The organism is Maridesulfovibrio sp., assembly GCF_963676065.1.
Lineage (GTDB): Bacteria > Desulfobacterota > Desulfovibrionia > Desulfovibrionales > Desulfovibrionaceae > Maridesulfovibrio.
The window spans coordinates 3,610,172-3,840,857 of the sequence record NZ_OY780933.1; the positions used below are offsets into that span (position 1 = coordinate 3,610,172).

At 46.8% G+C, this 230,686-nt stretch carries 213 protein-coding genes, 2 tRNA genes, 2 pseudogenes and 2 riboswitches (2 of these 219 cut by a window edge); of the genes and pseudogenes, 106 read left to right on the plus strand and 111 right to left on the minus strand.

Features of this window, described 5'->3' with window-relative positions; translation table 11 throughout:
- Both ACKU35_RS16170 and ACKU35_RS16175 read left to right on the plus strand, forming a co-directional pair.
- On the plus strand, positions 1 to 85 hold the 3' portion of the coding sequence (locus tag ACKU35_RS16170; protein WP_319760817.1) for a hypothetical protein. Its footprint begins 458 nt before the window's first position; the window shows 85 of its 543 coding nt (coding positions 459–543); the start codon falls outside the window, past its left edge; its stop codon occupies positions 83 to 85.
- A 564-nt stretch (positions 86 to 649) separates the two neighbouring features.
- A complete protein-coding gene (locus ACKU35_RS16175) occupies positions 650 to 1,888 on the plus strand; it encodes a methyl-accepting chemotaxis protein (RefSeq protein ID WP_319760819.1) in 1,239 nt (412 codons plus the stop codon).
- 56 nt (positions 1,889 to 1,944) lie between these two features.
- Here the strand turns inward: ACKU35_RS16175 and ACKU35_RS16180 are convergent, their stop codons facing one another.
- From ACKU35_RS16180 to ACKU35_RS16190, 3 genes are all read right to left on the minus strand, one after another.
- Entirely contained in the window at positions 1,945 to 2,172 is a 228-nt protein-coding gene (locus tag ACKU35_RS16180) for a YgdI/YgdR family lipoprotein (protein ID WP_319760820.1), read from the minus strand.
- A gap of 72 nt (positions 2,173 to 2,244) precedes the next feature.
- Complete coding sequence (locus tag ACKU35_RS16185; protein ID WP_319760822.1) at positions 2,245 to 3,894, minus strand: glycosyltransferase; 1,650 nt, start codon at positions 3,892 to 3,894, stop codon at positions 2,245 to 2,247.
- A gap of 10 nt (positions 3,895 to 3,904) precedes the next feature.
- On the minus strand, positions 3,905 to 5,596 hold the full coding sequence (locus ACKU35_RS16190; RefSeq protein WP_319760824.1) for a glycosyltransferase: 1,692 nt from the start codon (positions 5,594 to 5,596) through the stop codon (positions 3,905 to 3,907).
- A 137-nt stretch (positions 5,597 to 5,733) separates the two neighbouring features.
- On the opposite strand from ACKU35_RS16190, the gene ACKU35_RS16195 reads away from it, so the two are divergent.
- The gene (locus tag ACKU35_RS16195) at positions 5,734 to 6,426 is read left to right on the plus strand and encodes a CatA-like O-acetyltransferase (protein WP_319760826.1); all 693 of its coding nucleotides are present in this window, start codon (positions 5,734 to 5,736) and stop codon (positions 6,424 to 6,426) included.
- An 18-nt stretch (positions 6,427 to 6,444) separates the two neighbouring features.
- Here the strand turns inward: ACKU35_RS16195 and ACKU35_RS16200 are convergent, their stop codons facing one another.
- On the minus strand, positions 6,445 to 6,723 hold the full coding sequence (locus ACKU35_RS16200) for a GIY-YIG nuclease family protein (protein WP_319760828.1): 279 nt from the start codon (positions 6,721 to 6,723) through the stop codon (positions 6,445 to 6,447).
- 165 nt (positions 6,724 to 6,888) lie between these two features.
- On the opposite strand from ACKU35_RS16200, the gene ACKU35_RS16205 reads away from it, so the two are divergent.
- From ACKU35_RS16205 to ACKU35_RS16230, 6 genes are all read left to right on the plus strand, one after another.
- Positions 6,889 to 7,626 (plus strand): transporter substrate-binding domain-containing protein, encoded by a 738-nt coding sequence (locus ACKU35_RS16205; protein ID WP_319760831.1) that lies wholly within the window; start codon positions 6,889 to 6,891, stop codon positions 7,624 to 7,626.
- Positions 7,627 to 7,815: 189 nt separating this feature from the next.
- On the plus strand, positions 7,816 to 9,810 hold the full coding sequence (locus ACKU35_RS16210; protein WP_319760833.1) for an ABC-F family ATP-binding cassette domain-containing protein: 1,995 nt from the start codon (positions 7,816 to 7,818) through the stop codon (positions 9,808 to 9,810).
- 74 nt (positions 9,811 to 9,884) lie between these two features.
- Positions 9,885 to 10,301 carry an NUDIX domain-containing protein gene (locus ACKU35_RS16215; protein WP_319760835.1) on the plus strand — a complete coding sequence of 139 codons (417 nt, stop codon included), beginning with the start codon at positions 9,885 to 9,887 and terminating at the stop codon, positions 10,299 to 10,301.
- Positions 10,302 to 10,442: 141 nt separating this feature from the next.
- Positions 10,443 to 11,315 (plus strand): methylenetetrahydrofolate reductase, encoded by an 873-nt coding sequence (locus tag ACKU35_RS16220; protein ID WP_319760837.1) that lies wholly within the window; start codon positions 10,443 to 10,445, stop codon positions 11,313 to 11,315.
- A 97-nt stretch (positions 11,316 to 11,412) separates the two neighbouring features.
- Complete coding sequence (locus ACKU35_RS16225; protein WP_319760839.1) at positions 11,413 to 12,441, plus strand: aspartate-semialdehyde dehydrogenase; 1,029 nt, start codon at positions 11,413 to 11,415, stop codon at positions 12,439 to 12,441.
- Positions 12,442 to 12,648: 207 nt separating this feature from the next.
- On the plus strand, positions 12,649 to 13,599 hold the full coding sequence (locus ACKU35_RS16230; RefSeq protein WP_319760841.1) for an aminotransferase class IV: 951 nt from the start codon (positions 12,649 to 12,651) through the stop codon (positions 13,597 to 13,599).
- Between the two features lie 63 nt (positions 13,600 to 13,662).
- On the opposite strand, the gene cobI is transcribed toward ACKU35_RS16230, so the two are convergent.
- The 7 genes from cobI to trmFO all read right to left on the minus strand — a co-directional run bounded on the left by cobI (position 13,663) and on the right by trmFO (position 21,117).
- A complete protein-coding gene (gene cobI / locus ACKU35_RS16235) occupies positions 13,663 to 14,370 on the minus strand; it encodes a precorrin-2 C(20)-methyltransferase (RefSeq protein ID WP_319760843.1) in 708 nt (235 codons plus the stop codon).
- Complete coding sequence (locus ACKU35_RS16240) at positions 14,371 to 15,297, minus strand: ABC transporter substrate-binding protein (RefSeq protein ID WP_319760846.1); 927 nt, start codon at positions 15,295 to 15,297, stop codon at positions 14,371 to 14,373. It lies immediately after the preceding gene.
- Positions 15,215 to 15,991 carry an ABC transporter ATP-binding protein gene (locus tag ACKU35_RS16245; protein ID WP_319760848.1) on the minus strand — a complete coding sequence of 259 codons (777 nt, stop codon included), beginning with the start codon at positions 15,989 to 15,991 and terminating at the stop codon, positions 15,215 to 15,217. The genes ACKU35_RS16240 and ACKU35_RS16245 overlap by 83 nt, the downstream gene beginning before the upstream one ends.
- Positions 15,988 to 17,043, minus strand: coding sequence for an iron ABC transporter permease (locus tag ACKU35_RS16250; protein ID WP_319760850.1), 1,056 nt, complete (start codon positions 17,041 to 17,043; stop codon positions 15,988 to 15,990). The genes ACKU35_RS16245 and ACKU35_RS16250 overlap by 4 nt, the downstream gene beginning before the upstream one ends.
- 50 nt (positions 17,044 to 17,093) lie before the next feature.
- Positions 17,094 to 17,996: a sirohydrochlorin cobaltochelatase gene (locus tag ACKU35_RS16255; RefSeq protein WP_319760852.1), complete on the minus strand. Its 903-nt coding sequence runs from the start codon at positions 17,994 to 17,996 to the stop codon at positions 17,094 to 17,096.
- A gap of 104 nt (positions 17,997 to 18,100) precedes the next feature.
- Positions 18,101 to 18,304, minus strand: a riboswitch (cobalamin riboswitch).
- 25 nt (positions 18,305 to 18,329) lie between these two features.
- Positions 18,330 to 19,661 carry an MATE family efflux transporter gene (locus tag ACKU35_RS16260; protein WP_319760853.1) on the minus strand — a complete coding sequence of 444 codons (1,332 nt, stop codon included), beginning with the start codon at positions 19,659 to 19,661 and terminating at the stop codon, positions 18,330 to 18,332.
- A 136-nt stretch (positions 19,662 to 19,797) separates the two neighbouring features.
- Entirely contained in the window at positions 19,798 to 21,117 is a 1,320-nt protein-coding gene (trmFO, locus tag ACKU35_RS16265; protein WP_319760854.1) for a methylenetetrahydrofolate--tRNA-(uracil(54)-C(5))-methyltransferase (FADH(2)-oxidizing) TrmFO, read from the minus strand.
- A gap of 99 nt (positions 21,118 to 21,216) precedes the next feature.
- Between trmFO and ACKU35_RS16270 the strand changes: the two genes are divergently transcribed.
- Entirely contained in the window at positions 21,217 to 22,179 is a 963-nt protein-coding gene (locus ACKU35_RS16270) for an ABC transporter ATP-binding protein (RefSeq protein ID WP_319760856.1), read from the plus strand.
- A 15-nt stretch (positions 22,180 to 22,194) separates the two neighbouring features.
- A complete protein-coding gene (locus ACKU35_RS16275) occupies positions 22,195 to 23,151 on the plus strand; it encodes a dipeptide ABC transporter ATP-binding protein (protein WP_319760858.1) in 957 nt (318 codons plus the stop codon).
- Positions 23,152 to 23,161: 10 nt separating this feature from the next.
- Here the strand turns inward: ACKU35_RS16275 and ACKU35_RS16280 are convergent, their stop codons facing one another.
- The 5 genes from ACKU35_RS16280 to ACKU35_RS16300 form a co-directional block, all read right to left on the minus strand.
- Positions 23,162 to 24,370 (minus strand): L-serine ammonia-lyase, encoded by a 1,209-nt coding sequence (locus ACKU35_RS16280; protein ID WP_319760859.1) that lies wholly within the window; start codon positions 24,368 to 24,370, stop codon positions 23,162 to 23,164.
- A gap of 279 nt (positions 24,371 to 24,649) precedes the next feature.
- Positions 24,650 to 25,096, minus strand: a complete 447-nt coding sequence (locus tag ACKU35_RS16285) for an arsenate reductase ArsC (protein WP_319765424.1) — start codon at positions 25,094 to 25,096, stop codon at positions 24,650 to 24,652.
- A 110-nt stretch (positions 25,097 to 25,206) separates the two neighbouring features.
- A complete protein-coding gene (locus ACKU35_RS16290; RefSeq protein WP_319760861.1) occupies positions 25,207 to 26,190 on the minus strand; it encodes an ABC transporter substrate binding protein in 984 nt (327 codons plus the stop codon).
- A 31-nt stretch (positions 26,191 to 26,221) separates the two neighbouring features.
- On the minus strand, positions 26,222 to 26,710 hold the full coding sequence (locus ACKU35_RS16295; protein WP_319760863.1) for a universal stress protein: 489 nt from the start codon (positions 26,708 to 26,710) through the stop codon (positions 26,222 to 26,224).
- A gap of 39 nt (positions 26,711 to 26,749) precedes the next feature.
- Positions 26,750 to 27,715, minus strand: coding sequence for a serine/threonine protein kinase (locus ACKU35_RS16300; RefSeq protein WP_319760865.1), 966 nt, complete (start codon positions 27,713 to 27,715; stop codon positions 26,750 to 26,752).
- A 222-nt stretch (positions 27,716 to 27,937) separates the two neighbouring features.
- Here ACKU35_RS16300 and rsgA point away from each other — a divergent pair, with 222 nt between their 5' ends.
- Positions 27,938 to 28,978 carry a ribosome small subunit-dependent GTPase A gene (rsgA, locus tag ACKU35_RS16305; RefSeq protein WP_319760867.1) on the plus strand — a complete coding sequence of 347 codons (1,041 nt, stop codon included), beginning with the start codon at positions 27,938 to 27,940 and terminating at the stop codon, positions 28,976 to 28,978.
- Positions 28,979 to 29,007: 29 nt separating this feature from the next.
- Here rsgA and ACKU35_RS16310 read toward each other — a convergent pair whose 3' ends face one another.
- Together ACKU35_RS16310 and ACKU35_RS16315 are read right to left on the minus strand one after the other, a co-directional pair.
- Positions 29,008 to 29,910: a TIGR01777 family oxidoreductase gene (locus tag ACKU35_RS16310; protein ID WP_319760869.1), complete on the minus strand. Its 903-nt coding sequence runs from the start codon at positions 29,908 to 29,910 to the stop codon at positions 29,008 to 29,010.
- A 167-nt stretch (positions 29,911 to 30,077) separates the two neighbouring features.
- Positions 30,078 to 30,650, minus strand: a complete 573-nt coding sequence (locus ACKU35_RS16315; RefSeq protein WP_319760870.1) for a TetR/AcrR family transcriptional regulator — start codon at positions 30,648 to 30,650, stop codon at positions 30,078 to 30,080.
- A gap of 824 nt (positions 30,651 to 31,474) precedes the next feature.
- Between ACKU35_RS16315 and ACKU35_RS16320 the strand changes: the two genes are divergently transcribed.
- From ACKU35_RS16320 to ACKU35_RS16355, 8 genes are all read left to right on the plus strand, one after another.
- Positions 31,475 to 31,897 carry a universal stress protein gene (locus tag ACKU35_RS16320; protein ID WP_319760872.1) on the plus strand — a complete coding sequence of 141 codons (423 nt, stop codon included), beginning with the start codon at positions 31,475 to 31,477 and terminating at the stop codon, positions 31,895 to 31,897.
- A 130-nt stretch (positions 31,898 to 32,027) separates the two neighbouring features.
- A complete protein-coding gene (locus tag ACKU35_RS16325) occupies positions 32,028 to 32,945 on the plus strand; it encodes an exopolyphosphatase (RefSeq protein WP_319760874.1) in 918 nt (305 codons plus the stop codon).
- Positions 32,946 to 33,040: 95 nt separating this feature from the next.
- On the plus strand, positions 33,041 to 33,475 hold the full coding sequence (locus ACKU35_RS16330; RefSeq protein WP_319760876.1) for a translesion error-prone DNA polymerase V autoproteolytic subunit: 435 nt from the start codon (positions 33,041 to 33,043) through the stop codon (positions 33,473 to 33,475).
- Positions 33,475 to 34,746, plus strand: coding sequence for a Y-family DNA polymerase (locus tag ACKU35_RS16335; RefSeq protein ID WP_319760878.1), 1,272 nt, complete (start codon positions 33,475 to 33,477; stop codon positions 34,744 to 34,746). Before ACKU35_RS16330 ends, ACKU35_RS16335 begins: the two co-directional genes overlap by 1 nt.
- A gap of 184 nt (positions 34,747 to 34,930) precedes the next feature.
- The gene (locus ACKU35_RS16340) at positions 34,931 to 35,539 is read left to right on the plus strand and encodes a tetratricopeptide repeat protein (RefSeq protein WP_319760880.1); all 609 of its coding nucleotides are present in this window, start codon (positions 34,931 to 34,933) and stop codon (positions 35,537 to 35,539) included.
- Positions 35,540 to 35,934: 395 nt separating this feature from the next.
- Positions 35,935 to 37,353 (plus strand): biotin carboxylase N-terminal domain-containing protein, encoded by a 1,419-nt coding sequence (locus ACKU35_RS16345; protein WP_319760882.1) that lies wholly within the window; start codon positions 35,935 to 35,937, stop codon positions 37,351 to 37,353.
- A 9-nt stretch (positions 37,354 to 37,362) separates the two neighbouring features.
- Complete coding sequence (locus tag ACKU35_RS16350; RefSeq protein ID WP_319760884.1) at positions 37,363 to 39,621, plus strand: carboxyl transferase domain-containing protein; 2,259 nt, start codon at positions 37,363 to 37,365, stop codon at positions 39,619 to 39,621.
- 151 nt (positions 39,622 to 39,772) lie between these two features.
- Positions 39,773 to 40,630: a hypothetical protein gene (locus ACKU35_RS16355; RefSeq protein ID WP_319760886.1), complete on the plus strand. Its 858-nt coding sequence runs from the start codon at positions 39,773 to 39,775 to the stop codon at positions 40,628 to 40,630.
- Between the two features lie 279 nt (positions 40,631 to 40,909).
- On the opposite strand, the gene ACKU35_RS16360 is transcribed toward ACKU35_RS16355, so the two are convergent.
- A complete protein-coding gene (locus tag ACKU35_RS16360) occupies positions 40,910 to 41,317 on the minus strand; it encodes a LysR family transcriptional regulator (protein WP_319760888.1) in 408 nt (135 codons plus the stop codon).
- 288 nt (positions 41,318 to 41,605) lie between these two features.
- Between ACKU35_RS16360 and ACKU35_RS16365 the strand changes: the two genes are divergently transcribed.
- The 5 genes from ACKU35_RS16365 (at position 41,606) to thiL (ending at position 48,529) form a co-directional block, all read left to right on the plus strand.
- Entirely contained in the window at positions 41,606 to 42,997 is a 1,392-nt protein-coding gene (locus ACKU35_RS16365; RefSeq protein ID WP_319760890.1) for an MATE family efflux transporter, read from the plus strand.
- Positions 42,990 to 43,874, plus strand: a complete 885-nt coding sequence (locus tag ACKU35_RS16370; RefSeq protein WP_319760892.1) for a phosphatidylglycerol lysyltransferase domain-containing protein — start codon at positions 42,990 to 42,992, stop codon at positions 43,872 to 43,874. Before ACKU35_RS16365 ends, ACKU35_RS16370 begins: the two co-directional genes overlap by 8 nt.
- Before the next feature lie 174 nt (positions 43,875 to 44,048).
- Positions 44,049 to 45,344: an alkaline phosphatase family protein gene (locus ACKU35_RS16375; protein ID WP_319760895.1), complete on the plus strand. Its 1,296-nt coding sequence runs from the start codon at positions 44,049 to 44,051 to the stop codon at positions 45,342 to 45,344.
- A 56-nt stretch (positions 45,345 to 45,400) separates the two neighbouring features.
- Entirely contained in the window at positions 45,401 to 47,518 is a 2,118-nt protein-coding gene (locus ACKU35_RS16380; RefSeq protein ID WP_319760897.1) for an ATP-dependent helicase, read from the plus strand.
- A gap of 39 nt (positions 47,519 to 47,557) precedes the next feature.
- Positions 47,558 to 48,529: a thiamine-phosphate kinase gene (gene thiL, locus ACKU35_RS16385; RefSeq protein ID WP_319760899.1), complete on the plus strand. Its 972-nt coding sequence runs from the start codon at positions 47,558 to 47,560 to the stop codon at positions 48,527 to 48,529.
- Position 48,530: 1 nt separating this feature from the next.
- On the opposite strand, the gene ACKU35_RS16390 is transcribed toward thiL, so the two are convergent.
- Both ACKU35_RS16390 and thiC read right to left on the minus strand, forming a co-directional pair.
- The gene (locus ACKU35_RS16390) at positions 48,531 to 49,187 is read right to left on the minus strand and encodes a hemolysin III family protein (RefSeq protein ID WP_319760901.1); all 657 of its coding nucleotides are present in this window, start codon (positions 49,185 to 49,187) and stop codon (positions 48,531 to 48,533) included.
- Positions 49,188 to 49,335: 148 nt separating this feature from the next.
- A complete protein-coding gene (thiC, locus tag ACKU35_RS16395) occupies positions 49,336 to 50,601 on the minus strand; it encodes a phosphomethylpyrimidine synthase ThiC (RefSeq protein WP_319760903.1) in 1,266 nt (421 codons plus the stop codon).
- 325 nt (positions 50,602 to 50,926) lie between these two features.
- Here thiC and ACKU35_RS16400 point away from each other — a divergent pair, with 325 nt between their 5' ends.
- A complete protein-coding gene (locus ACKU35_RS16400; RefSeq protein WP_319760905.1) occupies positions 50,927 to 52,633 on the plus strand; it encodes a Na+/H+ antiporter NhaC family protein in 1,707 nt (568 codons plus the stop codon).
- 128 nt (positions 52,634 to 52,761) lie between these two features.
- Here ACKU35_RS16400 and ACKU35_RS16405 read toward each other — a convergent pair whose 3' ends face one another.
- The 6 genes from ACKU35_RS16405 to ACKU35_RS16430 form a co-directional block, all read right to left on the minus strand.
- Entirely contained in the window at positions 52,762 to 53,847 is a 1,086-nt protein-coding gene (locus ACKU35_RS16405; protein WP_319760907.1) for a phosphonoacetaldehyde reductase, read from the minus strand.
- Positions 53,847 to 54,953: a phosphonopyruvate decarboxylase gene (aepY, locus tag ACKU35_RS16410; protein WP_319760909.1), complete on the minus strand. Its 1,107-nt coding sequence runs from the start codon at positions 54,951 to 54,953 to the stop codon at positions 53,847 to 53,849. Before aepY ends, ACKU35_RS16405 begins: the two co-directional genes overlap by 1 nt.
- Complete coding sequence (gene aepX, locus ACKU35_RS16415; RefSeq protein WP_319760910.1) at positions 54,953 to 56,248, minus strand: phosphoenolpyruvate mutase; 1,296 nt, start codon at positions 56,246 to 56,248, stop codon at positions 54,953 to 54,955. The genes aepY and aepX overlap by 1 nt, the downstream gene beginning before the upstream one ends.
- A 113-nt stretch (positions 56,249 to 56,361) precedes the next feature.
- Positions 56,362 to 57,327, minus strand: a complete 966-nt coding sequence (locus tag ACKU35_RS16420; protein WP_319760911.1) for an alcohol dehydrogenase catalytic domain-containing protein — start codon at positions 57,325 to 57,327, stop codon at positions 56,362 to 56,364.
- A 182-nt stretch (positions 57,328 to 57,509) separates the two neighbouring features.
- Positions 57,510 to 58,502, minus strand: coding sequence for a hopanoid-associated sugar epimerase (gene hpnA, locus ACKU35_RS16425; RefSeq protein ID WP_319760912.1), 993 nt, complete (start codon positions 58,500 to 58,502; stop codon positions 57,510 to 57,512).
- 321 nt (positions 58,503 to 58,823) lie between these two features.
- Positions 58,824 to 60,566 (minus strand): carbon starvation protein A, encoded by a 1,743-nt coding sequence (locus tag ACKU35_RS16430; protein ID WP_319760914.1) that lies wholly within the window; start codon positions 60,564 to 60,566, stop codon positions 58,824 to 58,826.
- 616 nt (positions 60,567 to 61,182) lie between these two features.
- Between ACKU35_RS16430 and ACKU35_RS16435 the strand changes: the two genes are divergently transcribed.
- The gene (locus ACKU35_RS16435; protein WP_319760915.1) at positions 61,183 to 62,346 is read left to right on the plus strand and encodes a hypothetical protein; all 1,164 of its coding nucleotides are present in this window, start codon (positions 61,183 to 61,185) and stop codon (positions 62,344 to 62,346) included.
- A 72-nt stretch (positions 62,347 to 62,418) separates the two neighbouring features.
- On the opposite strand, the gene ACKU35_RS16440 is transcribed toward ACKU35_RS16435, so the two are convergent.
- Positions 62,419 to 63,171 (minus strand): N-acyl homoserine lactonase family protein, encoded by a 753-nt coding sequence (locus ACKU35_RS16440; protein ID WP_319760917.1) that lies wholly within the window; start codon positions 63,169 to 63,171, stop codon positions 62,419 to 62,421.
- Positions 63,172 to 63,605: 434 nt separating this feature from the next.
- On the opposite strand from ACKU35_RS16440, the gene ACKU35_RS16445 reads away from it, so the two are divergent.
- The 6 genes from ACKU35_RS16445 (at position 63,606) to ACKU35_RS16470 (ending at position 71,427) form a co-directional block, all read left to right on the plus strand.
- Complete coding sequence (locus tag ACKU35_RS16445) at positions 63,606 to 64,379, plus strand: DUF169 domain-containing protein (RefSeq protein ID WP_319760918.1); 774 nt, start codon at positions 63,606 to 63,608, stop codon at positions 64,377 to 64,379.
- A 165-nt stretch (positions 64,380 to 64,544) separates the two neighbouring features.
- Positions 64,545 to 65,705, plus strand: a complete 1,161-nt coding sequence (locus ACKU35_RS16450) for a sulfite exporter TauE/SafE family protein (RefSeq protein WP_319760920.1) — start codon at positions 64,545 to 64,547, stop codon at positions 65,703 to 65,705.
- A gap of 166 nt (positions 65,706 to 65,871) precedes the next feature.
- Complete coding sequence (locus tag ACKU35_RS16455) at positions 65,872 to 66,498, plus strand: hypothetical protein (RefSeq protein WP_319760921.1); 627 nt, start codon at positions 65,872 to 65,874, stop codon at positions 66,496 to 66,498.
- Between the two features lie 52 nt (positions 66,499 to 66,550).
- Positions 66,551 to 67,507 carry a phosphate/phosphite/phosphonate ABC transporter substrate-binding protein gene (locus ACKU35_RS16460; RefSeq protein WP_319760922.1) on the plus strand — a complete coding sequence of 319 codons (957 nt, stop codon included), beginning with the start codon at positions 66,551 to 66,553 and terminating at the stop codon, positions 67,505 to 67,507.
- Positions 67,504 to 69,435: an ATP-binding protein gene (locus tag ACKU35_RS16465; protein WP_319760923.1), complete on the plus strand. Its 1,932-nt coding sequence runs from the start codon at positions 67,504 to 67,506 to the stop codon at positions 69,433 to 69,435. The genes ACKU35_RS16460 and ACKU35_RS16465 overlap by 4 nt, the downstream gene beginning before the upstream one ends.
- Positions 69,436 to 69,480: 45 nt before the next feature.
- Complete coding sequence (locus tag ACKU35_RS16470) at positions 69,481 to 71,427, plus strand: PEP/pyruvate-binding domain-containing protein (protein WP_319760925.1); 1,947 nt, start codon at positions 69,481 to 69,483, stop codon at positions 71,425 to 71,427.
- 3 nt (positions 71,428 to 71,430) lie between these two features.
- Here ACKU35_RS16470 and ACKU35_RS16475 read toward each other — a convergent pair whose 3' ends face one another.
- The 8 genes from ACKU35_RS16475 to ACKU35_RS16510 form a co-directional block, all read right to left on the minus strand.
- Positions 71,431 to 72,180 (minus strand): tetratricopeptide repeat protein, encoded by a 750-nt coding sequence (locus ACKU35_RS16475; RefSeq protein WP_319760927.1) that lies wholly within the window; start codon positions 72,178 to 72,180, stop codon positions 71,431 to 71,433.
- 16 nt (positions 72,181 to 72,196) lie between these two features.
- On the minus strand, positions 72,197 to 73,813 hold the full coding sequence (locus tag ACKU35_RS16480; RefSeq protein ID WP_319760929.1) for a SpoIID/LytB domain-containing protein: 1,617 nt from the start codon (positions 73,811 to 73,813) through the stop codon (positions 72,197 to 72,199).
- Positions 73,803 to 76,244: a right-handed parallel beta-helix repeat-containing protein gene (locus tag ACKU35_RS16485; protein WP_319760931.1), complete on the minus strand. Its 2,442-nt coding sequence runs from the start codon at positions 76,242 to 76,244 to the stop codon at positions 73,803 to 73,805. The genes ACKU35_RS16480 and ACKU35_RS16485 overlap by 11 nt, the downstream gene beginning before the upstream one ends.
- A 2-nt stretch (positions 76,245 to 76,246) precedes the next feature.
- On the minus strand, positions 76,247 to 78,427 hold the full coding sequence (locus tag ACKU35_RS16490; protein WP_319760933.1) for an AsmA-like C-terminal region-containing protein: 2,181 nt from the start codon (positions 78,425 to 78,427) through the stop codon (positions 76,247 to 76,249).
- 19 nt (positions 78,428 to 78,446) lie between these two features.
- The gene (locus ACKU35_RS16495) at positions 78,447 to 79,424 is read right to left on the minus strand and encodes a hypothetical protein (RefSeq protein WP_319760935.1); all 978 of its coding nucleotides are present in this window, start codon (positions 79,422 to 79,424) and stop codon (positions 78,447 to 78,449) included.
- Positions 79,425 to 79,438: 14 nt separating this feature from the next.
- Entirely contained in the window at positions 79,439 to 80,644 is a 1,206-nt protein-coding gene (locus tag ACKU35_RS16500) for an S-layer homology domain-containing protein (protein WP_319760937.1), read from the minus strand.
- Positions 80,645 to 80,770: 126 nt separating this feature from the next.
- Positions 80,771 to 81,877, minus strand: a complete 1,107-nt coding sequence (locus ACKU35_RS16505; RefSeq protein ID WP_319760939.1) for a hypothetical protein — start codon at positions 81,875 to 81,877, stop codon at positions 80,771 to 80,773.
- 30 nt (positions 81,878 to 81,907) lie between these two features.
- Positions 81,908 to 82,843: a hypothetical protein gene (locus ACKU35_RS16510; RefSeq protein WP_319760941.1), complete on the minus strand. Its 936-nt coding sequence runs from the start codon at positions 82,841 to 82,843 to the stop codon at positions 81,908 to 81,910.
- A 533-nt stretch (positions 82,844 to 83,376) separates the two neighbouring features.
- Between ACKU35_RS16510 and ACKU35_RS16515 the strand changes: the two genes are divergently transcribed.
- Complete coding sequence (locus ACKU35_RS16515; RefSeq protein ID WP_319760943.1) at positions 83,377 to 83,853, plus strand: hypothetical protein; 477 nt, start codon at positions 83,377 to 83,379, stop codon at positions 83,851 to 83,853.
- Between the two features lie 66 nt (positions 83,854 to 83,919).
- Here the strand turns inward: ACKU35_RS16515 and ACKU35_RS16520 are convergent, their stop codons facing one another.
- Both ACKU35_RS16520 and ACKU35_RS16525 read right to left on the minus strand, forming a co-directional pair.
- Positions 83,920 to 84,411 carry a YajQ family cyclic di-GMP-binding protein gene (locus tag ACKU35_RS16520; RefSeq protein WP_319760945.1) on the minus strand — a complete coding sequence of 164 codons (492 nt, stop codon included), beginning with the start codon at positions 84,409 to 84,411 and terminating at the stop codon, positions 83,920 to 83,922.
- A 91-nt stretch (positions 84,412 to 84,502) separates the two neighbouring features.
- Positions 84,503 to 84,832, minus strand: coding sequence for an STAS domain-containing protein (locus ACKU35_RS16525; RefSeq protein WP_319760947.1), 330 nt, complete (start codon positions 84,830 to 84,832; stop codon positions 84,503 to 84,505).
- A gap of 139 nt (positions 84,833 to 84,971) precedes the next feature.
- Between ACKU35_RS16525 and ACKU35_RS16530 the strand changes: the two genes are divergently transcribed.
- Positions 84,972 to 85,268, plus strand: a complete 297-nt coding sequence (locus ACKU35_RS16530; RefSeq protein WP_319760949.1) for a YciI family protein — start codon at positions 84,972 to 84,974, stop codon at positions 85,266 to 85,268.
- Positions 85,269 to 85,332: 64 nt separating this feature from the next.
- Here ACKU35_RS16530 and ACKU35_RS16535 read toward each other — a convergent pair whose 3' ends face one another.
- Positions 85,333 to 86,463, minus strand: a complete 1,131-nt coding sequence (locus ACKU35_RS16535; protein ID WP_319760951.1) for a hypothetical protein — start codon at positions 86,461 to 86,463, stop codon at positions 85,333 to 85,335.
- A 29-nt stretch (positions 86,464 to 86,492) separates the two neighbouring features.
- A complete protein-coding gene (locus ACKU35_RS16540) occupies positions 86,493 to 86,690 on the minus strand; it encodes a hypothetical protein (protein WP_319760953.1) in 198 nt (65 codons plus the stop codon).
- 442 nt (positions 86,691 to 87,132) lie between these two features.
- Between ACKU35_RS16540 and nhaB the strand changes: the two genes are divergently transcribed.
- Positions 87,133 to 88,755 carry a sodium/proton antiporter NhaB gene (nhaB, locus tag ACKU35_RS16545; RefSeq protein ID WP_319760955.1) on the plus strand — a complete coding sequence of 541 codons (1,623 nt, stop codon included), beginning with the start codon at positions 87,133 to 87,135 and terminating at the stop codon, positions 88,753 to 88,755.
- Positions 88,756 to 88,889: 134 nt separating this feature from the next.
- The gene (gene tsaA / locus ACKU35_RS16550; protein ID WP_319760958.1) at positions 88,890 to 89,276 is read left to right on the plus strand and encodes a tRNA (N6-threonylcarbamoyladenosine(37)-N6)-methyltransferase TrmO; all 387 of its coding nucleotides are present in this window, start codon (positions 88,890 to 88,892) and stop codon (positions 89,274 to 89,276) included.
- A 104-nt stretch (positions 89,277 to 89,380) separates the two neighbouring features.
- Here the strand turns inward: tsaA and infA are convergent, their stop codons facing one another.
- The 12 genes from infA to ACKU35_RS16610 all read right to left on the minus strand — a co-directional run bounded on the left by infA (position 89,381) and on the right by ACKU35_RS16610 (position 97,154).
- Complete coding sequence (infA, locus tag ACKU35_RS16555; RefSeq protein ID WP_319760960.1) at positions 89,381 to 89,599, minus strand: translation initiation factor IF-1; 219 nt, start codon at positions 89,597 to 89,599, stop codon at positions 89,381 to 89,383.
- A 183-nt stretch (positions 89,600 to 89,782) separates the two neighbouring features.
- Positions 89,783 to 90,049: an RNA-binding protein gene (locus ACKU35_RS16560; RefSeq protein ID WP_319760962.1), complete on the minus strand. Its 267-nt coding sequence runs from the start codon at positions 90,047 to 90,049 to the stop codon at positions 89,783 to 89,785.
- 279 nt (positions 90,050 to 90,328) lie between these two features.
- Complete coding sequence (gene ilvC, locus ACKU35_RS16565; protein ID WP_319760964.1) at positions 90,329 to 91,318, minus strand: ketol-acid reductoisomerase; 990 nt, start codon at positions 91,316 to 91,318, stop codon at positions 90,329 to 90,331.
- 127 nt (positions 91,319 to 91,445) lie between these two features.
- Positions 91,446 to 91,928 carry an acetolactate synthase small subunit gene (gene ilvN, locus ACKU35_RS16570; RefSeq protein WP_319760966.1) on the minus strand — a complete coding sequence of 161 codons (483 nt, stop codon included), beginning with the start codon at positions 91,926 to 91,928 and terminating at the stop codon, positions 91,446 to 91,448.
- Positions 91,929 to 91,937: 9 nt separating this feature from the next.
- Entirely contained in the window at positions 91,938 to 93,632 is a 1,695-nt protein-coding gene (ilvB, locus tag ACKU35_RS16575; RefSeq protein WP_319760968.1) for a biosynthetic-type acetolactate synthase large subunit, read from the minus strand.
- A 12-nt stretch (positions 93,633 to 93,644) separates the two neighbouring features.
- A complete protein-coding gene (locus tag ACKU35_RS16580) occupies positions 93,645 to 93,863 on the minus strand; it encodes a DUF465 domain-containing protein (RefSeq protein WP_319760970.1) in 219 nt (72 codons plus the stop codon).
- 32 nt (positions 93,864 to 93,895) lie between these two features.
- The gene (locus tag ACKU35_RS16585) at positions 93,896 to 94,216 is read right to left on the minus strand and encodes a DUF167 domain-containing protein (protein ID WP_319760972.1); all 321 of its coding nucleotides are present in this window, start codon (positions 94,214 to 94,216) and stop codon (positions 93,896 to 93,898) included.
- Entirely contained in the window at positions 94,213 to 94,716 is a 504-nt protein-coding gene (locus ACKU35_RS16590; protein WP_319760974.1) for a DivIVA domain-containing protein, read from the minus strand. Before ACKU35_RS16590 ends, ACKU35_RS16585 begins: the two co-directional genes overlap by 4 nt.
- Before the next feature lie 15 nt (positions 94,717 to 94,731).
- On the minus strand, positions 94,732 to 95,022 hold the full coding sequence (locus tag ACKU35_RS16595) for a YggT family protein (RefSeq protein ID WP_319760976.1): 291 nt from the start codon (positions 95,020 to 95,022) through the stop codon (positions 94,732 to 94,734).
- Between the two features lie 202 nt (positions 95,023 to 95,224).
- Complete coding sequence (locus tag ACKU35_RS16600) at positions 95,225 to 95,920, minus strand: HAD family hydrolase (RefSeq protein ID WP_319760978.1); 696 nt, start codon at positions 95,918 to 95,920, stop codon at positions 95,225 to 95,227.
- 14 nt (positions 95,921 to 95,934) lie between these two features.
- Positions 95,935 to 96,732: a hypothetical protein gene (locus ACKU35_RS16605; RefSeq protein ID WP_319760980.1), complete on the minus strand. Its 798-nt coding sequence runs from the start codon at positions 96,730 to 96,732 to the stop codon at positions 95,935 to 95,937.
- Positions 96,733 to 96,794: 62 nt separating this feature from the next.
- On the minus strand, positions 96,795 to 97,154 hold the full coding sequence (locus ACKU35_RS16610) for a hypothetical protein (protein WP_319765426.1): 360 nt from the start codon (positions 97,152 to 97,154) through the stop codon (positions 96,795 to 96,797).
- A gap of 200 nt (positions 97,155 to 97,354) precedes the next feature.
- Between ACKU35_RS16610 and ACKU35_RS16615 the strand changes: the two genes are divergently transcribed.
- Entirely contained in the window at positions 97,355 to 97,537 is a 183-nt protein-coding gene (locus ACKU35_RS16615) for a twin-arginine translocase TatA/TatE family subunit (RefSeq protein WP_319760982.1), read from the plus strand.
- 74 nt (positions 97,538 to 97,611) lie between these two features.
- Here the strand turns inward: ACKU35_RS16615 and ACKU35_RS16620 are convergent, their stop codons facing one another.
- The 7 genes from ACKU35_RS16620 to ACKU35_RS16650 form a co-directional block, all read right to left on the minus strand.
- The gene (locus ACKU35_RS16620; protein ID WP_319760984.1) at positions 97,612 to 98,184 is read right to left on the minus strand and encodes a CDP-alcohol phosphatidyltransferase family protein; all 573 of its coding nucleotides are present in this window, start codon (positions 98,182 to 98,184) and stop codon (positions 97,612 to 97,614) included.
- Positions 98,185 to 98,193: 9 nt separating this feature from the next.
- Positions 98,194 to 99,177 (minus strand): hypothetical protein, encoded by a 984-nt coding sequence (locus ACKU35_RS16625; protein ID WP_319760986.1) that lies wholly within the window; start codon positions 99,175 to 99,177, stop codon positions 98,194 to 98,196.
- Positions 99,170 to 100,219 carry a hypothetical protein gene (locus tag ACKU35_RS16630; protein ID WP_319760988.1) on the minus strand — a complete coding sequence of 350 codons (1,050 nt, stop codon included), beginning with the start codon at positions 100,217 to 100,219 and terminating at the stop codon, positions 99,170 to 99,172. The genes ACKU35_RS16625 and ACKU35_RS16630 overlap by 8 nt, the downstream gene beginning before the upstream one ends.
- Before the next feature lie 140 nt (positions 100,220 to 100,359).
- Positions 100,360 to 101,277, minus strand: coding sequence for a tRNA (adenosine(37)-N6)-dimethylallyltransferase MiaA (gene miaA / locus ACKU35_RS16635; RefSeq protein WP_319760990.1), 918 nt, complete (start codon positions 101,275 to 101,277; stop codon positions 100,360 to 100,362).
- Positions 101,278 to 101,280: 3 nt separating this feature from the next.
- Positions 101,281 to 101,784: a pantetheine-phosphate adenylyltransferase gene (gene coaD / locus ACKU35_RS16640; RefSeq protein ID WP_319760992.1), complete on the minus strand. Its 504-nt coding sequence runs from the start codon at positions 101,782 to 101,784 to the stop codon at positions 101,281 to 101,283.
- Positions 101,772 to 102,332: a 16S rRNA (guanine(966)-N(2))-methyltransferase RsmD gene (rsmD, locus tag ACKU35_RS16645; RefSeq protein ID WP_319760994.1), complete on the minus strand. Its 561-nt coding sequence runs from the start codon at positions 102,330 to 102,332 to the stop codon at positions 101,772 to 101,774. The genes coaD and rsmD overlap by 13 nt, the downstream gene beginning before the upstream one ends.
- Before the next feature lie 3 nt (positions 102,333 to 102,335).
- Positions 102,336 to 103,943, minus strand: coding sequence for an MBL fold metallo-hydrolase (locus ACKU35_RS16650; RefSeq protein ID WP_319760996.1), 1,608 nt, complete (start codon positions 103,941 to 103,943; stop codon positions 102,336 to 102,338).
- 123 nt (positions 103,944 to 104,066) lie between these two features.
- On the opposite strand from ACKU35_RS16650, the gene ACKU35_RS16655 reads away from it, so the two are divergent.
- Positions 104,067 to 104,954: a DMT family transporter gene (locus tag ACKU35_RS16655; RefSeq protein ID WP_319760998.1), complete on the plus strand. Its 888-nt coding sequence runs from the start codon at positions 104,067 to 104,069 to the stop codon at positions 104,952 to 104,954.
- A gap of 702 nt (positions 104,955 to 105,656) precedes the next feature.
- Here the strand turns inward: ACKU35_RS16655 and ACKU35_RS16660 are convergent.
- Positions 105,657 to 105,785, minus strand: a complete 129-nt coding sequence (locus tag ACKU35_RS16660; protein WP_319760999.1) for a hypothetical protein — start codon at positions 105,783 to 105,785, stop codon at positions 105,657 to 105,659.
- Positions 105,786 to 105,884: 99 nt separating this feature from the next.
- Between ACKU35_RS16660 and ACKU35_RS16665 the strand changes: the two genes are divergently transcribed.
- Positions 105,885 to 106,664, plus strand: a complete 780-nt coding sequence (locus ACKU35_RS16665) for a transporter substrate-binding domain-containing protein (RefSeq protein WP_319761001.1) — start codon at positions 105,885 to 105,887, stop codon at positions 106,662 to 106,664.
- A gap of 76 nt (positions 106,665 to 106,740) precedes the next feature.
- Here the strand turns inward: ACKU35_RS16665 and ACKU35_RS16670 are convergent, their stop codons facing one another.
- Both ACKU35_RS16670 and ACKU35_RS16675 read right to left on the minus strand, forming a co-directional pair.
- Positions 106,741 to 107,607, minus strand: coding sequence for a DNA polymerase III subunit delta' (locus ACKU35_RS16670; protein WP_319761003.1), 867 nt, complete (start codon positions 107,605 to 107,607; stop codon positions 106,741 to 106,743).
- 285 nt (positions 107,608 to 107,892) lie between these two features.
- Positions 107,893 to 109,173 (minus strand): adenylosuccinate synthase, encoded by a 1,281-nt coding sequence (locus ACKU35_RS16675; RefSeq protein WP_319761005.1) that lies wholly within the window; start codon positions 109,171 to 109,173, stop codon positions 107,893 to 107,895.
- Between the two features lie 335 nt (positions 109,174 to 109,508).
- Here ACKU35_RS16675 and ACKU35_RS16680 point away from each other — a divergent pair, with 335 nt between their 5' ends.
- Positions 109,509 to 110,885: a transglycosylase SLT domain-containing protein gene (locus tag ACKU35_RS16680; protein ID WP_319765428.1), complete on the plus strand. Its 1,377-nt coding sequence runs from the start codon at positions 109,509 to 109,511 to the stop codon at positions 110,883 to 110,885.
- Here ACKU35_RS16680 and ACKU35_RS16685 read toward each other — a convergent pair.
- Positions 110,826 to 111,194, minus strand: a complete 369-nt coding sequence (locus tag ACKU35_RS16685) for a hypothetical protein (RefSeq protein ID WP_407944189.1) — start codon at positions 111,192 to 111,194, stop codon at positions 110,826 to 110,828. The two genes, ACKU35_RS16680 and ACKU35_RS16685, sit on opposite strands and share 60 nt — an antisense overlap.
- Positions 111,195 to 111,370: 176 nt before the next feature.
- Here ACKU35_RS16685 and ACKU35_RS16690 point away from each other — a divergent pair, with 176 nt between their 5' ends.
- The 3 genes from ACKU35_RS16690 to plsY all read left to right on the plus strand — a co-directional run bounded on the left by ACKU35_RS16690 (position 111,371) and on the right by plsY (position 115,833).
- Positions 111,371 to 112,645, plus strand: coding sequence for an IMP cyclohydrolase (locus tag ACKU35_RS16690; protein WP_319761007.1), 1,275 nt, complete (start codon positions 111,371 to 111,373; stop codon positions 112,643 to 112,645).
- A 333-nt stretch (positions 112,646 to 112,978) separates the two neighbouring features.
- The gene (locus ACKU35_RS16695; protein ID WP_319761009.1) at positions 112,979 to 115,042 is read left to right on the plus strand and encodes a ribonuclease catalytic domain-containing protein; all 2,064 of its coding nucleotides are present in this window, start codon (positions 112,979 to 112,981) and stop codon (positions 115,040 to 115,042) included.
- Positions 115,043 to 115,245: 203 nt separating this feature from the next.
- On the plus strand, positions 115,246 to 115,833 hold the full coding sequence (gene plsY, locus ACKU35_RS16700) for a glycerol-3-phosphate 1-O-acyltransferase PlsY (protein WP_319761011.1): 588 nt from the start codon (positions 115,246 to 115,248) through the stop codon (positions 115,831 to 115,833).
- A 76-nt stretch (positions 115,834 to 115,909) separates the two neighbouring features.
- Here plsY and ACKU35_RS16705 read toward each other — a convergent pair whose 3' ends face one another.
- The gene (locus ACKU35_RS16705) at positions 115,910 to 117,481 is read right to left on the minus strand and encodes a DUF3369 domain-containing protein (RefSeq protein ID WP_319761013.1); all 1,572 of its coding nucleotides are present in this window, start codon (positions 117,479 to 117,481) and stop codon (positions 115,910 to 115,912) included.
- A 19-nt stretch (positions 117,482 to 117,500) separates the two neighbouring features.
- Positions 117,501 to 118,655, minus strand: a complete 1,155-nt coding sequence (locus tag ACKU35_RS16710; protein ID WP_319761015.1) for a hybrid sensor histidine kinase/response regulator — start codon at positions 118,653 to 118,655, stop codon at positions 117,501 to 117,503.
- Positions 118,656 to 118,871: 216 nt separating this feature from the next.
- On the opposite strand from ACKU35_RS16710, the gene ACKU35_RS16715 reads away from it, so the two are divergent.
- Both ACKU35_RS16715 and ACKU35_RS16720 read left to right on the plus strand, forming a co-directional pair.
- Positions 118,872 to 119,108 carry a hypothetical protein gene (locus ACKU35_RS16715; RefSeq protein ID WP_319761017.1) on the plus strand — a complete coding sequence of 79 codons (237 nt, stop codon included), beginning with the start codon at positions 118,872 to 118,874 and terminating at the stop codon, positions 119,106 to 119,108.
- A gap of 32 nt (positions 119,109 to 119,140) precedes the next feature.
- Complete coding sequence (locus ACKU35_RS16720; protein WP_319761019.1) at positions 119,141 to 119,554, plus strand: hypothetical protein; 414 nt, start codon at positions 119,141 to 119,143, stop codon at positions 119,552 to 119,554.
- 61 nt (positions 119,555 to 119,615) lie between these two features.
- On the opposite strand, the gene ACKU35_RS16725 is transcribed toward ACKU35_RS16720, so the two are convergent.
- From ACKU35_RS16725 to bioF, 4 genes are all read right to left on the minus strand, one after another.
- The gene (locus tag ACKU35_RS16725; protein ID WP_319761021.1) at positions 119,616 to 120,296 is read right to left on the minus strand and encodes a CBS and ACT domain-containing protein; all 681 of its coding nucleotides are present in this window, start codon (positions 120,294 to 120,296) and stop codon (positions 119,616 to 119,618) included.
- A 99-nt stretch (positions 120,297 to 120,395) separates the two neighbouring features.
- A complete protein-coding gene (locus ACKU35_RS16730; RefSeq protein ID WP_319761024.1) occupies positions 120,396 to 121,145 on the minus strand; it encodes a methyltransferase domain-containing protein in 750 nt (249 codons plus the stop codon).
- A gap of 7 nt (positions 121,146 to 121,152) precedes the next feature.
- The gene (locus ACKU35_RS16735; protein WP_319761026.1) at positions 121,153 to 121,752 is read right to left on the minus strand and encodes an alpha/beta hydrolase; all 600 of its coding nucleotides are present in this window, start codon (positions 121,750 to 121,752) and stop codon (positions 121,153 to 121,155) included.
- Positions 121,752 to 122,927, minus strand: a complete 1,176-nt coding sequence (gene bioF / locus ACKU35_RS16740; protein ID WP_319761028.1) for an 8-amino-7-oxononanoate synthase — start codon at positions 122,925 to 122,927, stop codon at positions 121,752 to 121,754. The genes ACKU35_RS16735 and bioF overlap by 1 nt, the downstream gene beginning before the upstream one ends.
- Positions 122,928 to 123,122: 195 nt before the next feature.
- Between bioF and ACKU35_RS16745 the strand changes: the two genes are divergently transcribed.
- Positions 123,123 to 124,106, plus strand: a complete 984-nt coding sequence (locus ACKU35_RS16745) for a DUF3089 domain-containing protein (protein WP_319761030.1) — start codon at positions 123,123 to 123,125, stop codon at positions 124,104 to 124,106.
- 56 nt (positions 124,107 to 124,162) lie between these two features.
- On the opposite strand, the gene ACKU35_RS16750 is transcribed toward ACKU35_RS16745, so the two are convergent.
- The 12 genes from ACKU35_RS16750 to ACKU35_RS16805 all read right to left on the minus strand — a co-directional run bounded on the left by ACKU35_RS16750 (position 124,163) and on the right by ACKU35_RS16805 (position 136,991).
- Entirely contained in the window at positions 124,163 to 124,387 is a 225-nt protein-coding gene (locus tag ACKU35_RS16750) for a hypothetical protein (protein WP_319761032.1), read from the minus strand.
- Positions 124,387 to 127,668, minus strand: a complete 3,282-nt coding sequence (locus tag ACKU35_RS16755; RefSeq protein WP_319761034.1) for a LamG-like jellyroll fold domain-containing protein — start codon at positions 127,666 to 127,668, stop codon at positions 124,387 to 124,389. The genes ACKU35_RS16750 and ACKU35_RS16755 overlap by 1 nt, the downstream gene beginning before the upstream one ends.
- A 136-nt stretch (positions 127,669 to 127,804) precedes the next feature.
- On the minus strand, positions 127,805 to 128,455 hold the full coding sequence (locus ACKU35_RS16760) for a hypothetical protein (RefSeq protein ID WP_319761036.1): 651 nt from the start codon (positions 128,453 to 128,455) through the stop codon (positions 127,805 to 127,807).
- 1 nt (position 128,456) lies between these two features.
- A complete protein-coding gene (locus tag ACKU35_RS16765) occupies positions 128,457 to 128,954 on the minus strand; it encodes a hypothetical protein (RefSeq protein WP_319761038.1) in 498 nt (165 codons plus the stop codon).
- Positions 128,951 to 131,047 (minus strand): hypothetical protein, encoded by a 2,097-nt coding sequence (locus ACKU35_RS16770; RefSeq protein ID WP_319761040.1) that lies wholly within the window; start codon positions 131,045 to 131,047, stop codon positions 128,951 to 128,953. The genes ACKU35_RS16765 and ACKU35_RS16770 overlap by 4 nt, the downstream gene beginning before the upstream one ends.
- Positions 131,048 to 131,049: 2 nt before the next feature.
- Positions 131,050 to 131,643 (minus strand): hypothetical protein, encoded by a 594-nt coding sequence (locus ACKU35_RS16775; RefSeq protein WP_319761042.1) that lies wholly within the window; start codon positions 131,641 to 131,643, stop codon positions 131,050 to 131,052.
- Between the two features lie 155 nt (positions 131,644 to 131,798).
- A complete protein-coding gene (locus ACKU35_RS16780; RefSeq protein ID WP_319761043.1) occupies positions 131,799 to 134,069 on the minus strand; it encodes an ABC transporter substrate binding protein in 2,271 nt (756 codons plus the stop codon).
- Between the two features lie 185 nt (positions 134,070 to 134,254).
- Positions 134,255 to 134,437 (minus strand): hypothetical protein, encoded by a 183-nt coding sequence (locus tag ACKU35_RS16785; RefSeq protein WP_319761045.1) that lies wholly within the window; start codon positions 134,435 to 134,437, stop codon positions 134,255 to 134,257.
- A gap of 13 nt (positions 134,438 to 134,450) precedes the next feature.
- Positions 134,451 to 134,843: a Bbp16 family capsid cement protein gene (locus ACKU35_RS16790; RefSeq protein ID WP_319761047.1), complete on the minus strand. Its 393-nt coding sequence runs from the start codon at positions 134,841 to 134,843 to the stop codon at positions 134,451 to 134,453.
- Between the two features lie 44 nt (positions 134,844 to 134,887).
- Entirely contained in the window at positions 134,888 to 135,856 is a 969-nt protein-coding gene (locus ACKU35_RS16795; protein WP_319761048.1) for a major capsid protein, read from the minus strand.
- Between the two features lie 170 nt (positions 135,857 to 136,026).
- Positions 136,027 to 136,659: an endoprotease gene (locus ACKU35_RS16800; protein WP_319761050.1), complete on the minus strand. Its 633-nt coding sequence runs from the start codon at positions 136,657 to 136,659 to the stop codon at positions 136,027 to 136,029.
- Positions 136,656 to 136,991, minus strand: coding sequence for a hypothetical protein (locus ACKU35_RS16805; protein WP_319761052.1), 336 nt, complete (start codon positions 136,989 to 136,991; stop codon positions 136,656 to 136,658). The genes ACKU35_RS16800 and ACKU35_RS16805 overlap by 4 nt, the downstream gene beginning before the upstream one ends.
- Before the next feature lie 294 nt (positions 136,992 to 137,285).
- On the opposite strand from ACKU35_RS16805, the gene ACKU35_RS16810 reads away from it, so the two are divergent.
- Entirely contained in the window at positions 137,286 to 139,694 is a 2,409-nt protein-coding gene (locus ACKU35_RS16810; RefSeq protein ID WP_319761054.1) for an acetate--CoA ligase family protein, read from the plus strand.
- Positions 139,695 to 140,203: 509 nt separating this feature from the next.
- On the opposite strand, the gene ACKU35_RS16815 is transcribed toward ACKU35_RS16810, so the two are convergent.
- Positions 140,204 to 140,419: a hypothetical protein gene (locus tag ACKU35_RS16815; protein WP_319761056.1), complete on the minus strand. Its 216-nt coding sequence runs from the start codon at positions 140,417 to 140,419 to the stop codon at positions 140,204 to 140,206.
- Between the two features lie 335 nt (positions 140,420 to 140,754).
- Between ACKU35_RS16815 and ACKU35_RS16820 the strand changes: the two genes are divergently transcribed.
- A complete protein-coding gene (locus ACKU35_RS16820) occupies positions 140,755 to 142,305 on the plus strand; it encodes an FAD-dependent oxidoreductase (RefSeq protein WP_319761058.1) in 1,551 nt (516 codons plus the stop codon).
- Positions 142,306 to 142,458: 153 nt separating this feature from the next.
- Here the strand turns inward: ACKU35_RS16820 and ACKU35_RS16825 are convergent, their stop codons facing one another.
- From ACKU35_RS16825 to ACKU35_RS16865, 9 genes are all read right to left on the minus strand, one after another.
- Positions 142,459 to 143,304: a D-amino-acid transaminase gene (locus tag ACKU35_RS16825; RefSeq protein WP_319761060.1), complete on the minus strand. Its 846-nt coding sequence runs from the start codon at positions 143,302 to 143,304 to the stop codon at positions 142,459 to 142,461.
- Between the two features lie 34 nt (positions 143,305 to 143,338).
- The gene (dgcA, locus tag ACKU35_RS16830; protein ID WP_319761062.1) at positions 143,339 to 144,307 is read right to left on the minus strand and encodes an N-acetyl-D-Glu racemase DgcA; all 969 of its coding nucleotides are present in this window, start codon (positions 144,305 to 144,307) and stop codon (positions 143,339 to 143,341) included.
- On the minus strand, positions 144,307 to 145,302 hold the full coding sequence (gene dgcN, locus ACKU35_RS16835) for an N-acetyltransferase DgcN (protein WP_319761064.1): 996 nt from the start codon (positions 145,300 to 145,302) through the stop codon (positions 144,307 to 144,309). Before dgcN ends, dgcA begins: the two co-directional genes overlap by 1 nt.
- A 500-nt stretch (positions 145,303 to 145,802) precedes the next feature.
- The gene (ablB, locus tag ACKU35_RS16840) at positions 145,803 to 146,636 is read right to left on the minus strand and encodes a putative beta-lysine N-acetyltransferase (protein ID WP_319761066.1); all 834 of its coding nucleotides are present in this window, start codon (positions 146,634 to 146,636) and stop codon (positions 145,803 to 145,805) included.
- Entirely contained in the window at positions 146,626 to 147,939 is a 1,314-nt protein-coding gene (gene ablA, locus ACKU35_RS16845) for a lysine 2,3-aminomutase (RefSeq protein ID WP_319761068.1), read from the minus strand. Before ablA ends, ablB begins: the two co-directional genes overlap by 11 nt.
- A 14-nt stretch (positions 147,940 to 147,953) precedes the next feature.
- Complete coding sequence (locus ACKU35_RS16850) at positions 147,954 to 148,685, minus strand: amino acid ABC transporter ATP-binding protein (RefSeq protein WP_319761070.1); 732 nt, start codon at positions 148,683 to 148,685, stop codon at positions 147,954 to 147,956.
- A 9-nt stretch (positions 148,686 to 148,694) separates the two neighbouring features.
- Positions 148,695 to 149,351 carry an amino acid ABC transporter permease gene (locus ACKU35_RS16855; protein ID WP_319761072.1) on the minus strand — a complete coding sequence of 219 codons (657 nt, stop codon included), beginning with the start codon at positions 149,349 to 149,351 and terminating at the stop codon, positions 148,695 to 148,697.
- A 51-nt stretch (positions 149,352 to 149,402) separates the two neighbouring features.
- Entirely contained in the window at positions 149,403 to 150,188 is a 786-nt protein-coding gene (locus ACKU35_RS16860; protein ID WP_319761074.1) for an ABC transporter substrate-binding protein, read from the minus strand.
- Between the two features lie 324 nt (positions 150,189 to 150,512).
- Positions 150,513 to 151,730, minus strand: coding sequence for a PAS domain S-box protein (locus tag ACKU35_RS16865; protein ID WP_319761076.1), 1,218 nt, complete (start codon positions 151,728 to 151,730; stop codon positions 150,513 to 150,515).
- Between the two features lie 247 nt (positions 151,731 to 151,977).
- Between ACKU35_RS16865 and ACKU35_RS16870 the strand changes: the two genes are divergently transcribed.
- Positions 151,978 to 152,613, plus strand: a complete 636-nt coding sequence (locus tag ACKU35_RS16870) for a nitroreductase family protein (RefSeq protein ID WP_319761078.1) — start codon at positions 151,978 to 151,980, stop codon at positions 152,611 to 152,613.
- 101 nt (positions 152,614 to 152,714) lie between these two features.
- Here the strand turns inward: ACKU35_RS16870 and ACKU35_RS16875 are convergent, their stop codons facing one another.
- Positions 152,715 to 154,850, minus strand: coding sequence for a mechanosensitive ion channel family protein (locus ACKU35_RS16875; RefSeq protein WP_319761081.1), 2,136 nt, complete (start codon positions 154,848 to 154,850; stop codon positions 152,715 to 152,717).
- A 433-nt stretch (positions 154,851 to 155,283) separates the two neighbouring features.
- Here ACKU35_RS16875 and ACKU35_RS16880 point away from each other — a divergent pair, with 433 nt between their 5' ends.
- The 6 genes from ACKU35_RS16880 (at position 155,284) to ACKU35_RS16905 (ending at position 162,756) form a co-directional block, all read left to right on the plus strand.
- Complete coding sequence (locus ACKU35_RS16880) at positions 155,284 to 158,622, plus strand: ATP-binding protein (RefSeq protein ID WP_319761083.1); 3,339 nt, start codon at positions 155,284 to 155,286, stop codon at positions 158,620 to 158,622.
- 243 nt (positions 158,623 to 158,865) lie between these two features.
- Positions 158,866 to 159,417 (plus strand): sigma-70 family RNA polymerase sigma factor, encoded by a 552-nt coding sequence (locus ACKU35_RS16885; protein WP_319761085.1) that lies wholly within the window; start codon positions 158,866 to 158,868, stop codon positions 159,415 to 159,417.
- Positions 159,407 to 159,973 carry a hypothetical protein gene (locus ACKU35_RS16890; protein ID WP_319761087.1) on the plus strand — a complete coding sequence of 189 codons (567 nt, stop codon included), beginning with the start codon at positions 159,407 to 159,409 and terminating at the stop codon, positions 159,971 to 159,973. The genes ACKU35_RS16885 and ACKU35_RS16890 overlap by 11 nt, the downstream gene beginning before the upstream one ends.
- Positions 159,963 to 160,715: a hypothetical protein gene (locus ACKU35_RS16895; protein ID WP_319761089.1), complete on the plus strand. Its 753-nt coding sequence runs from the start codon at positions 159,963 to 159,965 to the stop codon at positions 160,713 to 160,715. The genes ACKU35_RS16890 and ACKU35_RS16895 overlap by 11 nt, the downstream gene beginning before the upstream one ends.
- Positions 160,716 to 160,792: 77 nt before the next feature.
- Positions 160,793 to 161,752: a tetratricopeptide repeat protein gene (locus ACKU35_RS16900; protein ID WP_319761090.1), complete on the plus strand. Its 960-nt coding sequence runs from the start codon at positions 160,793 to 160,795 to the stop codon at positions 161,750 to 161,752.
- Positions 161,753 to 161,775: 23 nt separating this feature from the next.
- Positions 161,776 to 162,756 (plus strand): hypothetical protein, encoded by a 981-nt coding sequence (locus ACKU35_RS16905; protein ID WP_319761092.1) that lies wholly within the window; start codon positions 161,776 to 161,778, stop codon positions 162,754 to 162,756.
- Positions 162,757 to 163,579: 823 nt separating this feature from the next.
- Here the strand turns inward: ACKU35_RS16905 and ACKU35_RS16910 are convergent.
- Positions 163,580 to 163,653 (minus strand) — tRNA-Leu (locus ACKU35_RS16910).
- A 98-nt stretch (positions 163,654 to 163,751) separates the two neighbouring features.
- On the opposite strand from ACKU35_RS16910, the gene ACKU35_RS16915 reads away from it, so the two are divergent.
- The 9 genes from ACKU35_RS16915 (at position 163,752) to ACKU35_RS16955 (ending at position 175,601) form a co-directional block, all read left to right on the plus strand.
- Complete coding sequence (locus ACKU35_RS16915) at positions 163,752 to 165,011, plus strand: tyrosine-type recombinase/integrase (RefSeq protein ID WP_319761094.1); 1,260 nt, start codon at positions 163,752 to 163,754, stop codon at positions 165,009 to 165,011.
- A 30-nt stretch (positions 165,012 to 165,041) separates the two neighbouring features.
- Entirely contained in the window at positions 165,042 to 165,257 is a 216-nt protein-coding gene (locus ACKU35_RS16920) for a HigA family addiction module antitoxin (protein ID WP_319761096.1), read from the plus strand.
- Between the two features lie 416 nt (positions 165,258 to 165,673).
- A complete protein-coding gene (locus tag ACKU35_RS16925; protein ID WP_319761098.1) occupies positions 165,674 to 166,909 on the plus strand; it encodes a Fic family protein in 1,236 nt (411 codons plus the stop codon).
- A gap of 479 nt (positions 166,910 to 167,388) precedes the next feature.
- Complete coding sequence (locus tag ACKU35_RS16930; protein ID WP_319761099.1) at positions 167,389 to 167,535, plus strand: hypothetical protein; 147 nt, start codon at positions 167,389 to 167,391, stop codon at positions 167,533 to 167,535.
- Between the two features lie 237 nt (positions 167,536 to 167,772).
- Positions 167,773 to 168,141, plus strand: a complete 369-nt coding sequence (locus ACKU35_RS16935; RefSeq protein WP_319761100.1) for a MarR family winged helix-turn-helix transcriptional regulator — start codon at positions 167,773 to 167,775, stop codon at positions 168,139 to 168,141.
- 344 nt (positions 168,142 to 168,485) lie between these two features.
- On the plus strand, positions 168,486 to 169,610 hold the full coding sequence (locus tag ACKU35_RS16940; protein ID WP_319761102.1) for an efflux RND transporter periplasmic adaptor subunit: 1,125 nt from the start codon (positions 168,486 to 168,488) through the stop codon (positions 169,608 to 169,610).
- Complete coding sequence (locus ACKU35_RS16945; protein WP_319761105.1) at positions 169,607 to 172,669, plus strand: efflux RND transporter permease subunit; 3,063 nt, start codon at positions 169,607 to 169,609, stop codon at positions 172,667 to 172,669. The genes ACKU35_RS16940 and ACKU35_RS16945 overlap by 4 nt, the downstream gene beginning before the upstream one ends.
- A gap of 129 nt (positions 172,670 to 172,798) precedes the next feature.
- Complete coding sequence (locus tag ACKU35_RS16950; RefSeq protein WP_319761107.1) at positions 172,799 to 174,139, plus strand: SCP2 sterol-binding domain-containing protein; 1,341 nt, start codon at positions 172,799 to 172,801, stop codon at positions 174,137 to 174,139.
- A gap of 598 nt (positions 174,140 to 174,737) precedes the next feature.
- A complete protein-coding gene (locus tag ACKU35_RS16955; RefSeq protein WP_319761109.1) occupies positions 174,738 to 175,601 on the plus strand; it encodes a TIGR02285 family protein in 864 nt (287 codons plus the stop codon).
- Positions 175,602 to 175,654: 53 nt separating this feature from the next.
- On the opposite strand, the gene ACKU35_RS16960 is transcribed toward ACKU35_RS16955, so the two are convergent.
- The 3 genes and pseudogenes from ACKU35_RS16960 to ACKU35_RS16970 form a co-directional block, all read right to left on the minus strand.
- On the minus strand, positions 175,655 to 176,455 hold the full coding sequence (locus ACKU35_RS16960; protein ID WP_407944190.1) for a substrate-binding periplasmic protein: 801 nt from the start codon (positions 176,453 to 176,455) through the stop codon (positions 175,655 to 175,657).
- Positions 176,456 to 176,558: 103 nt separating this feature from the next.
- Positions 176,559 to 176,846, minus strand: a pseudogene (locus ACKU35_RS16965) (transposase); the annotation flags it as partial.
- A gap of 40 nt (positions 176,847 to 176,886) precedes the next feature.
- Positions 176,887 to 177,291, minus strand: a complete 405-nt coding sequence (locus tag ACKU35_RS16970; RefSeq protein WP_319761113.1) for a hypothetical protein — start codon at positions 177,289 to 177,291, stop codon at positions 176,887 to 176,889.
- Between the two features lie 596 nt (positions 177,292 to 177,887).
- Here ACKU35_RS16970 and ACKU35_RS16975 point away from each other — a divergent pair.
- The 5 genes from ACKU35_RS16975 to ACKU35_RS16995 all read left to right on the plus strand — a co-directional run bounded on the left by ACKU35_RS16975 (position 177,888) and on the right by ACKU35_RS16995 (position 181,579).
- The gene (locus tag ACKU35_RS16975) at positions 177,888 to 178,664 is read left to right on the plus strand and encodes an MBL fold metallo-hydrolase (RefSeq protein ID WP_319761115.1); all 777 of its coding nucleotides are present in this window, start codon (positions 177,888 to 177,890) and stop codon (positions 178,662 to 178,664) included.
- A 57-nt stretch (positions 178,665 to 178,721) separates the two neighbouring features.
- Positions 178,722 to 179,585 carry a DUF5131 family protein gene (locus ACKU35_RS16980; RefSeq protein ID WP_319761116.1) on the plus strand — a complete coding sequence of 288 codons (864 nt, stop codon included), beginning with the start codon at positions 178,722 to 178,724 and terminating at the stop codon, positions 179,583 to 179,585.
- A gap of 121 nt (positions 179,586 to 179,706) precedes the next feature.
- Positions 179,707 to 180,048, plus strand: a complete 342-nt coding sequence (locus ACKU35_RS16985; protein ID WP_319761118.1) for a hypothetical protein — start codon at positions 179,707 to 179,709, stop codon at positions 180,046 to 180,048.
- Between the two features lie 9 nt (positions 180,049 to 180,057).
- Entirely contained in the window at positions 180,058 to 180,612 is a 555-nt protein-coding gene (locus ACKU35_RS16990) for a sigma-70 family RNA polymerase sigma factor (protein WP_319761120.1), read from the plus strand.
- Between the two features lie 16 nt (positions 180,613 to 180,628).
- A complete protein-coding gene (locus ACKU35_RS16995; RefSeq protein WP_319761123.1) occupies positions 180,629 to 181,579 on the plus strand; it encodes a rhodanese-like domain-containing protein in 951 nt (316 codons plus the stop codon).
- 188 nt (positions 181,580 to 181,767) lie between these two features.
- Here the strand turns inward: ACKU35_RS16995 and ACKU35_RS17000 are convergent, their stop codons facing one another.
- Positions 181,768 to 182,628, minus strand: coding sequence for a glycine betaine ABC transporter substrate-binding protein (locus ACKU35_RS17000; protein ID WP_319761125.1), 861 nt, complete (start codon positions 182,626 to 182,628; stop codon positions 181,768 to 181,770).
- Positions 182,629 to 182,821: 193 nt separating this feature from the next.
- Between ACKU35_RS17000 and ACKU35_RS17005 the strand changes: the two genes are divergently transcribed.
- The gene (locus ACKU35_RS17005) at positions 182,822 to 183,688 is read left to right on the plus strand and encodes a LysR substrate-binding domain-containing protein (RefSeq protein WP_319761127.1); all 867 of its coding nucleotides are present in this window, start codon (positions 182,822 to 182,824) and stop codon (positions 183,686 to 183,688) included.
- 57 nt (positions 183,689 to 183,745) lie between these two features.
- On the opposite strand, the gene ACKU35_RS17010 is transcribed toward ACKU35_RS17005, so the two are convergent.
- From ACKU35_RS17010 to ACKU35_RS17020, 3 genes are all read right to left on the minus strand, one after another.
- Positions 183,746 to 184,366: a UbiX family flavin prenyltransferase gene (locus ACKU35_RS17010; protein WP_319761129.1), complete on the minus strand. Its 621-nt coding sequence runs from the start codon at positions 184,364 to 184,366 to the stop codon at positions 183,746 to 183,748.
- A gap of 52 nt (positions 184,367 to 184,418) precedes the next feature.
- On the minus strand, positions 184,419 to 185,234 hold the full coding sequence (locus ACKU35_RS17015; RefSeq protein ID WP_319761131.1) for an IclR family transcriptional regulator: 816 nt from the start codon (positions 185,232 to 185,234) through the stop codon (positions 184,419 to 184,421).
- An 82-nt stretch (positions 185,235 to 185,316) separates the two neighbouring features.
- Entirely contained in the window at positions 185,317 to 186,882 is a 1,566-nt protein-coding gene (locus ACKU35_RS17020; RefSeq protein ID WP_319761133.1) for a BCCT family transporter, read from the minus strand.
- Between the two features lie 490 nt (positions 186,883 to 187,372).
- Here ACKU35_RS17020 and ACKU35_RS17025 point away from each other — a divergent pair, with 490 nt between their 5' ends.
- From ACKU35_RS17025 to ACKU35_RS17105, 17 genes and pseudogenes are all read left to right on the plus strand, one after another.
- On the plus strand, positions 187,373 to 188,443 hold the full coding sequence (locus tag ACKU35_RS17025; protein WP_319761135.1) for a pyruvate ferredoxin oxidoreductase: 1,071 nt from the start codon (positions 187,373 to 187,375) through the stop codon (positions 188,441 to 188,443).
- Positions 188,444 to 188,446: 3 nt separating this feature from the next.
- The gene (locus ACKU35_RS17030) at positions 188,447 to 189,208 is read left to right on the plus strand and encodes a thiamine pyrophosphate-dependent enzyme (RefSeq protein WP_319761137.1); all 762 of its coding nucleotides are present in this window, start codon (positions 188,447 to 188,449) and stop codon (positions 189,206 to 189,208) included.
- Positions 189,198 to 189,737: a 2-oxoacid:acceptor oxidoreductase family protein gene (locus tag ACKU35_RS17035; RefSeq protein WP_319761139.1), complete on the plus strand. Its 540-nt coding sequence runs from the start codon at positions 189,198 to 189,200 to the stop codon at positions 189,735 to 189,737. Before ACKU35_RS17030 ends, ACKU35_RS17035 begins: the two co-directional genes overlap by 11 nt.
- 11 nt (positions 189,738 to 189,748) lie before the next feature.
- Positions 189,749 to 189,961: a 4Fe-4S binding protein gene (locus ACKU35_RS17040; RefSeq protein ID WP_319761141.1), complete on the plus strand. Its 213-nt coding sequence runs from the start codon at positions 189,749 to 189,751 to the stop codon at positions 189,959 to 189,961.
- 56 nt (positions 189,962 to 190,017) lie between these two features.
- Entirely contained in the window at positions 190,018 to 192,165 is a 2,148-nt protein-coding gene (locus ACKU35_RS17045) for an acetate--CoA ligase family protein (RefSeq protein ID WP_319761143.1), read from the plus strand.
- A 36-nt stretch (positions 192,166 to 192,201) separates the two neighbouring features.
- Positions 192,202 to 193,527 carry an FAD-binding oxidoreductase gene (locus tag ACKU35_RS17050; RefSeq protein ID WP_319761145.1) on the plus strand — a complete coding sequence of 442 codons (1,326 nt, stop codon included), beginning with the start codon at positions 192,202 to 192,204 and terminating at the stop codon, positions 193,525 to 193,527.
- Positions 193,528 to 193,628: 101 nt separating this feature from the next.
- A complete protein-coding gene (locus ACKU35_RS17055; protein ID WP_319761147.1) occupies positions 193,629 to 194,006 on the plus strand; it encodes a Rid family detoxifying hydrolase in 378 nt (125 codons plus the stop codon).
- Positions 194,007 to 194,069: 63 nt separating this feature from the next.
- Entirely contained in the window at positions 194,070 to 195,440 is a 1,371-nt protein-coding gene (locus ACKU35_RS17060; RefSeq protein WP_319761149.1) for an MFS transporter, read from the plus strand.
- Between the two features lie 146 nt (positions 195,441 to 195,586).
- Positions 195,587 to 196,486: a DMT family transporter gene (locus ACKU35_RS17065; RefSeq protein WP_319761151.1), complete on the plus strand. Its 900-nt coding sequence runs from the start codon at positions 195,587 to 195,589 to the stop codon at positions 196,484 to 196,486.
- Positions 196,479 to 197,591, plus strand: coding sequence for a lipid-A-disaccharide synthase (gene lpxB, locus ACKU35_RS17070; RefSeq protein WP_319761153.1), 1,113 nt, complete (start codon positions 196,479 to 196,481; stop codon positions 197,589 to 197,591). The genes ACKU35_RS17065 and lpxB overlap by 8 nt, the downstream gene beginning before the upstream one ends.
- 11 nt (positions 197,592 to 197,602) lie before the next feature.
- Positions 197,603 to 198,394: a pyrroline-5-carboxylate reductase gene (gene proC, locus ACKU35_RS17075; protein ID WP_319761155.1), complete on the plus strand. Its 792-nt coding sequence runs from the start codon at positions 197,603 to 197,605 to the stop codon at positions 198,392 to 198,394.
- A 256-nt stretch (positions 198,395 to 198,650) separates the two neighbouring features.
- Positions 198,651 to 199,235, plus strand: coding sequence for a helix-turn-helix domain-containing protein (locus tag ACKU35_RS17080; RefSeq protein ID WP_319761156.1), 585 nt, complete (start codon positions 198,651 to 198,653; stop codon positions 199,233 to 199,235).
- 159 nt (positions 199,236 to 199,394) lie between these two features.
- On the plus strand, positions 199,395 to 200,039 hold the full coding sequence (locus ACKU35_RS17085) for a phosphatidylserine decarboxylase family protein (protein WP_319761158.1): 645 nt from the start codon (positions 199,395 to 199,397) through the stop codon (positions 200,037 to 200,039).
- Between the two features lie 60 nt (positions 200,040 to 200,099).
- On the plus strand, positions 200,100 to 200,576 hold the full coding sequence (locus tag ACKU35_RS17090; protein WP_319761160.1) for an AsnC family transcriptional regulator: 477 nt from the start codon (positions 200,100 to 200,102) through the stop codon (positions 200,574 to 200,576).
- 17 nt (positions 200,577 to 200,593) lie between these two features.
- Positions 200,594 to 200,701, plus strand: coding sequence for an AsnC family protein (locus tag ACKU35_RS17095; protein ID WP_407944210.1), 108 nt, complete (start codon positions 200,594 to 200,596; stop codon positions 200,699 to 200,701).
- Between the two features lie 87 nt (positions 200,702 to 200,788).
- Positions 200,789 to 201,010 (plus strand): Lrp/AsnC ligand binding domain-containing protein, encoded by a 222-nt coding sequence (locus tag ACKU35_RS17100; RefSeq protein WP_407944211.1) that lies wholly within the window; start codon positions 200,789 to 200,791, stop codon positions 201,008 to 201,010.
- 114 nt (positions 201,011 to 201,124) lie between these two features.
- Positions 201,125 to 201,304: pseudogene (locus ACKU35_RS17105) on the plus strand (transposase); the annotation flags it as partial.
- 121 nt (positions 201,305 to 201,425) lie between these two features.
- Here ACKU35_RS17105 and traI read toward each other — a convergent pair.
- The 3 genes from traI to ACKU35_RS17120 form a co-directional block, all read right to left on the minus strand.
- Complete coding sequence (traI, locus tag ACKU35_RS17110) at positions 201,426 to 203,051, minus strand: TraI/MobA(P) family conjugative relaxase (RefSeq protein ID WP_319761162.1); 1,626 nt, start codon at positions 203,049 to 203,051, stop codon at positions 201,426 to 201,428.
- Complete coding sequence (locus ACKU35_RS17115) at positions 203,048 to 203,365, minus strand: plasmid mobilization protein (RefSeq protein WP_319761164.1); 318 nt, start codon at positions 203,363 to 203,365, stop codon at positions 203,048 to 203,050. The genes traI and ACKU35_RS17115 overlap by 4 nt, the downstream gene beginning before the upstream one ends.
- Before the next feature lie 744 nt (positions 203,366 to 204,109).
- Positions 204,110 to 204,185 (minus strand) — tRNA-Lys (locus ACKU35_RS17120).
- A gap of 81 nt (positions 204,186 to 204,266) precedes the next feature.
- On the opposite strand from ACKU35_RS17120, the gene ACKU35_RS17125 reads away from it, so the two are divergent.
- The 4 genes from ACKU35_RS17125 to ACKU35_RS17140 all read left to right on the plus strand — a co-directional run bounded on the left by ACKU35_RS17125 (position 204,267) and on the right by ACKU35_RS17140 (position 209,440).
- The gene (locus tag ACKU35_RS17125) at positions 204,267 to 206,207 is read left to right on the plus strand and encodes a cytochrome c biogenesis protein CcdA (protein WP_319761166.1); all 1,941 of its coding nucleotides are present in this window, start codon (positions 204,267 to 204,269) and stop codon (positions 206,205 to 206,207) included.
- A gap of 86 nt (positions 206,208 to 206,293) precedes the next feature.
- Positions 206,294 to 207,481, plus strand: coding sequence for an iron-containing alcohol dehydrogenase (locus ACKU35_RS17130; protein ID WP_319761168.1), 1,188 nt, complete (start codon positions 206,294 to 206,296; stop codon positions 207,479 to 207,481).
- 252 nt (positions 207,482 to 207,733) lie between these two features.
- Positions 207,734 to 208,645: an AMIN domain-containing protein gene (locus ACKU35_RS17135; RefSeq protein ID WP_319761170.1), complete on the plus strand. Its 912-nt coding sequence runs from the start codon at positions 207,734 to 207,736 to the stop codon at positions 208,643 to 208,645.
- Between the two features lie 135 nt (positions 208,646 to 208,780).
- Positions 208,781 to 209,440, plus strand: coding sequence for a nitroreductase family protein (locus tag ACKU35_RS17140; RefSeq protein WP_319761172.1), 660 nt, complete (start codon positions 208,781 to 208,783; stop codon positions 209,438 to 209,440).
- 61 nt (positions 209,441 to 209,501) lie between these two features.
- Here ACKU35_RS17140 and ACKU35_RS17145 read toward each other — a convergent pair whose 3' ends face one another.
- The gene (locus ACKU35_RS17145; protein WP_319761174.1) at positions 209,502 to 210,731 is read right to left on the minus strand and encodes a Xaa-Pro peptidase family protein; all 1,230 of its coding nucleotides are present in this window, start codon (positions 210,729 to 210,731) and stop codon (positions 209,502 to 209,504) included.
- A gap of 144 nt (positions 210,732 to 210,875) precedes the next feature.
- On the opposite strand from ACKU35_RS17145, the gene ACKU35_RS17150 reads away from it, so the two are divergent.
- The 6 genes from ACKU35_RS17150 to ACKU35_RS17175 all read left to right on the plus strand — a co-directional run bounded on the left by ACKU35_RS17150 (position 210,876) and on the right by ACKU35_RS17175 (position 214,975).
- Complete coding sequence (locus ACKU35_RS17150; protein WP_319761176.1) at positions 210,876 to 211,298, plus strand: CoA-binding protein; 423 nt, start codon at positions 210,876 to 210,878, stop codon at positions 211,296 to 211,298.
- Positions 211,298 to 211,732, plus strand: coding sequence for a YkgJ family cysteine cluster protein (locus ACKU35_RS17155; protein ID WP_319761178.1), 435 nt, complete (start codon positions 211,298 to 211,300; stop codon positions 211,730 to 211,732). Before ACKU35_RS17150 ends, ACKU35_RS17155 begins: the two co-directional genes overlap by 1 nt.
- Positions 211,733 to 211,741: 9 nt before the next feature.
- Complete coding sequence (locus tag ACKU35_RS17160; protein WP_319761180.1) at positions 211,742 to 212,548, plus strand: DnaJ domain-containing protein; 807 nt, start codon at positions 211,742 to 211,744, stop codon at positions 212,546 to 212,548.
- A gap of 228 nt (positions 212,549 to 212,776) precedes the next feature.
- Entirely contained in the window at positions 212,777 to 213,415 is a 639-nt protein-coding gene (gene hisH / locus ACKU35_RS17165; protein ID WP_319761182.1) for an imidazole glycerol phosphate synthase subunit HisH, read from the plus strand.
- Positions 213,408 to 214,187 carry an imidazole glycerol phosphate synthase subunit HisF gene (gene hisF, locus ACKU35_RS17170; protein WP_319761184.1) on the plus strand — a complete coding sequence of 260 codons (780 nt, stop codon included), beginning with the start codon at positions 213,408 to 213,410 and terminating at the stop codon, positions 214,185 to 214,187. Before hisH ends, hisF begins: the two co-directional genes overlap by 8 nt.
- Positions 214,188 to 214,429: 242 nt before the next feature.
- Positions 214,430 to 214,975, plus strand: coding sequence for a hypothetical protein (locus tag ACKU35_RS17175; protein WP_319761186.1), 546 nt, complete (start codon positions 214,430 to 214,432; stop codon positions 214,973 to 214,975).
- A 103-nt stretch (positions 214,976 to 215,078) separates the two neighbouring features.
- Here ACKU35_RS17175 and ACKU35_RS17180 read toward each other — a convergent pair whose 3' ends face one another.
- Positions 215,079 to 216,194 (minus strand): glycosyltransferase family 4 protein, encoded by a 1,116-nt coding sequence (locus tag ACKU35_RS17180; RefSeq protein WP_319761188.1) that lies wholly within the window; start codon positions 216,192 to 216,194, stop codon positions 215,079 to 215,081.
- A 171-nt stretch (positions 216,195 to 216,365) separates the two neighbouring features.
- Between ACKU35_RS17180 and ACKU35_RS17185 the strand changes: the two genes are divergently transcribed.
- A complete protein-coding gene (locus ACKU35_RS17185; protein WP_319761190.1) occupies positions 216,366 to 216,965 on the plus strand; it encodes a phosphatase PAP2 family protein in 600 nt (199 codons plus the stop codon).
- 305 nt (positions 216,966 to 217,270) lie between these two features.
- Here the strand turns inward: ACKU35_RS17185 and glyA are convergent, their stop codons facing one another.
- The 3 genes from glyA to ACKU35_RS17200 form a co-directional block, all read right to left on the minus strand.
- On the minus strand, positions 217,271 to 218,527 hold the full coding sequence (gene glyA, locus ACKU35_RS17190) for a serine hydroxymethyltransferase (protein WP_319761192.1): 1,257 nt from the start codon (positions 218,525 to 218,527) through the stop codon (positions 217,271 to 217,273).
- Between the two features lie 53 nt (positions 218,528 to 218,580).
- Positions 218,581 to 218,669: riboswitch (ZMP/ZTP riboswitch) on the minus strand.
- A 66-nt stretch (positions 218,670 to 218,735) separates the two neighbouring features.
- Positions 218,736 to 219,179: a hypothetical protein gene (locus ACKU35_RS17195; RefSeq protein ID WP_319761194.1), complete on the minus strand. Its 444-nt coding sequence runs from the start codon at positions 219,177 to 219,179 to the stop codon at positions 218,736 to 218,738.
- Between the two features lie 82 nt (positions 219,180 to 219,261).
- Positions 219,262 to 220,137: a LysR family transcriptional regulator gene (locus ACKU35_RS17200; RefSeq protein ID WP_319761196.1), complete on the minus strand. Its 876-nt coding sequence runs from the start codon at positions 220,135 to 220,137 to the stop codon at positions 219,262 to 219,264.
- A 117-nt stretch (positions 220,138 to 220,254) separates the two neighbouring features.
- On the opposite strand from ACKU35_RS17200, the gene ACKU35_RS17205 reads away from it, so the two are divergent.
- A complete protein-coding gene (locus tag ACKU35_RS17205) occupies positions 220,255 to 221,496 on the plus strand; it encodes an amino acid permease (RefSeq protein ID WP_319761198.1) in 1,242 nt (413 codons plus the stop codon).
- A 53-nt stretch (positions 221,497 to 221,549) separates the two neighbouring features.
- Here ACKU35_RS17205 and ACKU35_RS17210 read toward each other — a convergent pair whose 3' ends face one another.
- Positions 221,550 to 222,749 carry an aminopeptidase gene (locus ACKU35_RS17210; protein ID WP_319761200.1) on the minus strand — a complete coding sequence of 400 codons (1,200 nt, stop codon included), beginning with the start codon at positions 222,747 to 222,749 and terminating at the stop codon, positions 221,550 to 221,552.
- 347 nt (positions 222,750 to 223,096) lie between these two features.
- Between ACKU35_RS17210 and ACKU35_RS17215 the strand changes: the two genes are divergently transcribed.
- The 6 genes from ACKU35_RS17215 (at position 223,097) to pgm (ending at position 228,092) form a co-directional block, all read left to right on the plus strand.
- Positions 223,097 to 223,285 carry a ferredoxin gene (locus ACKU35_RS17215; RefSeq protein ID WP_319761202.1) on the plus strand — a complete coding sequence of 63 codons (189 nt, stop codon included), beginning with the start codon at positions 223,097 to 223,099 and terminating at the stop codon, positions 223,283 to 223,285.
- Between the two features lie 341 nt (positions 223,286 to 223,626).
- Positions 223,627 to 224,397: a YkgJ family cysteine cluster protein gene (locus ACKU35_RS17220; protein WP_319761204.1), complete on the plus strand. Its 771-nt coding sequence runs from the start codon at positions 223,627 to 223,629 to the stop codon at positions 224,395 to 224,397.
- 18 nt (positions 224,398 to 224,415) lie between these two features.
- A complete protein-coding gene (locus tag ACKU35_RS17225; RefSeq protein WP_319761206.1) occupies positions 224,416 to 224,763 on the plus strand; it encodes a hypothetical protein in 348 nt (115 codons plus the stop codon).
- Positions 224,764 to 224,831: 68 nt separating this feature from the next.
- Positions 224,832 to 225,452: a tetratricopeptide repeat protein gene (locus ACKU35_RS17230; protein ID WP_319761208.1), complete on the plus strand. Its 621-nt coding sequence runs from the start codon at positions 224,832 to 224,834 to the stop codon at positions 225,450 to 225,452.
- Between the two features lie 314 nt (positions 225,453 to 225,766).
- The gene (locus ACKU35_RS17235) at positions 225,767 to 226,210 is read left to right on the plus strand and encodes a hypothetical protein (protein ID WP_319761210.1); all 444 of its coding nucleotides are present in this window, start codon (positions 225,767 to 225,769) and stop codon (positions 226,208 to 226,210) included.
- Positions 226,211 to 226,442: 232 nt separating this feature from the next.
- Entirely contained in the window at positions 226,443 to 228,092 is a 1,650-nt protein-coding gene (gene pgm / locus ACKU35_RS17240; protein WP_319761211.1) for a phosphoglucomutase (alpha-D-glucose-1,6-bisphosphate-dependent), read from the plus strand.
- Positions 228,093 to 228,175: 83 nt separating this feature from the next.
- Here the strand turns inward: pgm and ACKU35_RS17245 are convergent, their stop codons facing one another.
- Together ACKU35_RS17245 and cheB are read right to left on the minus strand one after the other, a co-directional pair.
- The gene (locus ACKU35_RS17245) at positions 228,176 to 230,632 is read right to left on the minus strand and encodes a response regulator (protein ID WP_319761213.1); all 2,457 of its coding nucleotides are present in this window, start codon (positions 230,630 to 230,632) and stop codon (positions 228,176 to 228,178) included.
- Positions 230,632 to 230,686, minus strand: partial view of a chemotaxis-specific protein-glutamate methyltransferase CheB gene (gene cheB, locus ACKU35_RS17250; RefSeq protein WP_319761215.1) — the 3' portion only. Its footprint extends 1,013 nt past the window's final position; 55 of the gene's 1,068 nt are visible here — the last part of the coding sequence; its start codon lies beyond the right edge, outside the window; the stop codon is at positions 230,632 to 230,634. The genes ACKU35_RS17245 and cheB overlap by 1 nt, the downstream gene beginning before the upstream one ends.

Sequence of the window (230,686 nt, forward strand, 5' to 3'; positions counted from 1 at the left end):
AGCCAAAGACATGATGAACGCACCGGCTGAAGATGTGGAAGTAGTTCGCCCCTATTTTGATAAATTATCTAGCACAATGGAATAGATAATATATAAATACAACATTGAGAATGAGGCTTAAAGGCTTCTTTCTCAATGTTGTATCTTTATGACACAACATATCATGCTAAAATAAATAGACAATAATTAGTATGCAAAACAGATGTAACAAGAATGTAGCATTTCGACTCATTTTAAACCTTTAAAATAACACAAATAAAGTTCGGTATCTTATTAACGGTTCACAGCAAACACATGGCACTGAATATGCTAACATGTTTAGCATAAACTTTGACTAAGGGGAGAGGATATGACCGGACGTCTTTTTGCAAGTATTGCGGCAATTATTTTTCTACTCTGCACTGGCTTATTATTTGCTCAAAGCCAAATCGTAATGATTATCATAGTTATTTCGATTACGTTAATGCTGAGCTTTGGTATAATCATACAACGTCACCTAATTCTTCCCATAAAAACACTCACAACTGAAATACAAAGACTCTCAAACAGAGACTACAGCCCCATACCCCATCACAATTACATAGCAGAACTGGGAAATCTTGCCTTTGAAATAGAAGGCCTAAACAACACGCTAAACGAAACAGTCGGCATGAGCGAATCAATGCTTGAAAACATCATGACTCCCATGGTTGTGGTGGGCCCGGACGGGAATATCCGCTGGCTGAATGAAAGCATTATAAGACTGATCGAAGAAGACGGTAAGACCGAAGATTTTATCGGGCAGGACTTTTCCATCTTTTTTTATGGCTCAAAGCAGGAAACCGTTTCCGAAAAATGCATGCAGGAGAAAAAGCAACTCTTTGTCAAAGGCCAGGTTGACGGCCGCAAAGGAACAACAAAATATATTTCGGTTGCTTCTTCACCTATCTTCGATTTCAGGGGAAACCTTCTTGGCGGATTCACAACCATCATGGACTTCACTAACATCAAACTGAAAGAGGACTTCATCACTGCGCAAAACTCAAAAATATCAAAGGGCGTAGCAGATGCGAGCAAGGTTTCCGAGCAACTAGCCAATACATCCGAGGAAATCAGCTCCGAAGTTCAAAATTCAAGCCGCGGAATCCATGAGCAACGAGCCAGAACCGAAGAGGTTGCTACTTCTATGGAGCAGATGAATGCCTCCATCCTTGAAGTTTCCAGAAACTCCAGTGATGCAGCTAGCATGGCCCTTCAGACTCAGGAGACCGCAAATAACGGCTCCGGGCTTGTAGAAAATGTCATCGGAGTTATGGATGAAGTAAATATGAAGGCCAGCCACCTCAAGCAAGAAATGGGCACACTAGAAACTCACAGTAACGGCATAAACACGATCATGCAGGTCATTTCGGACATTGCAGACCAGACGAACCTGCTGGCTCTCAACGCCGCTATCGAAGCTGCCCGGGCAGGTGAAGCCGGACGCGGTTTTTCCGTTGTGGCTGACGAAATCAGAAAACTGGCCGAAAAAACAATGCTTGCCACCAAAGAAGTCGAAAATTACATTGATGCCATTCAGGGCAGTTCCAAAAAAAGTACCGCGGCAACAGAAGATACCCTGCTAAGCATCCAACAAGCCACAGAATTATGCACCAAAGCTGATGCGGCTCTTAAGCAAATATTAGAATTCTCACGGACGACAGCTGGTCAGGTCGCAGGAATAGCTACCGCGGCTGAAGAACAGTCCGCAGCCAGTGAAGAAGTCACAAGTGCGATTGAAGATGTAAACAGTATAGCAACTCAAACGACGGATTCAATGAATCTGGTTTCCGAGGCTGTAAGAGAACTGGCCTCACTTGCAACGGATCTTGATGATTTCATGACCAAAATGCAAATTGAGGAAGCCTAATTTTATGGACAAGCCGGGTGCAACATCCGGCTTGTCCAATATTTACCCGAAAAAGACTAATCGTTATTTTCTTCTATCTGCCGTACGTCTTCGCGCTTGATTATAGTCTGCTGTCCATCAAGATTTTCGTAAGTATATGTGTTGGAGTCCTTATTGAATTGGGGAGCACCCGCACTTACCGCCGTGGACCCGTCTGTCATGGTAATTGTGTGATGATCAGCTCCGCATCCGGCAAAGACCAGAAGTCCTGCGCACAATAAAGCAGCGATAAAGATTTTCTTCATATCCAACTCCTTGTATAATTTTTCAAAAAGACTATCAGACAATGTTAGATACAACAACACTTGTACAAATTACTACAGACTCTTCATTACATTGCCTACTTTTAGCGATTTCTCCGTGAAATCATCTTCAAGCCGACCAATGTCCCTCTCAATAATTTCAGAAACATTCCGTGCTTCATACTTTGATTCCAGCTTTAGGACATTTCCTGCACCGCTTCCTCTGGCTGCACGGCTTACCGTCGTAACTGAACCGGACTGACGCTTATGCAAAACTTTCAATTTTCCTTGATAGACAGCGGTTTTGCCAATATCAGCAAGCATCAAATCATGATCCAGATCATCGAATTGCGTGGGTGAATAACGCAAATCAAAATCACCACTCTGCCCCAGCACCTCCTGCCTGAAAAGATGAAAACATCCGGTAACCGAAACACATGGGCGGCAGTAATCAAACTGCCCGTAATCCAGATCCTGATTATAAGGATCAAGATAAGCAAACTCAAAATTACGGACCCTATCCTCAAATTCCGCCGGAGTCTCACGCAGATGCAGGTCGGCATGTTGAATAACTTCCTGCTGATCTTCGTTGACGACCTTGCATCCCCAGACCCCCGCATCAGGATAGGATTCAACTGCTGCGCTGAAATGATTCTGCCAGTCAGGCGGAACAGACGCATCGTCATCGAGATAGGCAACATAATCATAGAGCTTAATTTCATGCATATTTTTCAACCAGTTACGCGCCGCAGGAGCTCCCACATTAACCGGAAGGTCTATGCGGCTGAACCTTTCCCCTAGCTTTTCTTTCCAACTGGTCATAACTTCGGAAGTATGGTCGGAACTACCGTTATCAAGAGCAAAAATATGGACGTTATCTAAAGGGGACTCCGCCAGTGAAGTCATGGTCTCATTAAAATCATCCGCTTTGTTGAATGTGTACAGACAAACGGCAACCTGACCGTCCAGTTTATTGGAGCCGTCAACACCGAGCAACCGGTCATGGACTTTGAACCATGTATTTACCTGCCATGGACGAGCCGTCATGCGATCCCGCCAGAGAATCAAAGCTTCTTCCCGCCTGCCCATCCTGTCGACACTTTCAGCCAGCCGCAGCAGGTTTTCCCCTAAGATCAACGCACCTTCAGAAGTATCGGAATAAATGGCTTCAGCCTGCTCATAATCACCGGAGCAAAAAGCTATATCACCGGAATATTTATTCAGCACCATATTCATAGATGAAGGCCAATCCCGCGCTAAAGCAGCACTCGCAACCTCATGCCGCCCCAAAAAAAAGGCCAGATCAAGCAGGTGTGACAACCAGAAAAGGTTTTCCGGTTCCCGCTCAGTCTGCGCCGCAAGATAACCAAGCAGCTTATCTTTATCGTCCTTGGCTAAAAGACGCTGCAGATAATTCAGATTTTCAGGAACAATACTGTTTGCGGCAATTAAAGACATGGTTTCCACTAATGGTGCAGGCAAAAACTTAAGCTGCTTATTAATAGCCAAAAGATTGGATGCGAGCTGCCCGTCCAGAGGGCTGGATTCCCATGCGGCGAGGAACATATCCACGCCAAGATCAATTAGTGTGCTTTTCTCCCGGCTGTTATCCGCGCTATTGATAATAAGATTGGCGGTCTCCATCAGATGAGGTTTGCCGTGACCGGACACAAGAAGCCTGTAGCGAGAAGCTGTATCCACAAACCCCCAGAATTTACCTGACATAATTTACCCCTTATCCGAATGTTTGACGCATTTTTTCCAGCAAAACAGTGAGCCTGTGCTCATAAGTGTGCTCAGCCATTATCCGTTTACGGGCGGCAGCAGTTATTTTCTCCCGTCCCGCATCATCCGTTAACCATCTTTTCAACTTCGGACCGATTTCCGACCTGCTTTTATAAAAAACAATTTCGCTGTCAGGTTCAAAGAGAGCTTCCATTTGTTCACGATAATCGGTCAGGACGAAGCCTCCGCAAGCCGGGACATCAAAAACCCGCTGATTCACCGCACCTTTCATCTGTCTGCTGGTACAATTGAAAGCAACTCTGGACATAGGATAAAAAGCGGGCAGGTCCTTATAATAATCGAGGGACGGCAGGTAACGCCAGTCTCCTTTCCCTAAAAGTTCATGCCAGCCTTCATCTCCTACTATAAGCGGGCGAAACGGCAGCAATTCCCGCACACAGGAAAGGCGATAACTCCGGGTTGATACCCATGTGATCAAGGCTTCAAAAGAAAGCTTATGCTCATCTGTAGAAAAATCTTCCATCCTTTTAAGCAGTTCAGGATGAAGATTACGTAAAAATTCCTCTACGGAAAGTTCAGCCCGATTACCGAATTCTTCAGCCAAATTCGGAACCCTTTTCTGTAAGTCCTCATCCAACTCACTGAGCTTCAAGTATTTATCAACAGCATGAACCATAGAATCGCCAAGAAATGAGACATCCGCCTGCCATTCAGCCGGCCCTGTGAAACCGGGCTTAAAACGATTCACATCCGTTGCCAGAGGGAGGTAGAAAATATTATCAAACCCCTTGCCGCGCATGATCTCAAGATTGCCGGCATCATAAGTAAATATGGCGGTTAAATCCGGTAAGACATCAGTGTAGCGATAAAGGATGAGATGCGGATTATCTACAAACCATGAAGCCAGAGGGAGCTTCATTTTAAGCAGCAGATCGGTCAGTTTACCTTCCCGGTCAACACCGAAATGATTCACTGTGAGAGCGAAATCTGGTTTGAATTCGGCTACGGTTCGCAGCAGATCTTCAACGAATCCCTCACGTACAGTATCGCCCATACCAATATCAACACTGCGGAATTCTATACCCAATCTTTCAAGGGCTGAGGTTATTTCAGCGGTCAAAAAATATGGACGGTGGAAAAAAAGTACTCTGGGCTTTGCATTACGGAATTTGGGATATGCCATCTCGTCCCAGAAATTTACGGGCGCGGAATCTTTTTCATCCGCAATTGTATTTGCAAGGGAGGTATACCATTCACGATCCAGCCGTAGATATAAAGGAATCTTCACCAGCTCAAGGGGAACATTGCCATTAGCTGCACGCCAATCACGTACCTGCTCCAGAACACGCGCCGGTTCGCCACTCAGCCAAGTTACCTGCGGATGATTACGAAATCTATCGGCACCGGAAACTTCCGCTATCAACGGGTCATTATCCAACACCGCAACCGGCCCTGATTTCAGCAATTCATCGAGGCAAACACCAAGGCCCGCACCGATTAGAACCGGTAGCCTTCCTGTCGTTGTGGATTGTGCAAGACCGCGTTCCCGCTCGGCTCCTTTGCGCCCCCAGAGATGCCATTTCTTGCCCTCAATGTGGATACGTACATCAGCAACACGATCCTGATCCATCACAGGCTCAACAGTATAAGATCTTTTTGACATATTAATTATGTATGTCATTACAGCCTGCTGTGACAATGCCTGAACGGGATTTTTTTGAATCCGCGTTGAACAGTTTGCAGCCCACCCGTTCTTTGGTTATAGCTGCCCCAGACACTTTGAAACAAAATCTTAATTTTTATATATAAGAGCCTAATATGAAAGATAAAAATATAACAACTGAAAGCAAAATAACATTTCTGGACATGGAAAAATGGGAACGGGCCGAACATTTTAATTTCTTCCAGTCCATGCGCAACAGTCAATACGGCTTCACCGTGCAGCAGGATGTAACTGAACTGCTTGCCTACCGTAAGAATCAAAATACGACATCAGACAAGCTGCGTTTCTCGGATATGCTCTATTATCTGGCTACCCTTGCGGGAAATAAAATACCAGAACTGCGTACCCGCATCGTCGATGGTAAACCCGCCATTTATGATGTGATCCACCCTGCTTTCACCTATATTCCAAAAGGAAGAAACCTGCATGCCAACTGCCTGTGCAGGTTAGGGCGCGACTTTAAAGAGACCTCGGCAAATATCGATAGCGCCCGTCAATCTGCGGACGAAAATCCTTCGCTCACCCCTGCGGGTGGAGAACAACCGAACCTGTTCTATTTCAGCGTGGTAAACGGGATATCTTTCACTTCCGCCAGCAATCCATGGGGCGATTGCAATGTGGATTCAGTACCTAGAATTCTTTTCGGACATATCACAGAAAACGAATCCGGCAGAAAATTTATGCCCGTAACGGCGGAAGCTCTTCACGGCCTGATGGATGGCAAACATTTCGGAGATTTCTTCAAAATTTTCGATGAGATGTGCAGAAAACCGGAAGATTATCTATAAGCACCCCAAAACCGCACTTCAGGATGAAGTTGAAGCTTCGTCCTGAGCGGCCAAGTCCTTAAGAAATGCCACTTTCTGCTCCGCCCGTTTCTGCTTAACAGCATATTCAGCGCGATAGGCAGCACGCTTGTCCGCAAAGGCTTCATAGACTTCCATAGCGGCGGGAAGACGACAGCGGGTATACTTCGCTCCGGTCCCGGAATTATGCTCTTTCAGCCGACGCTCAGGATCAGTGGTTACTCCGCAATATAAAGAATTATCGCTGCACCGCAGCAGATAGACATACCATGTACTCATCAGTCAAACACCACTCCTACAATAACTATACTCAAAGCCATAGATAAGATAATATAAAAGCCAGCAATCAAAAAAACATACTGTTCCAACTTAGTTGTTTCTCCACAATATCGACATAAACACTAAAAAATGACATCTAATTATATTAAACCGAAAAGGAAAGTCATGCGTTTTTGTATCTCTTTACTATTCACAATATTCTTCCTGCTGAACCCGGAAATCAGCCCCGCGTCTTCCCTAAAACTCATAACAGGGAACTGGGAGCCATATTCAAGTTCAGACCCTGAAAAGCCGGGAATAACCACGGAAATAGTACGGGCTGCCTTCGATGCTGTTGGAATAGAAACCACATTGACGTTTTATCCTTGGGCCAGATGTGAAAAAATGATCCAACGCGGCATGGATGTCGTTGCATTTCCGTATGTTCAAACAGCAGAACGTGAAAAGTTTGCTTTATTTTCAAAGCCCATATTAACTGAACGTACATACCTGTATTATTCAAAACGTCACATGAAAGATTTTGACTTTACCGACTATAAATCACTGCGAAAATATAGAATTGGAACACTAAACGGATTTGTTCATCAAGAATTTTTCAAAAAAAACAATGTACCTGCAACCGCTGTAAAGGACAACACCGCCGCACTGAGAATGCTATTAATGAACCGGCTTCAATTATTTCCTATTAATAGTCTGGTTGCGGAAAAAGAATTGAAGAAAAATTTTTCAGTTAAAAAAGACGAAATCAGACACACCAAAACACCTATGTATGAAGTTCCCCTCAAACTGATGGTCTCCAATCTCAACCCGCAAGCCCATAGTGTTTTTTCGCAGTTCTCCAAGGGTATGTCTATTCTTCGCCGCAAAGGGACTGTCGATAAAATTTTAAAGAAATATAAATAAACAATATCGTATACGAGGCGTTGACTATCAACTGATTTCACTTGCTTTCTGAGCCCTATCCATATAATTTGTTTCGCTTACTCAGTCCATGACCACCAAACGTTTTTTTATACGTTTTGTGTATTTATATAAGACATTTCTTTAAATTTCTGCCTTTATGATAGGGTGACAGCCCCGCCCGGAGAAACGATGCCCAGAATAACTATTTCATCACTAGAAAAATCTTATAACGGGGAAGATCTTTTCAGCGATCTTTCATTTGAAGTGAACGCCGGAATGCGTCTTGCCGTAGCCGGACCGAACGGTTGTGGTAAATCCACCCTGCTTAAACTCATTGCAGGAAAGATAAAACCGGATGCAGGAACGCTTTCCATTTCCAAGGGTGCGCGACTCGGTTATGTGGCTCAGGAACTGACCGGTGAAATACTCGAAAACACCCTGCTCAGCTGGGTACTCTCCGCGTTGCCTTCATGGAATAATCTTTGGGCGCAATGGGAAGAAGCCGGCCAGAAGAACGATCAGGCTCTTATGGAAAGGCTTTCCGAAAAACAGGCTGAACTCGAACACCAGTTCGGTTATAATCCCGAACACAAAGCCCGCACCATCCTGACCGGACTGGGGTTTTCCGAACACGCTATGCTCAGCAAAATCAAGGAACTTTCCGGCGGCTGGCGTGAACGCGCTAAACTGGGACGCGTCCTCCTTCAGGGTGCGGACCTGCTGCTCCTTGACGAACCGACCAACCACCTTGACCTTGAAGCTGTGGAATGGCTGGAAAGTTACCTGCTCTCATTTCGCGGCGCCGTGGTTTATGTAGCGCATGACCGTATTTTTCTTGATAAAGTAGGCACGCATGTCCTCTTTCTCGGGTCCGGACGCCCTACGGTGCGACGCGGCAATTTCACCGAATTTCTGAAATGGCAGGCCGAAAACGCAGAACAGCGGAGCCGCGAAGCCGCCAAGCTTTCCGCACGTATTGAAGCAGAAAACTCATACATCAACCGCTTCCGGGTCAAAGCCCGTAAGGCAGCGCAGGCTCAGTCGAAGATCAAAAAAGTTGAGAAGATGTCCAAGGAGCTGAATAAGATTCAGGGAGAGGCGGATCTCAACCGTTCCGGCCGGACTTTAAGCTTCCGTCTGCCGCCAACCTCCCGTGGGGATAAAGCAGCCATCAGCGTGGTTGATCTCGAATTTTCCTATGACGGTAAACCGCCATCCATATGGCCCCTGCTCAACTTTCAACTATTCAGGGGAAAAAAAGTAGCTCTGGCCGCACCCAACGGAGCCGGTAAATCAACCCTGCTCAAGGTAATTATGGGTAAGCTGGAAGCGAATTCGGGCTTTGCCAAGATTGGACAGAACACATCCATGGCCTATTTCAGCCAGCACCAAAGCGAGATCCTGCGCGAAGAAGCAACTGCTCTTTCAGAAATACGCCGCCTGTGCGACCCTGATACAACCGAAGAACAGCTGAAAAGTGTTCTGGGACTATTCCTGCTTGGCGAAGGATACTTCGAACGTAGAGTTTCCGCTCTTTCCGGTGGAGAGAAGAACAGGTTGATTCTCGCTTCACTATTCCTTTCGCGGGCCAACCTGCTCATTCTTGACGAACCTACCAACCATCTGGACTTAGAAAGCCGCGAAGGGTTGATCAGAGCTTTAAAAGATTATGACGGAACTCTTTTCTTTGTTGCGCATGACCGCTACCTGCTAGGTGAAGTTGCAGATGAAATCTGGGCTTTGACCGACTCCGGCATTGAAACTTTCTTCTCATTTAATGAATACGATAAACATCGTAAGGAAACGCTCGCGGCTCCAGCTGAGCGTTCGGAAAAAAGCGAAGCAGACGAGAGCTACAAACCTGCCAAGCGCAAGCTCAGCAAGGAAGATAAGCGGAAACAGGCAGAAATCCGCAACACTCTTTATAAAGAATTAAAGCCCAAGACCGCAGAGTACGAAAAACTCGAAAAAGATCTCGAAAAGACTCTTGAAGATCAGGCGGTCATGGAAGAACAGCTCAACGATCCCGAACTGTATAACGACGGCGCCGCAGCGGTGGAACTGAATTCACGCTACACTGAAACCTGCTCATGGGCCGACGAACTGATGGAAAAGATGGCCGTTCTCGAAGAAGAAATTGCCGAACTGGAAGAACGCAAAAAGCAACTTTTGGAAGATAACTAAGGTGCTTCCCTGTAATCAATTTTTCAAAAAATTTTAACAATCTAAACTATTTAGTTTGTTAACTCTGCACGATAATGGCCAAAAAAAATCCAATCGAAGTTGTAGCCGGAGTCATCTGGAAAGACGGGCTTTTTCTTTCCGCTGAACGCCCTGCCGGCAAGGATTACGCCGGATGGTGGGAGTTTCCCGGCGGCAAAGTCGAAAAGGATGAGTCTCTGGCCGATGCCCTTATCCGCGAATTGCAGGAAGAACTGGGTATAACCGCTACAAGCTTTGACTTCTGGATAGAAAAAACTGTAGAGTACCCCGAATATACAGTACACTTAAATTTTTTCGACATCTGGGAATTTACCGGTCAAGTTGCTTCACTGGAAAATCAACGTTTTGAATGGTTTGACCTGACCGCCATGCGCGATGTTAAATTCCTGCCCGTCAATTACGAAATCCTTGAAATGCTGAAAGAACGTGAAAGCGTTCTCCGTAATAAATGAAAACCTCACACAGTCTGCTACTCAACAGTGGCAAAGCCCTACTAAAAGTTTTTGATGAGTCCAGAGAATTTTTTTACAAAAATTTTCACTGGCCCTCGGAGAGGCTGTCGGCAGACCCGCCGGAGGCACACAGGAGACACCATGAAGATTATCGATTTAATAAATAAAAACGAACAGTTCATCTCGCTGGAATTCTTTCCCCCCAAGGACCGTGAATCGTGGCCTAAATTCTTTGAAGTAGTGAACAAGCTCAAAGTACTGAATCCCCTATTTGCCTCTGTTACTTACGGCGCAGGTGGCGGAACTCAAGACAATTCACTTGAAATTGTCAAAAGAATGAAGCAGGATGCGGCGATTGAGCCTCTCGCACACCTAACCTGCGTTGGTGCCAGCCCTGAAAACATCAGTAAATTTGTATCCGCTCTTCAGGAAGCGGGTGTTGAGAACATCCTTGCCCTGCGTGGCGATGCCCCGGCGGACGACAAGGATTTTGATTTCAACACCCAGACTTTCAAGCATGGTTCCGACCTCGTTACTTACGTAAAACGTGAGCATCCCGGCGTGGGAGTTGCCGTGGCAGGATACCCGGAAGCACATCTGGAATCTCCTTCTATCAAAGAAGATTTCAAATGGATGAAGTACAAAATCGCCCAGGGTGGAGAGTTCATCATCACCCAGCTCTTTTTTGATAACCGGGTTTATTTTGATTTCTGTGACAGGCTTAAAGGCATGGGAATTGACGTTCCTGTAGTACCCGGAGTACTGCCCATCATGAGCCTCAAATCCGCGAAATTCATTCTTTCCCTGTGCGGAGCGGCCATTCCCGGAAAATTTCTCAGCGCTCTTGAAAAAGCACACAAAGAAGGCGGCGATGACGCAGTTTACAAACTGGGCATTGAGTTTGCTACCAGACAGGCTCAGGAACTGCTTGACGGAGGTGCACCGGGAGTTCATCTCTATACCTTGAATAGAGCCAAGGCATGCCTTGAAATAGGTCAGGCTCTCAAATTTTAATACGGCTATTGTATAGGCAATCCATATTATTGCCGAGTGTGAATAACATACAAACCGGACTGCCGATGGTCCGGGTTAAGAATACGGAGGTTTAGCTATGAGTACCAAAAATCCCAGAGTTGCTGTTGTAGGAGCCACAGGCGCGGTTGGACGTGAAATGCTCAAAGTTCTTGAGCAGCGCGACTTCCCCGCATCCGAAGTTGTACCTTTTTCTTCCGCACGTTCCGCCGGAACCAAAGTTCCTTACAAAGGTGAAGAGCTGACCGTTATCGAGCTGAAAGAAGATTCCTTTGAAGGTTTCGATATTGCTCTTTTCTCCGCAGGCGGCAGTACCTCCGAAAAATTCGCTCCCCTTGCAGCCAAAGCAGGTTGCGTTGTGGTCGATAACTCCAGTGCATGGAGAATGGACCCCAAAGTTCCCCTCGTTGTTCCTGAAGTCAACCCGGAAGATCTTGACTGGCATCCCGGCATCATCGCCAACCCCAACTGTTCCACAATCCAGATGGTTGTTGCGCTGAAACCCATCCACGATGCCGCGAAGATCAAACGCATTGTAGTTTCCACTTATCAGGCTGTTTCCGGAACAGGACAGAAAGCCATCACCGAACTGGAAACTCAGGTCAGCAGACTTTTTAATGGTAAAGACGTTATCCCCAGTGCATACCCGCACCAGATAGCCTTCAACTGTCTGCCGCACATCGATGTTTTCATGGATAATGGTTACACTAAAGAAGAAATGAAGATGGTCAACGAAACCAAGAAAATCATGGGTGACGACTCCATCAAACTGACAGCCACCACTGTCCGTGTGCCTGTTTTCTACAGCCACTCCGAATCAGTTAACATCGAAACTGAAAAGAAAGTAACAGTTGAGGAATGCCGCAACCTGCTTTCCAATTTCCCCAGTATAACCGTAATGGATTTTCCTGAAAAGAATCTCTATCCTATGGCTATCGACTGCGCGGGCGAAGATGATGTTTACGTAGGACGTATCCGTGAAGATGAAACCATCGAGAACGGCCTTAATCTGTGGATCGTTTCCGATAATATCCGTAAGGGCGCAGCACTCAACACAGTACAGATCGCCGAGACCCTGATTGCCCGTGATCTGGTCCGTGTAAAATAAGACCAGCACGAAACTTTATATAAGTTCCGTAAAAAGCAGAAGCGGTGAAGTTGTATCTCGACTTCACCGCTTTTTATTATGCATTCCCTACTTGCGAAATCACGCCCTTTGGCGATAATGTATCCGGGCTTTGCGGAAGTGGGATTCCCGAAGCTTATGGCGGTTATGCTCCCCTAACGGGTATAGATAAATTTACGGAGTCCGGAATTGATTAAAAAAGTAGACAGTAATGAATATATTGATGCCATGCTTTCGGCCATGCGTGCGGGAACTGAAAAAGTCTGTGCATTTTATGAGCACCGCATAGGATTGGTCTGCACCGATCCCAAACTCATGCTCATGCCGTGGGATGACCACCTTGTCCATCGCGGTGACGGTGTGTTTGAAACCATGAAATTCGTGGACGGTAAACTGTACCAGCTTGAACCGCACATGCGCCGCATGAAGCGTTCCGCCCGGACAATCAATCTGGAACCGCCCTGCTCATGGGACGAACTGAGCAATATCATTCTGGAAGTGGCTGGTGCTTCAGGTGTTGAATCCGGTCTGGTACGAGTGCTGCTGGGACGCGGTCCCGGAGGGTTCGGCATTGATCCTTATGAATGCCCGGTCCCGTCACTCTATATCGTAGTGTACAAACACGAGCCCAGACCCGATGCATGGTTTGAAAAAGGTGTAACCGCTTTCAGAAGCAAAGTTCCAGCCAAACAACCATATCTGGCAACAATCAAATCCATCGACTACCTGCCCAACGTGCTGATGAAAATCAATGCCAAGGAAGAAGGTTTCGATGTGCCTTTCTGCTTCGACAGCCTTAATTTCCTCGCTGAGGGAGCCACGGAAAATGTCTGCATAGTCAGTCAGGACGGAAAGCTATACACCCCTAAATTCACCAACTCTCTGGCCGGAACCACCATTGCCCGCGCCATCCAGCTTATTGAAGATGAGATTGAAGTGGATTTCAGGGCCATCTCCGAAGATGACATCCTGCTGGCAAAAGAAGTCATCCTCTGCGGCACGTCCATCGACGCTGTTGGGGTTGTCCGCTTTAATAAAAAGCCTATTCATGATGTCCGCCCCGGACCTATAAGCAAACGCATGCGCGAATTGCTGCAAAAAGACCTGCATGAGACAGGAACACCAATCATAAAAAGCTAAAATTAAGGCCGTGAATCCAGCTGGATTCACGGCCCTTTTAAATTAGCTGCAAAAAATTTCCGTCTACTTTCTGGCAGTCAGCAACATAAGTGAAAGATAAGTTGTTTTATCCGGGACCTCATTGATGTCCGGGTAAATTGCCTCCCCTTCAAGGCCGAGGCGGGTATAGAATTTTACATCCATCTTATCCATTTTATTAACTGTATCGCGCAGTTCAGGAAAGTTGCGATAAGCTTTGAGAATGACGGCATTGTCCACGCTCTCCAAGGAATCCGCAAACTTCTCTGGATCGGCAACCCCGGATGTAAGCAGCAGGTTCTGACCGGATTCCACGAGCACCTGCTGCGATCTTGCAGCCGCAGCCTGATAGGATGTAATACCGGGGATAACCTCGAATTCAACTTCAGGGTAGATACGTCTCATAGTCTGCATCATGTACCCGAAAGTAGAATAAATCAGCGGATCACCAAGGGTCAGGAACGCAGCATTTTTACCGCCCTCCAGATGCTTAACCGCTATGCGACAGTTTTCTTCCCAAGCCTCTTTAAGAACGCTCTTATCACGGGTCATGGGATAACCAAGCTTAACCACTTCGCAGTTATCACGTATAAATTCAGAAGCGATTTCAAGCGAATGCGAATATTCATTCTTGGTGGAAGACGCGGCAAAAACCACATCAGCTTTTTCAAGCGTACGTACTGCACGTACGGTCAGCAGATCAGAATCACCGGGGCCGACCCCGATTCCATATATTTTTCCAGAATTGCTCATTTACTTCTCTTTGTTATTAAACAGGAAATCCGCCAGAATCTCTACGGCTTCCACATTTCTGGGACCGGGCCGGGAAAATACCGACTCGTCCACCTTCAAAATTCTTTTATTGCGAACAGCATCAATCAGCTTGAAATGGGAGCGCCCATCCGGGCTTACCGGCGAAGGATTCATGCGCCCGGTCTGATAAACATAGTTTTGCGGGTTGAGCCGCATCAGTTCTTCCTCGCCCATACGAACTATCTTCTTACTGTTACGCACACAATTAATACCCCCGGCGCGGTGGATAATATCATCAACTATCGATCCCTGCCCTGCAGCCAGCAGGTTGGGATAACGTATTTCAAAAAAAACCGATTTTTTCCCGGAACCTTCAGCGTACTTCCCGGCAACTATGCTCAGCCGCGATTTCATTGAATCCACAAGCTTTGCGCCTGCTTGCGGTGTTCCGGTTAAAACTCCCAGTCTGCGCACCATGGAAAACATCTCCTCAAAAGAAGATACTTTAAACATCGCACAGGCGATGCCCCTTTCCTTGAGCGGTTCAAGGGCCGTTGCCGCCTGTGAACGCCCGGCCATCTGCAATACAAGATCCGGCTTCAGAGCGACGATAAGCTCAGGATTAGGCCGCATATGGGTGCCGATGGACGGTAAGTCTGCAATTTGTGCCGGATAATGGTCCGCAGCGGTGCGCCCAACTAGACGGTCCCCCAGCTCCATGGCGTATAAAATTTCATTGAACGAACCGTAAAGAGCCACAATGCGTTTCGCCGGACTCGGCAGAACGACCGCGTTTCCAAAATCATCGGTTACGGAAACCGCGGCTTGCACGCTACCCGCGAAGCTAATCAGCAGCAGGAGAAAAAAGAACCTGCGGAACACGGAGCTTTGGATGCCGAACAACCGCAACGGACGTTTCATATACATTTGAAATATTCTCCTCTGTGATTACTTCCTCAGGCGAACCGTCCAAAACCACATTTCCCCTGGACAGGAAAACCAGCCGTTCAAAATAAAGCGCCGCAAGATTCAGGTCATGGATCACGCAGATTACGGCCGCCCCTTCCCGGTTCATTTTTTTCAGAAGATCGAAAAGTTCAATCTTACCGGCAACATCAACCCCGGAAGAAGCCTCATCCAAAACCATTATTCGGGCCTGCTGGGCAACCGTGCGGGCCATGAGAACCCGCTGGAATTCACCGCCGGAAAGCTCGACCACCGACCGCTGAGCCAAATGACTGATTCCGACCTGTTTGATAGCCTCAGCGCAGATTTTTTCATCCTCCGCGTCGTAACCGAAAAAACCGGAACCATGGGCATAGCGTCCCATCATCACCATTGATTTAACGGTCAACCCGAAAACCGGGTCAACCCGTTGCGGCAGAACGGCCATTAAACCGGCCAATTCTCGGGGATGATACGAATCAACAAGCCTGCCTTCAATTTCAACACAGCCGTCCAAAGGTTTAAGGACACCTGAAATTGACGATACGAGAGTTGTCTTGCCGCTGCCGTTAGGTCCGAGGACCGCAGTCATTGAACCGCCGGTGAAATCAATGTTCAGCCCGTGCAGAACTTCACGCCCTGCATATCCTGCCCGCAGATTCGTAATACTGATCATGAGCTGCCTCCCTTAAAACCGGAACGCAGAACAATACAGAAAAACGGTCCACCCAGCAGAGCGGTCACAACCCCCACGGGCAGCTCCTCTCCGCCGGTAAGCAGCGAGCGGGCGATGACATCGGACCAAACCAGCAGCAACCCACCCAGCAGGGATGATGAAACGAGCAGCGGCCTGTGCTCCGCGCCTTGAAACATACGCACCAGATGAGGAACAATCAGCCCTACGAAGCCGATAATCCCGGACACAGCCACCGCCGCTCCGGTCAAAAGACCGGACCCGACAAGCAAGGCCATACGAACTCTGGAAACATCCATGCCCAGATGACGCGCCTGAGTCTCCCCCAGCGAAAGAATATCAAGCTCCCGGGAATAATAAACCAGCGGAATCATCCCCGCGACAAAATACGGCAGAAAAAGCTGAACATGACTCCATCCACGACCTTGAAAACTGCCCATAATCCAAAAGACTATGGAAGTTACGGAATCCTCATCAAGGGACTTGAGCAGTGAAATCAAAGCAGACAGAAAAGTAGCCACTACAATGCCGGCCAGAACCATGGTTTCACGACGCAATCTTCCGCCTATACGGCCCAGCATGAGCACCGCACCGAGAGCTGCCATCGCTCCGCCAAGGGCGGCAAGCGGCAGGAACATATTCCCGAACCTGCTCCAGAGCTGCGCACCTAGTATGGTGGAACCGGAAAAGATAGCCAGACTGGCTCCGAAAGCAGCGCCGCTACTCACTCCTAGAGTAAACGGATCGGCCAACGGGTTACGCAGAATTCCCTGATAAACAGTCCCGGCCACAGCAAGCGACATGCCCACCAGAAATGACAGGCAGACCCGGCTCAGCCGCAGATCTATGATGATAAAAGACAGAGCCTTTTCGACCTTCACGGCTCCGATTCCAAGGGCAGAGTTAAAAACCGCCAGAACCTGCGCAGGTTCGGCATTGTAAGCCCCGAAAAGACAGGCGGCAAAAATGGAAACAGGCACAAGCACAGCAAGGATTATTACAGCCTGTGTCCTCCTATTGCCTGAAAATTCCATAATTACCACCTGTTTTAATTAATAATTAACCGAGACAAAGGTCACCGGGTCTAATGATCACCAAGATGTTTGAAAGCAACTTTAAGGTGGTCAACCCAGATGTCCACAACCTGAGGGAATTCAGCGGACCCTTTCAATACGGGAACACATTTGTAGCCCTGCTTGGTCAGCTCTGATTTCCATGAATCATCTTCATCTCCGGCCATATCGTTACGGGCATGGTCACCGGCAACGGACATGTAAGGCATGAGGTAGACTTTTTTGGCTTTACTTTTCTTGAGCAGTTTTTTTACATCATCAAGGGTAGGAGTACCTTCAACCGTACCTACAAATATCATAGGATCAACTTTTGAGAAATAATCCTGAGAAGCGGGGTAGTAGATGTTCGCGGCATGCGGGGTGCCGTGTCCCATGAGCACTACAGCATCCTTGGCCTTACGATCCTTGGGAATATTGGCGATTATTGCTTTCACTGTGCGCTGCATGTCTTCATTGGAGTAAAGCAGGGGCTTACCTACAGTGACTTTGCTTATGCCTTTGGGCATTCCTTCAAAAGCTTTCACTGTTTCGGAAATTCCGCAGAACTCTTCACCGGGAATTGTATGCAGGGACTGCACGGCAACATGGGTGAAACCTTCTTCCATCATTTTGGTCATAGCCATAGCCGGGGAATCGATATTACGGCCTTCTTTTGCCAGAATCCCCCTGATAATAGCGGATGAATAGGCCCAACGGACAGGAACACCGGGAAAAGCCTTTTTAACAGCCTTGTCGATGGCGTCAAAAGAAGCATGGGCCTGCGGCATACTGGAACCGAAAGCAGCGAGCAGTATACCTTTTTTAACAGGTTTAGCTTCACCGTGACCGGCCAGAGCTAGTGAAGGAATCAGAAGAAAACAAACCAGAAGAAATGCGGGGATGAACTTGGATTTGTCCCCAAAACGGTACTGCATAGCAGTCTCCTTAAATTTGGGGGGCTTTGGGAATAGGAAAGCACGCAGGTACGTACATGCGCAACTGTTTCTGATAGATAAAAGCCCCGTTATCCGTCAGAATAAACATTGATTTGCACCTGGGCAGGTCTTCCGACTCGTCCCACTTTACCCGGCCTTCCCGAAAATAAATTCAGTGGCACGCATAACCGGACAAGGTCCGGTCTAACGGGGTTAAGCAACTCAGGACTCACGGCGGCGGGTCCGTCCCCGACTTTCACGGGGTTCCCTATTAAGCTCGCGAGAGCGCCTCAGGCAAGGGCTTGATATGATTGTTAACTCATATTGTCAATATCAGTTTAAAGCTAGCGGCCCATTCCCGATCCCCGGCCAGATACGGATCATGCCGAACAGAGCCCGTAAACTGGTCCACAATCCGGCCACTATCCAGATCCAGAAGAGCATATGCTGTGGTTGAAGCCAATCAACGACAACAAGAACACCGGAACTTATAAGAACAGCCGCGAGCATGGCGTTACGCAAATAGCGAAAATCACCGGTTCCGAGATGAATTCCGTCTGTGGCAAAGGAAAGCGAATTTATGGGCTGTAAAAAAGTGACCGCCAACCATGCGGGAGCAAAAACAGAGGCAGCTTCCTCCGGTACCAGCAGCCATTCAACGGGCTGCTTTCCAATATACATTATGATGGTCAGCAAAATCCCGGTACCGAAACTCCATTTGCAGACGAGTGCGGCAACCTTCCGAGCCGTTAAACGTTCCGCACGACCAACAAAATAGCCAACCAGTGATTGGCCGCTGATAGCGAACGCATCCAGAAAAAGAGCCAGAAAAACATAAAATTGGCGGATAGCCTGATGCGCTGCGCCGGATTCAGCTCCGGCCTTGGTCGCAAAGCGGGTACAAAGCAGCAGAAATAAACAGACGCACCCGGTACGCACAAACATATCTCCGCCGATAACAAACAGCCTGCGGGCATCCGCAATTCTGAACCCGGTATTGAAGCCATAATGTTTGCGAACTACCAACACCGCCCAGACTGCGCCTATCCACTGGCTGACAGCACTAGCCAGCGCTGCTCCTCCTACGCCCATCTCCGGGAAAGGTCCCGTACCGAAAACAAGACACCAGTCGAGCACAACATTGATGAGGTTCATGCCCACGGCAATCCAAAGCGGGGAACTCATATCCTGATATCCGCGCAAAGATCCGAAACAGGCCAGAACCACCAACACAGCCGGAGCGCCCAGCAGCCGATAGCGCATGTAATCTACAGCCAGATCCCGAACACTGTTTTCGCCGCCCATTAATGACGCTATATTGCTCAAAAAAGGATAAACGAAAAGAATCAGAGCAAAACCTACCGCAGCTGAAATACCCGCCGCCATCCAGCCGAGTGATGATGCCCGTTCTATATCGCCCTTGCCTAAAGCATGAGCGACTTCGGTCTGGGTACCGATTCCCAGAAAACCGAAAATCCAGAATACGGACGAGAAAACCATCGTTCCGATACCCAGTGAAGAAAGAGCTTCCGGGCCTAGTTTGGCGACAAAGGCAGTGTCCACAAGTCCGGTAACAGGTTCGGCGACCATAGAGAAAAGAACCGGAATCGCCAGAGTCAGCAATGTCCGGTTCGGTTTAATTTCAAAAGGATGTTTTTGAGTCATATATGCCTCCGGCGGCCGGGGAAGGGAAACTTTTGCAAAAATTTCACTTCCCCAGACCCCACCCCTTCAAAAACTTTTAATAAGCTTCACTACAGGTAATGGGAGACCGTCAGGTAAAAACAGATAGCCTAAGCTTTTATTTTATATTTTCCTGATACCAGGCTTCAAATATTTCCATTGCTCTTTTGCCATACAATTCTTTGCGAACCCGTTTCGGTGCGCGTTTTTTCAAGGCAGGCATTAATCCGAACTGTACGTTGGATGGCTGAAAATTCTTTTTCTTTTCACGCAGATGTCCGAGTAATGCACCCATGGATGTTTCCGGCGGCGGTGCGGGTAATTCTTTCCCCTTGATCTGTTCGGCAAGCATAAGACCTACCCAGAGGCCGCAGGCCGCTGATTCGAGATAACCTTCCACACCGGTAATCTGTCCGGCAAGATGAATACGAGGGTCAGCTTTTAACGCCAGTTTTTTGTCCAGAACTTCGGGGGCATTTACATAAGTATTTCGATGAATGGAGCCCATGCGCAGAAATTCCACATCTTCAAGACCCGGAATCATACGGAAAATACGTTTCTGTTCCGGGTACTTAAGTTTAGTCTGAAATCCTACGAGGTTGAACGCGGTCTTTTCCTTGTTTTCGGCACGCAGCTGAACAACGGCGTAAGCCTGCTCTTCAGTGCGCGGATCAATAAGCCCAACAGGCTTAAGCGGACCGAAAGCAAGTGTCATATCGCCGCGGTCAGCCATTTCTTCAATAGGCAGACAGCCTTCAAAATGGATTTCCTTCTCAAATTCACGGGGAACCACCCGCTCGCCTTCTTTGAGTTCTTTGATGAAACAATTGTACTGCTCCTCGGTCATTGGGCAATTCAGGTAATCATCATCCTCAGGTTTGTAGCGTGAACCGTAAAAGGCGACATCCATGTTCACGGAATCACGGCTGACTATAGGCGCGATTGCATCGTAAAAATATAAACGCTGTTCACCGATTCTGGAGATGAGGCTCTCAGTAAGCCCTTCGGATGCAAGAGGCCCGGCGCAGACAACGATCTTTGAAAAATCTTCGAGCTCAGGGTCATCAAGGGACGTAATCTCCCTGCGAACCACGGTGATGAATTCATTCTTCTCGATTTCTTCGGTAACAAGGCCGGAAAAGACCTCGCGGTCAACGGCAAGGGCGGAACCGGCAGGGACACGGGCCTGCATAGCCGCCTTCATCAGCACTGAATCAAGCGCTTCCATTTCCTTTTTGAGCACTCCGATGGCGGTATTCAGTTCACCGGAACGCAGGGAATTGGAACAAACAAGTTCAGCCAGACCGGACAGATGGTGGGCCTCAGAATATTTCTCAGGCTTCATTTCAAAAAGAACTACCGGAACTTCGGCTTTCGCAAGCTGCATTGCACATTCACACCCGGCCAATCCACCACCGATTACTGCGATTTTATCCACGTATATTACTCCAAAGTCGATTGTATTTTTCAGTTATCTCAATTAATAAATAACCAATGTGTTTAGCGATCCTGTAAATTTATACATAACTCACCATTTATGACCGCACCAATCTTAAAAATCAAGAATCTGACTACATCTTTCGCCACTCCGGGCGGGATCATCAAGGCTGTGGATAATGCCAGTCTGGACTTAGGGCAAGGAGAAACTTTAGCCATTGTCGGTGAATCAGGCTGCGGCAAGACGGTTTTATCCCTCTCGGTGATGGGTCTTATCCCCGATCCCCCGGGACGTATAACGGCTGGGCAGGTGATATACCGCGATCAGGATCTTGTGACGCTATCCGAAGAGGAAATGCAGAAAATTCGCGGCAACCGGCTGTCCATGATTTTTCAGGAACCCATGACCTCGCTCAACCCGGTTTTCAAAATCGGGGATCAGATCAGCGAAACACTGCGCCTGCATAAAAGAATGGATAAGAAACAGGCTCTAGAAGCAGCAGTGGACGCCCTTAAGCTGGTCGGCATTCCCAATCCTCATAAAAGGATTAATAATTTCCCCCATGAACTAAGCGGAGGCATGCGTCAGCGGGTAATGATCGCCATGGCGCTGGTCTGCTCGCCGGAAATTCTCATTGCGGATGAACCGACAACAGCACTCGACGTTACCATTCAGGCCCAGATTCTAAGGCTGCTGGATGAATTAAAGCACAAAATGAACGGTTCGCTGATGCTCATAACCCATGATCTTGGCGTTGTGGCGCGTGTGGCAACACGGGTAACGGTCATGTACGCCGGGCAGGTTGTGGAATCAGCTTCCATTTCTGAGCTGTTTAAAGAACCGCTGCACCCCTATACAGAAGGACTGCTCAATTCCGTACCTAGGCTGGGCTGCAAGGAAGATCTCACCCCCATTCCCGGTAATGTTCCAGCCTTGCAAAACCTGCCGCAGGGTTGCAGTTTCCATCCCCGCTGTAAACGGGCTTTTGACCTCTGCCGAGAGCAGAAACCACGTCTTCTAAATATAGAAAACAGACAGGTGCGCTGCTGGCTGCACGCATAGACTTACGGACTAATAATGAGCAATAACATACTGGAAATAAAAGACATCAAACGTCACTACCCTGTCAGCGGCGGACTACTGTCCATGTCCAAGGCTACGGTAAAAGCGGTAAACGGAGTCACCCTTGGGGTGAAAACAGGTGAAACGCTCGGGCTGGTCGGCGAATCTGGATGTGGCAAATCAACTCTGGCCCGTCTGCTGACCGGACTGGAAAAACCTGATCAAGGCAGCATACTTTTTAAAGACCGCAAACTTGACGAGTGGACCGCAATCGAACGCGGAGCCATGCTTCAGATGGTTTTTCAGGACCCTTATTCCTCGCTCAATCCACGCCAAAAAGTAGGAAGCATTATTTCCGAATCCATGCGTATCCATAAATCAGGCGACAAATCATGGATACAGAAACGGGTGGAAGAATTGCTGGAACAGGTAGGTTTACGCCCGGAACACTATAAACGTTATCCTCACGAATTTTCCGGCGGTCAGCGTCAGCGTATTGCTATAGCAAGGGCAATCGCCATGAACCCGGACCTGATAATCTGTGACGAACCAGTTTCCGCACTGGATGTTTCCGTACAGGCGCAGGTCCTCAACCTGCTTAAATCAATTCAACGTGAATTCGGACTGAGTTACGTTTTTATTTCCCATGACCTTTCAGTGGTCAGTCATATCAGTGATCGGGTCGCAGTTATGTATCTGGGACAGATTGTAGAAATCACCACAGCTGAAAAACTTTATAAAAATCCGCAGCATCCCTACACTCAAATCCTTCTGGAAGCTGTCCCGGTTCCTGATCCGGAAAGACAGGAAGAAGATGTAATTATTAAAGGAGATATGCCCAGCCCTATTTCACCTCCCCCCGGATGCTGCTTTCACCCTCGCTGCCCTAAGTCCATGGAAATTTGCTCCCGGACCAAACCGGAACTGCAAGAGACTGAAAGCGAACACAAGGTAGCCTGTCATTTATACTAAAATGGACTCCTTACTTCGCGCGATCATTATATACTTTGGCCAGTCCGCCGCCTGAAGTCTCACGGTAAAGACTGGGCAGGTCATGACCTGTTTCTTTCATCACCTCCACTACCTCATCAAAAGGAATGCGGTGGGAGCCATCAGAAAGGATGGACATCTGGGCACGGGCAAGGGCACGGGTCGCCGCACAGGCATTGCGTTCAATACATGGAATCTGCACCAAACCGTCCACGGGATCACAGGTCAATCCCAGATGATGCTCAAGCCCCATTTCCGCCGCATATTCTATCTGGCGCAGAGTTCCGCCCATCAGCTGGGTAGCCGCGGCTGAAGCCATGGCGCAGGCCGTACCGACCTCACCCTGACAGCCTACTTCGGCTCCGGATATTGAAGCGTTTGTTTTGATTACGTTGCCGAACAACCCGGCAGTGGCCAAGGCACGGATCAAATCGTTCTCTTTAAGATCCTGAATATCCTTAAGATAACGTAGAGCAGCCGGAACAATACCGCAGGACCCGCAGGTAGGTGCGGTAACGATAACCCCGCCCGCAGCGTTTTCTTCGGAAACAGCAAGAGCATAGGCTGTAGTCATCCCGGTAAACTGCATTTCCGGCCCGGCAAGTTTTGTACGCCGGTAATAGGATTTAGCCTGCCTGCGTAACCCGATGGAACCGGGCAGGACTCCTTCCTCATCGAGACCGCGCTCGAGTGATTCTTCCATCACTTTCCATACTTCGCGCAAGAAAGACCAGATTTCCGGTCCCTCACAACGCTCCACATACTCCCAGTAAGAAATACCTTTGTCAGCGCAATAAGCCATGATGTCGGTAATTGTCGCCAAATCATAAACTGGAGAGGATAAAGATAACGACGCACCTTCTTCACGAATGGCTCCGCCGCCGACACTGTAAACCTTCCATTCTCCGAGAACAGCCCCTGAATCATCCAAAGCCTCGAAGCGCATTCCGTTAGGATGTTCGGGCATTTTATCCTCGGCTTTCCAGATTAAATCTGTTTTTTCCTCACCGAGAACACTTATAATGGCCCAGTCAGTGAGATGGCCCTTACCTGTTGCGGCAAGACTCTCAAAAAGTGTCACCCTGAAACGGGATGCATCAGAATGATTTTTCAAAAAACTTTCTGCAGCCATACGCGGTCCCATTGTATGACTGGAAGAAGGTCCCACTCCGATACGGTACAACTCTCGCAAAGATTCCATCTCGCCTGCCGCCTTGTAAAAAAATTATTGCTTTTTCGAAAGCCACTTTGTGATCCACTTTATTCAAAATGCTTTTTATTACGGATTTACTAAAAAAGACAACATGAAAATGCTGATCAAAGAATCAAAGGAGACCAAAGAACGACAAAAAGCAAAAAAACACTAATCTTAGGCTCAAATTTTATACCTGTATCTTACCCGAAATTAGCAATACCAAAAAGCAGAATCCCCCGGCTGAACAGCAGAGGGATTCTAAAAATTGAACTACAATAATATTTTTTACTCAACCAGACCTTCAGGCAGAGCTTCCACAAACTTCATGATTTCATCCCGGACATTGCGGTAACAATCCAGCTGATCTTCAGCCGAGCCACCCTTCTGCGCGACTTCTTTCGCCATTTGCGGCGGATCGTCAAAGCCCACATGAACCACCTTGCTGCCACCGGGAAAAAAAGGGCAGGTCTCATGCGCGTGATTGCAGACCGTAACTACAATATCAATAGGGACATCCTTAAATTCATCAATATGCTGTGATTTATGGCCGGATATATCCACTCCGGCTTCTTTCATAACTTTTACCGCAGCCGGATTAAGGCCGTGTATTTCAATCCCTGCGGAATATACATTAATCCGGTCACTTTTCAGGTGCCTGGTCCACCCTTCCGCCATCTGACTACGGCAGGAATTGCCTGTACACAAAAAAAGAAGATTCAACTTATTATCCATCATTCACCTGCTTTGCTATTTCGCCAAAAAGTAAACTTTTGTAAATAAGCTTTCACAGACGGTCAAGCAGTAAAGACACATCGTAACCCAATGGAGACATTACCGTATCATTACTTAACAATATGGGCCCGCTTCCTGATATCGCGGGGCAGCCTTATTTTCCACCTGTCGAGTTCCGATTGGCTAAAGATAAAACTCCCTTGTTCCGGAATAACAGGCGCTATGGAATTAACAGGTTTACCACCGATAATCTTCAATACAATTTCCGCAGCGGCACGGCCCTGCGCTTCACCACTCAGTACTAATCCGCCAACGGCCCTTCCTTCGCCGACACTCATTTTCCAAAAAGCAAAAACAGGTACAGGGGAATTTTCCGAGGTCCAGCAGAGCACTTTTTCGCCATCAACATTACGGCCTTTATCAAACAAGCGATGATACAAACCTATGATTATAACCTTGTAACCGTCATTGGCGGCATTTTTAACTGCATTTTTCCACTTATCGTAATCGGTAAATAATTTAACATCGGTTTGAACACCGCCTATAACTATGCTATCCCTATCTACAAACACAGAATGTCTGAAAACGCTGGATGTAGTTCCGTTGTCCATCAGAATAAGAGCTTTCTCATTATCGAAAGACAACATTTCTTTCAAATACTTAATTGTTCTTTTATAAAGAGGTCGTTCAAGTACTCCTGTTATATTTTTACCTAAAGGAGCATATTTACGTGGATTATCGTTGATGCCTACATATACAACAGGGGTATTTGTCTCCAGTAACCATTTAGACAAAAGAAACATGGCATTATCATCTGACAATACAACAATATCCGGCTTCACTTTCAAATAATATTGCCAAGCCTTAAGTGCGCGTTCACCATACTTTGTAGTTCCCAACCGCTTCGTATCCATCTGGAAATTATATAGCTCAACCTTATCCTGCAAAACTGATTCTAGACCGGACCGGACCTCCTGATCCCATAAATAACCGGAATGATAACTCTCAATAAACAAAACCTTCGACTTTGCCTGAACAGTCGAGACGAAACAAAGCAACGCAATCAGTAAAAATAAACCAACCTTATTCAGCATACAGTCCTCACACATACAATCCGAATGATAATTAATTCACCACCCACACTGTACATCCAACTGCCGACTGGACCACTTTAGTAGAAACTGAACCGAACAGGAATTCTTCGGCCTTGCTTACACCGCGCCTGCCTATAACAATAGTCCCGAACTCGCCTTCTTCCCGGATACGTAAAATATCCATCCCTATACTGCGCCCAACGGAACAAATATCTGTTTCATGAAACGGGGATTTACAACTGGCAAAATATTCCGTCTTCACTTCTTCGGGATGAACCCCCATGGAAAGAAGTGTCTTGGCAGCCTCAGCCAGTTTTTCCTTCATGGACCGCTCATTTTCGGCGCACTGCTTTTCCCAGGATGCATCATCGTTGAAAAGATCTTTATCCGGCAACCTTTCAACATAAAGAATCACAATCTCGCACCCGGCACAATGACGGGCAATATTGCCCACATATTCGATCGCGTTAAATGAATTTTCCGAACCGTCAAAAGCAATCAGCATTTTCATATTTTTCATCGCGGTATACCTCCTGCATTTTAATGGACACGCTCCTACTCACAAAGCGCGTATTTCTTTCAAGCAGTTGTTCATATCGAATAAAAGTTCATCCACACTCTCATAAAAGACCGAACTGGAAGCGGAGAAGTGCATAAGGATATTATTTAATGAAGCGGGAATATATTCATAAATCTTGCGCAGATTCACGATCCTGTTGCCAATGATCACAGAATAATCCCCGGAGGTGAGGGAAGACAGACTGGAGAAATCAATTCCATGGTCACGCACAGTCTGGGGAGTAAAATTAGCCTTACCGACCAGATAGATCAGAATACTACCGAGACCGAACACATCGAGACCGAAAGGATTCTCATAAAGCTCAAATGCGTAGTCAAAATCGATCCAGCGATAATCCCCGGTATCATACTCCACCCAGAGATGATCACGCCGGATATCACCGTGCTTTTCATCGTTATCGTGCAAAAATTTTATCGCCTCGCAAGCTCCGATATATTTTTCAAGGATATCAGGGAAATATTCATGAAAATAAGTCCGATGATCCACTGAAATATTATAAACCCAGACATCAAGACGCTTGCCGCGTATGATATCCAGAACACGGACATTGTTCCCCACGGAATCATTTTCGGAATAGCCCTGCATAAAACGCATATCTCCACGGACGAGATCAAGGATACGGGCTTCTTTACGGGGACTGCGGTAACATTCGATCTTGAAGGGACCGATATTCATGGGAAAATTCTCATAAAAAACAAGCTTAAGGATCTGAGGCTGACCGTTCTCAAGCCGCTTGCATCGTTTTACCCAGTACTTAGGATCGGAGAGGCCGAAACGGCGCTCCATTTCGTTCTTTGAAACAAAAAAATGTTCGTCCCCAAGCTTGATAACATCGCTGAAATCAATATTCATGAATTCCGTGGTATCCGTATACAGATTCCCGAAACGGGAACTCTTGTAATCAGGCATATGCGCTTGGATCAGGTCCCGGACTTCTTTGCTCATACTCCACTCCCGCTGTTCAACTGGTTCAGCAACCGGATATCAGTCCTTAGTTATTAATTAACACACCGTTGCTGACAATGGAAGGGTCACGGAACAACGCAAGGGTACTTATTGCCTAATTCAGCGATATCAACTATCAGCTCTTGTCTGATGGCCGATTGTATTTTAGATTTATGAATTGCGGTAAACACATTAACCACTATCTTCACCATCGAGGATTACTTGAATCAAAAACATTATTCTCTAGATGAACTGGGCTGGAAAAAACATTTCAAGGATCAATTGGAAGTTGAAAATAGCACTGAATTGATCCCTGCAAGAGTGACCATGACCCACAAGGGACATCTGGTAGTCTCCACCGGAGAATCAGAAATGCTGCTGAAAATCGCCGGAAAAGGCATCGGCAGCCTGAACGAACAACCTACCGTAGGCGACTGGTTGCTGATGGACAGTAAGACAATGGTCCCGGTGAAAGTGCTGGAACGCACCAGTCTGCTGCAAAGGATGGCACCAGGTCAGGAAATTAAGCTGCAACCCATCGCCGCCAACATCGATACACTCTTCATTGTCTCCTCCTGCAATAGTGAGTTCAACTTGAACCGCATTGAACGGTACATATCACTTGCCCTTGAAGCCGGTATAAATTTCGTACTGGTCCTGACCAAGGAAGACCTGACCGAAGAAGCGCAGGAATATCGCAGACAAGCCGAACACCTCTTCAAATCCTTGCAGATAGTAACCGTCAACGGCAAAGACCAGCAGAGTGTAAAGTGTTTGCAGCAATGGTTTAAACCCGGAGAGACAATCGCATTGCTTGGCTCCTCGGGAGTAGGCAAAACCACCCTGCTGAATACGATTAACGGCACGGAAAAAGAGAAGACGGGATCTATCCGCCTTGGAGACGATAAAGGACGCCACACAACCACCACCCGCTCCCTGCACGTGATGGAATCCGGAACGCTGCTTGTGGATGTACCCGGCATACGCGAATTACAGCTGCATGATTGCCATTCCGGCATAAACAGGGCTTTCAGCGAGATAGTGGAAGCAGAAGAGATTTGCCGTTTTTCAGATTGCAGCCACGAACGGGAACCGGGATGCGCTGTCCGCGAAGCCCTTGAAAACGGAACCATAACCGAACGAAGATTGGCAAATTACCTCAAACTCAAAGAAGAAGCGCAGAAAAACACCTCCGAACTGGCTGAACGGGCCAAGCGTAAATCCGGTAAAAAGAAAAAATATTCGCGCAAGTGGAATAAGTAATCCACGCCCGCACGTACCGGGCGACTTGATTACTTTATAATATCACACAAAGCATCTCTGGCTTCGGTAAAATTGAATTTGAATCCGGCGTCGATAAGTTTTACAGGCAGAGCAAACTGACCACCCAGCAGGACTTCTTCAGCCATCTGCCCCAGCACCAGCTTCAGCACAAAAGCAGGCGCCCGCAGCCGGACTTTTTTATCAAACACAGCCGCGAGGGAATCAGCAAATTTATTGAAAGTCACCGGATGAATGGAACTGAGATTGAATACTCCGCTGCATTTTTTATTTTCAATCAGGAAAAGTATGGCCCGGACTTCATCTTTAATATGTATCCACGAAACGCCCTGACCCCCATGCCCTAAATAACTGCCGACCCCGTACCTGAACGGACCCATCATCTTCGCAAGTGCTCCGCCATCACCCAAAACCATCGAGGTCCGTATAATCGCCCTGCGCACGCCATGCCGCTCCACGGAATCGGTACTGGCTTCCCATTTTTCAACTACATCGGAAAGAAACAAGTCCCCCTTCGAGGAGTTTTCATTGACCGGTTCAGGACCGCAGTTACCGTAATATCCGACAGCTGACCCCTGAATCACCACCTGAGGTTTCACTTTCGCCTTGGCTACAGCTTCACTCACCGCCAGGCCCGCATTCACCCGGCTCTCGAGAATACTTTTCTTTTTAGCAGGGTTCCAACGTCCGGAAGCGATATTATCTCCAGCAAGATTTACAATGGCTGTTGCACCGTCGGCATATTCCAGCCATCCCGCGGAAGTTTCACCATCCCAGACAACATTACGCACCCCGGAAATTTCAGAAGCGCGGCTGGATCTTGTCAGGCAAATCACCTGATATCCTTTTGCGACCAGCTCACGGCTCAGAATTTTCCCGATAAATCCGGTTCCTCCGGTTATTACTACACGCATGGTCCCTCTCATAAAGCTGAATGTAACTACTTTGGACTTATGTACAATAAACCATGTGTCACGCACTTTGTCCACAACTCCCTCGCATCATTGCAGCACAAACAAAAAAACCCCGGACAGTTTAAAACCGTCCGGGGCAACAAAAATAATATTATTCGATCTTATATTTATGACGCTTTAAGCGCTCTGCTGATAAAATTAAGAATTTCCTGATACAGACTCGGCGGACTGTAAGGGGTCAGCAGATTCGTTCTGACCGCGCCGACAAGATTACAAAGGACTACAGATGCGGTTTCGGACACAGGCAGATTCGGAATTGAGCCGTCACGCACACCTCGTGCGACGCAGTTTTCAAGCAGTACGGGGATCTGAACAAATTTATGAACCATGGCGTCCCGATCTTCACCGGTTTTCAGGTCACTGTAAGGCGAACACCTGATCAGAACCAGAAAATCTTCATCGGGATTGACCGAAAAATCGAGATAACAACGAGCGAATCTATAAACAGCTTCAAAACCATTCTCAGCCTGTACAACTTCATCCTGCAAGGTCCGGGTCAACCGTTCAGCCACATCAAAACCTGCCGCGCGAAAAAGTTTTTCTTTATTCCCGTAGTGATGAGAAAGCAGCCCCACAGCCACTCCGGCACGGTCAGCAATTTTCTTGAAGGTCGTACCACTGTAGCCCAACTCACCGAAGAGCTCCTTGGCCGCCTTTAAAACTGTATCCTTTTTGGTCATTATAAAGTCTCGTTATTTCAATTTGTTGAAATTTATCGACACAAAAATCTTTACACGCAAAATAACGCAAAGGTCAACTCTGAAAGAGGTCACACGCCTAACTGGAGCCTTTACGCACAATGATTTCCTAACTTCCCCAGAACCAATACCCACTCACCTTTGCCGTAAAGAACAAAAGCCCCTCCGGTGGGGAGGGGCCTATGCTTTAAGGAATGGAAACGGAAGGTGTTTTACTAAGCTGATCGTTAAAAACCAAGTATCCGGAACGTCTCCGCACATTTGAAGTTTTATTCGACCAAAGTTGATGTCCGTACTACCCGGGGAGAGATGCGGGCTTCCCCCCGTGCTGTGCCAAAGTAGTTCTTAACAAAATGCTGATGCGGCTGAATCGTCATCCAACTTTATCAGGATAAGCTTTCAAACTTTCCCCCGAAAACCCCTACAGTCTTCGAGAGCAGGAAACTTGCTACACCTGAAGGCTACACCAGCCTTTGCAGACATCCACTCTGAACTCGTCAGAGCGACATCAACTGAAAACAGTATCTACGTTCAGTTTGGTCTCCTGTCAACCGTTTTTGAAAATTTTTTATTTTATGCTATTTTTTATGTATAAAGCATTGTTTTATTGAGATAAAAACAATAAAAAACACCCAAAACACCCCTATTTAAGCAATAAAAAAAGGCTTAAACTGCCATTTTTTTTCACTGGTCAGTCGTTCAGCCATACTCAAATCTGAACTTTTTAAAAAGCTTACATAGAGAAAGTTGCAGCAAAGCGCAGCTTACAGTAATATCCTCATAAACCGTCCCAAAGGAGACCCGACATGATTTTTTCAAAAATACTTATTCCTGTAGATGACTCCAAACATTCCGACAACGCTGTAAAATATAGTATCGCTCTCGCGGAAGTATCCGGTGCCAGCCTTATTCTCCTACACTGCCACCGCCCTGTTCCCACCGGACTGGGTGAGCCCAACTTTCAAAAAGCAATCGATAACGCCACCCGCGAGTCCTACGCAATTCTTGAAAAGAAGACTGCCCTGCTGAAAGGGAAAAACATTAGCTATGAAGAAAAAATACTCGGCGGTTCCACTGCAAAATCCATTAAGTCTGTTGCCGAAACCGAGCATTGCGACCTTATCATTATGGGCTCCAAGGGTAAGTCCGACCTTGAGGGTCTGGTAGTAGGCAGCGTAACTCATAAAGTGCTGCATACCGTCGACTGCCCGGTACTGGTTATTAAATAATTGCTTTAGAAATTTAAAACAAAGGCAATCTATAATTAAAATGGGATTGTAATTAGGCTCGATTTCAATTAAGTATTGCAAAAATTATTAATATGCTTTCAATAATTATTCTCAGAATACGGAGAGTTTAATGCGGCTTTTGACACGATCAGACTTTGATGGCTTGGCCTGTGCGGTTCTGCTTAAAGAAATCGGGATCATGGACAACTGGATGTTTGTTCACCCCAAAGATGTGCAGGACGGACGCTACCCCGGCGACCCAAACGACATCGTCGCCAACGTTCCGTACATCGAAGGATGCGGCTACTGGTTTGACCACCACTCCAGTGAGGATGAACGCCTCGACATGACGATGGACTACAAAGGCATGTCCAAATCGGCTAAAAGTGCAGCCCGCGTTATCTGGGAATATTTCGGTGGTCATGAAAAATTCGGCGATAAATTCGACGAAATGCTCCACTATGTAGACAAGGTGGACAGCGGAGACCTCAACGCGGAAGAGATTGCCGACCCGAAAGGTTGGATCATGCTCGGCTTTATCATGGACCCGAGAACAGGTCTGGGCAGGTACAGGCACTTCAATGTCAGCAATTATCAACTCATGGAACACCTCATCGATTACTGCCGTGAATTGCCCATCCATGAAATCCTCAGCCTGCCGGATGTAAAGGAACGTGTGGATCTCTACCTTAAAAGAGACAAAAAGTTCCGCGAGATGCTGCAGGAAAGGACCGAAATGTTCAGCAATGTAGCCATCCTGGATCTGCGTGAGCAGGATGAGATCTACCCCGGTAACAGATTCACCCTCTACTCGATGTTCCCGCAATGCAATATCAGCATCCAGATTATCTGGGGAAAGATGAAGCAGAACACTGTTTTCTCCGTGGGGCACAGCATCTTAAACCGCACCAGCAAAGTAGATGTAGGCAGTGTGATGCTCAAATTCGGCGGCGGCGGGCATAAGCAGGTCGGAACCTGTCAGGTCCCGCATGACGAAGCTGACGCCGTACTTGGACAGATGGTGGCAATGTTCATTGATAAAGGATAGTTATCAAAAACCTGACTGTTGACGCGGTCAGGTTTTTTACACATATTGTTTATTTAAGATTGACATTGTGAGCCAAAAGTAAATACAAAGTAAACATGAAACATTTTTGCGCTGAAATTTTCCAACCGGAAGACACCTGTCGACTGAAACTGCCTCTACTGCTGTCCGAAATAATAGCAGGCTTCCCCTCTCCTGCTGACGACTATATAGATAAAAAACTGGACCTTAATGAGCAATTAATCAGCAATAAAGCGGCAACATTTCTTGTACGATCCTACGGGGACTCCATGCTCGCTGCCAATATAAAAGAGGGGGATATTCTGGTCGTGGACCGTTCTCTGGAAGCACGCGATAATTCCATCATAATAGCGGAAGTTAACGGTGAACTGACAGTTAAAAGACTTAAAACAGCAAAGGACAGGCTGTTTCTTATCCCGGAAAATACGGGCTATTCCCCGCTGGAAATTACCGCCGAAACATCCTTTGAAATATGGGGGGTCGTCACCTACATCATTCACAAGGCAGTCTGATGAGAATTTTTGCATTGGTAGACTGCAACAATTTCTACGTTTCCTGCGAAAGGCTTTTTCGGCCGGAACTCAAAAACCGCCCGGTAGTAGTTCTTTCCAACAATGATGGTTGTGTTATAGCCCGCTCTCAGGAAGCCAAGGAAATAAATATCCCCATGGCTGCTCCGGCATATAAATACAAAAGTTTTTTTGAGCAGAACAATGTCGAGGTATTTTCCTCCAACTATGCCCTTTATGGAGACCTTTCCCAAAGGGTGACCTCTACCATCGCATCAATAATCCCGAACCTTGAAGTCTATTCCATTGATGAATCTTTTCTTGAATTACCGGCATGTATGCTCAAAGATCTGCCCTCCATAGGGCAGGAACTTAGGACCAGAATTTTCAAATGGACCGGTATTCCCGTATCTGTAGGCTTCGGCTCCACCAAGACACAGGCTAAGCTTGCAAACAGATTCGCCAAAAGACACAAACAGATGGAAGGAGCATTCAGTCTGTGCGGCAGAAAGGATATGGACCTGCTGCTGGAAAAAATTCCGGTTACCGATGTCTGGGGGATTGGCAGAAGGCACGGGAAAAGACTGATTGACCGAGGAGTGCGTACTGCACGCGCCTTCCGAGATCTGCCCAATCTATGGCTGAAAAAGAACATGTCCGTAACGGGACTGCATACGGCCTTTGAACTGAGAGGGATTCCGTGTTTTGAGCTGGACAATACCCCGCAACCCAAAAAAACAATCTGCTCGTCCCGTTCGTTCGGACAACCGGTTTCGGCGCTATCCGAGCTTGAAGAATCCGTGGCTGCTTATATGAGCCGCGCAGGAGAAAAACTGCGCGAGCAGAAATCGCTTGCGGGCGGGGTGATGGTTTACCTGACGACCAATCGCTTCAGCAACCGTCCGCAGTACTCAAACTCCGCTACTCGCATGCTTTCGATTGCTACAGACTTTACCCCGGAACTGACCCGCACAGCCATGCAATGCATTCGCTCCATATATAAAGAAGGCTACAGCTACAAGAAAACCGGGGTTGTCCTGCTCGATCTCTGCGGAAAATTCAACCGCCAGTGCAACCTGCTGGAAATGAACAGCCAAGAAGAAGCAACCAGAAAGGACAAGCTTATGAATCTGCTCGATTCTGCCAACACCCGCTTCGGTAGGCACACCCTGAGCTACGCATCCGAGGGTCTTGAGCAACCATGGAGGATGAACAGGAATTTTAAATCCCCCGCTTACACCACCTGCTGGGATGACCTGCCCAAAATCAGTTAATTGCCTAAAATCATAGAGACACCAACAAATTTAGAGCTTCAGGCTGCACAATTTTAACCCGTAGAATTGAAAATTACGGACCGATCCGGCTTGCTCATTCGAAAAGTTTAGGGCATTACACGAAGTGAAAGTACAATTCAAAAACCCTGATTAGGGAAAAACAGAATTACTGTCTAAAAAAACTATGAACAAAATATTTACCAGTATCAGGACCAAGGCAACCGTGATCGGCCTGCCCCTGATTATCGCAGCCCTGCTAACAGGATGCGGCACCAAGAACGAAGCCGCCGGACTCCACCAGACCGGAACTGTCGCCTTTATGCTCAACAAGGATAAAGCGGCCTCGGTCTATTTTGAAAAAGCCATCGACTGCAACCCGGAATACGGCCCCAGCTACATCATGCTCGGCGACTGCTATCTTCGGGAGGGCAAGTATCAAAAAGCCGTAGAAAGTATTAACAAGGGCCTTAAGCTTGAACTGGACCAAGGTCATATAAGACTGGCCCATCGCAAACTGGCCCGGGCTTACAAGGAACTCGGCAATTCCCAAAAAGCTCTTGAACACATCGCCACCTACACACGCATGTCCGTATGGCAGGATAAATTCACTCCTGACAAAATTTCTGAAACAGAAACTTTTGTAGCGGAGCTGGATATCCCGGACGAGCAGAAACGGAATGCAATGGACAATATTGTAAAGGAATCCGCAAAAGCCAAATCGACATCTGCTTCCGCAGCGTCGCAGGACGATGACACAGATATTCTCGGAATGATCAGCTTCGGACTAATTTAGTTATTTTGCGAAAACAATTTTAATCCCGCATTTTTACAATAAAATGCGGGATTTTTTTTATAAAAACAAAACTTGCACCTTTACGCAGGAGTTTGACTAAGAAGGCATGTTTGTTTTATCTCATCACGTTGAAATGAATTCTGACGGAGTTCATACCGAAAAGAGGAACAGTCTTTAAAAGTCAACTTTCAACAAAACCACTATCCTAACGCATCTTACCGGTTGTAATTTCGACCCTAAAATCGGGGTAGGCCTTATTATACCTACGTAAGTGTCAGTTATATTTAACTTGACAGAAGCCTTATTTGGCTTAAAACGATTGCGTATTTTTTGAAAAAAACAACTCAGCAAACATAATATATTAAAACTAACCAGAAAGACTCAGGAGAGTCATTTTGAATCCCAAAACAGATAAAGTACTTATTGCTAACCGAGGCGAGATCGCCGTACGCATCATGCAGGCGTGTAAAGATCTCGGGCTCAGTTTTGTCAGCGTATACACAGAAGAGGATAAAGATTCCGGACATATAACCATTGCCAGAGAACTTGGCGGTGAGGCATCGATCTACAAGATCAGGTCTTACAACGACGCAGGAGATATCCTCTCCGTTGCGGACGAGACCATGTGTACCGCGGTTCATCCCGGCTACGGTTTTTTCTCCGAAAACTTCCGGTTCGCACGCAGGGTAACCGAACGGGACCGTCCCATGACCTTCATCGGACCTTCATGGTGGGTAATCCGTGACCTTGGTGATAAAATCAATACCAAACGTCTGGCTCGAAAACTCGATGTCCCCACCATTCCCGGTTCTGACCGGGCCATCTACGATGAATTGGAAGCGGAAGAAATCGCATCCAATCTCTTCAAATTCCAGCAGGAACAGGGAGTACGCAACCCCGTTGTCCTCGTAAAAGCATCTGCCGGCGGCGGCGGAATGGGTATCGATGAAGTATACTCCATCGAAGAATTCCGTCAGGTTTACCGCCGTATCAGAAACTACTCCCTGCGTACCTTCAATGACGAAGGCGTTCTCATTGAGCAGCGCATCTTCAATTTCAATCATCTCGAAGTGCAGATAGTATCTGAAAGATCCGGCAAAAGGCACGTCCACTTCGGCACCCGGAACTGCTCCGTACAGAGCCCCGGACGCCAGAAAAGGATCGAAGTTGCCCCCGGATTCTGTCCCGACAGCATTGCCTATTCCTTTGACGCCAGAAAAGTCCTCGATGACATCGTGGAACACTCCCTGAACATGGCCCGCGAAATCAATTATGACAACGTGGGAACATGGGAATGGATTGTTACCCCTAAGGGCGCGCCCTTCCTTATGGAAGTAAACACCCGCATTCAGGTTGAAAACGGTGTCTCAGCCGCAATTTCCCGCATCAAAGGCAACCCGGAAGTCAACCTGATCAAAGAACAGATCAGGCTCGCACTGGGTGACGACATGGGCTACACTCAGGACGACATCACTTTTGAAGGCGTGGGAATCGAATACAGAATCATCGCTGAAGATACCGATGAAAAATTCGCTCCATGGGCAGGTAAAATTGAAGAACTTAAATGGGACGAACATGCATGGCTCAAGATGCATACCCATATCCCCAAAGACCTGCCCTATCAGATTCCCACAGAATTTGACCCCAACCTGGCTTTGGCCATCATCTGGGGCAAGGATCTTGAAGAATCCAAGAAACGCGGATTGGAATTCCTTGATGAATTCGTCCTGAAAGGCAAGGACAGAAAGGAAGTATCCTTAAAGTCCAACCTCAAGTTTCTGGCCAAAAAATCAACAAACATACTGGAATTCTAGTAATACATTATGGATATAGAAAAAAAACTGGACGGGTTGATCAAGCGGGTCCAGTATGCGCGTGACATTCTCGGTGACAACGAGGACAAACGCCTTACTGCTTTCGCCAACAAGCTTGATTCATTCCTGGAAACCAGCATTAACAAAACTCAGGAAGAACTGTGGGATAAACTCAACACTTATGATGAGAGCCTCGCAGTGCTGGAAAAAGACATCGACAAAACCCTGTCCGCCATGGACAAGGTTCGCATTGTCCGTCATTCCGAAAGAATCTGCCTCGAAGACATTCTTGAAAATGTGTACGACAACTACACAGTCGTAGGCGGCAAGGATGATATGAGCATCGACCCCGGCATGGTCATTGCGCGGGCCTATATAACCCGCCGCGTGGGCAAGAAAGTCCACAACCAGCCGGTTATGGTTGTCGGTCAGGAAAAAGGCCATGGTCAGGAATTCCGCAACGGAGGCTGCATCAAGCCCTGGGGGAATGCCAACGCCCTGCGCTACATGAAGGTTGCCGCACGCGAGAACATCCCCATTCACACCTATGTATTCACTCCCGGCTCATTCCCGGTAGAAGACTACCCCGGTGCAGCGCAGCAGATTGCGGAAAACATATACGAAATGGGCGGCCTTGAAGTTCCGATTGTCTCCGTTATTTCCGAGGGCGGTTCCGGTGGAGCCGAAGCCATTGCCATGGCAGACAAACGGCTCATGCTGTCCCATGGATACTACTCCGTTATCTCCCCTGAAGGTGCCGCCGCAATTGAAGGCCGCATCCGTGGCGGAGAGCGTGCGCCGACCGAGCTTATTGAAACCTGCGCCAAGTCCCAGTGTATCACAGCCGACGACAACCTGCGCTTCGGCTACATAGACGGTATTATCCGTGAACCGGCACTAGGTGCGCGCCCTGAGCATTTTGATTTTTACAAGATGGTACGCGCGGAAGTTATCCGGGCAACAGATGAAGTAGTACTGAGCGTCAAGGGCCTGCGCCTGTTCAGTAAAGCTGCCATCAAAAACCGGAATAAAAAGGATATCACCGACGAATCCGTATTCGTTCGCTGGCATATCAGTCCCAATGCCAAGGACAGACTGATCTGGAAGCGTTACAAAAAATATCGCCGCATGGCTCAGGACTCATTCGAAGACAAACGATCCTTCCTTGAAAAACTCAACTCCGCAAAAGTTGATGCAATGGCCGCAGCTTACTCCACTGTTCGCTACGACATGATCAGGAAATACCAGTCCAAAATTCAGGCTCTCGCCGATGAAGCCAAAGACGAAATGCATGTCGTAACCAATAAATTCGACAAGCTGAAACATATGGTCATCGGAAAAATGGGAGCGGGAACCAAGAATGTATCAGAGGTTGAAGCGGCCCTGACAAAACTTTCCGAAGACGCGGAACCGGATATTCCACCGTCCGATTACCGTCACTATGTCAGCCCACGGGCCAGTGAAGATAGGGAAATAACCTGTCCGAATGCGGAAAAGAACGGCTGTCTCGAAATCTGGTCCCGCGACCTGTTCGACGAATTCGCCGGAGTCTGCCCCACTTGCGGACACCACTTTCCCATGGAATACCGCTGGTATATGGCGAACCTCTTCGACTGGGGAACCGTACGCGAATTTAATAAATCCATCTGCTCCGCAAACCCAACCGGCTTTCCCAACTTTCAGGAAAGACTGGATGCAGCCAAAGCAAAAACCGGATTGCAGTCCGGGTGCATCACTTTTGAAGGCGCTATCAAGCACACCAAGGTGACCTGTGCAACTCTAGTGGCCCCCTTCCGTGGTGGCTCAGTAGGTGCTGCAGAGGGTGAAAAATTCATTCGCGCCCTCGAACTTGCGGGTAAAAAGCGTTATCCCTTTCTGGCCTATGTACACGGTACCGCCGGAATACGTATTCAGGAAGGAACCAACGGATTGATCCAGATGCCGCGCGTAACCATGGCTGTTCGCCGCTACATTGAGTCCGGCGGGCTTTATATCGTTCTTTACGATACCAATTCCTACGCCGGTCCTGTTGCAAGTTTCCTCGGCTGCTCACCCTACCAGTACGCTGTACGCTCATCGCGTATAGGCTTCGCAGGTCCGGGTGTTATCAAGGAAACCACCGGCATGGATATTCCACCGGATTACCATTCCGCATACAACGCGCTCTCCAGAGGTCATATTCAGGACATCTGGGACCGCCGCGACATCCGCCGCAATCTGCATCAGGCTTTCCTGACAGTTGGCGGACGCAATCTCTACTACAGATAATTACCACTCACCCCTCAGATACAGAACACCCCCAGCTTCGTAAGGAGCCGGGGGTGTTCTAGTATGCGCTGCAAAACAAAAAAGGCTGTCTTTGTTCCTGAGAGTGGCATATACTAAATCAGGAATAACCCCGTTATAAAGGAGGCAGCAAATGAAACAGGCAATAAAATTATTTTTTCTGGCACTCTTGGCAACCTTCCTACTGCCGCCGGTTTCCAGCGCCCAAAACATGGCCGATGGCCTTCAATGCCCTTCTGACTGGAATAGATCCAGAGCAGTCATTTTACGTTGGGACGTCAACAACCTCCTCAAACAATGCACTCCGCCGACAAATGACGCCGTAATTATGCTATACTCGAAAAGTACCTCAGATTCGCTACTTACAGAACTTAACAAGTGGACTCAGAACTTGAAAAATAAAGGTTTGCCGTACCAGAGATTTTTAAATGAGCAGCCGGGGCACGTTTCCGGCTATCCGGCAATACTCAGATTTTTTTCCGGCTGGGATCGTGATGGAAGATGGTACGATTCTTACCTTGTAGTCTCGCGCTACAGGGGAACAAACTATATCTTCATAGGATACGCAATGAAAGGCCATGACCGGGTAAGAATTCAAATGAGAAATGCCATGAACGCATGGCATTACCCCGGCGTTTTAGGACCGACTAATTCAGGTTATTCAAGTACCAACAACCAGAACCAGCAGGGACCAGGTCCGGTCATCAGTCAGAATATCAACCCGGATACCAATTTAAATATCAACCCGACTATCAACGTAAACAGACCGGGCTGCACACGCCAACCCAGCCCTGAAGCCACGCCCCCTCTCGGCACGTATCAAAACGATTATGACACGGGATCCCCCAACTCAGGCAGCACGCATCAATACAAGCAGGATACAAATCCGGACAACAACAATAGCGCTCCCGATAACTCAAAACCTGACACCAATAACCAGAACACCGACCGTCCCGCAGATGACAAGTTTCTCGATTATATGTTGAATTAGGAAGCTTGAAATTGCTCTAACACTGTCAACTGCAAGGGCCCCGTTAATCGCCCATCAGAATAAAAACACCCCCTGCTCCTTACGGAACTGGGGGTGTTCTGAATTTCGCTAAAGAATAAAATCGGAACTACTTGCTGCTTCCACCTTTAGTGGCCGTACCAGAAACTGAGATCTGTCCCGCAGTTTCAACTGTTTTGCAGGCTATGCATGACAGGCAGAGCAGAGCCCCGAGAACTAAGATCAACAAATTTCTTTTCGTAAATCTCGAACAGAAATGCATTAATTTTTCCCCTTTTTCTCTTGGGCGATCCGTTCCATGTCCTCTTCATAAGAAGCTATATTCCATGGGAAGGACTTACGGGCAGTCATTACAGCAAAATTCTCCACTTCCTGCACCCATTGACGGTAATCTTCCAACACTCGTTCACCAAGAGGAGTCAGGCTGCATCCTTTGCGGCCACGGGTCTTGAGCACGAGAGAATCGCCAAGGACTTCCTCAGTATTCTTGAGTCGGCCCCATGCCGCACGATAGGACATGCCGAGTGCCTTTGCCGCCTTGTTCAGCGAGCCCTGTTTTTCAATCTGCTCCAGCAGTTGCGCCCTTCCGAGTCCGAAAAGCATACCGTCCTCTGTTTCCAGCCAGAGATTCAACCGCACTCTAGGACAAAAAATTTCATCACTCGACATCAACCACCCTCCTGAATATTAACAACTTGCTTTTGATCCAATGTTTTTTTTAGCATAAACAAAGCAGGCCACAAAGTATACGGTTCAGAGTTACAAGAATAAATCTACACTTCCAAAAAACAAGTTGCCACAAAAATCAGATTATACCCACCCAACTCTTGCTTTTCCTGAAACTGTAACTAAACTCCAAGCTCCGCAGCCGAATCCACCTTTCTGCTGATTTATTTGCAGCTAATCTGCAATATAAGACTGTCTACGATTCAAATATTTACGGAGTATTTCCACCTTATGAATATAACCACAACGGACATGACCAACGCTCCATATAGAACCATATGGACCCTGTCATGGCCGCAAATACTAATGATGCTATTTCACCTGATGATCGGCCTTGTCGATGTTTGGGTTGCATCCAAACTTGGTCGTGAGATTCAGGCTTCCATGGGCATGATAAGCCAATCTCTGGTCTTTTTTCTGGTTATCGCAACTGCTACCGCCAACGGAACTGTGGCTGCCATCAGTCAGTCAATCGGCGCCGGCATGCATCGGCGGGCAACACGCTATATAGGACTGTGCATCATACTCAGTGCGATTTTAGGATCACTTATACTCCTTCTCGGTTTCCCCTTTCGTAACAGCATCCTAAGTCTACTGCAGGTACCGCAGCAGATGCAGCATGTAATGGAATACTTCATCGAGGTCTTCCTCTATCTCGTACCTCTTTATTACATGCTGATCATTACCAATGCCATTTTCAGAGCTCAGAAAAAAGTATTTCTGCCACTGTACAGCATGATTATCGTCACCGTACTAAATACCATCGGCGACCTTGGCTTCGGTATGGGCATGTGGGGTCTGCCGAATTTAGGATATAAAGGATTAGCATGGGCAACCTTCGGTTCGATTACTGCCGGGGCGATATTCAACATGATCACCCTGATCCGCATGGGACATCTGCGGCGTAAAAGCCTCGCCCCGCTCCGCTGGATGAAGAGCGCTTTTCCCTATCTGTTTAAAGTCGCATGGCCCAGCGGTTTGATGCAGCTGGTCTGGCATTCCGGTTACATGGTACTGTACTCTATTACCGCCAGTCTGCCCGAGAATAACATTATCGCGCTGGCAGGTATGACCGCCGGCATCCGAATTGAATCGATTCTTTTTCTGCCCGCATTCGCCTTCAACATGACTGCTTCCATCATTATCGGTCATTATCTTGGAGACGGCAAAGCTGAAGAAGCCAAGAAATTCGGATATAGAATACTATTTCTGGCTATCGGATTCCTGAGTGTCACTGCTTTACTGCTCTGGCAGGTCATTTATCCGGTAACCTCCATCATTGCCCCTGATCAGGTGGTACTTGATGAAGCCGTAAACTATCTTTACTATAACATGCTTGCTATCCCATTTACCCTGACCTCCATGATTATGGCCGGGGCTTTAAACGGAGCAGGAGCAACAATCTACAACCTGTTCATTTTCGCCATCACAGTCTGGGGTTGCAGACTGCCGCTTGCTTATGTGCTTGGACACGAAGTACTGCATTCAGCGACAGGAATCTGGATGGCTATGCTTATCTCGCAGGGGGTACAGGCTGTTATAATCTTTTACACATTTTCGTGCAAAAACTGGCAGAAGTTCAGCATGATCAAGAAAAAAAACAAAAGGACCAGTAATGCCTAATAAATTCAAAACAATTACCCTTGAATGTCAGGACAAATTTGAAAAAGCTCTCGCGGCCTGTCCACAACATACATCCGACTACACCTTCGCCAATATCTGGGGTTGGACCGATCATTACGGTCTTGAACTCCAGTGCGGAGATTCCGGTTTGATCCATGTGCGCCAGACCAAGCCAGAAATTATTAACTGGGCTCCCATCGGCGACTGGTTCAGTGCTGACTGGGAAAAATGCTCTCTCATGAACACTTCCGGCACCAAATTCACCCGTATACCGGAAAAACTGGCATTACATCTTAAAGATATCTTCGGTGATAAGATTGAAATAACCGAAAATCGCGATCATTTCGATTACGTCTATTCCGTTCAGGAACTCATTGAATTGAGAGGTAACCGTTTTCATAAAAAGAAAAATCTCTACCGTCAGTTCATGAAAAAATACGACTACGAATACCGTGAAATCACCCCGGATTGCGTGGAAGAAGTACTGGAGATGCAGCTTGAATGGTATCGCTGGCAGGAAGAAAACAACTCCTCTCCTGCTTTGGTAGCGGAAAACACAGCCATCGCCAAAGTTCTTAAGGAAATGGACACCATCCACAACCTCACCGGCGGCACACTGCGCATCGACAATCGCATTATCGCCTACACCATCGCCGAATCATTAGGTGATGACGACATCGTTATCCACTTTGAAAAAGGAAATACCTACTTCAAGGGCGTATATCAGGCCATAAACCAGATGTTCCTTGAAAATACAGCCAGCGACAAAAAATTCGTCAATAGAGAACAAGACCTCGGCGAACCGGGACTGCGCAAAGCCAAAGAATCTTATAATCCCGTACATTTTATGAAAAAATACGAGATTACGGTTTTATAAATTTGTTTTGAGTTGATGCGCTTAGCGCTCTCCATTCAATTGATTTTGCCTCCGGCGGCTTAGCCCTTTTTAAAAAAGGGCTAAGACCCCCAAAAACTTTTAATAGTTTTTAATTGGGGGCCGTATATTAGATTCAAAAACGGCGAAGCTGACTAAAATTTCTTTGGCATCCTTATGTTTTTTACACAGACAGAAAGAAAAAGATTCGTAGTACTGGGGCTGGATGGACTTCCGGCCCCACTTGCGTTGAAATGGGCGAAGAAACTTCCCAATCTTTCCCGAATTGCCGAGAAATGCGGCCCCATAAACGCTGAACTGCCGGAACTCTCGCCTGTAAACTGGACATCTTTCTTCACTGCCCGAAAACCGGAAAAACACGGCCTGTACGGTTTCACGTCCATTGATCCGCAGGATTACACGCTCTCGATCAACAACTTTGAGCAGGTACTCTGTCCGACTGTCTTTGATGCACTGGGCGAGCAGGGACTGGTCAGCAAGGTTATCAATCTGCCCAACACCTACCCCGCCAAGCCGTTGCGGGGTATGCTTATTTCCGGTTTTGTGGCGGACTCCATTGAAAAGGCAGTGCAGCCGCCCTTTCTAATCGGTCCTTTGCGCGATTCAGGATACCAGCTGGAAGCAGATACCAGCCGTGGAATCATGGCCCCGGACTATCTTTTCGAGCAGGTCGCTCATACCCTTAAAGGCCGCCTGAACGCGCTCGAAATGCTCTGGAACGATCTTGCGTGGGATTTATTCACCATCGTCCTTACCGAGACGGACCGCCTTTTCCATTTCTTCTACCCGGCTTTTGAGGACGAAAACCATCCCCTGTACCCGAAAGCTCTGGATTTCATGTGCCAATGGGATCAGGCAATCGGTTTGGTGCTCGATAAATTCGAGGCCCTGCCGGGTGAAAAGAAACTTATTTCATTTGCCGACCACGGCTTTGCCGCCCTTGAAACTGAAGTAGACCTAAACACTTTTCTGGTTCAGCACGGTTATCTTGAATACACATGTCCGGCCAAAAGCCAATGGGATTCCACGGTAATATCAGCAAACAGCAAAGCATTTGCCCTTGACCCCGGAAGAATATATATCCATACATCTGAATTTGCGCGCGGGCAGGTTGATACGGAACAGGCCGAGATTATCACGGCTGAAATCGCCGAAAAGCTTATGAAGCTTAAGTTCAACGGTCAGCAGGTAATGGCACAAGTCTTGACTAAAGAGGAAGCTTACGGCGAGAATCCGATTGGCAATCCGCCGGACCTGATCTGCACCGCCAGACCGGGCTTCGACCTCAAGGCCAAGTTTGACCGCATGGAAATCTTCGGCTTCCACGGCAGAACCGGGACGCATACTGTAAATGATGCATTTTTCTATAGTTCCGACGGCCAGCAGATAAGAAGTATGCACCAGACCGGGAAAATCATACTTGACTGGTTTAATATCTGTCTGCCAGATTGATTAGATGCGCTATCGCGCTTTTAAATAAAAACATTTAGCCTCCTAAGGCATCCAATATGATCGATTTCAAAAAAGAATTAAATCCCGCTCAGTATGAAGCTGCTACACATCCTCAGGGACCGGTGCTGGTAATTGCAGGCGCGGGAAGCGGCAAAACACGTACAATCGTATACCGTCTGGCTTGGCTGGTGGAGCAGGGAATTCCGCCCGAATCCATCCTGCTGATGACCTTTACCCGCAAGGCAGCGCAAGAAATGCTGCAGCGGACCGAGCTGATTCTGGGCAGGCCTCTTAACGGCACACAAGGCGGAACATTTCACGCATTCGCATATTCAGTCCTGCGCCAGAACGCTAATGAAATCGGCTTTCCGAACGGCATCACCCTCATGGACCGCAGCGACAGCGAAGCGGCGGTCAAAGAAGTAAAAGACAGTTTAAAACTCGGAAAGGGCGACCGCTCGTATCCCAAAAAATCAACTCTGCTTGATATGATCAGCAAATCGCGAAACAAAGAAGTTTCCATCGATACGCTGGTTAATTCCGAAGCTTTTCATCTGGCCACATACGCTTCCGAGATTGAAGAAATAGCCAATGAGTATGCTGTTTATAAAAAACAGCACGGCCTGATGGACTACGACGACATGCTCTTCTATCTGGAAGATCTGCTGCAAAAAGACAAATTTTTGCGCAATTCACTACGCTCCCGTTATCAGTACATCATGGTGGACGAATATCAGGATACCAACCTTGTGCAGGCCCGTATTGTTCAGCTTCTGGCAGGCAAGAACGGAAATGTCATGGCGGTTGGCGATGATGCCCAGTCCATCTATTCTTTTCGTGGTGCTGACGTCACCAACATCCTTAAATTTCCAGATATTTTTGAAGATGTTAAAATGGTACGTCTGGAGCAGAATTACCGCTCTACCCAGCCTATTCTGGATCTGACCAACGCCATTCTGGATGGGGCCGAAATCAAATTTGATAAGAAGCTCTTTACCGAACAGACATGGGGAAACAAGCCCCAGCTTATGGTTCCGCTCAGTGATTTCAGCCAGTCCAACAGAGTGCTGGACCGAATCATTGAATTACAGAAAAAACACGGTCCTGAAGAAGTTGCCGTTCTTTTCCGCGCCGGATACCAGAGCTACGGACTCGAAGTTGCGCTCAAAAGGCTCGGGGTGGGATTCAAAAAATACGGCGGCCTGAAATTTAACGAAGCGGCTCACATAAAAGACGTGCTGTCCTTCATGCGTCTGGTCAGCAATCCGGCGGACATCATCGCATGGCAGCGCACCCTTGGACACATCAAAGGTGTCGGTCCTAAAACCGCAACCAAAATCGCCAATGCGGTAATATCAGCGGATCAGAAGGCTTTGGGCAAATTCACTAAAAAATATGAATTGCTGAAGGACATCCTGCGAGATCTCGATGGGTTGCGTAAACAAAAATCTTCGCCCTCAACCTGTCTTGAGGTCATCGTCCCCCTCTACAGACCGTTGCTGGTAGCCCAGTATCCCGACGATTATCCGCGCCGTGAGGCCGGAATCGAACAACTCAGCCAGATTGCATCCAACTACGATGATCTGGAATTTTTCCTGACCGATCTCTGCCTTGACCCGGACCAGCATAACGAAGAAGAAAAAGTTGAGGATGTAGTCACCCTTTCCACCATTCATTCCGCTAAAGGGCTAGAGTGGAACGCGGTTATCATCATAGATCTTGTGGAAGATAGGTTTCCCTCCCGCAAATCAATGCAGAAGCCTAATGAGTACGAGGAAGAGCGCCGCCTGCTTTATGTGGCCTGTACCCGTGCGCGGCAGGAACTCATCATGTGCGCTCCGGCTTCAATCAACCGCAAAAACACTGACTTTTCCGAGCCAGCTGTACCCAGCCCCTTCCTGCGTGAACTTGATCCGGAACTTTTTGAAGAATTGCAGGAATCATATTCCGGCGGCATGAATATCAAGAAAAATACGCCTGTGCGTGCTGAATCATATGAGTCCCCCTCTGCTTCGCCTGCCCGTAAAACACCGCCCATGAAAATGGGACATTGTAAGCATAAAATATTCGGGCGCGGTAAAATCATCGAATACATAGAGCCGAATAAGCTGCGCATCAATTTCCCCGGCTTCGGTCCCAAGGTCATTGTCGAAGATTTTGTTGAAATGCTATAGCTGAGGCGATTCGCGCTTTTGGAAAAGGGGAGGCAAATTATGACTGAATTAAATTCTGAGCAGGACTTTCTGACGTTAATAGATAAATACTTTCCGTCCGAGAACGGGCACGTCACTCTCGGACGCGGCGATGATTGTTCCATCCTGCGAACAGAAAAAGACCTTTGCATCAGCAAAGATTTATTTCTGGAAGATATACATTTCAGGAGATCATATTTCTCCGCGGCAGACATCGGTTATAAATCCCTAGCGGTCAACATCAGTGATATTGCGGCCATGGGCGGACAGCCAAGCGGCTTCGCTCTAGGCTTGATTGTTCCCCCCGATCTGGAGTGCGAATTCTGGGAACCTTTTTTTAAGTCCATGTCCATCCTTGCAGAGCAAAACGGACTGATTCTGGCTGGAGGCGATCTTTCCGGAGGACAATATCTGGGGATTTCCGTAACGGTCTGGGGCGAACCTGCCGGCGGACGCTTTCTTTCACGCGGAAATGCTGAACAGGGAGACGTATTGTTTCTGCATGGACCGGCCGGTTTGGCCCGCACCGGGTTACTTTCCCTGGAGGAAAATACGGCTGAAGCGATCAGGAATTTCCCGCAAAGTACAGCTCACCACCTTCGTCCGCCAATGCGAGTAAACGCCGGTATTCAGCTGGCCCGGTCACCACACGTGAAAGGACTAATGGATCTATCAGACGGTCTGGCCCGCGACCTGCCCCGTTTTCTGCGCTGCTGCGAAGAAAATGCAGGCGCAGACATTTCACTGCCGGAATCACAACTGCATGAAGAGGTTATCCGCTATGCGAAATCAAAATCTATTTCTGCCTCGGAACATGCCTTTCTAGGAGGCGAGGATTATGCTCTTTTCGGAGCGACCTCTGCTGAGGAATTTACAGAACTGGCAGCGGCAATTCCCGGCCTGCAAAAGATAGGAACAGTCACCGCCGACAGCAGGATTACACTTAACGGAAAAGAATACACAGCCACAGGATTTGATCATTTCTCAGCCTGATCTACCACCCCAATTCGGTAATATATTCATACATTACCCAGAAATGACAAAAACTTCCGGCCATGACGAAAACATGAAATATCTCGTGAAATCCAAAAAAATCCGGCCATGGATCAGGTCTTTTCAAAGCGTAAATAACAGCACCTACCGAATACATGATTCCGCCGGCCAGAAGCCAAAGCAAGGCTCCGGTCTGAAGAGCCTTAACTAAAGGATAAGCGCCTACAATAACCAGCCATCCCATGGCAAGGTAAAAACCGGTAGAAAGCCATCGGGGCGCGTCCAGCCAGATCATCTTGGTTATTATCCCGGCTACAGCCATTGTCCAGATTGCTGCGAATAACGACCAGCCCCACACTCCCTTGAGCCCCAAAAGACAAATCGGCGTATAAGTCGCGGCGATATAGACATAGATCATGGAGTGATCCAGCTTACGCAGCCACATTATCCCCCTCTTGGAAAGGGGCAGCCAGTGGTACAAAGTACTTGCCAGATAAAGCAGAATCATCCCCCCGCCGAAGACGGAAAACGTGACTACGTGCATCACACTTGTAGGATTCACGGAAGCCGCAAGAAGCATGACAAGTCCGATAATTGCGAGACAAAAGCCAACAAAATGAGTCAATCCGCTCATAGGATCTCTAACATACTGCAACATCGCCAATCCTCCGGCAAAGCCCGACTTAAACATTTGTTTAATAAAAACGATATAAGTCTACATAAAAAAAGCCCGTAACACCAGCAGTGTTACGGGCCATTATCATCTCTAACGTGTACAGAGCGGCTCTTATTCTTTTGTCAGTATTTTATTCGGAAAGCATACGTACTGCGCAGAATTTTCCGCACATGGCGCACTCTTTTTCATCTTTATGATCTTTCCTGCGGGCACAAGCCAAAGCTGGGTCGATTGCCAGTTCGGCAATGCGGTCCCAGTCAAGGTCCATACGGGCCTTGGAAATTGCACGGTCACGCTCTACAGCGTCTTTGCGGCCAAGGCCGACTTCACCGCACTGTGCAGCTACGAGGGAAGCTTTAACGCCGTTCCATACATCGTCAATCTCAGGCAGGGTCAAATGCTCAGCCGGAGTCAGGTAGCAGAGGAAATCAACTCCGTTCAATACAGCGATAGCACCGCCGATGGCACCGGCAATGTGGTCATAGCCGGGAGCTGAGTCGGTTACCAGAGGTCCAAGAACGTAAAGAGGAGCGTTGTAAGTCGCAGCCTTAATACCCCGGATCTGGGTTTCAACGAGGGTCATGGGTACGTGACCGGGGCCTTCGATCATTGCCTGCACGCCGTATTCATGGGCACGTTTAGCAAGCTTACCGAGCATGAGAACTTCTTCCCACTGTGCGGCATCACCGGCATCTGCACCGCCACCGGGACGCAGACCGTCGCCGAGGCTGAGGGTCACGTTGTGCTTCAGGCAGATTTCAAGCAGACGATCATAATTTGTGAGCAACGGATTTTCTTCATCATGATCACGCATCCAGCGGGCAAGAATAGAACCGCCGCGGGAAACGATACCCATAAGGCGCTCACCGTTAGTGGCCCATTCAGCTCCACGACGGGTCAGTCCGCAATGCAGAGTCATAAAATCAACACCCTGCTCAGCTTCTTTTTCAACTTCAGCGAGGAGTTCATCTATGGAAAAACCAGCGGGATCTTCGTCACGTGCAACATACTGCTGCGCCATAGCGTAAATGGGCACGGTACCCAGCGGCAGGGGGCAGCTACTCAGCATATCGGTCCTGATTCCATCCAGATCACCGGCAGTGGAAAGGTCCATAACAGCGTGGGCGCCTGCTTTCCATGCTGTATCCAGCTTCTTCATTTCCTTTTCACGGTCATTCTTAAAAGGAGAAGTTCCGATGTTAGCGTTTACTTTAACCTTTGCGGGCTGCCCAATGAGGGTAGGGGTAACATTCTTATGATTGGGGTTCCCAAGCAGAACCATAGTCCCGTCTTCAATGCCCTGAATAATGGTCTCTTTCGAGAGTCCTTCGCTCTTGCAAAGTTCATCAATACCGGAATCAAATATGCTTTTGAGAGCTTTATTTTTTGAAAACATCTGATTTCCTTTTAACTTTATTTAGGATTGTGCATTTTTCGTATTATCAATGGTGTCTGTACACGCAAGTCCATAACCCAAATTGTAACAGGGTACAATGGGACTTTTTACTCCGAAACTAAATAAGAACGCGACTTCCATAAAATTTTAAAAGCCATTATTTGTTACTTTTTTCCCTTTTTATACTCTTAACCCCTGTCATTTCAGAATTTTATCAAGGAAAATTAACCAGATACCAAATCAAGTTTGCATTAATGTCAAAATTTTAGTAGTTCAGCAGATCATATTTTTTGCGACACAAAATATTTCAAGGGGGAAATTTGATATGCGCAAATGGAGTGGACTATTTTTATTTATAACGGCATTTACACTATTTTGTCAGCCGGCCTTTGCGGCTGACTCCAGCCTCGGGCCAGTTAATGCTGAACTATTCGGTTTATTTACACTTATTCCGCCGCTGGTGGCTATCATTCTGGCTTTCATTACCAAAAACGTTGTCCTTTCACTTTTTATAGGTGTTTTTTCAGGTGCGTTTATGCTGGAAGCCAAAGGAATGGACATCTACAATGGATTCGTCGGCGGATTCCTGCGTCTTTCCAACGAAATTCTCGGATCTTTGGCTGATCCGTGGAATGCCGGTATCGTACTCCAGTGCCTTGCTATCGGCGGTCTTATTGCTCTTATTTCTAAAATGGGCGGCGCCAAGGCTATTGCCGACGCTTTGGCTAAAAAAGCCAAAAGCCCCAGAAGCTCCCAGTTCGTAACATGGCTGCTCGGCCTATTCATCTTTTTTGATGACTATGCCAACTCACTCACTGTCGGCCCGATCATGCGCCCTGTAACCGATAAAATGAAAGTCTCACGCGAAAAACTGGCTTTCATTATTGACGCCACAGCCGCACCCATAGCCGGTATCGCCCTCATTTCAACCTGGGTAGCTTACGAAGTAGGCCTGATTCAGGATGGTCTCGAAGGTATCGGCTACACAATGAATGCCTACGGCGTTTTTGTGGAAACCATTCCTTACCGTTTTTATAATATTCTCATTCTGGTTTTCATCATTGCAACCATCTGGTTCATGCGCGAATTCGGCCCTATGTATAAAGCTGAACACCGCGCACGCACAACCGGAAAGCTCCTTGATGACAAGGCCAAACCAATGGTCGCCGACGAAGCAACTGAGCTTGAGCCTGCTGAAAATATCACACCCAGCATCTGGTATGCAATTATTCCCATCGGCACCCTGATTGTTGCTGCATTTCTAGGGTTTTACTTCAACGGCTACAACGGGATAATGGGTGGTGACAATGCTGCGTTGAAAAAGATCTTCGAAGAAGCTCCCACTAGCTTTTTAGCTATCCGTGAAGCATTCGGTGCTTCCGATGCATCCGTTGTTCTCTTTCAGGCTGCACTCATTGCCGGTGTTGTGGCGCTGGTAATTGCAATAGGTAAACGCATTCTGTCCGTGGAAGAAGCACTCTCCACATGGGTACAGGGTGTTAAATCCCTGAACATCACAGCTGTAATCCTGCTGCTGGCCTGGTCCCTTTCCGGAATCATCAAAGAGCTCGGAACTGCTGCTTATCTGGTAAGCGTATTGTCTGATACCATCCCGACCTTTCTGCTGCCCTCCATTATCTTCATAATGGGATCAATCATATCCTTCGCAACAGGAACATCTTACGGAACCATGGGTATCCTCATGCCACTCTGTATCCCGCTGGCTTTCGCGCTGGTACCGGAACAGGGCTACGTAATCCTGAACATCGGTGCGGTTCTTACCGGTGCCATCTTCGGTGACCACTGCTCCCCCATCTCGGACACAACTATCCTGTCTTCCATGGGTTCCGCGTGTGACCACATCGACCACACCAGAACTCAGCTGTTTTACGCCGTACCGGTTGCAATCATATCCATCGTCTTCGGATATATTCCGGCAGGGCTTGGAATGCCTGTAATGCTGGTACTGCCCGCGGGAATCCTCGCTGTACTGGCAACAGTAAGATTTATAGGAAAACCCGTTTCAAACTAAAATAAATCAGAGGCCAGCTAAACTTTTTGCCTAGATTTAGCCGTCTTAGCTGGCAGATTGAATAAAAAAGCCCTCCTTCCGAGTATATTCGGATGGAGGGCTTTCTCTTGATGACTCTCAAAAAGTAGTCAGAACGACCCGTAAAATTCTTTTAAATGCTGAATGAAAAACTCCCTGCCGGGGTTCACTGGATTGTTCCGCAACCTTTCCAGATTAACCGAATCAACAATCTTTTCACATTCAGATTCAGGTATACCAAGCCCTTTCATGCGGTATTCCAGCCCGCACCTGTCCATCATTACATACCATAAAGCACAGCACTCATCAGCTGAGCGGCAACCCATAATCCGGTACAGCTCCGGTGGGATTTTCTCACTGTTGATCTTGAAAAACACGCCTGTAAAAATAGCCACCGCGTGTCCATGCGGAAGATTAAAAACAGATGTAAGATAATATGAAAATGCGTGGGGAGCGGTAGTTTTGCTGATATTGATGGCTTTACCCGCGTAGTACGCGCCCTCAGCCATGCTGTTCCTGCTCTGCGCGCAAGGATCGTTCACAGCTTTTTCTAGGGCTGGAAGGATAAGTGCTATCGCCTTTGCAGCGTACTCCCTGCTCTTATCCGTTGCCGCAGCGGCCCAGAAGGATTCTATGGCCTGACTGAGGGCATCGAACCCGGAGCAAGCGGTAAGATAGGGCGGCATGGAAGAGCTAAGACGCGGATCAACTGCAACAGATTCAGCCAGGAGAGAATGACTCGCCAGCGAATATTTTTTGCCGTCCATGTAGATAACAGCGAAATGGGTGGCTTCACTGCCGGACCCGGAAGTTGTAGGAGCGCAATAAAGCGGCATAGTTCCGGTTATCTCCTCCCGGCCGAGTATCATTTTTTTCAGCACGGCACTGTCTTTCGGCATGAGGGAAATGATCTTTGCCATATCGATCACGCTACCGCCACCGATGGCTAGAACCGCTTCAATTCCCAGGGATTCAGCTTTCCGGCAGCCGGCAACACTTTCTTCAAATTTCACGTTGGGAGAAAAATCAGAAAAAAAATGCAGTTCACTATCATGTAATTCAGCAAGGAGCTGTTTCTTCATACCGGATTTATCGAAAGATTTTCTCCCGGTTACAACAAGTATCTTTCGATATTGCTGTTTTTTAATTTCATCCAGCAGTAGCCCAAAACCGCCTTCTCCGAAGAAAGCGACCATTAGAAATTACCCATAAACATTTTTTTATTTTGCAGCGGAGTGTTGGTCGGTCTGCCGATCTCTTTTGACTTATGATTATTAGTCATAACTTCCAGAAAACACAGCCCGTCAGCTTGTGCTAAAGCGGAGGTCAGCTCTTCCTCGCTCGTAATCCGAATAACGGAGGGGTAACCGCAGGCCTTGGCAATTTCACACAAATTTATTTTCCGGGAAACTGTCGGTTGTCCGCCGGTGGAACCATGCTCCCCGTTATTGATAACAATATGAAGCAGATTATTTATCCCGCTGGAACCTATCGTCGCAAGGGAACCTAGATGCATTAGGCAAGCACCGTCACCATCAAGGCAGACAACCCGCTTTTGCGGCGAATCCAGCGCCACTCCGAGCGCTATGGAGGACGCATGTCCCATGCCACCCACTGTCAAAAAATCAGTAGAATGAGAGGCCTTATTCTCTTTTCTGATATGAAAAAGCTCTCTTGAAGCCATTCCGGTAGTGGAAACAATAACATCGTCATTGCGCTGCGCCTCAGTCAGGCATTCTATCACTCTTTGGCGGCTTAGCGGATACTGCTCACGCTCTGGAGACCGGGAAACATATTCTGAAAAAGCACCTTTTTTCACCAGCAGAGCATATGGAACATCATGCTCCTTAAAAAAAAGGTCCGCCCTATGCATTTCACTCTCAATGTCCGAATCTTTATCAATAATCGAATACGGAAATTCGAGCCCTTCCAGCATGTGCGGGGTGATACGGCCCTGAAATTTGTGCTGCGGCTCATCCTTAACTCCCGGCTCTCCCCTCCATCCAATGATCAACAGCATCGGGATTGAATATATCTCCTTAGCCACCAATGAAGTTAAGGGATTAACGGCATTACCGATTCCGGAATTCTGCATGTACACGACCGGAACCCTGGATGTGGACAGATGATAACCTATGGCAGCGCCGATGGCCGAGCCTTCATTTACGCATATGGTATGATGCAGTTCCTTATCATCCGTTGCGGCTGTGCAGAAATGCTTGAGTGTGGAATCCGGCACGCCGTAAAATGTGCTGAAACCGTTATCCTTACACTTTTTAAGGAAGAACAGGGGATCAATCATTATTTTGTCCCGGGTATAAGTTCGAGTATTTCCTTGATGCTCATGCAGGTATCGTTACACTCGTAAGATCGTTCATTACGGAGAATTTCCTTAGCCACTTCCATCATTGCCGGATAAGCGGCCCGCAGCAGGTGGTTAGCGTAAATTACAATCTTCACCCCGGCTTCAATGAGCTGTTCCTCGTATACTTTATTGTAGCTGGAAGGAACGGCTATAATGGGCGCTGTATGCCCTGCATCCTGATAACGGCGGCAGAATTCAAGTATATCCTTTTCGGATTTATTCTTGGTGTGAATCATGACACCGTCCGCCCCTGCATCAAGGTATGCTGCGGCTCTTTCCAGCGCATCGTCTACGGGTTTATTGAAAATCAGGCTCTCGATTCTGGCAAAAATCATAAAATCATTACCGACCTGACTTTTTTTACCGGTTTCTATCTTGTGGCAGAAATCTTCAATAGAAGCCTGATACTGCTCTACTTCGGTACCGAAGAGGGAATTTTTTTTCAGCCCTACTTTATCTTCAATAACAATGGCGGAAACTCCCAAACGCTCAAGGGAACGGACAGTAAAAGCCAGATGTTCCGGTTTGCCCCCGGTATCCCCATCATAAATCATGGGCTTTGTGGTAACTTCAAAAATTTCGTTGATTGTCTGCAGACGCGAAGTGGTATCAACCGCTTCGATATCGGGTTTGCCCTTCATTGTTGAGTCAGTAAGGCTGCTTTCCCAGATAGCATCGAATTCCACTGACCGCCCGTCTTTTTTGACGGACGCGTTTTCAACGATAAGTCCGCTGAGTCCGCTGTGGGCTTCAAGGGTCCGTACGATTTTCTTATTCTCCAGCAGGCGCTTCAATCTTTGTTGCCGGGTCACGGGTGAAACACCGATTTCCTTGAGCATCCCGTTCAGCTGAGTCGAGCTGATTCCCTCGGTATAGGCAGGTTCTATAAGCTTTCCGCCCCACTGGGAGATTGTGGAGATGACCCGTTCTCTAGTCTGCTTTTGCGGCCCTGTTTTCCAATCGTCTCCGTGGACAACATAATCAGGACGCACTTTTTCAAGGTTTTCTACGTAATCAAGCGTGTGTTGAGGGATTACTTCGCAAACCCCTTTGATATTCTTAATAACCATTTCCCGCTGATCATATGTCATAAAAGGGAGACGTTTATAGCCGGCGATAGCCTTATCGGTCAGCAATCCAACGGTAACATCTCCATAAGATGCTGCAATATTGAGAATATTCATATGGCCGGGATGGACAAGATCTGCGCTCATTCCTACGTAAACTTTCATAATCAATCCTTGAAGAAAGTTGAGGGGTCAAAAATATGTCAATTTTTCATATTTGACGGGTCTAAACAGGGACTTTCGAGACAAATGCAAAAAGAGGTCCAACAAAATTCCAGCTACATTCGGACCAAAACTTTCTTGGCTCCACGACGCATGGAGTGCTCAAATGCCTGCTTGAAATCATCAAAATCGTATTCCGCTTCAATCAACCCGCTTACATCGATCATGCCCTGCTCAAGCACGTTCACAGCAAGACCGATATCACCGCAACGGGAACCCACAATTGAAATTTCATCCACCACCAGCTTGGCGAGATTGATGGAACTTGGCAGGTGGGAAGTCGTTTTAGCAACCACGGTACCCTCTGGACGAACAAACTCAAGAGCATAACCGATACCGTTTTCGCTGCCGGTAGCTTCCACAACCAGATCAAATTTATCCCACCGACCGGCCAAAGAGGTCAATTCTTCCGGCTCACTAATGCGATGGGTCTTCACGCCCTGAGCTGCCGCAATAGCAAGCTTGTCTTCATGTTTACCGACCAACAGGACATGAGGATTATAAATTTTAAGTGCAAGCGCCGTGAGCAGACCCAGTTTACCGTCGCCCAGAACCATAACCCGCATATCGCCGGTAACGTGAATCTGCTGGCTCACTTCCAGCCCCGCGGCCAAGGGCTCGGCAAAAACAGCTTCCCGGTCCGAAACATTATCAGCAACTATAAAAAGATTATCCACCGGAACTTTAAGGTAATCGGCAAAAGCGCCGTCATGGTTGACTATCCCGACCACAGTCCGTCCCGGTGCATGCCTGCGATCTCCGTCATATGGACCGACAGGGCAATTTATATCCGCAACCACCCGCTTACCGACCAATTCCGGCCTATCCGGACATGCCTCAACCACGGCCACAAATTCATGCCCCGGTACGCCTGCAAATCCATAATAGCCTTTATGCAACTCGATATCAGTGTTGCAGATTCCAGCCAGTCGCACTTTCAGCAACGCTTCTCCGGCAACCGGATGCGGTTTCTCTTTTTGCAAAACATCAATTTTTCCATCTTCAAAATATATTGCGCGCATGACTTCTCCTTATTTCCAGCTCCTCCGCTTTTACCAATAAGTTCCGCTAACGCCAAGCAAAGAACCGGATAAATGCAGATTATGCCGCATAAAATTAAACCGTAAGCGTCCGAACTGAGACAAAAAAAACCGGCAACCTAACGGCTGCCGGGAGTATAAAAAAATCTGGAGGAATCAACGGTTTAGTTCAGCATATTCTGGTCCTTAAACCAACGCACCGCATCCTTAACCGCTTCCGATGCAGGCCTATGCGTATAGCCCAGCTCCTTTTCCGCCCTATCGGAGCTGTAGTACATTTTCTTGGATGCCATACGTACACTATCCAAGGTTGCGATCGGATTTTTCATCAATCCCAGCCGGGCAAACATTTCACCCACAAATCCAGCAAAAAACATCAATATTTGAGGAACCTTAAACTTAGGACCGGTCTTGCCGGTCATCCGTGCGGTCATGATAAACAAATCCTTGAGGCTAATATTATCGCCACCGAGAATATACCTGCGCCCGATCTTCCCGTGCTTCAATGCCAGCAGATGCCCCTGCGCTATATCATCGACATGGGCCACATTAAGCCCGGTATCGGCATAGAACAGACCTCCATCACGGGCGGCATTCAGCACCATGGTTCCTGTGGGAGTCGGGCGGGAATCCCCCGGTCCTACAGGCGTTGACGGATTAACAATTACAGCAGGGAGTCCTTCGTCTCGAACCATATCCATGACAACTTTTTCTGCCAGAAATTTGGATTTCTTGTACGGGCTGATCATATCCGTCACGGTGGAGGAAGCATCTTCATCAACGGGGCTTCCATCAGCATTGCATCCAAGTACACATACGCTCGAAGTATAAACAATACGTTCCACTCCCGCTTCAAGGGCCTTACGCATCAGCAGCCGGGTTCCTTCCACGTTAGTCTGCGTCATCACCTCCGGGTCAGGAACCCAGAGACGGTAATCAGCCGCCAGATGGAAAAGATATTTGCAATCCTTCAAAGCCTCTTCAAGCGCTGCTTCATTACTAAGGTCTCCGCAAATAAACTCGACGGGTTCTGTAACAAGCTTCTCCGCCCTGATTTTATCGCGCACCAAAGCTTTTATATGGAACCCCTGCCCGGCCAGGATTCTGACGAGACGCGAACCGATCAATCCTGTCGCACCGGTGATCATTACATTCATAATTATACTGGATAGTCTCTGTTTTTGTTTGAAATATAATATTTTATTTAGCCTGTTGAATTTAATGAAAAAATCAAGCAGGGACAAAAATATATTGGGAAAACGGTCTAGCCCGCGATGCAGAAATGAAGGAATGCGGCAGGTGTGTCAAGTTCGGAATTCAAAATAGAAATATTATAATTAAAGCATCGCTGACAAAAAACACGCATATTCTAATCATATCCTTTTCTGCCCAAAAGGTACAATGCGCAACAAAAATCCCCGGCAACATCATGCTGCCGGGGATTCACACATTTAAAATTAATAAAAGGAAGCTATATGCTAAGCACCTTCCGCTGCTCCAGCTGTGCCTTCATCTCCGCCGTAGACCTTTCTCATAATCAGATAGGTCTCGGCAATCATCCAAATTTCCAATATGAACACGATCAAACCGACCACGAAAAGCAGCCATTTTTCACCTGCATAAAACTTCTGGAGATTGAAAACCATTGCCCAACCGGTCATAGCAATCATGAAAACCATAGGGATACCGGTGTAGATGGCTTTAACCTTCTTACGGGCGAGGTATACGGTAATTATCAACAGGGCCAAAGCAGCCAGCAACTGGTTAACGGTACCGAACAACGGCCAAAGAGCCAGCGCACCTTTCTTGAGTGCGCCGATGGAAAAACCGCCGTTAAAACAGAGTACAGCGGCAGAACCGACCGCGATCAGGGTTGCGGGAATACCTCCGGACAATGAAGGCATCTTATAAGCCTGCGCCAGCTCACTTACTACGTAGCGCTGAATACGGGTAGCACTGTCGAGTGTGGTAGCCGCGAAACTAACCAGAAAGACTCCCATTACGGCAAGGGCGATATTGGTGGGAATGCCGTAGCTGGCCATCAGGTTGGCAGAACCTTCAACAAACGCACCCAGCTTTGCGCCGAGTCCGGCAGCAGAAGCCCATGATGCGTAGTGGGTGGTGAAGGCCGCGGTCCCGGTCAGCAATTGACCGTCGGAAGTATGCAGCCCCATGCCCAATCCGGCACCGACAGAAACGATAACGAGGATGGACAAAGCCGCTTCCATAAGCATGGAACCGTAACCGATCATGCGTGAATCACGCTCTGTTTCGCACTGCTTGGCGGAAGTACCGGAACTTACCAGCGAATGAAAACCGGAAATTGCTCCGCAGGCTATGATTACAAAGAGAAAAGGCAGCATCGGCGGAGCGCCCTGAGGAGCCATATCAATAGCAGGAGCTACAAATGTCGGATGAGCCACAACGGCACCGATAACCAGCAGAATCAAAGCCACGAACAACTGGTGTCCGTTAATGTAATCACGAGGTTGAAGCAGCGCGGTAACCGGGAGGATGGATGCGATAAATGCATAAATCAGCATGATCACGGTCCAGACGACAATGGGGTTCATGCCGGCAATAGCGGGCATTTTGAATGGAACGTAAACACCTACCACCACAAAAGCGTACATAGCGATCAACGCTATAATGGACCAGATAGTATGATCGGCGCCCTTCTTGTACATAAGCCAGCCCAGACCGACAGCAATGGGGACCTCACTCCAGACCGGAATGACTGCTGCGGGGTACATATTAAAAAGGATAGCGATAACCAGCGCAAAAACGGCTATGACGATCAACAACTCAAAAAAAATGATTATCAGGAACAGGGAACGCACCCGGTGGTTAAGCAACCCGGCAGCAAGATCCCCTACAGAACGGCCCTGATTACGGAGACTAACGACCAGAGAACCGAAGTCGTGTACTGCTCCCATAAAGATGGCACCGAAGAAGACCCAGAGAACAGCAGGAACCCAACCCCAGATAATAGCGATAGCAGGTCCGACAATGGGACCGAGCCCGGCAATGGAAGTAAAATGATGTCCGAAAAGAACTTCCTTTTTAGTAGGGACAAAGTCCTTACCGTCCTCAAGCGCACAACTGGGACATACCAGTCCCTCATCAACCTGAAAAATCTTTTTTGCCAGAAATTTCCCGTACGTATGATAGGCTACGATGTAACCCACAAAGCAAAGGCCGGCAATAACTAATGAATTCACCTAACACCTCCAATAAGAAAAACCAACATAGGCGGAAAGCCACACAAACTTTCCGCAACCACACATTTATATAAACGACCACTGCGCTAAAACCCGTACCGGATTCAACCCGCCCGTTGCTGCAAGACAACATATAAATATTGAAACCGGCCCCCTCGGCACGACAGTGGGCGCTCATACTTATTTAGAGTTCTTCTCAATAAGTCATTTTAGTGAAAATTACCAGCTGCTCTTTAAAAACATCACAACATCAAACGTTTTCAATTTCTGGATTCATAAAAAAACGCATAAGTGCGCCCGATTCGCCTGCAACAAAACAACCGAAAATAATTTATGCGCAAATTATTAGGTTACAATTTAATTACAAAAACCATTCAGCAGGCACTTAAGTCCCCTCAACCACATCCACTTTTGCAAATGAAGGTTCATGCAGCGGGATAAGTATATCTGCCATATCTCGTACTTTGAGCATAATGAAGTATAAGAACATCAGCTAAAGAACATGAACTCTTCGAGTGCTTGGCTACAGTTAGTGTCGTACTGATTGACAATATAAAATACTATCAGATATAATAAGGATAACTAAGCACATATTTTATAGCTAAAAGGAGATTAAATGATGAAATTATCACAAGCAATTAACGGTAATGTTGTCGCTCTGGCACAATCTCAAAAAACCTATAAACAAAATGTTGTCGCCGTAAATATGGTTATCAGCAGTATTCTGCAATCAAAACTTCCAGCTCTCAATCAGTATCCGGCAGATTGGAAAGCTTTTACCGATTCATATAAAGAAGCCTGCTGTTACGCTCTTGACTGGACAAATAGTGTACTGGCAAGACTACTCTGCATTCCTGACGAAACACTGAGCTATAATGATATTATTACCATGCTGCTAAATGATGCAAACACTCAGGCAAATAATCTTGTCAAAAATCCCCAAGATAATACTGCCCTTAAAATGCTGAATAACGATCTCAAAGGAATCCAGGCCCAACTCAAGATCGTGACCACTTTTATTTCACAAGCAGTCAAAAAAGTTAAAACTTTTGGAGATAATATACCTCAAATGGCAAGTAAACTTCAAACCATTGCAGACAAGGCAACCGCAGATGAAAAAGTAGACCAAAAAAAGATTGATGATCTAAAAAAAGAGATTGATAATCTCAATTCAGATATTGATTCGCTTTCAGCATCAATTGTGGCCTTGGGAATAGCAGACGCTGCCGCAATTACACTAGGTACAATTGCCACAATAGCAGCCTTCCCGGAAGGTGCTTTGGCTTGGTTATTTTGCGGACCTGCTGTTGCAGCTGCAACCGTATACATTGCATTGGATGCAACAAAGATAAAAGAAGACAAGGCAAATATCGAGTCTAAGGGAAAACAGATGGATCAGGTGACAGCTGACGTAGCTACACTTCATATTATCGCACAAAACTTTAATAGACTGGCAACCTCGACAACAGCCATTGAGGATAATCTCAAGGCTATCCTTAAAGAATGGCAACAGCTTGAAGATGATGTGACAGCGGCAGTAAATGATATCTCAGAAGCTGTCACTGAAGTTAAGAAGGTAGATTTTGGGGAGGTCCAAAAAGACATAAATGACGCAATTAAAGAATGGAAGGAAGCGTGCACACAGGCCGGGGCACTTCGCATTGAGGTAAAAGCAAATGATGCACCGCTAAAGATTGGTATGTCACAAGAAGAGGTTAAAGACGCACTTGCAAAAGGAAAATCAATTGATATTATAGAATATTTTAACAAAGTAGCCTAAATAATTCTTAATAGTATCCCTCTTCTCTCGATTTGAGAAGAGGGATACTACAAAACATTCATCCCAAACTTACTAAGTCCCCTCAACCACATCCACTTTTGCAAATGAAGGTTCATGCAGCGGGATAAGTATATCTGCCATATCTCGTACTTTGAGCATAATATTGTACGCATCATAAGTATTGACTGAAGTACCCGGAGGAATCACTTCCATTTCCATACCCCGAACTTCCGGCGGAGGATTGAAGTTTTCCATAATTACGCAGAACCCGGTGATAGCAGCAAGACCGCCCTCTGTATCTACTAATATGGTCATGCCCCCCGGCGTGTGGGCCGGGGTATGCATCATCCTTATGCCGGGAACCACTTCATAGTCTCCGTCGAGTGCGACAACCTGCCCCGCATCCTCCACATCCTCAACGTAATCTTCCAGATAGCGGAAATCGAGCGGATGGGGATCATGCACGTGGTTCAACTCTTCACGATGAACATAAAATTTCGCATTGCTGCATTTGTAATCATTTTCGCAATGGTCGTTATGCAGATGGGTATGGATTACAATGTCGATGTCTTCAGGCTTCAGTCCGTATTTCGCCAGCCCATCCTCAAATGTATAAATCTTACCACCTAAGTCAGCCTCGCGATCTTCTGAAATAATCGGCTGCATTTCACCGGTATCAACGAGAATCTTCTTATCTCCGCCTTCCAGATACCAGCTGTATATCGGAATGATATAAGGCTGACCGTAATCATGCTGGTAAGTCATCATACCTTTATCGAATCGCTTGGTCCCCATAACAATGGGATGAATTTTATACTTAGTCATTTTTTCTCCTATATAAAAAGCCATCAGCTACACTTTTTTTAACCACCACAACCTTACGTTACTTCACCGGCAATTGTAAATTTTTTCCCATGGAGTCAGCAATCATGACGTGTGAAAAGAAGTACAACGAGCTCACGATCTCCTTTCCCTAAAATTAAAATTGATTCTAAGTGATTTATTATCATTTACGAGATTAGTTTTTAAAATATTAATTTAATTATATAAAATAAAAAGATTGTGATTTTAATCACAAAGAATAGGTGTACTTGAAGTGTTTTTAGGGTTCTTTAATGTGAAAAAAAGTTATTTTTTTCTTTATTTCAAAAAAGTTTGTTTCTTTTTTCACATTTCAATAAAAAATGCTAAGTTGAACAATCAACAGGGAATCACACACAACTTTTAAAACCCAATAAGATGAAAGTGAGGAAGACGCTATGACTTACAAAGAAATGCAGGAACTGCTGATGCGGGAAATGAGACTCTACCATTATCCAGTAGCTGTTAAATATTTTTTCGACCAGGCGGCAGTTGATGATTTCAAGGAAAAAGCAGAATTCCACGTTCCCATTAAGCCCATGACTTTCTGCCAGTGGGAAATCGCTGCACGCATGAAAGGACAGACTGTATACTCTGACGTTTCCGGCCTCGGATGCGGCAATGCGAAATATGCATTCGCATGGAAAGAACTGGACGAAGGCGAAATCAAAGGCCATGCGAAATACGTTAAAGACCTTGATCAGGCCAAAAAATTTGTACTCAGCAAACCCCGCATGCCCGAAGGACTGATCGGCATCGCAGTTGCTCCCCTCGGTTCCATTGATGGAATCTTCGAGCCGGATGTTGTTCATTTCTATGTAGATAACATGCAGGCTTACCACCTTGCTGTTGACTATGCTGCTGCCACCGACACACACCCCCTGCGCCCCAATGTAACCATGAACTCTTCTGCCTGTGCGGGTTGCGTATATACTTACAACGAGCAGGAATTCAACATGGTTCCGGCCTGCTCCGGCAGCTACAACGCCGGTAAAACCGAACGCGGCGAAATCAACGTTATGATCCCCGGCAAGAAATTCAAGTCTGTAGTTGAAAGACTCTGTGACCGCATTGAATTGGCAAGCTCCTCCATCACCAAGCCCGGTGACGGCTTCCCCGGTCAGGATGTCTGCAAAAACTGTCCGCTGATCATTTTCAAAAAAGAAAACTAAGCAAGAACAAATCCGGCTCCGAACACCATATTGTCCGGAGCCGGTATAAATAACAATAAAGGTAGACGCTGTTTATATCTTCTGAAAGGGCCCGGTTGCTGCAACATCCGGTAGGAAGCAGAAGATGTACACAGCAAAAACAACTTTCGCTCAAGGAGACAAACAATGTTTAAATCACGGAAGAGCCTACTGATTCTGGCGGTAGCGCTGCTGGCGGTAGCTGCCTACATTCAGCCGGCATTCGCAGACCGTCTTGCCGACGCCATCAATGCCACCCCTAAAGGTGCAGAAGCCGGCCAGATCCACACAGAACTCGCTCCCGGCTTCCTCGGAATTCCCGGCGGACCCAGCGTTAACCTCATAATCGGCTTTGTATGGGCCATCTGGGTTGGTTGGATTTTCTCTACTGTCGGCGCATTCGGCGGCATCATGGCCGGTGTTGGTCACATCACCATTTACGGTTTCGGTAACTATGCTTCCAGCTTCAAAAAGACCTCCCCGGTTATGAACAAGCTGGTAACCGACTCCATCCGTGTGTCCAACCAGTGGCTGGTAGGTACTTCCGCGGCTATGTCCTCTTTCAACTACTACAAAATGGGCCGCCTCGTTCTGCCGCTGGGTCTTTCCCTCGCCGCAGGTTCAATCGCCGGTTCCTATCTCGTTCCCTGGCTTACAGCAGGTAAAATCTCCCTGAAATCATACATCGGTTTCTTCGGTCTTTTTGTCCTCGCTCTTGGTTGCTACCTGTTCTATGAAACCACTCCTAAAGGACAGGCCGGCAAGAAAGAAGCTAAAGAAGCTGCTAAAGCTTTTGAAGCTTCCATCAAAACCGAAAAAGAAGGCGGAAAGGTTGATACCGCAGCGAACGGTGTTAAGGTTATCAGCTTCTCCCCGACCAAGTGCATATTCACCTTCTACGGTGTTGAGTTCTCCTTCAACCCCCTCATCCCGGTTGTCGGCGGTTTCATCATCGCAGCACTTGCTTCCTTCCTCGGCGTAGGTGGCGGTTTCCTCCTCGTCCCCTTCCTGACCAGTGTTGCCGGTCTGCCCATGTATCTGGTTGCAGGTACTTCCGCACTGGCTGTACTCGTAGGTATGACCACCTCCGTCTTCACCTACATGGTTGTTAAAGATACCCCTGTATTCTGGCCGCTCATCGGTGTTGAACTGCTCGGTATCCTCGTGGGTTCCTTTATCGGCCCCCGTACTTCCAAGTACATCCCGGATGTATGGCTCAAACGCCTCTTCGTAGTACTGGCTCTGTACGTAGGTATCCGCTACTCCTCCAAAGGATTCCTCGGATACAGCCTGCTGCCTCCGTTCTAAAAAAGTTATGAATCCGGCGGCTGGGGAAGATAAAATTTGTCTTCCCCAGCCCCATCCTTTAACGAATTTCAGCAACGGCTTCACCGGCATGTAAAGCAAAGCTTAGCGCCGGTTTTTATGGATGAAAGTCCATTCAGCCAAATGGGGCTTTGCCCCGGAGACATTTATGTTCGAGTCAATATATCCTCTGATAGATTCACTGCTTATAGCACCTTACCGCATTGGCCTGCCCTCCATTGCGGCTTTTTGGTTCGGTACCGCGGTCATGGCCTTGTGGTGTACTGTTGCAGGTGAACTCAGCATGAGTCTCATTTATATCTGGAACCGCGAATATTATACAGATTTGAACCGCAAAATGACCCGCATGCACAATATTTCCGTGGAAGCGGTACGTCATAAAGAAAAATCAACCTTCAAATCAGCCAATAAATGGGCAAATGAATATTTCGGAAAAGTATTCTTTTCCCATGCCGCACTTTTCGCGGTATCACTTTGGCCCGTTCCTTTTGCTATGGGTTGGCTGCAATCGCGTTTTTCCGGAATAGACCTCTACGCAATCCCTCATACAGAAATTTCGCTCGGCTACGCTTTTGTTTTTATTTTATCATATATTATTGTACGCTATGGCTTCTCCAAGGTAAGATCGTACATACCTGTCCTGAAAAAAATTGACCAACTGAGAGCAGAAGACGCGGAAAAAGCTGGAAAGATGACTTCGTGGAACGAACTTGCTCAAGGGTGTGAAGCCGAAGAGGCTGATACCGCCGGGAACGGACTTGAGAGCAAGGCCTAGCACCGAACGAAGAAATCTCCGCAGTGATATTCCCCGTCTCTGCGGAGAATTCATGTTCAAACTCAAATATTCCCTTCCGGCAATACTTCTTTTTATCGGAGTCGCCCTCTATTTTTTCGGTTCACAACCGGAAGAAAAAATCGTGCGGGTCGATATGTCCGTACGCGAGGAAATAAGGGTTCCCGAGCCGAAACCGGCCATCACTTACGCATACCTTCCCCAATATTCACATAAAGTATCCTACCTGCGCCATAGCAAGCTTATCGATTACCTCTCCCGTGAATCGGGTCTGACCATACGGCAGGTATTTCCCGATACCTTTGAAGAACACCGCCGCATGGTTGAAAAAGGTGAAATTGATATCTCTTTTTCCAACCCCATGACCTATGTCGAAATAGCCAGAAGCGGAGCTAGGGCATTTGCGCGAATTATCGAGCCTTCCGGCAGCCCCACTTTCAAGGGGCAGATTATCACCCGTAAAGACAACCGGGCCATTACGAGGATTGAAGACTGCATCGGTAAAACATGGATCGCAGTAGATCCTCTCTCCGCCGGCGGATATCTCTTTCCGCTCGGTTTATTCCTCAAGCACGGAATCAAGGAATCAGAATTCAAGGAAATTTCCTTTGCCCCCGGTCCGGGAGGTAAGCAGGAAAAGGCAGTGCTGGCTGTCTATGCCGGAAAATATGATTTTGCCTCTATCCGTGAAGGTACTTTGAATGTGGTCCGCGACAAGATCAATATTGATAAAATCAGGATAGTTGCGGAAACAGAATCCTACCCCGGATGGGTTTATGCCGCGCGTAAAGGGCTTCCTGAAGAAATTATTGATAAGATCAAATCTTGCATGTTTGCCATGTCAATGGATAATCCTGAGCAGGCTTCCATACTTTATCAGGCCGGTATGCGCGGGATTATTCCGGCGCAAGACAGCGATTATGATTCAGTAAGAAAACTCACAGAGAAACTCGGACTGGATGCGGACGCTCAGCAGGGAGACACACAATGACAGATATATTTTCCCGCTTACGCTTCAGAACTAAAATCAATCTCGGCTTAACCCTGATTGTGGCTTTTACTTCACTGATCATTGCTCTCTTTGTTATCCGTATGTCTGCGGACGCGCTTATAGAACAATCCCGCAAACGGGGTGAAGTGCTTGCAGGCAATCTGGCACTGCGAGCGGAAAACCCGCTCCTTTCGGTAGATCTGCTTAATCTGGGATCAATGGTTAATGAGCTGAAAAAAGCTGACAACGAGATCGTGTATGCCTTTATCATGGATGATCAGGACAGGATTCTGGCTAATACCTTCAGTGATGGATTTCCGGTACAGCTCAAGGGTGCCAATCACAGCATGGGAAATAAAATAAGCATTGTGACAGTTGATACCGGGAAAAGCCGTGTTTTCGATTTTGCCGCCCCTATTCTTCTCAGCGACAAAAAACTGGGAACAGTCCGCATCGGCCTTTCCCGAGCCGGAATTCACGCCGTAGTCCAGAACCTGATCTTCGCCATTATGGCCCTCACCGGAGGGGTTCTGCTGCTGGCTGTACTTATTTCCACGCAGTTTGCCCGTCAATTGACCTTACGGCTGGGCTCACTCCAGAAACATGCTGAAGATATTGTCGCCACCCATCTGGGGCCCAGTCTGCGTAAAGAAAAGAATAAGACCGAAAAACTCACGGATAAATTCAAACGTATCATCAGCAATCCTCCCAAAGGCGATGAAATTCAGGAGCTGACTGAAACTTTTGATGCGATGGGCATGAGCCTTGCCTGCCATATCGAAGACCTCCAGATAACCGAAGCGGACCTGACCAGGCAAAAAGAACTGCTTAAAACTATCATTAATGTATCTCCGGATTTTGTTTCGCTACTGGGGCCGCAGCTGACTTACCTTGCGGTCAATAAAACATATGCCGAGCATATGAATCGCAGCGAGGAAGAAATCATCGGTCTGACGGATAATGATCTGTATTCTGAGGAGATTGCAGCCACACGTATGGAAGAGGCAAGGATGGTCCTTAACACAGGTAATCCCGTTAACAAGGAAACCCGCGAGCCGGAAACTGACGAATCGCCGACCCGCTGGTTCCATACCATCCGCGTACCGGTATACGGACAGAAGAACAACATCATCGGGGTGCTTTCCACTTCACGCGAGATAACTGAGCTAAAGAACTACCAAGCACAATTGATTCAGTCTCAGAAGATGGAATCCATCGGTAAACTGGCTGGGGGCGTGGCCCATGAGATCAACACCCCGCTAGGAATAATCCTCGGTTATGCTCAGCTGCTGCAAGAAGATTTCGACCCGGAAAACCAGATTGCGAAAGACATCGGCATCATCGAAAAGCAGGCCCGTGTGTGCCGCAAAATCGTGGCCGACCTGCTCGGTTTCTCCCGCCAGACAGAGAGTGAAAAAATCCCCATGTGCTTCAACAACTCCATTCTGGAGGTGGTCCAGCTGGTCAGCCACACCTTCAAGCTGGAGCAGGTACAGATTTCAACCGAGCTTGATGACCGCTTCCCCATAATTCACGGTGACCCGGAAAAATTGAAACAGGTCTGGCTGAATCTGCTTTCCAACGCACTTGAAGCGATTGAAGACAAAGGCAACATCCATATCTCCACCCAGCTCGATATCTCATCCATGACCATTACCGCCATCTTCGCCGATACAGGACACGGAATCGAAGCGAAGAACCTTAATACCATATTCGATCCTTTCTATTCCACCAAGCCGGTGGGAAAAGGTACCGGACTGGGCCTTTCAGTTTCTTTCGGGATCATCAAGGATCATGGAGGAACTATCGCGGCCATAAGTCCTCTACCCCGTAAATTGCGTAACAAGCTTAACCTTCCGACTGCAGCCGGACCCGGAACGTTATTCAAGGTAATACTGCCACTCGACGACCTTTCGGCAGAAGAGTAAGCATGGACTTCCTTTATACTGTTCTCTCTGATATAGTGTGTACTTATGGCATTTAGACATGTTTTCACCCACTGGACCTACGAGACCTTCCCCCCGGGACGGTTGCTCAGACGCAGATATAACTCCTTTAAAAAACTAATGGAGCTGGAGGAGAAATGCCTTGAGGCAATCTCTCATATTGAAGACATCGGCTTCGGACTGACCGTGACCGACTGGGCCTACGTTGAAAAACAGGCCGCAGATCTGGGCATTAACATTCGTACTATGCTGGAGCATCTTCAGGATATGAACCCGGTACGGTTCATGGACATCATGGATTACTATAACAAGATCAATTTCTATGTACGCATGGCTGTAACCGTGCAGGACCCGGAAATTTCAAAGCCATTCACCTTTCCACTTGATGACGCCATAGACTATGAATTCAAGGCAGGAGCCTGCGCCGCAGATCTCGCTAGACTCAAAAAAGCAGGTCTTCCGGTACTGGACGGCATGGTAATCGGCTCGGATGTTTATAATTATTACATCGAAGCAAACAATCTGCGTATCGCCATTGACGAAATTCTTGAAGCTGCGGTTACGACAAACATTTCTGACCTAAGTAAGATTTCGCGCACGATAATAGACCGTTTCATGCAGGGAGTAATGCCGGAGGCGATAGCCAATGAAATTGAAATAGCGGCCCTTGAAACTTCACGCGGAAGCGGCAACCTGACCCTGACCGCATCCTCCACACCGGAGGGAAGTATTTATGCCCTGCCTGAAAACAAGTGTACAATCTCTCCGGTTGCAGCTCAGAATGTGGTTGAAGCGTGGAAAAAAGCGGTTACCTGCAAATTCTCAGCTGAATCCATCAGGGCCCGCATTGAATTCGGTTATGCTGACCGCGAAAGCCCGGCATCAGTAATCATCCAGCCCTTCAAAGAACTGCATGATTACGGGGAACTGGAAACCCTTCACGAATCGGCAAATCTTCCGCCCAAAGACCGGGAGCACGGTTGTTCTGCCATTTTCAGCAAGAATTCATCAACGCCCTATCTGATCTCAAGAAGAGAAGGACAAAGAATTCTCCGCAAACCTGAAAACGCTTCGCTTTCCACACATTCGGCAAAAACGATATCCGCCATGGGAGCTAAAGCCGAAGAACTGTTAAATCAGCCTCAAAAATGCAGTTGGGTAACAGACCTGCGTAACCGGGTCATGATCACTTCGACGCGATCTTATCCCTTTAAGGGTGAGAAAGAGACTGTGCGCATCAAACAGGCTCTCTCCTACATTGCCAACCTGAATATCTCACCGCGCAACACGGAAATGTTTCTACCTGAAAAAAGCCGCTCCATGTATGATCTGGTGCGCTTTGCCAATGAAAAGGGAATTGAAGAAATGTTTTCGCTGGTCAGCAAGCAGGGGCTGGGACTTGACGGCGCCAAACATTTAAGCGCGCGCCAGCCCATTGATATCACCGTCCTCAATCTTGCGGACAGTTTGTTCTCCACCGCTGCGGGTAAATTGGATATTTCTCCGGACGACATCAAATCCGCCCCTATGTGGGCACTCTGGTTCGGACTTGGCGCAGAGCGTTCAGGATGGGAAGGGCAAAACAGCATTGACGGTTACGCCATTCTTTCCCGCACCTATATGAATATCACCCTGAAATCGGAAAAAGATCTTACGGAAGTGGATGCGGTATGCGATCCCGATGCTGAAGCCAATCATATACATTTCCGGTTCAAAGGCGGAATCGGAACTCCTGAACAGCGCATAGCCCGCATCAGATTTATAAAGACTACATTGGAGTCACAAGGATTCTCTACAACCCATCAGGGTGATATGATTGAAGGAATTTTCAAAAAAGGAATTGAACCGGAAATTCAGAAACTGCTGGCCACCACAGGACACCTGATAGCCTATATAGCCACCCACCATCCAGTGGTAGCGGACGGTGAAGATGTGGATCAGTGTGCAGCAAAATTTATTTCTGAACTCGGCTGATTTTTAGCTTTCAGCTCGCGATTTCTTATGAATCTGGACCAGGAAATGAACCAGCTTATCCTCAATTTCCCGATCATCGACGTACTCAATAATCATTTCCTTGGCGTCCTCAAGGTCATACTCTTTTAAAAGCTCACGCAACCGCATCCGCAGCTGCGCTTTTTCGCGTTTTATCTGCAAATCTTCCAGAATATCAGTGACATAATCAAAATCTTTTTTCGCAAGGGCCTTCCTGAAACTGGTACGCACGAAATGCTGATAAAAACGCCCGGAAATACCAGTAAGAAGTGTACCCAGCCAGACACCAAGAACCAAAGTCACAAGATCGGCAATTCTTTCCTTGGCGATATTGACCCATTCGCTAAAATCACGGTCCTTAAGCAAATCCTGAGTCTTGCGCATTTCGAGCACCATGCGTTTGGCTGCCGGATTATTCTTATTGATGTCCAAGGCCTTCCGAAACTGGGCTTCGGCCTGCTCCAGATCTCCATTCTTAAAATAAGCCCGCCCAAGCAGGCTGTACAGCCAGTCCGAGCGGGGGTGATCCTTTAACGAACGTTCAAGACTGGAAACAGCAAGTTCGTATTCCCCGCGATCAATCAACTCCTGGCCCATCCTGCCGCAGTAAACCTCAGATTCAATGGCGGTTTGTGATGCGGTAGCGGTATCCGCCCGGCATTCAATAATCCCGAACATTACGGTCAAGGTCAGAAGTATACAAATAACCCAGATAATTCTTTCTGTTCTATTCATTAACGGCCTTACTTATCTACCAGAGCCGCTTAATGCTGCTGCCGGGATAATAGAATTTTAAAATTTCATTATATTTCTTGCTCTTACCCAATTCCGCAGCTCCCCATTGCGAATATCCTACACCGTGACCCCATCCACGTCCTTTAAAGGTATAGGAGTCACCTTTCTTATCAATTTGCAAAAGAATATCAGGCAGTTTCAAAACACGTGAACTGCCCAGAGTTGTACGGGTACGCAGATCGCGATGCCCGGATTTATATTTAATACGCACTTTCACTATTCTGCCGGACGGTCCTCTTTCCAAAGCGGTAATGGAACGGATACCGGGTACGGAGATACCGATTTTCTTCAATTTGGCCTCGATATCTTTCCGGCTGTACTTCTTGGTCCATGAAGCCATCTTACCTTTCAAGCTTGCCGGGTCCTTATGAGCGACAAGATATGCCTTGCCTGCACCAAAAATAGCCTTGGCGTCCGCGGTAAAGCCACCGCTGTTCGCTGTATATTGGGAAAGAATAGGCTTGTCCTTATATAGAAGAACATGGCCGCTGGTCGCTTTTACGGCCTTGTCAGCACGTTTATCCTCGCGATCCACACCAGCATACATCTGGTCATAAGTATCCGCGTAAACATCATAAAAAAGATGGCTGCGATGTTTCTTCTGATAATAAGCGTAAGTTCTAGCGGCAACAGCCTGAGCCTTCAGGGTTTCGGTCGGCCATGAGGCGTAGGATTCCGCAGGAACGACCGAACGCAGGTAGTCCTCAATATCGACCAGATTGAGAATCAAGAGTTTACCCTTGCGGATACTCACATCAATAATTCCCCGGACCTTCTTGCTTTCAGAGCCGTACTTAACCTTAAGAGTGCCGGTAGATTTAAATTTAATGCGGTTAGCGGAAACAACCTTACCGTCCAGAATTAGCTTGTTACTGGACAAACTGACTTTATACTTACGTTCGCAACCAAGATCATCAGTGCAGATTTTATCTTTGCCTGATCCGGTGGTCACGGTCATGGAAGTTACCTTCCGGCTCAAACAAACCCTGAGCGAGGGTTCTTTACCTATTTTCTCGGGAATCTTCTGATCCGGCTTTTCGTCAGGCTTCTGTTCGGGTTTCTGCTCCGGTTTCTGTTCCTGCTTTACCTTCATGGAAGATATGACCGCTTCGGCCTGATACTTAAACTTACCCTTGGGAAAATAGCGCAGATACTGCTGAAAAACAGATTTGGCCCGATCAAATTTATTCATCTGGTAGTAAAGGAAGCCTAAACGATAGAGGGCTGTATCAGCATAATCTGGATAACTACGCCCAACCATGCGGTAAAGATCGGCAGCCTTTTCAGGAGCATCCAGAAAAGTGGAAAGCACCATCGCCTTACCGAACATTGCGTTTACTCTTGTCTTGGCAACCGGAGAATAGTCAACGGCGGTATCATACTGTTCAAGAGCCTCAAAATATTTACCTATATCGATCAGATAACTGGCGTAATTGATATGCCATTGGGCCTGAGCCTGATCCTCCAGTTCAACGGGAGAATACTTGCGGGCCTGTGCTCCTGCCGGAATCAGCAGCATCAAAACCAGGACTGAAAAAAGAAGTTTCTGTATTATGGCTATTCTATTTTTCATCTTTATTTTCCTCCGGCTTTACTTCACCCAGACTTTCATTAACCGAAACATCTTCAGCTGACTTAACCTCTTCCTTCTCCTTCTGCACCGGAGGGGATTCTGCATCATGCTCATCAGCAGGAATATCCAAATGGTCGAGGTAATCTTTCATATACAATAAATTACTGTCGGCAGGACTGAGCAACAAGGCTTTATCCAGTACTTGACGAGCCTGCTTCAAATCTCCCTTGTTCAGCAGATAGCGCACATAAAGCTGATGCAGACGCACATCGTAAGGAAACTTTGAAATACCTTCATCCAATATTTCTGCAAGAGCAATATCATCACTCAAGGCCAGCAAGGTATAAGAAAGGTACAGATAAACATCACGGTCATCCTTCATCTTAACCGCTTTATTCAAAGCCTGATACGCATCTCCATAATGCTGGGCGTGAAATGAGCTGACGCCCCGCTCCTTGAGCTTAGCAAATTTCTTTTGCAAATCTTCGGGAGTGATATCTTTATCATCCACCAGAATAATCCTGCGGCCATGTGGGTAAGGTGCATCCAGAATAGATTTGACCAGAACATCACCCTCAATTTTCAAATTATCAGCTGCAGCGCTCCCTAGATAATTATCACTGACCACCAATTTACCAGCAGTTTTCAAGTTAACTTTATTATCATAAATATTATTGTTTTCAATCACGACATTACCGTCGTTAAAAATAATACCCTGAGTGCAGTTGGTTATGCTGGAGCGGAGCACAGTTCCGTTACCGGCATTCAGCAGCATTCCAGTACGGGCGTTACTTATACGCAACCCCTTGAAATCATAATTACCAGTTTCCATCACCGCCACAGCATATTCTCCGCCATTAAATGACGAAGAACGAGCTTCTACATAGCCACCGGCAGCTGTGAGCGCTTTACTAAATCCGGTTAATTCACACTGAGAAAGTACCGCCTTGCCACCGGGCATAACCTTTATGCCCTCGGTGGAGTTCGATGCAAAACGTACCGGAGAGCTAAGCTCTCCAAGGGCATCCATTACCCCGAGCACATCAATACGCCCTTTACCGTCAAAACGGATTTTTGTTCCGGACTGCACAGAAAATTCAGCGCCTTCAGGGACAGTCACCGGAAAGGAGATGCGGTAATTACCCTTAACCAGAACTCCGGAAAGCTCGCCGAAGAGATCCCGCTCATCAAATTGGGGCATGACAACCCGGGTAATGCCGTCGAGAGGGGAAAGGTTTCCGGCCTTATCCTTGATGCGTACCCTGTAAAAAACCGTGGTTCCCTGCATTACATCTGAATCTACGAATTCAGGTTTCCGGGTACTGGCCACGATCTCAAAATCACCCACAGGATCAGATCCTTTCTCGATCACAAATTCATCCAGATCGTCAGCATTCGGAACTTCCCACTTCAGCACAACTCCATCGCGCCCGGTCTGAGATTTTATCTCCTTCAATACCGGAGGCAACTCCCCATCCAAAGTTATTAAAGAACCGGATTCCGGCCATAGCCGATCCACACCGTTTGCCTTACGCATCCTGACCATCAGGGTATCATCTACAGACTTATCGCCGGTGCGGACCACATAAAAGCCTTCGTATACTCCCTGCGCGGTCTGAGGCAGGGGGATATTTTTCTTGAAATCACCTATATCAAAAGAACACTTAAGCCCCGGCTCAGCATCAACCCGTACAGAAATTTTCTGCCCGGCTCCGAAAAGCCGATTATCAACGTTGGTATCAACAGCGATCACCTCAGGCAACTTCGGTCCTTTAGGACAATCCGGCAAAACCTGCGCCATATTCCACGCCCAATCGTAAACGACCATACGCATCTGCCGTCTGATAGGGTCAGAAAAAACTTCCTCCACAATAGTCCCGGCAAGGCCGACTACACCAGTAGGCACGGAGATACGGCGTTTTGAAGCACTGTCCCGCCATTTACCGACTAAAGTTCCGGCGGAGTTATACATCGTTACTTCCGCGTCAAGCTGGAACAGATCAAAGGCCAGAGCTTTGATCATATCCGCGCTGTAAATATCTGTCTTGACGATACCGTCGGCATTCAGAAGTTTGCATAGTTCCGCATCGCTCATACTGCGCCAACCATCATCCTGCCCCAGCTCAGCAAGAGTGTTGTCCACCACATCCTTTTGCAGAGGCATAAAACCCTTACCCGCCAACTGGTTGGAGATCGATGCGCGGGTAATGTCCGCAACAAAAACACGATCATCATCCAGCACCAGTACGGATTTATGCTCTGTAGAATTGGCTGAGTGGTCCACATATTCCGCTGGAAGAACTGCAATTTTATATGGGATTGCTTCTTCATCGGCATATTGAACTGACTGCGGTGTTTTTTTAACAAAACACCCCCCCAGTAAAAACGACGCCAGCAACAAAAAAACTACGGAATGATACTTGTTCATCATAATTACGACTTCAACTTTCTGTCCACATTAAAGGAATTGACCGTACCGAAAACGGAACGGACTTGCCCCTCCAGTTGCAGGTGTTTCTCATCAAGGGAATACTTCCCCCCTCCCCAGGCCTGCAATTGACGTCCACTGAGATTAAAAGATTTGATGAGCATCTCTTTCCCGCTTAAAGCGGCACTCAACCGTGCAGAACTGAAATTCAGCCCCTGCCCTGACTGCGGGTTAAAGGAAACAGCATCAAGCAGGTCGATAAAAAATCCCAGACGTGGATCAAGGTTGGCAAGGTTAAAAATATGCAGGTCATCAATTTTAGCCGAAGCTTCTCCACGCACGGAACGCATTAACTCACCGGAGTTGCTTCCCTGCATGAACATATTTGCATTGAGATATATTTTGCCCCGTAGCGAAACGGACAAATCCTTGGCAAAGCACGCTATCAGGCTGGGCAGGCTGGTCCCCCGCCCTTTAATATTGCATTGAGCGGCCAGTTGTTCCTGAGCCAGAACGACATCGGCATTCAGATTAAGATGAAAAAGTTTTCCGCTGGCTTTTACCAGAGCACGATCAGCACCCGAATGAACAAAAACCGCCACATCACTGAACGGCCAATCATTGTAGTAAAACTTACGAATAGAGGCTTTACCGTTGATGTCCCGACCAAGCAATTGCTCAAAATTAAATTTCTCAGTCGCTTCAGAAGTTGCCACTGAAGAATCGCTTTTAGGGGTATTTGTCTCAGGGATACGGATACTTAAGGATTTTAGCTGGGCCTCATAGCCGGAAAGATTGTTACGAGGAGTATTGAAATAACCTGATGCTGAAATTCGTGTTTCCCTGTGATTCAACTGCGTATCAAACTCGGTCCGCAAAGGATTTTTTTTTTGAGCCTCGCAGGTAATTATGTAATCGAAAAGAGAAAAATCACGGGCTTCCGCCTTGAACCTAAGACGTTTAAGATCAAGAGGAAAAGACATATAAGCCTGCATATCACAGCTTCCACCTGTTGCCGAAGCGACATTAAAACTACGCACAGACACCACAGGTTTACCATCTTTCAGTTCCACATCGGCATCAATCTCGGAAATACTGAGTTCCTGTTTTTTACCGTCTGCTGCTTCGAGAACCAGTACCAGATCCTTGGCACTGACAGTCATCTTCCCGGAAAGTCCTTTATTAGTCACAGTGCTTGGCGGGGTAGAAAGAGAAACATCTTTAAAGATCAAGGTCCCACGCGGATTAATGGATTTCAACTTCGCTGATTCGCACAGTGAACTGGTGGCATTCCGACCTCTTTCACTCTTTTGGGCCATAGCGAAAAGTTCCCCGGCATCGACCTGCGCCTCATCAAGAGAAACCTGAAAAGTTCCTCCCTGCCCCATATGCAGCAAAAGTCCTTTACCGCTGGTGGAATCAAGCACCAACCCACCGGCCTTTACATCCATGGTACCGACTGCATTATCTATGCTGAAATCAAGATCTGTGGTCTCAAAGTTACCGGCCTCTGCCAACTCGGGAAGGGTCGAATTGGACATGTAATCGAATCCGGTCAAAAATCCCAAGAAAGCTGCCGGATCAATTGAACATTGTGTAGCCTGAAGATTAAGCTTCAAAGGTGAGGTGGAAGCCATATCCAGACGGCCGGAAAATTTAAACCCCAACTCAGAAATGGAAGCGCTGCGAACATTAAATGTGAATCCGCCACTTTCCTTTTCCATACTGGCGGAAACGGTCAGCGGCTCCGCCTGATAGGAGTTGGTCAACTGCACTTTGCCTGAAACAACGTCGATCTTTTCAGGAAAGAGAGAAGGCAACTCAAACGTACCGGTAGCGGAATCACTTCCTTTCCGATGTGCAAGAGCCCTTACATCCGGGTCTTGTAAAATCACATGGCGCAGCTTAATTTCACCGCTTAAAAGACTAGTAACATCGGGGAAGATTTCCAGTTGCGGAATAAGGATCGTATCCATACCGCTCTGGACACGCAGGTTGGTAACCCGCAGGGAAGGAAGGGGGGAGTAATGGAATTCGATATCCTCCATCACTACCCCCATGTTGGTCATATCAGAAAGCAGTTTTTGCGCGGCGTCCACAAAATGAACCCTGATCAGCACAATGGAGCCAACCGTGAGAATGGTCGCAATAATTCCGCCAATGAGGAATCCTTTTTTATGAAACACCGTAATACCGCCGTTTTTACTACTTAAGTACGAACACTACTCTTGCCTGAGCCAGCAGATTATACTTCTGGTCATAGGCGAATACGGTAGCCGCATCATCAACACTTACCACCGCGTCAGTCACATTCTGCACGGTCTTGCCCTTGAGCACCATAGGAGACTTGCTGCCCCAAGATTCGAGCAGAGCGCGAGCCTTTTGCAGATCAGTGGTATAACCGCCGCAACCTCTTTCTATAAGGACCTGATTGAGAACCTTTGAAGGATCAAAAAGGACTTCATTCTTATCGGTCAGGATACGGTTGACCAGAGCGGGTTTGAAATCAAAATCACGCACATCGACGATGATACCGTCGACCGGAGTGGCCACAGCTTCCTGAATCTTTTGAGAAGCGGTTTCGGTGGTCTGGACCGGAGCTTCAACCTTTTCGGCAACTTTGGCGGGAGCTTCTTCCTTGACCGGAGTTTCTACTTTGGCTGCAACCTCTTCTTTTTTATCTTCAACCACCGGAGCGATGATTGCAGGAAGAGTTTCAGGCTTGAAAGCCGGAATGTTACGAATATTTAAAGCTTCCGGCTCCTTACGGATAATCTCGTCAAATGCACCGTAAACCGAATCATTACCGTGCAGATTCAACCGCAGGCAGACCCGAGCATACCCTTCGGTACGGTCAAAAGATTCACCGCAGGGCACTGCGCCACGCAGGGTTCCCTTAACGGTGGTGCGAATACGGTCACTGGAGAGCATACCGTCGCGGACCGTTGTTTTTCCGCTGAGACGCAAACCCTGAAAGATTTCAAGCATCCTTCTCTGGGCAACTACTTCCGCAGCGCGTTTAGCGCGGTAACGGCTCTGTCCTGCTTCAGATTCACCGATTACCTGAATGTATCCCCTCTGGAATACTTCATCCGCATTTACGACCTCTACAATCCTTTCCCCTGCGACAGCGGAGCTTGCAAAAAGCACTACCGCAGTAAGGGCGAGTAATAATTTTTTCACTTTATCCTCCACTGTTAATAAATATTCATGATGTTGCGCAACCGCATAAGGGAAAGAATCAAATCCGCGCCATCCATATTGTCATCTGGACGAAAGGCTCCGGAAAGATCCGTTTCCATCAGATTACGGTTAACCACAGTGACGATGGCGTTGTACCATGCATCAGTCGGTTCAACATCCGGATAGAGAGATTTTTTCTGTCCCATATGCTGGGTGGACATTTCTTCATCACCAGTCAGCTTAATGAGCACGTCTTCCAGCACGAAGGCCAGTTCCTTACGGTTCATCGGCTTCTTGGGATGAAAAAGATAAGCACGGGTCTGTTCATCATAGGTGGGTTCAAGACCACGGACATGCCATTTGAGGACAGTCATAATTTCCGGCTCGAACATATGTCCCACAATATCAGCAGGTGTGAACTCAGCCTTCATTTCATTTCCGGGAACGGGAATGCGTCCGGCAAAGAGTCTATCCAGATGAAGTTCATCCACCAACAGCGCGGCAACGTCTGCGCGATCAACCTCTTCCTTGACCGCGATTTTTTTAGCGACATCGGTAAGGGTATAATTGCTCATAGCCCGCAGGATTTTTTGAGCACGGTTATACAAGGCATTAGCCTTATCATGCCATTTCCCCGGAGAACCGGACAAAACCACGCCGAGAACATCCTCGGCCTTGCGGAATTCGCCGCCTTTGAAGTAGGCCTCGCCCATAAAATAATGAACAGCCTCGGTCTGGCGATAATAGGGAAGATCTTCTTCAACTACATACTTAAGCATAAGCTTGGCATCAGCATAAAGGTCTTCGGCCCGCTGCAGCCAGCCACGGGTTGTGATGTGGGTGTAGACCCGGATACCGGTTACGTAAACGCTGAATTTCTGAGACCGGTCACGCCGTGCTTCGGATACGGCTTTATCGAATTGGTCAATAGCCCGTTCGGCATCAACAGCGCTGTATTTATCATCACTTTCGGATTCGGCACGCATGGCGTAAACAAGGGCTTTCCCCGCAATAGCCGGTGCGTACTCGTCATCAAGAGCCACGGCCCGCTCAAAACGGACAAAAGCCTTTTCGGGCATACCCTTATCAATGAGCTCCATACCCATTAAATAATGATGGGCCGGGTTATCTTCTATGGACATGGGTTTTACTTTCTTTCCGCATCCCGCAAGGGAGAGAATCAAAAGCAGGCCCGACATAAATATTAAATATTTTTTCATCCGGTTATCCTCCTTGCAGCGGATGCGTTCCGCCGACAATCATGGTTTACCTGCACACTACACTATCGTTATTATACAAGCGAAGGGTAAAATTAACCCATTCACCCTGCGCCCGGAAATCAGTTGTTAAAAACCTTCCGGATTCTGCCAGCGAAATCTGACGTTTCTACCATTAATCCTACTTTGAAACTTTTCCACGCCTAAATCCTTCAAGGCTGTAGAAACCCGCTTAAGCAGATTTTCAGGACGTAAAGTCGACCAGTAGGCGACTTCCATATTCAGCCCGTTCTGGCGCTTGACTTCCTTACGAACAAACCCTGGAACATCCTCAAGAGCGGTTCCAATGTGGGAAAGCTCCGGAAATCCCAGAAAAGTCAGCGTATAACGGAAGCCTTTGCCTCGATCCAGCTCGCTTTCCATGTTTTCCAGCAGCTCACGTGCAAGGCGCACCGATGCCCAATAGGTTTCCGGCTTGGCAGCTTCCACAGCACGGCTGTATACATCAGCCGGTTTACCTGAAAGGCTTACATATTTCTCAACCGGCCTGCGTATTTCACCGATTTTCAACCCGTCCGAAATACGTACACAGGTCATATGCATAACAGGATTGGCATGCTCAGGCAGCTTAAGATCAACTGTTACCAAGTAGTCAGCTTTTAGCAGGCTATTAAACTTAACGGCTTTTTTCAGATTCATGGAACCTTCAATCTCAGCGTACTTCGCGCGAGACATGGGCCAATCGATAACCTCAAACTGGAACTTTTTCCCGAAAGTACGTGCAACATCATGCACCAATTCCTGCATAGATTGCGGGGGAACAGAATTGAAACCGGCCCCGGAACCGAAGATAAGCAGCCTTGGCAGGCCGGACATTTTCTGCAGGATTGCAAGAGTGGTGTAGTCGGAATAGAGAAGATCGCTGTTTACCACTGCATCTATGGTAATGACATAGCCATCAGCAGTGGCGCCTTCCTGCAACACCTTATAAGAAGTGACGTATCCCTTTGAATGGCTGACTATCTCGTCACGCACCAGCACTCCGGATTCCACAAGGGACTCGGAGGCAACAGCCGTACCGATCTGCATTTCTACAGCAGTACGCAAAGCTGAATTAAGCGCCTGATTGCGGTCAATTCCCTCGCCGGTGGCCTCCACGGCAAATGCCGTGGAGGCGGCCAGCAATATTGCAATCGCGATAGCACCCACCTGAGAGTACAGTTTTACGAAGGACATACAGACCTCATTTTTTTACGGCGGGAAAACCTACCATTCACTGTTGCTCTGCTGTCTGCGTTGCTTAACGCGATGCTGCTTCACGATCTTCACTTCATTACCGGAAACGTAGACACGTCCCTTCATGTTCAGCTTTCTGAGCATGCGCACCATATTACGCTTCAGATGAGAAGAATTAATGGAGGACTTGTACCACATTTCATGGTGTGAAGAAGTGTTCAGAGCATTCGTTTTGGGGCGATGGCTGTCGTAACCGGTGAAGATGGTAATATAATCTTCAACATCGAGCATATCATCATCACTGAAACCGTCGAAAACGAGAGTCCATTCAAGAAGACGCCCAGTTGCACCTACGCCGGAACCGGAACCTGCACCTGAACCACCAGCGTCAGAGGAACTTGCGCCTTCCGGGTGGTACTGATCAAGTCTGTCCGCCAAAACAGCGCCGACATCGGAACCGATAATTTTGGAAAGCTTACCGACAGCTTCGAGAACATCATTTCTGCTGTAAGGTCTGGGAACCAGCTGATACTGCTGCGGCTCAGATTCAAAATTACCCAGTCTGGAACCATCCCAAACGGAAAGGAGGCGGCCTTCAATACGGGCGGTAACCCTTACGCTGTTCTGGTTGGTCTTGGCATTGGGATAAATGCTGAAAATACAAAGAACGTCGATACCTGCATCCTTAGCGATCTGGATTAGTTCCGCATCATTACGTCTGATGCGGCCCTGAGCATGAGTCATATAAGTCAGGGCAGTTTCATCTTTAACGTCGAACCCAAGATTGACCATCTCATTTGAGATAGCATTAAGGACTCGTTTAAAAACTCTCGAGTTGCGGGGGACAGTATCTTTATCAACGTCTTCCCCGACAATCATGACCCTCGGCAGGTCGGTAGCAAGCGCAATGGTAGGCGCAACGAAAAAGCAGACTATGGCGATGAGAAGTAATGCTGATTTCCTCATGTCACTCTCCTTAAAAGTGGGTGGTTAAACTATTTATCCGACTCTGTAGGTCGAGATGGTCGTAAAAAGTACTCCTAAACCCCACCGGGTTTTTCCAACAATGACTAGACAAGTTAAGATAGCTTAAAACTTATTAGTAACTATATTATATTACACGACTTATGCAACATAATTTGAATCATTCAATAAACTTTTTTTCGCTTATTTTGATAAGCGAAATAACCTTAGAATAATAGAACAATTAAAAAACCTAGTCAAACTATCTTAAAAAAAAAGACATTCTTGAAGGTTATTTTGTCCTTTTTCACTCCCCTCCCTCCGTTGCTTCTGTTGGATTACAAGTGTCCTTATTGAAAATAAGCCCTGTTTTATGTATATCACATAAAAACAATACTTATCCACGGTTTTTATAATGAATCCTTTGAGAATGAAAAGCGAGGGGAAAAATTAACCTGTTCAACCTACACATTCTCAAATAACACATTCAAAGCTTCAGGCGTGACATAAAGGAAAGCTAAAAAGGCATCACAAAAATGAAACCAAAAAGAACTAATAATGCAACCCATACGTGGGAAATGATGCAGTGCTCGCGCGATGTGCTCGGCCCCACCTCTATGCAAAAAATATTTTCACGAGGCCAAAGCCAGATCAACCGCTACTGTTCATCACCGCAGCACGAAGACCACCAGCGAAATCCTCTGGACAGGCTGCATCTGCTTTTCAGCATGCTGGATGAAGAAGGAGAAAGGGAACTGGTAATCGCAGCGCTGAATCATCTATGCGCTTCAATTGGATACCGCATTCAAGAACAGCTGAATGTGGTTCCGGACAAACTGACTGTGGAAGAAGAATGTCTGGATGATTATCCTGAAAAAGTGGAACTGGACCGCCTGATCGCCTGCAATGCCGCTCCGGAACTCGTCCGCCGGCAGGGCGAACACACCTGTCGGGAAATAATGGAGACGGTGGCCAGCTATGAAGCCCACTGCAAAATAAATGGAACAAAATAAAAGACTCCCCGAGAAAAATCCCGAAGAGTCCTTTTAGTACTATAATACTTAATGTATTCTATCCGGCTATTTCTTCATGTTCACGAACTGGAAAGGCATATCCAGATCAGAATCTCTGACCAGTGAAATAACGGACTGCAGGTCATCGAGTTTTTTGCCGGTAACGCGTACCTGCTCATCCTGAATGGACGCCTGAACCTTAATTTTTGTACCCTTGATCATCTTCACGATTTTCTTAGCGGTATCCTTGTCGATTCCTTCCTTCAGCTTTACTTCCTGCTTCAGCTGCCCGTTGGAGGTCGGCTCGAATTTACCGAATTCAAGTGATCTGGGATCGACTTTACGTCTGGTAAAATGAGTAATCATCATATCCCGTACGGCCTTCATTTTCATTTCATCGCCGGTAACAACATTGATGGTATTGGTCTTTTTATTAAGTTCTATCTCAGTATTTACCCCGCGAAAATCATAACGGGTATCAACTTCCTTAAGCACATTATTTACGGCGTTATCGACTTCCTGAGCATCAATCTGGCTTACAATATCAAAAGACGGCATTGTATATCCTCCATATAAGATTTGGCAATTTGAAGTGATCAAGTAATTTAACTATCAGCAAGACATAGTCAAGCCCGTATTCTGGCGCAACTCAGGTCATTAGGGCTTCATCAACGGAGGAGTAAATATCAAAAAGGGTATCAAGACCTGTAAGCCGGAAGATCTGTGCCAGTCTCGGGTGGAGACCGGTAAGCATAAAGCAACCGCCGGGGGCTATTTCATGAGCTGTAGGAATCAGCCCCGCAAGTCCACAGGAATCCATAAAAAGTACGGAGGAGAGGTCAAGCACCAATTTACAATTTCCCCCTTCCGCCAAAGCGCAAACATGTTCATGCAACACAGTAAAATTGTTCGCATCGACCCTACTATCACCGACACTTAACACGACAAAGTCCCCGACCCTTTTCTGGGACAAAATCATATTCTGCTCCTAGGCAGTTAGTAAAATCCCCGGTTCCCTCATTGAAACAAACACAGAAAAATACTAGACGTATAACTTCACCAAGAGTAATAAAGCAATAACAATAATCACAACAGAAGACTATCAGAAGGACCAGAATATGTACATACTGAATTTAAGCTATATCAAACCGCTGGAAAATATTGATTCCCTTTTGGAAGAACATATTAAGTTTCTTAAAAAAAATTATGAAGCCGGGATTTTTATAGCCTCCGGTCGCAAAGTACCACGCACCGGAGGAGTTATTCTGGCTAAGAACATCTCGCTGAACGAGCTTGAAAAAATCATTAATGAAGATCCCTTCAAACGGGAAAAAGCAGCCGAATACGAGATTGTCCATTTCATCCCGACCATGATGGCGGACGGCTATGAACTTCTGAAGGATGATCCGGAATAAAACCGCTACTCGTAAAAATCCCCGCGCCAATAAAAAATGGTGCGGGGATTTATCACCTGAAGAGCTAATTAAGTTCGTTCAACTTGGTAGTTAATTTCCTGAATTCTGTCTTCATTTCTGAATTCTGGAATACAATCAGGTCAGGAGTCTGCAATTCTGATATACGATCCAGCATTGCATTGGCATCACGCATCAAAGTTATTAAATTGTGAGCACCCTGTACGGTCTCATAAGTGTTCAAAGCAACTTCATACTCATGAAATATACCGGATTTTGCATCAGCGATCCGCTCCCGGTTCTTCCCAAGGTATTGCGCATACATTTTTGCTGTACGCACAGTAAGTCCCTGTGCAGCGAGGTTCGTTTTGTAGATTCCCCGATATTTGGCCGGTTCGTTTTCGATTTTTGCTATGGTCCTTTGAATCAATTCTTCCTGCTTGGTAATGATCTCTTTGATTCTTACAAGATAGACATCATCAATCTTATTTTCATAATTTTCATAAAGATTAATGAGAATACGCAGTAACAGGGTATGCATCCCGTAATAACGCTTGGCCATTTCTATATTTTCATTGGCTTCGGCTGTAAGCCGCTGCAGCTCGGTGGTAATTAATTTCACGTTATTGAAAACCGAGACAAGGCGCACATCATCATCGCCGGTGACGCTGTAAACGAGTGTTTCCACTTGTTCACGGTCCACCTTCATACCGATGTCCTTCATCTCCACAAGAAGCTTATCAATCAAAGATTCCACCTGCTTCTCATTTTCTTCCTGACGAATTTCAAGATCTTTGACCTCTTCATCAATGGAACCGACATCCTTTTTCCAGACTTCCCACTTTTTAACTTTCTTGGGAGCCGCCAGACGTTCAATCTTTAATTCCGCAACCCGCTCGCGGCACTTAGCCGAATCATCCTGCAATTTGCGTATAGCTTCTTTGGTTTCCGACATACCGGAGATTCCCAGAACTTCGATACATTCATCCAACAAACCATTAATCTTGCCGTCAACACTCTTCTTATCCTCCTTCAACGGATTCCATGAGGAGTCCGGGACGTTTCCACGCAAATCCAGCTCCGCCACAGCTTCGGACAACAAAGGATGAACCTCACCCCAAACATCCTCTAGGGAGGAAGCAAGAACAGAAGTAGCAAAACAACAAACCAAGACAATTGCACAAAAAAGACTTTTCACCTGAATACACCTTGATCCAAACACAGAAATTAATCGTCCCCGCTGGAATCGTCACCACCGGAATCATAATCGCCGGAATCATCATCCCGGTCATCATTATCATAATAATCGTCATCCCGATTATGATCGTCGCGACGACTAACACCGTTGTTCTTTTTCTTAAGTTTAAAAAGAATCCATACAACCACCAATACAGCAAGCAAGCTCAGAAGACTTTCAAAATCCATATGACCTCCCGTCACTTGATTATTATGCACATATCATAGCATCTGATCAAAACAGGTGTCATGTATTAAATTTGAAAATGAAGTTTTTTCAGCACTCAAAGCTGAATAATAATTATGACCCAGCAATTGAGAGAGTCACACTGATTATAAACTAAAAATCATATAATACTATAATTTAGGACAACATAACTGGACATCTAATCAACAGAAGAATATAAACTCCTACTGAGGATAGGTGAATTGTCCACCCCCTACATACCGAAGCCTGCGGGACCCGCCCCGGACCACGTAAGCTTCGGAAATGGACGCGGCGCGCTCTGCGCCAGAACAAGTTTTAAGCACCTCTCGGTCCCCAGGCAAAATCACATCACATACAGAGATATGCCTGGTTCACTACTTCAGTACCCATATGTTTTACTGACTAAGCGAATGGAGAAAAACGATGACACAACCATTGTCAAAAACTTTTGTAAATACCTTTCTGGGCCATGCCCCGATGTGGTACAAACTGGCTATTATTGCATTTCTGGTCATAAACCCGATACTGATGGTCACTGTCGGCCCTTTTATTGCGGGTTGGGCCCTGATTGCGGAATTCATCTTTACGCTGACCATGGCCCTTAAATGCTACCCTCTGCCAGCAGGTGGGTTGCTCGCAATTGAAGCAATTATTATCGGCCTGACGAATCCGGAAACCGTATACCACGAAGCGCATAATAACTTTGAAGTTATCCTGCTGCTGATCTTCATGGTTGCGGGTATCCACTTCATGAAAGATTTTCTGCAGTTCACATTTACCCGTATTCTGGTCAATGTACGTTCCAAGAAGATAATCTCATTACTATTCTGTCTTGCAGGGGCATTCCTTTCCGCATTTCTGGATGCCCTGACCGTAACCGCGGTTATCATGGCCGTTGCCTACGGATTCTACAGTGTTTACCACAAATATGTTTCCAGCGAGATGGGTAAAGGGTCTCACAGTCTTGATTCCGACCTGCATCTTAAAGACAAAAACCGTGAAGAGCTTAAAGAATTCAGAGGTTTTCTGCGCAACCTTATGATGCATGGTGCGGTTGGTACCGCTCTGGGCGGCGTATGCACACTTGTCGGTGAACCCCAGAACCTGCTTATCGGACATGAAATGGGCTGGCACTTCATCCCATTCGCTATAAACGTTTCTCCCGTAACCATGCCCGTATTGATAGTCGGTCTGCTGACCTGTTTCCTTACTGAACAGTTCAAAATTTTCGGCTATGGTTTTTCACTGCCGGGCAACATCCGCTCCTTTCTTTTTGAAGAAGCAATGCGAAACGAAGAAAAACAGGGGCAGGCCGGTAAACTGAGACTGATCATTCAGGCCATCATCGGAATCTGGCTCATTGCCGCACTGGCCTTTCACCTCGCTGCTGTCGGTATCGTCGGTCTTTCAGTTATCATTTTACTGACCGCTTTTACCGGTATCATCGAAGAAAGCCGTTTCGGTCCTGCTTTTGAGGAAGCTCTGCCTTTTACCGCACTGCTGGTGGTCTTCTTCGCGGTTGTTGCTGTTATTCACTCTCAGGAACTATTCAAGCCGATCATTGAATTCGTACTCAGCATGCAGGGACAGACTCAGCTCATGGCTTACTACATTGCCAACGGTCTTCTTTCCGCCATCTCGGATAATGTATTTGTTGCGACCGTATACATTTCCGAAACCAAACTGCACTTTGTACATGTGCTTAACTCCATCCCCAACATCGGCATGACTGGTCAGCAGCTTATGGATAAACTGACTGATCCTCACGTAGCCCGTGCCGACGTTCTGGCTACTCTGCCTCAGGCTGCCGCCGAACAGGCTCACGCTGTTATGCATCAGCTCGATAAGCTGGCTGTTGCCATCAACACCGGTACCAACATTCCTTCCGTTGCAACACCCAACGGACAGGCTGCATTCCTCTTTCTGCTGACCAGTGCTCTTGCCCCGGTCATCAGGCTTTCTTACGGCAGAATGGTTATGCTCGCCCTGCCCTACACAATCACCATGTCAGTCACCGGCCTGCTGGCTGTAGACTGGTTTTTGTAGACCACGTATAAATACACGCTAAAAAGCGGGCACTCAGGATTATGAGTGTCCGCTTTCTTTTATCCTAATTCTGGACATGAAAAAATAAAGGAACTAACAAGGAACTAATATCAACAATCAACAATAGCACTACTATGAATACAACACTGGAAATTATCGGCTATATCCGCTCGACAATAAAAGACAGGAAAAATGCCCCAAAGCAAGGATGTGAAGGGGGCGTGGAAGCAATTGTTGAAATCAAGGAAGATTACAAGGATTCGATGGATGGGTTATCTGTTGGAAGCAAAATTATACTGCTGAGCTGGTTGCATGCTGCAGACCGGAGCTGCCAGAAAGTTCATCCACGTGGGGATTTATCCCGCCCGATACGGGGCGTATTCTCCACACGATCACCAGATAGACCCAACCCAATCGGTTTACATCCTGTAACCATAACAGAAATAAACGGCTGCGAAATGAAAGTTCATCCGGTGGAAGCCATAGACGGAACACCGCTAGTCGACATTAAATCTGACTAGCAGCATAAAAAGGAATCCCCCCATCCCACGGGGTCGGCTACATAATGACCGACCCCGCATGGGGTATTCCATCGATACAGGTATCGTGAAATCTCGGGTTATTACTACCGGGGACGGTAAGTAATTCTACCACGAGTCAGATCGTAAGGAGAAAGCTCAACAGTAACTTTATCACCGGGCATAACTCTGATGCGAAATTTACGCATCTTACCGGAAATATGAGCCAAAACCTCATGACCATTTTCAAGCTCTACGCGAAACATAGCGTTGGGGAGAGCTTCTTCTACAACACCATTAACTGCAATGCCTTCTTCTTTAGCCAAAACTTTTCCTCTACTCTTAACTAGTTACATAAAAGAAGCCCGCATTCGCAGCAGCGACAGCGGGCTTAATTTTAGATTTTCCCAAATTCGGGAATATCAGACTGTCTTTAGGTACAAAATGGTGTAGGTAAGAACAACATATTCTCACCAGCCCAAAGGGGCTTTATACCAAATCGCAACAAATTACCAGCGCCTGGGACGTGGTTCACGGGGACGAGCTTCGTTTACTTTAAGATTACGGCCGCCAAAATCAGTACCATCGAGACTCTCAATAGCCTGAATAGCGCCTTCATCTTCCATTTCAACAAAACCGAATCCACGGGGACGGCCAGTTTCACGATCATTGATGAGTTTAACGGAAATAACTTCACCAAATTCTTCAAAAGCCGCCCGCACATCTTCTTCGGAAGAGCTCCAGGGAAGATTGCCCACGTAAATGTTCTTCGACATCTCAAAAAACTCCATAAAACGTTAGAACTTAAAACAATACCAGACGCCGTTCTTGAACTTAAAAAATTCTTTACGACTTATGCTGTACTCAGAAACCCGCTGAGATAACCAGCCACTCAACTAAATACCTATAAAGACAATCTATGATATTCGGCTGATATCCGGTAGCCTACTTAGCCCCATACCCCAGTAAGGATAAAAGAGCAATAGGCCCACGCAAAAAAGATTATTAATTAACCTTTTTTACGTGGGCCTGATTATTTTAAAAAGAGCAATAGCTTATTTCTTAAGCCAGCTCATCATTTTACGGAGTTCGCCACCGACCTGTTCGATCTGGTGTTCTTTACCAATGCGGCGCATAGCACTGAAGTGTGCCTTACCAGTCATATTTTCAGCTATGAATTCACGTGCGAATTCACCCTGCTGGATTTCTTTGAGGATCTTTTTCATTTCCTTACGGCTTTCCTCGTTAATAACGCGAGGACCGCGGGTAAGGTCACCGTATTCAGCGGTGTCGGAAATGGAATCACGCATTTTGGCAAGACCACCTTCGTAGATGAGATCGATGATGAGTTTGCACTCATGCAGGCACTCAAAGTAAGCGATTTCAGGTTTATAACCAGCTTCTACGAGGGTTTCAAAACCTGCTTTGATCAGCTCGGAAAGACCACCGCAGAGCACTGCCTGCTCACCGAAAAGGTCAGTTTCAGTCTCTTCACGGAAAGTTGTTTCCAATACGCCGGAACGTGTTGCTCCGATACCTTTTGCGTAAGCAAGTGCGATATCGAAAGCCTTACCGGAAGCATCCTGATCTACAGCGATGATAGCGGGAACAGCTCCGCCTTCGGTGTAAGTACGGCGTACGAGGTGACCGGGACCCTTGGGAGCTGCCATAATAACGTCAACATCCGGGCTGGGAACAATCTGCTCGAAATGGACGTTAAAACCGTGTCCGAAAGCAAGGATGTTACCGGGTTTCAAGTTAGGTGCGATGTCTTTTTTGTAAACATCGGCCTGTACCTGGTCGGGCAGGAGGATCATGATCAGATCAGCCTGTGCTGCTGCTTCTGCTGCGCTTACGGGCTCGAAGCCGTGTTCTTTGGCAAGGTCATAGTTCGGTCCGCCGGGACGCTGACCGACAATAACCTTAACGCCGGAATCACGAAGGTTCTGTGCGTGGGCATGACCCTGACTACCGTAGCCGATGATGGCAACTGTCTTATCTTTCAGCAGATTAAGATCAGCGTCATTTTCATAATAAACTTTCATTGCTTTCTCCTAGATATTATTCTCTTTAATTCGGACACGAAACTTGTGAATAGTTTCCCGGCAGCTCGCTCTGAGAAAAGCCAACCAGAGGGCACTCCTGTGCCGAAATGTTTATGAAATTTTTGACCTAAACTTGTATGGCTCTTTTCATTGCGACAGTTCCGGTACGGGCAATTTCCTTAATACCGAAACGGGTGAGCATATTGATCAATGCTTCAATCTTGCCGTGATCGCCCGTAACTTCAATTGACAATTCGTCCGGGCTTACGTCGACAACCTTGCAGCGGAAAATATCCACAATTCGCAGAATCTCCGCTCTTTTGTTATCTTCGGCATTGACCTTGATGATGACCATTTCACGTTCAACGGCCTTATGTTCAACCATATCAACTACTTTTATGACAGTAACAAGCTTGCGCAGTTGCTTTACGATCTGCTCGACGATGTGCTCATCGCCAAAGGTCGTAATAGTCATTTGGGATACTCCCTCCTCAAGGGTGGGAGCAACGTTGAGGGATTCGATGTTGAATCCACGCCCGCTGAACAATCCTACAACTCTGGAAAGAACCCCGGGCTCGTTTTCAACTGTCACGGATAAAGTATGTCTCATTACTTCCTCCTAAACGAGCAGCATGTCGGTTAATGAAGCACCGGCGGGCACCATGGGGTACACGTTTTCTTCCGGATCCACGCGAACATCGATAATTGTCGGCTTTCCATTGGCGAAAGCTTCTCTGAGTATCGGTTCGAGGTCTTTTTCTTCAGTAATCCTGTACCCTGCGGCTCCGTATGCTTCTGCAAGCTTTACGAAATCCGGCTGAGCATCCATGCAGGTTTCACAGTAATTGCGATTGTAAAAGAGCTCCTGCCACTGGCGAACCATTCCGAGATAGCCGTTATTCAAGATAACTATTTTTACGGGAAGGTTGTTACAGACGGCAGTCATCATTTCCTGAATGTTCATCTGAATGGAGCCGTCTCCGGCAATATTCACGACAAGTTTGTCCGGGAAGGCCATCTGAGCGCCGATAGCTGCGGGAAAACCGAAGCCCATGGTGCCTAGACCACCGGATGAGAGGAAAGATTTTGAACTTTTAAACTTATAGAACTGGGCGGCCCACATCTGATTCTGGCCCACTTCAGTGGCGACAATGGCGTCCCCGTTGCTGATTTCGTAGACTTTTTCCACGACCTGCTGGGGTTTGATGAACTCATTCTCACTCTTTTTGTAGCGTAAGGGATGAGTTTCCGACCATTCCTGGACCTGTCTTACCCAAACAGCATGGGCAAGTTCCCAGTCTACGGAATCGATCTTGGTTTCCATTTCACTCTTTAATGCGGACAATGCGCTTTTGCAGTCAGCGACCAAAGGCACGTGTACGGCGACGTTCTTCTGAATTGAGGTGGGGTCAATATCGATATGAACAAGAGTGGCTTTAGGGGCAAAAGTACTGACCTTGCCGGTGACACGGTCATCGAACCTCGCCCCGATTGCCAGGACGAGGTCCGCGTTATTAACTGCCATGTTTGCGGCGTAGGTGCCATGCATTCCCAGCATCCCAAGCCATAAGGGATCATTTCCGGGAAAGGCGCCCAGCCCCATGAGGGTTGCTGTCACCGGGATGTCAAGGCTTCTGGCAAGCCAAGTCAATTCATCCTCAGCTCCAGAGCTGATAACCCCTCCGCCTGCATAAATCAAGGGTCTTTCTGCTCCCTCGATTAATTTTGCGACTTTTTTTATCTGCCGAGCATGCGGTTTAAGGTTCGGATGGTAACTCCGCAGCGACACATCTTCAGGCCATTCAAACTTGAATTTCTGCTGCATAATGTCCTTGGGAAGGTCGACCAGAACCGGGCCGGGACGTCCTGTACGGGCCAGAAAAAAGGCCTGACGGACAGTGAAAGCAAGGTCCTTTATGTCCTTTACAAGATAATTATGCTTTGTGCAGGGACGCGTGATTCCTACTATGTCCACTTCCTGAAACGCATCGTTTCCGATCAATGGAGTGGGAACCTGCCCGGTAAAAATAACTACCGGAATCGAATCCATGTACGCCGTTGCTATGCCGGTAACGGTGTTGGTTGCCCCGGGACCTGATGTCACGAGACAAACCCCTACATCGCCGGTGGCGCGTGCATAGCCGTCCGCAGCGTGAATTGCGCCCTGTTCGTGCCTTACCAATATGTGCTTAAACGGATAGTTGGGTATTTCGTCGTATATATCGATTACGGCCCCTCCGGGAAATCCGAATACGACGTCCACACCCTCCTTTTTCAGACATTCAAGAAATATCTGAGCCCCGGTGAGCTCCATGGCTCCCCTCCCTTATTTATGCTTATCGAGCAAAGCCTGCAGCTTTGTCTTTCCAGCGAGTTTTTTCTTTTTCAATTCTTTTACTTCCTGAGTTTCAGTTTCGCTCAGGTAAGACTTGGCTTCCATTTTATCAATGAGCTTATCGTATTCTTTGTGCTGATCCCATAGAGCGTTAATTTCGCTGTTCTGACCCACTAGCTGCTCGATCATTTCAATTTCTCTCTGTTCCATTTGAAACTCCTTTTTTGCAATTTGTTTGCAATTCAGGCGTCGGCAGGAATTATCCCGTCCCAACGCGGTTCAACATCGGACTCCACCAGTAAAACCTTTTTACGGCTGGAATGCCCAGATGCAATGGAAATGTTGCGTTTTTTCAGACCCAGTCGGGTCGCGACAAATGAGGCGAGAGCCTTATTGGCCTTGTTATCAACTGCGGGTGCATTTATCCGCACACGCACACTATCCTGGTACTCCCCGGTAACACCTTCTTTTTTGGCTCCGGGCTGCACCCACACAGAGACCCTCCACGAACTTTGTCCGCAGGGCCTGATGTATGAGGGTAGTTCTGTTGTAACTTCGGTCACTTGGCCTTCTTAAAGAATTTAAGTTTGGATTCTATGGCTTCAACCTTGTCGACTTCGGGATCACCGATTTCCAAAGTTTTGAGGTGGGATTCAAGGAGGGCCTTCAATTCGACCTCGAAACGGGTTCGTTGCCGTTTCAGCTCATTGATGTCCTCATGTATCTGCGCCAGCCTGTTATGGGCCTGCTGCAAAATAACCTCAGCCCTTGAATGGGCTTCATTGATGATGAGTTCAGCTTCTTTCCGAGCGGTAGCTTTGAGGTCGTCCACCATTCTTTGGGTGGTCATCAGGGTATCGCGCAGAGTTTCCTCACGCTGCCGGAATTCAGTAATAGTACTTTCCCGACGGGAAACTTTTTTCTGAAGCTGCTTTTTTTCATCGGCAGAAGCGCCCAGAACTTCCGCGAGCTCGACCATAAGCTGGTCCACTTCGCTCTTGGAATACCCGAACAGGGATTTGGAGAACTTTTTATTAAGCAAGTCGATTTTTGAAAGACTCATGCCCACCTCCGGCATCTACATACCATAAGCGATTCTGGTGAGGTTACCCACCAGAGCGATATCGATCATCTGGATAGCCAGAAGAACGACAATGGGGGAAAGATCAAATCCACCGATATTCACAAAGGGCAGATACTGCCGCACCTTGGCGAAAACCGGCTCGGTAACACTGCGTAAAAATCTGACAATGGGATTGTAGGGATCAGGATTGACCCAAGTTATCAGGGCGGAAACGATGACCACCCACATATAGAGATTAAGTACAAGCGAAAGAACCTTCGCCACGGCAAGAATCACGTAATCCATTTAACTTACTCCTAACGGACTGAATCAGAAGCAGCAGCTTCCAATCTTGACTATAAATTGGCACAGCAGGATTCAAGAATCAACTGTTTTTCCAATTTTACCTTAATTCGATCAAATATAAGAACACGGTTAACAGGAGCAGATCAAAGAATGCCTCCCGGCAACTCCACCGCACCATTCATTATTGTTCAAAAGTATTTCACTAACCGCAATTACAATCAGTCCAGACATCATTGCGGGCTTTTTCCAGAAAGTTGCAGAGAGTCCAGTAACTATCCACGTGAAAGCGGGCGTTTAGTGTCGGGCTGCGGTAGGCCCAGAATTCAACCCCGGCACGCTCGGCGCAACTTTCGTCAACCCATGTATCACCGATATATACTACATCCTCGGGCTTCATATTCCACTTTTGCAGTATATAGTGAACGCCTTCAGGATGCGGCTTGCTGTTGGGCAGGGTTTCCGAGGTAACCATTGGGGAGAAAAACCCTTCAATATCAAACATCTGCAGAACAGTAGGCAGGGTATCGGTACGGTTTGTATTGATGCCCATACGGATATTATTAGTTCTCAGCCATTCCAGCAACCGGGCCAGACCTTCCTCTACTTCAATATAATTGATCCCCTCTTTGAGAGAAGGATCAGTACTGAACTCAAAAGCCTCTTCATGAAATTCTTCCGGAAGGATATACTTCAGGGCTTCGGCATGGGTCAGCGCATGAACCTGCTTTTCTTCTTCAGCGTTCATGGGTTCAAGACCGAATTTTTCCTTAAACTTATTGTAGTACCATTTATTGGAATTGAACGAGTTAATCAGCACCCCGTCGCAATCGAAGATTACGCCTTTAATTTTTTTCACCAGATTGGGAGGGGTTACCGGACTTATATGTATAGAATCCATTCTTGAATCGCTCCTTAATTATCTTCAACTGCATTGAGGACCACGGTAAATTCCCGGTCAAGCCACGGCTTATCCTCGGGAACGGAAGACAGCCCAAGCAGTTTCCACGTTTTTTCACGCAGCGCCAAAGCTTTTTCTTCCAGTAATCCTTCTTTTTCATAAAATTCAAAATCAAGGTCTCTCCAATAAGAGACCGCCTCAACATCGGAAGTTACCAAAACGCAATTCTCAGGCAACAGCAGGGCAAAACCTTCCAGCACTTTCTGCCACGGCAGCTGTACAGTGCTTCCCACCACACCCGGCAGATTGGCCATGAGTCCGCCGAGAGCTATAGCCTTGCGCTCATCCTCATCATCAACATCAATCCCCAGGCTCTCACCGAAACCGGCCCATTTATCGCTCAGGTTCTTTTCCAGAAAGCCAAGCTCGAGATGCTTTTCCTCGTATGCGTAAACAAGGGCCAGCACGACCTGATTCTGGGCCCGCACGTCCTCATCGTTTGATTCTACGGATTCGGAAGAGAGTCGCGCTGAAAGTTCAGTATGAATTGCGGAAGTTTTTTCACCGAACTGATCCCGGTCATAGGGCTGGGGGTTGACTATAAATTTAAACATGTCGCCGAGGCTTTCACCATAACTGATGAAATCATCTACCATACGTCGGCATTTCTGCGGTTCCACGGGCAGGTTTTCAGGACGAAAGACAGAGACAACGGACTCTTTATCACGGTCTATGCCCGGATCGAAAATCGATGCTCCCTCAACTTTTTCCTTGATCAATTCCTCATGCATCTGCGGAAAATATATCAACACGGCAAAACTCCTTATTGGGATCGCTACTGCTGGTAGCTTGATTCATGTACCGGACTAAAATATTATTTATTGCGTGGTTTAAAGTGATTGCATACGCCCCCGCATTCAGGCTGCTCGAACAAACATATTTCTTTATGCAGTGCAGCACAAAAAGGAAGGCCTTCTTCGTCGTGCGGCACCATTTTGCGACACACCACTGCGGATTTCAAGTATTCTTCTATTCTTTGTTCCCAAAATTCACTAAAGGCATGCTCGTCAAGATGAAAATTATCAGCCTGACGCAGAAGTTTGTCATACTCCCCTTCAAGACCTTTAAGGACTGTACACCGCCACTGACGATTGTATCCCGGATTAAGCTTCTCCTCATAAAGACACTTTCCATTTTTATAAAACCGGCACATGCGTCCCGGCATTTTCGTCACCCTAGCCAAAACCTTTCCTCCGGGTACCTGCAGCCACAGGTAAAAAATTAAATATACAAATGATGAGTTATGTACGCTTCGCTGCTTTGTAAAGATCAAAAATATAAATTTTCCGTGCCGTTCCGGGATAGGAAGACATTCTTGACCAAAGAGCCGGGCACGTGTAAATGTTCTCTACCGTCTAGCAATGGAGGATTAAAATGTTCGGTTTAGGAATCACAGAAATTCTTTTAATTTTAGGTATTATTATCCTGATTTTCGGAGCTAAAAAGCTTCCCGAGGTGGGCAGCGGACTGGGCCGTGCAATTCAGAATTTTAAAAAGGCAAGCAGCGAGTCCGAAGAAATTGACGTTACGCCGTCAGATAAGGACAAAGACGCTTAATATCACTGAAACAAGCTTAATTTTTATGCAGTTTTTCTGCAAGGCCCCGTGTTGCTCAGCGATCCGGGGCCTTATTATGTTCTCTTTTCCACTTCATCTGAAAACATAACCAGCCCCCGCCTAAGATACACAGCTCCGGAAATACATGTAAAAAAAGCAGTAACAATCTCCACTCCGGGAGACAAAAAACTTACATCAAAGCCGAAAGCAAGACCGGTAAGTACGGAAAATACGACCAGAAGCTGCAATGCAGTAGTTATCTTACTGGACCGGAGGGGATCAATCTTTTTTTCTACATCCACTCCGTAAAATTTGAGCAAAAAAAGTCCGCCCACAATTATCAGATCACGGGAAACAGCGAGCACAGTCAGCCAGACGGGAATATATCCCTGTGCGGTAAGACAGATAAAGGAAGTTACGAGCAGGATCTTATCGGCAAGGGGGTCGATCATCGCCCCGAATTCGGTTCGCTGCTTCATTAGCCGTGCCAAAAAACCATCCAGACCGTCTGAAATGCCGGCAACCATAAAAAGCAGCCATGCCGCAAGGAAGTTGCTGTCGAGATAGGCGATAACGAATCCCGGCGTCAGCAATATCCTGAAAATGGTGATCAGGTTAGGAATGGTCCATATTTTCCGGCTCGGCACTATACCTCCTTACTGTTTTGCCTCCTCAAGACCTTCCAGACTGAAGGTCAATCCACGGGGAGGCAGATAATCATTCAGGTAGCCGCGAAGCACCCACTGATCTGAAATTTCAAGGGACCAGCTGGCGGAAACCGTGGTAGGACTCATTTCCACATCCAGCAGATTAACTTCCTGCACAGCGGAATCCCATGTTTTGAGTTTGCGTCCGAATTCTCGCACACCGTCGGGGTTGAACCAACCGTTAACCACCAGAACAGCCTTGGGATTGGTGAGTTCATCAATGTTTTCCGACCCGAAATATTTACCCCAGAGTTCGCGCCAGACGGATTCTAAGTCAGCCCCGGAAGCAAACCACTTTCCCTGTGGTGACTGCAAATCTCCGCTCCAGCGTTTACTGGATGCATGGCGGATAGAAATGACAGGAACAGTTCCGTTACTGTCGGCACCTGAGCTTTCGCTCAATCCATAAAGAATGCTCAGACTTTTAATATTGTCGTCCTGCTCCTGTTGAAGCTCTTTGCTCAGGGTATATTTTCCATTGGAAACGTTAATTTGAGCAGGAACTTCAGAAGTAGAAAAAAGACCCATTTTTTTCAGTGCGGTCTGTAGATTCTTACGATTCACGTTCACATCAATTGAGACCGAGACGCCGTCTTCGGCAATTGAAACATCCATGTCCTTATAACCGCTGATATAATCTTCATAGTATTTGCCAAAAGATTCTTTTACCAATTCAGCTCTGGCCGCAGGTAATGTTCCGGGAATTATTCGTGTGGCTTCGGCAAACAAAGCCTGAGCAAATGCCTCGGTAACAGCTTCCCGCCGCAAAGTTCCCTGTGAAACTTCTTTTTCCGGATCAACGGGTTTGAAGATCTGTACCTTCACCGCGTGGGCGGGAAGTGCTGAAAGAAGCAGCGTTAAAACAAAGGCTGTCAAAACAAAGGATTTTATCTGGTAGAAAAATTTCAATTTACCGCTCCGGTATTTATTCATCAGCGCTGCTTGTGCTTGGTGCTGCATTTTCGTCAAGTGAATTTTCCTGAATTACACTCTCATTTATCACGGCCGGGATTTCCTGTTTCTGGTCATTTACATCAGATTTCGCAGAATCATTATTCGTTGCCGCAGAAAAATGTTTATCCATAAGTACTGCCACGGCGCAATTATCTATCACGGTCTTGCGCTTGAGTACTGCTCTCACTTTTGCGGCATCGTCAATGGACAGGATAAAATTGCTTCGTGAGGGCCCATTGGTATTCACCGCCTTGATAATCAAAGGGAAATTACCAACTCTGGCGCGCAAATTTTCAGATTTATCATTAACCATATAAGAGACAAGTCCACGTTTAAGCACAGCCTCTCTGCTGACAGCAAAAGCTCCGTAGACACCTATCCCCTTACCGTCATAAATCAAGGGCAGAAGCACAGGATGACAAGACAGGCCCCTCGCATCGACAATTACCCCGCTGTAGACAGAACCCTTCTCCAAACCGCTGCCCCCGCCTTCAAGAGCCTGCCGTTCCACTCCTATTTCACCGCGTTTGCCGGAAAGAGTAGGAGGAATACCGGTCTGAAAAGAAAGGGTCGGAGGTATAAGAATTGATGAAAGACCGTTACGCAGATTCAGCGAGGCGGAAACCTTAACTGTCCCATTGGTCATCTCGGTATTAAGTAACGAATTCTGCACATATCCACGCAGGGAATTCATGGACTTAGGGTCATCTTCAAGAAGAGCGGCAACTTTGCGTTTTCCATCCAAAGGCAGGCCGAGAATTACATCGAGCAAAGCTTTGCGTGACTCCACTCCGCCCTGCCTAACTGCAAGAGCCTTACTGCGTATAGGGTCGATGCTACCCGGCATCAACTTAATCTCCGCAGAAGCGGCAATAAAACCGTCTGCCCAGTTAATCACGACGCCGTCTGTATTTTCAATCAGCCCGCCGAAGCCGTTACCATTATCTATTGCCTGTTCCTGCGCGAATGCGGAAGAAACTACCAGCAGGATAAATAAAGCAAGAAATGTATATATTCTCATTTTGTTCCTGTTAAGGCCTTCGGCGAATATTTCGGCACACTCTTAACCCGTTAAAGTAAGGGGCTGAAAAGAAGAGAACTAATCTATAAAATTCGCCGTTGATATTTAAATACGCATCAAAACCATTACCCTTACCGGACTCAATCCGCAAGCCACTGCCCTACAAATTTAACAGCCTTGTCATACTCATGCGGCGAGAACCAATGAATATCCTGCTCACGTTTAAACCATGTAAGCTGCCGTTTGGCATAGGCACGAGTATTTTTAGCCCAAAGACGGATGGTTTCATCCATATCGATTTCACCTTTGATAAAACGCATCAGCTCCATACAACCGATCCCGGTCCAGCCGGGCGCGCTTTCATCCGGGCATCTTTCCCATGCTCTGCGGGCTTCATCTATTGCCCCGGATTCAAGCATTTTTTCAATGCGCAGTTTGAGCAAAGGAGTCAACTCTTCAAGATCAACCTTTATGCCGATCTTAAGAAAATCATATTTGGAAGGGGGAACTTCTCGGTTATGCCACCATGTAAACGGCTTGCCTGTGGCCTCGTAGACTTCAAGGGCGCGGGCATTGCGCTGGCGGTTGTTGGGATGGGTACGCTTGCAGTACTGCGGGTCAACCTTTTCAAGCTCGGCATAAAGAGCCGGACCTCCCTCCACTTCAGCGCGCTTGCGAATCCGTTCACGTATTTCATCCGGTATATCGGGGATAGGCGCCAGACCGGAAGTAAGACTTTGCAGATACATTCCTGTCCCGCCGACCAACACCGGGAGTTCATTCTCCCCGGCAGCATCTATGTGCTGCTTGGCAAGATCAACAAATCCGGCAGCGTTGATGCTTTCAGTGGTGGGCAGAAAGCCGTACAATTCGTGCGGACATACGGCTCTCTCTTCCGGGCTGGGCTGGGCTGTTATCACCGGAAAATCCATATAGACCTGCCGGGAATCAAAATTGATAACCCGGACCGGGAATTTCCGGGCCATACCCAGTGAAGTCGCGGTCTTACCGGCCCCGGTTGGACCGAGTATGCATACAACAGGTCTGCGCTTTTCCATTCTCTATTTTCCTGCGGGAACAAGCCTTTCGAGGACTTCATCATAAATCTGACGAGGCACAAGACCTTTGATATCCCCGCCGTTCACGGCCACATCTTTGATGATGGTGGAACTGAGGTACATCCATTTGTAATCGGTCATCAGAAAGATAGTCTGGATATCATTATCAAGGCGGCGGTTCATAAGAGCCATCTGAAATTCGTATTCAAAATCAGAAACAGCACGCAGCCCGCGCATGATAACATTCGCCGGACTCTGCTCCACATAATGAACCAGTAATCCATCAAAGGAATCAACCTCCACCTGCGGATGATGCGCGAAAATGCGCTCAGCCATATCGACCCTTTCTTCAAGGGAGAACTTGCAGTTCTTGGAGGTACTGCCCGCCACGGCTACAATTACTTTATGAAAGGTTTTGATCCCACGCATGACCAATGAGAAATGGCCACGGGTAAAAGGATCAAAAGTCCCGGGGAATACCGCTGTTACAGGCTTTACTTCTGCCATAATAAAATCCTTGTTTGACCGTAAAGTTTGTTGACCAGCAAATCGAGGCGATCAACCTGCTCTGACTGCGGAGGCTCAACCTTGTCCTCAACTTCAGCCAGCACAAAACCGTCCTCGGACAGCCAACCGTTTTCAAGAGCTGCCTCAAGAGCCTTGGGCAGCAGGTCATATCCGTACGGAGGGTCGATAAAAATGAGATCGTAAGGTTTTTCCGGTCTTTTCCCGAGCAGCTTAAACAAGTCTGTCTTGAAAACACGGTACTCTTTCGAAGAAACTCCCAAATCCTTAAGATTGGTGCCTATCAAAGATGCGGCGCGCCCGTTTTTCTCAACGAAAATGGCATATTCCGCCCCTCGGCTAAGAGCCTCTATGGCCAGACTGCCGCTCCCGGCGAACATATCCGCCACGCGCAGTCCATCCCAATCGATCCCTCTCGATTCCAGCATGGAGAAAATAGCCTGCCGGACCTTGGATGTCGCCGGGCGATAACCGGGACCGCTTGCGGTCTTGATTACCCGCCCACCATACTTGCCGCTGATAAGTCTCATGTTTTAAAGTTCCGATATAAGTTCAACAATCTGGCGATTGATTTCAAGCAGTTTATCGCGCAATTCAGTCTGACTGAGAAATGGCTGCGCCTGCACTTTATCCAATCTGTTCCTGAATTCATCATACAACTTTTCAGAATCCTTGAGCAGGAATTCCCAGTCAATTTCAGGTTTGACAGGCTTGGATTTGACCACGGGATTCATCTCTCCACCAGGTACCAGCATAAGCTCTTCCCGGTAATCAGCGACATGCACCTTGTATCCGAGTTTCTGCTTGATCAGTCCGGCCAGAACTTTTTGACCTTTGGGTTCGCCGTGGGTCAATATGACTTTCATGGACGGGCTGTCAAAGTTTTTCAGCCAGTCAATCATTTCATCCTGCCCGGCATGTCCGGAAAAACCGTTGATAGTGAAAATCTTTGCCTCAACAGCCAGCTTTTCACCGAAAATAGTTATGTTGTCAGCGCCGTTGACCAGTCTTCGTCCCGGCGTACCGACACCCTGATACCCCACAAAGACAACGCTGGAATCCTTACGCCAGATATTATGGCGCAGGTGATGTTTGATGCGTCCGGCGTTAGCCATGCCGCTGGCGGAAATGATAATTGCCGGCCCAGAGCTATTATTGATGGCCTGAGATTCCTCAGTTGTGAGGGTAAATTTCAAATTTGGCAATGAAAGAGGGTCATCGCCATTATGCATCATCTCTTTGGTATCGAGATCAAAAAACTCGGGATGATTACGGAATATTTCCGTAGCCTTGATGGCAAGAGGGCTGTCCAGAAACACGGGCATATCTTCAGGAAGCTTGCCTGCCTTATAAAGCCGGTGCAGAGTATAAATCATCTGCTGTGAACGCTCCACCGCAAATGCAGGGATAACAACACGCCCGCCACGTTCATAACTCCATGATATGGCTTCGGCCAATTCATCGAGACTGTTGGATGAATCCTTATGATTGCGATCGCCGTAGGTGGATTCCATAAGCAGGTAATCCGCCTTCTCGATTATGCTGGGATTGCGGACAATGAGCTGGTCCTTATGGCCGAGGTCACCGGAAAAAACAATTTTAGTAGTCTCTCCGCCTTCCTTGATCCACAGCTCGATAAATGCAGAGCCGAGAATATGACCGGCATCCTTAAAGTTTACGGTCACACCTTCCGCGGGATCAAAGCTGGAGCCGTACTGCACAGTGCGCATAAGCGGAACGGTCTTTATGGCGTCTTCCTGCTCATAAATGGGTTTAATGGGGGGCAGCCCTTTGCGACGCCTTTTACGGTTGCCCCACTCCGCTTCCATTTCCTGAATGTAAGCGCTGTCCAGCAGCATGATATCCAGAAGGTCGCGGGTAGGGGTAGTCATATAAATCGGGCCGTCGAAGCCTGCCCGCACTGCGGCCGGAAGCAGACCGGTATGGTCGATATGGGCGTGAGTAATCAGAATGAAATCAAGTTTTTTGGGATCATAATCAGCGATGCCCCGGTTACGCTTTTCAATTTCAGCATTACCCTGATGAAGTCCGCAATCAACTGCGAATCTGACTGTATCGGTTTCGATTATATAGCAGGAACCGGTAACGGTCTTGGCTGCGCCCATAAAAGTTATCTTCATTCTTCCTCCGGAATGTGAACTGGAAAATTTTGTACCTATGCTAGCAAAGTTTTTTTTGATAGTTCGGATGCAGAGTTACATGCACCAATATTCAGATTCAGGCAACAGCGCAGAGGTTAGAAATTGCAACAGCATAATCAGAAAAGGGCCTATCTTTACGGTCTTTCCGCCGTATTCATCTGGTCTACGGTGGCCTCGGCGTTCAAGATATCTCTAGGCTATATGGACCCGTTGCAACTGCTATTCTACGCAGTTGTTTTCTCTACGATATCTCTTTTCGCCATATTAAAGATACAAAATAAAACCGCAGAGCTAACAAAGCTGGGCAAAAAAGAACTGATCAAATGCGCACTGCCCGGCATGCTTAATCCTTTTCTATATTACATCGTTCTTTTTAAAGCTTACGACCTGCTTCCGGCACAAGAAGCGCAACCGCTTAATTATACATGGGCCATCACGCTTTCCCTGCTTTCCATTCCGCTGCTGGGCCAGAAGATGACCCTGCGTGAACTGCTGGCTATAATTACCAGTTATATCGGAGTGGTGATTATCTCCACGCACGGGAACCTGCTCAATATCCAATTCAGTGACGGTTACGGAGTGTTCTTGGCCCTCTTCAGCACAATAATCTGGTCTCTTTACTGGATAATCAACGCCAAAAGCAAAACAGATCCACTCATAGGCCTATTTCTTAATTTTTGTCTCGGGCTTCCGTTAGTAACCGTGACGATGCTTATATTTTCCGGTCCTCCTCCACTTAATTTACCGGCGGTGCTCTCCGCTGCCTATGTGGGAATATTTGAAATGGGCATAACCTTCGCATTATGGTTAAACGCCCTTAAGCTGACCGAAAAAGCGTCCCGGGTCAGTAATCTTATTTTTCTTTCTCCCTTTCTTTCATTGATCCTGATCCACTTTATTCTGGGAGAAGAAATACTGCCTTCCACGCTCGTGGGCCTGCTGTTCATCGTGGGCGGAAACACCATCCAGCAATTGGCAAAAAAAAATTAGTCAGAAAAATATATTTTAGATGTTGACGCATGGCTGAAGCGGAGTTATCTTTTAGTCAAGGCAGAGGAAGTTGTTCAAAATGCAACTTGTAACAAACCCTCAAGACGGGAGTGAAATCAATTTGATGTCACTTTCTCAAAGCGAGTCTCCAAGCGAGGCTCAATTCGAGGGGAGCCTACCGCGAGAGTTCTTTTAAGACCTCCTAAGGGCCCTGGAGAGATTGGAAACCGCCGGTTATTCCGGCAAATGCGACAACGGTCCCCCTCTTCTACGGCAAAACGGATTTATTGAAACTTTGTAACCAACCATCAAATCGGTTTAGACGCGTTTAAGAATAACTTCATAACAACCGCTAATCCTGGTTGATACGCGATTTTAGGTAAAACTGAAAGAAAACCGTTAACATGTGGTTAGGACACGGTACTAACTAATCTGTGAAACATGTATCATAACCCCCCGGGTGGAACGAATGTTCTACCCGGGGTTTTTTTGTGCAAAAACATAGATACAACTATAAAACTATATAAAATAAATATTCCCAATGATACTGCAAGATATTACAAAGCCCCCCACTCAGCATAGTCATACACAAGTATATTGATTAAATTCATCTCTAAACAGGCTTAGTATGTTTAATAAACTTTCTGCATCTTTTTTTGTAAGAAAAAAACGTTATACTCGTTTCCGCCATTCTGTCGATTTTTATTTTTTAATGGTAATACAGGATGTGGTTCCAATATTGAATCCGGAATATTTGAGAAAGTAGATGCGCAGGATTTCAGTAATGATAGCTGGCTTGATGCTTATGACAATTTCCAAGCGCATAGACATTTTTCAGCACCTATGTCACTATTATGTAGAGCCACAATAAATATAACCATCAATTATTGTCTGTCATTTTCAATATTCTAGCTGGGGACAGTACTAAACATGCTCAAGCGTCTTTTTACCGCAACAAGCTGCATAGTAATTACCTTATCCACTCTATTTATCCTACGCAGTGTCGCCTTTGCAGACCACCTGACGGTTGGATACATAGAACTCCCACCTTATTACTATACAAACTCACAGCAAAAACCAGAAGGCTTTCTTCTAAATCTTACCCAAAGGATCATGAATAAAGCTGGATGTGACTGCAGCTATGTAAGCATGCCCTCCAAACGGATACTGCATACCCTGAAAAAAAAGAGGGCTTTCGCATCCATAGGATGGTTTAAAACTCCTCAACGAGAAAAATACGCTAAATTTTCGCTATCTATTTATGAGAATAAACCTATTGTTGTGCTTTTAAGACAGGAAGATCACGAGGCATTTGCAAAATACAGCACACTGGAAAAACTTTTAAAGGAGAATAAATTCAAGACAGGGCTTATCGCAGGGCATTCCATGGGAGGATATATTGATTATCTTCTGAAAAAATACTCCCGAGCAGTCCATCTCTTATCAGGAACAACCGAACAACTTGTCAAAATGCTGCATGACGGACACATTGATTTTTGTCTTCTGGCACCAGTTGAAATTGCTAAAATAATTAAAAAATCATCTTACAAAGAAGATGATTTCTACTTCATGTCTATGAAAGACATAATAAAAGGTAACACACGCCATTTGATCTTTTCCAAAGATGTTTCAAACGACACTATCAGCAAAATCAACGCAGCTATCACTGAAATTAAATACGAAACAAAACTTAGCAGGTATGCAGAGTAACAGATCAGCTTATCTGGAGGGAATTTAACAGGGCGTGGCTTAAAAATACATATAAGCAGAAAAATTCATCAATATCTTACCGCCGTTTCTTCGGCATGGCAGCAGTACAGACCCAATCGAGCACCAAGGGCGGATTCACATTGTAATTAAGGGATTCCTGCGCCTTTCCAAGCACAAGATCAAGCCTGCGCAAACCTTTAGGATCGAACATGCCGGAAAGCGCATTGGCTGCGGAAGTGGACTTAGGATTAATAAGCGCATTTTTAAGTTCCCGCTGACAGCCCATGACCACCTGCAACCCCATTTCCTTATCAAGGGCCCCTTTGGCGGAAGTCCGCGCAAACCACCCCTGACCTGAACGCCAGAAAGTGAGCATGGCATTTACCCATTCAGCTACTTCAGGAGAATTCTGCCGGTCGGTGGGCCATGCAAGAGTGATCACCCAACTGCGTGAAACAAGGGTTTCGAGCAACCGCTCACGCTGAGGTGCAGTAAGAACAAAGACATTACCCGGACGAGGTTCTTCAAGTGTTTTGAGAAGCGCATTGGCAGAGTTGCCGTTCAGGTGCTGGGCTTCACGAACTACGGTTACGCGGGTTCCGCCGCCATGAGGAGGCTGCCCCCAGACCGGAAGTAATTCACGAATGGAATCCACGGAAATATCCTGCTTAAGCCCGGTTCCGCTATCATTTTCTTCACGATCAATGAGCAGGAAATCGTTAAAGGCATTATCCGCTATCTGCTGGCAGGACTGACAGGTTCCGCAAGGTTCCTGACCTTTCTCGCAGTTTAGCACGCAAGCCCAGTAACGGGCCATATCCATTCGTTCGTCTGCGCTACCGCCCTCGATCAACAGGCATTGCGGAGGCTTGGCCGCCAATTTGGCAAGCCGGGGCAGAACCAGATTCTGTCTGGAAGCAGTTTCTTGAATAGATGTGAACATAAATGCCTCCGGCGGCTCTAAGATGGTCAGCGAAACTTTTTCTAAAAAGATTCTCTGAACTCTTCAAAAACTTTTAATAAGCTTCGCGCCTCTTACTCAAAAAACGCACGAGCTAAAAAAGCCAAATCCCACGCAAAATTATACGTGGGAAAGAAATATCAAAAAATATAAACTCAGACTACTCCCCTGCGACAAAGCCTACTAAAAGGTTTTGAAGGGGATGGGGTCTAAGGAAGGGGAAACTCTTGCAAGAGAATCCCCTCCCTCAGCCGCCTAACGTATCAATTATCTTACAATAGTCTGAGCGCGGTCAGGACCGACGGAGACTATGCCGACTTTAACGCCGGAAAGTTCTTCAATGCGAGATATGTAGTTACGTGCTGCTTCGGGCAATTCATCGTAAGATGATGCTTTGGTGATGTCTTCATCCCAGCCGGGCATGGATTCATATACGGGTTTAACATAAGCCATACCGTTCTGTTCCTGCGGGGGATAATCTACTTTTTCACCACGATACTCGTAAGCAACGCAGATTTTAATTTCTTTAAGACCGGAAAGAACATCCAGCTTGGTCAGGGCAAACTCAGTGAGATCACAGAGCCTTGCAGTTTCGCGCAGGACAACCATATCAAGCCATCCGCAACGGCGCTTACGACCAGTGGTTGCACCAAATTCATGACCGTTCTTCTGCAGAGTATCGCCAACTTCGTCAAAAAGCTCAGTGGCAAAAGGACCGGCACCTACACGTGTGGTGTAAGCTTTACAGATACCGATGATACGTTCCAGCTGACGGGGACCGCAGCCTGAACCGGCAGCGGCGTTACCGGCAACAACATTAGAAGAGGTAACAAACGGATAAGTTCCGTGATCGATATCAAGATGCACGCCCTGCGCACCTTCAAAAAGAACCATTCTTCCAGCCTTGGTTTCCTCCTGAATTATGGATGAAACATCGGCAAGATATGGAACAACCCTTTCAGCGATGGGCAAAATTTCCTGAAAAACCTTTTCGGCATCAAGCGGTTCTACATCGAAAAGTTTTTCAAAAAGGACATTCTTTTCCTGAAGACCGGCCACAATTTTCTTGCGCAGCAATTCAGGATCAGCGAGATCCGCAGCACGGATACCGCAGCGGTTCATTTTATCTTCGTAGCAGGGGCCGATTCCGCGACCGGTAGTACCGATTTTGTTATCAGCGGACTTAAGAGATTCACGACAGTTATCCATTAACTTATGGTAAGGCATGATGATCTGGGTCTTTTTGCTGATCATCAGTCTCTCCGGTGAAACCTCTACACCCTTTTCGGCAAGTCCATCAATCTCCTTGAGAAAAACCTCGGGGTCGAGTACTACCCCGTTACCGATAAGGCACTTTTTACCCTTATGGAGAACCCCGGACGGGATGAGATGCAGGATACACTGCTCTCCTTCCACAACAAGTGTGTGACCTGCGTTGTTTCCACCTTGGAAACGTACAATCGCACCTGCTTGTTCGGCGAGCATATCAACGATTTTGCCCTTGCCTTCGTCCCCCCACTGGGTTCCCACGATTACGGTATTAGCCATTACTAATGTGCTCCTTCTACAGTATTTCCGCATACCTTGATGTAAGGCATGGAATTCTTGCTGTAATTTGATTACTTGATTGCGGCACTGCGTCTGACGTATATTGACAGGAACGAGCCTGTCGCTAAATAAAAAATCCGTAAGAGCCGCTCAAGAAGGTCCGCTAAGCTGCTGCCAAAAAACTTCCATGAAGAAGATGAGACAGCAATAAGCACGGCAGACGGGTTTTAATGCGTAAAAAATCTTTCGGGGAAATGTCAATACATCAAAGTAAATTAAATCGCCCAAAAACGGGAATTTTGACACTTTTTTCACAACATATTTTCAATATTGTTGTGTACTTGGCGTTATTCTCTTTTTTTTATTACATTTATTCAGTAAAACACGACATTCCTCTGCCCAACACAATCAGAGTCGCCGCTGTCAATATTGAAAGGGTATTCCCGAAGCTTTCTCCTTGGGGACCGGGATTTGACCGGGAACTGTTAGACCAATTCATAAAATATGCCGGAACCAAACTCGAAATAAAAGCCTACCCCACCCATGATAAGGCATTCCAGGCACTGGTAAAGGGCAAGGCCGATATTATGATGGCAACCGGCTATAACCCTGACCTCACGTCTACATCCACTCCGCTGAAGAAAGGACCGGTCTATGAAAAAAATCCGGCCTCAATGCTGCATCATATTCTCAGATTTGAGCTACGCACCCCTTTTGAACTCTGCGATCAGGAAGTCTTTATACCGGACCACTCGGGTTTGAAAAAAACCTTCAAAGAGCTGAGTGAACAGTTGGACTGTAAACCGACTGTCGTCATCGGCGAAGATTCATCGCATTTATCCCCTCTTCTAAAATACAATGAAGATAAAAGCATGCGCTTTCACTTAGTGGAAACCGGTGCCTTAACTCCCATCCGGCCTTTCCTGCATAAACTCAGGATAACCGACGAGTTCGGGAAAGATCTGGAGTACAGATGGTATCTGCGAGAAGACGTTTACGGGCTTGATCAGAAGGTTCAGGATTACTGGCGGCTGGTGCAATCAAACGGCACGCTGAGCAATTTACGGGAAAAATATTTCGGATTCATCCCCGAAGAAACCGATTTTTACGATCTTTATTCCCTGCGCAAAGATATCCGTGAAAGATTACCACTCTACCGGAATTATATAATAAAGGCCGCGAAAAAATACGGCATTGATCCGCTACTGCTAGCCGCTGTAATGTATCAGGAATCGCGGTTCGATCCTTTGGCGCGCAGTAAAACAGGAGTACGCGGACTGATGCAGCTAACCAATGATACTGCTCAACTTCTGGGACTGACCAGCAGGCTGGACCCACAGCAGGCCATCTATGGCGGAGCGCGCTACCTGAAATTTCTCTGGACTAAAATCGGAAAACGGGACGTTCACGGCTGGGACCGCTGGTTTTTCACCCTTGCGGCTTACAATCAGGGATTAGGGCATGTTTTCGACGCCATCGATATCGCTAAATATACCAACAAAGACCCGGGGACATGGCGTTCACTTAAGCTGGTGTTCCCCCTGCTTACCCGAGCCAAATACCATTCAAAAACAAAACACGGCTACACACGCGGGTATGAAGCCGTGGATTATGTCGATCACGTTCGCTACTATTTTTACATCATGAACGGACTAGCTATCCTTCCGGGGCTTGAGGCGAATGACCTTGCTCCCCTTGCTGCCGCCCGCTGATCCGCCGGAACCTTTCGATTTAGAACCGAACAATTCATCTTCCCCTTTACCGGGAATAAAATCAGGACGCGGAGACATGGCCTCCGGACCGGCTGTCTGAGCCCAATGATAATTAAAAAGCTGGTTTTTAAGCCGCACTGCCTGTATCATTCCGAACACGACTGCGGCTTCCTCCCACTTGCGGGTGGGCTCGAAAGCGGCCACTTCAGCTTCATACTTGTTCCATAATTCAGTAAGTGAAGCCTCGTCATAGGCGTTAAGCTGTTTCGCCAATTTCAACAGGGCCTTTTCCATATAACCTTCTGACATAAATTCTCCCCATAAGGTGATGGCTGCGGACTCAATTAAAAAATTGAACTTTTTCCGCGCATTTGATCGGATTCAACCTACAAAAAGATTGCTGGTACCGCAATTCAAAATTGCCCGCCGGAAAAGGGTGTGCTATGAGCGGCTTACCACAAGGCAACAACTCACGGAGAACAACTATGAGCGATCTTAAAAAAATGTACAAAACCCTGCAGCAGGACCCCTTTCCTGCTGATATGACAGTTACACTGGGCGAGCAGAAACTTACCTTCAAAAAAAGAACCTGGGAAATCGACGGCGAGACCAAAGGTCTCCGGTACGGAGAAAATCCCGATCAGCCCGCCGCTCTCTACGAACTCGTTTCAGGGGGACTGGAATACGACGGAATCAAATTTCGCAGTGAAGGACAGGGACTTGTTTCCGCACTTACTGAAGAGCACATGATCCAGGCAGGAAAACATCCCGGAAAAACTAACCTTACCGATGTTGATAACGCCCTGAACATACTGCAATATCTCACCGCTAAACCAGCAGCGGTTATCCTCAAACACAACAATCCCTGCGGAGCTTCATGGTCCGAAGAAGGTGTGGGAACCGCACTGCGTAATGCTTTTCAGGCTGACCGCATCGCAGCTTTCGGTGGAGCTATTGTAGTCAACCGCCCGTTCACCATGGAAGCAGCAGAAGTCGTCGACAGTGCATACTTTGAAGTTGTTGCTGCTCCTTCTTTTGAAGAAGGAACCCTTGAAGTTCTCAAAAAACGCAAGAACCTGCGTATTCTCCAGATTCCCGGCATTGCCAATCTGGAAAAAATGCTCGGCCAGCCTTTCCTTGATGTGAAATCCCTCATGGATGGCGGCATGGTTGTACAGTTCTCTTTCCGCAACCGCATCCTTGATGCAGAAGATTTCATCCCCGCAACAGCAGAGAAAGACGGTTCCACCTTCTCTTCCCGCGCTCCTTCCAAACAAGAAATGGACGACATGCTTTTCGCGTGGGCAGTTGAAGCAGGCGTAACCTCCAACTCTGTAATTTTTGCCAAAGACGGCGTGACAACTGCCATCGGTACAGGTGAGCAGGACCGCGTAGGTTGTGTAGAACTGGCCGTTACCAAAGCCCGTATCAAATACGCTGACGGACTCTGCTTTGAAAAATTCAAGATGTCTCTTTTCGAACTGAAGCTTAAGGCTCTCAAAGATGAACAGGCTGCCAAAGACCTTGCCGAAATCGAACAGGCTGCTGTCGAAGCTAAAGGCGGACTCAAAGGCTCCGTACTGGTTTCAGACGGATTCTTCCCGTTCCGCGACGGTGTGGACCTGTGCATGGCTCAGGGAATCACCGCCATCGCCCAGCCCGGCGGCTCCATCCGTGACCACGAAGTAATTCAGGCTACCAATGAAGCCTCACCGCAGGTCGCCATGGTTTTCACCGGACAGCGTTCTTTTAAGCATTAAGATGCTTCCGGCGTCTGGGGAAAGGGGAACTCTCGCAAGAGATCCCCTTTCCTCAGACTCGATTACTTTCAGAAACTTATAGTTGACTTCGCCTGAAAGAATTCCCCCATCCCGCCGATTTTTCCAGTCAAAAACAGATTTTTTTGGCAAAGCATGCCATTTCAATAATTAACCATTTATGTTAAGTATGCCCGGATATCTTTTCAAGACGTACGGGGTTTATTTTTTTACGACTAAGCAAGTTTGAACATTTCTTCCGCCTGATTGCGAACAGACGGAGTACGGGAAACGTTTACTGTACCGGCAAACACAGCAGTTCCCGAAAGGATTTACATGTCCCTATTCAAAGAAGGACGTTACGTAGCGCCCGGAAATATTGTAGAATTTATGCACGGCAACCAGCCTCAGCTGGCATTTGTTATGGAAGAGCAGGCTGGCAAGCTCAAGCTTTACACCATCACAAAACGTGAAGCCAAAATGCCCGCGGCGCGGGTTCTTCCATGGGTCGGGCCGCAGTATTCCGCCTCCGCCTCCCGGCAGGAAATGCTTGATTACATGCTTGCCCATCAGGAAAAAAGGGGCGAACTTCAAGCCGGGCTGGACACCATGGAAATATGGGAACTGGCACAGGGTGAACTGGAAAAAGCACCACTCAAATGGTTTGCCGGACTGCTCTGGGAAGAACCGGATGCCGATCAGATTTCCGCCCTCGGACGGGCTATGATCGCGGCCAAAACCCACTTCAAATTTCAACCGCCAGAGTTTACCATCTACACCAAAGAAAAGGTGGAGCTCCGTCTTCAGCAACAGGCCGAAGAAAAAGCCCATGAAGAAATCATGAGCGTCGGGCAGGAATTATTCAAGAAAATCTGGAACGCCCGTGAGTCTGGAAGCAGAATCAGACCGGATCAGATTCCCGATATGTCTGATGAAATCAAAGAAGGATTAAAATCTTTCCTCATGGATAGAATCTCCGGCTTGAACGAAGAAAAATCCAACAAAATGTGGTCCGCTCTGCGTAAAGGTCTGCCGGACCATCCCCACCTGCCTCTACTGCTGGCACAGGGCTGGGGAATAGTGCCTCCGCACCACAACTACCTGCTGAATGAAGCGGAATACGTCCCTGACGACAGCTGGGCCGAAGAACACAGCGCTGAAATTGAAAGACTGGTTAAGGCGGTGGAAACAAACGCTGGAGATCCCTGCCCGCTGCCTATGCGAAGCATAGATTCCGCCACCACCAAAGACATTGATGACGCTTTCAATCTCCGCAAAAGAGATGACGGTGGTTACACCTTGACCATAGCTCTTGCCCGGCCCTGTATGGACTGGAAATTCGAGTCCGGCCTGGATCAGGCAGTGATGAACCGCGGAACCAGCATCTACCTGCCTGAAGGCACTAGCCACATGCTTCCCGAAGCACTCGGCATCGGAGCACTCAGCCTTTTCTCCGGAAAAAACAGACCGGCACTGATTACAACTTTCGAGATTGATGCCCACGGGATTCTGCAATCAGTTGATCCGCATACCGGATGGGTAAAAATCACCGACAATTCAACATACCTTGCGGTGGAGCAGATGCTTGAGGAGGGCAGTGACGATGAGATGGCCCTTGCCCACGAGCTATCTGAAAAGCTGCTGCAGGAACGTATAAAACACGGTGCCATAGTTATCCGCAGACCGGAACCGGAACTTGCTCTTGAAGGATGGCCGCAGCAGACCAAAGTAATCATGTCCGCCAAGGAGTCTACTCCCCGTGCGGATCAGATTATCAGTGAATTCATGATCCTTGCGAATTCCGGGCTGGGGAAATATGCTGAAGAGAACAATTTCCCCCTGCTGTACCGCACTCAGGATATCGCCTTGCCCTCTGATTTAAGCGGAATCATCACCGAACCGCACGAGATATTCCTTAGGGTGCGCCAGATGATTCCTCCACAGATGGAGACTACACCTAAAAAGCACGCTACACTGGCTGTTAACGGTTACAGCCCTATCACATCGCCGTTGCGCCGTTACGCTGATTTTATAAACATGGCGCAGCTTTGCCATTATCTGATTGAAGGAGAGGCCAAGTGGGACGCCGATGAGCTGAAAGATCTTGCTGACAATCTACAGTTACGTTTGCAGTCGGTTATCAAAGTCCAGCGTTTCAGGCCGCGATATTGGAAACTGCTCTATCTGGCCCAGCACAAAAAAAGCTGGCACCATGCAGTTGTAGTGGATGACAGCGGCCCCTTGACAACTTTGGCCATGCCGGAAATACAAATTAATGTACGGGTTCCAAGGCCCATGCTTGGTGATAAGCTATATCCCGGACAGGGATTTCAGATCAGATTCAATAAGATTGATCCGCTTACCAATGAACTGCGGGTAATGGAAGCAATGGAAGAATAATTTTCAGGAAGAAAGGACGCATATTTCCGGCTGTTATTTTAACGGAAATTAGCATATATGTAATTTCGGTTTTTAAAATATACTAAAAAATAAAAACCGATTTCTAATGGAAAATCACAGGTTATAAAGGCCCTCCTGCCAAGGGGAAATCTCTGGACGGACCGAGAGACCTGAAACGGTAAAAGACTTAGAGGAGTTAGCTCATGCTCTGGATATTCTGGCTGGTTTTCGCCTATTTTCTGGGATCTATTCCCTTCGGACTTTTCATCGGCAAGATATGCTGTAATCTCGACATCCGTACAGAAGGCAGCAAAAGCACCGGCGCCACCAATGTGGCCCGTCTCTGTGGATTCAAGTACGGCGTAGCCGCCTTGGCCCTGGATCTTGGTAAAGGATTCATCCCCGTACTTATGGCCTACCAGTACAGTCACAACTGGATTTTTATCTCCCTCGTTGCTGCGGCAGCAGTACTCGGTCATGTATTTTCCATCTTTCTTGACATGAAAGGCGGCAAGGCTGTAGCGACGACTATAGGCGTTTTTCTGGCGCTTGCCCCGGTGGCAACGATCTACTCCGTAATCTTCCTGCTGGCAGTAATCGCCCTTTCTGGATTTGTTTCCATGGGTTCACTCACTTTTGCGATATCGCTGCCTTTCTTTACGCTGATAACCGGCTGTGTAGGCATGGTTCCGCTGGCATGCGGAATGACGGTACTCCTGTTCTGGACTCACCGAGACAACATTAAACGTCTGGCTACAGGCGAAGAACATTCCTGGAAGAAGAAAAAATAGCATTAAGATCAGAAATAAAATTTAAGCTATACATAGCAATAAAAAAGGGAGTCCTATGACTCCCTTTTTTATTGCTTTATGGTTCGTCCTTATATTTTTTTCTGACATCCATAATCTTATCCAGATTATCAAAGAAAATATCTACCAGTCCGGGATCAAACATGGTTTCCCTCTTGGACTTAAGGAATTCCAACACGCGATCAACTTCCCAAGACTCTTTATATACTCGGTCGCTGCACAAAGCATCAAACACATCGGTAAGACATATTATGCGCCCGGCAATACTTATCTCCTCACCCTTCAACCCCTGTGGATAACCTGAACCATCCCAGTATTCATGATGCTCGTGGGCGATTGTTGCCGCGGTTTTAAGCAGCTTACGGTTGCTGGCCCGCAAAATATTGTACCCAATTTCTGTATGAGTACGCATTATCTCCATTTCCTCGGCAGTCAGTTTTCCCGGCTTAAGGAGAATGGAATCAGGTATGCCGATCTTGCCGACATCGTGCATAGGTGATGCATAATACAGTTCATCAACTTTGACCGGATCAAGACCAACCGCCATGCCCAGCAACCGGGCAATCTCAGAAACCCTGATTACGTGAAAAGCCGTTTCCTTAGACCGAAACTCCACAACCTCGCCCAGCATTCGCACAATCTCTTTCTGAGTATCCAGAATTTCCTGATTGAGATAAATATTGTCGAAAGCAACTCCGACATTATCGGAAAAAATCCGCAACAGATCTTCATCCTGCTCACAGAATTCCGTGCCGCAATTTTCCACATAAAGCAGATGGGCTCCATGTTGATGAGTAGGCAGATAGCCGATATAGTCGGAACCGACAAAACAGCCAATCCCTTTATTGCGGACTTCCTGCAATTGCTCTTTTGTTGTTTCGGAGATAACCGGACAATCGTCAACCAAAGCATCACAAACGGAATATTTTCCAGTAGATGCAATAATTTTCATCTTATCCTGCTCAGGACTGGTCAAGGCGACGCCATCACCATCAATATAAACAGAATCCCGCAGTCCCATCAGTGAAATAACCTGAGTAAGGACCCCCTGCGCAAGGCGGCTTACAGACTGCTGCTTGAAAAGACTGCCTGAGGCTTCAATAATATGCTTTAGTCCCTTCCGATTCTGCTCGATAACCTGCAAGTCCCTATAGGACCGCAAAGCAGAAAGTACTGAGGTAAAAAGTCGCTGGGCGGTAAGCTCGGCCTTATGCTTATAGTCATTAATATCGTATTCAATGATGACCTGCCGTTCAGGAGCCTGTCCCGGCTGCCCTGTTCGCAGGATTATACGCACCAACCTGTTCTGCATTTCCTGACGTATGGTTCGGACCAGATCCAGCCCGGCATGATTGGTTTCCATAACAACATCAAGCAGAATAACAGCTACATCAGGATGATCGTTCAATATTGAGACTGCCTCTTCAGCAGAATACGCACTCAGAAAATCAAGCCCAGACCCCTCGAACATAAAATCGCCCAGCACAAGACGGGTGGTGCTGTGAACATCTTCTTCATCATCCACAATGAGTATTTTCCAATTTTTGCTTTTCCTGACATGTCTCTCTTCAGGAGCTTCATCCGCAAAAAGGAGCTCATCATTATCATCTGGATTCCAACTCGCAACCATATCTGACCTCACTTAAATATCACAAAGGAATTGCCACGGAAAAAACGGCTCCGCCTTCATCAGAACAGGAAACATCCACAGTCCAGTTATACCCACTGCTAATTCTGTTTACAATACTTAATCCCATCCCGACCGCTTCCGGTCTGGTGGTAAAGAACGGATCAAAAATATAAGGCAGATCGTTACCCGCAATGCAGGCACCGTTATCCTCCACCACCAACATGCAATAATCCCCCACAACCTTGAGACTAACGCTTACACGGGGCTGCTGTTCATCGGCAAAGAAAATCGCATTTGAGACAAGCTCGATTATAACTTTTGTCAACAAATCCGGACGGGCATCAACATTAAGCTCTGTAAAATCTATATCAAACTGTACGTCCCTGCTAAGGGTCTTCGCATATTCCCGACAAACCTTCAGGGCTTCTTCCGCCACTTCTGATATCTCGGTTCTGCAATGATCACAGTTATCTATTGCCGCAAAGAAAGAAACACTTTTCACTATTTCTTCAAGACGGGCTGTTTCGTGAGATATAGTTTCAAGATATTCCAAAACATCTGAGTCCGGTCCTAGTTTACGTGATGCAAGATTAGCGAAACCGTTGATAGTCATTGTGCGATTGCGAATCTGATGTGCTACTGACGTTGCCATATTCGCCAGACTTTCACGGTTCAACTCAATTTTGTGCATATCGCGATAAGAACGCAGAGCTGTTGTCATTGAGGTGGTCAGCCTCCGGGAAGTAAGCTCGGCCTTCTGCCAGTAGTCATTAATATCCAGTTCGGTAATTACCTTACTTTCCGGGGCGAAACCGGGCTGCCCGGTCCTTAAGATAATACGTATAAACTGATTGTTGAGCTCTGTCCTAATACGCCGGGCAACATCCAGCCCAGCAACATTGGTCTCCATAACAACATCGAGCAGAATTACCGCAAAATCAGACCGTTCCCTCAATATTTCGAGAGAGTCCTCGCCAGAATAAGCACTGACAAACTCAAGGGGGCGATCCTCGAATTCAAAATCACCGAGAACCATTCTGGTCATGGAATGTATATCCGGCTCATCGTCAACGATCAGCACATGCCACGGATCAACATTCCGTACCAAAGGCTCTTCGTTTTCCTCCCCGGAAAAGAGCAATTCATCATTTGCAGACATTTTTTCCGAATGCATTAATATCCCCAACAAAAATCAAAATTATTGATAGCCGTAACATTTTAAATGTTAACCCACTTGGCTAAAAATTCAACAGTATTTTCCCCTAACTAATTATTCTTTAATTTATTATACATATTACATATTATTTTAAGCGGATAGCTATTTTTACTTGAATATACAGGCTATATAACCTAAGGTCCAATCATTAAATCCATACAAGGATAAAATCATATGACGGAAATGCTTATAGCATCGATTGCACTTATAATTTTTGCCTTTATTATTTACTCAACCTACGCTGCCCAAAGCTCTAAATATGCCCAAAAAGAGAAGGCCTATGAGCTAAAACAGGGACACATGGAAAAATCCATGGATAAAATACGTTCCGAAATCAGTTTAATTGAACAAGAAGTGGCCGAAACCGAGAAAAAGCTTAACGATTTGAACAACACTACTGATGAGCCCTAGGCTTCTGAACGATTTTACCAAAAGACAAGCAAATGATTTTTTCTATTACATTTACCGTTGTAGGTTTTTTTGCCACAATTTTTATATGCAAAACTATTAACGGCAACTTTGAACTCAAATCAACAAGGTTAGCCGGCAAAGAAAAAAAACTGACCGAAGAACTGCAGAGTCTCCGCAACAGGCGAAAAGATCTTTCGCGAAAGCTGGAGAACCTGAAGACGCTTCTAAAAGCGGGCATTAAGTCCGAGTCTACAGTCAAACCGGAAGCGGTTGCTACAGATCTCAAGGGCTGGCTGCTGCAAAAAAAGATATTGACTGAAGCCCAGTTTCTCTCTGCTGAAATTTACGCTGTAGAAAAAAACATCGATGTTATCGGAGCGCTGCTGACTTTAAATATGGTTTCAATAGATATATACGAAGAAGTAAAAAAGAAAAAACTGATCTAGAACAGAACAAAAAAAACCGCACTGGAATCCCAGTGCGGTTTTTCTTTTTTAAGTACCGAGACTAAAATTCATTCTCGTGAGTCTCTCCCCGATGAACATGGTAACTTAGATCATAAGTCTTTTTCAAATGCATCACCAATGATTGCACAACGTCATCATCAAGCTTCTGCACCCAGATGAATACACGGCGTTTCCCTTGCTCCACTCCTTCATAAGAAGTAAAAACGGTGGAAAGCCTTACCCCTCTGGCCCAGAGGTCATTAAGCAACTCCTCAAGAGCCGTTGCGGTGTCTTCCAGAACAAAAGCGAACTGGGAACTTCCTTTACTGACTCCGGTAACGGTAGTCAGAAAACGGTAGACATCAACTTCCGTAATAATACCGACAAGACCGAACTCATCGACAACGGGCAGACCGCCGATCTTATTTTCCAGCAGTATTTCCGCGGCAACTTCCATGCATGTATCCGGAGAAACTATGTAAGGATCATGGGTCATAATATCTTTGACCTTAAGTCCTTTTAATCCCTCACCTGCACCGTGAGTGTTATCACCGGGCAAGAATTTGGAGGGCATGGCATCGCGTATATCCCTGTCGGAAACAATACCAGCTACCAAACCGGAAGCCTCAGTCACCGGAATCTGTCGGATACCGGCATCGCGCATCATTTCCATGGCCTGAAGTATATGTGCTTCCGGTTGAATAGTCAGCACCTCTTCTGTCATCCAATCCCCTACTAACATTTCTTAACTCCTGACTCTCATCATTAATCTTTCAAGGAGGTTCATACCGATCAGCAAAAAAGTCAAAAAGAAACTTCCTCATCTAACCGGCAGCTACTATTATAGTTTTTCTCCGTATGCGAAGAATACCTTGTAACTGGCTTTAATGCCTTCCTCCTCCCTGTATAATGCTTCATATTCTTCAACAAACCGACTGTATCTATCTTTCCCCCACGATAACCCCTCGCTGGAGGCAACAGCCCCGGTCTGCTTATGCTTTTTTAAGAAGTGTTTTACAGAAGGGAAGAATTGTTCATGCCCCTCATTTGCGTAATCCACTTTAATTTCAGACATACTATCAAATAAATCTTTATAAAATTCACAGGACCGCAACTTCTGCACAGAACCGAATCCGGTTCTTGCACTTACATCGGCCAATTCGCAAAGAGTTCCCTGCGCAAAAATAGCTATCGCAAACCTACCTCCCGACTTGAGAACATCAAAACTCTGCAAAATTGATTTCCGGGGATGGCTGTACCATTGCATCGCTGAAGAACTGACCAGCAGATCAAACTTTTCACCGACAAAAGGCAATTCCTCGCCATCTGCGGCAACCAGCAATGCGCCGGAGCCCTGCTGTTCCATAAGCATCGGCCGGACCAGATCAAGAGAGACATAATTGCGGTACGTAATTCGTTTCTGCAATTCCTCGTGCAAAAAACCCACCCCAGATCCGACATCCAGAACATTTTCATATTTGCCTTGCGGGCAAAGTCCGGCACAGTTGCGAGCAACGATACGCTGCACGGAAGCGGCCTCGCTGTAACTTGCAGCCGCCTTGCCGAAGCACTGGCAAATTCTCTTTTTCACTTAATCTTTATCCCTTGATAATACTCATTAGTTTCGTTTCAGAAATTTTGTGACCACCGGCAATATCCATAATTACAGAATTCTGAACTATCCCCGCAACCTTATCAAAGGCCTTGCGGCGGACGATTCGGTCCTCTGCGGCGTGAACAAGCGTCAGGTTAGGACAGGAAAATTTTCCATCAATCTCAATTCTGGAAGAATTAAGAAAATCAAGTCCGGCGACAAGCTGTACGGTCTGATCAGGATTGTAATCCGGAATATCAGTTTCACCGCAATTTTCATGAAATGAACGGACCACCGCGGCAGGATCATTTTCCATGCCGGCGATCATTCCCCTGATAAGACGTTTTGGAAAAGAATCCGTAAACGATAAAAACGGCGCAATCAAGACAACCCTGTCATAGCCTGAAAATAAGTTGCGGCAGTCTTTTAGCAACATGTGCGCTCCGGTGGACCATCCCACCAGAACATCACCGCCTTCAGCGATTACCCCGCAAAGCTGCGTAGGTGCAAACCCGGTAAAAGGTATCAAGAAACGGGCAGAAGCTGCTAATCGCGGATACTGCTGCGCGGATGTCGCCCAACCACCGACAAAAGTAATCTTCATTAAATCCGCCCCGCTTTCAGTCCGGCAAACGCATTTTTGATCTTCTGCAAATCATCGTCAGTTAAATCGGCCCGCATTGAAAGCCGCAACCGAGCTGTTCCCTGCGGGACAGTCGGAGGTCTGATGGCAGCCGCGTAGATTCCCTCTTCGATAAGCCTGTCACGGGCAGCAAGAGCGGAAACGTTATCACCCAGAATTACAGGGATAATCTGGCTTTCCGAATCTCCGCAGTTGAACCCGCATGATTCGAGATAACCTTTCAGCTCCCGGCTAATTTTCAACAATCGCTCACCACGCGAAGAATTTTCGGCGACAAGCCGTATGGCCGCAAGATTAGCCCCGACAACGGCAGGCGGCAGGGCGGTGGAAAAAATAAAAGAACGACCTTTGTTACGCAGATACGAGACTAGTTCTCTACGACCGGACACTGCCCCGCCCAGAGACCCGAAACCTTTCGAAAAGGCCCCCATATGCAGGTCGACACGCCCGGCAAGACCGCGTTCATGCGCTATTCCTCTGCCCTGCCCGAAAACACCTTCAGCATGAGCTTCATCGATCACCAGCATGGTGTCATAAAAATCGCAAAGATCGGCAATTTCTTCCAGCAGGGCTGAATCGCCATCCATACTGAAAATAGTATCAGTAATCAGAATTTTATTTTCCGCATCCTTCACGGATTCCATTCTGGATTTAAGATGCTTAAGGTCATTGTGGCGATAGCGTACATGCCTTGCACCGGAAAGACGGATACCGTCCAGGATACTCGCGTGATTAAGTTTATCGGAAAAAACAATGCTATGCCTTCCGGCAAAACTATCAATTATAGCCAGATTAGCAGCATATCCCGAAGTGAAGAGCATGGAATCATCCTGCTCTTTGAATCGGGCAAGTTCCTTTTCCAACTCGTCATACATCCCGAAATTTCCGGTAACAAGCCGCGAAGCAGCAGAACCGCACCCGTACTTTTTTACCGCCGCAACAGAGGCATGGACAAGACGCTCATCCTCAGCCAGCCCCAGATAATCATTAGAGGAAAGATTTAACAATTTCCTGCCCTTGAAAATGAGTTCCTTAGCTGCGCCATAATCGAGATCAGGCACCTCCCTGAGCAGGGAAGAATTCTCAAGTTCAATCAGTTCGCCCTCAATACGGCGATAAAAACTTTTTGGATTCATAAAAGCAAAACCCGGCGGTAATAAAAAGGATATTCCATAAGGTGAAGGAAAAAGGTAAATCTCATGGCCCAGAATAGCAACCATGTTTTTTACTGTGAGAAAAATTAGTAGATATGTTCAGTGTATTTCTGATAATTATGCATGCGAAACAATCACTTTGAGACAAAAAACAATAAACAGGACTACGGGCTGAGCATGCATAAGAAACTGATATTATTGATTCTAATAGGAACAAGCCTCTTTTTTTGCGCCTGTATTTCAAAAAACACTAACAAAATCCCTGACAAGCCTGATTACTCTCAAAATAAATACTGGTCCATCAAGGATAAAAATATTTCACACAAAATTGACCTGTTTTTTGTTCACCCGACAACATACGGTCCACCTGCCGACGGTCATTTCATTGCCGATCTTAATAATCAGGAATTGAATCAAACAACCGACCAGAACACCGTGCAGTGGATAACTTCCGCTTTTGCTGATTCCTGCAATATTTTTGCCCCCAGATACAGGCAGATGAACATTGAAGTACTGCAAATGAGTGACCAGAACATACAGGAATACCTAAAAATTCCAGTATCCGACATAGAAGCCGCGTTCAAATATTATCTCAACAATTTAAATCATGGCAGACCATTCATTCTGGCAGGTCACAGTCAGGGGTCATACGTACTCAAAACCCTGCTGCTCAAAAAAAGCAATCTGCTGGATAAAAATAAACTGGTTGCAGCCTACCTGCCGGGCTGGACCTTTACTGATAAGGATATTGCCGAACTGGGACTTGAGCTTAGTGAAAAACCGGACCAGACAGGATGCCTCATAACCTGGAATACTATCGGTCCCGGTGGCATGTCTCCGACAGTTAAAAAAGATGCCCGTTGTGTCAATCCGCTTTCTTGGAATACCGAGACAAAAGAATTTCCGGCATCCAGGAACATAGAAGCTAAAATTTTACTCAGCCCCGGAAAAGAGTTGCATATTAAAAATTTTACCGCCGCCCGCATCAATAAAAAAGGTGCGTTGGAAATACCAACACCAGCAATAGAGATACTTGAGCAGTTAAATATGTCTTTAGGAAGTGAAGTATACCATAGATACGATTATGATTTCTTTTTCGACAATGTCAGCACAAATGTTAACCAGCGCTGTAAAGCCTATTTGAAAACACTCAAAAAATAAAAAAAGAGGCTGGTGGAAATTTCCACCAGCCCCTTCAAGATGAACTATACTACCAATTACTTCAAAATTTCATCAACCACATTCCGCCCCAGCACAGATTCAAATACATGCCTGTAATCCTCCGGGGCTGCACCGCCATCCCGGCAGACACGAATAAAAGATTCCCGTGTCTCGGTGCTCATGAGGCTGACGTCAAAATCCTTGGAGCTGCGTTTTGCCGGTATTTCACGGTGGATGGAAACTCCTGCCTGCTCCGTCACCTTATGCATAATCTCGCTCATTACGGTTTCTCCTTGATATAAATTTTACCGGATTTGAAAGTCAGTCCATCCGCCCCGCTCACAGCCAGTGCCAAGCGCTTAAGCGCGGGATCGTCTTCCAGCGTTATCTCCGCCCCGGTAATTTTGAGGTCGCTACCGTCTAGCGCATAGCTATAACTGTCAGGAGAAAGTGTACAGCGATCAGGGATTGATACAGATTCAGGAACTGCCGGGAGTTCTACTTCAGGTGTAACAGTAGTAATGGTTATATCTCCACGCTCTACGTAAAGAGCATTAATCTCGTCAGTAGTAAGAGTACGATTAAAAATACGTACCTGATCAAAAGGTGTGGTGGCATTTAACTGACCGAGACGGATTAACTTGCAGGAGTCTCTTATAGTCGGCCCAACAGCTGACATTGCTGCCCTATAGACCTCAGCTCCTGCAACATAGACAACTATATCGGTAGCCTCTATGTTGTAGACAATGTGATGCCATTCACCGTCTTGTAAAGGAAAGATCCAAGACATCTCTGGAATATCGCTACCAAAAAATCTAGCCCATCCTCCAGGAGACGCGGTGGCTCCCTGTAAGCCAAGAAGGTACTGCGTACCTGAGTCATTCTCAAAGAAGAAGTATTGTTTGTTTGCGGAGCCACCAGTCTTATACCTTGTGGATATCGCGCAACCCGCTGCTAGATCTATTGTTGGGCCATCAATGAGATACTCAGGATTTAAAGGATACGTTAAGTTAGCAGCTTGCCCAAATACCCCATCTTCATATGCTACTGAGCCACACAAAAGTGTTGGAGCCACATTACCTAAAGAGTCTAATGTACCATCAAAAGTGTACGAGGCTACACAAGAGTCATCACCAAACGGTTGTGCAAGATTTGCAGTGTCACCCTCGGCAACAGACTCACTAGCAGAACTAATTTTTATGTCCTGCCCATCAACAATAAGGTTGTTGTGAATTCCTCCTTCAGTATAAATTTCAGTGGCATGTTCTCCCTCTACAACAATAGCTGTAGTCGTAGAGAATTCATCATATAGTAGACTACACTCACCAATCTGACACCAATGAGTAGACGCCTCTGTACTCTCGGGATTGATATCAAGTACTACGAGCCTATATTTAGGGTATACAGTTGTATTTTCAAAGGCAAAATTTTGAGTTTCTGCGTTAGACCACGTAGCTCCTGTAACAGAATGCAATAAGTCCCACGATAACCCATTCCATCCGTGAAAAGTAAACTGTGATGGCATTCTCGATAGCATAAGAGCATCTGGAGTCAATCCAAATGGCGCTAGATCCAGACTCGTTACCGGGTCAGTAAACGGTCCAGAGAACAGGAAAACAGGAAAAGAGTTATCCATGTTTCCATCGTATGATTGTGGACCTGTTGCTGGGTCGCCATCAGCTATATTCCAATCAGCCCACACAGGATCATAAGAGCTACCAAATTCATATGAAACCTTAAACCCTTCTGTTGTTCGTGCGGTCATATAAGGTAAGGCACGTCTACCTTTCAAAGTAAGAGACTTTTCAGGTCCGAGAGACTCCCCTTCTACGCCTGCTCCGACTTTAAGAGTGGCGTTAGATTTTTTTACTGCCACAGCAGGAACACTTGGTAGAGCTTCGGTTAGACTTACAGAACGGGTAGTATCTGTTGATTCCTCTCCATCAATGCTTGCCCAAATAAATGTTGAAGTTTGAGGTAGCCCGCCACTATCAGCGTCAGCAGTACTGCCAAAGAAAGGAGCTATACCAGAAGGACCAGACCTAAGTTTTAAGTAGTTATCATTGCTTGGTGTACTAACTTTAAATAGCAGCCAGTAATCATTGCCCACTGTAAAATTAGTCGTATCAGTCAAATCAAATGTGACCTTACCAGCAGTATTTATATTCTTAGTGCTTGACCAACCACTGGTGTTAGCAGGATCGCCAACAGGGTAAGATGCCCAAGGTGTAGCACCATCATCATTGTAGAAAGCACATTGCACACCCACGGCACCAGTACCGACAACTTCGGCAACGTCAATCTCTACTATATCGTAGGATGATACTTCAGCGGTGAATCCAAGGCAGACATAAGCATTTGCGTCTTGTCCAAAATTTTCAGTTGTATTACCGGACACACTCGCAACGGTGCCTTGTCCCGTATCCGCAAAAATAATATCGCCAACCTCGACAGGTTCTTGGGTGTCAAAGCCGTCAAGGCGTGGATTGAAGATATTGAGATTGCCGCTGGTCTGGGTAACCTCTGGCTGAGCCGAAACAATCTGATTTGTATTATCCGCTCCTACGGAATGGGCGGGAGCATGAACACCGTCAGCGTCTACGGTTGCTCCGGGATAGCCTGCTTCACTGTCGGCGAATGCCATGGTCGGGCCGGCTTGCACCGGAATATACTTCACCTGCAATTCATACGTAGCTATGTCGGACTGTAGCTCGCCTCTGCTTCTTCTGATTACTTCCATGATCTTAGGAGTGTCTGCTTCTGTTATTCCTAATTTCCAACTTATGGTGCTGCCTGAAATTATAGCCGAACCAAATCCGAACACATTAACATCATACGAAGTAAGATCATCATCCACATGATCTGAGATTTCTATCAAAACGGTAGTTCCCTCCGGGGCCTCAACCGGGCCGGAAAGGACTGGAACGGGACTGCGCAGCTCAGCCAGATCACCAACAGCTATCTTAACAGCCGCATCTCTTGCCGCTTCCGCCTCCGATTGCGCAGACTGTGCAATCTCACTGGCCAGTTGTGCGGCAGCACTCATCTCACGAACGGTGTTTTCGGCACTAACCGCTTCATCGCCGGCGGCGACGGCTTCATCCCTCGCGCTGGAAATATTTTTAATCAATTCCTGCGGAGAAAGACGCTCTTCAGCCGATGTTGAAATCTCATATTTCAAAGCACGGTCCATCTGTTCCTGCAACTGCTGATCCCGCATCACCCCCCGGTCAAATGCTTCATTCAATAACTGAACGGAAAAAGCATCGTTTTCAACCAGTTCCAATTCCTGTGTGTAGGAAATTTCCCGATAAAGGGTAATGCTTTCACCGACAGAAAGAGGATCACCGGAAACAGGGTACTGAACTTTTCCGGAATCCATGCCTATTCCAAAAATCAGTTTGAAATCTGTACCATGAACTAATTTTTTTTCCGTACCTTCACTGTCACGCACTACCGCGCAAAGATCTTCCGTACTGAAAATACGAAAATTAAAATCAAAAAGATTCTGCACACCGTCCCCGGCAAAGGTTATGGTGTTTCCACTAGAAACAACTGTCATTAATTACTCCTATTGTAGTGTTAACTCTCTAAATTACCTGCCTTATATTTTCAGTGTAAAAACAAGGGCGGACCTGAACCATATGATTCAGGTCCGCCCGAGGCAGAATTTTACTGCTGTGATTTATCCCCCACCTTTAACTGAGCAACCCTCCCGCAAGATTAGCTCCCTGTGAAATCAGCGATGACCCTATCGAAGCATTGCTTTTGTTGATTGCTTCCTGCTCCCTGTTATTGTTTAAGATAACATTGCTACGGGCGGACCAGAGCGACATGTCGCCGCGGTCAACCATCCTGTTGGAATTAACTTCTGCCTGATACTTTACGATTTCAGCGTCATAAGCAGCCTGACGGATGGTATCTTCGTGCACATCCACAACGGAACCGGAATCAAGGCGCACTCCCTTGTGACCGGAAACAGAATGGTTGCGACGATAAAGCTCCCTGCGCATGGTTGCCAGCTTCATTTCCGCATCCTGCTTGATCAGCTTGGCTTCTTTGTTGCTGACCCTGCGATTATACACTCCCTGCTGCATGGTATGATAATTATTCATATCGGACATCTGGGTGTTGTATCGTGATTCCCCCAGCTGCCGACTCCCGTTAAGTACGGATTGCCCGAAGGATGTCATCGCTCCCAGGTAATTGACGCCGGGACTCCCTCCTGCCGCACCGCCGCCCGCACCGGACTGAACGGCAGAGCCACCTACAGTGGCTCCGGTAGTGGCATATGCTACCGTATTAAACAACATTCCGACCCCTAAAGTTGCTACTGCACCTGTAGCCATATCAATTGACCTCCATCATACAAGTTCTCGCCCGCCGCCGGGCACGGAAATAATCATCCCTGCCCATGCGGACCGTTTGCTGTTCAAATTCAAAACCGCACCATTTATGCCAGATCAAACTTTTTTTATTCCGAGCGCACACCCATGTATCCAGCAACGGGAAAGTGCGTTGCAACATATTCAGCAATTTTTTAGACGCTCTGGCAAAAGGAAGAGGGTCTTTTTCCACTTCCGCAGAACCGACAACCCAAGGCGAGCCCACACCCGAGACAATTGGAATTACTCCGAAGACAGCCTGCACCCGGCTATCGCGATACAAGCCGTAAACCAACATTGAATATTCCACATCATTCATGATAATTTCACGTATGGACATTTCGGGATGAAGACCCTCGAGATCACGACGGTCCGATTCACGCAGATTAGCCGCCACAAAATCAACATCATCAAGGGTGGGAATTCCCAGCGTGATAACGGATCTTCTGTTCAAGCGGCTCATGAGTACACCGATATTTCAGGAATGAGAGCCAGCACGGAGAGAGGAAGAGGCTGATCCTGCCGGATATAAATCTGCCCGTCACGATCATAACCTCGATTGAATTTGACCTCGTAATCACCACTGTAAAGAGCCGGTGCACCGCCTACCTTGTCGGCGGAAGTACGAAACGGAGCCCGCTCTAAATGATCTCCATCATAGCCGACCTGTAGACCGAGCGACTGAAAAAGTCTTACAATCACATGCGAGATGCGCTTTTTCCGTCCCTGTGCGGTTCCGCCGGAAATAGCGCCGCCCTCGATGCGCAAAGTCTTCATGTTGGAGACATACGGCAACCCGGCGTGGACAACCTTCGCCGGGGCGGCCAAAGTTATACTACCGTTCTGAACAACAACATCAGGCCGCACAGCACCGTCGGCCAACACGGAGACAGTCTTGCCCTCCAGATGTTCAAGTCCCGTAAAGACACTATCGCTGACGCCCTGATCGTAACTCAGCCCTGAATCGACAAAAAAAGCATCATCAGAGCCTTCTCCCACAAACTGATTCTCCATCCGCTCAACATATTTATGAAGCTTACCTCCGACCTCCCGCTCAACCACAGTCCAGACTTCCTCCTGAGTCGGACCGGGGATTGTACATACTGACCTGAACTTTCCATCCGTTGAATGACGATGAAATCCGACCACTTCATGCTCGCGCTGATAGGTCAAACCGATCATGATTCCATCGTCGCGCACCATCCAGATGATGGAATCAGGGGATTGCTGATAGGCCCATTCGGTGATTGAATGAGAGCGGGTCAGATGCTCGGCCAGAATAGTCAAATCCGGGGCGATGTAACCGTCCGCCTCAAATGAATATGAAAGTTCACGGATAGTCCGTCCTTCCCGCTGCAGGAAAATCATAACCCCACCGACCACAACAGGAGGAACCGAGGCAGAACCATGAGTAGTTTCACGGCGGACCATAACCGAATTCGGCGTTACGGAATCCGCGCTGCTACCGCCGGAAAGCCACCATTCACCGCCGGATGTCCCCATGATCAGCTTCTTGGAACTTACCATCCAGCGGATGGCATTTACCTGATCGGCGGAAAGTGTATAGGTACAGGCATCATCATCCACCACAGGATCGGAAACACCGAAATCCTCATAAGATCCGGCCTTGCTCATCCAGACTGTCTGAGGATTGGCAGGACTGGCCGCAAAACAGAGCCGTTCCTCGAAAAAGGTCACACATGAAGGGAATCCTTTATCGCTGTTCCATTCATCAGGCGGAGAACTGAAAGCTACCAACCCCATTGTCCAATCGACATGGGAGGTACGGGATAATTTGTAAGGTTGAATTTCCGGATGGACCAGATACATTACATCCGCAGACTGGGTGCAGCGAATACCCGGCAGATCCGTTTCGGTATAGGGACTACCGATTTCAACCGGATTTCCACCTTCGTCCACTACAATTCCGCCATTCTTATAAATACGGATATTACGATCAGTGAATTCCAATACGTAAGCCTGCTCGGTGGAAAACTCAAAAGGGATAAGACGGGTTTTCGGGTTTATTTCACGAACCTGAATTTCCTCAAGACTCCCGGCAAAATCGGCATCAGCTAGAATTGAGATAAGCCCGGTTTCTCCGGCCTTTATACTAAAAGAATAACTGCCGTTAGCGGAAACTGATTCACTAGGACTTCCGTTTCCGAGACTAACGCAGACCGCCCCGGACTGATAACCGCTGAGCTTGAAACCGACCTCACAGGTACAGCCTTCGGACAATTGAAGATCACGACTGAGCACCGATTGTCCGGTCTGGCTTGCGTCGCAAGTTGCTTTTGCCTCTGCCACACTCCAACCGTCCCCCACACTCCATTCTGCCGCTGAATCCAGCCATGCGGCAGGTATTCGGTTGCGCCCCATCACCTCACGAATGAAACGAAAACCGGTCCGCCGGGAAGCTCCACCATGCGGATGTATGAACATATTTTCCAGTTCAGCCAATCCGTTGGCATATTTGGCGAGATCAACTCTTCCGCCCAGACGGGGTGAAAGTTCTCCGGCGCTGAAGTTGGTCATAATCAGAGATACTGACATTGCTACGCCCTCCAGACCGGTGAATCCACACCATGAATTCCCCGTGCTTCCAGCCACGGATCGTTAAGAATGTTATCCTCGCGCCCTTCAGCAGAATCAGCTAGACGCGCCGACTGCATGGCATTCAGATACAGAGTCCACATTTCGCGGGCTTTGGTGGTTGAGCCGGTGATATCATCAGCCATTTCAGCCGCCAGCCGGGCAGCAAAAGCCATTACAAATGAAGGATCGAAGAGAGCCGGATTGGTCACTTTCATAGTATAGACGGCAGATGCACCTTCACGGTCGGTAAGGATTTTATCCCCTTCGACCACAAATTTATCATCCTCGGAATCCAGTCTGCGCAGGTGGAGGCAATCCGCCGGGAGCTGATACTGACAGGTAAAGCCGAAAGCCGGATTCTCGGCCAACCGGGCCAATCTTATTCGTGAAGCAGCGAAATTCCATGGATGCTCACGCAGTACAGCGTCACGAACCTGATCGTAAAATAGATTGCAGGTTACGGCTTCCTGCGAGCTGTCACTAAGCGATTCTATGAGTCTGGCCCCAAGTTTTCTCAGGGCAATGTTGCAGATTTTAACTCTTGAAACGGACATATTTTCTCCTGATATGTTTGAGAGATACAATTCATTTCGTCCTCTCTTTCACAATCAGGATAAATACAAAGGCGGACCTGAATCAGATGATTCAGGTCCGCCTTCCATAATACCGGCAAAAATATCTCCGCGTCCAAAGCGGTTCGATCAATAAATCATTCTTCGCAAAGAGGAAGTTTTACAATAAAACGGGTTCCTATGTCGGGTTCGGAAATAACATCCATAGCACCTTTATGACGATCGGTAATGATAAAATAGGAAATGGAAAGTCCCAAACCTGTTCCACGACCTACAGATTTAGTTGTAAAAAAAGGTTCCATAATCCGGTTACGGACATCAACACCCATACCGGGTCCGTTATCCTCGATTTCCATTACGGCCACATCGCCCAGTGCATAGCTGCGAAGCACAAAACAGGGAGTTTCTTCCTGAGAATATTTTTTTTCACCCATTGCTTCAGCTCCATTTTTCAACAAATTAAGAAAAACCTGCTGAATTTCATTGCCGTCACAAGCAACAATTAAACTATCAGAGCCAAAATCCTTGGTAATTTTTATTTTTCTGAAATCATAATCCCTTTTGAAATCATAGTCATTCATGACCAGAGTCAAAGCCCCATCCATAAGTTCGCATAGGTCCCGCAACTCAAAATCGGAATCACTTTTACGGCTGAAGCTGAGCATACCGCGTACGATCGTCGCAGCGCGTATTCCCGCTTCATACATTCCTTCTAATACCTTCGAGCATCCACTTCGCTCAACATACTCCACAATAGCGGAATACTGGGCCCCGCAATCCTCTGCGGTTTTCAAATTCTTTGCTGTTTCCCGGCTCAACCTTCTTTGCAGGCTCTGTACGGAACTGATTATTACTGCGAGAGGATTATTGATCTCGTGGGCCATTCCGGCTGCAAGTCCGCCTACAGACATCATTTTCTCAGACTGTATCATTCGCTGTTCATTGAGTTTGCGCTGAGTGATATCCATCAGAGACCCTTCAATTATAACTGTTCCATCCTGAGCTTCGGTCTTACGCGCATTCATTGTAATCCAGACAATTCGGCCATCCTTGCGCTTCATTTTCAGTTCCCGATTGGTAAGGGTGCCTTTTGTCCGCAGCGCTTCAAGTAATATTTCCCGATCTGATTCCTCGAGATAGAGTTTTTTTCCCACACTATCCAGCATTTCAATTACTTCTTCAGGAGAATCATAGCCGAACATTGCGGCAAAGGCGGTATTGACGGCAAGCATCCGGCCTTCAAAACTGGTCTGATAAATCCCCTCTTGAGCATTATCAAATATGGACCTGTACTTAAGCTCTGAATGCTCAAGAGCAATGCGCACCTTTCGCAAGGCAATTACATTTTTAATCAGAACAACAACCAAGATAGCCATCGCCAAAAAAATAGCTGCTAGAGTCCAGACAAGATAAAAATATTCATCATAAAAAGAAAACGGTTCGTTTAATATAACGCTTCCTTCCGGAAGATTGGAGGCGGGAATGCGGTATTTAGTAAGAGCCTGCCAATCGAACATAAATGTATTCGATCCAACCTTAACTACAGGTATATCATCAGCTTTAACCCCGCCGAGCACCTTGCGGGCAATCTCGCTCATCATCACTCCCTGACGGTAACCGCTGATTACTTTACCGCCGACCACCCCGTCACGGATATTATAACGCCACAGACAATAGACGGGGACCGGGCTGTTTTTGGTCAACATGCTGCCCAGTTTTTCATATGTAACATAAGTACCGTCACGGTCTGAATAATAGGCTCCCAGCAATACTACACTGCCCGGCTTCATGGATTGAATTTTTTTACGTAACTCGGCAATAGTTAAATTTTTGTTGTATTCAATACGGACATTTCCAGAAAGAGGCATAAGATTTTTCCGCAGGCTTGCCTCCCATGCACGCCCAGATTTCAGATAATCGTTAATAACATAAATGCTCTCAGTTCCCGGCAATTGCCGTAGAATCTCGGCCACGGTATCACGCGAAGATATCATCTCGGCCACACCGGTAAAATTTTTAACGGACAAAAGCTGCTCGCTTGAAAAATTATTTACCCCGCAAAACACAACCGGAACACGGGGAAACAAGTCATCACGATTCTTCAGCAAAAAATCATAAGCATTATTATCGGTAGATAATATCAGCGACATCTTTATGTTTTTGAATTTTGTTTTCAAATTTTTCTTGATCGTCGCAAAATGCTCAGCGGAATGATATCGCTTGGTATCCATATATTCGATATGCAAAACCATGTTTTGATACGGAGGAACAAGTAGCGTTTCACGGATTCCTTTTTCTATATTTGAAATCCAGGACATACCGGAATGATAAGAGTGAAGTACCAGAATATGACGAACGTCATTCGCGTGGGCAGGCAGCGAGAAAAAAACAAGAAGCAACAAAAGCACATAACCACTTAACAATTTTGCTCTTTTATTATTGTGTGCAACTTTCTCCATATAAAAAATCTAACACTCTTTATAAATAAAATCCATTATAATAAAGCCTTAAAGCCACTTTCCATAATAAAATATTACAAAAAGCTGAAATCCCCCGGTCCTCATGAACCGGGGGAAACGATATAAATTACTTATTATTTGTCACCCGCCTCCTTTTTTGTGCCGCGAGCGTTTCTTTTTTTCTCACCGCCTACAGGATCAAAATGATCTGCGACATCAACTCCGGCGGGGTAATCAACACTCATCCCAGCCTTGAAAAGTTGCAATTTTCCCTGTGGATTCCTCACATAACAATCTTTTTTACAAACGAATTTCACTTAACTTCCTGCCTTAAATATTGGTCTGATCATCCATGATCAGGTAGCCGCTGATTTTACCGGCGGTAGCGTTGCTTCCGGTCACGGTAAATGACAATCTCAGAAAACCTTTATGCTTCACGGGCAATGAAGGAAGCGGAAAACTGAAGCCCTGCTTAAGGTCCGCAACTGGAATGGAGCCGGATTCAAAAAGGGTGTCGAAAAGCGCAAAATTATCATCTCCGGAAGCCTGTACGCCTACACGCAGACTGGTCAAGGTAGCGAAGTCTTCTCCGTCCACCAGCACCTTAAGCTTTACATTACCGCCGGAACCGCAATCTTCACCGACGCTGACAACATTCTGGGAAACGGCACTTGCAGTAACCGCCTGTTCTTCACAAAAACAAAGTTCTTTATCGAGATACATATTATTTTCCTTTATTGTTGATGATGATAAATATGATCCGGGCCTTACGCAGTAATTGCGGACTCAGTATTGAGGATGGAATCCACGCGACGGACCGGGCAACCCCAGAAGGTTGTTACGGGCTTGCCTTCCCAGTTTTCCGATTTGAGCATGACGTTATTTTTATCGGACGCTTCAATGTCGAGCAGGGTTTTCACGGTCTGGTTACAATAGATTGCAGTCCTGCCCATGTTGGTGTTGGGGATCATGTTCAGCCCCTCGATCAGCGCATGACGCAGAGAGTTGGAACCGAGATTCTCTGGATCAATGGAAGCAATACGCACAACATAACGCCAGTCGCGAACCACAAGACCGGGGGTCCATTTGTAATGGGTGCGCAGTCCCTGATATTTACCGCCGTTAACGTCTTCAAGGGTTACTTCACCAAGGTCCTTATGGCTCAAGCCGTTGGAACTGCCGCGAGGGAACGTGAAATGAACAGTCTGATCGGACCAGCAGACAATCCAGATAGATGTGCAGTTATCACCGCTACCGCCGAAATTGATGACGTTCTTGTGCTCAAGAGAATTGAAACGGGGTGCGAGACCGAGGAATTTTTCAGGTTCCAGAGAGGTGTCACCGTAAATGAAGGTCTCGGCAAATTCCTTATTCATCGCTTCGAGGAAGGCACGTTCCTCAGAAGTACGAAAGTTGGAGGAATGTCCGTTGAGATCGGAGAGAGCCTTATCCATTTCCGCGTATGATTCGAGCATGCCGCAAGTGTCATCGATCTGTTTGGTGCGGGATTTACTGGGCTTGATTCCGTAGTTGAGCTTACGCCAGCTCACAGTGGGCAGGTCGGTGCGCACGGTGGTGCGGTGGCCGGTCGGCAGGTTGCCCTCTACCCATGCGGAATCATCAAGGATTTCATTGCTGTTGGTCAGAACTTCAGTAACTTTAGCTACATCACCGTTGGGATCAAGACGATTTCCCCAATCAGAAAGAGTAAGTGCGTTCAATCCAAGAGTTGCCATAGTTAATTCTCCTGTAAAAATTCGGCCCTCTTGGGAGCTCTCGATTTAATGACGCTTTAAGCGTTCCGGATAAAAAGGACTGTATTTTGATAATCCGCTACACAAAACAAAAGGATCATTTTCCGGGCCTTCAGCTCATCTGCCCGGCCTAAAACATAGTGCCCGACTTTTTAAATAGGTTGATTGGGATACAGAATTTCCCCGATTGTTTTTTCCCGGGGAGCAGCTCCCCTGCCCTCCACATAAGAATCTTCCGCGAGACGTCTGCCCACGTTGTAAAAGGCTTTCACTACTTCGGGATGGCAGGAATATCCTGAATCCCGAATCATCTTAGCAAGGGCCGGAGACGCAAAAGTCTGCACAGCCTTGTTGGCCACTCCCATATTTTTACGGTAGTTGGCACCGTGCCATCCCGGAAGCGAACGGGTCTGACGTTCCCATTCCCCGGTCTGGGTCTGATGATCCTCATAGCGGGCCGCCTCCAAAGAGTTATGGAAATCAACAAGTTTCTGAGCCATTTCCCCACTTACACCGTTCTCATGAGCAAACTGGCGGAACTGGCGGTCAACATGCGGATCGATTTCGTCCTGCATTCCATAATCAAGCTCGTATGCTTCCGGCGCATCGGGAACAGGATGATCAGTCAGCCGATCTGCTTCCTGCACAACGGGATCAGGCTGTTCTTCCGATTCCTCAGCAAGGGTCTCACCGCCCAAGACAGGTTCAGCCACCTCATCGTCTGCGTTGACCTGCGGAGAATGGTGATCCGGCTGCTGGTCATCACCCACCGAAAAATCCATCATTTATGTTCCTCCTCTTCATGCCTCATCATTTCAGCCCGTTCACGAATAATGGAAAGATATATTTCCTCATCAGCTGTGATTACCGGGCCAAGGACATTTTCAATTACAAAATCATGAACCGCGACGTTGCGGTAGATGTCGCTCTCTTTGGAAAATAAAACAGCATTCACGCCTCCCTGCTCCAACAGAAAAGTAAAAATCCTTCTGCCGTGCGGGGTGTTGAACGTGGCGCGAACATCAGAAAGAAACTGCTCATTAATCCTGCGCTCTTCCTCGCGGACCTTCTCGGCCTCTAATTGTTCATCTTCCGGAAAACCGGAGTCCGTTATCATTCTAGCTGCTACCTCCTTCGTTTTGATTGATAGGGATAAAATTATGGAGCAGGTCAGGCCGATAAAGCTGTCCGGCATTTACGAGTCAACGAATTGTCCGGCCTCTTCAGTAGTCTTCCCGCCCCCTTCAAAATGCATAATAGGCATCAGGGCGGACCTGAATCAGGTGATTCGGGTCCGCCCTTCTCTTTTTTTGCAGAAAAATTAATTTTCAGGGCTAAACTCTACCTTGTGTCTACTTAGCCGGATGTGGCATATCTCTTTCAGGTAAAAATCTCATCCAAGCGAGTACATATGTTTACTGAAAACAAAATCAGCTTTGAAACTATCACCGACCTATTCGGCAATGCTGACAATGAAGGCCGCGACTATCTCTATGAGTATGAAGTATATAACCTGCTGGCTAATTCCGGTGCGGAAACACCTCCGGCCGCGAACCTGCTACCGCGCGGGGCACGTTTTTCTGATGAAGAGCTTACTTCCATGCCGGGAGACAAAACGGTTCTAAAAATCGTATCCCCGACTATTATCCATAAAACAGAGGTAGGCGGAGTTCGAATTGTAAAAAAAGAACCGTCTAAAATTAGATCCGCCGTGCGCGGCATGATGTATGAAGTACCGGAGAATTACGCCGCTTACATTGAGCGTAATCCCGATCACGGACCGGAAAAATACAAAGGATTTCACGGAGAAGCGCTGGTTAAAGCAATCAGCCGTGATCTTAAAGGGGTTTTACAGGTCCAGTTTATGCCGCCCGATTCCGATTCCTTCGGCAACGAACTTATTGTCGGCCTGCGCAGAACCAGAGAATTCGGCACCATCATAAGTGCAGGACTCGGTGGAACAGATACCGAACTTTACGCCGAGAGATTCCGTAAAGGTCAGGCAATTGTGGCGGCATCCGTGGATATGGTCGATGGGCAGTCCTTTTTTCAGCTGTTTAAAAATACCATTTCATATAAAAAACTGGCCGGACTCACCCGCGGACAACGACGCATTGTAACTGACGAACAGCTCATAGAGTGTTTTGAGTCCTTCATTGAAATGGGTAAATATTTTTCACCTTCCAATAAAGATACCGGGTTCGTGATTGATGAACTTGAAATCAACCCTTTTGCCTTCACCGAATATCTTATGGTTCCCTTGGACGGCATGTGCCGCTTTTCAAAAGCAGGCCAAAAGCCGCTGGCCCGTCCGGTACAAAAGATCCACAACCTTCTTCATCCTAAAAAGATAGGCATAATCGGTGTTTCTGCCACCCGCCGCAATTTCGGGCATATCATCCTCGATAATGTGCTGGCAGAAGGATACGAAAAAGAGAATGTGGTAATTATCCGCGAGGGCTGTTCTGAAATTGACGGAGTTCGTTGTGTTCCCGATCTCGATGCGCTGGAAGAGCAGCTGGACCTGTTTGTAATAGCCATTGCTGCTAAGCATGTACCCGATCTGGTAGATAAAATAATTGAACTTGATTGCGCTAAAAGCGTCATGCTCATCCCCGGCGGAATGGGAGAAACTGAAGACAGCAAAAAACGGGCGCAGCAGGTAATCTCCAGTATCAATGCAAAACATGCCGATGAAGATGGAGGACCTGTTTTTATCGGCGCCAACTGCATGGGAGTTGTTTCCCGTCCAGGTGGTTACGACACATGGTTCATCCCCGATGAAAAATACCCCAAAGATCGCACAGCTCCATATCAGAGAGCAGCTTTTATCAGCCAGAGCGGGGCATTTATGGTTTTCCGCTCCAGCCAGTGCCCGGAATTAAACCCGGCTTACATGATTTCCATGGGCAACCAGACCGACCTAACCCTCGGCGACATGGTTCATTATTTTAAGGACTCTTCGGAGGTCGACGTCATTGCGGTATACGCAGAAGGATTCAATGACCTCGACGGCCTTGAATTCTGCAGGGCCGTGCGGCAGGCAGTAATGAACGGCAAGGAAGTCGTGTTTTACAAAGCAGGCAGGACCCCGGAAGGCAAGACCGCTACCAGCGGACATACCGCATCGCTGGCCGGGGATTATATGGTCTGCGAAAGCTGTGTACAGCAGGCAGGAGCAATTGTCGCACGCACTTTTCAGGAATTTCAGGACCTGTTCATGCTTGCCGAAAAACTGAGCGGAAAAACCATTTGCGGCGACAGACTTGCCGCCGTAACCGGAGCCGGATTTGAAGCTGTCGGCATGGCCGACTCAATCCAGTCCGATGATTATGATATTGAGCTGGCGCGCTTCAGCGGAGAATCGCTTAAAGCCATAAACGAGATTCTTGAAGCCAGGAGACTTAATTCGCTGGTCACAGTCCAGAACCCTCTTGATCTGACCCCGGGATCAAACGATGAGGTTCACGCAGCCATGACCGAAATACTGGTAGCCGACCCGGCGGTGGATTCCATTGTCATCGGTCTGGACCCGCTTTCCCCTTCCATGCACACTCTGGCGGAACCGACAATTCCGGCCTTTTCAATGGAAGATGAAAACTCTCTCGGCAATCTACTGATAAAAATCGTAGCGAAGAGTGAGAAGCCCGTATTGGCGGTAGTGGACGGCGGAAGACTCTACGATCCCCTGCGCGATATGCTGCTGGCAAACGGAGTTCCGGTCTTTCCGGTATGCGACCGCGCAGTGGCGGCCATAGCCCTGTACACCAAAGCACGGACGCGAACAGAAGTAATCCGGCTGGCTCACGGATGTGATTAGCTGTATTCTTAAAACAAAAGGGCCGTGGTAGCTAAAACCACGGCCCTTACTTTATTCAGTATTTATCTATTGTAATCTATTAATATTCGTCACTGTAGCGTTTGACTAGCTTATCTTCACTGCTGGACTTTTTGACAACAACGCGAGCCTTTTCTGCATTAGCAAAAAAAACATTTTCAACAAACCTTGCTATTCCACATAACCAGCACATAAACATAAGATCGCTCCTACAACTTAAAGATACAATAAAAAGTGTCTTTCCAAGTTCATTTCAAGAACTTAAATTTCAGTGTACGCATAAAAAACACTCCGTCAATGACATTCGGTTAATTCTTTTTTTCACATTTATACCACCATCCACTTCATGAAGGTAAAGACCCCTAATCATACGAACGACGGAACTGAATGCAAATTCAGTTTTTCTAAAAATAGCAAACTGACCAAACAAAAACCCCGCTCTGCTGCCAGAACGGGGTTTTTGAATTTGATAAGAATAAAAACTAAAAAGATTAGTTCAAATCAAATGCATCTTTTTTAAAAAAACAATAAAACTCATCATCGCATCTATAATATTTCGCAATTATACCTTTAAAAGGCCCAACCACACTATCAAAATGCTTTGACTTAGCTAAAGATCTCTCTTCGACATACTGTTCCACTTGCGCTATTGCATTCAAAGAAACAAAAAAGAACACACCGAGTGCAAAATACAATTCTAAAGCCATTACCTAGCTCCTCCTGAAAGACGTTAAAAAAAGCATACACCTAAAAGTACTTTCGTCAACCGCTTTTTATTAATTCTTTTTTTCACATTCATTCAAACTTTAAACATTTTTTCACAACATACGATTTTAAAAATATTAGAATTGCTCTTTCCGCAATGAATTAAAGAAAAATACGCAGCAATTTAAATAATGATTCTTATGTTATAAAAAAAGCAGGCTTCATCGTTCACTTTTTAACAAGATTCAACTCTCAATAAATCACACTTTTACGTTGACTTTAGCAGGTCAGGCAGTAGAGGTAAGCGGACTTAAATAACCCAAAAAGGAATTTCGCCATGAAGCAGGTAGTAGTACAGATTAAAATTAAGCCCGGAGAGGTCAACAGCCCGGGAGCAATCCGCAACGAAGCGCTGAAAACAGCCGGATTACCCGACGATAAAAATATTTCCACCCGTGTGCTACGCCGCTCAATTGATGCCCGCTCCCGCAAACCGCACTTTGTGATGCAGGTAGCCATCGGGGACCCGGAATCAGTAGAACAAAAGAGTTCCGTCTTCACCCCTCAGCCCTTAAACGGGAAACAGATAGTTATAGCAGGAGCCGGACCCGCGGGATATTTTGCAGCCCTGACCCTGCTGGAACATGGCATCAAGCCGATCATTATAGAACGGGGCAGGACTGTTAACGACCGCCGCAAAGATTTGAAAAAAATATATACAGAAGACCTGATCAACCCTGATTCCAACTACTGCTTCGGTGAAGGCGGAGCAGGAACCTACTCCGACGGTAAACTCTACACACGAGCCACCAAACGCGGAAATGTGGGTAGAATTCTCGATCTGCTCATTGCCAACGGCGCTCCCGGAGACATTCGAATTGACGCCCACCCGCACCTCGGCTCTAATGTTCTTCCGCGCATTGTCAGCAAAATGCGCGAAGACATTCTCGCCTGCGGCGGAGAAATTCATTTCAACACCCGGGTAGATTCCTTTATTCTCGACGGAGACCGCATGACCGGGGTAATTGCCGCCGGTAATACAATCAAGGCCGATGCGGTAATCCTCGCCACCGGGCATTCAGCACGGGATATTTTCCACGCCCTCGCGGATCAGGACATTAAGATCGAAGCAAAACCTTTTGCTCTCGGCGTTCGCATCGAGCATCCCCAACCGTTGATTGATAAAATTTTTTACCACCAGTCCCCGCGCCACGAAAACCTACCTGCGGCAAGCTACCGTATTTCGACACAAGCCATGGGCCGCGGAGTCTTCTCCTTTTGCATGTGTCCCGGCGGATATATTGTACCGGCCTCCACCTCACCGGGGGAGCTGGTATTAAACGGAATGAGTCTGGCCGCGCGTAACGCCCCCTTTGCCAATGCCGGTCTTGTTGCGGAAGTTAAGCTTGAAGACCTCGAAAATCAGGAAAATCCGCTCTGCGCGCTGGAATATCAAGCTAATGCGGAAAAAAGAATGTTCGCCGCAGGAGATGGCATTACCCAGCAGGCTCCTGCCCAGCGGGTAACTGATTTCATTGCAGCACGCACCTCAAAATCAATCCCCAAGACATCATATATACCGGGTGTGTACAGCGCCCCTGTGCACGAGCTGCTGCCATTCATACAATCCGAAGCATTGCGCAACGGACTCAAAGCTCTGGGCAAAAAATTCAAAGGTTTCGACTCGGAAGAGGCAAAGGTGCTGGCGGTGGAATCGCGCACCAGTTCTCCTGTGCGCATCCCGCGTGACCGCGAAACACTGGAACATGTGCAGATAAAAGGTTTTTTTCCCTGTGGCGAAGGAGCAGGATACGCGGGAGGAATAATCTCAGCAGCTATGGACGGTGAAAAATGCGCCTTAGCCGCAGCCGCGAAAATTAATGAGTAATTCACTGTCATAATCACCGCCCACAACAACCGGGCGTATATATAAAAACAGGCGGTCCGCATCAATTGATGCGGACCGCCTTTTCAGCAATTAGGACAGGCTTTCACCTGTTCAGGAGCGCGTATACTTCCCCAAGCAACGCAAATATATCATTTAGCAGGAAGCCTTACGTGCTTCCTCAATGTAAACTTCACAAAGACGCTTGCTTACCGGACCGGGGGTTCCGTCACCAAGCTCAACGCCGTCAATTTCAAGAACCGGAGTAACAAAAGATGTTGCGGCGGTCATAAAAGCTTCAGTAGCCTTCTGAGCTTCTTCAATAGTGTAGGGGCGCTCTTCGATTTCCATTTTCATTTCTTCGGCGATACGAAGTACTGACTTGCGGGTAATGCCCGGAAGAATGGAGTTGGAAAGGTTACGGGTAATAATCTTTCCTTCTGCTGTCACGATGTAGGTATTGTTGGAAGAACCTTCGGTAACGAATCCATCTTCAACCATCCATGCATCATCTTTACCCTGCTTCTTGGCTTCAGTTTTAACCATGGAAGCGGCAAGCAACTGCACAGTCTTGATGTCGCGACGAGCCCAGCGAATATCAGGCATTGAAACAACACGCAGCCCCTTCTTTTCACCGGTCAGCTTCTTAGCCTGAGTAAAGAGAACCACGGTCTGCTCAAGGTCTTTAGGCATTACGAAATCACGGTCAATGGCGCCGCGGGTGATCTGAAGATAGATTGCACCTTCTTCCATATCGTTACGTTTGACCAGTTCACGGTGAATTTCGAGCAGTTCTTCGGAGCTCATGGGCATACCCATGCCGATTTCTCCAAGTGAACGTTCAAGACGGGCTACATGGCCTTCCCATTCACAGATTTTGCTATCAATAACAGCAGTAACTTCGTAGATGGCGTCCGCAAAAAGGAAACCACGGTCAAAAATAGAAACACTAGCCTCTTCTTCAGGCACAAAAGCGCCATTCACATATACTGTACGACTCATTTTATTCACTTATTCCATTATGAAAGATTAACAATTATCCCCACAATTCACTCTGCGGGGGAAAAACAAATTTATCATCGTATTCCAACGGGTGCTCTCTGTCTTCGGCCAAAAGTAACGGACCGTCAAGATCAACGACAGAGGCTCCGCTGGCGACAAGCATCGCAGGAGCCATGGCCAGCGAAGAACCGACCATGCAGCCGACCATAACATCATATCCGGCGGCTAAAGCAGCCTCCCGTAATTTGAGTGCCTCAGTCAGACCTCCGGTCTTATCCAGCTTGATGTTGACCATATCATATTTGCCTTTGAGAGCAGGCAGCGAATCACGGTCATGGCAGGATTCATCCGCACATACCGGCAGCACTCTGTCGATTTCAAGCAAAGCGTCATCATCGGATGCGGGCAGCGGCTGCTCCACCATCTCAACGCCCAGACGAACCAGCACAGGAGCCATTTCGCGATAGACGTCAGCTGTCCAGCCTTCATTTGCATCAACAATTATACGCGCATCCGGCGCACCGCGACGCACAGCTTCAATACGGGCGATATCTTCTATCCCGCCGCCGAGCTTTGTCTTGAGCAACGGCCTTGCTGAATTTTCAGCAGCCTGCTGTTCCATTTTTTCCGGTGTGCCGAGAGAAAGAGTATAGGCTGTAACTTCCGGGGTGGGCTCGCTTATTCCTGCCAGCTTCCATGCCGGAGTTCCGGTTTTCTTGGCTTCCAGATCCCAGAGCGCGCAGTCAACGGCATTGCGAGCGGCCCCGGGCTTAAGCGCGGACTGTAATTCCTCACGGGTAAGCGGGATTTTCAGGCCTTCAATCTGGGCGGTAACGGACTCCACAGTCTCGTTATAACGGGCATAGGGAACGCATTCCCCACGCCCGGTAAAACCGTCTTCTTCAATCTCTACCCGCAGCACAACGGCTTCGGTACGAGAACCGCGCGCGATGGTAAAAACCTGCGCCAGCGGGAAAACATCTTTTACAACCGAGATTTTCATTATACCAACGCCTCAACCAGACGGGATGCACCCTGACGGAAAGGATCGACAGCGGGAATACCCATCTGTTTTTCCACTTCGGCAAGATAAGTCATAGCTTCATCTTCAGTCATGTGCTGGGTATTTACGGAAACAGCTACGGCTTTGCACTCAGGATTTACAACTCTGGCAAGGGTCAATGCGGTATCGCGCAGTTCTTCAAGTGTGGGCTGCTGATAATCGGGCAGACCGCGCATGTGTTCACGAGTAGGCTCATGGCAAAGAATCAAAGCATCAGGCTGGCCGCCATGAACAAGCGCCATGGTCACACCGGAGTAGGATGCATGATACAGGCTGCCCTGCCCTTCAATGATATCCCAGTGATCAGGATCGTTGTCAGGGGTAAGGTATTCAACTGAACCGGCCATGAAGTCGGCGATTACAGCATCAAGGGGTACGCCGTTACCTTCAATGAGGATACCGGTCTGGCCGGTGGGGCGGAAAGTGGATTTAAGGCCCTGTTTTTTCATTTCGCGGTCGATGGCCAGTGCGGTATACATTTTACCAACGGAGCAGTCGGTTCCCACGGCAAGACAGCGCTTACCGGTGCGTTTTTTACCGGTGGCAATAGGATATTTCACATTGGGGATACGCACATCATGCAGTTTGCTGCCGCTTTTTTCCGCAGCTGCAACCAGCTCAGGCTGATCACGCAGCAGAGTATGCAAGCCGGAGGCGACATCCATACCAGCTTCAAGAGCTTCAACCAAAATAGTTTTCCAGCTGTCGGAAATAATTCCGCCGCGGTTTACAACGCCGACAACAAGTGTCTTGGCACCGGCTTCAACCGCTTCTTTAATAGTAAGGTCTTTGATTCCGAGGTCGGCCTTGCAGCCTTCCATGCGAAACTGTCCGGCAACGGCTTCAGGTCTCCAATCGTAAATACCCTGAGCCATTTTAGCGCCCAGTGCATCAGGAGCATCTCCGAGAAAAAGTAAATACGGTGCTTCAAACATGGTTACTATCCCCTTTAAAATTTAGTCTTTTTATTTGATTCTGCGGACCTATCAATTTGCATGCCATTGGTTAACATGCAAAGATAAAATCACAATATAACGGCAAGTTACAAATCACAGAACCATCGCCTTAAATTCCACGCGCCTTAAAAGCACAGCAGAATGCATAAAATTGTCTATGTGAAGCTTTTACCAGACTTTATAATCGACAAAAACGTTATTCGTTAAATTTAATTCTATTTTTTACTTATTTTTTAAATTTTATGCGTTTTTAACCTCGTATTTACGAAGCTGACTCAAAATGATTTCACAATATTGTATACAGCATTTTAAAAGACCTTATCTCTTAAGGTTTTAAAGCAATAAAAAGCACTTCTGACCAAAATACATAGATTAAAAATAACAAAGCCTTCCGCAAATAATTGCAGAAGGCTTTGTTTTTTATATAAATTTACCAGAACGCGTAAATTTGTGCTTTTACGGTAAATCCAAAGGCACGATCATAGACATTTATACCAAACATTCATGGATTCGAGACTACCACTTATATTTGTGTTGTTAATAAGTCTTCCCGAAAACTCATAATCTCCCTTGGAAAAAAGGGAATTTATTCCATAGGAACAGGCCCGGGCAATTGTAAAAAGGCACTTAATCCCTGATTTGGCGCAATCATCTTCAAGGGATCTCAAAAGAGCCCCGGCAATACCCACTTTGCGGTAATCAGGATTAACAGCAAAATCTGTCATTTCTGCGCTTTGCCCGTCTGCGGCTACTTCCGCAGAAGAGGCCCCCACAAGTCGATCTTCTTCAAAGACTCCGGCAAAGCGCACTCCCTCTTCCATTTCCTGAAGAATAAAATCAGGATCATTTACCGGAAAAGGATAGGTTTTGAAAGTCCGGCCGTAAAGATGCGCTAGCGCGTGCGCATCTTCCGGCCCAAGCCTACGCATATGCAGGCTCGACGGGAGAGTTGAAACATTTCCCTTCCCTTTTTTGCTTTCGGCAACAGCAAGGACTCGGTCCAGTTCCTCCCCGTCGGTATGCTCCTTACGCCATGAAGAGCGATAGAAGCTCAGAAAATGACCGTCGTCAGCACCGAACATTCCCGGCACATGCGCTTCCTTCTCAAAACCGTTGTCGAGAAAAGATGAGGCATGCGCGTCAGGTACCTTAACGAAAATCTTCGAGAGATCTTTTGTGGCAGCCATGCTGACAAGTTCTTCTACAATATAAGGCTCATCCTCAGGAGACAGCGACATTAGATAAATGCGGTCATTGTAGTCCCCCATCTGTATGATGCTGTTCCTAACTTTTAAAATGGAATCATGCGACATCCGAATTACGCTCCGCCCTTTCATTGTCTTCGGGTGTCAGACTTAGAGTGTCGTCCCAGTCTGAAATAAGTTTTTCAATACCGATGGCTTTTTCCTCGGCATCATCTTCCTTAAGCTGCAGGTTGCACTCGGTGCAATTGCGGTCGCAGTAATTGCACTCGTAAGAGTCTGGCTCTGTATATGTAGTGATGACCCCTTCATAGTTTCTGAGAACAACCTTATTCGTGGCCCATGAAACTATATAGTTGGGCATGACCGGAATCTTACCGCCTCCTCCGGGAGCGTCGACTACATAAGTCGGCACAGAAAATCCACTGGTATGACCGCGAAGGCTTTCCAGAATTTCAATACCCTTACCAACCGGAGTACGGAAATGGCTTAAGCCTTCGGAGAGGTCGCACTGGTACAGATAATAGGGGCGAACCCTGTTCTTAACCAGCTTATGATTTAAACTCTTGATCAGACGCGGGCAATCATTAACCCCGGCCAGCAACACACTCTGGTTACCGAGCGGAATCCCGGCATCAGCGAGTTTGGCAAGAGCTCTTCTGGAAGAATCAGTCACTTCTCTGGGATGATTGTAATGGGTATTAATCCAAAGCGGATGGTGCTTCTTAAGCATATTTACCAGATCGTCGGTAACTCGATAGGGCAGAACAACCGGCATACGGGTCCCGATACGGACAACCTCAACATGCTCGATCTCACCTATCTTGGTCAGAATCCAGTCCAGCTTCTCATCCGAAAGCATGAACGGGTCACCGCCGGAAAGCAGCACATCGCGCACCTGCGGAGTGTTGCGGATATATTCAATTCCCTGCTCCAATTGGTCTCGGGAAGGAACGGAATCCTGATCCCCCACTTTGCGCTTGCGTGTGCAGTGCCTGCAATACATGGAACAAAGATTACTTATATGGAAAAGCACCCGGTCAGGATACCTGTGGGTAATTCCGGGCACGGGACTGTCTTCATCCTCATGCAGCGGGTCGCTCATATCACAACGTTCAATTTTCAGCTCTTCCGGGCTGGGAAATGATTGCAGAAAAACAGGGTCATTTTCATAATCTTCCACATCAATGAGTGAAAGATAATAAGGGGTGATAGCCAGCGGGAATTTCCGCAATGTCAGTTCATGTTTCCTGCGTTCACTATCACTGAATTTGATACCTAAAACTTTTTCAAAGCCGGAGACAGTCCTGATTGTGTTGCGGACGTGCCACTTCCAATCAGTCCAGTCGGACTTAGAAGAATCGTCATCAATCACACCGGCCAATGCTTCCTGTCGCTCTGTGTAAACAGTCATAATATCCTATATTGTTATAAAATTTGAGAAAGGAATTCCTGCGTTCGCTGCTCTGCCGGAGCGGAGAACAAACGGGAGGGGGTATCCTGTTCCAGAATAACTCCCTTATCCATAAAGGCCACGGAATCGGCCACCTCATTTGCAAAATTCATTTCGTGCGTCACAACCATCATGGTCATGCCTTCATCGGCAAGGTCACGCATTACAGTGAGCACCTCGCCGACAAGTTCCGGGTCAAGGGCTGATGTAGGCTCATCAAAAAGCATTACTTCCGGCTCCATAGCCAAAGCCCGCGCAATGGCCACCCGCTGTTTTTGACCGCCGGACAATGTTTCAGGATAGGCATCGGCTTTATCTGCCAGCCCGACCTTATCCAGAAAAGTCATACCCAGATCCTTTGCTTCTTTTTTAGGCATTTTCCTCACTTGAGTGGGGCCTTCAGTCACATTGCCCAGCACACTCATATGCGGAAAAAGATTAAAATGCTGGAAAACCATACCCACCCGGCTGCGCATGGAATTGATCTTCCTTTCGTCACTTGGCACCTTGTCACCATTAATACTGATTTCACCCTCGGTGTAGGTTTCAAGACGATTTACGCACCTGAGCAACGTAGATTTACCGGACCCGCTGGCACCAATGACCACGACTACATCAGAATTCCCCACATTGAGATCAATCCCTTTAAGCACATGATTGGTGTCGAACCATTTGTGAACATTCTCTATACTGATTGTATCCTGCATAGTTCCTCCTTAGGCCCTGCTCGTATCGAGCTTTCTTTCTATTGCATGAAACAGAAATGTAAACGCACCGGTATAAATAAGATAAAACATCCCCGCGATGCTCAGCATTTCCATCATCATAAAATTTGAAGATGCCAGCTGCTGCGACTTCAACAACAGTTCATTGATGGTGATTGTGCTGGCAAGGGACGAATCCTTCAAAGCAATAATAAACTGGTTGCCCAAAGCCGGAACTGCGCGTTTGAACGCCTGCGGCAGGACAATCCTCAGCATCGCCCGCGGATAACTCATCCCGATGCTGCGCGCAGCTTCCATCTGTCCGGAGGAGATAGAAACTATCGCGCCCCTGAAAATTTCGGCGATATATGCCCCGTTATGAATCCCCAAAGCCAGAACAGCGGCAGGCATGGCGGAAAGCCCCACAAGACTGCGCATCCCAAAATAGATAAACAACAACTGCAGCAGTAGCGGTGTCCCGCGGATTACATAAATATAGGCATGAGCCGGAAGATTAAAAATCTTCTTATCGGAAATCCGCATAAACACGGTCAACAGGCCGAGGACAAGCCCCAGAAGAATACCCAGAACGGTAATCTCAAGGGTCATCCATGCTGCCGGGAGAAAATACGGGATATATTCCGGCAGACTCGCAAAATCAAAGTACATCTTATTTCCTTTGCTCAAAAAAGTAAGGAGGCTTTAAGCCCCCTTATCTTTCTATTTTTTGGTAATATCTACCTTAAGCCACTTCTTACTCAAACCGGTAAGCGTTCCGTCTTCATGCATCTGTTTAAGTATCTTATTCACTTCGTCGGTAAGCGATTTATCTTCCTTGCGAAAAGCAACTGCGATATCTTCCTTACGCAACGGAGAGCCAAGGGGCTTGATATTAAATTTACCGCTGTTCATAGCGTTTACGCCGACAACACGGTCAGTAATCACGCCGGCAATTACACCGTTTGAAAGCTCGGTAAGAGTATGTGTATCATCCTTATAAAGGCGGATGTCGGTTACTCCAAGTTTCTTTGCGTCCTGCTCAAAAGTGGTTCCAGTAACAAGCCCCACGGCTTTATCCTTCAGTTCATCCACCGACTTGAAAGGGGCATCAGCGCGGACGAACATCTGAGCGCCGGAGTAGTAATACGGAACGGAAAAATCTACGACCTTCTTGCGCTGCTCAGTTGCAGCCATGCTACCGAGGATACCGCTGTAGATGCCGGACCGCAGCCCTTCGATAATACCGCTCCATTCTGTTGTGACCGGTTTCAGTTTAACTCTCAGCCGCTTTGCGACCTCTTTAGCAACATCCACATCAAAGCCGACCAGCTCATTCTGCTTGTTGAAATAATTGAAAGGGGGATAACCTCCGCTCATGGCAAAACTGACTTCACCGGACTCTTTGACTTTCTCAAGGCCGGCCTTTTCCTGCTGAGCACAGCCGGTAACAGCAACAGCAAACAACAGTGTGAGAACCGCAAGGTATAAGGCAGCAAAACGTTTCATGTTTTCTCCTGAATGTGTATGTTAATTTTGAGGATAAGCGTTCTTATATATCATTATATAAGATGATGAAGTGTATTTTTGAATCTGATCACGATGTACATATGAAAAACTGAGAAACAAAAACATTGCAATACAAGAGGACACAATAGTAACTATTGCGAACCTTAAATTCTCATTTGCTATCTTTTCAGTTATCATTTGCGTGCAGAGGGGTAAAAAAGTAAATCCATTATTCTTGCCACTGAAGAAAACAATACAGACTTACTGCATACCCACAAGGCGATCAATAGGGTACGTAATGGGTATATGACATACCCAATAAAATCAGGAGCCGACCTGATGCTTGAGGTAGGAAATCAAGGAGACGCTCTTGCCTTGCAACCCTAGCTTGCGGCGAATATTTTTACGATGTGTGCGAACGGTGTCGGCGGTAATGGAAAGGAGCTCGCCTATGTGTTCAGTACTTTTACCAGCCTCGATATAGCGGCAGATTTCGACTTCACGGGGAGTAAGCTTAAGGAGCAGATCTTCAAAATGATCACCGGTTTCCCCGGCCAGAGCAGAAAGCCGCTCTTTGATAAAACGACCGAAACTTCTCCGCATACGGGGAAGCGGTTCCTTAATCATCCGGTCAAGGGCCGGCAGAATCTGTTCCCGAACCTGTATGGCGAAATCTTCGTGCATGTCTTTTTTTTCTTCTTCCACAGACTCGATAACAGTCCGCAATGCCACATTCATACCGTCAACCTGCTCCCGGGTTTCTTCCAGCCCTGTTTCAAGCCGCTGAATGTTGGTCATGTCCCGCAACCCCACATGGAACACGGTACCGGACTGCAGTCGAACCTTATGCATCATAAGTTCAACTGTAATCTCTTTGCCGGAACTGTCTCTAGCGGTCAGAAACTCTTCAAAAGGAACGGGGATTTCTGTCGTACATGTTTCAAAATGATCCCGCACAACTTTGGATGATTCAGCGCTGAAAAGGCTCAGGCAGCTATTACCGGAAAGAGTTGTGCTGCGCCCGAAAAGGCGTTCTGCGGAGGGATTGGAAGTCAGAATTCTGAAAGAGGAATCGGCCAGAATAGTCGGGTCCTGCGCTGCTTCAAACAAAGCGTTAAAAAGGGCTACACTATCATCAAGCGCAGCGATATTATCCTCAATGCGTTCCTCATAAGTCTCATGGAGTTCAACAAAAGGAGCATTATTGGTGACAACGGCAACATAGCCTTCGGAACAGTACGGCCCACAAAGCGGTATCATTCTCAGGGAATAGCTGCCGCCGCTTTCTCCGTAAGGAATTTCATGCACTCCCGTCACCGGATAAGCTTTAAGGAATTCATCAATTCCGCACGCGCCCACACCCAAAATGCTCCAAAGAGCGCGCCCCTGCAAAGGACCGCCAAAAAACTCAATAACCCGATCACTGGCCGAACAGATATGCCCTTCCGCGTCAGTGAAAAGGACAAAATCAGAAAAGGATTCAAAAACTTCAGAGATAGGTTCCGGCAGACGGTCAGAATGGTCGTCTCTATTTGAGCTCACGGGACGGTCCTGTGCTTAAGGATTAACAAAGAAAACACATTAACAATCAATCAGGGTTAATTCAAATAGTGCTGATCCGGGTTATACGCTGCCCGAATTCAGCATACTGAAAATATCTTTTGCTTACCCAATGCGTATCCTTGGCACGCTCTTGATAACAGACCTCAAATATAATATTCTTATTTTTTTGAAAATAACATCGGTTTGACAGGGATCGCCCCACCAAACCGCCAACCAAGGAATTAATATGAACAAAGGCGAAAAACTAGGCGTTAAAGACGCAATTTTAAAAAGGCATAGTGTACGTTCTTACAATTCAAAACCGGTTACCACCGAGCAGATTGAAGAATTAATTAATGCAGCCAGACTAGCTCCTTCCAGCCTCAATTCACAGCCTTGGCGTTTTAAAGTTGTATCGGACAGGAAAACGCTGATAAAATTCGGCGAAAAAGATATCTCAAGAAAACAATCATGGCTGGCTGACGCCGGCGCTATCATCGTCTGCTGTGCGGATATGGCAGGCTACATCAAGGACTCTCAGGCCAGCGCCTTCTTTTTCCGGGAAAACAACCTGATAACCGGCGACCCGATGGATGGGATCGACGAATACCTTGAACGCGAAGTCTCCGCCACTGAAGCCGCAAAGTTCGGTGCATCTGCCATGAACGTCGGAATATCTGTCTCTTTCATGATGCTTCGGGCGATAGAACTTGGTCTCGGCACATGCTGGGTAGGAATGTATGACGAACAAAAGATCATGGAATTGCTGGACATTGATCCGTTACTGCGAATCGTAGGACTTCTTGCAGTCGGTGTCCCTGATGAGGGGGACCTGCCCACCGAGCACAATCGTAAAAGACTTGACGAGATCCTGCTCCCCTAAAATCAAAAAAATCTGAATTCCCCGCACAACGTAAAGGGTTAACTCTCGTCGAGAGTTAACCCTTTTCATTATTTAAGATCCTGAACGGAGCAAAACCGCAGCTACTCCCGATTTTTTACAGGCCGGACGACACCGGCAAACTCTCTACCAATACTTTCCGCATGCGCGTCAGACTGGAATTCCAAATATTCTTTCGGCTGCTCCTGACTCAAATGAACAGTTGTGGTCGGGTATGCGATAGTAATTTTCATCTTCTCTGCCAGACGCAACGCATCAACAATGAACTGATGCCTCGAGACCAACTCCTGCGCCCAGTCGGTTGTTTTAAAAAAGATGTAGACCATAATATCTATTGAAGATGGCCCAAAATCATGAACAACGATATGAAAATTTATTTTATTGGTGTTGGGTGTATTTAAAACAAGCTTTTTAAGCCCCTGCACATACCCATTTAAATTTTCTGCCGGTGTATCATAAGCAACGCCGATAATTGTTTTATACCTTCTCCATTCTCGTCTACCCATATTATCCACAGGGTTACTTATGAACTTTGCATTTGGTATAATAAGCTCTGAATTGTAAAATGTGCGGATGGAAGTTGATCTAACCCCTACATTCTCTACAGTTCCGTCCATTCCTAAAAAATTAATCCAATCGCCAACGGCAAATGGTCTGGTCGTCATTATGACCATTGTTCCGAAAATATTCTCTAAAGTATCTTTACCAGCCAAGGCAATAGCTAAACCACCAATACCCATAGCGGCAAAAATACGTGTTGAATTCAGGCCGAATAAGTTTGCAACGTAGACAACCCACATCAGCATAATTGCCACCTTAAATATCTGGGCAATGATAAGCATCATTGTTCCCTTGATGCCTGCGCCTCCTTTTAAAGTTAAAACATTGCAAAACAAATTTATTATGACCATGGAAATCCAAACTATTGATAAGGAACCTATTATTTTGATTCCATACAGACTGATTGTCATTACACTGTTATATAAAATAAGAATTGAAAGAGCTTTTAACCAGATAAAGCAGACAGCTATAACTTCAAGAGGAATAGCTAAGGAAGAACGCTGCGGAGCATCAACTCCTTCAGGAAGTTTTTTGTCCAAAAAAGCAATGATCTGGCTGACAATGCGAGAAATAAGCCATAGCACAACAGGCGTAATTATAAACAGACCAAACAAAATAACCCATTTATAAAGATTTGTATTAAAATACTTAACCATAAGGCCCGGAAAATTAAGATGAACAAAATCATCTACGACCATATGCAAAGGCAGTTTGTTACCGCTAAATGGATTGTTACCTTCTTTTAAAACATCATCTATTGTATCATCATAGCTTTTCCAAACGGCATTAAGGCTTTCAGGTGTAAATTTCCATGCCTTGCGGCCATCATCAAGTGTAACAACGTGCATGGTTACCGAACCTAAGTCAGGCACAACTAAAAAAACGGGAGGATAATCACAGTCTGGGTCAGCTGACAGCTGCTCCAGTTGAATCGTCGAACGCTGAGATATTACGCGATAGACTAAGACCGCTAAAATAGGCCCATAAACAGGACGTTCCAAAGAATTATAGTCAGATAAATCAAGAGCGGCCGTGGCACGCTCCAGACTCTCCGCTCCTTTACCCTCGACTCCGGACTTCAAAGTGAAAAATGTTCTAAACGGTGACATTAAATTTTGTACATAAGTATCACCTTCTATATTCTCTGAAGTAAACTTAGCATATTTAATTTTAAGATCTTTAATAACTTTTAAAAAAGTAGGATCAGAAAACATTTCATTCGAGAAACGCCACCCTTTCAGACCCTTCTCCATAATGAATTTAACAGGCTGATCTTTTAAAAAAAGGACAAATGAAATTTTATTCCCTGTAACATCTTCAGGAATATCCTTATTTATATTGTAATTTATATTTTCAAGGACTAAAAATATCTTCTTGGCCTTTTCAACAACCTCTGTATTATAGTCTGCATACTTTTTTCTTTCTTGAGAAGTCACAACATCTGCAATACAACTAAAACCTGAATAATGGTCACGGTTATAGTTACGGGCGTTATACAAAAAAGTTCGGACAGCCTCTCTAGGAGTAGAAAAATTACAATCACCGTCTATTTCTGCATGATGATTTGTGCTTTCAGGCATCAGATTAACATTAGAGCTGAAGATGACACCTCCAAGCATAATGCCTATAGCAATAACCAAATACCAATAAAACTTCATATTAAATCTCCATTAAGCATGCTTAAACAAATTCGGCTAAAGGATTGGGGTATCATATACAGCGGTGGTTTCTTATCTGGTAAAATTAAGTATTAGGTGAAACACACAAGGAACAGTACCTAATGCACTTGCGATTAGACTACAACCCACACCTTCATATTGAAGACCGCTACAAAAAAATTATATCTTTTGAAGTCTAAATTCATCCCCTAATCTACCAATAAATCTAAGTTTCTACCGAATAAGTCGGTACTTACGTAAAAACCTTCACCCACGGCTCTACACAGTTATCACAACATCTTAAAAGTATTCATAAAAACACCGTTAAGTTACTTGTTCTGAACAGGCATTACGTAGTATATTCTTTCGTGAGAACATTGAAACAGATATAGCTGACCTAAGGCTTCGGCAATTTTGCAAGTAAGGAGAACGCATGCACTGGACTCGTTCCATAGGAATCAGATGCAAACTTATTACGATTTTCGTACTCATTAAGGTTCTGCCTCTGGTGGTTCTAGCCTGGGTTGCCTGGAACGGCATAATCCTTTTAGGTCAGTCTGTAGAGGATAAAATTGCTACAATATCTACAGAGACCCGCAAGACAGTAAGCACAATAGGCCATACAGCCGTGCAAAGCTCAATCCGGGCCCTTGACCTTAAATCCCGTGAAGCCATTGAACGGCTCACGACCGACACAGCCCGCAACCTTGCCGATTTTTTATATGACCGGGACAACAATATCCTTTTAGCCGCCGGAATCGAACCCTCTGAAGAAAATTTCCGCAAATTTCTAAAGCCTCTCACCCGTAATGTAACCGTACCCATTCCCTGGAAATTGAATGAAGCAGGTGATGCATGGGTCCCCTCTGAACTCTGCCCTAATGTAGAAACAACCGTAACAGCCCGCAATGCCGATAATTCCAAGGACTTTCACTCCCGCCCGCCTGAACGCTGCGGAATGCATATCAGTAAGCCCCTATTTCTGGAGATGACCTTTATCGACCTTAATGGTCGTGAACTGATCAAGGTCGTTACCACCGACATTTTGGATAAAGAGAAAAAAGACGTTTCCCAAAAGGCCAATACATATTGCAAGGCTGAAGGATATTTCTCTGAATTAAAAAAATTGAAACCGGGTGAAATATACGTTTCCGAAGTAATCGGACCATATGTCGGAAGTCCGATCATCGGCTCATACACAAAGGTTTCCGCCGAGAAAAAAGGCATCCCCTTCAAGCCGGAAAAAGCAGCTTACGCAGGCAGGGAAAACCCTGTAGGTAAAAAATTTCAGGGACTGGTGCGTTGGGCGACTCCGGTTGTCCGTGATGGCAGAATTACCGGCTACGTTACCTTGGCACTTGATCACACCCACATAATGGAGTTTTCGGATCATATTGTTCCTACAGCGGAACGCTATACAGCCATGTCCGACGCATCCACAGGTAATTACGCTTTTATCTGGGACTACAAGGACCGCAATATTTCCCATCCCCGCGATTATTTTATCACCGGTTATGATCCTCTGACGGGGCAACCCGCAATCCCATGGCTTGCCGAGGGAATGTATGAAGATTTCCGTAAAAGCGGAAAAGACATAACACAATGGGAGAAAACCGCCCCTGTTCTTCTTGATCAGTCACTGGAGAAAAAACCTGCGGCGGAATTAACGGATGCCGGATTGCTGGGACTGGATTGCCGATATCTGAATTTCGCCCCCCAATGCGATGGCTGGAATAACCTGACCAGAGACGGTGGTTCCGGTTCTTTTGTCATACTCTGGAGCGGAATTTGGAAATTGACCACTGCGGCGGCCATTCCCTATCACACCGGCAGATATTCCGGTCCGCGCGGATTCGGCTTTGTCACCATCGGTGCAAATGTACATGAATTCCACAAGGCCGCCACCGAAACAGGTAAGAAAATCAGCTCCATGGCCTCCGATTTCCAGCAGGCACTTGAAAAACAAAATAATGAGACACAAGAACTTCTCACTCGGACCCAAACCGATACCGCACACGAAATAGCCCTTTCTACCATCTTTATGGTAGCGGCGGTCATCTTAATCGCTATTTGGATGGCCTCAACTCTGACCAACAAGATCACCGTCATGATCTCCGGCATACGCAAATTTCAAAACGGAGATATGGACCAACGGCTCAAGGTGGAGTCCGGAGATGAAATGGGCCAATTAGCCCATGCTTTCAATGAAATGTCCGACAGTCTCCAAAATATGGTTGTGGACCTTCGTCAGGCGGAGGAACAATACCGGGGATTTTTCGAGAATGCGACCGAAGGAATCTTCCGCAGCACCCCGGAAGGACAATTGATAAATGTCAATCCGGCCTTTGCCCAGCTTATCGGATACGATTCCGCTGAAGAGGTTCTGGAAAATATTCAGGACGTAGCCACTCAGCTTTTTGCTGACCCCAAACGACGGGAAGAATTGCTCCGGGAGCTGGAGGAACATGGTCATGTTCACGGCTTTGAATTTGAAGCAAAATTACCGTCCGGTAAAATCCGTCAATTTGCCAATTATTGCCGCCTGATAACGCAGAACGATCAAATATTTATCGAGGGGATGATTACGGATATTTCTCAGCGTAAACTTATGGAACAAGTCGAGATTGAAAAAGAGACAGCTTTAGCGGCAAGCAATGCCAAATCAGTTTTTCTCGCCAATATGAGCCATGAGATACGCACCCCCCTGAATGCCATTCTGGGTGTAACCGACCTTCTTAATGAAACCGACCTGAACGAAGAACAAAGGCAGTACACAGACCTTTTCAAGGCTTCAGGGGAAGGACTGCTGAGGCTGATCAACGAAATTCTTGATTTCTCCAAAATCGAAGCCGGGCAGATGCTGATTGATAACTGTGTTTTTAATCTGGAAAGTCTTCTGGATGAGGTCAAAACATTTGCTAGTGTCTCTGCCGGAACGGCCGGACTCGAATTCAGGGCGGAAATGGATGAAAACATTCCGCAGTGGGTAGAGGGTGATTCATACCGGGTCAGACAGATCCTGCTGAACCTGCTGGGCAACTCAATCAAATTCACAGATGCCGGCTCAATCTTTATGGGAGTTACGGCCAGTCCCGTGGACGAAAAAACAATGCAGGTATCTTTCAAAGTAGACGATACCGGAATCGGGATTGACGAAAAAAATATTGAAAAAATATTTGAAAGCTTTGCGCAGGCTGATTCCTCCACCACCCGCAGATACGGAGGAACCGGATTAGGCCTGCCCATATCTAAAAGGTTGGCTGAACTGATGGGCGGAGATATTGAGATCTCATCCGCAAGCGGAGGCGGAACCTCTGTTGTATTCAGTGCTCCCTTTACCGTTGCGCATAAACCGAAATTTACTGACTGCGATCAGGACGGTGAACATCAGGGATTGACCAGCGGCGAGCCTAAAAAGGTGCTTATAGTGGAAGATTCGAAAAGCAACCGGAATCTGATTAATTTTTTCCTCAAGAATAGCGGCCATGAACTTACAATGGCCGAAGATGGTCTGGAAGGAGTTGAAATTTATAAATCGTCCCCGGACTTCGACATAATTTTCATGGATATACAAATGCCGGTCATGGACGGACTACAGGCCACCAGAGCTATTCGGGCACATGAAGAAAAAAAAGGACTCACTCCGGTGAAAATTGTAGCGCTGACTGCCAACGCCTTTGAAGATGATAAAAAAGCCTGTTTCGATGCCGGGTGCAACAGCTTTTTGACCAAACCGGTCAAGAAAAATCATCTGCTTAACCAAATTGGTTAAACAAAAATATTATCACCCTTTGGCTGTACATACTTAAAAAAAATTGCCCTCACTCTTCCCTGCCTGATAAACTTTATTTCCCGGGGACTTACCTGGGAAATAAAGTTATCGTAAGCCTGCAAAAAAAACATAAATTAATATATAATCGTTATTCAATATGACAATTTATTGTGACCTTATGGCCGGACACAGCGTATATCTATATAGAACGGAATTGTTTGAAACAGGAGACTCACTACACTCATGAACGACGAAAGGGACTTATCGGTCATCAAAAAAGTTATGGATGGAGACATCCAGCTGTTTGAAGTGCTGGTTATCAAATACCAGAGTTCAATATACAATTTGATGCTGAGAATTTTCAGGGATGAAGATGAAGCCGCTGATATGGCTCAAGAAGCGTTCATAAAGACGTATAAAAAACTGAATATGTTTAGCGGAGGAAATGTTTTCTCCTGGCTGTACACGTTGAGCCTCAATGTAGCTCGAGATCGGCTTCGATCCAACAAAAGGAATGATGATCTGTTCTTTATCCCTGAAAACATAAGTGATTTTCCTGATACAAGTGATCAGATAACAAAGATGGAAACTACATGGGAAGCAGATAAGCTTTATTCTGTAATTGAAAAACTGCCTCTAGGGTATACTGAACCACTTCTTTTAAGGTTTCGGGAAGAATTATCCCTGAAAGAAGTGGCAGAATTGACTGGATTAAGCCTTAGCGGCGTAAAGATGCGAATCCACCGGGGACTGGCAATGGTCAGGGAGATTTTGGGGGAAAGCCATGAGTACTAAAAAAGAATCGTTAAACACAGGACAGAAGACATTAACTGAAGAAATCAAAAAGATGAAATTGCAGGACGTGCCCGTCGGGTTTTCTGGTTCTGTAATGGATTCAATTATGAAAGAAAAAACCACGTGGTGGGAAAAAACACTGCGCTGGATAAACAGTCCGCTTGAATTTAAATTGACGCCTTTGAGAGTCGGGTTCGCAATTGCCATGGTGGCAGTGGTTCTTTTCTTCTCTCCGAAAGGGGTGCTGATTCAAAATCAACAGGCTAACGTAGTTTCTGTACGCTTTGAATTCAATGCCCCTGCAGGGGAAGTAAAGAATGTTGCTGTCATTGGTTCATTCAATGAATGGTCCGCAGAATCCTCTACCATGCGCTATGACCAAAAAGACAGGGTCTGGATCTATGAAACAAACCTCAAACCGGGAGATCACGAGTATGTATTTCTCGTCAATGGAAACACCGTAATTCCAGACCCGAAAGCTGTTTATTACCGTAAAGACGGCTTTGGAAGTGTTAACTCCATCGTTTCTGTCAGGAGTAATACGCATGAGATTTAAACATTCGGTAAATTTTATCATTCTACTCATAATCGCAATAGTGCTTTATCCGGGAGTATCAAAGGCGAACACCGCTGATCTTGAAATGAAAATCAAGAAAATTTCGGAATGCGAAGCAGAAGGTAAATCCGTGGACAGGCTTTTAGCCGCAGTCAATTCCGGTAGGATAAGCGAAAATGATGCTGTGAATATTATCGAACCCATTCTTGATATTTGCGAGCAGGGCTATCCCGTAAAAATATATTTACGAAAAATGGATGAAGGACTCGGGAAAAAAATCCCCGCACCAATTATTATATCCGCACTAAAAAGAATGCGGAACAATTATCTCTCAATTCAAGAGGCTGTTTCAAATGATTATAACGCATTAGGGGAAGACATGATCGCAAGTGCGACAGCAGCCGCTGATTCAGGGGTTAATATCGATTTTGTAACCACCTGTATTACAAAATATAAGGGCAATCGTGATCCGGCGGTACTTACTAATGCTTTTCATACTGCCAGAGCTCTCGCCGAAACAGGTTTCAACCAGCAGCAACTGGAAAAAATAATTACCGCGGCAATAGATAGCGGTAACATCGATGCAAGCTGGAAATATGTTTCACGGGTTGTGGCAGCATCAAGATCGAAAGGGATATCCGATTCGGCACTGGCGACAACTGCAATCAAAATTTTGAATGAGAATAAAACTCTGGTAGATTTTATGATTGCACTGGGATTTTCAGAAAGAAGCATAAATTAATGTGACCCGACAGAAATCCCAAACGTATATTTAATTGAGCACCTCAAAATTTACAAACGACAAGACGGAGACATCATATGAACTCAATGCGACTCACAGCAATCATCTTCAGCCTCGCTCTTCTGTGCTCTTGTTCCGGACAATTCGCGGGCAAATCATATTTGGCAAGCAAAAATTATGACGGCTGCATAGAAGAAATGAGCAGATTGTCTACAGAAGATCCCACTAACGATACCGCAGCTTATTATCTGGGCAGATGTTATCTAGCAAAAAAAGTATCTGAAAAGAGCCTTCCCGCTTTTAAGAAGGCCGTATCCCTTGACCCTCAAAATGCGGAATATCATTTCTGGCTCGCTATCAATTACTGGGTGCTTGCCGATTTTGACAAAGAGTTACAAGAATACAGCAAAGCCATTGAATTAAAGCCAGATTTTCTTTCTGCATATTTGTACATGGGCCACAGCTATTTTGACAAAGGTAATTGGAAAAAAGCCATAGCTTATTATGACAGAGTTCTGAAGACAGATCCGTATAACCCCGAAGCTCTGTTTAATCAAAGCGAAGCCAGATGGCAGCTTGGAGAACGCGCTGAGCTAGCCTCCACATGGAAAAAATATCTTGATTATTACCCTGATGGCGTAAAAGGGATACGCGCCACTAACAGACTGAACGCATTGGGTGACTTTTCCTACCGTAATTACCTGATAGGTCAACGGATTATGACTCTGAAAACACCGGAATTCAAAACAGAACGTCCTGATATTACATACGAGTCGATGGCTTCTACCGCGGTAATTGCAGCCATCATGGAAGAGAAAAAAGACATAAAAATCAACGTTGTTACATTTGTTAACGGCAACAAAGAGCTAGCCAAAGAACGCAGTTTTGAAATTCGCAAACAAATTCTGGCAGGCCACCCTGACATAAAATCTTCACGTATCCTTCTGAGCTGGTTCGGAGGACCGAATAAAGTCAAGACATCAGAAGGAATTAAAACAATAAATGAAACAGTACTGTTTGTGACAGAGGCAAAATAATCTTTATACATGGAGTAACAGGAATGAAAATTATCAAAAGCATTCTACCATTATTATTAATCGGTTTCATAATATTGGCATATGTTCCAAACATTAAGGCTCAGGACGTCGTCGACACCGGAACGGGAACAACTGATGGTCAGGAAATTACTGACGGACAGGAAGCCACTGACGGACAGGAGGCCACCGACGGACAGGAAGCCACCGACGGACAGGAAACTACCGACGGACAGGAAGCCACCGACGGACAGGAAACTACCGACGGACAGGAAGAATCAAGATTTGATTCAGCTGCCCAGGTTGAAAAAGCTGAAGCACTTGCCGAAGCGGCTGCCCAGACTTCAGCAGAAGGCATCTCAGACGCAGAAGAAGCTCTCGAGGCAGCTCAGGCCGCCTATGATGACGCAGTAGATGCAGACGATCCTGATGCTGTTGCGGAAGCAAAGGCTGCATTGGAAGCAGCACAGGCAGCGGCGGACGAGGATGCAGCAAACGCAGCAGGTGTATCAGTCAGTGACATTGCAGATATGCGCGATGCCGGTATGGGCTGGGGCGAGATAGCCCATGAATTAGGTGTGCACCCTTCAGTACTAGGACTGGGTGCTACTAACAGACATGGAGCAGTTGAAACAGCCAGAGAAACAGCAAAAACATCAGCTAGTGCCCAACGTGGTAATGCATATGGCCGCAGCAGCATCACTGACCGTAATGTCGAATATGGTGTCGCCAACACTCCCGGTGCCAGAGGAAACGGAAACAGCAAGGGGTTGGGTCTTAGCCGGGCATCCAGCTCAGCTAAAAGCGGATCTTCTAAAAGCGCCTCAGGTGGAGCAGGTAACGGCAAAGGCAACAGTGGCGGCGGTGGCAATGCAGGGGGCAACTCCGGCGGAAACGGCGTAGGCAACAGCGGTGGAAATGCCGGAGGTAATGGCCATGGAAACGGCCATGGAAACGGCGGCGGCAATGCCGGCGGCAACGGCAATGGCAATGGCAACGGGAAGTAAAAAGCCCCTGAAGCCACGCCTAATCCAAATAGGATGAAATGAAAGACAATTTGTCAGCTGGCAAAAAATAAAGCCTATAGCGACAACCCAAAAATATAAAAAGGGGAAACGCATGCGTTTCCCCTTTAAATTTATCCATAAAAAAACATATCTTCAGACTTCGCCGTCTGCCAAGATTGTAGCCATTACAATCTCTTCATCAGAAAAAATCGGGTTCACATCAATAAGAATCACGAAATCATCACCTTGAGGGGCTATTCCATGAATATCTTCCGGAGGTACTGACGTCCCTGTTTTTGGAGCCGGATCTATTTCCGAATCAGTGATTTCAAAACTTCCCTGAAAAAATCGACTAACGCTCCCATCTCATTTTCTTTGATCATCTAAAGATCACTCAAGAATATAAGTATCAACCGTTCGATTACCAAAAAGCCCAATTTAAGGCACATATCCACCACAGGAACGGTGCCCCCCTTAGAGTCATCACTCCTTTCATGTACTTCGGAGTTCGAGGAATACTTGTAACTTCTGAGATTGACCGCCCCCCCCAGAGGCGAAGAAGACAGATATGTGAAAAGAGTCGCCAAGGTCTTTAACTACTTTGCAGAGAAGACAGATTGATCAGGATGTATGTAACCATGAGGCACACCTAAAAAAATGGACACCACCCCAACAATCAGCCATAATTTCGGGGTAGACGAAAGAATAGAGTCACCCTTCGTCACTCAGCGTCACGCGAAAAGGTTGTACAGGAGTTGTACAACCCGAAAAAACAAAAAGTAAAAGGGTGCTAGACTAAACGTCTAACACCCTGTATTTACTGTGGTAGGCCACCAAGGACTTGAACCTTGAACCAACGGATTAAGAGTCCATTTTTCAACTTTTTTTCAATGTCCCCTGACGTCCCTGAGTAAATAATTTCAACACCTTACGACATAACGAGTGTCCCTCGGAGTCCCTTGTAAAACGCGAAAACCGGGAGTATACCGGGAGAGATGAAAGCCCGTAATACAACCGAATGGAAAAAAATTAGCAGCACCAGAGGCGTCCGATATTATGAACATGCGACCCGGAAATACAAAGGAAATCCTGATAAATATTACTCGGTTCGATGGTATCGCCAAGGCAAGACCCTAGAAGAAGGCATTGGATGGTCTTCAGAAGGATGGAAAGTAGCCGAAATCGCCGACCTCAGACACAAGCTTCAACAGAACTATAAATCAGGTGAAGATCCCAACACATTCGTCGCACTCAAAGAACATCACGCCAGAAAAAAAGCTGAAGCAGCAGCTAACGAAGCCAAAGAGCAGATCAAAGAAATAACCTTCCAAGAATTCTTTGAAGAATATTATATTCCGTGGAAACGGGACCGCAAAAAAAGAAAAACATGGACGGATGATGTAAAAAGAGCCAACAAGCGCATTCATCCATTTCTTGGCGGATTTCCCCTGTCAGCAATTACTCCAGATCTTCTTCAAGAATTCATGGACTCGCTTTACGACGCCAAGCTGGCCGAGGCGACTGTGCTCCACCATATGGCAATCATACGCTCTGTATTCAATCGCGCAGCCGCAACGATTGTAGATGAAGTTGTCATCTTTTCAGGACAATCCCCCATTGACCATATAGAGCTGCCCCAAATCGGCAATAAAAACCAAAGAGAACGCTTCCTCACCAAAGAAGAAGCCAAACTCTTAATGTCTGCGACACTAAAGAAAGCCGAAAAATCTGAAAGGGATCTCTGGCGTAAAAGCTGGCAGGATCTGCATGACGCAATGCTGCTATCCCTTCACACAGGAATGAGACTTGGCGAAATCCAGCGTGCAGAATGGCACGATGTCAACTTTTATGGAAAATCGCTGACAGTGAGACTTATCAGTAACGGCCAGAAGCCGGGAGGGACTATCCCCCTCAACTCAGTTGCTCTTGATGTACTCATGCGCCGCAGAGATGAATCCGACGATGCGATGATCTTCCCTCCCCTCTCCGGGGGCAAAAAGAAAGAAAACCTTTCAAAGCAGTTCAAGATCATTGCCGACGAATTAAAACTGAACAGATTCGCCACATCCAAAAGTCAAAGAATAGTATTCCATTCACTCCGCCACACATTCGCCTCTTGGCTGGCTATTGCCGGAGTGGACATCTATCGCATCAAAACTTTGATGCGCCATAAGACCATCAACATGACCATGCGCTACGCTCACCTCAGCCCTGATTACTCTCAAGGGGCGGTAGACCTGCTAACTATGGATTAATTACCACTTAAACTACGAGGGTTTTCATTAATGACTATGTTCAATCCCCCGCATCCCAGTGAACTTATCAGCCCCGTATATATGGAAAAATACAATCTCAGTTGCCGCAAGCTGGCAATGCTGCTCGACGAGGCTCCGTCCACTCTCGCCCGTATCCTGCACGCCAAAAGCGCGGTCTCTCCTGAGATGGCCCTACGACTTTCAAAAGTCATCGGACGCACCCCGGAAAGCTGGCTGGCTATGTAGGCCAACTATAATCTTGAAAAAATACGCAGCCAAATTGATTTGTCTGGGGTCATTTCTGTGCGTACAGATTTTCCGATTGCATAACCTGGTATTTTTTATGTTTAAAAACCGCTATGCAAACCGCTCAAAAAGACAAAATAGGAGACTCTAATCCATAAACAAGACATTTATATATCAACAACTTACGAACATCAAAAGATCGCTGTCTAAAACGCTCGTTTTTTCTACAAATATAGCTGAAAATAGTTCCATTGGTTGTTGGTTAACACGAAAAATTTTCTTGAGCAAAAAGATCGCTATTCAAACCGCTCATTTTTTGGAAAATAAACAACATTGAAAAGACATAAAATATTATGTAATTAAATAGTTACAAACTTTAAAAACCGCTAACCAAACCGCTCAAAATTGGAGAAAACATGACCTTTTGGCCGATAGTAATTCCTGACCGAAAAGACATTGGGCCCTTAAAAGATATGGCACAGGAAGTTATCGCCTCATCGGCTTCTCTTGAAGGCCGGGTGGCACCTGACACAGCTAAAATAATCGGAGATCATCTTCGGATAATCAATAGCTACTACAGCAACCTCATTGAAGGTCACAAATCGACTCTTCGCGATATTGAAGATGCCATGGCCAAACGTTTTGATGCTGATTCTGAAAAAAGATACGCACAAGATTTATGCGCTGCACACGTTCTGGCAGAAATGGAACTAATGAACGATATTGAGAATGGCACTGTAAAAAATATCGCCAGCCAAGACCTGCTGAGGCTGATTCATACCAGATTTTACAGCCACTTGTCGCCAGACCATCTTTATACTCATGAAAAAGATGGTTTTACGGATATTCCCGTGCTGCCGGGAGAATTTCGAGACAGGCTTATTTCGGTCGGACCAAACGTCGCAACAGGTGGTTCGATCGGACCTAATCCTGAAAATTTGAACATAGCTCTGCAACAATTTTCAGATGATTATAACCAGCAACAATATTTTGGTGATGAAAGGATTATAGCCATGGCCGCCTCTCATCACCGCCTGACATGGTTACATCCGTTCAGAGATGGAAATGGCCGCGTGTCACGATTGTTTTCTACTCTTTATATGGCCCGGTGCGATATTAATAAATCAAACCTGTGGTCATTATCGCGTGGATTATCCAAAAACAAAGAAGAATACATGATCAATCTATTTTCATGCGACCCGCCTCAGGAAGAAGAAAAGGCTACTCATAGCGCAAGCGAGCTTCTTGCTGATTTTGTAGAATTTATGTTTGAAGTATGTCTTGATCAGATCGGCTTTATGAGCAATCTGCTTTCGCTTGAAACGATTGAGCGGCGTATTGAGTGGTTTGTTGAAGTCAATTCTTTAAAGCGTGGTGGAAAACTGCATCCAGATTCAGCCCGTCTGCTACGTGCTGTATTTATGCAAGGAAAGGTTAAAAGAGGTGAGGCTGGCACAATTCTTAACAAAGCAACATCAACAGCGAGAAAAATTGTTAAAGAACTAATTGATGAAGGCTTACTCACATCTGACACGCCAAAATCACCTTTACAAGTAGCACTCCCGTCCAAAGCATTGCCGTACTACTTCCCGGACATATACAATCCAAGTGTAATCGGTAAAGACTACGTTGATATGATCGCTAAAAGATAAAAAGATTCTCTCCTAAAAATCTTTTCATCTAAAATCTTGCAGAAACAAAAAATGCACCTATTTTTTGAGTGCAGAACGTATATGAAATCCCTCTCGGTTATTCTGAAGACTGAAAATAAAATTCGATAAAAAAGTAGGACACCATCTGCATGAATAGGTCAATATTTCTACTGGACTGAAATTAATTTGATTTTTTTAGGTAGGATTTCAGTTTAAGACAGGACCATTTTTATCAAACTAATTTTCACTACTCACTACACACTAAAATATTTTAAACAATTCCCCCCAAAACACTCTGGCGATCCCTATAGATGATATACTGTCTTTGATCTACACAGTACAGGAAGACATCTCGACCATGAGGGTTGTTGCAGATCACTTTCGATTGGCATGCTCACTTCCCATAACGTCAGTGATGTTGTTGAAAATACGTAGGTTTAACTTCAAAAAAGAAGAGAATAGCCTTCAGGATGCTTCAAGTGGAAAGCTTATACATATACCACGCCTTAGGGCTGTCCGGCTATGACTATGTCCGTCAGGATTTCGTTGCCGTGGATTGCGATAAATATGTTGAAAAAGGTCTCTTTTTTTTGGAAATACTGCGGAAAAATCTGTACAGATGTTAGCAGGCTACTTGTAGACTGGGTAAATGTTTTCACAAGATTCAAAGTGATTATTACCACTTAATTTAAAATAGTTGATTTGCGACTTCTTCTTGACAAGAACATTGAAATGGTATTTTATGTGTATATACACGCAACAGTGATTCTGAACATAAATTTAGAGCATCAATCATGGATAATTTGCACATATCTTCTTCTAACATCCCTTGCCACTGCGCTAACCTGCGTCGGGCCACGAGGATGGTCACACAGTTTTACGATCAGATGCTGGCCCCCTCTGGGCTCAAGGGCACCCAGTATTCCCTGTTGCGATATGTTGAACAACTGGAACCGGTAAATATGACTGAACTGGCTAAGCATATGGGCTTGGACCGCACTACCCTAGTGCGAAACGCAAAGCCCTTGGAGGCTCAAGGCCTGCTCGCATCTGCCAGAGGGAGAGATTTGCGTACCCATGAACTTCACCTCACCGAACCAGGGCGTGAAAAACTAAAAGAGGCTACGGTTATGTGGCAGAAGGCTCAGGATAATTTAGAGGAATTTCTGGGAAGTACACAACTTGAAAACCTCTTAGTTTTGGTGGGGAAGTTGCACCAAGTGGCAGAATAATTTTTTTAAGACAAGCGTGTATATACACACTTATTATATAAGTACATACTTCACTGAGTGAGTCAGTAATGCTCTGACTCGCAAAAGAATTTTATCCCAAGTGATAAAGTCTGTATATGTAAGTGTTCTAGTCGGTGTAAAGCGACTAGCATTCGATGTGGAGGAGTCTCCATGCCGATTTTAGACATGGATTTGCGTGTAGCTACACGAAAACAGTGGCGTTCATGCCTGTACAACCAACGTCTATTTTTGAAGCAGGCAGATTTCCTTCCCAATATATGAACAGCTTTCGATTATCCCATGAGTAGAATTGGTTTTACGGTATAATCTTAAGGAGGTTTCACATGCATATTTATACTCAACGGTTTCACATGACCATAAAACGTCTTTGCCATGCATTGACTTACATAATAATTTTATGCGTTCTCCTCTCCGGGTGTCAGGAAACGCATTCACACGTTCAAAAACGCCCTGTGGTTAGGACCATGCAAATCATCCTAGATAAGGGGTCTGAGAATAGCTCCTATCCGGGTATAATTGTGGCACGCCACGAAATTCAAGAGTCTTTCCGGGTGGGCGGACGTATTGAAAAACGTTTGGTGGATGTTGGTGATCTTGTGCAAGCCGGCCAAGTTCTGGCTACTCTCGACGAAAAAGATCTTCGCCTTTCGATGGAAAGTGCTGAGGCGGAACGAAGCGCGGCAGTCTCCAACAAAAAACAAGCTACGGCCGAGGAACGACGTTACGCTATCCTATTGTCCAAAAACACCGTAAGTCGATCCGAATACGATCTCAAACACTTGTCTGCTGAAGAGGCACGGGCGCGTCTTGAAAAGGCGGATCGTGCGTTTAAATTGGCTACAAGCCAACGTGGGTATGCCCAGTTGGTCTCCAGTAATGATGGTGTTATCACAAAAGTGAGCGCTGAAGCCGGGCAAGTCGTGGCCCAAGGACAAAGTGTAGTTACCGTCGCTCGTAAGGGCGTGCGGGAAGTGCTTGTAAATATACCTGAAAGAAGTATTCAAGGAATAAGAGAAAAAACTGCGGAAGTATCGCTCTGGTCGAAGCAGGATGCCCGTTTCCAGGCGATACTGCGAGAAATTTCTCCGTCTGCAGATTCTGCCACCAGAACCTATGCCGCCCGATATTCCATACCCGATGTAGACTCATCCGTGTTACTCGGCATGACGGCGACACTCCATCTCTCCGAACGCCTCCCATTCCAGACTGCCCGTATTCCGGCCAGTGCCTTGCTCAACCAGGGAAAAGGTCCTGGCATATGGATAGTAGAACCACAAACCGGACAACTGACATTCCGGCCAATCACAGTGGATCAATACACAGAGCGTGATGCTATTGTACATGGTCAACTCTCCAACGGTGATATTATAGTCACTTCCGGTGTCCAGAAGCTAGACGAAACAGTTTTCGTCAGACTGACCGATGCGACACAGGGAGGTGTCCGGTGAAAAGCTACAACCTTTCCAAGTGGGCCGTCACGCACCGCCCTCTGACCTTATTCCTCATTCTTCTCGTCTCCTTGTCAGGCATCTGGTCATACCTACAGCTTGGACGAGCAGAGGATCCTGATTTTACAGTAAAAATAATGGTCATCAGTGCACAGTGGCCCGGAGCTACAGCCGACGAAATGCAGCGTCTGGTGGCTGATCCCATCGAAAAAAAACTTCAGGAGGTTCCATACTTCGACAAGGTGAAAACATACTCCCAGCCGGGAAGCGTGATTATACAGCTGTACCTTCAGGATTCCATGCCCCCGTCCGAAGTGGAACAATGCTGGTATCAAGCGCGTAAGCGGGTTGGCGACGTCAAAATAAATCTTCCCGCCGGAGTGCTTGGCCCTTTCTTCAACGACGAGTTCGGTGATGTGGATTCTCTTCTCTATGTGCTTACCGGCCCGGACTTTACACTGCGCGAACTGAAAGATGAAGCCGAAGGCATCCGACAGACGTTACTGCGCGTACCCTTCGTGACCAAAGTGCGATTCTATGGGGAACAGTCTGAATGCATATTTGTTGAACTTAATCATGCCAAGCTGGCGACATTGGGGGTTACAGCCCAGGCCATCTTTAATTCAATTGCCAAGCAAAATGCGGTAACGCCGTCCGGTGAACTGGAGACGGCTGCCGACAGAATTTACCTTCGCGTAGATGGTGCCCTCATGGGGGTCGATGCACTTGCAGAAGTGCCTGTGCAAAGTAACGGTAAGATCTTTCGGTTGGGAGACATTGCCACTCTTAGGCGAGGGCCTCAGGACCCCCCGACATATACAGTTCAACACGAAGGCAAGCCGGGTATCGCCTTGGGAGTGGTCATGACCAAGGGGGCCAACGTGTTGGAGTTCGGGCGGAATTTGGACACGGCCATGGCGCGGATCAAAGAAAATTTACCATTGGGCTTTGAGATCAGCCGAGTGGCCGATCAGCCCGAAGTGGTTAGCGAGTCCGTGAATGAATTCATCCGCTCCTTTATCGAAGCCCTGGTCATAGTGCTTGCCGTAAGTTTCCTGTCGCTTGGTTGGCGCACTGGCATCGTCGTAGCCCTGGCAGTACCTCTTGTGCTGGCCATGGTCATGGTGGTCATGAACTCGCTTGGAATGAGTCTAGAACGGATATCTCTCGGAGCGCTCATTATTGCGCTGGGGCTCTTGGTGGATGACGCCATCATTTCGGTTGAGATGATGGTTGTGAAAATGGAGCAAGGATTCGACCGTATCAAAGCAGCTACGTTTGCATGGAACGCCACAGCGTTTCCGATGCTGACCGGTACGTTGGTTACTGTTGCGGGGTTTTTGCCCGTTGGTTTAGCCAAATCCGTTTCAGGAGAATATGCCGGCGGCATCTTCTGGGTCGTGATGATCGCCCTGGTGGCCTCATGGTTTGTTGCCGTGGTTTTCACCCCTTATCTCGGCTTCAAGTTGTTGCCGGATTTTCACAGGGAGGATTATCATAATTCGCATGCCATCTATGAGACGTCAAGTTACCGCCTGTTGCGTCGCGTGGTCACATGGTGCGTGGAGCATCGCAGGACAGTTATTGGCGCGACAGTCTTACTCTTCGGCATTGCGGTGTTCGGCTCATCATTCGTGTCACGACAGTTTTTCCCCTCCTCTTCCCGCCCGGAGCTGTTGGCCGAAATCCGCTTACCGGAAGGATCTGCCTTTAAAACCACTGCCCATGCCGTTAAGACAATGGAAAAGTTCTTGCAAACCGACCCCGAGATCAAAACCTTCACAAGCTACATCGGCTCTGGAGCGCCGCGATGGTTTTTGCCCATGGCTCCGGAATTGCCGCATACGAGCTATGGCGTCGTCGTGCTTATGATGGCTGATGCCGCTGCGCGAGATCGGGTAAAATCACGCATAAATACTTTTATCGCCCAAGGCGGTCTTCCCCAGGCCAGAGTACGCTTGACGACCTTGTCGCTCGGGCCGCCAGTCGGTTTCCCCGTTCAATTCAGGGTTATCGGCCCCGACGCGCTGAAAGTTCGGGAAATTGCCTATCAGGTCCGCGCGATCATGCGTGAGAACAAGAAGACCTACGATGTCAATTTAGACTGGAACGAACAGGCCAAGACGATCCGGCTGGATGTGGATCAGGACCGGACCAGAGCGCTCGGATTGAATCCTCAGGACATCGCGGAAGCCCTGCATATGCTTCTTTCCGGAGTAACAATAACTCAGGTTCGTGATGGTATTGAGTTGGTCAATGTTGTGGCTCGGGCAGTACCCGAAGAACGGCTGAGTCCTGAACTTTTGGGTGATTTAACGATCAGTGCCCGCAATGGGCAACCCATTCAGCTCTCTCAGGTGGCAAAGATCCATTATACATACGAGGAGCCTATCTTATGGCGGCAAAATCGAGATTTGACAATTACAGTGCGTTCGGAAGTCATTGCGGGTGTTCAGGCGCCCGATGTCACCTTGGAAATACTTCCGAAACTCAAATCCATAATAAAAGATCTGCCGTCCGACTACCGGATTGAAGTCGGAGGCGCCCTGGAGGAGAGCAGCAAGGCCAATCACTCCATAGTCGTCCTCCTCCCGCTCATGACCGGGATCATGCTTTTATTGTTGATGTTCCAGTTGCAAAGCTTTCCAAGTTTATTTCTGGTTCTTGCTACAGCTCCCTTGGGTTTGATCGGTGCGGTTGGTGCATTATTGGTCTTTAACCAGCCCTTCGGCTTTGTGGCCTTGCTTGGAGTTCTCGCATTGGCTGGCATGATCATGCGTAACAGTGTTATTCTCGTGGACCAGATCTCGTTGAATAGACAAGAAGGACACCCGGCATGGGAGGCTGTTATTGACGCTACAATTCGGCGGGCCCGCCCTGTGGTGTTAACTGCGTTGGCAGCAATTCTGGCCATGATTCCTCTGACGCGTAATGTGTTTTGGGGTCCAATGGCCGTTGCCATCATGGGCGGACTGCTTGTGGCTACAGTTCTGACACTGCTTTTTACACCGGCTCTATATATGATGATTTTTCGTATACACCGCCCGGAAGAGACGTAGATAGCACGTCAGGACCAAAACCAGCCTGTACTCTTTTATCAATTCTCTGAAGAGGGATGACGTGATGGTACCGGCAATATGCAAAAATTTATTAAGAATACTGTCATATGTTGCCAAAAGGAGGGTTACATGACGAAACAGAACGATCATCCGACAGTGAAACGTTATAATGAGAAAAAGGCTTCTAATGCGACCAACGCTACCATTCCCAGATTGAGCGCAGTCGAGCTGCGCACGATGTGCCTTGAATTCGGAGCAGATGACGTGGGGATTGTCGAAATTGACCGCCCAGCGTTAGCCGGGGAAAAAGAAGATATCCTTACTATGTTTCCTTGGGCAAAATCTCTCGTCTGTTTTGTGGGACGAATCAACCGAGAAAACCTGAGAAGTCCTGCCCGCTCCATAGCAAGTCTCGAACTGCAACAGGCGGAGGAGCGCCTGAACCATACGGCCCAAACGTTAGCGGCTGCGCTTGAGCGCAAAGGTATCCGGGCCACAACTCCGGCAGTCGGTTTCCCGATGGAAACCGATCAGTGGCTTGGCAAGATGCATGTGGTGTCGCATAAACTCGTGGCCGTTGCCGCCGGACTCGGGATGATGGGCCTGCACCGAAACGTCATTCATCCGGTGTTTGGAAGTTTTGTTCTGCTGAATACTGTGATTATCGATGCCGAAGTAGACGAGTACAGCATTCCGCTGGATTACAACCCTTGCATTGAATGCAAACTATGCTCGGTGGCTTGCCCGACTGGCGCCATAGGCCAGGACGGAGTGTTTAACTCCATTAACTGTCTAACGCACACCTATCGCGAATTGATTGGCGGATTCACGGATTGGGTCGAGAATATAGCGGACAGTAAAAATTCAAGAGACTACAGAAGTAGAGTAAGCGACGCCGAAACTGTTTCGAGGTGGCAGAGCCTTGCCTATGGACCATGCTATAAATCCGTTTATTGCATGGCTGTCTGCCCTGCGGGTGACGAGGTTATTCCGCAGTATCTTGAAGACAAGAAACAATTTATCGCGGATGTGGTGAAGCCGCTGCAGCAAAAGACGGAGACGGTCTACGTCCTCCCTGGCTCCGATGCCGAAAGCCATGTGCAGAAAAGGTTCCCACATAAAATAATAAAGCGGGTGGGCAACGGCATCAGAGTGCCCTCCATAGCCGCCTTCATCGAATCCATGCCGCGAGCCTTTCAACGTCACAACTCGGCAGGACTTGCCGCAACGTATCATTTTTCTTTCACCGGAACTGAGCAGGTTGAGGTAACAGTGACAATTAAAGACAAAACAATCATAGTTCAACAAGGGCACATTGGCGTTCCGGATGTACGGATGCATGCAGATGCAAAAGCCTGGTTGCGGGTGCTTCATAAAGATACGTCTATACTCAAGGAGATAGTTTTCCGAAGAATTCGCATCAAAGGGCCGTTGAAATTATTCAAGGCGTTCGGAAACTGTTTTGCTTAGACCGTGCTTCAAATTAGTTGATCATAGACGTTTGTAATGTGCGCAACATTTTTGACTGATGAACGGGCACGGTTTTTTTAGAGCAGAATATTAGGCAAGCATGGAGTGCCTCAAAAAGCAATTGCTGCGCTTGCTAGAAAGCTTGTGGCTTTGCTTTGGAATCTTAGCCGATTTGCCAGTAACGGCCTAACGGTTCGCGAGAGGGCTTTGGTTGCATAGACAACGAACTAAAATAGCGACCCTAAATTGACTTGGTACCGAATCGGAGCTCGGTGCCTTTGTAGACCATCTGTAATAATGGATCGCAATTAATTACCATCAGAATTTCTCCCTCAATTTCATATTGTTAAATAATCATGAAAATTGAAGGTTATCTTGATTGGTTTGATTTGGTCACTGGAGGATTTGTTTTTTTTATGATTCTGTGGATCCGATGGAGATGTGGCTTGGTAGAAATGTTTTGAGATCGTTCCAAATGAATTAGAATAAGTTTCCTATGTAATAAATTTCAATGCCTGTAGTTGCCCCAATTTCACGATACGTTAGCTTGCCAAAACCAAACAACATAGCTAATTATTTTTATAAAAAAAGGAAGACAATGGCACAACGAATCTTTATTTTAGTTATACTCATCTTACCAGTTTCAGGTTTTTGCGCTGACCACGAAATCAACTGGTATCATGCTAATTTCCCTCCAATGGTAATTGAGAAAGGAGATTTAAAAGGCAAAGGGTTCGGAGAAAAATTTGAAAAAGCACTGCAACAGAAACTTGCAAATTATAAACACTATGTCTATAGCGCTAACTATCATAGAATTATTAAACAAATAAAAGACTCTAACAGCTGCTGCATTGCACTATTAAAAACTCCTGAACGTGAAAAATTTATAAAATTCAGTAAACCAGTATTGGTATCTTTTCCTGTAGGAGTTTGCATACTTGAAAGCCGTCTCCCTGAATTCATGCCTTATATAGACAAATCCGGCAAGATATCCATAACAAAACTATTTAAAATTTCAAATATGAAGCTTGGTATTTCAGCAGGTCGTAGTTACACAGCAACAGTGGACAAAATCATAAAGAACAATCCTGATTCAACTCACATAATTACTCAATATGACAATAATATTGCATGGGAATCAATCATCGACATGATGGACAGAGAACGTGTCGATTATATTATTGAATATCCTCACTTGCTGACATGGACACAAAACAAGCACAATATAAAAAGTCGCCTGAAGTACATCCCTATCAAAGAAATCGGGCCGTTTTTATTGACATATGTAGGATGTTCTAAAAACGAATGGGGTGAGAAAGTTATCAGCCAAATAGACCAAATTCTCAAAGGCAAGTGCAGGAAACAATGCAATCAGGACTATCGCAGCTACCTAGCCCCTGATGAAAAAATAAGACACAGCAAATTGGTGCAACAAATGTTTCCTACAGAGTTAACTGATTAACATATATTTCATAGGAGGCTGATGAATCTGTTTTCATGTGTAAAAACAATTAATTACTGGACATAACGTAACATAATCTGCTTGAAGGTGCCATCGACCTTCATTTGTTTCAATGCACTGTTAACTTTTATGAACACTTCTGATTTCGTTTTACGCGAAAATGCGAGATATGATTCTGATTTGGAATAGACCAGCGGCAGTCCTGTTTCAGTGGACAAAACAGGCTCAACTTCATCAAGTAAATGTTTATCGTTCAAAATCTTTAATACAGGATAGTAATCTGCAAAAAAGAAATCAATTCTTCCATAAAGAAGCTTTTGAACATTCAAGTCAAAATCGCTGGCGACTTCAATTCTTTTGAACTTCTTCTCCTTTAATGCCTGATCCACTTTTTCGCCATAAGAATAATCACGCCCCACCCCAGCGATATACTTCTCAGCTCCTGAAAAATTCAAATCAAAATAAACATCATCCCCCTTGCGACGGATTGCGACAACCTTTTCCTGAAGCAATGAAGTATCTGTATAACGGAGAAATTTCTTACGCTCTTCTGTGTGATAGGCATGAAAAATTGCATCAGCATCACCGCTCCTAACCAACGCTAATGCCCTTATCCAAGGGACTATGTAAATATCCGCACTATAGCCTGAACGTCTCACAGCTTCTTCAACCATTTCGACAAGAAAACCGGCAGGACTGCCATTTTCCATATACGCCTGTGGAGCATTATTAAGAGTCACAATACAAAGGCTTTTCGCATGCACACAACATGTGAAGATAAAAAACAAAAATATTGTCAATAAACATATTCTGAACACTCTCGACTTCCAACAGCCTTTGATTAATATTGCCACATATTAATGAGTAAGACAACGGAATCAGCATTCTAATATGGATAAATACAATCATGTCCGGAAAACTAGCCAACGCCAACAACGGATAAGTTTCATTGATCTTTTACATTTCATCAGGAGGTTCAAAGAAGTCCTCAATGTCAGTGCGTTTAAAAACGTTCAGTTGGATCAGCTGAAGCATTTCTTGAAGCGACCATCCTATCTTGGATTTGAATTTCAGAAACGCAACCAGCAGATATGTGATCATAGCTACGTAAATTTGTGATTGAACGGCGATTTTTGTGGTGCCTACAAATCGTTTTATTTTGAGGTATTGCTTGATTAATCGGAAAAATATTTCGTCCTGCCAATGCTCTTTATAAATTTCAGCAATGGTTCGAGCAAACAGGTTAAAGAGGTTGGTTAGTTGTTAAAATATTATGAAATGCATGTCATTTCACAACTTCCACAACACCAGGAAACCGTTGTTGACAATTTAAACGTTCAAAAGCTTGCTCTTTATCCTTGTCGGCGATTTGATCAGCTTTACCAACCCCATACCCTTTAATAAAAACAAGGGCGTTAAATGCCCAGGAAGTCCCATCATCCAGCTTTTTAAGCTTTTTGTTTAACAAGAAATTCAGCTTTAAATGATCAACTTTATACCCCAAAGATTTCGCCAAGGCAGCACAGGTCATAAGATCAACAATATCTTCATCTTGCTGCGCTTCTTTAATTAGACCCATAAGGCCGAACATTCCTGTTCCACCACGCAGTGCAATTACGTGAGTGACAGCAAAATAGCTGATGATTGATCCTAGTAAAATTCCAACGAGAAAAATAATAAACAGTTTCATCTAAAATCTCTTTTGTGGTATTATGACGAGATATATTTTGGTATATTGAACCACTCAAATATAAATTACGCAAAGCTCAGTAGTAATCATTTTCCCGGTTTGCGCACTAGTCCATCTCTTTTCTAAGTATTAACAATCAAGCTAACTCATCTTTAGCTCATTAGTCTATGATGATTCAGACAAAAGATTGTCAAAAAACATGTGCTAAACAATCTCGACCTCCAACAGAATTTATTCAATATTGCCACACGTTAGAGTAAGACAACGGAATTCTAATATGGATAAATACTATTCAATTAACAGTGCACCTAAAACCATAAGCAAATAATTCTGGACCTTCCGGTCCAGATATGGTAAAAATATTTTCATACTTAGAATAACCCCAACAAGAGCAGATGGACTCTGTGGGAAGACATAAAACACAGTATGAATATGCTCGACCTTTTGTTATGATCCTCCCTAGCCAAAAAGTAATGGTCCGCGCAAGCGCTCACAAAACGGTACGAAGATCTCAACTTAGCTCTTTCCAATCTGGATAAATTTTTTTTAACCAATTATGGACCGAACAGTCCTAAAACATTAAGAGGAGTAATACAATGAAATTCCAACAAATTCGTAATGCAACTGTTATCATTGAATACGCAAACACACGTTTCCTAATAGATCCAATGTTATCCGCAAAAGAATCTTTTCCCGGTTTTCCGGGGACAGTTAATAATGAATTGTCGAATCCGCTAGTCGAGCTGCCGCTCCCGATCAGTGAATTGCTTAAAGTAGATGCGGTTATCCTGACACATACACACTTAGACCATTGGGATGAGACAGCGAAAAATACCATTCCAAAAGAAATGCCGATCTTTGTCCAAAATGAACAGGATCGGGCAGAGGTTGAGCAGGACGGATTCACCAACATACAAATATTGGGACAGGAAACTGAATTCAAAGGAATCCGAATGACAAAGACCTCCGGACAGCATGGCAGCGATAAAATCATGACTGAATTCGGCCAACTCCTCGGGAGCGTATGCGGAATTGTGTTTATGCATCCAACGGAAAAAACCGTATATTTGGCCGGCGACACAATCTGGAACCGATTCGTCGACGACTCTATCAAAAAACATTCTCCGGACATCATCATCCTCAACAGCGGTGATGCGCAGATTATCGGATTGGGCTCCATCATTATGGGCAAGCAGGACGTTCTCAAGGTCCATGAAGCAGCACCGGATGCCACCATAATTGCGACTCATATGGAAGCGGTCAATCACGCAACACTATCAAGAAATGAATTACGCGAATTCACAGTTGAAAATGAATTTGAAGAAATGGTTTTAATACCTCAAGACGGTGAAACATTAACGCTCAATTCATAGACACAGTGACGGACTTCAACCTCAAAGCAAATGACTCCTGTCACAACAAAAAAGAATATGAAGAAAATACGACTTGCAGAAATGGAAGCAAAGACGCTTATCCAGAAATCAAATATTCCCTCAATTGATTACGTTATCAATCCATACACAGGTTGTATGCTCGCCTGCGCATACTGCTACGCCAGTTTCATGGGACGGTTGGTGGCAGAACCGGTAAAGGAATGGGGCAATTATGTTTACGTCAAAAAAAACGCTATTGCTCTGGCCGAAAAAGAATTGAACAAAATGTCTGAAAGCAAACGGCAGGGAACAATTCTCATCAGCTCTGTAACAGACCCTTACCAGCATCCCGAAAAAAAATACCAGATCACGCGAGGTATTCTGAAACTGCTTGCAGACATGCAATACCCCGGAACAATAAAAATACTGACGAAATCCTCTTTGGTGACACGCGACATTGATCTTTTGACCACCCTGCCCAAGCCTGATGTTGGAATGACTGTCACCACCACCGAGGATGAAATCAGCCGCTGGCTGGAAGTACGCGCTCCGGCAGCCTCACAACGATTGGAAACACTAGAAGAATTGAGCTTGGCCGGAATCAAGCCATTTGCGTTTGTCGGCCCTCTGCTACCCCATTTTGCAACCTCCCCGGAAAAACTGGATAAACTGTTCGGCCGTCTGGCGGACGCAGGTGTTCAGGAAGTTTACATGGAACATATCAATCTAAAACGTTATATTTGTGAAAGAATGACACCAGTCCTGTCAACAAAATCCGCAGCCGTTCAGCAGGCATACGTTAAGGCTCGAACTCAAGAGCATAGGGACAGGCTGGATGAAATTGTCGGGCAGTTGCTTATAAAGCATGGCTTGAAATTGCGATTTGAAGAGGTCGTTTACCACGACAAATTCAAAAAATAATCAGCTGCTGCGGCTCCATTGGAAATTTTCCCATTTTTTTCAGAGATAATAAAATATTACTCCGGTTGATTCGTTAAAGAAATAAGAGGCGCGCCGTAAACTAATCCAAATGGAGTAAACAATGAAATCAAGTTTGACAAAAGTCATATTAAAAGTTCTAGCGGCTATCGGGCTCTTCGGGCTGTTAACCATGTGGCTGTGGAACATGCTCCTGCCCGACATATTCGGACTGCCTGAAATATCCCTGTTCCAGAGCATCGGCCTCTTGGTTTTGACCAGATTGCTGTTCGGCGGATTCGGGGTACTCAGGGATATGGGCCATTTCATGGCCCGCAAGGAAAGACAGGCAATCTTTGCGAGCTGGCATTCCATGACTCCCGAACAAAGGGCTGAATTCATAGCCAGAGCACGTTCACGCGGTGGGAAAAAGTTATTCGCCAACGCCGAAAATGCCGAAGAATAGTATTTCGATATGAGCAACCTGTCCTCATTGTTTAAAAGAGACGTTTTTCAAAAACGCTATCAACAATTACAAGTTTTTCTGCGAAAACGCCTGCAACCCGAGGATGCGGAAGATGTCATTCAAACCGCATTTTATAAACTGGTCAAAGCAGATCAGGATCTACTCTCGCCGGACTGGATTCTCGCATGGCTTTACCGGGTTGCGAGCAATGAAAGTATTGATCTGTTACGCAAAAACAAACCGATACCTTTTGCAGACCACCTTTCGCAGGAACAACACGAGTTTTTTGATGATACTCTGGCAATGATGCTTGCATCTGATGACAACCCGGAAAATGAAATGTTGCGCGATTTATTCTGGACTGAATTCGAAGCGACACTCAACGAACTGCCTCAGGAACAAAGACAGGCTTTCGAGCAAACCGAACTGCTCGGTAATTCATTCAAAAAACTTTCTGAAGAAACGGGGGTACCCGTTAACACTTTGATTTCCCGCAAACGCTACGCAGTGTTGCGGCTAAGAGAGCGCCTTGAAAAATGGCGTCAAGAAATTCTTAACTCATAAAATAAAGAGATAATACATGTCCTTTAACATTAAAATATTCATTTTTATTACCATTATGATAATGACCTTTGCCGTACCGTCTTTTGCTGCCGAAGAGACATTGCAGGAACAGATTCTGCGAATCAGTCGAAATGCCCTTAAGGTTCCGCACACTTTTACCGCAGCAAGTTTGCATGAAGCCATTTCAACAAATGATCCGTCTTTGTATATTATCAGCCTGCAAAATGAAAAAGAATACGCCGAGGGGCATATTCCCGGAGCGATCCGCATTGATTTGGATCTTGCTAATCCTGCGGCAGCTCTTAAATTGCTGCCGCGCAACAAAACCATTATTGTAACAGACTCCAACGGACAGTTGAGTTGTCAGGCAACACTGTTTCTACGCCAGCTAGGTTATGACGCCAGAAATCTCCTGCTCGGGGTGTTCGGCTGGAATCCCGAGTACGTCGTAGCCAGTGCTCGGCCCCAAAATGCAGGATTACCTATAGGCAAGAACGAGACTCCATTGCCACCGACAAGGACTTTTTATTCTCAGCCTTCAGGTATGGACGATAACAAGCTGATACTGCAAAAAACAAAAGAATATGCTTTGCAGAAAAGACCTGTAATTATCAGCCCTCAAGCCGTAACTGAGATGAAAGGCAATGCCGTCATCATCAGTTTGCAGACTCCTGAAGATTATGCATACGGGCATATTGCCGGAGCGGTAAACATTCCTGCTCAGGATTTTATTAAAGGCAGCCCCAAATTACTCCAGCTGCCGAAAGATAAAAAAATCGTTGTTACCTGCTATATCGGCCATTACTCAAATATCGGAGCACTGCTTCTGAACCAATTGGGCTATGAAGCGTATAGTCTGGATTGGGGATTGACCGGCTGGAACCAGTCTGCGTTCGCGAAACCGCTGCCTCCTTTGCAGGCCAAAAATTCATTTCCTGTTGAACGTGGAGAACATTATAACAACTAGCAGGTAAATATTAATAGGGTTAACTCACAGAAGCGAGTTAACCCTTTTATTTTGTCATAACCTGCTAAGGATAGGACATTAAGCAGAACACGCCATGACATAAATCTATAATTTTAAAAACGTTCAGAGCAATTATCTGTGCTACTGAAATGATTCTTCATAACTATAAAGAACAAACCGCTAAAAATTTACTGGTCAGTCCATTCGGCGTAGCGTTCAGGATATTTCTCAATAAACTTGCGCCCGGCATCTTTGGGATCCATGCCGTTTTTAATCCAGACCATAACTTCAGCCATTTCTTCGGGAGCCCAAAGGAATTTGTCCATGACTGAATACACTTCAGGCATGTCCTCCTTCAATCCTTTCCGCACAAGAGTCACAATCTGTCCGTCATCAACCGAACCATAAATTTGTTTAGGGTCCTTCAAATATTTCAGATCCCACACTCCCCACATCCAATGCGGAGTCCAACCGGTAACAACGCACCATTTATTTTGGCGTAAACGATCCTTGAGGGCAGCGGTCATCATAGCACCTGTGGATTCAACCAGTTCCAGATCATCAACACCGTATTCGCTTATAGCATTTTCAGTTTGCTGCATTACTCCTGAACCAGAATCGATTCCTATAATTTCATTATCAAACTTGTCCGCGTTGGCATTTAATTCATCAATACTGTCAATAGTTACATAGGAAGGAACAACCAATCCGCTCTGCACACCAACCATATTAGGCCCAAGATTGACCAGTTTATTTCCCATAGCCTTTAAATTGGATCTCTGAATAGGCTGCCAAGATGCCAATGTTCCTGTGACATCACCATTAGCTACGGCCATATACATGAAACCAACGGACACAGGAGTTAACTCCACTTCGTACCCCAATTTTTCCAAAATGGCTCTCATGACATTTACTGAAGCCAATTCTGAAGACCATTCCACATAAGCAAGTTCTACCTGGCCTTTACTTTTTGCCAATGCCGGCCCTACCAGAAGAAAGACTAGTGCTAATGAACAAACAACAAAAAAACATTTGTTTTTTAAAAACATAATACTCTCCTTAATATCATTAAATAGACACGTCCTTTATGGATACAGCTTCAATATTGCGCTCCCATACGACCTCTGATACTTCAAAGTGGTGTTACCGATGGGCATGGACGAATCAAAATTTTTAAGACAAATTTATTGCTTTTGAACAACAAAAAATTTTCATGCTTATTACAAAAGAAATTACTGACAAATGAGAAAAAATCTGGACATCCATCTACTGCGCAGTTTTTGCGAAGTGGCTAAACAGGGAAGCTTCACAGCTGCGGCGAAAAGGATACACCTTACCCAATCAGCTATTAGTGCGCAGATACGTCGTCTTGAAACAGGTCTTGGCACCCGGCTGCTGGAGCGCGATAATCGTAGCGTCGTCTTGACTGAAGTAGGCGAACGGCTACTGGTATATGCCAAACGCATTTTAGCACTTAACGACACCGCATTGGACGATCTGGGCATGTCCGAGGACCTTCAAGGCGTAGTCCGACTCGGCATCCCATCCGACTATGCAGCGCATCTTCTGCCTAAGGTTCTTGAAAAATTCAAGGATCAATACCCCAACGTACGTCTGGAATTATTTTGCGAATTGTCTGTAGATTTGCTTGGTCTACTTCATAGAGGACGGATTGATCTAGCGTTGGTTACCCGACAGCATAATTCTTCTGGAGGAGATTTAGTCCGGCGTGAAAAATTGGTATGGGTAGGACGATCCCAAACACAATCCTTCCTAACCGACCCGCTGCCGCTTGCCCTTTTTCCACCGGGTTTTTGTATATTTCGTGAAAATGCCCTTGAAGCACTAAGCAAGCAGGGACGAAAATGGCGCATAGTATGTACCAGCCGAAGTCTTTCCGGTATTCGTGCGGCGGTCTCTGCCGGGCTGGCTGTTTCAGTTGTTGCCGAACATACTCTCTCACAGGATATGTCCATTTTGACTACCGATGAAGGATTTCCAGACCTACCGGAAATTGAAATTGCACTACACACTGCAGGTGGAGAAGATATACTTTCACCACCCGCAGGCGCATTAGCAAAATTCCTCAAGGAAACGCTTTCTGACTAAGAATCTTTGGAAAAGACTGGCTACAAGAGAGGTTAGCTTTACGGGAGGCATCATCTATTAAAATGCACGCAATGGAGCCTCGCACTCCATACTCCCCCATCTTTTAAATCCCGTTGCCTCTACGCCGAATTCATGAAGAATCTTCCCCACGATGTGTCCTGTCATATCCGCAACAGATTGTGGATGGTTGTAATACGTCATCATGGGAGGCATGACCACAACCCCCATTTCGGTAAGAGAAAGCATATTACGTAAATGTATCGGACTTAGCGGAGTCTCCCGGGCAATCATGACCAGTTTGCGCCGTTCCTTTATAGTTACATCCGCTGCCCGAAGGAGCAGGTTATCCGAATAACCGCTACAAACTCCGGCAACAGTCTTCATACTGCACGGGACAATAACCATCCCTTCGGTAACAAATGTACCGCTGGCAATGTTTGCTCCCACATCTTCACGGTCATAAATCCGGGTAGCGTAGTCACCCAGTTGAGATTCGGTTATATGCGTTTCATGTTCAAGCGTGCGGACTCCGCCATTGCTGATCACTAAATGAGTTTCCCAATCCGGCAGCAGCCGCAAGGTTTTAAGCAGTTCCAAAGCCAGTGCAGAACCGCTGGCACCGCTGATGCCAACAGTAAGACGTTTTCTTCGGGGGTACTCCCTAATTTTATCCAACATACTTTTCTCCTTGATACCGCAGAACCTACCCCATAAATTCCGATAAATTAGACTATTCAACAAGCTGTCCAACAGCCGCATCAATATCAAACGAAAAAGAGATGTCCGGAGCATGAAACATCTTGGAGGCTTCAGCCGCAGCATTTGGGATTTCGTAAAGCAACTTTTGAGAGAAGTACCTATCCAGACGCACTGTAGGAACTGAGCAACTTATTGTAGCAATAATCTTCCCTGTATCATCGAACACTGGAGCAGCAACACATCGCACCCCTTTATAGAGCTCTTCAAAGTCAAAACCTATACCCTGTTCGCGAATACATTCTATCTCTTTATATATACTGTTGATAATCTCAGTCGTGATACTGAAATCACTATGTCGCAATTCCTTAATAAAACGACGTAACTCCTCCTCAGGCAAAAATGCTAAAAAGACCTTGCCAGACGCAGAAAGGTAGGCTGGAAAAGAGGTTCCTATTACAGAATCCATCTGCAACGCATGGTCCGAACCGACCTGATGGACAACGACCATATTCAATCCGGAAAGCACACTAAGGTTGATCGTTTCATTTACTTTATCACGCAGAGCACTAAGGATAGGATTGAGGGTTACCCCCATGTCGCTTTGCGAAGCAATCTGCTTACCCAGTTTGTGAAATTTAAGAGTCAAGGTATATGCTCCCCCACGTTCAAGCTGGCGCACATAACCCAACTCTTCCAGAGTACGCAGAATCCGCTGCAATGTTCCCTTGGGGATTGAACACTTTTCATTGAGAGCTTTCAATGTCCAGTTGCTTTTTATCGCCATTGTTTCAATGACAAAAAGAGCTTTTTCTAAAGACCGCATCATAAAATATTTATCGTCAGCCATTACTTTCCTCGAAAACTACATTTTCCGTTATTAATATAGACAAAATCACTATCGTTATAGGCCGGCAAAGACATTCATAGCGTTAGCTATTTTCCGATTTATTGTCTAGCCAATCAGGTTTGTCCAATAAGTAAATACCTTCCTTCACAAGCGACACGCACATGGCAAAAGTAAACAGCATCATCGGGAATCCTGCCAATGAGATCAGCCCGCGTACAGGATCAATCCCCCCTGAGATACACAACACATAAGCGATAAGCCCCACGACAATCCCCCATAAAATTTTAAGCTTCTTGGGAGGCTCCTCGCTTGCTCTAACCCCCTTGGTGGAAATGATTGCAAGCGTTGCCACAAGAGAATCCGTCATAGTTGCGAATGAAAAAACAATTGTGACCACGAAAATACCCATCAGGATCTGACTGAAAGGAAACTGGGCAAGCAAAATATAAACCATGGACTCCATACCGTATTCGTGGATACCGGACCACACATCGACCAAACCACTCCACTGGAAATACACGGCAGTCCCGCCAAAGGTGGCAATCCAGAAATGACAGAAGATAGTCGGAGGAATTACATTTACCAGAATAAACTGACGGATGGTTCTGCCCTTGCCCAGCCGCGCAAGAAAATGTCCCAGCAACGGTGCGAAAATAAAGAATATCTCCATGTATGGGACAAGCCACTGCATAGGCCATTTATCTTCAATCTGCATGGTATTAAGCAGGGTGCTGTTTCGAAAAAAATTATTCACGAAATACCCGAAGGACTCAACCCCGAGACCAAGGATAAACAAGGTCGGCCCGGCAAAAAGAACCAGAGCCATAAAGAAAAGAAATGCCCTCGTGGTTCCCGTAGACAGATAACGCATACCTTTTTTAAGGCCAGAATAAGAGGAGAGAACATAAATCGGGATGATTATGGCCGCTGCTGCTGCCCATGTTCCCGCCCCAGGAGTATAATCGAAGAGCCGTCCGGCCCCGCTGCCGATCTGCATAAGCCCCGCTCCCATACTGGTGGCAATAGCGCAACATAGCGAAAAAAGACAGACAGCATGCACTGTCGGCGCGAGAACAGGACGCAATTTTTCTGGGAAAATAGCGTACATTCCAGCGGCAACCGACAACGGATAATTACGATTGTAGCTCACCAAAGCGATTGCCACCGCGCAAACGGTATAAAAACAATACTGGGCAATGGTCCAATGCAGGGTGGTCTGGGCAATGGCAAAGACCCCGGCATCTTTGGAACCGGGTTCTATGTTCAGACTCAACGGAGGTTGCATCATATGATATATCGGCTCACCCATGGCCCAAAAAAGAATTCCGATCCCTATACAGCCGCAAAGAGAAAGAGCGAACCACTGCCAGAAAGTGAATTCCGGTTTTGCATCCTTACCACCCAGCCTGATATTTCCTATAGGAGAGAAAGCAATCCCTGCGGTAAACATGACTATAATTATCCCCAAGGACACTTCCAGCCAGCCGAAATTCACATGAATCCATTGCATTACCCCCCCGAGAAAAGAAGCCAGCCCCTCATGATATACCAATCCCAAAGTAATGCCGACGACCAGCAGAATAAATCCGGGCCAGAAAGTATAGTGATTAAGCTTGCTCCGTTCTTCTAGGTTTTCTGCTTCTGACATAAACTTTCTCCATTTATCCGAAGACTTATCAACATTGCCGCACACGGTGCCAGCACGACTTTACTCCACTTCTGCCAGACTTCGATAAGCAGATAGCTTAGCCGAGCCCAATCCACTTTTTAAAACGCTGCACCACTTAGTGGTAAGCCTAAGGCAAACATAAAAGTGATGTCAATGGGGATCATATTTAAATCTACTAAACAAAAACATTCTTTCTCCATAGCCATTGCATTTTACAAAGACATCTATTTTATATTTAAATATCTTCAATTACGCATGGATATTTTTTAAAACGAGGGTTGACGATAATTCAAACCTCGGCTAATGTTCAAATTAACGGTACGTCATACCACTATTTGGCACGATGTTTTTTAATCAATGAGGTCTGTACAAAGCCACTTCGGCATTCATAGTGGTACACTATACCGTAATGTGGAATGGAATTTTTTAGCACAACTGACAAACCATAACAAATTTCATTGAGGTGAACATGACCCAGGAAACTTTGTTTTTGAAAAACACGGAAACCTTTGCCGAGAGTCTGGCCCGATGCGGAGTAAAGTATCACTTCGCATACCCAATTACTCCGGCAACGGATGTCATGAAACGCATGGCTGTCATTCTGCCTAAATATGGCGGGGAAATGATGCAGATGGAAAGTGAGCTGGCAGTATCCAGCGCTCTTGCAGGTGCGGCCTGCACGGGAAAGCTGGTCGCCACTTCCAGCTCCGGCCCTGGCTTGACCCTGATGCATGAAGCCATCGGTTTCATGTGCGCGGCGGAACTGCCCTGCATAGTCTTCGATTCCATGCGCGTAGGCCCCGGTGATGGAGACATCCTCGGCGCACAGAGTGACTACTATGTTGTGACGAGAGGCGGAGGGCACGGAGATTACCATACCATAGTCATGGCCCCTTCCTCCGGACAGGAAATCGCAGACATAATGCCCCACGGAGTGCGTCTGGCCTACAAATACCGCACCCCGGTCCTCTTCGTCCTTGACGGCGTAAGTGCCCAGACCACCGAGTCCACCACCCTTCCGGCCTACAACGATTACTCCGCTGAATTCGACACTTCAGCATGGGCCTTCACCGGGACCAAGGATCACGCCAAACGCGCCCTCATCACTGGCAGCTATTCCCATGAAGATGGTTACGAATTGAATGAAATGCTCCGCGCAAAATACGAAATAATCCGCGAAAATGAGCAGATGTGGGAGCAGGAACAGGTCGAAGACGCGGATCTGGTCATTGCAGCCTTCGGCATCCATGGCCGCATGTGCCGCGACATGATCGCCAAAATGCGGACCGAAGGCAAAAAAGTCGGTTTCATCCGCCCCATCACCCTGTGGCCTTTCCCGAACAACGCCTTTCAGGCCCTGCCTGACTCAGTGAATAACATTCTCGTAGTTGAAATGAACCACGGGCAGATGGTTGATGATGTCCGCCTTGCCGTGAACGGACGCACTCCTGTTCACTTCCTGGGCAAAACCGGCGGAGACCAGCCGATGAACACCCTGGCAGAAATGATTGCCGAAGCAGACAGAATCCTGGGGGAATAAATCATGCAAAATCTCAGCACCAAATACGGCAAGACCTTAAATCTGGACAAACTGACCAGTTATTGCCCCGGTTGCGGACACGGCATCGTGACCAGACTGGTGGCCGAAGCCATCGAGGAACTGGGCGTAATGGAAAGAACCATTGCCATTGTCGGCATCGGCTGTGGCGGGTTCTCCCATCATTATATGGATATCGATGCCATTGAGGCCACTCACGGACGCTCTCCCTCATTTGCCATCGGCTACAAGCTAGCCATGCCGGAGAACATCGTCTTCACCTATGCAGGTGACGGCGACACCTGCGCCATCGGCCTCGGCGATCTAATGCATGCGGCCAACAAGGGCATGCCCGTCACCACCATCATGGTCAACAACACCGTCTTTGGCATGACAGGCGGACAGATGTCCCCCACGACACTTGAAGGACAGGTCACCGCCACCTCGGTCAAGGGCCGCAACATAAGTTCTCAAGGCTACCCTCTGCTGGTACCGGAAATGATGCAGTCCATGCCCGGAGTAAAATATCTGGCCCGTGAAAGCGTAAACTCCCCCAAGGCCGTGCGCAAAGCCAAGAAAAGCATCCGCAAGGCTTTTGAATGTCAGGTCAAAGGACTGGGCTACTCCTTCGTTGAAGTGATCGTACCCTGTCCCACCGGACTCAAAATGAACGTCAAGGATTCCTATCAGCGGTGCGGCACCGAAATGACAGACTATTTCAAACCTCAGGTCTTCAAAGACGAAACGGAGCAAGACGATGTTGCATAAATGTATGTTTTCAGGTTCCGGCGGACAGGGTTCCGCACTCATGGCAAAAATTGTCTGCCTCGGCGCCATCAAGGAAGGTCTGAAAGTGGTCATGACCCAAACCTACGGTATCGAGCAGCGCGGCGGAGACTCTACCGCCTTTGTAATCGTTTCAGACGACCCTATCGGCAGCCCCATTGTGGAAAACGATGCCAACGTAGCCGTAGCCCTTAGCCAGTCCATCTACGAAAACTGTTTTGAAGGCGTTGTTCCCGGTGGAAAGCTTTTCACCAACAGTTCCATTGTTGAAGAAACAAAGGAAGCGGAAGGTTTCGAACAAAAAATGCTCCCGGTATCCGACATGGCAGTAGAACTCGGCACAGTACGCTGCGCCAACATGGTTATGTTGGGAGCGGTACTCGCCGGGACTGAAATGCTCAAGCTGGAAACAGCTGAGGAAGTGATTCGGGAAACCTTCGGGGCCAAGAAACCCAAACTGGTTGACCTGAACATTGAAGCGTTGCGCACTGGCTTTGCCGCAGTGAAATAAGGAGGCTGAAAATGGCAGAAAAACATCATGTGATAGATGCACGCCGCTGCAAGGCATGCGGGCTTTGCGTGGACACCTGCCCCAAAGGTGTTCTTGCGCTGGGCAGTGCGATCAATGGTCAGGGATACAACTATGTTGAACAGGCAAATCCTGAAAAATGTGTCAAGTGCGATATCTGCGGCATTATCTGCCCCGATGTGGCTATTGGAGTTGTCACCGAATAATTTACAGCCCCCTTCCCGGACCAAAACGGGAAGGGGATTTCACGGAGTTTTTTACCATGAGTGAACTGGTTCCTCTGTTTAAGCCCAAAAGCGTTGCCCTGATCGGTGCTTCCTCAAACTCGAAGAAGTACGGTTACTGGACTGCCAAAAGTCTGGTTGAAAACAAATTCGACGGGGACATCTATCTCGTATCCCGTTCCGGCGGCGAAATTTTCGGACAACCCACCTATGCGGACATAACTTCCGTTCCCGGCGAAGTTGATCTGGCCATCATCGCCATTGCGCCAAAATTCATCCTTCCGGTAATGGAACAATGTGTAGCTAAAGGCGTTAAATGCGCCATTGTAGTCTCCACCGGATTCGGTGAAGTCGGCCCTGAAGGGAAGGAGCTTGAACGCCAGATGCTGGAGATTGCTCGCAAAGGCAACATGCGTGTGCAAGGCCCAAACTGCATGGGAACATACAGTGCAGCCAAAAGCATGAACGCCAGCATCATCGACCTCGCCCCCGGTCCCATGAGTCTGGTGCTCCAGAGCGGTAACTTCGGTATCGACATCAACTTCAACGCCAAATCCCGCAACCTCGGTTACAGTTGCTGGGCCACCATCGGCAACCAGATGGATATGCGTTTCAGCGATTTTGTCGAGTACATCGAAACCGACGACTACTCCAAAGTCTTGCTCCTTTACATGGAAGGATTGCGCGTTGAGAATGAGGAAGACGGACGCCGCTTTCTTGAAGCTGCCAAAAAGACTGCTGCCAAAAAGCCCATTGCCGCCATCAAGATCGGCCGCAGTGAAGCAGGAGCCCGTGCAGCAGCATCCCACACCGGCTCCCTTGCCGGCAGTGAAAAAATCTTCGACGCTGCCCTGAAACAGGCCGGTATCATCCGGGTGGACAGTCCCGGCCAGTTGCTGGACGCAGCGGAAGCATTCTCCAAATGCAAACCCGCCAAGGGCAAACGCATCGCCATTCTAACCGATGGCGGCGGACACGGCGTAATGGCCACCGACTTTGCGGAAAAATTCAATCTCGAAGCACCGGTCCTTTCCGATGCCACCCAGAACAAACTGAAAGAAATCCTCATGCCTCACTGTCCCATCAAGAACCCAGTAGACCTTGCTGGAACACCTGAGGCCGACATGTGGGTCTTTGACCGCTGCCTTGAAGTCCTTCTGAATGACCCGGACGTTGACGGTATCATCATTGTCGGTCTTTACGGCGGATACGCCGACCTCTCGGAGGAATTCCGTACCCTTGAAATGGATGTAGCTAAAAGCATGACTGAAAAAATCGCCACCGGAGATAAACCGGTCGTGATGCATTCCATTTATGCACCGCAAAACCCGGAATGTCTGGAATACATCCGGGAGAACGGTGTTCCGATTTTCGGTGAAGTCGATGCTGCCGTACGTACCATGGGCCTGCTTTCCGCTTACAGTGACTTAAAAAATAATCTGCAGGAAGAAGCCGGGGAAGAGCTTCCCGAAATGCCTGCCGACCGTAAGGAAAAAGCCAAAGCTATTCTGGATGCTGTCCGAGAATCCGGACGCTCCAGCCTTGTAGAAACCGAAGCCCGCGATGTGCTGCGTTGCTACGGCCTTGAGCTGGGTCAAGACTATCTGGCCACCACCGCGGATGAAGCAGCCGAATTCTACGATAAAATCGGCGGCAAAGTAGTTATGAAAATCGTTTCCCCAGACATTCTGCACAAGACCGATGCCGGAGGCGTGGCCCTGAACATAGATTCCGGAGAAAATGCCCGCGAGGCCTTTGAACAGTTAATCAAAAACGGGCGCCGTTACAAATCAGATGCCGACATCTTCGGAGTCATGATGACCGCCATGCTGCCCGGAGGGGTGGAATGCATCATCGGTTCCAGTCACGATAACACCTTCGGCCCCACTGTCATGTTCGGACTGGGCGGTATTTTTGTGGAAGTCCTGAAAGATGTCTCCTTCAGGGTAGCTCCGGTGAATATGCCCTCCTGCCGCAGCATGATCCGCGAAATCAAAGGTCTGGATATGCTCCAAGGAGCCCGAGGCACCAAACCCTGTGACCTCGAAGCTCTTGCTGAAACCGCCTGCATAATTTCGCAGCTGGTCAGCGAACTTCGTGATATCGCTGAAGTAGACCTCAACCCGGTTTTTGCCTGGGAAAAAGGCTTGGCTATCGCCGACGCAAGAATTATCCTGCACGACTAACACGTATAGATTTATTATAAAAAAGAGAGATCGAATATGCGCGACGTAAAACTATACCCCACAACCACCGGACAAAGCTGGTTGGAAATGTCCTCATACAAAAATCATACTTTCAAACCCCATTCCGAAATCAAGGATGAATATGATTATATCATTGTAGGGGCCGGATACGGCGGACATGCAGCGGCCAGACGTCTTGCCGAACTGCATCCCGAAGCAAAAATTGCTGTATTTGAAGCAATCATAATCGGCAATAACGACAGCGGGAAAAATGCCGGATTCATCATCGACGTTCCCCATGACTTCGGTGACCAGGGCGGTTCCTCCTTTGAAGAAAACCAAAAATACTTTGAACTCAATACCTTCATCATTAAATGGATGGAAGACACTATCAAGAGAGAAGGCATTGAAGACGTGGACTGGGACCACTGCGGTAAATATCTGTGCTGTGCCGAAGAAAAAAGCTTCAAGCTGATTGAGCACGAAGTTTCCGAACTCAAGCAGATGAACTGCTCTTATGAAGTTGTCGAAGGAGAAGACCTCTACCGCCGCACCGGCACCCGCTACTATAAAAAAGCACTCTACACCCCCGGTTCCGTTCTCATCAACCCCGCAGATGTTCTCCGCGCCCTGTTCGCAGTAATGCCTGAAAACGTGGATGTTTTTGAAGAAGCTCCGGTCATGCGCGTCGATGAAGGCAGCCCTGCAAGTATCACTCTGCGCAGCGGAAAACGGATTCAGGGCAAATACGTTCTTACTACCAGCGGCCCCTTCATCCCGCAATTCGGTATCGGCAAGAAAGTATTCTGCCCCGTACTTTCCTATGGTGCATTTACCCGCCAATTTACTGATGATGAAATGCGCTACTTCGAAGGTGTCAAGCCCTGGGGTTGTACTGCAGGGCATCCAGCCGGAACAACCGTACGTTTCACCCGCGACAACCGCATCTACGTGCGTAACGGATTCTCCTACGCCACCAAACTCACCACCTCACATCAGCGCATCCAACGTTCCATTCCCAAACTGCGCAAAGCCTACGAAAACAGATTCCCAGAGCTTAAGCACGTTAACTTCGAATTCGTTTCCGGCGGCATGATCAACATGACCATGAACTACCGCCCGCTGATGATGCAGCAACATCCCAGCATATTTGCCTCCGCCAGTGGAGAAGGTGCGGGTGTGGCCAAGACAAGCCTGCTTGGCTACTACCTTGCCGAATGGGTCAGTGGCAACAGCAGTCCGGACCTTGACTTCCTGCGCAAAATATCCACTCCCGTGCGCTTGCCACCCGAGCCTTTCCTGACCATAGGGGCTGAAGCACGTCTCTTTTACGAAGAGTTCTGCGCTAAAAAAGAAATCTAAAAACCTCACCATACGCTACATGCCTCCTGATTAACGGAGAGGTTGCCGAACATAGCTTCGGCAACCCTTCCGCAGGAAGCCCATACCCTAAGGAGTACCATATGGAATTCTTTAATTCGAAAGAATCTGCTGAAGTTGTAGGGCCTTACAGTCATTGCGTAAAAGCAGGCAACACATACTATGTTTGTGGTCAGGTTCCCTTCCATCCGGTCAGCGGCGAAGTCGTGGGAGTCTCAATCGAGGAACAGACCAGACAGACTCTGAACAACCTTAAATCGGTACTGGACGCAGCCGGCCTTGATTTTTCGCACATAGCAAAGACCACAGTATTTCTGGCTACTATGAATGATTTTGCAGGATTCAACGAGGTGTACGCCGAATTTATGGGCGATCACCGTCCGGCAAGGCTGTGCCTTGGTGCCGGTGAAATAGTTCACGGCTGCCTGCTGGAAATGGATGCAATCGCTTACAAGGAATAATTGCGCTTAAAATGAACCATTTTCATTTTTCAACCTAATGCATTATTTTGCAAGGAGTGTACAATGGCACCTAACGCACAAAACAGAATTAATTTCGATGATGCCCCTTTTTCTCCAATCCACAAAAAAATCGCGGTCGGCACCTTCATGGGCCAAATCTGCGACGGATATGTTCTCGGGATTGTTGGTATCGCGCTGACCTATGCCACCGGAGCACTGGAGTTGGACAGCAACTGGATGGGTCTTATCGGTGCCGGAGCGCTATTCGGCATCCTCTTCGGAAGTCTGCTTACTGGAATTATTATTGACCGCATCGGCAGAAAATCCGCATACGCCTTTGTGGCCTTTTTCACCCTGCTCCTTTCCGTGGCCCAATTCTTCCTGAGCGATCCTCTACATCTGGTAATTGTTCGTTTTCTGCTCGGCATGTGCGTTGGTGCCGACTACACTGTAGGAGTATCTCTGCTCAGTGAATGGACACCGGAAAAAATACGCACCAAAATGATGAGCTGGCTCATGGCCGCCTGGACTTTCGGCTACATCATCTCCTACTTTGCCGGTCTCGTTATCGCCACCATGGATGACTTGGGCGACAACGGCTGGCGCTGGATCATCTGCTCCTCCGCACTGCTCGCTGGGCTTACTCTGGTAATCCGCATCGGTTCCCCGGAATCACCCAGCTGGACCATTGCCAAGAAAGGAACTGCAGCAGCATTAAGCCTGATCCACACCCATCTCGGTCCCGACTACGGACTGCCCGCAAAAGAAGAAAAAGTTGAATCAGCTTCCTTCTGGCGTCTCTTTAGCCCTGAATTGTGGCGCAACACTGTTACTTCCTGTACCTTCTTCCTCTGTCAGGTACTGCCCTTCTTCGCCATATCCATCTTCCTCCCGGTTGTCGTCAAAGGCCTCAACATTGCCAACCCCCATGCTTCAGGCATGATGTATAACGGGTTTACCATGGTCGGCGTTATCATTGGTATTCTTATCGCCGATAAAATCTCCCGCCGCGCATTCCTGCTCTGGACCTTCTACGGTGCAGGTGCAATCCTGACTATCATGACCGTCTGGCAGGACATGCCAGCCACTCTGGCCTTTGTACTGCTGGGTGCTTTTTCCACAGTGCTGGCCATCTCTATCGTCGCCGAATGGCTCTACCCGCCGGAGCTCTTCCCCACCGAACTCCGCGGTTCCGGCGTTGGTTTGACCATCGCCGCCAGCCGTATCGGTGCGGGAATGGGAACCTGGATGCTACCCGTAGTCACTGAACAATATGGTGTCAGCACCACCCTGATCTGCTGCATTGCCTCTCTGGTCATCGGCGGGGTGGTCTGCCAGTTGCTTGCTCCTGAAACATCCCCCCAATTCACAGCCGCCCTCCAGTTCCAACCTAAGGACAAAGCGGCTGAGAACAAAGCCTATGCAAGGAATTAATTTCTCCTCGCTATGACCTCGCCTGAGAACTGTTCCCCGACCCGCTTCGGGGAACAGTTCTCCCCCCAGAGGAATACTGAATTAAACTTTTTTCTTCATCCGGTTCATCCATAAATCGGAGGAGGAAAAAGCGGGCGGAGCAGAGAATGACAACCCACTACATTACCAGAACCTCAAGCAATCTTGCAGGATACAATTTTGTCATCATGGCTGCCTTTTGCTGGTCTCTGGTCACCCTGTTTTCCAAAATTCTTTTTGCCGCCGGGCTGTCAGCACTAGAAATTTCCTTCTGGCGGGCATCGCTGGGCTGCCTTTGCTTTGGACTGCATGCCGCCTGCACCCGCTCGTTAAGCATCAAACCTAGTCATGCCATGATGTTTATCCTTTGGGGAATGCTGAGCATCGGCGGACTTTTTTATATATACTTCCTGTCCATGCAACACAGCGGCGCAGCCATGGGGGTGGTCCTTCTGTACACCGCCCCAGTCTGGGTTGCGCTGCTATCCAAATTTGTCTCCCATGAAGAAGTTTCCAGACGGAAATGGCTATCCATAACCATCGCCCTGTGTGGTGTAGTCTGTATCTGCATCTCCGGCGGCAGCCTACAAGCAGAAATATCTTCAACCGGCATTGTCTGCGGACTGGGGTCCGGGGTGTGCTATGCTCTGCAGTATCCCTTTTTCAAATACTGGCAGAAGTACTACCGGACTGAAGCAATGTACACATACATGCAACTTGGCGGAACGCTGCTTCTGCTGCCCTTCACCCATTTTCATACTCCATATTCCGCAACGACATGGCCTATCATTCTGATGACGGCACTGCTCACCGGATATGCGGCGTTCTGGGCATACGGGCAGAGCATGAAGCGCATTCCGCAGGTCCACGTGGCTGTTTTCTGTAATCTGGAACCCATTCTGGGCACGCTCTGGGCGTGTTTCTTCTTCGGAGAAAACTTCACTGCGGCAGGCTGGATAGGTTTCACCCTGATCCTGTCTGCCGTAGTGCTGTTATCCCTTGAGGGCAGGAGATGCAGCGATGTCTAAAATTTGGATTAGTTGTAGCGAAGCTTCCGGCGATATGTTCGCCGGAGCACTTGCCGGGGAACTGCTTCGGCAATGCCCGTCTCTCAAAATTACAGGAATGGGAGGCCCCGCACTTAAAAATTCAGGGGCAAAAGTCATCTTTTCCATGAACCGCCTTTGCTTCAAAGGTTTCATGGATGTACTACTCAATCTGCCCGCGACCTTCCGATTGCATCAGGAAATCACACAAAGCTGGGAAGAGGATTTCCCGGAAGCTATTATCATGGTCGACTGCCCGGATTTTAATCTTCCGCTGGCAAAATCAGCGCATGACATGGGGATCCCCGTATATTATTTCATGGCCCCCCAATTCTGGGCCTGGAAGCAGCCGGGCATACAAAAACTGCAACGCTACGTGCGCAAAACATTTTGCGCCCTTCCTTTTGAAGACGAGTACTTCAACAAACGGGGTTGTGCAGCCGAATATTTCGGCCATCCCCTGCTCGACATCATTCCGCTAAGCTCTCTGGACAAACTCACCGTAAACCACAACCGCATTGGATTCATGCCAGGCAGCAGGCGAAAAGAAATTTCATTTATGCTCCCTGAATTTGCCAAAACTGCCGCCAAACTGTTCTGCGAAAACCCCGCTCTGGAATTCCACATCGCCCGCGCTCCCGGTATCAGCAGGGATTTTTTACAACAGTTATGGCCGTCCGAACTTCCTGTAACCATCGTTCCCCCGCAAGGTCGTTTTTCCATGATCAAAAGATCGGCCTTTATTTTCTGCACATCCGGCACGGCAACATTGGAAACAGCGCTCATCGGCTCTCCGACCATAGTGACTTACAAACTGGACCAGCCAGCAGCATTCATCGCCGGTAAACTAGCCTATTCCAAATTCATCAGCCTTACCAACATCCTTTTTCAAGAAGAAATCTTCCCCGAACTGCTGCAAGGCAAAGCCAATGCCGAATACCTCCTCACCCTAGCCAGATCATGGTTTAACTCAGCTGACCGATTACAGTCGTTACGCGATAAATTACGAATGACTCGGACCACTGCCGGACCGCCGGGCTGCCTGAGCAGAACAGCAAATTATATTTTAAATGACCTCAATCAATAAGGAGAAAATAAATGAATATCGGTTTTATTGGTACAGGAAATATGGGAACAGCAATTATCAAAGCACTTTCCAAGGTGGAAGACATCACGATCTTCGGCCTGAATCAAACCCGAAGCAAACTGGAAGCACTGGCGGCAAGAACCGGCCTTATTCCATGCTCGAATATTAAAGAACTGGCAGAAAGATCTGATTTCATTGTACTGGCGGTCAAACCGCAGCAGGCTGAAAATATCTGGCCCGAACTGATCCCGACGCTGACCAAAGATAAAATACTGATCTCCATCGCAGCCGGACTGACTATGCATTCACTCAAGGCCGCTACTAACAATCTCTGCCCTGTAGTCAGGGCCATGCCCAATACCCCAGTGCTGATCAAAGAAGGAGTTACAGCTCTATGCTTTGACGACCCGGACCTGAACGAGAAAGACAAGCAGGCCATCCTCCATATATTCACACATTGCGGCGAAGTACAGCCTCTCCACGAAAACCAGTTTGATGCCTTCACTGCAGTCATCGGATCCGGTCCGGCTTTCATCTTTTATCTGATTGAAACCATGGTTGAATCAGGAGTAGAACTCGGTCTTCATCGTGAGGCCTCATCGCGCATGGTCAAAAAATTGTTCAGCGGGGCCAGCCTTATGGCTGAACGTTCACCGGAACATGTGAGCATGCTTAAAGAAATGTCCATCGCCCCGGCGGGAACAACTATCGCCGCGCTGGCCCACTTCGACCGCACCGCCATTCGAGGCCACATGATGGAGGGCATCCGCATGGCTTTCAAGCGCAGTATTGAAATGGGCTGATTGTTTGAAACCTTACCGTAGCGAACAGCAAAAAATTTTAAATGAAGATGATTCCAAAAAACAGGAGCAACAAGGAAGATCACCCACTGCTTCTAGCAGATTTTCTTGACCATATTTATCAAGATTTACCCTATAAAGAAGGAACAATCTGATTATCACCATTCAGTCTCGACTCAAGTTTAGCAACATAAATTCTGGACTAATCAGTCCGAATATGACAATTTAATTATCAAAGACATTAACTAGGATCATTATTTTGGCTAGACATCAAGAATTTGAAACAGACGAAGCATTGCATCAAGCTATGAAAGTTTTTTGGCGCAAAGGATACGAAGCTACGTCTATCAATGATTTACTTAAAGCTACAAATTTAAGTAAAAGCAGTCTTTATGCTACATTTGGAGGAAAACGCGATCTTTTTCTCGCCGCGTTTGACTCATATCGTGATGCTCGCAAATCAGAAGCGATCAAAATTCTAAATCAAACTCCTGCTCGAAAAGGAATCGAACAATTTTACAAAATGATTCTCGAAGGAGCTAAAGCTGACGAATTTTCCAATGGATGTATGAGCATTAACCAAGCCGTTGAAATGGCTCCCCATGACGAAGACGTTCGAGTTAGAGTGAAGCAGGATTTCCAGTTAATGGAAAAATTTCTAACCCAAACTATTGAACAGGGGAGATTGGATGGATCTGTAAAAGGACGAAAGACGGCAAGGGAGCTTTCACGTATTTTAGTTGTCGCTTTTCCCGGACTACAAGTTATGGTTCGAGCAAAATGTGATCAGGAAAGACTGGACGAAGCTCTTCAACTGGTACTTTCTCTTCTTGATGAAGAATAATTTTTTTAATTAATTTTGGACCACATGGTCCAGAAAAGACAGGAGCATATATAGTGCAAACATAAACCCTCAAAGATAATGGCAAGCACAAATACTCACAGAAAAGCAGCTATAGACGATACTCACTCTATAGAGTGTATGCTGCATAAGGAATAAAAAATGAAATCTCCAAGTATAGGAATAAGCCTTGAAGGATATCCAAGTATTGGATTGACAGGACTAAGTGCTATAATATTTGCAATTCTAGACTGGCAAACTCTTGCAATTATCTCGTTATTACTTTGCTGGTTTTCGGTCGGGTTCTTCCGCAATCCTGAACGTGTAATCCCTCAAGAAAAAGATATAGCTGTCAGCCCTGCCGATGGAAAAATCATCCGTATGACCAAGCGTCTCGACCCCATGACTGGTCATGAGCGGGAGTGCATAAGTATTTTTATGAATATATTCCAAGTTCACGTGAATCGTGCCCCGGTTCAGGGGAAAATCGAATCTATCAAATACTGGCCAGGTAAGTATCTCAATGCTTCACTGGACAAAGCCAGTACGGATAACGAACGTTGCGGATATTTGATTACTGACGAGAATAAAGACATTTGGAGTATGGTTCAAATTGCAGGACTAATCGCAAGACGAATTGTCTGCTACACAACTGAAGGAGACACGGTAAGCCGAGGACAGCGATATGGTCTAATACGCTTTGGCTCATGTGTAGAGCTGTATTTACCACCGTCATACACGCCTACAGTAAAAATAGGAGACTATGTCACCGGCGGACAAGACATAATCGCAAGAGCAAGAAAATAATTAAAACCACCAGCACCCAAAAACATTGTCCTATAAAAACTTTTCAGGAGCAACTCTACAATGAATCAATTATGTACCGAATTTGATGAAATCGATCTCCAAATTTTGGACATCATTCAGACTGATTTCCCTTTATGTTCACGCCCATATGCCGAAATCGGCACACGACTTGGACTGGCTGAAGGCGAAGTACTATCAAGAGTGAATGTTTTACGCGAAGACGGCACGATTAGACGAATTGGCGCAAATTTTGACGCATGCGAGCTGGGCTGGGTTTCAACACTTTGCACAGCCACTGTCCCTGAAAATATGATGGATACATTTATTTCATGTGTTAACTCACAGTCAGGAGTTACACACAACTACCTACGTTCTAATGAATTTAATATTTGGTTCACGCTTACTTCTCCTTCAAGAGAAGATGAAGCTGCGGCGCTGAAGCTGATAACAAAACAAACAGGCATAAAAATATTAAACTTACCGGCAAGTCGGCTATTTAAAGTTCGTGTAGACTTCAAAATGGGATCAAAAAAATAAATACTAAAGTAGATGAAATAGATGAAAAGATAATTAAGTGTCTAAGAGATGACGGACGCATAACCATGAAAAATCTTGGGGAAGAGGTGCATCTGACAGGCCAAACAGTAAAAAAACAGAATTGAAAAGCTTGAAGACATGGTTATTCTTCAAAAATACACAGTAAACGTCAACTGCCCTATGTTCGGATATAAAATTCATATTCTTATACGATTTCAACTAAAAATGACAGATATAAAGAGTATCAAAAACTTTTACAAGAAAAGCATCTACGCGTAATTCATTGCTATCAGATTACCGGTGAAAATTTATATGTTTTAGACATGCTATTTCTTGACATGGAGAACCTAAATTCCTTCCTCCAAAAAATTGAACAATATGGGAGCTATGAGGTTAATATCATTTTAAAAAACATCCACGAAATTGAATACTAGCCCAATATTCACACGACATCACACATAAAAAAGCCCTCACCATAAGATGAGGTGAAGCAGGTTGGCGACGTGCAAATCCTGATTCCCAATCGTCCCAGGAAAAGCGATTCTCAGTATGAGCGGCAGAAATCCCGACACCGTTTTCGTCGCCGTGCAGCCATCGAGCCAATCATAGGTCATCTCAAACACGATCATAGAATGGCCAGGTGCTATCTCAAAGGTGCCATTGGCGATGCCATAAATTTGTTCATGGCAAGTGCAGCGTTCAACTTCAGGAAGTGGATGCGGAAGTTGGGGCAGTTTTTTGCTCTCTTTTCGTTCTTCACCATGTTTGGAAGCTCAAGGCAGCGACTTGCTGCAAATTTTGGATAGCTGTTAAAATAGCTTTTTCAGGACTGACTAGTTATATTATTTTCTACCAAGATATTTTTTGTACTTTTCTCATATTTAACTTCACAATCTTATTACCCGCCACCTTAACATTTCTCCCAAACATCAGCCGCGCAAAACTCTGCGCCACTTGCCTTGCATCCGCATCATTCACGCTGAAGAATATTTTATTGCCGTTGTCCTTTACCATGGCTCCATTCTTCAGCGTGAAGAGTACATTTCCAGAGGAATCCACACGCCAAGTCATCTTATCCAAATTACGGTTATTACGATCAGCAAAACGCTTGACCTCTTCTGCCTGTAATTGAAGCATCTTAGATATGGACAACAGCCTGCGTTTGTCTTTCCAGGACAGATTTGAATCTGATTTGAATTGGTTCTGCTTAATTTTCAGATCAGAAATTTTTGAAGCCGTACCAGCACGCTCAGGTGAGGGATTGCTTTGAATCGGCTCCTTCTTTGAACGCAAGATCTGCAAAGCTGTTTCATCGCCATTTTCAGCCTTCCATTTCAAAAAATCATTCCAACGATTGAAAGGTGTTTGTTGACCCAGTTCCGAACGCTTTCCCATCATTTCCTTTTTTAAAGCTTCAATAGATACCGTTTTCCTACCGGTAGCAATAGCAATCAATCGGCTGCGGTCTTTGGGCCTCAGCTTGTTGTCTTTTCTTATGGCTTTGATTTTGGCATTCCAATCAGAATTAATCTGTTTCCAGCGGCCATCCTGTTCTTCGCGCAAAGCCTCATAAACCTTTTTTCTCTCGGCTACAGCGGCCTTATATTTAGCGTAAAGTTCGCCACGCTGTTTATGTAGAGGACGGGCTACGTACCTATCTTTTTCATTCTCCTCAAACTTTAAAGGCTTCTGGTAATGACCGAGCTGAGTTTCAAGCTTGGACTTGGAAAAGTCACGGTCAAGTCGACTGGCTTTAATGGCCGTAGTGGAATGACTGTCTTTGATGATACAGCCGTTCCCGCGCAACCGGACCTCAACCCCAATTTGCGCTAATGATTTATGAAATTCCTGCCAGCCATGTGCAGAACGCAAGGACTCCAAAATAAAATCCTTGCGCTCCTTTACATATGAATCAAAAGACTGCTGGCCGGAATGGGCTTCATAAGTTGCAGCCCGGTCATTATTGCGTTTGGGCAACAATTCTTTTTGTCTGCCATTATCGAGTTTCAGACCAAATTTTTGTTCCAGCTCACGGTGCAGCCGGTCACGCTTATGAAAATCCCGGTAGGGCTCGTGCCGGGTCAACTTCTCCGGGTGGATCATGTTGTATGCTATGTGCATATGAATATTATTGGTGTTCTTATGAACACCGCAATGCCGCTGGTGCTCCTCAAAACCCAAGACCGTGGAAAACTCATGCTCAATCTCTTTAAATTCTTCCGGCGTAAGAACGGATTCATCTTCCGGCCTGAAAGACACGATCAGATGATAGGTCTTTTCCTTGCGGGTGCGCTTATTCAAATCTTGAGTGTCGAGCACTTCCTGAATCGCCAGCTCGTAATCATCCCCAGCCCAGCAACCTGCACACCACGACATAAGGCTCTTTTCGCCCTTGTGCTTGGCGTCAGCAATATATTGGGCCAGTCTCCGGTAATTATCGTTTTGCGGCTTACAAGCAATCCTGCGGCTAATCATATAGACCTCACCTTCTTGACTATTTGCCGTTGAGTCTGACCTATTTCTCTAAGTAGCCTCTCTGCCGCCTTTCGGTTGTCATCATCGTCAAGGATCAGCATCTTTAAAAGACCGCCCAGACGACCCTGATCCCCATTGAGCTTCAAAAGTTCCCGGCGGGTCTGTTGATCCGTGCTGCTCTTGATTTCGTGCCCCAGACATACGGCCTTGGCAAAAGCAGACAGCGACAAACTGCACTGTTCTGCGCTTGTGCAAATAGACTGATATTCCTCTTCAGAAACATAAGTCTTGATGACTTTCTTTTTGCTGGGCATGGCTATCGTTTCCTCACAATTGTCCTTTCAATTGCGTTGAACCGAAGGTGAATAAGTCACCCTCAGCCCAAGGCTGAGCAGGACTTAAGGGAGACCACTTTGGAAAAGTGGGCCTACCTTACCTGTCCTGCCTTCGGACGCCATGAGAAACTATGCCATTTTTTGATATTCAGGAAGGAGGTCTTCGAAAATTAATAATCATATCAATTAATAAAGCATGGAACCAAACTAAATCAAACAAAACCAAGCAGAATCAAAATTTCTCAAAAGATATCATTCTGTATCAAAAAATATCCTCATTCGAGCTGAAACAATCAAGATGCACACAGCCATGATTTAAGCCATCCTAAAATATAAAACACATACTTTTCAAACACAATATTTTACCAAGGATACCCCAACAATGGAAAATTCCGTTCCCCTAAAAGAAACGGGGATGCTTATTTGGTTTAAGCATCCCCGTTTCTTCATTTTCTCTCGCAATGAAATATTTTCAGACTTATCAGACTGCACGGCTGACAAGCCCTGCCCCAACTTTTCTTCGCTCGTGAAAATCAAACCTCACGCATCGAAAAATAATTATTTCAATCCCCAGCAAAATAAATTAATTTTTTCTTAAACAAAAAGTCTACCCATTTAAAAAAAATTTACTTTTTTCCCAAAACCGGGAGAGGACCGGGAGAACCCGGAAAAACAAAAAGTAAAAGGGTGCTAGACTAAACGTCTAACACCCTGTATTTACTGTGGTAGGCCACCAAGGACTTGAACCTTGAACCAACGGATTAAGAGTCCGCTGCTCTACCAATTGAGCCAGTGACCCGTGTCGTGAGAAAAGGGTTTAGATAGATTCACTGCAGATGTCAATCGTTTTTTTATTTTTTTTATTAAAAAAGGCAATTAAATGCGTTTTAAGCTAATTTCTTTAATTTTTTTTAGTTTCGTTTCATTTTTTACGCTTATCTGTTCACAGTCGGCTCATAGCGCCCAGAACCTGAATAAAAACCTAGGGACCAAATGGGAAATACTCCACCTCACCAAAGAAGCACAGAAAGAAACAGGGCTGAAAACAGATATTATGACGGCCCTGATACTGGAACCCAGAAACGGATGGTATACATATTCCCATAATCCGGGAAAAATGGGCCAGCCTACGGTATTAAAAGTAACCCTTACACCGGACAACACCATACTTCCGGTCCTCTACCTGCCGGGAAAACTCAAGGATGACCCTTTTAATAAGGGTCAGAAAATAGCTACCTATTCTGAACCTACTCCGATTTTGATTCCTGTTCCCGAAGGACTAAAATCTTTCAATTTAAAAGCTAAGCTTTCACTGCTGATGTGTTCCGATACAGCCTGCCAACCTTTCAAAACCAACCTGACGCTTCTCGGATTAGCAGTTTTACCGGACAAGCTGCCGCAGGCCCATCTTCAACCGTGGTGGCCAAAGTTCGTTAAGCTGCGCAAGGGAGCTAAAGCCATTAAAATCTCCCTTAAAAATATTGCCGCAAAAAATACCCCCGAACCGAAGGCAAAGGCAGTTGAAAAGCTGGTGAAAGAGACAGCTCCGCCGTTAACGGGGGCAAAGGGAAACCCCACTACCCCCGAGTTTTCATTTGATTCTCTTAAACCTAACTCCTTTACTCCGGGACTAGAAGTCACTGACCTGACCACTGCGATACTATTCGGTCTGCTGGCAGGATTTCTGCTCAATTTCATGCCCTGCGTACTTCCGGTAATCAGCCTGAAACTCTCCACCCTGCTGGCTGGAACCGGACACCAGAATGCACAAGAACAAAAGCGTGGGTTCCGGGAACACAATGTCTTCTTTGCCCTTGGCATAATGCTTTACTTTGGAGTGCTTAGCGGAATCCTCGGCACAACCGGAATGGCTTGGGGGCAGATCTTCCAAAAACCCACGGTTGTCATCGGGCTGACCGGGATTGTCTTCGCCCTTAGTTTAAGCCTTTTCGGACTGTTCAATCTGCCCATTGTAGACCTTAAAATCGGCTCGGAAAGCAGCGGACCGCGCAGGCAGGCCCTTTTTACCGGGGTACTGGCAACCCTGCTGGCAACTCCCTGCAGCGGACCTTTTCTGGGTGGAGTTCTGGGCTGGGCTATGGTCCAACCTCACTATGTTATCAGCTCGGTATTTCTCAGTGTTGGCGCAGGTATGTCTTTGCCATATATATTGATGGCCATTTTCCCGGCACTTGCTACACGTTTTCCCAAACCCGGCGCATGGACCATCTGGATCGAACGGGCCGCGGGATTCTTCCTTGTCGGGACCTGCATATACCTGTTCAGCATCCTGCCGGAAGATATGTACATCCCGACTATGATTTTTCTATGGTTCACCGCTGTAGGCGCGTGGATGTGGGGACTTTCATCCGGTACTGATAAAAAATCAGCAATGTATCTGCTGCGTATCGGCGCCTTAGCCATTTGTATCGGTGCTGGTTTCTGGGCGACAACCCCGCAGGAAAGGACCGCGCATTGGATTGGTTTCGAGCAGCAGGATTTCAGCGACCGTTTAGGTAATGAAGCTATACTCGTGGAGTTCACGGCCGACTGGTGCCCTTCCTGTAAAGTCTTGGAGCAGACAGTGCTAACCCCGACCAATCTAAACCGCTGGCGGGATAAATACGGACTTACTTTCATAAAAGTGGATTTGACCGCCCCGGACAAAGTTGCCGATAAATTCCTGCGAGCTTTAGGCAGCCGTTCCATACCGCTGGCAGCCATCTTCAAGCCCGGGAAGGACGCCCGGTCACCTACGGTTATCCGCGATCTGTACACTACAGGGCAGATGAATGAGGCTTTAAGCCAGACTCTTAAATAAGGCCGCCTAAGCCTTTACGGCAGGCTCACAGTCAGTTATCACGTGGCTCAACAGCAACTTAAAAACAATAGACACAAAGGAAGCGCATGCTTAATTTTCAAATATTTATTCCTACCCGCATTATTTTCGGCCCCGGTAAACTGGCAGAACTCGGTACTCTGCCCCTCCCCAAAGGCAACAAAGCCATGGTCATCATCGGTGAATCCGGCGCAATGATCAAAAACGGCTACCTGGAAAAGGTACAAGCCGCACTTGCCAAACAGGATGTTTCCACCGTGGTTTTCGATAACATCTCCCCCAACCCTAACTCAGATCAGGTTGATGAAGCAGCTAAAACTGCCCGGGAAAAAGAAATTGATTTCATCGTTGCCCTTGGCGGCGGATCTACAATCGATGCAGCCAAGGCAATCGCCCTTTTAACCACCAACGTCGGCAAATGCTGGGATTACATGCAGTCCGGTTCCGGTGGTGGTGTTAATCCTGAAAATCCCGCAGCGCCGCTAATCGCAATCCCCACTACAGCGGGAACCGGCACAGAAGCGGACCAGTGGGCAGTAATCAGCAAATCCGGCGGCTCTGAAAAAATAAGCCTCGGTAATGACTCCACCTTCCCCACTATTTCCATCGTCGACCCGGAACTGATGATTAGCGTGCCGGCACGCATGACGGCTTACACCGGCATTGATACATTTTTCCATGCGGTAGAAACATTCCTTTCCACCGCGCATCAGCCCATGAGTGACATGCTGGCTCTGGAAGCAGTACACCTGAGCAGCCATTACCTGCCCATGGCTATCGTGGAAGGCGATAACATAGAAGCCCGCACCGTCATGGCATGGTCCAGCACTGCCGCAGGAATGTGCGAAACCCTTTCCCGCTGCATCTCCCAGCACTCTCTGGAACATGCCTTAAGCGCCAAATACCCCGATCTGCCGCACGGCCTCGGCCTTGCCAAGCTTTCGGTTCCTTATTTCAAGCGCCTTATCCCGGAAAGCCCGGAACGCTTTGAAGATCTGGCCATGGCGATGGGCTATGACACTCAGCAGTTTGATGAAAACATGCGCGCCACAGTATTCCTCGAAGGTTTACGGACTCTGCTTGAAAGGTCCGGTTTCAACGAAGAATCACTTAAAGATTACGGTGCCAAAGAAGAAGACGTTGCTGATCTGGTCGATATCGCGGAACAGACAATGGGCAAACTTTTCGAGTTCACCCCTGCGGAAATGACTCGCGAAGACCTCGAATGCATCATGTCTGAAGCCATCGCAGGCTAGCCAGCTAAGGCTTATCGAAAGCCTGACGGGCTGTCTTAAGCGGTTTGTCCGGAGTATCCGAAGGCCGTAAATTAGCGCATAATCCGAAATTAAATTATAAAGGGGAGCTCCTCTAAAGGGGCCCCCTTAATTTCCATCTAACTGTGGATTGACATTATAGTGTGGTCTTTTATAAGTATAACCACAGACAATTAAAGAATTTTGGCGAGATAAAAGTGTAGGCGGATGGGGATCGGAGGCATACACAGCACAATGACTAAAAAGCAGAAGAAAATAGTTCAATGCCCGTTTTGCGATAGCAACCGCCTGTATTTCAGACGGGGGCTCGTTTCTGATGTGCTCATTTCCATGATCCTGCCGGTCAGATCTTACACCTGTGGTTCATGCAGCCGCAGTTTCCGCCGTTTTGGCAATTACTTCACCAGCAGGCAGGCGTTAATTCATATTTTATGTGTGCTTGCGATCATCGCATTCATCAATCCACAACTGCTGCTCCCGAAGAATCTGCTTCTTCAAGAAGAGCAAGTCACAGAAGAACCCGCTGTAAAGACTGACAAAATCACGAACATCACAGCAAAAGAAGAACTTCCGCTCCTTTCCATGACCATTGCCAACGCCACAAACAGCACGTTTTCTATGGAGAATGGAACCCTTGCTATCACGGCAGCAAACGGTACTACGAATGCATCGCAAACGAATATGACGCAGACCGAAACAATAGCGGAAAACGCTACTACAAAAACTATTCTGGCATTCAACGGCACTGACGTCAGCAATTCCACCGCAGCAAAAAAGAACAGCGGAAAAGTCGCCGAAAAAGCGACCGAACCGGTAAAACAGATTCAGGGCCTGCAACAGGGAAAGCTGGAATCCATCTACTTTAAAGAGGTGAAAGGTAAAACCAGAATCAGCCTTGATCTCGGTGGGGCACCTCTTTCCTACACCTCGTTTTTCTTGAAAGATCCCAACCGCCTTGTAGTTGATATCCATGGTAAATGGGATTACTTCGGACCGACCGTGCTTAAGCCTGAAAACCCTATTTTCTCACGCTTCAGGATAGGCATTTACGAAGATAAGATCCGCATGGTCATGGATCTGAAAGGACAAACCCCGGCCCCGGTCATAGCCAAAACCGCAAACGGGCTTGATATTGATGTTAAGTAATTTTTTTTACGAATAAAAACCTAAAAATCCCCGTAGCCGTCAGACTACGGGGATTTTTTAGATTGAACGGCCACCCATCTCAGGTTAAACTAAGCGGGACGTTAATAATCTCAAATTCCCAAGCGGAGATCAAACATGACGAACCAAATTGTTGACGACCTTAACTGCCGTTATACCTGCAAAAAATACGATCCATCCAAACGCATTTCATCCGCCGATATGGCTGTGATTAAAGATGCACTGCGCATGTCGCCATCGTCCGTCAATTCTCAGCCGTGGAAATTCATCATCATTGAAAGCGACGCGGCAAAACAACGCTTTCACGATACTTTCGCCAACAAATTCGAGTTTAACCAGCATCACGCTAAAGCGGCATCACACATTATTCTATTTGCCTACAATCCCTACTTCACGCAGGAGCACTACAAAAAAGTAGTAGATGCAGAAGTCGAATCAGGCCACCTACCCGCTGACAAGTATGACGAGATGATGGAAAAAGGGATGTTTTTTGCAGGCCTTAACACCGACGAAACTGGATACAATGGTTGCTGGACCAAAGCCCAGACCTATCTGGCACTGGGAAATACCCTGCACGCAGTTGCACGTCTGGGGATAGATTCCACTCCCATGGAAGGCATTGATTCAGAACTTATCGGAAAAATATTCAAGGAAGAACTAGGCGGATACGTGTGCGACGTAGCACTGGCGCTGGGATATCACTTGAAAGACGGAGACGTTAACCACGGTCAGCCTAAAGCGCGTCTCCCGCAGGAAGATGTAATAACTGTTTTATAAAAAAAAGGTGCGCAGGCAGCAAAAGCAACCTGCGCACCTTTATAATTTTTCAATCCAGCGACTATTCAATACAGATTATATCGTGCATATCGCCGGTAATACATCTGCCGCCGTCCGGGGTAACCTCAAAGGTATTCTCCACGCCGACCATACCGACTCCGGGAATACCCTGCTTCGGCTCAAGGGCAAAAACCATACCCTCTTCAATAGGCAGATCAAAGCCTTTGGCAATGGGCGGAAAGCCATCCACGGTCAACCCGATACCATGCCCGATAAACGGCACCTTGCTCTCGCCGATTCCCATAAAACCATCCATATAACCCTGCTTATCAGCTTCGGCCATGACCATAGCAAAGACATCACTGACCAAAGTGCCGGGTTTGAGATTTTCAGCGGCAAGAGTCTCCATATCCTGACAGAAAAGCTGCGCATCAAGCACATCTTTGGGAATGGAGCTTTGCGGTCCGGACCAGTACAGCTGAGTTTTATCAGTATGATATCCTTCCATTACAAATCCGCAATCAACGGCTAGGGGAGTATTCTCGTCCCAGAATTTATCTCCACTGCCCATGAAGGGCGAAACAGGATGCACGCCTCGAAGGCCTAACGGGCCGTTGAAAGAACTGGGATAAATACCGGAATCACCTGCGGAGACATGTCCCAGGAATATTTCTTCATTAAAGGTCTGCATACGCATGATGCCTTCATGTCCGAGCTCGAAAAAGATATTCCAGAGGTATTTGGAAATTTCCAATTCACTCATGCCGGTTTCGATCAATTCAGGCAGAACCTCCGCCAAAGCGGTATTGTGCAAATGACCGACTTCGCGCATGATTTCCAGTTCCCACTCAGATTTCATCGCGCGGGATAGAGCCAGAACGTTATCACCGGGAACAAATTTATACTCGGACATCCGTGAAGTAAGCATTTCGCCGAGCTGCCACGTAAGGCCCGCAGTTTCAGCTCCGATAACTTCCGTCAAAGGTTGCCCTGCCTCTTTGGCGAGAGGGGCGATGTCTTTAAATGATCTGAAACTGACGATATTTTTAATGGAACTTTCAATGGAAGCCCTTTCGTATGAACGGCGCACGAAAAGAACAGGCTCACCTTCCAGCGGAAGCCATACTGCACCGTTGACAAAAGAGCCGGAGAGATAATAAATCTGCAATCGCGAAAAACAAAGCATGCCCCCTGCCTGCGGAGCTACTTCAGGCAGAAATCGGCGGCATTTTGCCCAGCGGGCTTCAAGCTCACTACGCGGCACAACTACATTTGATTCAAGATCGGACATGAAAGATTCTCCTTGAGTGTATCAATTACATAAAATTTATGATTCTGGGGAAAGAGAAATCCCGCCAACTGAGAAAAGAGAGCTTTGCAAGTAACCGGGCTTTACTGTAGCATGCTGAAATTAATTGCCCGGAGAGATTAGAATATGTTTATACTTGATGAAAAAAAATTAGCCTCACTTCTTGACGAGGTCAAGGTTATAGCCGTAATCGGCGCAGTAGATAAGCCCGGACGCCCTGTGGATAGGGTCTGCCGCTACATGATTGAAGAAGGTTATAAGATTGTTCCCGTGCATCCTAAGAGAAAAGACGTCTGGGGACTTGAGACTTATAAATCAGTTAAGGACATTCCCTTTCCGGTGGACATTGTCAACCTGTTCAGAACGTCTCAATTCTGCGCGGACCACGCCCGTGAAGTTCTGGAACTTGAAACCATGCCCAAATGTTTCTGGATGCAGCAAGGAATTTCCAGCCCGGAAGCACGAGAGTTGCTTTCCGGCACAGATATCACCGTAATCGAAGACCGTTGCATAATGGTCGACCATAAAAATTTAGCAGGCAAAATATAATGAGCAAGGCTTTCGAATGCCGTATGTGCGGCCATTGCTGCCAAGGCGAAGGCGGTATCATCATGACCGCTAAAGACCGCACCCGTCTCGCCGGACACTTAGGTATTTCCGAACAGGAACTTATTGATAAACACAGTGAAACCGTGAACGGTAAAATACGCCTCCGGTCACGCGAAGACGGCTACTGCGTATTTTATGAGGAAGGTTGCGGAGTCCATCCCGGACGCCCGGATATCTGCCGGGCATGGCCCTTCTTCCGTGGTAATCTGATAGATGAAATGAGCTGGGAAATGATTCAGGATTACTGCCCCGGTGTAAATAAAGAAGCAGGCCACGCTAGATTTGTCGAGGAAGGCAAGGAATACATCCGGGCAGAAGGACTTCGCCAGCATGATCCGGAAGTTGCACCTAATGCGCTTATCACTGAAGAATAATTTTTTATTATGAACACAAGACAGGCACAGAGCATTTTAAAAGTCGGACACGATGCGAGTGAAGAGGATATTAAACGTTCTTTTCGCAAGCTGGCCTTCAGCATGCACCCGGACTTAAACCCCAGCCCTGACGCCGCCAAGAAATTCCGCGAACTGAATGAAGCATACGTATTCCTCAAAAATGTAGCGGGTAATACCGGTTCCGGAAAAGCTTCGACCTCCCGGTCGTACAAAAAACAAAAACAGGATTTCAAAACAAAATCCGACCGCAAGACCGCCCACGAAGGAGCCAGCGCCTACAGGGCACAGCAATCGAAAGCCAAAACTGAAACCCGTAGCAAAACAACTTCTAACGCCCAGCAGAGCCGTTACTTTTTCCAGAAAGAAGAGGATGTACTCAAAGACATACTCAACGACCCATTCGCCCGGCAGGTATTTGAAGATATTTACAGTCAGATAAGTAAAGACAAACCCTTCCAGCGCCCGAGCGCCCCGATCAAAGAACGTAAAGTGAATCTCAACTGGGGAGATAAAACCGCATCAGTTGATGTTTCATCGGGCATAGGGTCCGGCGTGAAAGCATGGTTCAAGGGCCAACTCGATGATGAGCAGACCGTCCATTTCCCAGCCTCGGCTCTGCATCCGGGCCGAACAGTACGCATCACTCTGCAACAGGGTTTCCGTAAAAAGAGTAAAACACTTGAAATAACCCTGCCCCGCGATTTTGTCATCGGCCGTCCCATCAGGCTGAAGGGTCAGGGACGTAAGCTGGGCCCTTTCAAAGGCGACCTGTATCTGCGCATAATGGCAAAATAATTTTTTTATCCGGCTTTTTTTAAAAAAAATATAGTCAGACTACATTTTCACTTGTTTTCCTTCGTTTTTTTGACTAGCTCCTATATATAGAACAGAACCGTTATATACTGCCGCCTCAAGGCAGCCGTTCTTCCGGATTCAACTCTGTATCTGGAATATATACCCTCATTAAAGTTACAGACTTCTGCGGTTCAATAAGTATTTAACAAACACAAGGGGGCCCCTCAAATGCTGGCTATTCTTGACTATAAGGCCGGAAACCAGACAAGTGTGCAACGCGCGCTTAACAAGCTAGGCATTCCGAACCAGATTACTGCTGATAAGGAAATCCTGTCTAACGCAACCGGTATCATCTTTCCCGGTGTCGGTGCTGCAGGTCAGGCCATGGATGAACTTACATCCGGCGGGCTGGACGAACTTCTCAAAGAACTCGTACAGAAGAAAAAACCTCTTCTCGGCATCTGTGTCGGCTGTCAGATTCTTCTCGACTACAGCGAAGAAAATGACACCCAGGCACTTTCTGTCATTCCCGGTGAATGTCGCCTTTTCAATCCCTCATGGGAAGATTACGAAGGCGTCCCCATCCGCGTGCCCCACATGGGCTGGAACCAGATTGAATTGAAACAGGACTGCGTTCTCTTCAAGGATATTGACCCCGAAGCGAACTTCTATTTCGTACACAGCTACTACCCCGCTCCCGAAGAAAAATACATCATCGGTGAAACAGTCTACGGCCGCCCGTTTTGTTCCCTGCACGGACGCGAAGGGCTCTGGGCCGTTCAGTTCCACCCGGAGAAAAGCGGCAATCCCGGGCTGAAGCTGCTCTCCAACTTCTACGAATACTGCAAGGAGGCTTCCGATGCTTAGTAAAAGAATCATCCCTTGCCTCGACGTAAGGAACGGAGTCCTCACCAAAGGCATCAAGTTCAAAGGCAATGTAGATATCGGTGATCCCGTTGAAACTGCACGCCTCTACTACGAGCAGGGTGCGGATGAGATCGTTTTCTACGATATCACAGCATCTTCCGAAGGACGCGGCATTTTCCTCGATGTTGTCGAACGGGTTGCATCAGAGATTTTTATCCCCTTCTCCGTAGGAGGAGGCATCAACTCCGTTAAAGACATGCGCGATGTACTCCTTGCCGGAGCGGAAAAAGTTTCCGTGAACTCCGGCGCTGTCAAAAACCCTGATATCATCAGCGAAGGGGCCGCAGCATTCGGTTCCCAGTGCGTTGTGCTCGGCATGGACGTGAAACGCGTTGATAAATCCGAGCAGATCCCTTCAGGTTTCGAGATCGTCATCAACGGCGGACGCAAATTCATGGGCATAGACGCCCTCGAATGGGCCAAAACCGGGGAATCCCTCGGAGCCGGTGAAATCTGCCTCAACTCAATTGACGCAGACGGCGTTAAAACCGGCTACGACCTCGAACTTACCCGTCTGGTAGCAGAAAGCGTACAGATTCCGGTAATCGCATCCGGAGGCGCGGGAAATCCGCAGCATATGGTTGATGCCGTAACTGAAGGCCGGGCCACTGCCGCGCTCATCGCCTCCATAGTTCACTACGGCGACTACACCATCCCTCAGCTGAAAGAATACATGGCTGAAAAGGGCGTGCGGGTTCGCAGCAGCTGGTAATTCAAAAATTACACAAAGTTTTAAAGAAGGCGTTGATGGAAACATCAACGCCTTTTTATTTTTACTATGCCAAAGCGTGAAAGAACAAGTAGGGGTTGCTTTTTTATAACACTTTTAATAAAAGCCTTTTCGTCTATTTATCACCGCAAAATCAATTTGCTATGACAAAAAAGGTACAGTCCTAACCTTCTCTGCTAAGAGATGGATTTTCTACCACCAACAATTAAATTTTGGAGAAACTAATGAAAAAAGCTATAGTCTTTACTTTACTTCTAGCTTTGGTTGCGGTTGCAACTCCTGCTTTCGCAGCCTCCCCTATCCTTAAACAGGCTGCTGCCGTTTGTGATGCTTCACTTAATTCCGGTGATGCTGCCGTAGTTAAACTGGGATTTACTGAAAGCTCTGCAAAACCTCAAAATCCATTTGGCGAAAAAGTCTTTGAAAAAAAAGCTGATGGACAGACTCTGATTGTGACAACCGGTAAAAAATTCAGAAAAGCATTTTGTGAATTGTATATCCCTAATGGAAGCCTGGCAGACTATCAGACCATCCGTACAGAATTGATCAAGCTGAATAAGACTGAGGGCACCAATTACGACGACAACATTGACGGAAAACCTTATCGCGGTGAGATATGGGGGGACAAAGAAACAATGGATAATGGCAACACTGCTGATCTGAAACTTGGAAGCACCAAACTGGGCTCCCTGTTCATTCAGTTCAGTGCCGTTAAGTTCCGCCAGACTCAGGACAGAACAGGAATCATTATAGAAATGATGGAAAGATAAATGTAAAAATGCCCTTGCAGACCAGCAAAGCCTGCAAGGGCAATTCAATCCTTTCTGTTGGAAAGATCAAACAAGATATTATAAATAAGGAGAGGTAGAACGATTATCCAAGAATATCTCTTACAAGCTCCAGATACGGTTCAATCCCGCACGGCACATCATCAGGCCACTCAAACTGTTCCCCTCTATCTTTCAAGATCGTTCCTATAATCATTTCAGCAAGCTTCATATAATCAGACGGATCATCTATGACCTGCTCTCCGGGGAGAAAATAACTGCTTCCGTTATCGCGGGAACTGATCACAGGCACCCCGCAGGCCAATGCTTCAAGCACCGAATTTGAGCAAGCATCGTAGAATGATGGAAGTACAAAGATATCCGACCGCCCGTAAAATGCGGGCATATCCTCCACCTTACCAAGAAAATGAACCCGTTCGGCAACGCCTAATTTTTCAGCAAGCTTGATGTACTTTGAGGGTTTGCGACCTCCGGCAACCTGCAATTGATAATTTTCCGGAAGCTCTGCAAGGGCTTTAATCAAAAAAGAAACACCCTTTAAAGCAAAATTGGTGGTAGCGGTGGATATGAGTATGTCATCTCCGGTCAGGGAAAATTTTGCGCGGGCAAGCTCTCTCTCTTCTCTATCGATAGGGCTGAATAAGGAGAGATCCGGCTTATTGTAGATGATATCGATTTTTCGCCCGGCAAGTAGCGGGTGAGAGTCAATCATCCAATCCCGCACGCGGTTCGAAACGCAGACCATGCGGCAATCCGACGCAGCCTGTCTGCGCTCAATATACTTAATGAGCATATTAACCAATGCGATCCGGCGGCGGAACATTTTAAAGGAGCGGGCCAGTCCTGCAGGCCATGCCCGTTGCGATAAAGCCCAGAAGGATTCCAGCGGTCCTCCTCCGATACGCAAAATGTCTTGATTCAGGGATTTACCGAGGCTTATAGTCAGGTCATAGTTCCCTTTCCTGCGGGCCTTTTCCGCTGCCAGCACAAACCAGAGCAGTTTGCCGGCCCGGCAGAATCCATAACGGCCGACGTTGATGATATTTACTCCCTGCGGGGGCTCATCTTCAGCTCGGGCACATATAAAATCAACGGAATATCCCGCATCAGTCAGGGCCACACTCAAATTATATCCGAAACGCTCTACCCCGCCGTAACGACTGAAACGGGGCAGGATCAAGGCTATTCTTTTCATTTTCATATATGGTAAGTACCTTGCGGGCTTTTATTTATATTGATACTCGCTGAGCATATAAGGCGACATTAAAGCCGCCTGAAATTCAAAATTAGAATCTGAAATTATTGCAACGGACGGGTATGTTATTCGGAAACAACTGTCTTGCCAAGGAAAACGCTCATACAGGAGAAATAAGTGCCGTTTTTTACTCAAGCTCTGGATATGCAGATTTTCATTCTGGTCAACCAGATATTCCGCAAACACTGGCTGGATATCACTATGCCGCTACTTTCCTCCGCTGCCCTGCTCTGGGCCATAATCGCAGCGGTAACAATCTTCGGGGTCAGGAAAAAAGGGAGTAAATTTCTTATTATCATCCTGCTCATCTCCGCTACTATGGGACTGGCCGACTTTTCCACCAACCTGATCAAGAAATCCATAGGCCGTGTCCGCCCACTTAATTCAATTGCATTGACCTATTTCAAAGATGACGGAATCTGGCAGCGCAGGCCACTGGATTACCAGCAGACCAAAGAACGCGGCAACTCCTACCCCTCCGCACATGCTGCAAACTCAATGGCCTTTGCGGTTATGCTCATGTTTTTCTTTCGCCGGCTCAGACCGTGGATGCTCTTCCTGCCCATAGGAGTCGGCTATTCGCGTCTCTATCTGGGTAAGCACTTCCCAACAGATGTAATGGCTGGCTGGGCACTGGGGATGTGCGTGGCAATATCAGTCTGGCTGCTCTGGAGTTACTGGCTGAAATATAAATTACCTGAGAAGTACCGACCGTAAATTGCAAATTTAAACTATTAAGAATTCTCAGGGTGATTATCCCCTTTGCCCGCGAAGGCATAATCCGTGTAGCTAAAAGCGCGAAGCGAATCATACCAAATAGAAAATCGACTTGATCCTGACGGTTCAAGTCGATTTTCTATTTGGGGGATGGGGTGATTAAAAATTACCGGGCTGGCTAAAAAAGTTGTTACCCACAAGACAATTTACATTGAAATTTTCAGCCAGCACCGGTTCGAAATTTTTGTCCGGGATCCCAGGGGATGTGCGGAATCCCGGACACATGGGAAGGAAGGAATTTACAACTAGATTCCCGGAACCGGAAACCTTGAGCAGAAAGATTCAATCTCCGACCGGGTGGTAACGGCCAGATTATTATCTTCAGGACTTTTGAGAATGGTGGTGATCCAGCCCGCCAGTTTAACCATATCGGACTCCTTCATACCACGGGAGGTGGCTGCGGGAGTACCGATCCTGATACCACTTGGTTTCAGGGGCGGATTGGGATCATCAGGGATAATCTGCTTATTGGTGGTGATGGAAACTCCATCGAGCAGTTCTTCGGCAACTTTACCGTTGATGCCGTAGCTCTTCTCGGTATCGAGGACCATCATGTGATTGTCCGTTCCTCCGGTGACAAGGGAGGCACCGGATTTAAGCAATTCATCCGCGAGTGTTTTAGCGTTTAAAAGCACCTGCTTGCCGTAATCTTTGAATTCCGGCTCAAGCGCTTTCTTAAGAGTAACCGCTATACCGGCAATGGTATTCATGTGCGGTCCGCCCTGCAGACCGGGGAAGACGGCCTTATCGATCTTGGGCGCGAATTCCTTTTTGCAAAGGATCATTCCGCCGCGAGGACCGCGCAGGGATTTGTGGGAGGTGGAGGTGACTACATCAAAGCCGAAATCAAAGGGGTTGCGTATGACATCGGCAGCAATGAGTCCACCATAGTGCGAAGCATCGGTCATGGTGATGGCCCCGACTTCATCAGCTATTTTCTTGAATGCGGCATAATCCAGATCGCGGGGGTAGGAGGTATATCCGCAAAGGATCATTTTCGGCTTGTGTTCAAGGGCGGTTTTACGCAGCTCGTCAAAATCGATAGCGCCGTCAGCAGGGTTGGTTTTGTAGCGTACGAAATTGAAAAGCTTACCCATGAAGGAGACCGGAGCACCATGAGTAAGGTGACCGCCATGGGAGAGATCCATGGCAAGAATAGTATCGCCGGGTTCAAGAAGACCGAGATATACAGCCTGATTCATAGGTGAACCGGAGAGAGGCTGTACATTGGCATGTTCGCAGCGGAAGACCTGTTTTGCCCTTTCACGGGCAAGATCTTCTATGGTGTCAGTATATTCCTGACCGCCGTAGTAACGTCTGCCGGGGTAACCTTCGGAGTATTTATTCGTAAAAACACTGCCGAGGGTGCAGAGCACTTCGGGGTAGGTGTAATTTTCGGAAGGGATAAGTTCAATACCAGCTCTCTGGCGAGATTCCTCGCCTGAAAGTGCATTGAAAATTTCGGGATCGTTTGATTGGAGAAGATTTCGATATTCCTGCATGGGCACTCCTTGTAGATCGCCTCATGAAGAGGCAAGGAAGCACGTCTTGAAAAAGACGAGGCCCAGGCGAGCGGCAGGTAATAAAAATTCCGTGTTTCCCTGTGGTTAATTCCACATTACATCGCCAGTTGCACGGAATGTTTGTTCAAAAACTGGTTTATATCTAGCAACAGACTTTTACTCTGTAAACATTTTTTTTGACTCGGATTTAAATTTCCGGTTCACCAAGCTTGTAGCGAATACGTAAAACACCATCATCAAAGCTATGCGAAACAACACTAAAACCACCAATTTCATTGGTATTTTTAACATGTTCACCAATACAGGGGCAGGCATCAAAATCACCGATATTTACAACCCGCACCTCAGTCACTCCTTCAGGAAGGCGGGTAAGGTTGAAGCGCTCATCCGCCTCTTCAAGACTGATCATCTGTTCAGTCACATCTAAATTGGATGCAATCGCCTCATTAACTCCCTGCTCGATTTCAGCAGCTTCAGCATCGGTCAAACCGCGCTCAAACTTATAATCACATTTAGATTTTTTCTTGTTGATATGGGCGCTGAAACAGCGGTCACAATCAAATTTACGTACCATTACCTGATTCAGAATGTGTTCTGCGGAATGCATGCGGGGCTTATATTCTTTTGCCATGTTTGGAATCCTTTTTACTTAAATCATTACTTTAGCGACAACTTATTCCAATTGAACCGAGATAACAAGTTCAGATAAACGACTATTCCCATCCCGCAGCCTCCTCCTCAAGCAAACGCATGAATTCTGCCATGGCCGGAGAAATCCATTTATCCTTGTGGTGGACAATCTGGACCCGGATAGGATCAAGTGATTCCCATGGAACAGCCTTGAGCCTGCCATCCGCCAGTTCTTTTCGAATAACAATATCCGGCAGGAAAGATACTCCGATATTACAGAGCAGGTATTGCTTGATCACTTCCACGCTGGCGGTTTCAATGATGTTATCGGTCTTGATGCCTTTTTCCTCCAGCAACTGCTGGAAAATCTGGCGGTAGCTACATCCGGTTTCCGTGTAGAGAACCGCATGGGAAGGGGAATAGATTAACTCCTCAGCAGGATACTCGCGCGGCAGGACCACGCACATAGGCTCGTCAAAAAGGGACTTGCAGACTAGCTCGTCTTCCTCAACCACCTGATCCAACAGCACCGCAAGATCAAGAGAGCCATCCCGCATCTGCCCACGCATAACCGGACAAATCAGGTTGTGCATGATCAGTTCTACCTTGGGATACATGGATTTATATTTTTGCAGCACCGGGGAAAGACGGTAAATCATAGTTGATTCCGGCGCACCGAGATGTAACTGGCCAGCGGGTTCCCCCACTTCATTTTTCAATCCACAAATATCATCATACCCAGTCAGCAAGGGCAATACCCTTCTGTAAAGCCGCTCCCCGAATGAGTTAAGAACCACCCGCTTACCAAGGCGTTCAAAAACAGGCTGTCCGTAAAAATCCTCAATCACCCGCACGTGGGAAGTAATTGAAGACTGAGCATAATTGAGCAATTGCGCGGCCTTGATAAAACTGCCCTGCTCCACAATTTCCTTGAATGATAATAAATGCCGGATTTCCATGCTGCCCTCCTAACTCCATCCTTATCAATTTTAATGAACATTTCAATCTGAACATTCAGTTTTTAAAATAACAAATACCTTGCTAAGCTTTATCCATTAATTTCAGGAAGGCATAAAATGAAAAACAGAAAAATGGGCCCAATTCTACTAGGCGGCCTACTGGCTGGGGCAGTCCTTGGTTCAGGAGTGATTATGCTGCCGCCCATGGCGGAGGCAAGGCTTGGAGAATGGTCAGTTGTCGCGTGGCTGATAATTATGGCTCTGGGAGCCGTATTTGCTTCACTTTTCGCACGGCTGGCTGTTGCCTATCCCGGCTCGGAAGGAGTTCCAATCGCCATCCGCGAAGTATTCGGCGAGAAAGCGGGACAATTGGCTTCCAACTATATAATTTGCGCCGTCTTTGTCGGGCCTGTAGCTGTAATAATGACCGCAGCAGATTCCATCGCCCATGCATTCAACTTGTCCACAGCACAGATTTCAAGCTCTGCCGCAGTCATAATACTCATATGCGCTTTCATTTTGTTACGCCGGGTTACCTTTGTCAGCACTATCTCACTCATTGCCAGCATAACCATCGGTTTAATCATGATAAGCGGAAGCATCACTACCATCAGTTTAACGCCTGTAAGTCCGCTACCAATAGGTCAACCGGATATTACAGCACTCGGCTCCACCCTGCTGCTGCTTTTCTGGGCTATCATCGGCTGGGAAATCATCGGCAACTACTCTATGGAAGTATGCAACCCCAAACGAACAATTCCATTGGCAACTATTCTCGGAGTCAGTACCGTCAGCATAGTATACCTGATGGCCGGGTGGGCTATGCATTCGATTGCAAAAAGCAATCATGGCTCGTTAAACGTTGCCCAGATAGTAGAGCCTCTACTGCACGGTTATGCGAGCTTCACAGTCATGCTGATTACCTGCTCACTGTGTATTTGTACCTACCTTATGATTATGGGCGGAGTTTCACGGCTGATCGCATCACTCGCCCTCAAAGGTAAGCTGCCATTAATTCTGGCGAAGACTAACGCGAATAATGCCCCGTCATCGGCAATTCTGCTTCTGTGCTGCATCCATATTCTAAATCTGCTCCTGCTCCATACCGAAGTAGTATCCCTTGAAGGACTGGTCTCCTTTGCCAATGTATTCTTCCTAGCCAATTCATTAATAGCCGTTGGAGCAGCATTGAAAATTTTAAAATCCCCTGTGGTACGTATTTCATGCATCATTTTGTGCATCGGCTTTAGTACCCTGCTGTTATTTTCCTCCATCTGGCCGCTGATGACCCTTGTCGTGGTAAGTATCGTCACTTTAAACCTTAGACGATTCCAGCCGTTTGCATTCGTCAAAAAATAAAAAACCCGACTGGGAAACCAGCCGGGTCAATACTTAATTTTTTTTACCCAAAATTAAATCTGGAATTCACCTGACTTATAGATTACCACTTCGCTGCCATCCTTGAGGGTAGCATAAACAGTCTTATCCTGTGTATTAACCAGATCCCAGTGCAAGGCGGAGGTATTATACCCCAGCTCTTCTTTCATACGAGCATCCAGCTCGGCCTGATCACCGGCGTATGTATCAGGGTAGGAAGCACCTACGGCAACATGGCAATTACCGAATTCTCCGCCGTAGTTTTCGTCATAAAGGGTATTGGCCATAAATTTGTCAATTCGTGAGAAGCGGCGATCGGTAAGGGAAAACTCTCCAAGCTTGGAAGCCCCTTCATCCATTTCCAACTGCTTTTTGACAAACTCCTCACCTTCTTTGGCAGTTATTTCCTTGGCTACACCATCCTCGAAGACGATACGCACACCTTCCACATAGTTACCGGAACGGTAAGAAGGCTGGTCGGCGTAATAAACGCCGGAAGTTCCGCGCCAGTCCGGAGAAATAAAAAGCTCGAAACTGGGAATATTATGACCGGAAACACCTATCCACTGGCGCAGATCGCCATGCTTCACGGTAAGATCCATATCATCGGAAACAACGCGATAGGACTCGATTCCCAAACCGTTCAACCAATTCTTTACTTCACCGGCCTTATCAAAAACACCCTTCCAGCAGGCGGCAGGATCTTCTTCGTCAAGATAACAAGCTTTGACAACCTGAGCGGTAAAATCTTCAATGCTGAGTCCGGCTGATTCGGCAAGCGCCTTTGTCGGATAAGAACAAAGAGTCCAGCCAAGCTCGCCAGTCTGTTCCCTTTTTTCCATAATATCGCGCAAGAATTTACGGGCAACAGCACATTTGCCCATTCGGGAGGGATCGACCCCGGCCAGATGGGTAAGCGAAGAAGGGGCCAGCAGCACAATCAGTCCGTTGAGTCCCTTGGCAAATTCCTCTTCACCCGGAGCAGTGTAGCTTAATTGATCATCATTCCCGTCTCCGTAAAAACTTTTTTCCATTGCCGGTGTAAGGGTCATCCGGGGAACAGGGTTAAGCCCCTCGTCAATCAAGCGCTTAAACACAACTTCCGCCAGCGGAAGGGCCTGCGCCTCATAGCGGACCATGATCAGGTCCCCTTTCTCATAAGGTTTAGTGCGCGCGGTGGTCAGCCCCCACCACAAGGCATCAACGTATTTATCAAGCTGTTCTTTTGTCAGCATAAAAACTCCTAACTTAGCCCATTTATTTTTAATTGAAAAAAAGTATTAATTCAATGTTGAGTGAAAGTCACCCTCAATGACCTGAGGGTATATAGTTCTGAGGTTAAAATCACAATCCCTGCTTAAAATTCATTATCTTTAAAATTAATGTGTTTCTTGTACTTTTTAGTCCTTGTCTTCTTGACATGTGGAAGGCTTGTGGCTATCCACTTTTCAATAGCCCTGAGTCGGGTTCAAAGGCGGATCATTCCGGCCTTATCCTAATTGTTAAAGACTGCGTGGCCTGTTGGCTTTTGTACGCAGGCTACCAGAGGCTAAAAAAATCAATCTTTTTGGAGGGTAACTCTATGAGCTACGTTATCACTATTGATACTGACAAATGTAACGGCGACGGCGAATGCGTTGATGTATGTCCTACCGAAGTTTACGAACTTCAGGACGGCAAAGCAGTAGCTGTTAACGAAGACGAATGCCTCGGTTGTGAATCTTGCATCGAAGTTTGCGAACAGGATGCTATCACCGTCGAAGAGCAGTAGAAAATTCTTCATTAATGAAGTTTTAAGGCGGGGATCAGGGTCAGCCCAGATTCCCGCCTGCTCTTTAATTTATCATAAACTAAATTTTAAATGTTCAGCGGACCAGCCTGCCGGAGCCGAATTTCTTTTTCTCCTTTCCATTCTTCCCCCCTTTTTTTTTGCGCCATCCCCCGGCATACTCTGTGTCCATTGTTTGATCCGTCATGCGGGACCGGTTCATGAAAATTCATAAATTATTTTCACATAAACAATTGACTGCTGGACAATGATAATTAGCTTATACGAGTTTATGCGGAACTTTCCGCCAAACTCTGAACATATTTTTTTACGGAGGTTTTGCTTTGGAGTTCAAAGAAATTTTTCAAAAATATGAAGCTCTTGTCGCAGAAGTGGACAAGACTTTCAAAAAAATATCCGATCAGACAGATGACGGCATCAAATGCGAGAAAGGTTGTAGCGATTGTTGTCACGCGCTCTTCGACCTGACCCTTGTGGAAGCGATCTACATCAACCGCAAATTCAATGAGACTTACAGCGGCATGGAACGCGCCGACATCATGCAGGACGCCGACAAAGCCGACAGACTGATCCACAAGATCAAAAGAAGGGCTTTCAAAGCGAGTCAGTCCGGAGCCTCCACTGCAGAAATCCTCAAGGAAGTATCCCTTGCCCGGGTTAAATGCCCATTTCTTAAGGAAGACAGCCTCTGTGCTCTTTATGATTACCGCCCCTTAACCTGCCGCATTTACGGTGTTCCGATGAACATCGGCGGTCAGGCGCACTCCTGCCAGAAGTCAGGATTCACCCCCGGTAAATCATATCCTACCATCAACATGGACACCTTGCAGTCCAAGCTGATGCAGTTGAGTGAAGAACTGGCCGCCTCCATAAACTCTGCCTTGAAAGAGCTGCCGGAAGTTCTGGTTCCCCTCTCCATGGCACTCGTTACCGAATACACTCCTGAATATCTCGGTGCCAATACCGGGGATAAGGTGGAAACACCTGAACCGGAATCTGAATCTTCCGAGGCTTGCGGAACATGCGACAAAGACAAATCAGCATGCGCGACCTGCAATTATTCAGTTGAACTGGGCGCCGGCCCCAATGAATAAAATCCACAGGAGACTCTGATGGGCACAATGACCCCGGAAGAACTTGAAGAACAAAAACGATACATGTATGAAAAACTTTCGCCGCGCAGGCGTAAGTTTGTTGACAAGATAGGTTATGATGAATGGGAGCCCTTTGCGCAACCTTTCGATCCTATCGATCTGCGCCAGGACATCACAGGAAGGACATCGCAGCAGCTCTGTGAGGAATTCATTCGTGAGATCCACGTGAGCAGAAACTCCGAATACGCGCAGGCTGCTGCTGAATTCGGGGTTATGCTGGTCATGAACTTTGAAAAAGTTCGGCCCATTTACGACTTTTGCGTCTGGTATGATGAATTGCTGAAAAAAGAAGGAAGAAACGTATAGCCTCCTTCACAGAGCAGCCATCGACCAAGTAACGACAGAACTTTTATGCAAATATAAGAGGTTTTCCTATGCAGAAATTTGATAATATTGACGATTACATTGCGGATCTGAAAAAGAAAAAAGCAGAAAGCCCCACCTGTAGTAATACTCGCTACAATCTGGGTGTAGCTCACCTTTCCAAAAGAGAATTCATGGAAGCTGAGCGCGAATTCCTCGTTGCCATTGATGAATCTCCCAAAATGGCTGAAGCATACGTACAGCTCGGCGGAATCGCCATGCAGCGCGGTGACCTTGAAGGCTGTCTGCGTTACAACATTACTGCCACACAGCAGCGTCCTTTCTTCGCCGTACCCTGGGGCAACATAGGTTACGTATACATGGAACAGGGCGAGACTGATAAAGCAGTAAAAGCCCTGAAACGTGCTGTTAAGTACGACCCCAACTTTGTTCAGGCCCTCTCCACTCTCGGAGCAGCCTACTTTAACGAAGGCGAAGTAGATGATTGTATCGAAGTCTGCGAAAAAGCGCTTAAGCTCGCGGATAACTTCGGTCCGGCATGGAACAACCTTGCCCTCTGCTACACAGAAAAAGAAGACTTCAAGAAAGCAATAGAGTGCGTAGACAAAGCCATTGAAACCGGCTTTGAAGTATCCGCCGACTTCCTCAAGGAACTTGAACCGCACCGTTAAGATTTTTATCTGAATACGAAAGACAAAAGCACTGAGATCATGCGTTGATCTCAGTGCTTTTTAATTTTCAATGAAAATTCAAAGCAGCATAGGCAATTCGGTCTATAATGCGCTGTTCACTGGGAAACAATATGAATTTTACCCAGTCAGCGCGACTGGTCTTCTTCTCCTTCTGCTATAAAATCACACCGACTCTTTCTCTCGTAATTGAAAATGAATTATGCTAAAGTCCCTTCAAAATAGTTACACAGAAAAGGCACGCTAGAATATGCCTGCCCAAGAGTCACTCCATATAACGGCACAACCGGATTCATATGCAAAACGCAGCTGACCTACTCACCTTCAGTGGCATCGTCTGCTTTCTGATAGCCATTCTGCATGTAGTGATCATCATCGTCGGCCCCAAGGCTTACCGTTATTTCGGTGCAGGGGAGGATCTGAGTTCCCTTGCGCAGAAACATTCAATCATTCCTACACTGCTTACCGCGTTCATCGCGACAGTCCTTGCGGTCTTCGGCTTGTATGCATTTTCAGGAGCCGGTGAATTTTCACGTATGCCAATGCTCGGCCCCATTCTGATTGTAATCGGAAGCATATTCAATCTCCGGGGCCTGATACTGCCCTTACAGCTTTTCAACCTCCTGCGCAGACCTCACAAAAGCGATACTAAAGAAATTTTCTTTTCACTTATTGCCCTGCTAACCGGAATCTGCCTTTTTTACGGAACTTATCTGAACCGGGATTTCATTTTCCAGTAAACATAAGGGTTCCCTGCCGCATTCCCGACTTCTACTGTATCTAATTCTTCAGCGGAACAACATGAGCTAAACCTGCCGAGAATCATGGACAAAGGGAACGGCAACCTGTTATTTGTAACAGACAAAAACATGCTTTCAAGCAGGTTACAATCAGCTAAAAAAAACTGTTAACTATTGTTTTTTTATATTTCTTTGATATTCTTCAGCAGCACACACTAATTCGGAGGATTAAATGGCACTCAGCAAACTAGCAGGACAACCGGCCCCGGCCGAAATCCTTGAAAACATCCCCAGACTCGTATCAGCATATTACACCATAAAACCAGATCCTTCCGTAGATTCCCATCTTGTTGCATTCGGAACATCCGGCCATAGGGGCTCCGCGCTGGACGGCTCATTTAACGAGGCCCACATCTTCGCAATAGCACAAGCCATCTGCGAATACAGAAAATCCCAAGGGTACACCGGACCGCTTTACATGGGTAAAGATCCCCACGCCCTTTCGGAACCTGCACAAATTTCAGCACTGGAAGTTTTTGCCGCAAACGACGTTCTGGTTCTTCTGAACGACAAGGGTTACACACCCACTCCGGCAATCTCGCACGCCATCCTCGCGTACAATAAGGGAAGAAAAGACGGATTCGCTGACGGCGTGGTCATCACACCATCCCATAACCCCCCGCGCGACGGCGGATTTAAATATAACCCGCCAAGTGCCGGCCCTGCAGGAACCGCAATAACCAGGACCATCCAGAACAGGGCCAACGTGATATTGAAAAACGGTCTTAAGGACGTTAAACGTATCCCGTTTAACAGAGCGCTTTCCGCTGACACCACCAAAGAATTCGATTTCACCACTCCTTACGTGAATGATCTTGAAAACATCGTTGACATGCAGGCCATCGCGTCTGCCGGTTTGAGCATAGGTGTTGATCCTCTCGGCGGTGCGGCAATTGATTTCTGGGAGCCCATAGCCGAGAAATACGGTCTGAATATGAGCGTGGTGAATAAAAAGCTCGACCCGGCCTACTCCTTCATGCACGTGGATAAAGACGGCAAAATCCGTATGGACTGCTCTTCTCCCTACGCAATGGCCGGACTGATCGAGTTAAAGGATAAATACGATATTTCCTTTGCCAACGACCCGGACACTGACAGGCACGGCATAGTCACCCAGAGCCGGGGACTTATGAATCCCAACCATTATCTGGCTGTTGCCATCGAATATTTATACAAGCACAGACCGCAGTGGAGCGAAAATCTCACTGTAGGTAAAACCCTCGTTTCCAGCTCCATGATTGACCGGGTGGCGAAATCCATAAACCGTCCACTCATGGAAGTACCTGTAGGATTTAAATGGTTTGTTGAGCCGCTGCTTAACGGTACCTGCGGTTTCGGTGGAGAGGAAAGCGCAGGTGCATCATTCCTGCGTAAGGACGGAACAGTATGGACCACTGACAAAGACGGGATCATCATGAACCTGCTCGCAGCGGAAATTACTGCCATCACAGAAAAGGATCCGGGCGAACACTACACTGCCCTTGAAAAACAGTTCGGTCATCCGGTCTACAAACGCATCGATACTCCGGCCACCGAAGAACAGAAGAAAGCGTTCAGTATACTGACTCCGGATATGGTCAAGGCCAAAACACTTGCCGGGGAAACAATCGAGGAACGACTAACCGAAGCTCCCGGTAACGGGGAAGCTATCGGCGGCCTCAAGATTGTGACTGAAAACGGCTGGTTTGCAGCGCGTCCTTCCGGGACAGAATCTATTTACAAAATTTACGCCGAGTCTTTCAAGGGACTGGCCCATCTGGTAGCAATTCAAGAAGAAGCAGGCAAAATTGTAAATGCCGCATTTGATGTCGCCCTGAAATAGCATCAGATTCATAACACACACAAAAAAAGAGCAGTCGTGTATAACGGACTGCTCTTTTTTTTAAGAAATTATTTCGATCATTACTATTTCAATTCTTCGCAGACCATCTCCGCTTCTTCTTCAAAAGAAGCAAGATTCTTTTCCACTCCGGCCACATCTTCATTTATGAGGGCCTTTTCCAACTGCATCGCAGCAGCACAGGCGCGAGAAGCGCAAATGGCTGCACAATTGCTTTTCACAGTATGGATAATTCGTTTCGCGACACTTGAATCATCGGCCAGAGCGGCTTTAAAATTACCTATATCAGTATGTATATCCTTTAAGAACATGGCGCACAGTTCATCGTATAAGGAAGTATCCCCCTGATACATGCGGTCAGCTTTTTCAAAATCCACTATTTTTTCTGCAAAAGGAACAGGCTCAGCAACAGGAAGAGCCACCGCGCTGCTATCATTCATAGTGCGAAGGATAATTTCCTGCAGGGCAGCATACTGCACCGGTTTGGCGATATAAGTATTCATTCCCGCTCTGGTGCATTTGTCTTTAACACCGGTCATGGCATGAGCGGACATAGCTATAATCGGGACCTTGCGTGCCGCGTCGCCTGATTTGCCGTTGCGGATAGCCTTTGACGCAGTGAAACCGTCCATTTCCGGCATTTCAATATCCATCAACACAAGATCGACTTCAATACCGGAAAGCATACTTACCGCTTCCAGGCCGTTGGATGCAACATCAACGCTATGACCCATCTTTTCCAGCATGCTTGTAGCCACACGCACATTAATGGGATTATCTTCGACCAGAAGTATGGAAAACTTATCCTCAGAGGTGGAATCTATAGGTGATGTAACGGCCGGTCCGGCAGGAACCTTATCCTGATCCCCTTTTTTAAGGAGCACTGAAAAAGAAAAAACACTGCCAAAACCTTCAGAACTCTTAACTCCGATTTTTCCACCCATCATTTCAACCAATTCACGGGAGATAGCCAGCCCCAGCCCGGTTCCGCCGAACTTACGGGTTGTGGAATCATCCGCCTGCCGAAAACTTTCAAAAACAATAGCCTGCTTATCAGCGGGAATACCTATACCGGTATCACGGACCGCAACCTGAATAACAACCTCTTCGCTGGCAGCACGGTCTTCAAGCGTGCTTACCTGAACAAAAACCCCGCCATGTTCGGTGAATTTAAGTGAATTGCCTACAAGATTGTACAGGATCTGCTTTAACCGAACCGCATCTCCGATGACAACTTCGGGCACATCATCACCGATATCAATATTAATAGCCAAGCCCTTGTTCCTTGCCTGCTGCTCCATACTCTTGATGACTTCCTGCAGGGCTTCTCCCAGCCGGAAATCATTTTCTTCCAGTATGAGCATACGGGCTTCAACTTTGGACAGATCCAGAATATCATTGATAAGATGCAAAAGCTGGTCAGCAGAGAGTTTTACAAGATCAAGGTTATCCGCCTGTTTCTTGGAAAGATCGGAACGCAGGGTCAGGTCGGTCAAGCCGATAATGGCATTAAGGGGGGTACGTATTTCATGGCTCATGGAAGCCAGAAACCGGGATTTAAAACGGTTGGCCTTTTGCGCCGCGTCACGGGCCTTGATGATTTCCCGCTCCATTTCCTTTCGCTCAGTTATCTCAATAAAAGAAGCGACAGCCCCGCCGGATTCACCCTGCATGGGAGTAACTTCCAGCATGTACCAGCAGGGTTTGTTCTCATTTACGAAAGAATACTCATAAGAAAATTTATCATTTTTACCGTCCACCACAGACCGAACCCCGTCGATCAATTCGTTCAATGATCCACGCAGACAGCCGGAAGAATAAATAGCCTCTTTAAAATCAACGCCATCCAATCCGGCCTCGGTAGTTCCGGGCATAAAAATTTCCCGCCACGAGTCATTCGCGGCGATGATTTTCATTTCCGGATCTAGAACGGCTATCTTGGCCGACATGGAAGCCAGCACAGAACTCAACTGTTCATCACGTGCAAGAAGCTTACGGTTGGCGATATCAAGCTGCCGGGACTGCAGAAGAGTATTTTCATAGGTAGCAAGTAACAGATGAAAGACCTGACTGAAATCGGCCTTCAGCACATGCTTAACGCCTTGAAATTCAAAATCAACTTCCTGAAATGAATCTTCCGAATCAAAATTTTTATTCTTTAGAACAGATTCAATACGGGCGATCAGAAAATCTTCATCGTAAGGTTTGGTAACAAAGTTAGTAGCTCCGCTCTTAAGCCCCCTGATAATATCGCCGGGATCGGAAAGACTGGTCAGCAGAATAACCGGAACATTTTTAAAGCGTTTGTTATCCCTGAGCTTTTCACAAAGCTTATACCCATCCATACCGGGCATGACCACATCACTTATGACCAGATCAACATCCTTGCCTTCCAAAAATTCAAGGGCGTTCTCGCCGTTGGCTACCAGGGAGACCTGAAATCCTCTTTCAAAAAGTATGTATTCCAGTTTAACGGCCTGAGTCAGGCTGTCTTCAACGACCAGAATATGCTTGGTTTCCACTACGTTTCCTCCGGCAACCCCAGAAAAATCCTATTCAGATAATCCCCGATCTTC

Coding starts and splice junctions, on each gene's coding strand:
- ACKU35_RS16175 (WP_319760819.1), top strand. CDS start 650: ATGAGCGAATCAATGCTTGAAAACATCATGACTCCCATGGTTGTGGTG.
- ACKU35_RS16180 (WP_319760820.1), bottom strand. CDS start 2,172: ATGAAGAAAATCTTTATCGCTGCTTTATTGTGCGCAGGACTTCTGGTC.
- ACKU35_RS16185 (WP_319760822.1), bottom strand. CDS start 3,894: ATGTCAGGTAAATTCTGGGGGTTTGTGGATACAGCTTCTCGCTACAGG.
- ACKU35_RS16190 (WP_319760824.1), bottom strand. CDS start 5,596: ATGACATACATAATTAATATGTCAAAAAGATCTTATACTGTTGAGCCT.
- ACKU35_RS16195 (WP_319760826.1), top strand. CDS start 5,734: ATGAAAGATAAAAATATAACAACTGAAAGCAAAATAACATTTCTGGAC.
- ACKU35_RS16200 (WP_319760828.1), bottom strand. CDS start 6,723: ATGAGTACATGGTATGTCTATCTGCTGCGGTGCAGCGATAATTCTTTA.
- ACKU35_RS16205 (WP_319760831.1), top strand. CDS start 6,889: ATGCGTTTTTGTATCTCTTTACTATTCACAATATTCTTCCTGCTGAAC.
- ACKU35_RS16210 (WP_319760833.1), top strand. CDS start 7,816: ATGCCCAGAATAACTATTTCATCACTAGAAAAATCTTATAACGGGGAA.
- ACKU35_RS16215 (WP_319760835.1), top strand. CDS start 9,885: ATGGCCAAAAAAAATCCAATCGAAGTTGTAGCCGGAGTCATCTGGAAA.
- ACKU35_RS16220 (WP_319760837.1), top strand. CDS start 10,443: ATGAAGATTATCGATTTAATAAATAAAAACGAACAGTTCATCTCGCTG.
- ACKU35_RS16225 (WP_319760839.1), top strand. CDS start 11,413: ATGAGTACCAAAAATCCCAGAGTTGCTGTTGTAGGAGCCACAGGCGCG.
- cobI (WP_319760843.1), bottom strand. CDS start 14,370: ATGAGCAATTCTGGAAAAATATATGGAATCGGGGTCGGCCCCGGTGAT.
- ACKU35_RS16240 (WP_319760846.1), bottom strand. CDS start 15,297: ATGTATATGAAACGTCCGTTGCGGTTGTTCGGCATCCAAAGCTCCGTG.
- ACKU35_RS16245 (WP_319760848.1), bottom strand. CDS start 15,991: ATGATCAGTATTACGAATCTGCGGGCAGGATATGCAGGGCGTGAAGTT.
- ACKU35_RS16250 (WP_319760850.1), bottom strand. CDS start 17,043: ATGGAATTTTCAGGCAATAGGAGGACACAGGCTGTAATAATCCTTGCT.
- ACKU35_RS16255 (WP_319760852.1), bottom strand. CDS start 17,996: ATGCAGTACCGTTTTGGGGACAAATCCAAGTTCATCCCCGCATTTCTT.
- ACKU35_RS16260 (WP_319760853.1), bottom strand. CDS start 19,661: ATGACTCAAAAACATCCTTTTGAAATTAAACCGAACCGGACATTGCTG.
- ACKU35_RS16270 (WP_319760856.1), top strand. CDS start 21,217: ATGACCGCACCAATCTTAAAAATCAAGAATCTGACTACATCTTTCGCC.
- ACKU35_RS16275 (WP_319760858.1), top strand. CDS start 22,195: ATGAGCAATAACATACTGGAAATAAAAGACATCAAACGTCACTACCCT.
- ACKU35_RS16280 (WP_319760859.1), bottom strand. CDS start 24,370: ATGGAATCTTTGCGAGAGTTGTACCGTATCGGAGTGGGACCTTCTTCC.
- ACKU35_RS16285 (WP_319765424.1), bottom strand. CDS start 25,096: ATGGATAATAAGTTGAATCTTCTTTTTTTGTGTACAGGCAATTCCTGC.
- ACKU35_RS16290 (WP_319760861.1), bottom strand. CDS start 26,190: ATGCTGAATAAGGTTGGTTTATTTTTACTGATTGCGTTGCTTTGTTTC.
- ACKU35_RS16295 (WP_319760863.1), bottom strand. CDS start 26,710: ATGAAAAATATGAAAATGCTGATTGCTTTTGACGGTTCGGAAAATTCA.
- ACKU35_RS16300 (WP_319760865.1), bottom strand. CDS start 27,715: ATGAGCAAAGAAGTCCGGGACCTGATCCAAGCGCATATGCCTGATTAC.
- ACKU35_RS16310 (WP_319760869.1), bottom strand. CDS start 29,910: ATGCGTGTAGTAATAACCGGAGGAACCGGATTTATCGGGAAAATTCTG.
- ACKU35_RS16315 (WP_319760870.1), bottom strand. CDS start 30,650: ATGACCAAAAAGGATACAGTTTTAAAGGCGGCCAAGGAGCTCTTCGGT.
- ACKU35_RS16320 (WP_319760872.1), top strand. CDS start 31,475: ATGATTTTTTCAAAAATACTTATTCCTGTAGATGACTCCAAACATTCC.
- ACKU35_RS16325 (WP_319760874.1), top strand. CDS start 32,028: ATGCGGCTTTTGACACGATCAGACTTTGATGGCTTGGCCTGTGCGGTT.
- ACKU35_RS16330 (WP_319760876.1), top strand. CDS start 33,041: ATGAAACATTTTTGCGCTGAAATTTTCCAACCGGAAGACACCTGTCGA.
- ACKU35_RS16335 (WP_319760878.1), top strand. CDS start 33,475: ATGAGAATTTTTGCATTGGTAGACTGCAACAATTTCTACGTTTCCTGC.
- ACKU35_RS16340 (WP_319760880.1), top strand. CDS start 34,931: ATGAACAAAATATTTACCAGTATCAGGACCAAGGCAACCGTGATCGGC.
- ACKU35_RS16350 (WP_319760884.1), top strand. CDS start 37,363: ATGGATATAGAAAAAAAACTGGACGGGTTGATCAAGCGGGTCCAGTAT.
- ACKU35_RS16355 (WP_319760886.1), top strand. CDS start 39,773: ATGAAACAGGCAATAAAATTATTTTTTCTGGCACTCTTGGCAACCTTC.
- ACKU35_RS16360 (WP_319760888.1), bottom strand. CDS start 41,317: ATGTCGAGTGATGAAATTTTTTGTCCTAGAGTGCGGTTGAATCTCTGG.
- ACKU35_RS16365 (WP_319760890.1), top strand. CDS start 41,606: ATGAATATAACCACAACGGACATGACCAACGCTCCATATAGAACCATA.
- ACKU35_RS16370 (WP_319760892.1), top strand. CDS start 42,990: ATGCCTAATAAATTCAAAACAATTACCCTTGAATGTCAGGACAAATTT.
- ACKU35_RS16375 (WP_319760895.1), top strand. CDS start 44,049: ATGTTTTTTACACAGACAGAAAGAAAAAGATTCGTAGTACTGGGGCTG.
- ACKU35_RS16380 (WP_319760897.1), top strand. CDS start 45,401: ATGATCGATTTCAAAAAAGAATTAAATCCCGCTCAGTATGAAGCTGCT.
- thiL (WP_319760899.1), top strand. CDS start 47,558: ATGACTGAATTAAATTCTGAGCAGGACTTTCTGACGTTAATAGATAAA.
- ACKU35_RS16390 (WP_319760901.1), bottom strand. CDS start 49,187: ATGTTGCAGTATGTTAGAGATCCTATGAGCGGATTGACTCATTTTGTT.
- thiC (WP_319760903.1), bottom strand. CDS start 50,601: ATGTTTTCAAAAAATAAAGCTCTCAAAAGCATATTTGATTCCGGTATT.
- ACKU35_RS16400 (WP_319760905.1), top strand. CDS start 50,927: ATGCGCAAATGGAGTGGACTATTTTTATTTATAACGGCATTTACACTA.
- ACKU35_RS16405 (WP_319760907.1), bottom strand. CDS start 53,847: ATGGTCGCTTTCTTCGGAGAAGGCGGTTTTGGGCTACTGCTGGATGAA.
- aepY (WP_319760909.1), bottom strand. CDS start 54,953: ATGATTGATCCCCTGTTCTTCCTTAAAAAGTGTAAGGATAACGGTTTC.
- aepX (WP_319760910.1), bottom strand. CDS start 56,248: ATGAAAGTTTACGTAGGAATGAGCGCAGATCTTGTCCATCCCGGCCAT.
- ACKU35_RS16420 (WP_319760911.1), bottom strand. CDS start 57,327: ATGCGCGCAATATATTTTGAAGATGGAAAAATTGATGTTTTGCAAAAA.
- hpnA (WP_319760912.1), bottom strand. CDS start 58,502: ATGAATGTAATGATCACCGGTGCGACAGGATTGATCGGTTCGCGTCTC.
- ACKU35_RS16435 (WP_319760915.1), top strand. CDS start 61,183: ATGATGAAATTATCACAAGCAATTAACGGTAATGTTGTCGCTCTGGCA.
- ACKU35_RS16440 (WP_319760917.1), bottom strand. CDS start 63,171: ATGACTAAGTATAAAATTCATCCCATTGTTATGGGGACCAAGCGATTC.
- ACKU35_RS16445 (WP_319760918.1), top strand. CDS start 63,606: ATGACTTACAAAGAAATGCAGGAACTGCTGATGCGGGAAATGAGACTC.
- ACKU35_RS16450 (WP_319760920.1), top strand. CDS start 64,545: ATGTTTAAATCACGGAAGAGCCTACTGATTCTGGCGGTAGCGCTGCTG.
- ACKU35_RS16455 (WP_319760921.1), top strand. CDS start 65,872: ATGTTCGAGTCAATATATCCTCTGATAGATTCACTGCTTATAGCACCT.
- ACKU35_RS16460 (WP_319760922.1), top strand. CDS start 66,551: ATGTTCAAACTCAAATATTCCCTTCCGGCAATACTTCTTTTTATCGGA.
- ACKU35_RS16465 (WP_319760923.1), top strand. CDS start 67,504: ATGACAGATATATTTTCCCGCTTACGCTTCAGAACTAAAATCAATCTC.
- ACKU35_RS16470 (WP_319760925.1), top strand. CDS start 69,481: ATGGCATTTAGACATGTTTTCACCCACTGGACCTACGAGACCTTCCCC.
- ACKU35_RS16475 (WP_319760927.1), bottom strand. CDS start 72,180: ATGAATAGAACAGAAAGAATTATCTGGGTTATTTGTATACTTCTGACC.
- ACKU35_RS16480 (WP_319760929.1), bottom strand. CDS start 73,813: ATGAAAAATAGAATAGCCATAATACAGAAACTTCTTTTTTCAGTCCTG.
- ACKU35_RS16485 (WP_319760931.1), bottom strand. CDS start 76,244: ATGATGAACAAGTATCATTCCGTAGTTTTTTTGTTGCTGGCGTCGTTT.
- ACKU35_RS16500 (WP_319760937.1), bottom strand. CDS start 80,644: ATGAAAAAATATTTAATATTTATGTCGGGCCTGCTTTTGATTCTCTCC.
- ACKU35_RS16505 (WP_319760939.1), bottom strand. CDS start 81,877: ATGTCCTTCGTAAAACTGTACTCTCAGGTGGGTGCTATCGCGATTGCA.
- ACKU35_RS16510 (WP_319760941.1), bottom strand. CDS start 82,843: ATGAGGAAATCAGCATTACTTCTCATCGCCATAGTCTGCTTTTTCGTT.
- ACKU35_RS16515 (WP_319760943.1), top strand. CDS start 83,377: ATGAAACCAAAAAGAACTAATAATGCAACCCATACGTGGGAAATGATG.
- ACKU35_RS16520 (WP_319760945.1), bottom strand. CDS start 84,411: ATGCCGTCTTTTGATATTGTAAGCCAGATTGATGCTCAGGAAGTCGAT.
- ACKU35_RS16525 (WP_319760947.1), bottom strand. CDS start 84,832: ATGATTTTGTCCCAGAAAAGGGTCGGGGACTTTGTCGTGTTAAGTGTC.
- ACKU35_RS16530 (WP_319760949.1), top strand. CDS start 84,972: ATGTACATACTGAATTTAAGCTATATCAAACCGCTGGAAAATATTGAT.
- ACKU35_RS16540 (WP_319760953.1), bottom strand. CDS start 86,690: ATGGATTTTGAAAGTCTTCTGAGCTTGCTTGCTGTATTGGTGGTTGTA.
- nhaB (WP_319760955.1), top strand. CDS start 87,133: ATGACACAACCATTGTCAAAAACTTTTGTAAATACCTTTCTGGGCCAT.
- tsaA (WP_319760958.1), top strand. CDS start 88,890: ATGAATACAACACTGGAAATTATCGGCTATATCCGCTCGACAATAAAA.
- ACKU35_RS16560 (WP_319760962.1), bottom strand. CDS start 90,049: ATGTCGAAGAACATTTACGTGGGCAATCTTCCCTGGAGCTCTTCCGAA.
- ilvC (WP_319760964.1), bottom strand. CDS start 91,318: ATGAAAGTTTATTATGAAAATGACGCTGATCTTAATCTGCTGAAAGAT.
- ilvN (WP_319760966.1), bottom strand. CDS start 91,928: ATGAGACATACTTTATCCGTGACAGTTGAAAACGAGCCCGGGGTTCTT.
- ilvB (WP_319760968.1), bottom strand. CDS start 93,632: ATGGAGCTCACCGGGGCTCAGATATTTCTTGAATGTCTGAAAAAGGAG.
- ACKU35_RS16580 (WP_319760970.1), bottom strand. CDS start 93,863: ATGGAACAGAGAGAAATTGAAATGATCGAGCAGCTAGTGGGTCAGAAC.
- ACKU35_RS16590 (WP_319760974.1), bottom strand. CDS start 94,716: ATGAGTCTTTCAAAAATCGACTTGCTTAATAAAAAGTTCTCCAAATCC.
- ACKU35_RS16595 (WP_319760976.1), bottom strand. CDS start 95,022: ATGGATTACGTGATTCTTGCCGTGGCGAAGGTTCTTTCGCTTGTACTT.
- ACKU35_RS16600 (WP_319760978.1), bottom strand. CDS start 95,920: ATGGATTCTATACATATAAGTCCGGTAACCCCTCCCAATCTGGTGAAA.
- ACKU35_RS16615 (WP_319760982.1), top strand. CDS start 97,355: ATGTTCGGTTTAGGAATCACAGAAATTCTTTTAATTTTAGGTATTATT.
- ACKU35_RS16625 (WP_319760986.1), bottom strand. CDS start 99,177: ATGAATAAATACCGGAGCGGTAAATTGAAATTTTTCTACCAGATAAAA.
- ACKU35_RS16630 (WP_319760988.1), bottom strand. CDS start 100,219: ATGAGAATATATACATTTCTTGCTTTATTTATCCTGCTGGTAGTTTCT.
- miaA (WP_319760990.1), bottom strand. CDS start 101,277: ATGGAAAAGCGCAGACCTGTTGTATGCATACTCGGTCCAACCGGGGCC.
- coaD (WP_319760992.1), bottom strand. CDS start 101,784: ATGGCAGAAGTAAAGCCTGTAACAGCGGTATTCCCCGGGACTTTTGAT.
- rsmD (WP_319760994.1), bottom strand. CDS start 102,332: ATGAGACTTATCAGCGGCAAGTATGGTGGGCGGGTAATCAAGACCGCA.
- ACKU35_RS16650 (WP_319760996.1), bottom strand. CDS start 103,943: ATGAAGATAACTTTTATGGGCGCAGCCAAGACCGTTACCGGTTCCTGC.
- ACKU35_RS16660 (WP_319760999.1), bottom strand. CDS start 105,785: ATGTCTATGCGCTTGGAAATTGTCATAAGCATCAAGCCAGCTATCATT.
- ACKU35_RS16665 (WP_319761001.1), top strand. CDS start 105,885: ATGCTCAAGCGTCTTTTTACCGCAACAAGCTGCATAGTAATTACCTTA.
- ACKU35_RS16670 (WP_319761003.1), bottom strand. CDS start 107,607: ATGTTCACATCTATTCAAGAAACTGCTTCCAGACAGAATCTGGTTCTG.
- ACKU35_RS16675 (WP_319761005.1), bottom strand. CDS start 109,173: ATGGCTAATACCGTAATCGTGGGAACCCAGTGGGGGGACGAAGGCAAG.
- ACKU35_RS16685 (WP_407944189.1), bottom strand. CDS start 111,194: ATGTCAGAAGGTTATATGGAAAAGGCCCTGTTGAAATTGGCGAAACAG.
- ACKU35_RS16690 (WP_319761007.1), top strand. CDS start 111,371: ATGAGCGATCTTAAAAAAATGTACAAAACCCTGCAGCAGGACCCCTTT.
- ACKU35_RS16695 (WP_319761009.1), top strand. CDS start 112,979: ATGTCCCTATTCAAAGAAGGACGTTACGTAGCGCCCGGAAATATTGTA.
- plsY (WP_319761011.1), top strand. CDS start 115,246: ATGCTCTGGATATTCTGGCTGGTTTTCGCCTATTTTCTGGGATCTATT.
- ACKU35_RS16705 (WP_319761013.1), bottom strand. CDS start 117,481: ATGGTTGCGAGTTGGAATCCAGATGATAATGATGAGCTCCTTTTTGCG.
- ACKU35_RS16710 (WP_319761015.1), bottom strand. CDS start 118,655: ATGCATTCGGAAAAAATGTCTGCAAATGATGAATTGCTCTTTTCCGGG.
- ACKU35_RS16715 (WP_319761017.1), top strand. CDS start 118,872: ATGACGGAAATGCTTATAGCATCGATTGCACTTATAATTTTTGCCTTT.
- ACKU35_RS16720 (WP_319761019.1), top strand. CDS start 119,141: ATGATTTTTTCTATTACATTTACCGTTGTAGGTTTTTTTGCCACAATT.
- ACKU35_RS16725 (WP_319761021.1), bottom strand. CDS start 120,296: ATGTTAGTAGGGGATTGGATGACAGAAGAGGTGCTGACTATTCAACCG.
- ACKU35_RS16735 (WP_319761026.1), bottom strand. CDS start 121,752: ATGAAGATTACTTTTGTCGGTGGTTGGGCGACATCCGCGCAGCAGTAT.
- bioF (WP_319761028.1), bottom strand. CDS start 122,927: ATGAATCCAAAAAGTTTTTATCGCCGTATTGAGGGCGAACTGATTGAA.
- ACKU35_RS16745 (WP_319761030.1), top strand. CDS start 123,123: ATGCATAAGAAACTGATATTATTGATTCTAATAGGAACAAGCCTCTTT.
- ACKU35_RS16750 (WP_319761032.1), bottom strand. CDS start 124,387: ATGAGCGAGATTATGCATAAGGTGACGGAGCAGGCAGGAGTTTCCATC.
- ACKU35_RS16755 (WP_319761034.1), bottom strand. CDS start 127,668: ATGACAGTTGTTTCTAGTGGAAACACCATAACCTTTGCCGGGGACGGT.
- ACKU35_RS16760 (WP_319761036.1), bottom strand. CDS start 128,455: ATGGCTACAGGTGCAGTAGCAACTTTAGGGGTCGGAATGTTGTTTAAT.
- ACKU35_RS16765 (WP_319761038.1), bottom strand. CDS start 128,954: ATGAGCCGCTTGAACAGAAGATCCGTTATCACGCTGGGAATTCCCACC.
- ACKU35_RS16770 (WP_319761040.1), bottom strand. CDS start 131,047: ATGTCAGTATCTCTGATTATGACCAACTTCAGCGCCGGAGAACTTTCA.
- ACKU35_RS16775 (WP_319761042.1), bottom strand. CDS start 131,643: ATGTCCGTTTCAAGAGTTAAAATCTGCAACATTGCCCTGAGAAAACTT.
- ACKU35_RS16790 (WP_319761047.1), bottom strand. CDS start 134,843: ATGTATCTCGATAAAGAACTTTGTTTTTGTGAAGAACAGGCGGTTACT.
- ACKU35_RS16795 (WP_319761048.1), bottom strand. CDS start 135,856: ATGGCAACTCTTGGATTGAACGCACTTACTCTTTCTGATTGGGGAAAT.
- ACKU35_RS16800 (WP_319761050.1), bottom strand. CDS start 136,659: ATGATGGATTTTTCGGTGGGTGATGACCAGCAGCCGGATCACCATTCT.
- ACKU35_RS16805 (WP_319761052.1), bottom strand. CDS start 136,991: ATGATAACGGACTCCGGTTTTCCGGAAGATGAACAATTAGAGGCCGAG.
- ACKU35_RS16810 (WP_319761054.1), top strand. CDS start 137,286: ATGTTTACTGAAAACAAAATCAGCTTTGAAACTATCACCGACCTATTC.
- ACKU35_RS16815 (WP_319761056.1), bottom strand. CDS start 140,419: ATGGCTTTAGAATTGTATTTTGCACTCGGTGTGTTCTTTTTTGTTTCT.
- ACKU35_RS16820 (WP_319761058.1), top strand. CDS start 140,755: ATGAAGCAGGTAGTAGTACAGATTAAAATTAAGCCCGGAGAGGTCAAC.
- ACKU35_RS16825 (WP_319761060.1), bottom strand. CDS start 143,304: ATGAGTCGTACAGTATATGTGAATGGCGCTTTTGTGCCTGAAGAAGAG.
- dgcA (WP_319761062.1), bottom strand. CDS start 144,307: ATGAAAATCTCGGTTGTAAAAGATGTTTTCCCGCTGGCGCAGGTTTTT.
- dgcN (WP_319761064.1), bottom strand. CDS start 145,302: ATGTTTGAAGCACCGTATTTACTTTTTCTCGGAGATGCTCCTGATGCA.
- ablB (WP_319761066.1), bottom strand. CDS start 146,636: ATGTCGCATGATTCCATTTTAAAAGTTAGGAACAGCATCATACAGATG.
- ablA (WP_319761068.1), bottom strand. CDS start 147,939: ATGACTGTTTACACAGAGCGACAGGAAGCATTGGCCGGTGTGATTGAT.
- ACKU35_RS16850 (WP_319761070.1), bottom strand. CDS start 148,685: ATGCAGGATACAATCAGTATAGAGAATGTTCACAAATGGTTCGACACC.
- ACKU35_RS16855 (WP_319761072.1), bottom strand. CDS start 149,351: ATGTACTTTGATTTTGCGAGTCTGCCGGAATATATCCCGTATTTTCTC.
- ACKU35_RS16860 (WP_319761074.1), bottom strand. CDS start 150,188: ATGAAACGTTTTGCTGCCTTATACCTTGCGGTTCTCACACTGTTGTTT.
- ACKU35_RS16870 (WP_319761078.1), top strand. CDS start 151,978: ATGAACAAAGGCGAAAAACTAGGCGTTAAAGACGCAATTTTAAAAAGG.
- ACKU35_RS16875 (WP_319761081.1), bottom strand. CDS start 154,850: ATGAAGTTTTATTGGTATTTGGTTATTGCTATAGGCATTATGCTTGGA.
- ACKU35_RS16880 (WP_319761083.1), top strand. CDS start 155,284: ATGCACTGGACTCGTTCCATAGGAATCAGATGCAAACTTATTACGATT.
- ACKU35_RS16885 (WP_319761085.1), top strand. CDS start 158,866: ATGAACGACGAAAGGGACTTATCGGTCATCAAAAAAGTTATGGATGGA.
- ACKU35_RS16890 (WP_319761087.1), top strand. CDS start 159,407: ATGAGTACTAAAAAAGAATCGTTAAACACAGGACAGAAGACATTAACT.
- ACKU35_RS16895 (WP_319761089.1), top strand. CDS start 159,963: ATGAGATTTAAACATTCGGTAAATTTTATCATTCTACTCATAATCGCA.
- ACKU35_RS16900 (WP_319761090.1), top strand. CDS start 160,793: ATGAACTCAATGCGACTCACAGCAATCATCTTCAGCCTCGCTCTTCTG.
- ACKU35_RS16905 (WP_319761092.1), top strand. CDS start 161,776: ATGAAAATTATCAAAAGCATTCTACCATTATTATTAATCGGTTTCATA.
- ACKU35_RS16915 (WP_319761094.1), top strand. CDS start 163,752: ATGAAAGCCCGTAATACAACCGAATGGAAAAAAATTAGCAGCACCAGA.
- ACKU35_RS16920 (WP_319761096.1), top strand. CDS start 165,042: ATGACTATGTTCAATCCCCCGCATCCCAGTGAACTTATCAGCCCCGTA.
- ACKU35_RS16925 (WP_319761098.1), top strand. CDS start 165,674: ATGACCTTTTGGCCGATAGTAATTCCTGACCGAAAAGACATTGGGCCC.
- ACKU35_RS16935 (WP_319761100.1), top strand. CDS start 167,773: ATGGTCACACAGTTTTACGATCAGATGCTGGCCCCCTCTGGGCTCAAG.
- ACKU35_RS16940 (WP_319761102.1), top strand. CDS start 168,486: ATGCATATTTATACTCAACGGTTTCACATGACCATAAAACGTCTTTGC.
- ACKU35_RS16950 (WP_319761107.1), top strand. CDS start 172,799: ATGACGAAACAGAACGATCATCCGACAGTGAAACGTTATAATGAGAAA.
- ACKU35_RS16955 (WP_319761109.1), top strand. CDS start 174,738: ATGGCACAACGAATCTTTATTTTAGTTATACTCATCTTACCAGTTTCA.
- ACKU35_RS16970 (WP_319761113.1), bottom strand. CDS start 177,291: ATGAAACTGTTTATTATTTTTCTCGTTGGAATTTTACTAGGATCAATC.
- ACKU35_RS16975 (WP_319761115.1), top strand. CDS start 177,888: ATGAAATTCCAACAAATTCGTAATGCAACTGTTATCATTGAATACGCA.
- ACKU35_RS16980 (WP_319761116.1), top strand. CDS start 178,722: ATGAAGAAAATACGACTTGCAGAAATGGAAGCAAAGACGCTTATCCAG.
- ACKU35_RS16985 (WP_319761118.1), top strand. CDS start 179,707: ATGAAATCAAGTTTGACAAAAGTCATATTAAAAGTTCTAGCGGCTATC.
- ACKU35_RS16990 (WP_319761120.1), top strand. CDS start 180,058: ATGAGCAACCTGTCCTCATTGTTTAAAAGAGACGTTTTTCAAAAACGC.
- ACKU35_RS16995 (WP_319761123.1), top strand. CDS start 180,629: ATGTCCTTTAACATTAAAATATTCATTTTTATTACCATTATGATAATG.
- ACKU35_RS17000 (WP_319761125.1), bottom strand. CDS start 182,628: ATGTTTTTAAAAAACAAATGTTTTTTTGTTGTTTGTTCATTAGCACTA.
- ACKU35_RS17005 (WP_319761127.1), top strand. CDS start 182,822: ATGAGAAAAAATCTGGACATCCATCTACTGCGCAGTTTTTGCGAAGTG.
- ACKU35_RS17010 (WP_319761129.1), bottom strand. CDS start 184,366: ATGTTGGATAAAATTAGGGAGTACCCCCGAAGAAAACGTCTTACTGTT.
- ACKU35_RS17015 (WP_319761131.1), bottom strand. CDS start 185,234: ATGGCTGACGATAAATATTTTATGATGCGGTCTTTAGAAAAAGCTCTT.
- ACKU35_RS17020 (WP_319761133.1), bottom strand. CDS start 186,882: ATGTCAGAAGCAGAAAACCTAGAAGAACGGAGCAAGCTTAATCACTAT.
- ACKU35_RS17025 (WP_319761135.1), top strand. CDS start 187,373: ATGACCCAGGAAACTTTGTTTTTGAAAAACACGGAAACCTTTGCCGAG.
- ACKU35_RS17030 (WP_319761137.1), top strand. CDS start 188,447: ATGCAAAATCTCAGCACCAAATACGGCAAGACCTTAAATCTGGACAAA.
- ACKU35_RS17035 (WP_319761139.1), top strand. CDS start 189,198: ATGTTGCATAAATGTATGTTTTCAGGTTCCGGCGGACAGGGTTCCGCA.
- ACKU35_RS17040 (WP_319761141.1), top strand. CDS start 189,749: ATGGCAGAAAAACATCATGTGATAGATGCACGCCGCTGCAAGGCATGC.
- ACKU35_RS17045 (WP_319761143.1), top strand. CDS start 190,018: ATGAGTGAACTGGTTCCTCTGTTTAAGCCCAAAAGCGTTGCCCTGATC.
- ACKU35_RS17050 (WP_319761145.1), top strand. CDS start 192,202: ATGCGCGACGTAAAACTATACCCCACAACCACCGGACAAAGCTGGTTG.
- ACKU35_RS17055 (WP_319761147.1), top strand. CDS start 193,629: ATGGAATTCTTTAATTCGAAAGAATCTGCTGAAGTTGTAGGGCCTTAC.
- ACKU35_RS17060 (WP_319761149.1), top strand. CDS start 194,070: ATGGCACCTAACGCACAAAACAGAATTAATTTCGATGATGCCCCTTTT.
- ACKU35_RS17065 (WP_319761151.1), top strand. CDS start 195,587: ATGACAACCCACTACATTACCAGAACCTCAAGCAATCTTGCAGGATAC.
- lpxB (WP_319761153.1), top strand. CDS start 196,479: ATGTCTAAAATTTGGATTAGTTGTAGCGAAGCTTCCGGCGATATGTTC.
- proC (WP_319761155.1), top strand. CDS start 197,603: ATGAATATCGGTTTTATTGGTACAGGAAATATGGGAACAGCAATTATC.
- ACKU35_RS17085 (WP_319761158.1), top strand. CDS start 199,395: ATGAAATCTCCAAGTATAGGAATAAGCCTTGAAGGATATCCAAGTATT.
- ACKU35_RS17090 (WP_319761160.1), top strand. CDS start 200,100: ATGAATCAATTATGTACCGAATTTGATGAAATCGATCTCCAAATTTTG.
- traI (WP_319761162.1), bottom strand. CDS start 203,051: ATGATTAGCCGCAGGATTGCTTGTAAGCCGCAAAACGATAATTACCGG.
- ACKU35_RS17115 (WP_319761164.1), bottom strand. CDS start 203,365: ATGCCCAGCAAAAAGAAAGTCATCAAGACTTATGTTTCTGAAGAGGAA.
- ACKU35_RS17125 (WP_319761166.1), top strand. CDS start 204,267: ATGCGTTTTAAGCTAATTTCTTTAATTTTTTTTAGTTTCGTTTCATTT.
- ACKU35_RS17130 (WP_319761168.1), top strand. CDS start 206,294: ATGCTTAATTTTCAAATATTTATTCCTACCCGCATTATTTTCGGCCCC.
- ACKU35_RS17135 (WP_319761170.1), top strand. CDS start 207,734: ATGACTAAAAAGCAGAAGAAAATAGTTCAATGCCCGTTTTGCGATAGC.
- ACKU35_RS17140 (WP_319761172.1), top strand. CDS start 208,781: ATGACGAACCAAATTGTTGACGACCTTAACTGCCGTTATACCTGCAAA.
- ACKU35_RS17145 (WP_319761174.1), bottom strand. CDS start 210,731: ATGTCCGATCTTGAATCAAATGTAGTTGTGCCGCGTAGTGAGCTTGAA.
- ACKU35_RS17150 (WP_319761176.1), top strand. CDS start 210,876: ATGTTTATACTTGATGAAAAAAAATTAGCCTCACTTCTTGACGAGGTC.
- ACKU35_RS17155 (WP_319761178.1), top strand. CDS start 211,298: ATGAGCAAGGCTTTCGAATGCCGTATGTGCGGCCATTGCTGCCAAGGC.
- ACKU35_RS17160 (WP_319761180.1), top strand. CDS start 211,742: ATGAACACAAGACAGGCACAGAGCATTTTAAAAGTCGGACACGATGCG.
- hisH (WP_319761182.1), top strand. CDS start 212,777: ATGCTGGCTATTCTTGACTATAAGGCCGGAAACCAGACAAGTGTGCAA.
- hisF (WP_319761184.1), top strand. CDS start 213,408: ATGCTTAGTAAAAGAATCATCCCTTGCCTCGACGTAAGGAACGGAGTC.
- ACKU35_RS17175 (WP_319761186.1), top strand. CDS start 214,430: ATGAAAAAAGCTATAGTCTTTACTTTACTTCTAGCTTTGGTTGCGGTT.
- ACKU35_RS17180 (WP_319761188.1), bottom strand. CDS start 216,194: ATGAAAATGAAAAGAATAGCCTTGATCCTGCCCCGTTTCAGTCGTTAC.
- glyA (WP_319761192.1), bottom strand. CDS start 218,527: ATGCAGGAATATCGAAATCTTCTCCAATCAAACGATCCCGAAATTTTC.
- ACKU35_RS17195 (WP_319761194.1), bottom strand. CDS start 219,179: ATGGCAAAAGAATATAAGCCCCGCATGCATTCCGCAGAACACATTCTG.
- ACKU35_RS17200 (WP_319761196.1), bottom strand. CDS start 220,137: ATGGAAATCCGGCATTTATTATCATTCAAGGAAATTGTGGAGCAGGGC.
- ACKU35_RS17205 (WP_319761198.1), top strand. CDS start 220,255: ATGAAAAACAGAAAAATGGGCCCAATTCTACTAGGCGGCCTACTGGCT.
- ACKU35_RS17210 (WP_319761200.1), bottom strand. CDS start 222,749: ATGCTGACAAAAGAACAGCTTGATAAATACGTTGATGCCTTGTGGTGG.
- ACKU35_RS17215 (WP_319761202.1), top strand. CDS start 223,097: ATGAGCTACGTTATCACTATTGATACTGACAAATGTAACGGCGACGGC.
- ACKU35_RS17225 (WP_319761206.1), top strand. CDS start 224,416: ATGGGCACAATGACCCCGGAAGAACTTGAAGAACAAAAACGATACATG.
- ACKU35_RS17230 (WP_319761208.1), top strand. CDS start 224,832: ATGCAGAAATTTGATAATATTGACGATTACATTGCGGATCTGAAAAAG.
- ACKU35_RS17235 (WP_319761210.1), top strand. CDS start 225,767: ATGCAAAACGCAGCTGACCTACTCACCTTCAGTGGCATCGTCTGCTTT.
- pgm (WP_319761211.1), top strand. CDS start 226,443: ATGGCACTCAGCAAACTAGCAGGACAACCGGCCCCGGCCGAAATCCTT.